Below are 224,550 nucleotides of genomic sequence, written 5' to 3'. Positions count from 1 at the left end.
CGCCTGGGTGGCCAAGGACCAGAGCCGCCCGGTGCCCATGCACCTGCGCAATGCACCCACCAAGCTGATGAAGGAGCTGGGCCACGGCGCCAACTACCGCTATGCGCATGACGAGCCTGGCGCGGTGGCCAAGGGCGAGCAGTACTTTCCGGACGGCATGCAGCCGCAGGCCTTCTACAAGCCGGTGCCGCGTGGGCTGGAGATCAGGATCGGCGAGCGTCTGGCGCAGTTGCGCGGTGGCGGACAGGCGCCCCCAGCAGACGATGTAGACGAGGGCTGAGCCCGGGCTGGTTGGGTGAGTGGTGCGCTGAGTGCGAAGCCTTGCCCGCGGCCCGGGCATCCTCATTGCTTGCAGGCGCCGCAAGTCAGTGGCAGGCTGGGGACGTTTTCTCTGCTGCCTGGCCGAATCTGATGAGGTGCCCGCTCGACCGCCCATGACCCAGCCCGCATACACCCACCGCGCCGGCGTGCACACGCACAGCTTTCGCGACCTGAAGGACCTGATGGCCAAGGCCACGCCCGCGCGCTCGGGTGACGCACTGGCCGGCCTTGCGGCGCACACGGCACAGGAGCGCGTGGTGGCGCAGATGGCCCTGGCCGAGCTGCCGCTGCGCACGTTCTTGAACGAGGCCCTGATCCCCTACGAAGAGGACGAGGTCACGCGCCTGATCATCGACACGCACGATGCCCAGGCCTTCGCGCCGATCGCGCACCTCACCGTGGGCGATTTCCGCAACTGGCTGCTGGCCGACGACACCGACGCGACCAGGCTGACCGCCGTGGCACCGGGCATCACGCCCGAGATGGCCGCTGCGGTGAGCAAGCTGATGCGGCATCAGGACCTGATCCTGGTGGCCCGCAAGTGCGAGGTGCGGTCGGCCTTTCGCAACACCATCGGCCTGCCGGGTCGCTTGTCGACGCGCCTGCAGCCCAACCACCCGACCGACGACGCCAGCGGCATCGCCGCCAGCCTGCTCGACGGGCTGCTCTACGGCAGTGGCGACGCCGTGATCGGCATCAACCCGGCCACGGACAACGTGCCGCAGGTGATCCGGCTGGTGGGCATGCTGGCCGAGGTGATCGAGCGCTACGCCATCCCCACGCAATCGTGCGTGCTCACCCACGTGACCAACACGCTGGCGGCCATCGAGCGTGGCGCCCCGATCGACCTGGTGTTCCAGTCCATCGGCGGCACCGAGGCCACCAACCAGAGCTTCGGCATCAGCCTGGCGCTGCTGGCCGAAGCGCGCGAGGCAGCGCTGTCGCTCCAGCGCGGCACGGTGGGCGGCAACGTGATGTATTTCGAGACAGGGCAGGGCAGCGCGCTGTCGGCCAATGGCCACCACGGCGTCGACCAGCAGACCTGCGAGGCGCGCGCCTACGCCGTGGCCCGCGCCTTCAAGCCGCTGCTGGTGAACTCGGTGGTGGGCTTCATCGGGCCGGAGTACCTGTACGACGGCAAGCAGATCATCCGCGCGGGCCTGGAAGATCACTTCTGCGCCAAGCTGATGGGCTTGCCCATGGGCTGCGATGTCTGCTACACCAACCACGCCGAAGCCGACCAGAACGACATGGACACGCTGCTGACCTTGCTGGGCACGGCCGGCTGCACCTTCGTGATGGGCGTGCCGGGTGCCGACGACATCATGCTGAACTACCAGACCACCTCGTTCCACGACGCGCTGTATGTGCGCCGTGTGCTGGGCCTGCGGCCTGCGCCGGAGTTCGAAGCCTGGCTGGCGCAGGCACAGATTGCCAGCCACAGGGCCGAGGGCTTCGCGCTGCATGACGGGCTGCCGCCGCTGTTCAGGCCGGCGCTGGCCGGGGTGTGAGCGATGAGCGATTGCCTGCCTGAAGCCGAGCCTGCCGAGCCCGCCGAGCCTGCGGTGGGTGCATCGGATGCGGGGGGTGTCGTGTCCAACCCCTGGACACTGCTGCGGCGCTTCACCGGCGCGCGCATTGCGCTGGGTCGGGCGGGTGTGAGCCAGCCCACGCAGCCGCAGCTGGCCTTCCAACTGGCGCATGCGCAGGCGCGCGATGCCGTGCACCTGGCCCTCGATGCCCAGGCCCTCCAGGCCGCCCTGCAGACGCTGGGCCTGGGGTGTATGCGCCTGCACAGCGCCGCACCCGACCGCGACACCTACCTGCAGCGGCCCGACCTGGGGCGCCGCCTGGATGCGGCCTCGCGCGAAGCCCTGCTGCAGCGCCAGTCTGGGCGGGATGGCCGGCCGCATGACGTGGCCTTCGTGGTGGCCGATGGGCTGTCGGCCCTGGCCATTGGCAGCCATGCGCTACCGTTCCTGCAGGCCGTCCTGCCCCGCCTTGAGGCCGGGGGCTGGCGCCTGGCCCCCTTGACCCTGGTGGAGCAAGGCCGTGTGGCCGTGGCCGATGAGGTCGGCGAACTGCTGGGCGCGCGTCTGGTGGTCATCATGATCGGCGAACGGCCGGGCTTGAGTTCGCCCGACAGCATGGGCCTGTACCTGACCTGGATGCCCCGCGTGGGCTTGAGCGATGCCGGCCGCAACTGCATCTCCAATGTGCGGCCGGCGGGGCTGGGCCTGGCCGATGCCGCGGACAAGCTGTGCTGGTTGATGGAGCAGGCCCGGCGGCTGGAGCTGAGTGGTGTGGCCTTGAAGGACGAGGCCGTGCCCGCTGCGGCGCAGGTGGGTGGAGGCGCGTCGTCTTTCTTGCTGCCCGTGCTGCCGGGTGAGTGCGAACCTCATTCCGACCGACAATCCGGCATTGACTTTCCGCCGGAGACCACGAATGAAGACCTATGACATCGAACTGCAGCGCCTGAAGTCGGTGAAGCACGACAGGGGCTTGATCGAGATCGGTGTCGACATCCTGGTGCAGCCCAGGTCAGCCCGCGACGAGCAGCCCACCAGCAGCCTGTCCATCCCGGTGGACGATGCGCGCACGCTGCTCATCCTGCTCAAGCAGCAGTTGACCGAGCTGGACAAGTCGCAGCCGCGCAGCCGCCGCTCAGGCCGCTGCTGAGGCCATCACACCACCAGGTGCGACGCCGCCATGTAATCCTGGCGGAAGGCCTCGAACGCCAGCACGTCGGCGGACTCGATGGCCGACTGCTCGTCCATCGATTGGGCCGCCTGCTGCTCGAACCCACGCTGCACATCGTCTGGCATCTCAAGCGCCAGCAGGGCTTCGCGCGCCTGGGCCGACCGTTGGAGGCCGAAGCGGGCGTGCCCGCCATCGGCCGCATCGGTCGACATCGCTTCGACCACGGCAGCCGAGGGCAGGGTTGACGGATCGTTCAGGGCGGCCAGGGCCGCCTGCCAGGCCGTGCGGTGTTCATGGCCGCCCAGTTCGGCGTCCAGCCTGTCCGCGATCGTGCCGCAGGCGTTCAGCACCTCCCGGGCCCAGTCCATCAGCAGCACGGGTTGCCCGTCGCGCTCGAGGTGTAGGCCGGGCTCGCGGCCTTTCGCCGCCGTGCGTTGCTGGTTGACTGCCAGGGCCGCGATCTCCTGCGGCGTGTCTGGCGGACTGTCCGACAGCAGGCAGTGCAGCAGGAAGATGTCCAGCATCCGCGCCGTGGATGCGTCGATGCCCACGGGCAGGAAGGGGTTGAGGTCCATGCAGCGAACCTCGACGTACTCCACGCCGCGCTCGCGCAGGGCATGCAGCGGGCGCTCGCCCGGGAAGATCACCCGTTTGGGGCGGATGGTGCTGTAGAACTCGTTCTCGATCTGAAGCAGCGATGTCGACAGCTGTTTGTAGCCGCCTTGTGCGTCGTGCACGCCCATGGCCTCGTAGGCCGGGTACGGGCGTGTCAGGGCGTCCTGCAGCGAGGCGGCATAGCCCTTGAGGCTGTTGTAGCTCACGGCCAGCGCACTCTGCGCATCGCTCTGGTAGCCCAGTCTGCCCATGCGCAGCGAGGTGGCATGCGGCAGGTACAGGGTGTGCTCGCCCAGGGGCTGCAAGCCGTGCGGTTGGCCCTTGACAAAATCGGACGTGACGGCAGGCGATGCCCCGAACAGCAGCAGCAGCACGAAAGACTGGCGCCGGAAGTTGCGGATCAAGCCGAAGTAGTCGTCGTTGGACAAGCCCGGCATGGACCAGTTGTAGTGGATGCCCGAGATGGTCTGCATGCGCGGGCCATAGCGGTTGGCCAGCCCCATGCGGTAGACGCGCTTGGCCTGGCCGACGTTGGAGGTGCCGTACTGCCCGATCGGGATCTGCGCGTCATCCGGCAGATCGCACGGCATGCTGCTGACCCACAGTTGCTCATCACCGATGGCGCGGTAGACGAACTGGTGGATCCGGGTCAGTTCGTCCAGGCAATCCTGCACGTTGGCGTGCACGCCGGTGACCAGTTCCACCTGCGATTCGCTGAAGTCGGTCGTGATGTGCGGGTTGGCGAGGGCCGAGCCCAGCGCACGGGGATGGGGCGTCAGGGCCAGCTCACCGCCAGCCGTGGTGCGCAGGCTTTCTTTTTCGATCCCGCGGCGCATGCCCTGGATCTGCTGGGCCGACAGGGCGCGCAATCGTTCGTTCAAGCTGGTCAAGTGCGCTCTCCTCGGAGCCTCTTCGGTGTGGAGGCGCGAACATATCAGAGATGCGACAAGTTTGCAGAAGGCGGGGTCGACATGCGGGTGTCGCATATCCGTCTGATGGAATGTTTCTTGCGATAAACGGCAAACAGACTAAGGTTTGGTTCAGTTCAGGCCGATATGGCCCTCACCCGTTGTCCGCCAAACTCAACCCATGTGTTTGATCATCAAGAAGCCACCCGGACGCCGCATCGCGGCTGACTTTCTGGAGAACGCCTGGCAGCACAACCACCACGGCTGGGGTTGGTTCTACCAGGACAAGGCCCAGGGCAGGGTGGTTTGGGAGCGTGGGCTGCGCCTGCAGGACATGCTGGACCACAACGCCCGCTTGCCGCTGGACACCGAGGTCTACCTGCACCTGCGCCGGGCCACCCACGGGGATGTCAACCACGACATGGCCCATCCTTTCGTGGTCCACCCGGGGCTGCTGTTGATGCACAACGGCAGCATCGCCCACCTGGCACCGCACAACACCGCCATCAGCGACACGGCCGAGCTGGCGCGGATGCTGCGGGACATGCTGGCGGGGCTGGACCAAAACCAGGTGGCCGGGCTGATCCGGACGCAGGGGTTCCAGGCACTGACCGCACCCTTGATCGACGGCTCGATGGTGGTGCTGATGGATGGCCAGGGCCCGGTGCGCCTGGGCCGCGCATGGCACACCGTGCAGCGCGAGCAGTGGCATGACGCCATGGTGGGCATCGAGGTGTCCAACTCACACACCTGGTGTCAGAACGTGGCCGCCCTGGCCTGATCCTGTCTGTCGGTGGCCGAAAGCCTCAGGGCTGCTGCTTCGCCCGGCCTTGAAGGGGCGGGTAGGTCCGCAGGTAGGCCACCAGATCCGTCACCTTGCGGTCGGTATAGCCCAGGCCGAAAAAACGCATGCTTGTGCCCGGTACGGTGCCTTCGGGGTCCTTGATGAACCTGGAAAGGGACTGCTCTGTCCAGACGATCTTCGAGTTCTTCAGCGCGGCAGAGTAGCGGTGGTCGGTTGTGGCACCGGCACGCCGCCCCACGATGCCGTTGAGCTGAGGCCCGAAGCCGGCGCGCGCGGAGGGGCCGACCTGGTGGCATCGGGCGCAGGCCGCGGCGAACGCCACCCTGCCTGCTTCTGCGTCGCCCTGGGGGGCGGCCACAGCGCTGCTCCCGCAGGCCCAGGCCAGACAGGAAAGCGCCACGAACTTCAGTGTGTCCATGGCGCCATTGTCGCGGCTTGCCGCCCCGCAAGGTGTGCGGTGCGACCAGCCCGGGCTGTGGGTCAGCCCAGCACTCGGCGCCGCTTGCCCAGCAGGCCCACCACGCCCAGGCCGCCCAGCAGCAAGGCCCAGGTCGTTGGCTCGGGCACCGGTTGCGCTGTGGCCAGGATCTTGTAGTCCGGACCGTTGTAGTTCAGCGTGTCGGTGCTGAAACTGGCCAGGCGCAGTCGACTCACAGCGGTGTCCGTCTGAAAGCCGATGGAACCCAGCGCCTGGCCGTTGTTCAGGAAGCTGCCGTTGTCGGTGGTGATGACGATCCCGGTGTTGGCATAGGTCTGGCGCAGCACGGTGTAGCTGCCGATCACGCCGCCGTTGTCGTCCAGGGCCTGCACCAGCAGGTCGCTGTTCGCGCCGCGCTCCCACAGGAAGAAGGTGTTGGTCGGGTTGGCGAAGCTCACGTCCACGATGGCCAGGCCGGGGGCCTCCCGCGTGACGATGATGCTGCTGAGGTTGTAGTTGGCCAGCGCGCCCTGCAGGTCGGCGCCGGTGGGCGTGATGGTGGCGGGCCCTTCGTTCACCCAGCTGTCGGCAGCGCTGTTGATGCCGCGGCCTGCCGCCAGGTTGTGCCCGCCACGGGTCACGTCGATGCCGTCGTCCAGCACGATGCTGGTGCTGGCCGTGGTCTGCAGGCCGGACTGGTTCAGCGTCAGGCCGTTGAAGCTGACACTGTCCAGGCGCACATCGCCGTTGCCATAGATGCCGTTGACGCCACCGAAGGCGCCGCTGGTGGACACGGCCGACTCGAACGCGAAGGCAGTGAAACCCACGGCGGCCTGGGCGGGCGCGCACACCGAGGCCAGTGCGGCGGCGGCCAGGGCCACAGGGGCGAGACGGCTGACAAGGGCGGACATTTGCATGGTTCAGATCCTCAGGCTGTTTGGTTGAGCGCAGGCGCCGATGGGCGACCTGCACAGCCATCCTAGGAGTTGCCCCAGGGCGCCAGAACGAAGCAATGCGCATATGAAAGAACACTGAGCGCAGTACCGTATTGCGCCTCGCTCAACGCGAGGATCAGGGGAGCGCAGGACGAGGCCCATGGCGCAAGGTGAGCAGCGTGCCCAATGAGACCGCGGCCACCGCGAAGGCGGGGCCGCCCAGTGCGCCGATGTGGTCCACCAGCAGGCCCCCGCCGATGGCACCGCTGGCGATGGCGATCTGGAAGGCCGCCACCAGCAGGCCGCCGGCGCCTTCGGCCTGGTCTGGCGCGGCCCGCACGATCCAGGTCTGGAAGCCCACCGGGAAGGCGCCGAAGGCGAAGCCCCACAAGGTGATGGCCAGGGCCGTGACGAAGACCGAGTGGGCCCCCACCAGCAGGATGGCCGCCAGCAGCGCGACCACGCCGCCGCCGCACACGATGGCCAGCCGCTCGCTGCGACCGGCCAGCCAGCCGCCCGCGAAGTTGCCGAAGAAGCCCCCGACGCCATAGCCCAGCAGCACCGCCGTGATGGTGCCGACCGACATCTGCGTGATCTGCTCCATCAGCGGGCGGATGTAGGTGAAGCCCGCGAAGTGTCCCGAGATCACCAGCAGCACGGCCAGCAGGGCCACGCGCACGCTGGGGCGTGTGAGCAGTTCGCCCAGCACGCGCAGGTTGGGGTTGTCGCGCGGGGGCAGGGGCGGCAAGGTGATCAACTGCACGGCCAGCGTGAACACGCTGACCACGCCGGCCGCGATGAAGGCACTGCGCCAGCCCCAGGTGTCGCCCATCCACGCGCCGATCGGGGCCGCGCACACCGTGGCCACCGACACGCCGGTGAGGATGAAGGACATGGCCCTGGCGAAGAGCGCATCGGGCACCAGGCGCATGGCCAGCGCGGCCGACATGGACCAGAAGCCACCCAGCGCGATGCCCAGCAGCACGCGCGCCACCAGCAGCACCGGTAGGCTGGTGGCCGTGGCGGCCAGCGCGTTGGAGACCACCAACAGCACCGTCAGCATGAGCATCACCAGCTTGCGGTCGAAGCGGCGCGTGAGCAGCGGGATGGACGGAGCGGCCACCGCACCCACCAGCGCCGTGGCCGTGACGGCCTGGCCGGCCGCGCCCACGCTGACATGCAAGTCCGTGGCCATGGCGGTCAGCAGGCTGGCGGGCAGGAACTCGGCCGTGACCAGACCGAACACGCCCAGTGCCAGAGAGGTGACGGCAGGCCACAAGGCTTCATTCGGCGCACCCGTGTCGGCGTTCGTCAAAGGTGGTGCGGCGTCAATGCGGCCGTCTGCCTCAAGGCATTCGGGGCAGGTCGATGAAGTCATGGGCAATGGCCTTGGTGATGATGGGTAGCTCAGCTTATGGATAAGCTTTGGGCGTTTGAATGCCGAAAGAGCCTGAATGCTTGACCTTTTGTCCACCACGCCCCGCCCAGTTGCGGGTGACGAGAAGGGGCCGCGTGATCTGCTGACCGAGATCCTGCTGGGGCTGCGCCTCGATGGCGTGGAGTACGGCCGCTGCGTGATGCAGGCGCCCTGGGCCATCGACTTTCCGGCGCAACGCTCGGCGCGCTTTCATTTCGTGGCCAGCGGGGGCTGCTGGCTGCGCACGCCGTCACGCGATTGGGTGAGGTTGAACCCGGGCGACGCGGTGCTGGTGCCTCGTGGCAGCGCCCACACCCTGGCCAGCGCGCCGGAGGTGCCTGCGGTGGACATCGCCCTGCTGGGGCGCGTGCCCGTGTCGGACAACATCTACCTGGTCGATGGGCATGGTGCGCGTGGCACGCAGGCGGTGGCAGCGCTCGATGTCGCCACGCCGTCGGACGTGATGTTCTGCGGCACGATGCGCTTCAACCTCGACCCGCTGCACCCCTTGATCGCGATGATGCCGGAGGTGATGCTGGCCGGTGAGCTGGCGCAGCGCGACCCGACCGTGCCTGCCTTGCTCGAGGCCATGGAACGCGAGGTCTCGCTCGACCGCATCGGTGCCTGCGGCATCATGGCGCGCCTGGCCGATGTGCTGGCGGCCAGCATCATCCGCGCCTGGGTGGAGTGTGGCTGCAGCACGTCCAGCGGCTGGGTGGCGGCCGTGCGCTGCCCCAGGATCGGCAAGGTGATCGCCGCCATCCATGCCGATCCCGAACGCGACTGGACGGTGCCCATGCTGGCCGACCTGATGGGCGCGTCGCGCTCACGTTTTGCCGAGGCATTCACGCGCACCATGGGCGAGAGCCCTGCCAAGTACGTGGCCAAGATCAAGATGTTCCAGGCCCGTCGCTGGATCGCCGACGACGGCATGCGCATCGCCGTGGCGGCCGATCGGCTGGGCTACGACTCGGAGGCCTCGTTCAGCCGGGCGTTCAAACGCATCATCGGGCATGCGCCGAGCGCTTCGCGGGGAGGGCAGGCTTGGGCGAGGACTGCAGCGCTTCACTCCTCCAGGATCAGCAGTGCCTCGTCGCGCCAGTAGTTGGCGGCGGCATAGAAGCCCTCCCACACGCAGCCGTTGCAGCCGCGCCCGCAGCAGGTGGTGGGCTCGGGCGGCGGCTGGCGCAGTTCGATGCCTTGGCGGGCGGCCTGGTCGTGCAGGGCCGCAAAGGCGGCACGCGCCGTGTCCAGGTCGATCAACGGGGCTGTCATGGGCAATGTCTGGGGAAGAACGTGTGGGCAGCGGTGTCGCGGCGGCGCATCGGCCGGACGCGACAGGGTTGCCATGATATCGACCTGCCGGGTGGTGGGTTAGAGTGGCTCCACGATGGCTGTTCTGCCCCCTTCCAAAACCGTCTCATGGCGCACCCTCATCCTCACGGCGGCCCTGCTGCTGTTAATGATGACGGGCCTGGCCGCGGGCGCCGGCTGGTGGGCCTGGAACCACCTGGTCGCCCAGGTGGCCCTGAAAGAGCAGAAGGCCCTCATCAAGCTGCCCGAGCAACTGGCCGTGCGTGCGGCCGTGAGCAACCGCGTGCAGGTGCAGATCGATGAGCGCCTGCCTGTGCGCGTGCCCATCTCGCAGGCGCTGAGCATTCCCATCACCGAGCCCATCCCCATCAACGTGGCGGTGGACACCACCGTGCCCATCGATCTGGAAGTGCCGGTCAAGCATGTGCTGAGGGTGGACCAGTTCGTGGACCTGGACGCCAAGGTGCAGACACGGGTGCTGGGTTTCAACGTGACCCTGCCGATCAAAGGGCGTGTGCCCTTGCGCGCTGATGTGCCGGTGGACCTGGTGATCCCCGTGCGCAAGCAGATCCCCGTGTCCTTGAACATGCCGGCCGTGGTGCGTCTGCCCGAGCCGCTGCGTGCCCAGGTGGACACGGTGTTCGAGACCACCATCCCCATCAAGCAGTCCCTGAGCCTGCCGGTGACGGCACCGGTCGATGCCACGCTGACCTTCCCGGGGCAGGTGGTCGAGGCCGGCCTGCAACTGGTGCGTCTGGACCTGCCCTTCGATGCGATCCGCGTGCTGCCGCGCGAAGCGCCGCGCTGGTGGCCGGCCGGCTGGCCCGTCGCGGCCAGCGGTGCGGCGGGGGCGGGCAGCGCGGCGGATTCCGTGCTGGCGCCTCCCGCGGCGTCGTCGCCGCCATCGTCCAACGCGCCGGTGGGCGGCGAAGGCCTCAAGCTGCGAGGCCCATGAGCACGGCGCCTGCGGCCCCTTCGGCAGATCCGCCGGCCACACCACCGCTGCGCGGCTGGCGCCGCCCGGTGACACGCCGCATGCTGCTGCTCGTGAGCCTGGCCACGGTGCTGCTGTGGCTGGCGATGGTGGTGACGGGCTTCCTTTACGTGCGCCGGGAGTGGGTGTCGGTGCTGGAGATGCGGGACCAGCCGTTGCAACTGCGCCTGCCCGTTGGCCTGGCCGCTCAGGCCGAAGTGGCCGTGCCGGTGCACACCCGGCTGGATTCGGTGCAGCGCCTGAAGCTGCCGCTGGACCAGGAGGTGCGCGTGCAGGTGCAGAACAACCTGAAGGCGCATGCCGTGGTCAACACGGTGGTGCCGGTGAACACGGTGGTGAATTTCGAGGGCGACATCCCGGTGGACACCACGGTGGTGTCGGAGGTGCCGGTGGTGTCGTGGTGGCCGAGCTTTCCGGTGACGATCCCGGTAAAGGTGGTGGTGCCTGTGAAGGTGTCTGTGCCGGTGTCGGTGCAGATACCGCTGGCCTTGAACCTGGAGGTGGCCGGTGAGTTGTCCGGGCCGCTGCGGGTGCCTGTCAAGACGGTGCTGGACACGCAGGTCTTGCTACGGGCCAATGTGCGGGCTCACGTGACCAGCCGGACTGACTTCTCGTTGCTGTCGCCTGTCGAGCCTTTTGGTGTGGACATCGTGCATGCGCGGTTGCAGATGCCGATGGCAGATTTTGGGTGGACGGTGAAGCCCTGAGCGCTCTTCGCGCTGGTTGTTGAGCGTTTTGTCGTGGCAGCGCGGGGCGCGGGATGTGTGGGCATCCCTTCTTCGCCCCGCTGGTGGCGTGCGTAGAGGGCACGTGCCGATACGTCAGCCCGCGCTGGCAAAGGACAACACCCTTCGCATGAGGACAGCGGGGCCCAAAGGGCTGAGCCGGTATCCGGCCGGGCGCCTTGTTGGCGTCGGAGGCGCGCAGGGAGGGGCAGGTCTGCCCCTGGCCGCAGGCCAGGGGATGGCGAGCATGTTTGAGGCCCGAAGGGCCGAGTTGCGCAGCCACCTGCCCTGGACGAGCACGCGGAGAGCAGTCACTCCGAAGGTGGGACCGCCAACATTGAAGCCCGGACGGATGCCGGCTCGGCCCCGCCCCGCGCTGCCACGACAAGACGCCAGAACCACCGCAGGAAGAGGACAAGAAAAAGGGCCGCGAACATCGCGGCCCTTTTCAATCAAGCGACTGACATATCAAAGCGGCTTGGCAGCACCAGACCCCGTTTGCACGGATGCAGCCGCCTGAGGCGATACAGCCTCACCCCAGCTGCCCCCCAACGCCCGGATCAGCCCCACGGTGTTGGACGCCCAAGCGCCCCGCACCTGCACCGCCTGGCGTTCGATCGCCAGCAGGCTGCGCTGCGTGTCGATCAGGGTTAGGAAGCTGTCCTCGCCAGCGCGGTAGCGCTTGTCGGCCAGATCGGCCGAGCGGCGTGCGGCCACCACGGCCTCGTCCAGCGACTCGGTCTGCCCGCGCACGGCGGCCAGGCCCGAGAGCTTGTCCTCCACATCACCGAAGGCAGCCAGCACCGTCTGCCGATAACTGGCCACCGACTCGTCCAGCACGGCCTCGGCCCGCGTGATGTTGGCCTTGTTGCGGCCACCATCGAACAAGGGCATGGACAGCACCGCGTTGACCAGCCAGGCCCGCGCGCTCCAGTCGAACAGATCGCGCAGCTCGTACGAAGCATTGCCACCATTGGCCGTCAGCATCAGCGCCGGGAACACGGCCGATCGGGCCTGGCCCACGCGTGCGGTGGCGGCCATCAGCTGCGCCTGCGCAGCGGCCACGTCAGGGCGCCGCTCCAGCAGGGCCGAAGGCAGGCCTGCCGGCACCAACGGCACCTTGGTGTCCACCGCCAGAGGCTTGGACGGCAGGTCGAAGTTGGCCGGGGCCTTGCCCAGCAGCAAGGCCAGGGCATGCTCCACCTGGGCACGCTGGCCGCGCACGCCTTGCAGTTCGGCACGCGTGGTGGCCAGTTCGGTGCGTGAGCGGGCCACGTCCAGCTCGGACACGTCGCCCGCATCGCGGCGCTTGCCGATCAGGTCCGAGGTCTGCTGGCGCAGCCCCAGCGTGCTTTCCAGCACGGCCACGTCCGCGTCCAGCGTGCGCAGCTGGAAGTAGGCCTGGGCCACGTCGGCCTGCAGGGCCAGCAGCACCGAGCGGTAGGTGGCTTCGCTGGCCTGCGCATCGGCCTGGGCGGCGTTCACGCTGTTGGCCACGCGGCTGAACAGGTCGACCTCGTAGCTGGCGGTCAGGCCCGCGCTCCACACCGTGCCCGGCGGAAGGTTGGTGCCTTCAGCCACGCCTTGCTGGGCGGGCGAAAACTTCTGGCGTGCCACGCCGGCATTGATGCCCACCTGGGGCAGCCGGTCGGCCTGGGCACTGCCCAGCGAGGCACGGGCGGCCTTGACCCGGGCCGCGGCGACCGCAAGGCTGGGGTTGGCGGCTTCGGCCTGCTGTTGCAGTTCGTTGAGCGCGGCGTCGTCGAAGGCCAGCCACCAGGCGCCGCGTGGCGCGGCCTCCGATGGCTGAGCGGTTTTCCACTGGCCTTGCTGGGCCGCGCTGATGTCGCTGGAGGCCTGGGCTTCCTTGAAGCCGGCCGGTACGCTGAGCTGGGCATCGCGTGGCTCGGGTGCGGTGGCGCACCCGGCCAGCACCAGCGCCAGCATCAGCGGGGTGAAGGTGGTTCGAAAGGTGGTCATGGTTCAAGCCTCCTGGATGACGGGGTCTTGGGAGGGCACGAGCGGCTCGTCGGTGCGGCGGCCTTCCAGGCGCACGGCCAGGAAGCGCAGCAGCACGTAGAACACCGGCGTGAGGAACAGGCCGAACAGGGTCACGCCCAGCATGCCGGCGAACACGGCCACGCCCATGGCATGGCGCATTTCCGATCCGGCGCCGCTGGAGAAGACCAGGGGCACCACCCCCATGATGAAGGCGATCGACGTCATCAGGATGGGGCGCAGACGCAGGCGGCTGGCCTCCAGCGCGGCCTCGACGATGGTGCGGCCATGGTGCTCCAGCTCACGGGCGAACTCCACGATCAGGATGGCGTTCTTGGCCGACAGTCCCACCAGCACGAACAGCGCGATCTGCGTGAAGATGTTGTTGTCGCCCTTGGTGAGGTACACCCCGGCCAACGCGCACAGCATCGACATCGGCACGATCAGGATCACGGCCAGCGGCAGTGTCCAGCTCTCGTACTGGGCGGCCAGCACCAGGAACACCAGCAGCACGCACAGCGGGAACACGTAGATCATGGTGTTGCCGGCCAGGATCTCCTGGTAGGTCAGGTCGGTCCACTCGTAGCTCACGCCCTTGGGCAGTGTCTCGGCGGCGATCTTCTCCATGATCTCCTTGGCCTGGCCCGATGACACGCCCGGTGCGGCGCCGCCGTTGATGTCGGCTGCCACATAGGCGTTGTAGCGCTGCACGCGGTCCGGGCCGTAGCTGTCCGAGATCTTCAGCAGGCTGCCCAGCGGCACCATCTCGCCGCTGTTGCTGCGCACCTTGAGCTGAGAGATCGACTCGGGGTTGCTGCGGAAGGGCGCGTCGGCCTGGGCCATCACCTGGAAGGTGCGGCCGAACTTGTTGAAGTCGTTGACGTACAGCGATCCCAGGTTGATCTGCAGCGTGTCGAAGATGCTGCCCAGCGGCACGCCCATCTGCTTGGCCTTGACGCGGTCGACATCGGCGAACAGTTGCGGCACGTTGATCTGGTAGCTCGAGAACACGCCGGCCAGCTGAGGCGTCTGCCAGGCCTTCATCTGCAGGGCCATGGTGGCCTTGTACAGCTCGTCGTAGCCCACGTTGCCGCGGTCTTCGATGAACAGCTTGAAGCCGCCGATGGCGCCCATGCCGTTCACCGCCGGGGGCGGGAACACCATGATGAAGGCGTCCTGGATGGCACCCAGGCGCTTGTTGACCTCGGCTGCGATGGCATCGCCGGTGAGCGACGGATCGCCCTTGCGCTTGTGGAAGTCGTCCAGCGTGTAGAACACGATGCCGGCGTTGGGCGCGTTGGTGAAGCCGTTGATCGACAGGCCGGGGAAGGCCACCGATTCGGCCACGCCGGGCACCTGGCTGGCGATGTCCGACATGCGGCGGATCACGGCGTCCGTGCGCTCCAGCGAGGCGGCGTCAGGCAACTGGGCGAAGCCCACCAGGTACTGCTTGTCCTGCGCCGGCACGAAGCCAGCGGGCACGGCCTTGAACACGAAGAACGCGGCCACGCACAGCACCAGGTACACGCCCATGGTGACGGCCTTGTGGTTCAGGGTGCCCTGCACGCCGCCCTGGTAGCGGTGCGAGGCGCGGTCGAACACGCGGTTGAAGCGCTTGAAGAAGCCGCCCAGCGCCCAGTCCATGCCACGTGCGAACCGGTCCTTGGGGGCGTCGTGCGGCTTGAGCAGCACGGCGGCCAGGGCAGGCGACAAGGTCAGCGAGTTGAAGGCGGAGATCACCGTCGAGATGGCGATGGTCAGCGCGAACTGCTTGTAGAACTGGCCCGTGAGGCCGGCCACATAGGCGATGGGGATGAACACCGCGCACAGCACCAGGGCGATGGCGATGATGGGCCCGGAGACCTCCTTCATGGCCTGGATGGTGGCCGCCCGCGGGTTCAAGCCGTTGGCGATGTTGCGCTCCACGTTCTCGACCACCACGATGGCATCGTCCACCACGATGCCGATGGCCAGCACCAGGCCGAACAGCGACAGCGTGTTGATCGAGAAGCCGAAGCCCAGCAGCACCGCGAACGTACCCACGATGGACACGGGCACGGCCAGCAGCGGGATGATGGACGCGCGCCAGGTCTGCAGGAACACGATCACCACCAGCACCACCAGGGCCACGGCCTCCAGCAGCGTGACGATCACGGCCTTGATGGAGTCGCGCACGAACTGCGTGGGGTCGTAGACGATGGCGTAGTCGACGTCGGCGGGGAAGTCCTTCTTGAGCTCGTCCATCGCGGCGCGCACGTCGGTCGACAACTGCAGCGCGTTGGCATTGGGCGCCTCGAAGATGCCCATGCCGACCGCCGGCTTGTTGTTGAGCAGCGAGCGCAGCGCATAGCCGTTGGAGCCCAGTTCGATGCGGGCCACGTCACGCAGGTGCGTGATGCCGCCATCGGGGTTGGTCTTGACGATGATCTTGCCGAACTCTTCTTCCGTGCTCAGGCGCCCGGAAGCATTGACCGACAGCTGGAAGGGGGCCTTGGTATCGGGCGGTGCGCCCACCACGCCAGCGGCCACCTGCACGTTCTGCTCGCGGATGGCGGCCACCACGTCGGCGGCCGTCATGCCGCGCTGCGCGACCTTCTGGGGATCGAGCCACACGCGCATGGCGTAGTCGCCGGCACCGAAGATCTGCACGTCGCCCATGCCGTTCAGGCGGGCCAGGCGGTCCTTGATGTTGAGCGTGGCGTAGTTGCGCAGGTAGACGTCGTCATAGCTGCCCTTGGGCGACAGCAGGTGGACCACCAGCGTCAGGTTGGGCGAGGCCTTGACGGTCGTCACGCCGAACTGGCGCACCTCTTCTGGCAGGCGGGGCAGGGCACGCTGCACGCGGTTCTGCACCTGGGTTTCGGCCTGCTCGACGTTGGTGCCGATCTTGAACGTGACGGTCAGCGTGAGCACGCCGTCGGTCGTGGCCTGCGAGGACATGTACAGCATGTTCTCGACGCCGTTGATCTGCTCTTCCAGCGGGGCCGCGACGGTTTCGGCGATCACCGTGGGGTTGGCGCCGGGGAACTGGGCACGCACCACCACCGACGGCGGCACCACCTCGGGGTATTCCGAGATGGGCAGCTTGAAGATGGAGATCGCACCCGCGATGAAGACCAGGATGGACAGCACGGCCGCAAAGATCGGCCTGTCCACGAAGAATCGTGAAATGTTCATGGGAGAGTCCTCGCTGGTTTATTGCTTGGCGGCAGCTGCCGAGGCGCCACCTTGCGGCGCTTCCATCGGCACGACCTGTGGCGCCACCGGTGCGCCGGGACGCACACGCTGCAGGCCATCGACCACCACACGCTCGCCGGCCTTCAGGCCCGACGAGACCACGCGCAGCGGGCCCACGGTGGTGCCCAGTTGCACGGGGCGGTACTCCGGGATGTTGTTGGCGGCCACCACGTAGACGAACTTGCGGTTCTGGTCGGTGCCGATGGCACGCTCGGCCACCAGGGTCGAGGCCGCGCCGGTCGACGCGTCCGAACCCACCTGCACCTTGGCGAACAGCCCCGGGGTCAGCAGCCCGTCCTTGTTGTCGATCACGGCGCGCATGCGCACGCTGCCGGCCTGCGGGTCGATCTGGTTGTCCACGAACTCCAGGCGCCCTTCGTGCGGCACGCCCTGCTCGTTGGCCAGGCCAATGCGCACCTTCAAGGCGGCCGGGTTGCTGCGGGCCAGCTTGCCCACCTGCAGGTAGGTGGCTTCGTCACCGTTGAAGCTCACGTACATCGGGTTGGCGGACACCAGCGAGGTCAGCACGGTGTTGCCGTCCACCAGGTTGCCCGCGGTCACCTCGGCCTTGCCGACGCGGCCATCGAAGGGCGCGCGGACGGTGGTCCATTCCAGGTTCAGGCGGGCGGTCTGCAGCGCGGCCAGGTCGGCGCGGGCGCCGGCTTCAAGCTGGCTCACGTTGGAGGTGCGCTCGTCGAAGTCGCGCTGGGCGATGGCGTTCTCGGCCAGCAGGCGCTTGGACCGGGCCTGCTCGGTGCGGGCCAGGTCCACCTTGGCCTGTGAGTTGGCCGCGGCGGCTTCAGCGCGCGCCACCTCGGCCTGGTAGGGGCGCTGGTCGATCACGAACAGCACATCGCCCTTCTTGACCAGTGCGCCGGGCTTGAGCTGCACGCGCTCGATGTAGCCGGACACGCGGGGGCGCAGCTGTGCGCGGTCGATGGCTTCGACCAGGCCGGAGAACTCGCGCTGCTCGGACACCTGGCGGGTGATCACTTCAGCGACAGACACGGGCGCGGCAGGCGGTGCGCCACCGGGGGCGGCCTGGGCGCTCTGCTCTTCACCGCAACCGGTGAGGGCGCCGATGGTGAGCGCGGCAGCCAGGGCGCTCAGGACGAAACGGGGTTGGACGGATTTCATGGAGATCGCTCCCGGGGTCGAAAGGGATTGGACGAAGGTGTGAAGACGAGGGTGCTGCATGTGGTTGTTGTCGAGGCTTGTTGTCATGGCGGTCGTTCTTGTTGTGCGCGCTTCTTCTTGTGGAGGCTGGAGAGTGGGTTCGCTCAGCTCACCGGTTGTCGATGAGAAACTGCCTCATCGCCGTGACACAGGGGTCGTCAGCGGTGAGCGAACATCGCTCCTTGTTGTCGAGGATGTCGTCGGGTGGGGGAAGGGTGATCTGCGCCACCTCGTTGCCGGCCTGGCGCAGCTTGTCTGCGTACGCGTGGCCCTCATCGGACAAGGGATCGCCCTCGGTATGCACGATCAGGGCCGGGGGCAAATTGCCCAGGCGGCTGGCATGCAGGGGGCTGGCGTAAGGGTGCAGGCGGTCGGCCGGGTTCGGCAGGTACAGGCGGTAGCTGCGCTCCACATCGCGGGCCAGCTTGCGGGTGGCGTCTTCGTCGGCGGCGCAGCGCATGGAGGCGCAGTGCAGACTCGCATCCACCATCGGCATGACCAGGATCTGGCCGGCGAGATCGGGCCCCTGGCGATCACGGCACACGAGGGCCGACACGGCTGCCAGGTTGCCCCCGGCCTCCACGCCGCCCACGAACAGGTGCGTGCCCTTCCAGCCCAGCTTGGTGCGCTGGCGCACCGCCTGGGTCAGCACCGCGTGGGCGTCCTCGACCGCGGCGGGGAAGGGGCGCTCTGGTGCCAGGGTGTAGCAGGGGGCCAGGATGTTCACCTCGCACGCATCGGCCAGCACGCGCAGGCAAGGATCGGAGGCCTCGGTGTCGTCCACCACGAAGCCGCCCGGGTGGAAGAACACCAGCAGCGTGTCGTTTGCCTTCCTGCTGGGCGCTCCCCGGAACAGGCGCACGTGCACCTGGCCGGCGTGACCGAGCCAGTCGAACGATTCGTCGGCGCCGGATGCATCAGGAAGATCGGACATGGTGGGAAAAACCAGAGGTATTCAATGGTCGTGACTGTATTGATTGAGTTGTTCCTAATAAACTACCTTCCACGGAATTGACTGTTCAGGAATCCGAACAATGGACAAGCTGAAAGCGCTCGAAGCCTTCGTGGGGGTGGTCGACACGGGTGGGTTTACCCGTGCTTCAGAATTGCTCAACACGCCGAAAGCCACCATTTCCACCCTTGTCCAGGAACTGGAGACGCAGTTGGGTGTCCGGTTGCTGCACCGCACCACGCGCAAGGTGAGCGTGACGGCCGACGGCGCGGCCTACTACGAGCGCTGTCGCCGCATCCTGGACGACATGCGTGAAGCAGACGAATCCGTTTCCCCCCGCCAGGGCCTGCCCAGCGGCCGCCTGCGCGTGGACGTGCCCACCAGCATGGCGAGCTTCCTGATGTTCACAGGCCTGAACGATTTCCTGACCCGCTACCCGGACATCAGCCTGGAGATGGGCTGCAGCGACCGGGTGGTGAACATGGTCAGCGAAGGGGTTGACTGCGTGATCCGTGTCGGTGATGTCAGCGATCCGACGCTGGTTGCCCGCCGCATTGGATCCATGCAGTTCAAGACTTGCGCCGCAAAGTCCTACGTGGCGGCCCATGGCGTGCCGACGCACCCGGACGAGCTGCGTGCGCATCGGTGGGTCAACTATTTCCTGCCGGGGCGCGGGGCGGCCACGTGGGATTTCGCCAAGGACGGCGAGCGGATCGAACTGCAGCCCGAGGGCGGGCTGTCCGTCAACGATTCGAATGTCTATGAAGACGCCGTGCTGGCGGGCCTGGGCATCGGCCAATTGCCCAGTTTCACCTTCGAGTGCGCGTGCAGGGCAGGAGAGCTGGTGGCCGTGCTGCCGGACTGGACCACCGATCCACTGCCGGTGCATGTGCTGTTCCCCTCGAATCGGCACCTGTCCACCAAGGTGCAGGCCTTCGTCGAGTGGATGGCCGAGTTCTTCGAAAAGACACCCGGTTTGCGACGCGTTTAGCGCGGTCAGGCGGCACGGTGCGCTGTTCACCGCCGCTCACATGACAGTGTTGTTAAACCCGACAAAGCCCGACTGAATCTTTGGTCAGGGGCTCGACATGCCTTGGTCCGCCCTTCTAGAATGTACCAATACAATAAACATATTGTACTAATACATAAATGTTCCCGGATCATAAACCCGGGGAGGACCAGATCGAGTCGCTGTCCGGCAGATGCCGGATGACGGGCGCACCTCTAAGGCGAGGGGATGACGATGGGCAGGTTGGGCAGGGTGGACACAGTGCTGACGGGCAGGGCCGTGCCGTACACGCGGCAGGGCACGACCAGTGCGATCGCCAAGCAGGCTGTGCAGGGGCCGGCGTCGGTGGGCTTTCTGGGCCTGGAAGGCGACGAGCAGGCCGATCGGCGTTTCCATGGTGGGCCCGACAAGGCCTTGCACCACTACGCTTTCGATCACTACGAGGCGTGGCGAGGCGAGCTCGGGCGACAGCATCCGATGCTGGCGCGGCCGGGGGCCTTCGGCGAGAACCTCAGCTCGCACGGGATCACGGAATCCACCTTGTGCATGGGTGATCGGCTGCGCATCGGCTCCGTGCTGGTGGAAGTGTCTCAGGCGCGCCAGCCCTGCTGGAAGCTCAACGACCGCTTCGGCTGGAACGGCATGGCGCGCAGGGTGCAGGACTCCATGCGCACTGGCTGGTACTACCGCGTGCTCGAGCCTGGCGTGCTGCAGGTGGGCGATGCCATCGAGTTGGTGAACCGGCCACATCCGGCCTGGTCGTTGGCTCGCCTGCTCGAATTGCTGTACGTGCGCACGCTGGATCTCGACCAGCTCGCCCTCGCCCTCGCCTTGCCGCTCACACCATCCTGGCGCGCCCTGGTGGAACGGCGCCTGGCTCGTGGCGAGGTCGAAGCCTGGGCGCCACGATTCGACGGCCCTCAGACCACGGCTTGAACAACCAACCCTCCAGGAGATCCCTCCATGCAGCAATACCGATTCATCGTGTGGCGGCAAGGCCGTCTTTGGTGCCGGATCGATGTCGAATCGCCCTGGGCGCCGGAGGTCGCGCAGGACGTGGTCCAGCGCTTTCCGGCCAGCGAGGGCTACCGAATCGACAGTTTCGTGGCAACCCAGGAGCGCCGCATCGTCGAGAGCGGCCCGGATGGCATGAGATTGCTCTCGCGCGAACCCCTCTACCAGGCGGCGACATGAGCAGCGAGGCCCCGATGGGCACACCCCATCTGATGAACACCTACGCCCGCTTGCCCGTCTCCTTCGTGCGCGGGCAGGGCAGCCGGCTTTGGGACGCCGCCGGCCGCGAGTACCTTGACGCCACGGCCGGCGTGGCCGTGGCGGGATTGGGGCATGCGCATCCTGCCGTGGCCGAGGTGCTGGCCGAGCAGGCGCATCTGCTGGTGCACACGTCCAACTTGTGGGGCATCGAATGGCAGGCGCGATTGGGCGAACGCCTGGCTCGACTGTCCGGCCTGGAGCGTGCCTTCTTCTGCAACTCCGGTTGCGAGGCCAACGAGGCGGCGATCAAGCTGGCGCGTCTGCACGGGCACCGCCAGGGCATCGAGCGGCCACTGATCGTGGTGATGCAGGGCGCTTTTCATGGTCGCACCCTGGCCACACTGTCGGCCAGCGACAGTCCCAAGGCGCAGGCGGGCTTCGGGCCACTGGTGGAGGGCTTCGTGCGCGTACCGTTTGGCGATGCGGGCGCCGTGCGAGCCCTGGCGCGGCAACAGCCGGGCATCGTGGCGGTCTTGCTCGAGCCGGTGCAGGGTGAAAGCGGGGTCCGCCTACCGCCGCCCGGCTATCTGCGGCAGTTGCGGGATGTGTGCGATGAAGAGGGCTGGCTGCTCATGCTCGACGAGGTGCAGACCGGCCTGGGTCGCACCGGCCACTGGTTCGCCTTCCAGCCCAGCGGCATCCGTCCCGACGTGATGACCCTTGCCAAAGCCCTGGGCAATGGCGTGCCCATCGGCGCCTGCCTGGCTGGTGCGCGCGCCTCGCAACTGTTCGGGCCTGGGCAGCACGGTTCGACCTTCGGTGGCAACCCGCTGGCCTGCCGCACGGCCTGCACCGTGCTCGACACCATCGAAGGCGCGAGCCTGCCCCGGCGTGCGGCCGAACTGGGCCTGCGGCTGCTGCACCAGCTCGACGCCGGCCTCGCGGGGCACCACGATGTGCTGGACATCCGGGGCAGCGGCCTCCTGGTGGGCATCGAACTGGCGTGGCCCTGTGGCCACCTGGTGCAGCGGGCCCTGCATGAGGAGGCCCTGCTGATCAACGTGACCCGCGACACCACCGTGCGCCTGCTGCCGCCCCTGACCAGCTCCATCGACGACATCGATCGGACCGCCGAGGCGGTCGTGCGGCTCGTGCGCACATCGCAGGCACGCCAGGTCGCGTAGACCTTCCATTCAAAAGGAGCAGACGATGCTTGAACGACCTCGTTGAACCCTGACGGCTTGGCGTTGCCCCGTAGGCAGCACCACAACACACACCATAAACGACGGAGAAAACACCATGCAAGCAGCTGAGGCAGTGATCGAACATCCCGGACAGCCCCTCTTTCATTCCCTTGCGGGTACGCCGCATGCGCCACATGCGCCGAGCCGGTCAGTGGACCTTCTCAACCGCATCGCACGCAGTTGGAGCCACCGCGCCCAGGTCAAGAAGAATGAGCCGGACACCTTGATCGACGCAGGCACCGACCTGCCCGAGTTCCTGGAACACCTGTTGCCGTTCCATGAGCACCCACGCTACCAGGCGCTGGACACGGACACCAAGATGCGCATCCTGTCGTGCGGCTGGATCATCTACAACGAGAAGACCGTGGCCATCGAGCTCGACATCGTCAGCCCTGTCTGCCAGGACATCCTCTACGACAACGTGCCCGGGCTCGACAACGAGCTGTCCAAAGAGATCGTCTGCGAGACCCTGGTGGATGAGGCCTACCACCTGCTGCTGGTCAAGAACGCCAACCGCATCACGCGGCAGCGGCGGCAGCTCGAGCACATCCGCATCCCGCAGTTCGCTCTGGTTCGCCAGATGCGCGAGGAGCAGGATCGCCACATGCCCTCATGGGCCGGTCTGCTCGTGCGCCTGAGCACGGCGGTCGTCTCCGAGATCTTCATCAGCGACTACCTACACCAGCTCTCGGAAGAGACCTCGATCCAGCCGCTCAACCGCGCCACAGTAGCCGCGCACCGCCATGACGAACTGGCGCATTCGAAGATCTTCTCTGAGCTCACGCGCAATTTCTACCATGCGCTGGGCAGCACCCAGAAGGGCTTCTTCGCCTCGATGCTGCCCAAGTCGATCCACTGGTTCGCCGACCAGGAGCTCGACCTGTGGCTGGACGTGCTGCAGCAGTTGGGGGTGCCCGGCGCCCAGGCCATGGTCGAAGAGTGCCGTGAACTCAACCGCGTGGCGCTGGACCGGCTTGATTACTCCGGCGTGGTCAAGCTGGCGTCGGAGGTGGGCATCCTGGATTCTGCCGAGGGCCATGCGGCTTTCCGCAACGCCAGGCTGATCTGATGTGGCGGGGCCGGCATCCCGACCGGCCCCGGTTTGGTGTTTGCTTTTTTTTGAGGACCGTTTCAATGACTGCACAGACTTCATCCCGCCTGCTGGAAGGCAAGCACGTGGTGGTTGTCCAGCACCTGGCCTTCGAGGACCTGGGCTCGTTCGCTTCCCTGCTGGATCTGATGGGCGCGCATGTCCACTATCGGCAGGCTGGCGTGGACATCCTGGACCGTGACATCGCCACAGCCGACCTGCTGATCGTGCTCGGCGGGCCGATCGGCGTCTACGAAGACCTGGCCTATCCCTTCCTGACCGACGAGTTGGCCGCGCTCAAAGGGCGCCTGCAGCGGGACGCGCCTACGCTGGGCGTTTGCCTGGGAGCCCAGTTGATCGCGAAGGCCCTGGATGCGCGTGTCTACCCCGGTGCCCACAAGGAGATTGGCTGGGGCGAGCTGACCCTGACCGGTGCCGGTGTGCAGTCGCCACTGCGGCAACTGGCCCACACGCCGGTGCTGCACTGGCATGGCGACACCTTCGACCTGCCTGCGGGGGCGGCCCTGCTGGCCTCGACGGATCTTTACCCGAACCAGGCGTTCTCGGTGGGCAGCAATGTGCTGGCGCTGCAGTTCCACCCGGAAGCAGAAACCGCCCGCTTCGAGCGCTGGCTGATTGGCCACACCTGTGAGCTGGGCAAGGCGGGCATCGACATCCCTGCGCTGCGGGCCGACAACCTGCGCCACGGCCGTGCCCTGGAGCAGGCCGGCAAGCGCATGCTGTCCGACTGGCTGGACGGCGTGCGCTGGCAATGAGGGCGAGGCCGCCCGCCTGGCCCACAATGGGGGCCCTATGAGCGCTTTGCACATCGTCGGCAGCAATTCGGTGGAGATCGCCGAACAGTTCGTGGCCGCCATCCGTTCCGGTGCGATGGTGGCCGGCGAAGCCCTGCCCACCGTTCGCCAGCTGGCGCAGCAGCTGGGGGTCAACCCCAACACCGTGGCCTCGGCCTATGCCCGGCTGCGGGACGCGGGGCTGGTCATCTCCGACGGGCGGCGCGGCACGCGCGTGGCCGAACCGCCCTCGCGCATCGAGACAGGCGCCCAGGTGCCCGATGGCCTGATCGACCTGGCGCAGGGCAATGTGGATGCAGCCCTGCTGCCTTGCCCGCAGTCCGATTGGCTGTCAACGCACACCCGGCCCATGACGGGCTATGACGCCGACAGCGACGAACCTGAACTGCTCCAGATGGGCCGTCAGTGGATGGACTCCCAGGGCGTGCTGTCACCTTGCCTGGGCGTGTTCTCCGGCGCGCTCGATGCGATCGAGCGCGCCTTGCGTGTGCATGTGTCGCCCGGCTCGCGCGCCTGGGTTGAAGATCCGTGCTGGCCACCCATGCTGGCGTTGCTGGCCCACCTGCGGCTCAAGGCCATGCCGCTGCTGGTGGACTCACAGGGCTGCGTGCTGCCCCCCGAGGAGGACAAGGCCTCGGCCGTGATCCTGACCCCTAGGGCTCACAACCCGACGGGGGTGTCCATGTCGCCGCAGCGCGCTGCTGCCTGGAGCGCCTTCCTGGCTGGTCGCCCCGATTGCATGCTGGTGCTCGACGATCACTGGGGCCCGATGGCCCGGCCCGATGGCGGCGCCAGCCTGCCACACGCCGCGCTGCAGGTGTATGTGCTGTCGCTCAGCAAGTTCCTGGGGCCTGACCTGCGCATCGCGCTGGCGGCTGGCGGCCCGCAGCCCCTCAAGGGCATGCAGGAGCAGCAGACGCTGGGCCCACGCTGGGTGAGCCTGCTGCTGCAGCGCCTGGCCGTGAGCCTGTGGCGCCAGGCCCAGGCCGGTGGCCTGATCGAGCGCGCCGGCCGCGACTATGCCCACCGGCGCGACGAACTGGCCATGGCCTTGAAGGCTCGGGGCCTGAGCGGGTTGCCGGCGCACGATGGCCTGCACCTGTGGATCCCGGTGGCCGATGAGGCGGCGGTGGTGCAGGGCCTGGCGGCCAAGGGCTGGGCCGTGCAGCCAGGCCGTGCGTTCCGCTTGCGCAGTGCGCCGGCCATCCGCATCAGCGTGGGCAACTTGCGGCGCGGACAGGCTGAGGCCCTGGCCGACGACCTGGTGATGTCGATGCGCGGCATCGGACGAATCAGCGTCTGAATTCTCACGCCAGCTCCGCTGGGATTGTTATAGTGAAAGGAGGCGGCGTCAGATCTGTCGCCGCCAGCGTCGCTCGGACGGTTCCGGGCGCTCACGTTGATTGGAAACCACATGTCTGCATCCCCAGGCAAGCGCCGCTTTGCGCGCATTGATCGCCTGCCGCCCTACGTCTTCAACATCACGGCCGAACTCAAGCTGGCCGCCCGCCGACGCGGTGAAGACATCATCGACATGAGCATGGGCAACCCCGATGGGGCCACGCCGCCGCACATCGTCGCCAAGCTCACCGAAGTGGCCCAGCGCCCGGACACCCACGGCTACTCGGCCTCCAAGGGCATCCCGCGGCTGAGGCGCGCCATCTCGCACTGGTACAAGGCCCGCTACGACGTCGACATCGACGCCGACAAGGAGGCCATCGTCACGATCGGTTCCAAAGAGGGCCTGGCCCACCTGATGCTGGCCACCCTGGACCGTGGCGATACGGTGCTGGTGCCCGACCCCAGCTACCCCATCCACATCTATGGCGCCGTGATCGCCGGGGCCGATATCCGCTCCGTGCCGCTGGTGCCTGGGGTGGACTTCTTCGCCGAGCTGGAGAAGGCCATCCGCGGCAGCTACCCCAAGCCCAAGATGATGGTGCTGGGCTTTCCCAGCAACCCGACGGCCCAGTGCGTGGAGCTGGACTTTTTCGAGCGGGTCGTGGCGCTGGCGCGCAAGCACGACATCTTCGTGGTGCACGACCTGGCCTATGCCGACATCGTGTTCGATGGCTGGAAGGCGCCCTCGATCATGCAGGTGCCCGGTGCCAAGGACATCGCGGTGGAGTTCTTCACGCTCAGCAAGAGCTACAACATGGCCGGCTGGCGCGTGGGCTTCATGGTCGGCAACCCGGACCTGGTAGCCGCACTGGCCCGCATCAAGAGTTACCACGACTACGGCACCTTCACACCTTTGCAGGTGGCGGCCATTGCGGCGCTGGAAGGCGACCAGCAATGCGTGCGCGACATCGCGGCCAAGTACCAGGCCCGCCGCGACGTGCTCGTCAAGGGCCTGCGCGAGGCGGGCTGGGCCGTGGAGTGCCCCAAGGCCTCGATGTACATCTGGGCCAGGATCCCGCCGGCTTATGCGGCGCTGGGTTCGCTCGAGTTCGCCCGGCAGTTGCTGGACAAGGCCAAGGTCTGCGTGTCGCCGGGCATCGGCTTCGGCGACCACGGCGATGACCATGTCCGATTTGCCCTGATCGAGAACGAGTCCCGCATCCGGCAGGCCGTGCGGGGCATCAAGGCCATGTTCAAGCAGGATGGCGTCGTGCCCACCTGACCCGGCCTTGCGCAGGGCTGGCGTCTGTTCTGCCCGGTTTTTCCTGCTTTGCATGGGGTCTGCCTGTGGCTGAATCAGGGGGGACCGGGTACGCTGCGGCATGTCGTCGCAGCGGACGGCCCATTCAAAACAACAGCCCGCGCCTCTGCTGGTCCCCGGCGGGTCCTTCGTATCCAGCTTGCCGATGAGAAGCTTTCAGATCTCCGGACGCCAACTGGCCGCCTTTCTGTGCGCGCTGGTGGGGCTCCTGGTGATGGGGTTCGTGCTCTCGGGGCACCAGGGATGGTTGCGCGTGCTGCCCAGTTCATCGCCGCCCGTCTTCAACGGGGGGCTGATGTTCCTGCTCAGTGCCCGACTGGTCTGGGATGCGCACCGCCAACCCAATCTGACGACACGGCTGGCCGCGTTGGCGCTGGTGGTGGTGCCTGCGGCAGTGCTGTCGCAGACGGTGTTCGGCGTGGACCTGGGCATCGACTGGTCCTGGATGCACCAGGCCTTTGGCGACATCGCCAACCGGGGCCGGATGGCGCCCAACACCTGCGCAGCCTTCATTTGCTACGGTGCTGCGGTGGCCCTCTTGCACGACCGCCCGCCAGTTCGCTGGGTGCGTGCCCTCATCGTGTTGCTGCTGATCGGCGGCTTGCTGCTGGGGCTGTCCGGCCTTGCGGGTTACCTGCTGGATCTGGAAGCCTTGTACCGCGTGATGGACTACAACAAGATGTCCATCATCACCTCCGTAGTGCTGATCACCGTGGGCGTGGCCTTGTGGGTGTCCATGGTGCAGCGTGAGCGGCCCCGGCGCTTCGAGCTGCAGGAAAATCGCATCACGGCCACCGCCGTGGCCGTGCTGAGTGTGGTGGCTGTGCTCTCCGGCATGACCACGTTCGCGGTGCTGCAGGATGGTTTCAAGGAATCGGTCGCCCAGGAGGCCCGCGACAAGGCGCGGGGCCAGGCCATCGCCTTCGAACACAGCCTGGAGCAGGACATCGAATCGGCGCAGGATGTGGCGCGTCAACTGGACCTGCGCAAGTTGCTGGCGCGCCTCGAAGCTCACCCGCACGATGCTGCAGCGCTGACCGAACTGCGCGAAGTGGTCGAGAGCTTCAGCGTCTACGACTTCAGCGCCGTGGCCGTCTACCTGAGCAATGGCTATTCCTTGATGGAGGTGGGCGATCTGCGCATGGGACAGGCCGATGCACGCCTGCCCATCGAGGGCGAGTTCACCTGGCTGCTGTGGGACAACGGCCTGCTGCTGCGCACCCGCACCGAGGTGGTCCACCAGGGGCGCACGGTGGGTGTGCTGGTCAGCGAAATGCGGCTCAACACCCTGACCGAGCTGATGCAGGAACTGCAGCAGGACGGCGAAAGCGGTGACCTGCTGCTGTGCAGCCGTGTCGGCCAGCGGGCTGCCTGCATGCCTTCGCGCTTCCATGCGGCCAACACCCACATCGACATGTTCCAGAACGGCCAGGCCCAACAGCCCATTGCACGCGCCCTGATGGGCGAAGCGGGCAGTGCCGTGGGCAAGGACCTGCGGGGCGTGAGGGTGCAATCAGGCTTTGCGCAGCTGGGGACCTTCAACCTGGGCATGGAGGCCAAGACCGACATCAGCGAGTTGTATGCCCCGCTCAAGGCACGCTTGAACATCGTGTTCGGCGTGGTGGTGATGTTCGTGGTGCTGGGCACCTGGCTGCTGCGCTCGCGCGTGCATCCGCTGACGGAGCGGGTGGTGGCCGACCAGCGGCGCATGCGGGCCGTGCTCGCCACCTCGCACGAGGCCTTCGTGGCCGTGGACGGCCGAGGCATGGTGTCCGAGTGGAATGCCGAAGCCGAGCGGACATTCGGCTGGACGCGAGAAGAGACCTTGGGGCGGCCCCTGCAGTCGTTGATCATTCCGCAGCGCCTGCGCGCCGATGGCGGCATGGAGCACTTCATGGGCAGGGGCTCGGGCGAGGCACCTGCCGTCAATCGGCGCATGGAGCTCACCGCCATGCACCGCGATGGCCACGAGTTTCCGATCGAGATCAGCATCAGCCGCACGGGCGATCGGGATTCGCACAGTTTCGCGGCCTTCATGCACGACATCTCCGATCGTCTGGCCGACCAGGCCCTCCTGGCCGACAAGGAAAAGCGCCTGCGCGATGTGACCAACAACATCCCGGCCATGGTGGGCCATTTCGATGTCAACGAGGTCTGCACCTTTGCCAATGACCGCGGTCTCAAGGGTTTGGGTGTGCGGCCCGACCAAGTTCCGGGCATCACCCTTCGCGAGGCCTTGGGCGAGGACAACTACCGCCAGCACGAACCGGGGGTTCGTGAAGTCCTGGCTGGCCGCCACGCCTCGGTAGAGGGAGAATCCCGATTCAAGGGCCAGCGGGTGTACTTTCAGGCGCACATGGTGCCTGACCGCGACAGTACAGGCCGGGTGCGCGGCTTCTACCTGATGACCTTCGATGTCACGCCGCTCAAGGAGTACCAGAACGCCCTGGCGGCCGGGGAAGACCGGCTGCGCACCATCACCGACAACCTGCCGGTGCTGATCGCCTACATCGATCGCGAGCACAGGTTCCAGTTTGCCAATGGCACCTTCCGCGATTGGCTGGCGGTCGAGCCTTCATCCGTGGTGGGGCAACACGTCCGAGATGTGGCGGGGCCTGCCCTGTATGAAGAACGCCGCGTGCAGATCGAGCGGGCGCTGTCCGGCGAGCGAGTCGACTTCGAGATGCAGTCCGTCACGCAGGGCGTGCTGAGGCATTTGCAGACCTCTTACCTGCCTGACCGGCAGCCCGATGGCAGCGTGCCTGGCATCTACACGCTCAGCACCGACGTGACGGTCCTCAAGAGCGCCGAACAGCAGATGCGCCAGCTGGCCCGTAACGACGCCCTCACGGGTCTGCCCAACCGCCTGCAGTTTGAAGAAAAGCTGCCGGAAGCCATGGCCCGTTGTGCTCGAAACCGCCGCCCGATGGCGCTGATGTTCCTCGACGTCGACAAGTTCAAGACCATCAACGACACCTTGGGCCATTCGGCGGGTGACGAGGTGCTCAAGGAGTTTGGGCACCGCCTGGTGACCTGCGTGCGAAAGACCGACACCGTGGCCCGGCTGGCCGGTGATGAGTTCGTGGTGATCCTGGAAGGACTCAACTCCATCGAGGAGCCTCAGTTCGTGGCTCGCAAGATCATCGCCACCATCGGCGCCTCGTTCGAGGTGATGGGGCGGCAGTTGGGGGTGTCCACCAGCCTGGGGGTGGCCCTGTACGAGGGCGGCGAGATGAGCGCGGCGCGTCTGCTGGCGCGCGCCGACGAAGCCCTCTATGAAGCCAAGGCAGCCGGACGCAATACCTTTCGCATGGCCTCCCGGCCGGGTTGAGCCGCCAGGTGTAAGTGTGTTTGTAGGCATCCGGGAAGGGTGCCTGTCAGGCAGTCAGAGGTGGCTGCGTGGGTGCTGGCTGTTTTGAACAGGTGAAGGGGCTGACAAGGCCCGGGAAGCACGGGCTTCAGCGCTTGGAAGGCCCCCGGGCCCGCCATTTGCCCAGAGCAATGGACACCTTGATCGCGCATCGCCGACCCATGGTTCGAATCCATTTTTCAGCCCTTTCTGCCTTGATTTTCATGAAACCATTTGCAAATGAATCTGCCGAGATGCAAAAGCATGCCGCTGTTTTGGGCGCGCTGATGCACTTGCCACCGCTGCTTTTTTCAGCACCCAACCTGGAGGAATGGCGCGCCGGACCAGCCCCTGCGCCCATGCCTCCAAGCCCTCCCATCCCAGAGCCCGCGCGGCCTCCAGAGCCTTTGCCGCAACCTGATCCGCCGCCGCCGGAGATTGACGACCCACCCCCTGCAGAGAACCCGGTGCCGGTGCATGAACCTCCTTACATGCCGCCACCCATGTCCTTGACAGGGAAATGTTTCGAGGTTCACTGATATTGAGGTGATCTTGATGGGCACGACGTTTGCCTATCACCGCCGCAAGCGCTGAATCTCAGCCTTGGCCAAGGCCTCACTCCAGGTGGGGGCTGCGGCTGCAGCATTTCCGCTGACCTGCAAAGATCTGACGCATGGGCCGCCGGTGGCTCTCTTTTTCGCCACCGCATCGAGCCCTGTTGAACAGTCGAAAGGTCAGTGATGGCGCATGCATTGGTGGTTGATGACGAGGCAGACGCGGCTGAGATGATGGCCGCGCTCATCGCGACAAAAGGGTTCACCGTGGCGACCGCCGGGTCCTTGAAGGACGCCCGGCGCCAGTTGGCGCTCCAGGAGCCGGATGTGGTCCTGCTGGACCTGGTGCTGCCCGATGGCAGCGGCATGCAGCTGGTAGAGGATGCCAAGGCCTTGGGCAATACCGAGGTGGTGCTGATCACCGGCCATGCCAGCCTGGACACGTCCATCCAGGCCCTTCGCCTGGGGGCTGCGGACTATTTGGTCAAGCCGGTGAACATGAAGCAGTTGAGCGGGATCCTCTCGCGGCTGATCAAGCCATCAGCCCTGCAGGCCGAAGCCAGCGACTTGATGCTTGAGCTGGAACGTGACGGTCACTTCGGGCAGCTCTGGGGCCGCTCACCTGCGATGCGAAAGGTGTACGAGCAGATCCTGCGCGTGTCCGGCACGGGTGTCACCGTGTTCATCACCGGTGAGAGCGGTTGCGGCAAGGAGGTCGTGGCCAGCACGGTGCATGACCTCAGCCGCCGCCGCAACCGGCCTTTCCTGGCCGTCAACTGCGGTGCCATTTCGCCGCACCTGATGGAGAGCGAGATCTTCGGTCATGAGAAGGGCAGCTTCACCGGGGCGGATCGCCAGCACCAGGGCTTCTTCGAGCGGGCCTGCGGTGGCACGCTGTTCCTTGACGAGATCACCGAGATGCCGCTTGATCTGCAGGTCAAGCTCTTGCGTGTGCTCGAAAGCGGCACCTACATGCGCGTGGGCTCCACCCAGATCCAGGAGACCGATGTGCGCATCATCGCGGCCACCAACCGGTCTCCCCAGGAGGCCGTGCGCGCCGGCAAGCTGCGCGAAGACCTGCTCTACCGCCTCAATGTGTTTCCGGTGCACCTGCCTCCTTTGCGTGACCGGCTGGAGGACGTGCCGCTGATCGCCGAACATTTCCTCGACGAGATCTCGCGGCGTGAAGGCCAGGTCAAGCGCTTTGCCCCGCAGGCCCTGCAGCGGCTGGGAGACTACCGCTGGCCAGGCAATGTGCGCGAGCTGCGCAACATCGTGCACCGTGCGTATGTGATGGCGCCTGACTCCATCATCGTCGATGAATGCCTGCCCGAGACGGATGGTGATTCGCCGGCAACCAGCATGGATGGGGCGCCGCTGCTGCAGATCCGCGTGGGCACGCCCCTGGCCGATGTGGAGCGCCAGGTCACCCTGGCCACGCTGGAGTACTGCGGCCGTCACAAGGAGCGCACCGCGGCCACCCTGGGCGTCAGCCTCAAGACCCTCTACAACCGGCTCAAGGACTACGCCACGGTTCCGTCGCGCGTGGATGGAGAAGGCAACGAAGCCCCGCCTCCTTCCTCAGTGGCATCGGATCACGTCTGAGAAGACGCCGCCCCTGCGGGTTCGGACATCGGGAACAGCGATTGCCCTGACAGGGCAATCGCTGTATGTGCATGGAAAGGACCCGACATGACCCAAGAACGCTCAACCCCACGGCCTCAGCCTGCCGCCCAGTCGCCACAGGGCGCGGCGCCCGATGAGCAGCGTGACAGTTTCGATCCATCTGGGCCTCATGGAGGCTTCGGGGGCGCTGGGGGGACGCAAGGCAGCGTCTACGGCGATACCGAAGCGCATGAGGAGGGTGCTTCCGAGCAGCGCCTTGAACACGAGGCCTGGCAGCGTGATCCCAGCAAAGACAAGCGGGGCGGCGTCATCGCCGGTGAGACGGGGCCCTATGGTGACTATGGCGAGATCCAGGATCACCAGGGTGGCTACTGGTACGGCGGCGGCGACAAGCGCCCCACAGCGCCTGCCAAGCGTAAATAGTGAGGGATGGGCGGGCAAGGGCCCGCCTTGCATACCCGGTCAAGCCACACGGCGGCGTTGCTCCACCGCAGCCACCTTCATCAGCTGACGGTATTTGGTGACCGTGCGTCGTGCCACCGTCAGACCCTGACGTGCCAGCCGGCGCGCAATCTCCGCGTCGGACAGGGGATTCACCGGATCTTCTGCGTCGAGCATGTCCTTGATGACCCCCCGGATGGCCGTTGCCGAACATGCGCCGCCATTGGCCGTCGGCATGGGACGGGAGAAGAAGTACTTGAGCTCGAACACGCCGGCGGGTGTCGCCATGTACTTGTTGTTCGTCACGCGAGACACGGTGGATTCATGCAGTCCCACTTCTTCGGCGATCTCCTTCAGAGCCATCGGCTTCATGGCCAAAGAGCCATGCTCCAGGAACTGTTTCTGCCGCTTGAGAATGGCCTGCGCCACCGACAAGATGGTGGAGAAGCGCTGCTCCACATTGCGCACGGTCCAGCGCGCTTCCTGGAGATGGGCGGCCAGTTCGGCGTGGCGGCCATCGCGGTGGCGCCGGAACAGTTCGGCGTAGCGTTGGTTGAGCTTGACGCGTGGCACGATGGCGGGGTTCAGCACCGCCACCCACTCGTCCTTCACCTTGCGGGCGATCACATCCGGCGTGATGTAGCGGACATCCGCGGCGCTCAGCTTCCAGCCAGGGCGTGGGTCCATGTGGCGGATGCGATCGCAGGCCGCTTCGATCTCTGAGGGGGAGTGTCCCAGGCGACGGGACAGGGCGGCAATGTCGTGTTGTGCCAGCTTGTCCATCTGCTCATTGATGATGCGGCCGGCCAGCGCCCGAAGTTCCTCATCCTGGATCTCCGGCAATTGCAGGGTCAGGCACTCCGCCACGTTGCGCGCCCCTACACCCGCGGGCTCCAGCGCCTGCACCAGTTTCAAGGCCATGCTCATCTCGCTCAACTCCACGGCTGGCTCCAGTTCCAGCAGGTTGACCAGTTCGCTCAATTCCGTGCGCAGATAGCCATCGTCATCGAGTGATTCGATCACGCAGCCCACCAGTGCGCGGTCGCGCTCGGACAGTGAACGCGTATTGATCTGACGAAGCAGGGTGGGACGCAGGCCTTCGTCGGCCGCCATCAGGTCGATGGCACTGAACTCGCCATCTCCACTGCCGCGTGAACCAGACGATCCAGGGGTGGCCGCCCAGGGAGAGGGATCCCATTCGATGTCGGCCGCTGGCTCCGGCGAGGGCTCAGGTGTCGGCGAAGTGAGGGTGGCCGTGTCGGCCAACGAGGCGTCATGGGCCTGCTGAGGCGTGGCCCCGTCGGGTGTTTCATGCTGTTCGTCCCCCACATCTTCCCCTTCCAGGAAGGGGTTCTTGTCCAGGGCATCGCGAACCTCCTGGGCGAAATCCAGCGATGACAACTGCAGCAGGCGCACCGCTTGCTGCAAACGCGGCGTCAAGGTCTGATGCTGTCTGTGTTCCAGGCGGATGGCAGGGGCATTGATGGTCATGGCGTTGTCTCAGCGTTGTGGATACACAGGGGCTTGTGCCGCAACAACCATGCCGAAATCCGTTGCTTTTGACGGGCCTGTTACGCCGCTCGTGTCATTGCTGCCAGGCGCGTCTGGCAAGTTGACCGAAGATGAATGACGATCCGGTGTGGCGCTGGGCCCACCCGTTTGCAGAGCCTGCATTTTTTGCCCTGGGTGCGTCACGCCCACTTACAAATTGATCCAGTTCCCCGCCCGGGGGCCATACCGAGCGCGCAGGAAAAAATGGCGCCATGACCGCAGCGAGGCATGCCTTGCCGTAAAAGTTGCCGAAATGAGCGGTCGGAGCCTTTGTCTCCGGGAATGCCGTTTGCCCCGCCTCTGCGCTGGCGCATTCCGTGTCGGCCCTTCGACTGGAGAGACCATGAGCAGCCACGCCATGTCACATGACTTCATGCCGCCGCGCGGCGAAAGCCGGGGACCCCGTGCCAATACACATGCACGCTCCGAGGTGTTGCGCATGCTCAGGGATGATCACCGCACGGTCAAATCGGCCTTTCGTGAGTTCGATCGTCTTGATTCGATGGACGATGCGGAGGCCTGCGAGAACCTCATCCGCCAGACCTGCATGGATCTGGAGATCCACACCCGGCTGGAAGAAGAGGTGTTCTACCCGGCGGTGCGCGCCGCCCTGTCCACACGTGTGTTGATCGACGACGCAGAGGTGGAACACCAGACCATGAACATGCTGCTGGGTCAGGTGCGTGCTGCTGCCATGGGTGATCCTCGCCAGTCGGCCTCCTTCCGGGTGTTGGGCGAGTACATCCGGCACCACGTGAAGGAAGAAGAGGGCGAGATGTTCCGGCAGTTGTCGCATGCCAAGCTGGATTGGCAGCGACTGCTGGAGGACATGCAGGAACGCAGGGCCCTGCTCACCAATGAAGTAGAAGACCACGAAGGTACTTTCTATCGGCAGGGCAGCGCCCTTGGCTTGCGCCAGGGGTTGAATGACCATGGGCTGCGCCCTGGCCGGCATTCCTGAGATCACCGATGCGGCAAAGGAGAAACACCATGAGCACCCCCGCACGCACTCTAGCTCCCATGGGCGCCGCGACATTGATCGCGTGCATGGCCCTGGTGGGATGTGACCGCGAACCCACTCCGAAAATGAGCAGCGCTGACTCGTCGCTGTCGACCTCCACCCCCATGGCCCAGGCCGACACGGGCACACCGATGGGATCGGGCATGAATGGCACCTCAGAGCAGATGTCCGTGCCGACGGCGCCCATCGGACGGTCAGATGGTCCTGGCCTGACCATGGGACAAGCCTCTGCCGACGGTTCCGCTTTCGATGCCATGACCCGTTCCGAGCCCACGGGGGCGGGGGTCCCTACCAGCCAGCAGGCTGCGACACCCGCCACGGCCTCGGCGTCAGGCACCCTCAGCAGCATGGAGCGAGACTTCATCGCCCAGACCGGAGCCAAGAGCCTGTTCGAGATCCGCGTGTCAGAGCTGGCGGCTGAGAAGGCGTCGGATCCGGCGTTGAAATCGTATGCGGCCATGGTTGCGGCCGACCACAAGGGTGTCAGCGAAGAGGCCAAGCGCCTGGCAGCTGGCCATGGTGTGAACCTGTCCCAGACGCTCAGCGCGCAGGATCAGAAAACCTTGTCAGCACTGCAAAATGCCTCAGGGGCGGCTTTTGACAAGCAGTATCTACAGACAGTGGGGGTGACAGAACACGAGAAGATCATCGCCACCTATGAAAAGGTCGGCGCCGATGCGCAGAATCCGGCCTTGAAAGACTACGTGCAGTCCACGCTGCCCACGCTCAAGTCCCATCTGGATGCAGCGCGCAAGCTGCAGACCAGGGGATGACACCGGGTTGACGGGGGTTCGCGTCTGAAGCTGCGGTATGTCACTGATGAGATGCCCGGCATTCGCCGGGTGCGGCGGGGCACTGGCTTCGCCTACCAAGCTGCGGATGGACACTGGCTGCGGGCCGGTGATGAGGTCGATCGGCTGCATCTGCAGCGCATCCGTGCGCTGGCCATCCCGCCAGCCTACGAAGAAGTCTGGATCTGCCCCCTGGATGCGGGGCACGTGCAGGCCACTGCCCGCGATGCGCGGGGCCGCAAGCAATACCGCTACCACGCCTTGTGGCGCGCACGGCGTGATGACGACAAGTTTGAGCGAATGCACGCCTTTGGCCTGGCTCTGCCACGGCTGCGGCGTCGCGTCGCCCAGACCTTGGCCGCTTCAGCAGGCCAGCCACATCTTGACCGGGATGTGGTGCTGGCCGCGGTGGTGAGGCTCCTGGACACCACACTCATCCGGGTCGGCAACGAGGAGTACGCCCGGACCAACCGGTCCTACGGGCTCACCACGCTTCGCAATCGCCATGCGCAGGTCTCGGGCAGTCGCCTGATGCTGCGGTTTCGAGGCAAGAGCGGCGTCCAGCACGAAGTGCTGCTGGACGACGCCCGTGTGGCCGGGGTGGTGCGCCGATGTCAGGAGCTGCCCGGCCAGGAGCTTTTTCAGTACACCGATGACAGCGGCGCGACACATGTGGTGGATTCAGCGGATGTGAACGACTACATCCGCAGCCTGTGCGGAGACGAGTTCACCGCCAAGGATTTCCGAACATGGCATGCCACGGTGCACGCGTGGGCGCAGCTTGCGCCGGATGCCAAGGCGGCCCGTGATGGCGGGGAGGCCCCCTGTTCGGAGAGTGCGGCCGCACGGCGGCGCATGGTCAATGAAGCCCTGAAGGAAGTGGCCTCGCGGCTGGGCAACACGGTGGCGGTTTGCCGAAAGTCTTACGTCCACCCTCACGTGCTGGTGTGTGCGCTACAGGATGAGTGGCCAGATGAAGCAGGCGTTGAGCCCTCCTCAGTACCGAGCCGCGGTCTCAATGCGCAGGAAAGGCGTCTGCTGGCCTTCCTGCAGTGCCGCACGAGCTGACGCAATTGGTCAGGGAGATGAGGCCGCCTGTGCTGCACGGCCAAGGCATGCATGTTTGGCGCCGCCTTCCAGCGTGTCGCAGGCGCGCGGATCGTTCGCATGGACTCGTCCGGTCTCGCCCAGGCTCTTGTCGATGGGCAGGCGGTTCCTGGATGCCTGGTCGGCCTCTGCTTTGGCCTGGTCGAATTGCTTGCGTGCCTCCAGCTTGCAGGTCCGTGCCGTGGCGCCAGCGCGCTGATCGCACACACGCAGGCTTGCCTGAAGGTCCGCCTGCGCGATCGCCAAACGGGCCTTGTGTGCGGCTTCGGGCGTCCCCTTGTAAAGGGCTTCTGCGCGCTGCTCTCGCTTGGTCCGTTCGGCCTTGGCTGTGGCTTGGCAAACATCCTTGTCGCGGACCGATTGTTGGCCGCATTGCGCCAGGGCGGTCTTGAACTGCTGTGCAGCCTCGGCCCGGGACTGCTCGTAGGCAACCTTGTCTCCCGCCGCCTGGGTCAGGGCCCAGCAGGTGGCCGCGCCCAGCAAAAGCGTTGCAACGCCCACGCTGCGAAGATTCAGGCTGTCCGGTGTGCTCAGCGAAGTGGTGCTCATGTTCTTCTTCTCTCATCGGGTCGCTTGATTTGCATGGAAAGACCTGCGCGATCTGCGCAGGTCCTTTCTCGACGCAGTGGATCCGTGGGTGCTTCAACGCACGTTGCTGTTGCCGCTGCCGCCACCGGCGCGGTTCGGGTCGTCCAGCACGCTGGGAGCGCTGGCTGCGTCACGGGCATGCTTGCCCTTCTTGCTGCCGGTATGGCGGGCCTTGTGGGGCTTGCTGGCACCGCTGTCCACCCCAGCGGCTGTCGGGTCGACGCGGTTGTAGTCGACCGACGGGGCCGCGGGTGCGCCATTCATGTCGCTGGGCGGCAAGGCCGGGGGCGTGGCGCCCGAGGTGCCAGCCGAACCGTTGATGGCGCCGGCCGCGTTGGAGGTGCCGCCACCGTTGACGGTGGAGCCCTGGCTTTGGGCCATGGCCGCGCCGCTGGCGACCAGGGCTGCCGTGGCAACCAGGGAGATGCGCTTCAGTAGGTGCTTGTTCATGGGAGTGTCCTCAGTGTGTGTTGAAGGAAAGGCTGTCAGTGGACAGCGCCAGACGCTGCCTGCCAGGGGGTGGGCAAGTGGCGTGCCTTCCTCTGAGAAGAAGTTGAAGAGGGGTGCTCAACCACCCTGACGCCATGGCCTTGCGCACCCAGGGCACGGCGATTGCCGCTCCAGGTCGTCACCGCCAACGACCAATCTGCCAACCACCCCAACAGGAGAACGCCATGACACCCGTATCCCAAGCCATGACGCGCGGCGTGCGCACCATTTCTCCCTCCGATTCGCTCGTGCTGGCTGCTCAGGCCATGGACGAACTCAACATTGGCTCACTGCCCGTCTGCGACGGCTCGAATCTCATGGGCATCCTTACCGACCGGGACATCGTGACCCGGGCAGTCGCCCAGGGTTGCTCCCTGGATGACACCAAGGTGTTCGACGTGATGAGCCAGAACGTGCAGTGGTGCTTCGAAGACCAGTCGATCGAGGAGGTGGCTGGCCGCATGGCCCACGTGCAGATCCGCCGGTTGCCCGTGCTGGACCGCGACAAGCAACTCGTGGGCATGCTGACGCTGGGCGACATGGCTACCAAGGCCAGCGAGAAGATGGCTGCACAGACCTTGGAGTCCATCTCTGAGCCCGCTGAGCCGGACCGCTCAGAACAATCCACGGCCAGCGATAAGGCGGGCGGAGGATCTGGCTCGAAACAGGCTCGCTCATCCAAGAGGCAGTCATCCAAGGAGTCTTCGTCCGGCAGCTATCTGCAAGACGAGCAACGCATGCCCGCGGGACCTGACAGCAGCGGCAACCATGCTGCTGTGCGTTCCGCCCATTGAGCGATCTTTGCATCGCATGGAGAAGACCCATGAAAGACACCCATAACCGATCCCGTGAGAAGCGGCGCGTGGAGGGCCTGTGTGCCACGGCCCCCGAGAAAGTGCCTACATACCAGGAATTGCTGGATGAGTCACTGGACCAGACATTTCCCGCCAGCGATCCAATCTCACCCAGCGCGGCCATGCATGCTGAACAGGTCATCCAGTCGGCGCGTGACGCGCGCGATTGGTCGCTGGCACCTGAGGCGCCCGCATGTGCCACCGGTCAGAACACGGTGCAGTCTCAGTGCCAGCCGGGCCGAGGCGCGTTCGTGGATGCCGGGACCGCCATGAAAGCCATCGACTTGGCCCTGCCCATGATCGAGAAAGCATTGCTGGACGCGGAGATCTCAAGTTGTGGCACCTTGTCCATCGTGGTGATGGACCCAGCGGCCAATCCCCGGCAGCACCGTTTTGAAGAGGCGGTGCTGTTGACGCAGGACTTGGGCAAGCCCCAGGATGCCGGTGATGACTACGCCGGGTTCGCCAGAGCCAAAGCACGTTTGAGTTGGGAAAACGGCCTGGACAGCAGCGTGGTTCAGGCTACCCGTCCCCATGTGCTTCGGCAGGGTGACACTTTGCTATGGGGCAGCGTGTACCTCGATGGCGTGGTGGTGGCGGTGGCTGGTGCCAATCCCTGGTTCGACGAGGCCTTTGCCACCACCATCGCCGCCAATCTGCGCGCGCTGGCCAAGCAGCGGCAGGCACAGGCTCTGAAAGAACGCCGATTCATCGTCTGAATCAGGGTGACAACTGTGGCCGCAGGAGGCCGCCGGGAACACAGATTGCCGATGGAGTCCACGAACCCCGCCTCTGTTGGCGGGGGTTCATGACACACCCTTCATAACGAGGAGCTGAGATGACCCAAGGCGATACCCCACGCTGCAGAGTTCTGGCTGTCAGCATCATGCTGGGCCTGGGCTTGACCGCCGCCCATGCACAGATCCCAGGCGATTCCCCGGGGGGGGCTCCCCAGTACCGTGACCAGAGTGGCGTGCTGCAGCCCGGTTCTGGGGCAGCGGGTACCACCACTGCACCGACTGGAACCTGGACGCCCGCCAAGCCGTCAAACTCGTCTGCGGCGCCCCAGGCGCCTGCACAGGACGGTGCATCGGGCAACATGCAGAGTCCCGCCTCCACAGTGCCATCCACTCCGAGCCCTGCTGCCGCACCCAGTCCAGCCATGGACGGCGCCAGTTCTCCTCGCAGTGCGCTGAGCAATGATCAGGCGCCACTGCCATCGGAGCCGACCGCAGCCGGCCCGGGCGGCCCTTATGGTGGCTACGACCCGGCTCGGGAATCGTGGATTCCATACACCTCATCGGGCTACATCGGCGTATCAGGCGGCAAGCCAGACCTGAAGACGGCCTGTGCGGCAGGACTCAGTTGTGACGATCCCGATTCTGCATGGTCCGTCTATCTGGGGGGGCAGTTCAATCCCTACCTGGGCCTGCAACTGGGCTATCTGCAACTGCAGGATGCGGACCGCAATGGAGGCGACACCAAGGTGCGTGGCGTGAACATCTCTTTGACAGGCGCCTTGCCTCTGGGCAGCAATTTCAGCCTCAATGGCCGCGTGGGCGGCACGTATGGCTGGACCAAGACGACCGTTGGCGCAGCGGTAACGGCTCCTTCCGGTAATGAAGAAGGCTTTGGTGTGGCCTATGGGGTGGGGGCCAGCTGGGATTTCGATCGCCACTGGAGCGTCACCGTGGACTGGGACCGCCATCGCCTGAAGTTCGCGGGCGATGAAAAGAAGAACACCGACATCGCCTCTGTCGGCCTTCGCTATCGCTTCTGAGCGGTAGCTTCAAGCGCATCGCAAGGGTTACCGGGCTCTGAGCCCGGCCACAAGCCTCCTCGCTACGAGGAGGCTTTTCTCTTTTTGTCCGTTGCTGCACCGGCGGAAGCAGCCGAGCGTTTGCGGGCAGTCGCTGCCTTCTTGACCGCCGGTTTTCGGCCGCTGGCCGATTCACCCTTGTCGTCGTTGCCCTGGCCTTTTTTACCTGCAAGACTGCGTTTGAGCAACTCCGTCAGGTCGATCACGTTGGACGCCTTGCCGGCCTCATCGGCCTGCTCTTGCGGCGTCACCTCATGCACATCGCCAGCCTCGTGCTTCTGGTCCACCAGCGCCATCACGGCATCGCGGAACTCGTTGCGGTAGTGCTCGGGTTGCCAGTCCTGGGACATGTCATCCACCAGGGCCTTGGCCATGTCCAGTTCGCTGGGCTTGATGCCCGCGGCCTTGCTTCCCTCGGCGGGCAGCTTGAGCTCTTCCCAGGACCTGATCTCCGAAGGCCAGCGCAAGGTGTTGAGCATCAGCGCAGGGCCGGCAGGCACCAGGGCGGCCAGGTGCTGCTTGGTCTGGATCACCACGCGTGCCAGTCCGATGCGACCTGCGGACAGCAGCGTTTCGCGCAGCAGCGCATAGACCTTGTCGCCCTTGTTGATCGGCGCCAGGTAGTACGGCCGTTCCAGGTAGACGAAGGGAATGTCGCCTGCGCGCACGAACGCTTCGATCTCGATGGTCTGCGTTGTCTTGGGGTAGGCATTGCGGATTTCATCGTCGCTGAGCACCACGTACTGCCCCTGGCCTCGGGCCACGCCCTTGACGATGTGCTCCTTGGTGATCTCCTTGCCGGTGCGCTTGTTGATTCGCTTGTAGCCCACGGGATCCAGCGTGCGCTTGTCCAGCCAGTCGAAGTCGATGTCATCCTCCTGCGAGGCCGGGTACAGCCCCACAGGGATGTGGACCAGACCGAATGAGATCGCGCCTTTCCAGAGGGTTCTTGGCATGGGTGTGTCCGTGGATGGTGGGCCGGGACACAGGACATGGCAAACACCGTGCCCATGGGCATGCTGCTTGCCCTGGCGGTGTGGCCCCACTTCGTGATCCCCGCCATGGCCAAGGACGACAAACTCCATCACTACCGTTCCAAGCGCGATTTCTCGATCACCAGTGAGCCCGAGGGCCAGGTGGGAAAGCCGGGCCAGGCCCTGGGCTTCGTGATCCAGAAGCACGCGGCAAGGCGCCTGCACTACGACTTCCGCCTGGAACTCGATGGCACGCTCAAGAGTTGGGCCGTGCCCAAGGGCCCCAGTCTGGATCCGGCCGACAAACGCATGGCCGTGCATGTAGAGGACCATCCGCTGGCTTACGGCGGTTTCGAAGGGGTGATCCCGGCCGGGCAATACGGTGCCGGCACGGTGATCGTATGGGACCGGGGCGAGTGGGTGCCCCTGGGTGATCCCGCGAAGGGTTACAAGGATGGCAAGCTCAAGTTCGAACTGCGTGGCCACAAGCTGCAAGGCCACTGGACCCTGGTGCGCATGCGGGGCCGTGGCCAGGAGCGGCAAGAGCCTTGGCTGCTGATCAAGGAGCGTGACGAGGCCGCTCGGCCCGCCAGCGAGTACGACGTCGTAGAGGCCTTGCCCGACAGCGTGCTGAAGGCCTCCCAGCCCACGCGCAAGAAGGCGAAGGCCGTCCACTCAGAATCCATGCCCCTGACCCAGGCGCCGCAGCTCGCCACGCTGGTGAACAGTGTGCCGAGCGAGGGCGATTGGCTGTATGAAATCAAGTTCGACGGCTATCGCCTTATGGCCCGCGTCGATCAAGGCACGGTGCGGCTGTTCACCCGCAATGGCCACGACTGGACCTCGCGGCTCAAGAGGCTGGCCGCGGAGCTCGGTCAGCTTGGATTGAAGTCGGGCTGGCTCGATGGCGAGATCGTGGTCATCGGCTCCCACGGCGGCACCGATTTCCAGGCTTTGCAGAACGCCTTCGATCTGGTGCGCACCGAGCCCATTCAGTACTTTGTGTTCGATCTGCTGCATGTGGACGGCGAAGACCTGCGCGATCAACCCTTGAAAGCACGGCGAGAACGCCTGCGCGCCCTCATCGATGGGGCTGCAGCCGATGCGCATCCCCACGTGCGCTACAGCGAGGATTTCCAGGTCGAGCCCGCGCATCTGCTGCACACCGCCTGCGCCATGCGCATGGAGGGCGTGATCGGCAAGCGCCTTGATGCGCCTTACCGAGCAGGCCGCAGCGATGCCTGGATCAAGCTCAAGTGCACGCAGCGCCAGGAGTTCGTGATCGGCGGTTACACAGACCCGAAGGGCTCACGCCAAGGGCTGGGTGCCTTGCTGCTCGGCACCCACGATGAGCAGGGGCAGCTGCGCTACGCCGGCAATGTGGGCAGCGGCTTCGATGCCCATGCCCTGCGCGATGTGCACAAGCGCCTCCAGGCGCTGGCCACCGGCAAGCCGGCGTTCGTCGGTCTGCCGGGCGATGTCAAAGGCCATTGGGTCAAGCCCACGCTGGTGGCCGAGGTGTCCTTCGCCGAGTGGACCAAGGAGGGGCGCCTGCGTCAGGCGGTGTTCCATGGCTTGCGTGCCGACAAGCCGGCGCGCGCCATCACCCGTGAGACGGCGAAGCCCCCACCGGGTGACGCTGCGGCGTTGCCTGCCAGGAAGGCCACCAAGAGGGCGTCGACTGCCAAGCCCGGCGCCCAACATCACAGCGTCGCTGGTGTGCGCATCAGCCATGCCGACCGCATCATCGATCCCTCGACCGGCATCACGAAGGGCGAGCTTGCGGATTACCACGCCCGTGCCGCCCGTCGCATGCTGCTGCACCTGGCGGGCAGGCCTGTGTCGCTGGTGCGGGCGCCTGAGGGCATCCAGGGCGAGCTGTTTTTCCAGAAGCATGCCGACCGCATGAGCATCCCGGGCATCGAGCGGCTCGATCCTGCCCTGGACCCAGGGCATGCGCCGCTGCTGGCGGTGCCCAGCCGCGAAGCCCTGGTGGGAGCGGCCCAGATGAACGTCATCGAGCTGCACACCTGGAACGCCCTCATCGATCACATCGAGCAGCCCGACCGCATGACCTTCGATCTCGACCCCGGCGAGGGCGTGGCGTGGGCCCATGTGCAGGAGGGGGCGGAGCTGGTGCGCGTGATGCTGGAAGAGTTGTCGTTGCGCAGTTTTCTGAAGACCAGCGGCGGCAAGGGGCTGCATGTGGTGGTGCCCTTCAAACCTTCGTTGGGTTGGGACCAGGTGAAGGGCTTGTCCAAGGCGCTCGTGGAGCACCTGGCCTCGGCCATCCCCGACCGTTTCGTCAGCAAGAGCGGGCCGCGCAACCGCGTGGGCAAGATCTTCGTGGACTATCTGCGCAATGGCCGGGGCGCCACCACGGCATCGGCGTGGACCGCCCGCGCCAGGCCGGGCATGGGCGTGTCCGTGCCGGTGGATTGGTCGGAACTGCCCGAGCTGAGCAGCGGCGCGCATTGGACCTTGCGGACTGTGGACGAGCGCCTGACAGGCGATGATCCCTGGGCTGGCTACAAGCGCGTGAAGCAGTCCTTGCGCGAGGCGCTCAAGGCCATGGGCTGAGCCGGGGGGCGCCTGTCAACGCATCGCGGGAGTGCACAATCCCGGATGTATGACTGAAGCCATATCGCCCGACGCGCACCAGCCTCCACGGATCCTTCTGGTGGGCCTGTTGCCTGGCATGGGCAGCATGCACCTTCCCCGGCGCCTGGCACGTGCCGGCCTTGAAGTGGTCTTTGCGGGCATCCGTGCCTGCCTGGCGTCCCGTTCCGGCCATGTGCGGGCGTTCTGCCCGTGGCAGTTCAACGAGGGTGGCGGCCTGGCGGTAGAGCCCTTCATCCAATGCGTCAGGCAGCTGCAGCCCCAGTGGGTGATCCCGCTCGATGAGGTGTCCTCGCAGATGCTGCAGCAGATGGGCGTCGGGCGACTTCCTGGCGGCCAGTCCGCGTTGCCCAACGATGTCGTGGCACTGCTTCAACGCTCCCTGGGCCATCCGGGCGGCTATCCGCTGTTTGCAGTGCGCCGTCGTGCCTTTGAGACAGCCCGTGAGGCCAACATCCCAGCACCCGTGCAGGCCGATGTGGGCACGCTCGATGCGTGTCTTGAGTTCGCTCGCTCGCATGGCTATCCCGTTGTCTTGAAGCAGGAAACTTCACGGGGTGGCGTGGGCACGTTCATCCTGGACAACGATGCAGCCTTGCGCGATTTCGCGGCCAGCGGGCGGCTGAGCCGACCAGGTCCGCCGTGGGTCATCCAGGCGTTTGTGAACGGGGCGCTCGGCATGCATGCCGTGTTTGCCCAGCAGGGGCGTGTGCTGGCCCAGGTCAGCGCCATCCAGCTCAGTCGCCGCAGCGCCAGGATGACAGCGCCCAGCAGCGTGGTCAGACTGCTTCAGCATGACGCGATGTCCGCCAGTTGCGCCGCCTTCGTGGCGGCCAACCAGGCCTCCGGATTCCATGGCTGGGATTTCCAGCTGGACGAGGCCGGCAACGCGCTGATGATCGAACACAATCCCCGCCCCATCTCGATCTCCCACCTGGGACACCTGCTGGGTGACGATCTGTGCGGGGCGCTGGCGCATGTGTGTGGTGTGGCCCCGGCCAAACCGCAAGTGCATGCGGAGGGTGAGCGCCTGGTTGCCCTGTTCCCGGACGAGTGGCAACGTGATCCACACAGCCCCATGCTTCACGACGCATTCCACGATGCGCCGTGGGACGATCAGCCTCTGCTCACCGCCCTTCTGCAAGAGAACATGCGTTTGATCTGATCAAACCGCCTTCTGGCGCCGTTGCAGCTCCTTGAACAACGCTGCCTGGTCCAGTTCCGCCAGGCCGTGCTCGGCGGCCGAGGCATACAGTGCCGCCAGCTCATCCGTGATCGGCATGTCGAAGTCCATGCCCTGGGCCGTGTGCTGCGCGTTGCGCATGTCCTTGAGCTGGATGGCGATGGAGCCGCGCTTGGCAAAATCGCCTTGCACCATGCGTTGGCCATGAACCTCCAGAATGCGGCTTTCCGCGAAGCCGCCGCGCAGGGCTTCGCGCACCTTGACCGGATCAGCCCCGCCGCGTTCGGCCAGCAGCAGCGCCTCGGCCACGGCTCCGATGGTGATGCCCACGATCATCTGGTTGGCCAGCTTGGCCAGTTGTCCGCTGCCGGTGGGGCCTACATGGACGGGGCGTCCCATGGCCGTGAGCACAGGCCTCGCACGCTCGAAATCTGCAGGATTTCCGCCCGCCATGATGGCCAGGGTGCCCGCCTCGGCCCCCAACGTTCCGCCGGAAACCGGTGCATCCAGCGCTGTCACGCCCGCGGCCTGCAAGCGTTGAGCGTGCTCACGTGCCTGTTCCGGCAGGATGGAGCTCATGTCGATCACCAGCGCACCCGGCGCCAGGCCCGCGAGGGCGGCGTGTTCGGTCGCACAGCAGCCCCCACCGAACAGGACCTCGCTCACCACCCCGCCATGCTCCAGCATCGTGATGACGATGCTGGCCCCGGCCACTGCGTCACGGGGCGTGGCGGCCACCCTGGCCCCGGTGTCGGCCAGGGCTTCGGCCTTGGCCCGTGTCCGGTTCCACAAAGTCAAGGGAAAACCCGCTGCGGCCAGGCGTCTGGCCATGGGGGCTCCCATCAGGCCGCAGCCCAGTAAGCTGATTTGAGGCATGGTGAACACTCGCTAAATCGATCGCTGTTGCGCAAAATGGCCGTCAAGCACGGTAAAGCAGGGCTTGATCCCTTGTTTGAAGGACAGCCGCTGCCTTGAAATTGCGCCAACATATCGCATGTTCGGGATTTTCGCCCTCACCGTTGACAACAACGACACCAATGAATGAAATGGCCGATTCTCTTGCGACGGTGACGCCAGGCTTGAGCGGGATGGAGGACGCCCTGGTCCGCAGTCTCGAGCAACTGGGCGCCGGCGTGCTCATCAAGCACCTGGGCACGGGACGCTATGAGTACGCCAGCCCCGCTGCCCGCGGGCTGTGGCCTGGGGCGCGTGATCCCCTGGGCGCCAGCGATGCCGAGCTGTTCGATGCCGTGCAGGCCGTGGCCCTGCGCGCGGCCGACCAGCAGGCCGTGTCGCTGAGCAGCGGCTTTGCCGCCGAACACCGCCTCGAGCGCCAGGGTGAGCGCCGTGAGTACATGGTCTGGCGTCAGGCCTTGCGCGACGCCGATGGACAAGCTTCCCGCGTGCTCAGCAGCTGGCAGGACCTGACCGAGGCCCGCAAGCGCGAGCAGCAGCTGCAGGCGGCCTTGCAGCAGATTGAAGAACAGCAGTTGGCCAACGCCGAGCTGCGCCGCGAAATGCAGGACAACCAGGTCCGCGACAATGTGTCCGGCCTGTACCACCGTGCCCACTTCGAAGAGCAACTGCGCCGCGAGGCCGATCTCTCAAGTCGTGAGCAGCGCGAGTTCGCCATCGTCTCGGTCGCCGTGGACGGCATGGACGACATCCGTCAGACCTATGGGGCTGACAGCTGCGAACGCGTCGTCGAGGCCCTGGGGCGCTTGCTGCGTGCCAACACCCGCGCGATGGATTCCCCCTGCCGCTTGGGTGGCGACCGTTTCGTGGTGTTGCTCTCCGGCGTCGGCCTGGCCACAGCGCACTCGCGCATGGAGCATCTGCGCAAGCAGTGCTCGCAGCACATCGTGGCCTACAACGGCCAGCAGATCCCCTTCACGGTCAGCATGGGCATCGCCAGCTTTCCGCACACGGCGGGGTCGGTCGAAGAACTCATGCGCAGTGCAGACCGCTCCATGGCCGTCTCACGCGAAAAGGGCGGCAACCACCTCACGCTGGCCAGCATTCAGTTCGTGCCGGCAGGCTGATCCCAACGCACAGACGCGACGTCCTCGGATCTTCAAAGAAAAAACCGGCGCGGTGCTTCGAGCACCGGCCGGTTTCTTGTTGAATAGGTGTCCGCCGCGAACCAGTCACCGCACTCCTGAACCCTAGGGATTCAGGTGGGCGAGGTCAACTCCACTTCGGGTTCATCTGACGCGAGACGATCACACCAGCAAAGTAATGTTCCAAGCCCTGGCTCAATGAGCATCGGTTCAAGGAAATATTGGCTTCCGCGAACGCGACGAACGCCTTCATTGTAGGCCTGCGCCTCACTCTGCAAACACTAAGCTGTGCCTGGCTTGCGGGTTTAGTTGACAGATCGACAACGCTGGTGGGCGTGTTCACAGCAGGTGGCCATCGCCACTGAGCGCGGCATCCAGGCGCGAGATCAAGGTGTCCAGGTGCTCGGCCGATGGCTGTGGCTCGCCCTGTGCCGGCGCGCCGTCTTCGGTGGCCGCCGTGGGCTTGATGGCGGGCATCGATGCCAGTTCGAACGCCAGGTTCAAGGCGGCCAGCACGGCGATGCGCTCGCGTGCCTTGAGCTTGCCCGCATCGCGGATGGCGCACATCTCGCGGTCGACGTGGCTGACGGCCTGGCGCAATTGCGGCTCGCCACCGTCTGGGCAGCCCAGCAGGTAGCTCTGCCCCATGATGGAGACTTCGATCTGTTTCATGCTCGGTCGTCAGGCGGGAGGTCGTCGTCTTCAGCGGTGGCCGCAGCGGGCGCGGGCAGCTTGTCGATCAGGGTGTCGATGCGGGCACGGGCAGCCGACAGGCGGGCACGCAGCGAGTCGCGCTCTTGCGTGACCACGAGCACTTGCTGTTGCAGCAGGGCATTGGTGCGCTGCAGCTCGTCGTGGCGCAGCAGCAGGCGCTCGACGCGGTCGATCAGGTCTTCGATCCTGGACATGAGGGTGGGCCCTCGCTCCCATGGTGGCCTCAGAGGCGGAACCCGGATTGTAGGCGCCGAAACCAGGCCAGGGGCTGGGGCCCTCCCTTACAATCATGGCCGTTGGTGCTCGCGCCGGGGTTCGCCCGGTGCGGTTAAACGGGAAGCAAGAGGGTCTGTCGCACCACCGGTGCCAGCCCGACTTGCGCTGCCCCCGCAACGGTCGGCGGTCAAGCCCTGCAAGGGGCTTCGCCCGTGTTCACAACCACTGGGTGTTCTGCATCTGGGAAGGTTTCACGGGTCGAACCGCCTAGCCCGGATACCGGCCAGCAAGGGGTGTGACGGCACCGAGCCTTCCGGGGTTCATGTCGGCGTGCCATGTCGCTCCATGCTTGCGGGGATGCAGGCGGGGCTCTTGCTTGTTTTTCTCAATCATGTTGTTCCTGAACTCGGTGCGCCAGGCACCAGGGGTGCGTTCGGCCATGGCCGTCGCGGTGTCGGCCTTGGCCTTGGGAGGCCATCAGGCCGTGTGGTCGGCCGATCGTGATGCCGGTCTGGAGCCGGTGGTGGTCACCGCCACCCGTGTGGCCACCCCGCTGAGCAAGGTGCTGTCCGATGTGACCGTGCTGGACCGCAGCGACATCGAGCGGCAGGGCAGTGGCGGCCTGGTGGATCTGCTGCGGCGCATGCCGGGCGCCGAGTTCTCGCGCAATGGCGGCCCGGGCGGCACGACCAGCTTCTACCTGCGCGGTGCAGAGAACCGTTTCACCGCGGTGTTGATCGACGGGGTGCGCGTGGATTCGCAGTCCACCGGTGGTGCGCCCTGGGAGGCCATTCCCCTGTCGCAGATCGACCGCATCGAGATCGTGCGCGGGCCCCTGAGCACCCTCTACGGTTCGGACGCCATTGGAGGCGTGGTGCAGATCTTCACGCGCCGCGGCAAACCAGGGTTGCAGGCCGAAGCACAGGTGGGCGCGGGGAGCCGGGGGCTGGCTCAGGCGCAGGCCAGTGTCGGTGGTGGCAATGAGCGCTGGGATGTCTCGGCAGGGTTTGCCTCCGAGTACAGCAAGGGATTCGATTCGACCGTGAGGACATCGTCCAGCAACGTGCCCGATGACGACGGGTATCAGACCCACACCGCCAATGGCCGCCTGGGTTGGACGCTCAACGACGATCATCGCCTGGAGGTGAGTGCGCTGAGTAGCCGGTGGGACACGCGCTACGACGCGTCCAGGACCAGGCCCGTCGATGACCACTCGCTGCGCGAACTGGACACCACTGCGGCGAACTGGCAGGCGCGGTGGAGTCGGCTGTGGAACAGCCGTCTGCAGCTGACCCAGTCGGACGAGCGCTACGAGACGCGCCCCAGCCCCTACCAGACCCACACGAAGATCAACACCTACAGCTGGCAGCATGATGTCGTGCTGGGTGTGCATGCCCTGCACGCCGTGCTGGAAAGGCGCGAGGACAAGCTGGTCAACAGCAGCCTGGTGGCTTCGCCCTCCCGAGGCTCGGGCGATCGCAGCCTGGACTCGTTCGGCCTGGGCTATGGCCTGGACGTGGGCGCCTTTTCTTTGCAGCTGAACGCCCGCCAGGACGATGACAGCGAGTTCGGCCGCCACGGCACGGGATCGGCGGCTGCGGGTTGGCGCTTTGCCCAAGGCTGGCAATGGCGTGCGGCTTTGGGCCAGGCCTTCCGCGTGCCCACCCTGTATCAGCGTTTCAGCCAGTACGGCCAGGCCTCGCTGCGCCCTGAGACCTCACTGAATCACGAAACGGGCATCGACTACCGCAAGGGCGACACCTCATTCGGCGCAACCCTGTACCGCAACGAGGTGGAAGACATGATCACCTTCAGCACGCCGGGTGTCTGCATCGATACAAGGAATTGCTATCGCAACACCGCACAGGCCCTGCTCAAGGGACTGACAGTGCATGGCGAGACGCTGCTGGGCAAGGTTCGCCTCTCGGCTTCGGTGGACCTGCAATCGCCCAAGGATGTGAACACCGACAAGTTGCTGGCCCGCCGTGCGCGCCAGCACGCCACCGTGCGCGCGGATACCGACCTGGGCGCCTGGACACTGGGCGCCGAGGTGCTGGCCTCCGGTTACCGCTACAACGCGGCGGCCAACACGGCTGCCCAGAAGTTGGGGGGCTATGCCCTGCTGAACCTGGATGCGCAGTACCAGATCAACAAGGCCTGGCGCCTTCTGATGAAGCTGGACAATGCGCTGGACAAGGATTACCAGACGGCCCAGAACTTCAACAGCCAACCGGTGACGGCCTTCGTCGGCCTGCGCTGGACACTGGACCGCTGAGCAGCTTGCCTCGTCATCACAGAGCCCCAAGTCATGGACCACGTTCCCACCGCACCATCCTCATCGCCTCATCACCTGGTGGTGGGCGGGCAGCGCAGCGGCAAGTCACGGCATGCCGAGGCGCTGGCGCGTCGGTGGCGTGATGGCGGCGCGGAGCGTGGCGTGGTGGTCGTGGCCACCGCATTGGCGGGCGATGACGAGATGCGCGCGCGCATCGAGCGCCATCAGCGCGAGCGCCCCGCCGGCTTCAGCACGGTGGAGGCCCCGCTGAATCTGGCGCAGGCTTTGCGGGAGGCGTCCGCGCCTGGCCGCCTGCTGCTGGTGGATTGCCTGACCCTGTGGTTGACCAACTGGCTGATGCCCTTGAGCGGCCAGCCCGATCACCAGGCTTGGGAAGCGGAGCGCGAGGCCGTGCTGGCCACGCTGCCCACGCTGGCTTCGCCCGTGGTGTTCGTGTCCAACGAGGTGGGCTGGGGTGTGGTGCCGCTGGGGCGTGAGATGCGCCTCTTTGTCGACGAGCTGGGCTGGCTGAACCAGGCGGTGGCCAGGCGTTGTGCCCAGCTGACCTTGATGGTGGCGGGCCAGCCCTGGACGCGCGCCGTGTCCGATGTCGATCCGGCTTGATACGAGGAAGCAAGGATGTTCGTTCTGATGAAGGCCCTGCGTGGCTTGCTGTCGCCGAGGGCGGCGCTGTGCTGGACGATGGCAGCCGCCTCCGGCGCCGCCATGGCCGCTGGCGTGAGCGTGGTCGACGACCGTGGCGTGAGCGTGAGCCTGCCGGCCCTGCCCACCCGGGTGGTGACCCTGTTGCCCTCGCTCACCGAGACCGTGTGCGAGCTCGGGGCCTGTGCGCGCCTGGTGGGCACGGACCGCTATTCCAACCACCCTGCGTCGGTCAAGTCCCTGCCCAAGATGGGCGGCCTGGACGATGCCAATGTCGAGATGATCGTGGCGCTGCGGCCCGACGTGGTGCTGCTGGCCGTGTCCTCGCGCGTGATCGACCGTCTGGAAGGCCTGGGCCTGAAGGTGGTGGCGCTGGAGCCCAAGACCTACGAGGACGTGCGCCGCGTGGCAGGCAAGGTCTCGCAGTTGCTGGGACAGGGGCCAGCGGGCGAGCGCCTGTGGGCCCGCCTGGAGGCCCAGGTGGGTGATGCGGCGCGCAGCGTGCCGCCAGCGGCCCGCGGCCTGAGCGTCTACTACGAGATCGACAGCGCACCTTATGCCGCAGGGGAGTCCTCCTTCATCGGGCACACGCTGACGCGCCTGGGGGCGGTCAACATCGTGCCGTCGCGCCTGGGGCCGTTCCCCAAGCTCAATCCCGAGTTCGTGGTGCGTGCCGATCCCCAGGTGATCATGGTGTCGGCCAAGGGTGCGATGGGCCTGCCCACCCGGCCGGGCTGGTCCCGCATCCGGGCGGTCAAGGAGCGCCATGTCTGCGCCTTCACCCCGGAGCAGGGCGATGTGCTCTCGCGTCCGGGCCCGCGCATGGGTGAGGCTGCGCGCATCATGGCCTCGTGCCTGCGTGATGCCGTGGGCGTGCCTGCAGCACCGACCGGGGGACAGCCATGAAGGTCGTCGCCTGGGGGCTGGTGCTGATGCTCACGACGGCTGCGTTGCTGGTGCTGGGTGTGGCGGTGGGCAGCACAGGCTGGTCCCCACCCTGGATGGCCTCCGGTGACGCGCTGGCCTGGGACATCGCCTGGGACATCCGCGCGCCACGCGGCGTGGGCGCCTGGCTGGCCGGTGCGCTGCTGGGCCTGGGCGGTGCGATCGCGCAGGGCGTGTTCCGCAACCCGCTGGCCGATCCCTACCTGCTGGGCAGCTCTTCCGGCGCGGCCCTGGGTGTGGCCATCTTCCTGGCCCTGGTGGGGGTGAGCCCTGCCGCCACCAGCCTGGCCATGCGCCTGGGGCTGACCGGTGCCGCCTTCCTGGGTGCCGTCGGGGCGGTGCTGTTGACACTGGTGCTGGCCAAGGGCGTGCAGCACACGCTGCGCCTGCTGCTGGCCGGCGTGGTGGTGGGTGTCGTGCTGGGCGCGCTGAGTGCGCTGACCATGCTGATGGTGCCGGACATCATGCGGGCCATGCAGGCCTTCATGCTCGGCACGACGGGCTTTCTGGGATGGGGCAGTGCGTGGATCCTGATGGCGGTGCTGGTGTGCAGCGTGGTCGTGGCCTGGGCCTGCAGCCGTGCGCTCGACGCGCTGAGCCTGGGAGACGCGGCCGCCATCAGCCTGGGCGTGCGCCTGACCCTGGTGCGTGCACTGCTGGTGGGCGCGATGGCTTTGGCCACCGGAGCGGCCGTGGCACAGGCCGGCCTGATTTCTTTCGTCGGTCTGGTGGCGCCGCACCTGGTGCGTAGCCGGGTGCACACCACGCACGGGCCGCTGCTGGTGCTGTCGGCGATGGCCGGCGGCGTGCTGCTGCTGGGCGCCGACATCGCGGCCCGGTGGGTGCTGGCGCCGCTGGAGCTGCCGGTGGGGGTGCTCACGGCGGTGCTCGGTGGGGGTTACCTGCTGTGGCGCATGCACCGGGCTTGAGGGCGATGCCATGAATCCTGTTTCAACGCTTGCACACCAGGCCCTGTCGGCCGACATCCGCTCCGTGCGGCTGTCCGGCCGCGACATCCTGGGCGCCATCTCACTGCAGGTGCCAACGGGCCGCTGGACGGCCATCGTCGGCCCCAACGGTGCGGGCAAATCCACCCTGCTGCGCACATTGGCCGGCTTGCAGCCCTGTGACGGGCAGGTGCAATTGCAGGGCCGTGCACTGAAGGCCTGGCCGGCGAAGGATCGGGCACGGGCCTTGTCCTGGCTGGGACAAGCCGAGACGGGTGCCGAGGATCTGCGTGCCTTGGATGTGGTGATGCTGGGCCGCCTTCCTCACCAGCCCTGGCTGGCGCCGCCCAGCGAGGCCGACCAGGCGGCCGTGCAGCAGGCCATGCAGGCCACCCAATGCTGGGAGTGGGGTGACCGACCCATGGGCCGGCTGTCCGGCGGCGAGCGTCAGCGGGTGCTGCTGGCGCGGGCCCTGGCCGTGCAGGCCTCGACCCTGCTGATGGACGAACCGCTGGCCCACCTGGACCCGCCCCACCAGGCCGACTGGCTGGACATCGTGCGTGCCGAGCGTGCCCGCGGCGCGACCGTGGTCAGCGTGCTGCACGAGTTGAACATGGCCCTGCAGGCCGATGAGCTGATCGTGATGGCGCAAGGCCGCGTGGTCCACCAGGGGCCCACAGGCGAGGCCGCCGCGCACCGGGCGCTGAGCGCGGTGTTTGACCAGCGCGTGCGCCTGAGCCAGGTGGACGGTCACTGGGTGGCGCTGCCTTGCGCCGCGCCGCCCACTGCAGGGCAGGGCCGTGGAGCTGCGCCATGAGCGGAACACCGGATCGCCACTGCCCGGCCTTGCTCGTCAGTGCCCCGGCATCCGGCCAGGGCAAGACCACGGCCACGGCCGCGCTCGCCCGCTGGCATCGCCAGCAGGGGCGCCGCGTGCGCGTCTTCAAGGCTGGCCCGGATTTTCTCGACCCCATGGTGCTGGAGCGCGCCAGCGGGCATCCGGTCTACCAGCTCGACCTGTGGATGGGCGGCGAGGCGCACTGCCGTGAACTGCTGTGGCAGGCGGCCGCCGAGGCCGACCTGATCCTGGTCGAAGGCGTGATGGGCCTGTACGACGGGCTGTCGTCCACCGCGGATCTGGCGCTGCGCCTGGGCCTGCCCGTGCTGGCCGTGATCGACGCCTCGGGCATGGCCCAGACCTTCGGCGCCGTTGCCCATGGCCTGGCCACCTACCGAGAGGGCTTGAGATTGGCCGGTGTGCTGGCCAACCGCGTCGCCAGCGACGGGCATGCGGCCATGTTGCGTGAGAGCCTGCCGCCCGGCATGAAGTGGTTCGGCGGCCTGCCGCGGGACGAAGGCTTCGGCATGCCATCGCGCCACCTGGGCCTGGTGCAGGCCGACGAGGTGCAGGACATCGATGCACGCCTGAACCTGGCGGCCGATGCCTTGGGGCGACTGAAGCCCGAGACGCCCGAGCCCGTGGCCTTCACCCTGTCAGTACCTCCGCAGCCGATACCGCGCCTGCTCGAAGGCGTGCGCATCGCCATCGCGAAGGACGAGGCCTTCGCCTTCCTGTACCGCGCCAACGTGGACACCCTGCACGCGCTCGGTGCAGAGCTGCTGTATTTCTCTGCCTTGCGGGACCAGGCCTTGCCGCCTGCGACCGATGCGCTGTACCTGCCCGGCGGGTACCCTGAGCTGCATCTCGAGGCCTTGTCGGGCAACGACGCCATGAGGCAGGCGGTGGCCAGCCACCATGCACAGGGCCGCCCCATCGTGGCGGAATGCGGCGGCATGCTGGCGCTGCTGGAGCACCTGGTCGACAAGCAGGGCCAGGGGGCCGCGATGTGGGGGCTGTTGCCCGGTGAGGCGGCGATGCAGCCGCGCCTGGTCAACCTGGGCCTGCACGAGGCCGCCCTGTCTCAAGGCGCGGTGCGCGGGCACACCTTCCACCACGCGGCCATGCAGTCGCCACTGGAGCCCTCGGGCTGGACGCGCTCGCAGCGCTTCAATGGCAAGCCCGAAGCGATCTACCAGTCAGACAGGGCAGGGCGGCTGCATGCCAGCTTCCTGCACCTGTACTTTCCTTCCAACCCGGCCGCCGTGGCGGCCTTGTTCTCACCGGATGCACACCATGTGGATTGAAGCTGGATTCTCTCAAGTGGCCCAGGCCTTGTTGTGGCCTGTGCTGGTCCTGGTGGGACTGGCCTTCGTCTATGCCCTGTGGTTGGGGGGCCGCACCCTGATGGAGGGCTGGCAGCGCCGGGGCGGCCGTTACGCCAGCCTGCCGTCGAACGATGCATCCCTGTCGCTGGAGGAGCTGGAGCTGGCCGTGGTGCGCCAGCTCGAGCCCGTGCGCCTGCTCAGCCGCCTGAGCCCGATGCTGGGCCTGATCGCCACCATGATCCCGCTGGGCCCGGCCCTGCAGAGCGTGGCGGCCGGCCAGGGGCAGCAGGCCCTGGCGGTGTTCAGCAGCGCCTTTGCAGGCGTGGTTCTGGCGTTGGCCGCAGCCAGCGTGGGCCTGACGGTCTACTCGGTGCGCCGACGCTGGCTGCTGGCCGAGCTGCTGGATGTGCGCAAGGCCCGCGGGGTGGCCGCATGAGCTTCAAGCACCTGCATCTGCTGGCCGAGGATGACGACGACCCGATGCTGTCGGCCGTCAACCTGGTCGATGTGTTCCTGGTGCTGGTGGTCGCGCTGCTGACGGCGGTGGCGGCCAAGTCCAACACGCAGCCCGATGGCGACGACCGCGTCACCATCATCAAGAACGCCGGCTCGCCAGACATGGAAGTGATCGTGCGCGAGAACGGCAAGGAAGTGAAGTTCAAGGGCGCAGGGCAGGCAGGGGCCGGCCAGGGCGAGCGGGCCGGCGTGGCCTACAAGCTCAAGGACGGCAACATCGTCTACGTGCCGGAGCCGGGTGGTGCCTCGGCACCGTCCGCCCAGCCGGCGAAGGGGCCGCGTTGAGCGCGGACATGCGCGCGCGTGGAGGGCGCCGGGTGCCGTCGATGGCGCGCCTGATCGGTTTCATGGCATGCAGGGGCTTCATGGGCTTTCTGGCCCTGCTCGGCTTGCTGGTGCTGTGCTCTGGCGCGGCGCGCGCGCAAGCCCCGGCCCCGGCCCCGGCCCCGGCCCCGGCCCCGGCGTCTGGCACCCTTCTGTGGATCACTGGCGAGGTGACGCCCGTGCCACGCACGGCCCTGGTCGAACGGCTGGCCCGTGAGGCCGGCTTGCGCTTTGCGCACATCGACCATCCCTTGCGCGGTCCGGCCACGCTGTCGCCGACGGAACTGCAGGCCTTGCAGGCGGCCCTGCGGCAGGCCTCGGTGGTGTGGGTCGATGCGCCGCATGCCTCGGTGCAGGCCCGGCTGGGCGGCTTGCTGGCCGAGGCCCTGGCGCAGGAGCGCCGGCAGCGGCCAGGCCTGCCGGTGAGCTGGGTGCTGCCTGCTGGCGACGACCCGGCCTTGTCGCTCACGCCTCTGGAGTCCCGCATGGCGGCCTACCTGCGCGCGGGGGGGCAGGCCAACGTGCGTGCTGCCGTGGCGCTGGCCGCGGCCCATGCCGCGGGGCGCGCAGCGCCGGCCTTGCCCGAGCCGCGCCCCTGGCCCGCGCGTGGGCTGTACCACCCGGATGCGCCCGCGCTGATGGCCGATGCGCAGGCCATGTCGCGGTGGATGCAGACCCAGTCGAGCCTGCGTGCCAGGCCCGCCGTGGCCGTGCTGGTGCACCGGTATCACTTCATCGACGGCAACACCGAGTGGCTGGACCAGTGGCTGCACCTGTTCGCGCAAGAGGGCATGGCCGCCTACGCGGTGTTCGGCCAGCAGGTCGACGAGCCCGGCCTGCAGGCCTTGCTGACCTGGCCCGATGCGCAGGGCGGCACGGTGGTGCACCCGCGTGTGATCGTGTCGCACCAGTTGCTGCCGCGTGCGGCCTCGCTGCAGCCGCTGTGGTCGCGCTGGGGCGTGCCCTTGCTGATCACCCAGCCCTACCGCGGCGGCGACGAGGCGCAGTGGTCGCGTGACGACAATGGCCTGTCACAGGCCGATGTGCCCTTCTACCTGGCTCAGCCAGAGGGTGCCGGCGGCATCGACCCGGTGGTGGTGACGGCCCATGCCGACCAAGGCCGGCGAGTGGCCTTGATCGAGCGCCAGGCCCGCGCTGTCGCCGCCAAGGCGCGCCGCCTCGTCAGCTTGCAGACCCGGCCTGCGGGCGACAAGCGCCTGGTCGCCATGGTCTACAACTACCCGCCCGGCGGCAGCAACTTCGGTGCGTCCTTCCTCAACGTACCGCGCAGCCTGGAGGTGGTCTCGCAAGGCCTGGCCCAGGCGGGTTACGACACCCATGCGCTGCCCGAGCAGGCCTGGATCGATGGCCTCAAGCCCTTGCTGGCAGCCTACTACCCGGGCACGGATCTGCAGGGCCTGCTGGCGCATGACCAGGCAGCGGCCTTGCCCCTGTCCGACTACATGGCCTGGTGGCGTGGCCTGCCTGCAGCCATCCGCCAACGCATCGAGTCCCAGTGGGGGCCGCCCGAGCGCAGCCGCTACGTGGTCGAGTGGCAAGGCCGGCGTGTGTTCGTCATCCCCCGGCTGGCCGTGGGCAAGCTGTCGGTGCTGCCCCAGCCGCCGCGCGAGGAGACGCTGCACCAGGGCCAGAACCCCTTCATGCACCGCAGCAAGGCGCCGCTGTCGCACCACTACCTGGCGGTCTACCTGTGGGCGCGGCAGGCCGATGCCCTGATCCACTTCGGCACGCACGGCACGCAGGAGTGGGCCCCCGGCAAGGCGCGTGGCCTGGACATGCTCGACGATGCCTTGCTGCCGCTGGGCGATGTGCCCGTGGTGTATCCCTACATCGTCGACAACCTGGGCGAGGCGCTCACGGCCAAGCGGCGCGGCCGCGCGGTCCTCGTGAGCCACCGCACGCCAGTGTTCGCCCCCGCGGGTTTCGAGGCACGCATGGCGCACATGCACGAACTGATGCACGAATGGGAGACCGTGGACCCGGGCCCCACCAAGGCGACGCTGGAGAAGCAGCTGATCGAGCAGTTCGTCGAACACCAGCTGCACCGCGACCTGGGCTGGACGGCCGAGCGCATCGCGGGTGATTTCTCCGGCTTTCTGGAATTGCTCCATCCCTACCTGGATGCCCTGGCACAGAGCTCCCAGCCCAAGGGTCTGGCGGTGTTCGGCCGGGTGCCCGATGCAGCCCAGCGACAGCAGACCATCCTGCAGGCCTTGCGCAAGCCCTTGATCGAGGCCCTGGGCGAAGACATCGACGAGGCCTTCCTGATCAACCACGAGTCGGTGGCCACGGCCCGGCCGGCCCGCTGGCTGCATGTGGCGCTGCGTGACGCCGAGGCGGCCAGCCACCTGGACCTGCGACCTGGCCACGCCGACGGCCCTGTGCCCAACCGCGCGGAGCGCAAGCCCATCGATTCACCCGCGCTGAAGGCCCTGGCCTTGCGCGCCCAGGCCCTGGAAGCCCTGTTGTCGACAGAAGGCGAGATGCCCGGCCTGCTGCGTGCGCTGGAAGGGCGTTTCATCGAGGCGGCGTACGGCGGCGATCCCATCCGCAACCCGGACAGCCTGCCCACCGGCCGCAACCTCACGGGCCTGGACCCGGCCCGCCTGCCGACCCGCCGCGCCTACGAGGTGGCCGAGGGCCTGTTCAAGGACTGGCTCGCGCAGTGGCGGCAGGCGCATGGCGGTGCCATGCCCAGCCGGCTGGCGCTGTCGCTGTGGGCCGGCGAGACCTTGCGCCACCAGGGCATCATGGAGGCGCAGGCCTTGGTGGCCCTCGGCATGCGGCCGGTGTGGGACGACTCGGGCCGCCCGCAGCGCCTGGAGGTGATTCCCTTGCGCGAACTGCAACGCCCCCGCGTGGACGTGCTGCTCAGCATCACCGGCTCTTACCGCGACCAGTTTCCTGCGCTGATGGCGCTGGTCGACCAGGGGGTGCGCCTGGCCGCGGAGGCCGAGCCTGGCAACGCCATCGTGCGCAACACGGCCCAGGTGCAGGCCGACCTGCAGCGCCGTGGCATCGCACCTGCACAGGCCCGTGCGCTGGCCCAGGCCCGTGTGTTCGGCAATGCGCAGGGCGACTACGGTACCGGCCTGTCCGAGGCGGTTCAATCCGACGGGGTGCAGCGCGACGATGCCCGGCTGGGCGAGATGTTCCTGCAGCGCATGAGCCAGCCCTATGTGGACGGCGAACCCCTGTCCGGCGTGGCTTCAGGCGCAGCGGCGCAGGCCCTGGGGGCGCACCTGCGCCAGACCCAGGCGGCGCTGCTGTCGCGCAGCTCGCATCTGTACGCCATGGTCAGCTCCGACGACCCCTTCCAGTACCTGGGCGGTCTGGCCGCGGCCGCGCGCAGCGCCGGCAGCACCCAGCCCCTGGGCTTGTACGTGAGCCAGCTGCAGGACACGAGCGAGGTGCACACCGAATCTGCCCAGCGCGTGATCGCGCTCGAGATGCAGTCGCGCTACCTGCACCCGGGCTGGTTGCAGGCCCAGAAGCAGGAGGGCTATGCGGGCACACTGCAGGTGCTCAAGGCCCTGCAGTTCACCTGGGGCTGGCAGGTCACGTCGCCGGACACGGTGCGCCCCGACCATTGGCAGAACTTCTACGAGGTGCTGGTCAAGGACAAGCACCAGCTGGGCCTGCCGCAGTGGATGCGCAGCCACCCCCAGGCCTATGCCCAGGCGCTGGAGCGGCTGGTGCAGGCCGAGCGCATGCGCTACTGGCAACCTGATGCGGCCACGCGAGAGCAACTGGCCGGGTTGTACCGCGAGCTGACGCGCGAGGCCCCACTGCATGCCGAGCTGGGCAGCGTGCGCGGGTGGGTGGCGCGAGAGCTGCACGACGCCGTGTCTGCGGATGCGCCCATGGCCCCACCACAGCAGGCCGAGCAGGCCGCGCAAGTCAAGCCCCTGCCACCGCCAGCGCCGTCCGTCGCGCAGCCGCCCCCGCCACCTCAAGGCGTGCTGCTGCAACGCCAGGCCGATGTGCCCACGGTGTCTGCATCGCCGTGGCCCTCTCTGGCCACCTTGCTCACCTGGGTGCTGCTGGCCCTGTGGGCTGCGTGCGGTGCGGTGTGGCAAGCTCGGCGCCCACCGACCCGCGTGCCAGCCACGGCCTGATCCTCTACCTGTTCCGGAGCCCCTATGGAAATCGAAAAACCCCCCGTCGACCGACAGGTCGAGAAGCCCGATGGCGAGCGTCGCGGCCTGGTGCTCGTTCACACCGGCGATGGCAAGGGCAAGAGCACGGCGGCCTTCGGCCTGGCCTTGCGCGCCCATGGCCGCGGCAAGGCCGTCAAGATCTACCAGTTCATGAAGGTGCCCAGCGCCCGCTTCGGTGAGCACCGTGTCTTCGAGAAACTGGGCGTGCCCATCGAAGGCCTGGGCGATGGTTTCAGCTGGAAGAGCCGCGATCTGGAGCACTCTGCCCAACTGGCCCGCGACGGTTGGGCCCGGGCGGCCCAGACCATTGCCGAAGGCGAGCACTTCATGGTCGTGCTCGACGAGATCATGTATCCCTTGCGCTATGGCTGGCTCGAACTGCAGCCGGTGCTCGACGCCCTGCGCGACCGGCCCAGCCATGTCAACGTGGTGCTGACGGGCAGGGGCTGCCCGCAGGAGTTGATCGATGCGGCCGACACGGTGACCGAGATGAAACTCATCAAGCACCACTACCAGGCTGGCGTGCCGGCCCAGCGCGGCATCGAGGACTGAACGCTTTGCCGATGGACCTCATCCCGCAAGCGCTGAGCTGGCTGATCCCGGCCTTGCTGCCGCCGCTGATCGCCCTGCTGGTCGATCGGCGCTGGGGCGAGCCACCGGCCTGGGCGCATCCGGTGGTGTGGATGGGGCGTTACCTGGGGATGCTGGGGCCCGCCCTGGCGCGTCTGCCCGCAGCGCTGGCTTTCCTGGGCGGGGCGCTGGCCTGGATGTTCGGTGCCTTGCTGGCCCTGGCGCTGGGCCTGGGCGTCGAGATCCTGGTGCTGGGCACGGTCTATTGGCTTGATCCCGACGTCGGTCTGCCCTCCCAGGTCTTGCAGGCCCTGGCCATCGGCCTGCTGCTCAAGCCCTTGCTGGCCTGGCGCATGCTGCGCGACGAAGTGGCGGCGGTGGAACAGGCCCTGGCCGATTCGGTGCAGGCCGGCCGCGATCGATTGAGCCGGCTGGTCAGCCGCGATGTTCAGTCGCTCGATGCCGAAGGCGTTCGCGAAAGCGCCATCGAATCCCTGGCCGAGAACCTCAACGATTCCGTGGTTGCCCCGCTGTTCTGGTTCGCCCTGGGCGGGCTGGCCGGCGCCGCCCTGTACCGCTTCGCCAACACGGCCGACGCCATGTGGGGATACCGCGGGCGCTATGAATGGGCGGGCAAATGGGCCGCCCGCGCCGATGACGTTCTTTCGTGGGTGCCTGCCCGCATCACGGCGCTGCTCTTGTGCCTGGCCGCGCGCCGGGTGCCGTCTTGGCGCGCGCTCCGGCGCGAAGCCGCCGTCACGCCGTCTCCCAACGGGGGCTGGCCCATGGGCGCGATGGCCTTGCTGCTGAACGTGTGCCTGAGCAAGCCCGGGGTGTACGCTCTGCATGCCGGGGCACCCAGCCCGGCGGCTCGCCACACCGAGCTTGCCCTGGTGTGGTCGCAGGCCGCCGTGTGGTGGGCCTGGTCCTTCGGTGCCGCGCTGGCCTTGGCTGCTGGCGGGTTGCTGCACATGGTCCTGTCATGAACCCATCCCACTTTGTCGAACATGGCGGCCCGGACGATGGCTCGCCCATCACATGGGATTTCTCCACCAACGCCAACCCCTTGCCACCGCCGCCAGGGTTGCTGGACGCCGTGGCCCAGGCTGACCGCCGCCGCTATCCCGACCCGCGCTACACGGCCCTGCGTGCATGCCTGTCGACGCATTGGCGTGCCGATGCCGCCCGGGTACTGCCCACGGCCGGCAGCAGCGAGGCCATCCGCCGTTTGAGCCTGGCCGCCTGCCTGCACGGTGTTCGCGAAGTGTGGGTGCCCGAGCCTGGCTATGGCGACTACCGTGCCGCGGCGCAGGCCCTGGGCCTGCAGGTACACGCCTATGGTGACGGCCACGCTTTGTTGACGGCCCTGGCTGCGTCGGAGCGGCCCACGCTGGTGTGGCTGTGCGAACCCTGCAATCCCACAGGGCACAGCCTGCCGCCTTCGTTCTGGATCGGCCTGTCCGACACCCTGGCCGGTCGAGCAGGCCTGCTCGTGGCGCTGGACCGTGCCTACGAGCCACTGCGCCTGCAGGGCGAAGACCCTGTGCCTGCGCACCTGGCGCGCCAATGCTGGCAACTGTGGTCACCCAACAAGGCCCTGGGGCTGACGGGGGTGCGTGCCGGGGCCTTGCTGGCACCCGAGCCGGCAGGCGCCCCATGGCTCGCCGCCTTGCATGAGCTGGCGCCCAGTTGGGTGCTGTCGGCCGAGGGCGTGGCCTTGTGGCACGCCTGGTGCGATATGGCCACACAGGACTGGCTGGCCCGTTCGCGGGCGACCCTGCTGGCCTGGCGTGATGAACAGCAAAGCCTGCTGGCCTCGATGGGCTGGCAGATCCAGCCTTCGATCACCCCATTCTTCGTGGCGCGCCCGCCGGGAACCGCCATGCGTGATGCGGCCTTGCGCCACGCCTGGCTGCAGACCCTGCGCACCGAGGGCCTCAAACTGCGCGATGCCACCAGCCTGGGCCTGCCCGGCTGGCTGCGCCTGAGCACGCAGGGCCCGCAGGCACGCCAGGCCTTGCAGCGTGCACTGGTGCACAGCGCAGGCCAGTGGAGGGATGCCGCATGAGCGCACGCGCAGTGATGGTGCTGGGCACCACCAGCGGTGCCGGCAAGAGCTGGCTGGCCACGGCCCTGTGCCGCTGGTATGCGCGGCAGGGCCTGCGGGTGGCGCCCTTCAAGGCGCAGAACATGAGCAACAACGCGCGTGTGGTGCCTGGCCTGGATGGCCGCATGGGCGAGATCGGCAGCGCACAGTATTTCCAGGCCCTGGCTGCCAGGGTGCGGCCCGATGTGCGCATGAACCCGGTGCTGCTCAAGCCCGAGCAGGACACGGCCAGCCAGGTCATCGTCATGGGGCAGGTGCACGACGAACTGCGCCGGGTGCCCTGGCGTGAGCGCAGCAACCTGGTGTGGCCCCACGCTCGCCAGGCGCTGGACGAACTCATGGACACCCACGACGTCGTCGTGATCGAGGGAGCGGGCTCGCCCGCCGAGATCAACCTGCATGCCAGCGACTACGTCAACATGCGCACGGCGCTGCACGCTGGGGCGGCTTGCCTGCTGGTGACCGACATCGACCGCGGTGGCGCCTTCGCCCATCTCTACGGCACGCACCAGTTGCTGCCCGAGCATGAACGTGCCCTGATCCAGGGCTTCGTGCTCAACCGCTTCCGGGGTGATGCCAGCCTGCTCGCACCGGGGCCGGAGCAGTTGCAGGCCTTGACCGGCGTGCCCACGCTGGCCGTGCTGCCCATGTGGCGCGGCCATGGCCTGCCGGAAGAAGACGGTGTGTTCGATGACCGAGCCAGCGGGCCCGTGGGCGACCAAGCACCCGTGGTTCGCATCGCCGTGCTGGCCTGTCCGCGCATCAGCAACCTCGACGAGTTCCAGCCCTTGCGCTCCGCGCCGGGCGTGCGGCTGGTATGGGCGCGGCACCCGCGCGATCTGGATGGGGCCGACTGGGTGATCCTGCCAGGCTCCAAGCACACCACGGCCGATCTGGCCTGGGTGAGAGCCCAGGGCCTGGACCGTGCCGTGACCGAGCATGCACGGCGTGGCGGCGCGGTGCTGGGCATCTGTGGCGGCTTGCAGATGCTGGGCCAGGTCCTGAGCGATCCTGACGGCGTCGAGGGACCGGCAGGGGCCATGGTGCAAGGCCTGCATTTGCTGGACCTGCACACACGCTTCGATGCCGACAAGCTGCTGCGCGAGACGCGGGCCGTGTTCACGGCGCAACTGGGCTCTGGCCGTCCCTGGCAGGCCCTGGCGGGCGTGACGGTGCAGGGCTACGAGATTCACCATGGCCGCACGGAGCTCTCGTCAGACGCGGGCAGCCCCGACACGCAAGCGATACTGCACGATGCCGCAGGGCAGCCGCTGGGCTGGCGTCGTGGGCAGGTGATCGGCCTGTACCTGCACGGCGTGTTCGAAGACGACGCCGTGATGCGTGCGCTGTTCGGCGCCCAGGCCCCTTCGCTCGACCGCGTGATGGACGGCCTGGCCGACTACATCGATCATCACTTTGCCCCAGGGGCGCTGGCCACGCTGATCCAGCGTCCCTGATGGCCCTCATTGTTTCCCACCCAAGCCATGACAGAGATTCCCGCTTTCGCCGTTCCTGACCTCACCGACCTGCGCGACACCACGCTGGCCCAGCGCCTGCGTCACCGGATCGACCACAAGACCAAACCGCTGGGCTCGCTGGGCCGCTTGGAAAGCCTGGCCCTTCAGCTGGGCCTCATCCTTCGCAGCGAAACCCCGGCGCTGGAGCAGCCGCAGATGGTCGTGTTCGCCGGCGATCACGGCCTGGCCGCCCGGGGCGTGTCGGCTTTCCCCAGCGACGTGACCTGGCAGATGGTCGAGAACTTCCTGGCAGGCGGCGCGGCCGTCAGCGTGCTGGCCCGCCAGCATGGTCTGGCGCTCACGGTGGTCGATGCCGGTGTGGCACGTGATATCGCGCCTCGCGATGGTCTGTTGGTGCGCAAGATCGCCCCAGGGACGGCCGATGCGTCGGTGGGCCCCGCGATGACGCTGGCGCAATGCCATGCCGCGCTGCAGGCAGGGGCCGACGTGGTCAGGCAACTGCCGGGCAACGCCTTGCTGCTGGGCGAAATGGGCATTGGCAACACATCGAGTGCGGCGCTGCTGATGAGCCGCCTGACCGGCGCGCCGCTTGTCCAGTGCGTGGGCCGCGGCACCGGCCTGGACGACGCAGGCCTCCAGCGCAAGCTGGCCGTGCTGCGCAAGGCCTTGAAGGCCAACGCCAACGCCAGCGCCCCTGCCACCCAGCCTGTGCAGGTGCTGGCGGCACTGGGCGGGTTCGAGATCGCGATGATGTGCGGCGCGGTGCTCGAAGCGGCCGCGCAGAACCGTGTGATCGTGGTCGATGGGTTCATCGCCACCAGCGCCGTGCTCGTGGCCCAGGCCGTGCAGCCGCTGGTGCTGCAGCGCTGCGTGTTCGCACACCAGTCCGACGAATCGGGCCATGCGCGCCTGCTGGCCTGGCTGGGTGCCCAGCCTCTGCTGCACCTGGGCCTGCGCCTGGGTGAGGGCTCGGGCGCCGCGCTGGCCTGGCCCCTGCTGGGATCGGCCTGCCGTATCCTGCGCGAGATGGCCAGTTTCGCCGACGCCGGCGTGAGCGAGCGGCAGGCCTGAGCTTCTGCGGATTGCCAAGCCATGCTCCGATCCTTCGGCCAACGCCTGCTCCTGGAACTGCGCCTGTTCTTCATCGCGCTGCAGTTCTTCACGCGGGTGCCGGTGCCGGCCTGGGTGGGGTTTCAGCCTGGATGGCTGCAGGCCTGTGCCCGGTACTTTCCGCTGGTGGGGGCCTGCGTGGGCGTGGCTGGCGCCGTGGTGCTGGCCACCACCAGCCTGGTCTGGCCGCCCCTGGTGGCCGTGCTGCTCAGCATGGCCGCCACCGTGTGGATGACCGGTGGTTTCCACGAGGACGGCCTGGCCGACACCTGCGACGGACTGGGTGGTTCGGTGAGCCGCGACCGGGCCCTGATCATCATGAAGGATTCGCGATTGGGCAGCTACGGCGCCCTGGGCCTGGCCTTGGTGCTGGGTCTCAAGGCCGCCGTGCTCAGCAGCCTGCTGGCCCCGGTGCTTGGCGAACTCAACGAGGCCGAGAGCAGCCATGTGCACCAGGTGCTGCTGGGCTGGACCTTGATGGCCCTGGTCTGGAGCCACACCACCTCCCGGCTGGCGCCCGTGCTGCTGATCCGCGCCTTGCCTTATGCCGGCGACCTTGACCAGGCCAAAGCCAAGCCGCTGACCACCCGCGTGTCCTGGGGCAGTGTGCTGGGGGCCTTGCTCTGCTGGGGCGCGGTGAGCCTGGGCCTGGTGCTGTGGGTGGACCGCATCGGCTGGCCTGTGCCGACCCTGTGGCTGGCCATGGGCTGGGCCACGCTGGCCGTGGCGCTGGGCACGTGGTGGATGGCACGGTGGCTGCGCCGCCGCCTGGGTGGCTACACGGGCGACACGCTGGGCGCGGCCCAGCAGATCACGGAGCTGCTGAGCCTGCTGGCCTGGCTGGCGGTGGTGCACCCCGTCACGTGGGTGCGCTGGTGATGGCCTGGCGGGCGTGGCGCCACCCCCGTGCACAGGGGGCCGAAGGCCGGTGCATCGGCCGGACCGACCTGCGCCTGGATGCGCGCAAGGCCCGGCGCCTGGCGAGGCGCATCCGCCGTGTGGCCGCGCGAGAAGGCCTGCCCAGGCTGGTGTGCACCTCGCCGCTGCGCCGGTGCCGTGAGGTGGGCCGCCTGCTGCGCCGCTGGGGCTGGCGCCACGTGGTGACGCCTGAACTGCTGGAAGCCGACTTCGGGGCCTGGGACGGACGGCGGTGGGTCGACATCGGCCAGACCGAAGTCGACGCCTGGTGTGCGGATTTTGCCGACCACTCGCCAGGCGGTGGTGAGAGCGTTCGGCAGGTGCTGGCCCGCGCGGCCGCCTGGTCGCCACCGGGCGAGGGCGGTGTGGTGGTGGCGCATGCCGGCTGGATGCTGGCGCGGCAGTGGCTGGCCGCGCACGGCGCGGGCACCTGCCCCGCCGAGCCCACGCAGTGGCCTGCCGCACCTCCCCATGGGGCGTGCCAGCCCGTTTAGCCAGCCCGTTCAGCCAGAGGCGGGCTCAGTCCCGCCAGTCGCGTCGCGCCACGCCGGCCATGCGCAGGTACACCTTGGCCACCCAGTTCAGCGCCCCGCGCAGCCACCGCGCCGAGCGCGACTGCCCTTGCGCATGGGCCGGCAGTACCTCCACGCCGTCGGCGAAATCGCGCGCCAGCGAGGCGGCCAGCGTCTTCGCGAAGGCCCTGTCACGCACGATCAGGTTGCCTTCCAGGTTCACCAGCATGGACAGCGGATCCAGGTTGGACGAGCCCACCGTGGCCCATTCGTCGTCCACGCACATCACCTTGGCGTGCAGCCAGGCGGCCTGGTATTCGAAGATGCGCACGCCATGCCGCTGCAGTTCGTCGTACAGCGCCCGCGCTGCCATGGCGGCGATGCGGTAATCCACCTTGCCTTGCAGCAGCAGGCGCACGCGCACCCCCCGATCGGCCGCATGCCGCAGCGCACGCCGCATGGCCCGGCCCGGATAGAAGTAGGGCGTGACGATGTCCACATGCGACCGGGCCTGCTGGATGGCCTGCAGGGCCGCACGCTCGATGGTGCGGCGCTGGCGAAGGTTGTCGCGCAGCACGAAGGCGCAGCGCATGGGCTGGCGGATGCCTGCGCTCGCGCTGATCTGGCCCTGCTCGGCCGGCGGCAGGCGCAGGCGGGCCTGCTGCCACACGCGCCGCAACCGCTTCGTGCGGCCAGGCACCTTCACCCAGTCGATCAGCTCGTCGCGCCAGTCCTTGCCCAGGGTGGCGCGTGTCCACATCGCGCGGATGGTGTGCTGCACCGGCGTGGCCACGGTGCCGCGCACCTGCACCGCATAGTCCAGCCTGGGCTGGCCCGACCAGCCTTGTGCCAGGTCGTTGTGGTCGTCGATCAAGTTGATGCCGCCCACGAAGCCCAGGTCTTCGTCGACCACGCACAGCTTGAGGTGCATGCGCCGCCAGTTGCCGCGCTTGAGCGCCGACAGCCATCCCTGCACCGGCCGGTAGATGGCCACATCGATGCCCTCATCCCGCAGCGCTTGCCAGAACGCCGAAGGCACCTCGCGCGAGCCGACACCATCCATCACCACCTGCACGGCCACGCCGCGCTGCGCCGCTCGGGTCAATGCCTGGAACACCAGGTCGGCCTGCCCGCCGGGCCCGGTCAGGTAGTTGGCCAGCCAGACGCTGTCCTGCGCCTGGTCGATGGCCTGCACCATGGCCGGGAACAGCTCGCGCCCACCCCGCAGCAGTTGCACCTGGTTGCCGCCGGTGAACACCGGCCGGCGCTGGGCATACCAGGCCAGCGAGAGGGACTGCGCGGCGTTGTCGCCGAAGCTCAGGTGTTTGGGAGGCAGCCGCTTCACAGGTCCAGTTCGAACTCCGCGACCAGCGGCAGGTGGTCGGACAGGCGTGCCCAGGAGGTGCCGCGCGGCACCATGATCGACTGGCAGGCCAGGCCCCGCGTGTAGACCCGGTCCAGGGCCAGCACGGGCACGCGGGAAGGGTAGGTGGGCACGCGTTCGGCCATGAGGGTCCGGGCCCGTGTGAGCCCGACATCCGTCAGGATGTGGTCCAGCTTCTCGTTCCAGTCGTTGAAATCGCCTGCGATCACCACGGGGGCCTTGGGTGGCAACTGCTCGGCCACCAGCTTGGCCACCTGCTTGACCTGACGCACGCGGCTGGCGTGGATCAGGCCCAGGTGCACCACCACCACGTGCACCTCCACGCCGTTCCATTGCACGGGCACGTGCAACAGGCCACGCTGCTCGAAGCGGTGGTCGGACACATTGTGGTGGCCGATGTCGCCGATGGGCCAGCGTGACAGCAGCGCGTTGCCGTGCTCGCCGTGCTTGGTGATGGCATTGGACCGGTAGGCCACGTCATAGCCCTCGGGTGCCAGGTAGTCGGCCTGGGGCTTGTCGGGCCAGCAGCCGTGGCCGAACTGCGTCACGGAGAACTTGCGCGCTTCCTGGTTGTTGAAGCTGCGCACCTCCTGCAGGCAGACGATGTCGGCATCGAAGGCCTCCACGGCCAGGCCGAGGTTGTGGATCTCCAGGCGCTTGGTGGGGCCGAGGCCGCGCACGCCCTTGTGGATGTTGTAGGTGGCCACCCGCAGCCCCTTCGAAGAAAGGGTCGACGGTGGCAGCAGGGTCGAGTGGAACGGGTTCAGCACGTTGAGGTCTCGGTGGTCATGCTGATCGCCACCTTAGCGCGTTTGCGATGACCCCTGTCGGGCGTCAACCCCTGGAAGGCCGCCCAATCTCGTCAATTGCAGGATGGCCTCGGCGTTGGAGGGGGAGAAGCAGCGGTCGGCGGCGGCCCGCAGTGGCAACCATTCGTATCGGGTGTGCTCGCGTGGGGCCAGGGTGATGGGCGTGCCGGCCGGCACGCACAGGCCGAAGACGCGCTCGGTGTTGTGGGTGACACCCGGGGCGTAGCGGTGGCGCCACACGGGGTAGATCTCGTAGATGTTCTCGATGGCCCAGTCGGTGAGGGCCTCAGGCGGGATGCCCGTGCTGCCGACGACGATGCCGGTTTCTTCCTGCACCTCGCGGATGGCCGTGGTGCGCCAGTCTTCGGCCTCGGTGTCCTTCGAGCCGGTGACGCTCTGCCAGAAGCCGGGCTGCTTGGCGCGCTCGATCACCAGCACGTCCAGGTCAGGGGTGTGGATGACGACCAGGACGGACTGGGGAATCTTGGGGGGCGGGGCGCTGGGCGTTGTCGTCATCGTGCAGGCAGTGTCGCACGCGTCGGGACAACAAAAAACCGCCTCCCAGTGACGGGAAGGCGGTTTTCAAGCAGCATCGGCCGGCCTGTGAAGGCCGAGCGGCAGGCGTCAGGCCGAGCCGGCGCCTGCGGCGGCCTGTGCGTTGCGCAGGCGGATGTGCAGCTCGCGCAGTTGCTTTTCGTCCACGTTCGACGGGGCGCCCGTCAGCAGGCACTGCGCCCGCTGCGTCTTCGGGAAGGCGATCACGTCGCGGATGGACTCGGCCTTGGTCATCAGCGTCACCAGGCGGTCCAGGCCGAAGGCCAGGCCACCGTGCGGCGGCGCGCCGTACTGCAGCGCGTCCAGCAGGAAGCCGAACTTCACCTTGGCGTCTTCGGCGCTGATGTTCAAGGCCGTGAACACCTTGCTCTGCACTTCGGCGCGGTGGATACGGATCGAGCCGCCACCCAGCTCCCAGCCGTTGAGCACCATGTCGTAGGCCTTGGCAATGCACTTGCCCGGGTCGGTGTCCATGTAGTCCTCGTGGCCGTCCTTGGGGGCGGTGAACGGGTGGTGCACGGCGTTCCAGCGGTCGGCTTCGTCGTCGTACTCGAACATCGGGAAATCGACCACCCACAGCGGGGCCCAGCGGTCTTCGAACAGCCCGTTCTTCTTTCCGAAATCACTGTGGCCGACCTTCAGGCGCAGCGCGCCGATGGCGTCGTTGACGACCTTTTCCTTGTCGGCACCGAAGAAGATCAGGTCGCCGTCCTTGGCGCCCGTGCGCTTGAGGATCTCGGCGATGGCCGCGTCGTGCAGGTTCTTCACGATGGGTGACTGCAGGCCCTCGCGGCCCTTGGCCACTTCATTGACCTTGATCCAGGCCAGGCCCTTGGCGCCGTAGATCTTGACGAACTCGGTGTAGGCGTCGATCTCGCCGCGCGACATCGAACCGCCGCCCGGCACGTTCAGGGCCACCACGCGGCCGCCCTTGGTCGTGGCGGGGGTGGAGAACACCTTGAAGTCCACGTCGGCCATCACCTCGGTCAGCTCGGTGAACTGCAGCTTGACGCGCAGATCGGGCTTGTCCGAGCCGTACTGGAACATGGCGTCGGCGTAGGTCATGACCGGGTACTCGCCCAGGTCCACATCCAGTGCCTTCATGAAGACATGGCGGATCATGCCCTCGAACATGTCGCGGATTTCCTGTTCGCCCAGGAAGCTCGTTTCAATGTCGATCTGGGTGAATTCGGGCTGGCGGTCGGCGCGCAGGTCTTCGTCGCGGAAGCACTTGGTGATCTGGTAGTACCGATCGAAGCCGGCCACCATCAGCAGCTGCTTGAACAGCTGGGGCGATTGCGGCAGCGCGAAGAAGTGGCCGTCGTGCACACGCGAGGGCACCAGGTAGTCGCGCGCGCCTTCGGGCGTGCTCTTGGTCAGCATCGGGGTTTCGATGTCGACGAAGCCGTGCTCATCGAGGAACTTGCGCGCCTCCATGGCCACGCGGTAGCGCAGCATCAGGTTGCGCTGCATGTACGGGCGGCGCAGGTCCAGCACGCGGTGCGTCAGGCGGGTGGTTTCCGACAGGTTCTCGTCGTCGAGCGGGAAGGGCGGTGTCACCGAGGCGTTGAGCACCTCCAGCGTGTGCGCCAGCACTTCGATCTTGCCGCTGGTCAGGCCGGCGTTCTCGGTGCCTGCGGGGCGGGCACGCACCACGCCGGTGATCTTCACGCAGAACTCGTTGCGCACCTCTTCAGCGGTCTTGAAGGTGTCGGCGCGGTCGGGGTCGAACACCACCTGCACCAGGCCTTCGCGGTCACGCAGGTCGATGAAGATCACGCCGCCATGGTCGCGGCGACGGTGGGCCCAGCCCATCAGCGTCACGGTCTGGTCCATCAGCGCTTCGCTGACCAGGCCACAGTAAGTGGTGCGCATTGTTGTTCTCTCCGGGAGATGAGGGTCACGCCGCCGGGCACGCGCGCCCGGCTTGGAACCCTCGATTGTCGTTCAGGAATGGATCTTTGGCGCGGAGGGTGGCGACACCACCCCCATCGAGATCACATATTTGAGGGCCTCGTCGACCGACATGGCCAGCTCGACCACCTCGGCGCGTGGCACGATCAGCATGAAGCCCGAGGTCGGGTTGGGCGTGGTGGGCACGTACACCGTCAGCATGTCGCCGGGCAGGTGATCGCCCACCTCGCCGCCGGGTTTGCCGGTGACGAAGGCGATCGTCCACGAGCCCTGGCGCGGGTACTGCACCAGCACCGCATGGCGAAAAGCCTGTCCGCTCGATGAAAACAGGGTGTCCGAGACCTGCTTGACCGAGTTGTAGATGCTCTTGACGATGGGGATGTTCGAGAACACCCGGTTGGACTGCGTCACGATCCACTGGCCGGCGATGTTGGTCACGGCCAGGCCGGTCAGCAGCAGGGCCAGCACCATCACGATCACGCTCAGCCCCTGGATCTCGCGCAGTTGCGTGAGCGCGGGCTTGAGGCTGGCGGGCAGCACCGTCTGTGCGGCCACCACCAGCCAGGCGAAGATGCCGTCGAGCAGGCCGACCACGCTGGTCAGCACCCAGACCGTGACGGCCAGGGGCAGCCAAACGAGCAGGCCGGTGAGGATGTACTTGCGGAGTGCGGCCGACATCAATGACAGGCGCACGACGAGCCGCAGCCGGCTCCGCCGGAGGACGAACCGCCCCCGTCGGATGAGCCGGACGAGCTCGACGCTGCCGGGGTGCTGCTGGCGCTGGGCGTTGCAGCGGCATCACCCGCCGGTGCGGCCGTGGCCGCTGCCGTGCCGGCGGCTGCGGCGCCGCCGCCAGAACCGCCTCGGAAATCGGTCACGTACCAACCGGAACCCTTGAGCTGGAAGCCCGCGGCGGTCAATTGTTTCTTGAAGCTCTCCGCGTTGCAGGCGGGGCAGGTGGTGAGCACCGGGTCGGACATCTTCTGCAAGACATCCTTGGCGTGACCGCAGGCATCACAGCGGTAGGCGTAAATCGGCATGGGTACCCTCGGGTTTTCCCGTCATTTCCAACAAAGACGCCATTCTAAGTGGGGGCACCACCCGCGCCCATCAAGACCTGAACGGCGCTGCCCCCCTCAGGCGCGGGAAAAGGGGCCGAAACGTGCCGGACAGCACGCTGGCATCAGGCTTTCGAGGCCGTGCTGCCTGCGATCACCGTGTCGTGGTGCTTGTGGTGGTGATCCCTGATCAGCTGAGGTCCCAGCGAGCCGGCCAGCATGCCGCCGATGGCCGTCAGCAGACCGGCCAGTTGCCCGGGGAAGGCCTCGCCCCACGGGGCGTGGAACGTGAAGACCGCCAGCGTGCCGATGCCCAGCACGATGGACAGCACGGCGCCCTGCGTGGTGGCGCGTTTCCAGTACAGGCCGGCCACCAGCGGTACGAAGGCGCCCACCAGCGGCACCTGATAGGCCGCCGACACCAGTTCGTAGATCGAAGTGCCCTGCATCTGGATGGCGTACAGCAGCACCAGTGCCGTGAACACGAAGATCGTGATGCGCAGCGACAGCAGCACCTGGCGGTCGCTCATGCCTGGCTTGATGTTGCGCAGGATGTTCTCGACGAAGCTGGTGGACGGCGCCAGCAGCGTGGCGGACGAGGTGGACTTGATGGCCGACACCAGCGCGCCGAAGAAGAAGATCTGCGCGATGAAGGGCATGTGCGTCAGGATCAGCGTGGGCAGCACCTGCTGCGCATCGTTGGCCAGCAGATCCTTGGTCTGCGCCGGCATGATGATCAGCGACGAGGCCACGATGAACATGGGCACGAAGGCGAACAGCAGGTAGCTGAAGCCGCCGATCATGGCGCCCTTGCGGGCTGTTTCCGCATCCTTGGCGGCCATCACGCGCTGGAACACGTCCTGCTGCGGGATCGAGCCGAACATCATCGTGATGGCGGCCGCGACGAACCAGACCCAGCCGTTCACGGTGTGCTCGGGCAGGATCTTGAACCAGTTCTGCTCACTGGCCAGGGCCAGCACCTTGTCGGCACCACCGGCCTGGTCGGCGGCCAGCACGGCGATCAGCGACAGGCCCACCACCAGCACGATCATCTGGATGAAATCCGTCCAGGCCACGGCCAGCATGCCGCCGATCAGCACGTAGACCAGCACCAGCACGGTGCCAATGGTCATGCCCTGCGCGGGCGTGAGCTCGCCGCCCGACAAGATGGTGAAGACCAGGCCCAGCGCGGTGATCTGCGCGGCCACCCAGCCCAGGTAGCTCAGGATGATGGCGATGGAGCAGAAGATCTCCACGCCCTTGCCGAAACGCTCGCGGTAGAAGTCGCCGATCGTCAGCAGGTTCATCTTGTACAGGCGCGCCGCGAAGAAGGCGCCCACCAGCACCAGGCACATCGAGGCGCCGAACGGGTCCTCGATCACGGCATTGAGGCCGCCCTGCACGAACTTGGCCGGGATGCCCATCACCGTCTCGGCACCGAACCAGGTGGCGAAGGTGGTGGTGATCACCATCACCAGCGGCAGGCTGCGGCCGGCCACGGCGAAATCGGCCGTGTTCTTGATGCGGGTGCCGGCGTACATGCCGATCCCCATGGTGACCAGCAGGTACAGAACCACGAAGGCGAGCAGGGTGGTGTTCATCTCAAGGACTTCCGGAGCGACGAAGGACACGAGGCAGGGCGAACCGGCGCGCAGTGTAATGCGATTCGATACGCCGCCCGGCGCCGGCAGGTCAGAAAATGCCGAGCACGTGCAGGCGCATCAGCACCTGCGCGGACACCAGCCCCAGCACGAAGCCCAGGACCACCCACACCACGGCCGACAGCAGCCGGTTCGTCTTGCGCTGCTCACGCAAGATCGCGGCCAGGTCCAGGCGCAGATCGTCGTTGCTGTTCTGCAGGTTGTCATGGATCAGGCGGGGCAGTTCGGGCAGCAGCTTGGCGTAGCGGGGCGCCTCCTTCTTGAGGCGCTGAAGCAGGCCGCGCAGGCCCACCTGCTCGTGCATCCAGCGCTCCAGGAAGGGCTTGGCCGTGGTCCACAGGTCCAGGTCGGGATCGAGTTGGCGGCCCAGGCCTTCCACGTTCAGCAGCGTCTTCTGCAGCAGCACCAGTTGCGGCTGGATCTCGACATTGAAGCGCCGGGAGATCTGGAACAGGCGCATCAGCACCTGGCCCAGCGAGATCTCTTTGAGCGGGCGGTCGAAGTAGGGCTCGCACACCGTGCGCACGGCGCCCTCCAGCTCATCGACCCGCGTGGTGGGCGGCACCCAGCCGCTTTCGATGTGCAGTTCCGCTACGCGCTTGTAATCGCGGTGCAAAAACGCCATGAAGTTCTGCGCCAGGTAGTCCTTGTCCACCTCGGTCAGGGTGCCGATGATGCCGAAATCCAGCGCGATGTAGCGTCCGAAAGTCTCGGGGGCCAGGCTGACCTGGATGTTGCCCGGGTGCATGTCGGCGTGGAAGAAGCCGTCGCGGAACACCTGGGTGAAGAAGATGGTGACACCGTCGCGGGCCAGCTTCTTGATGTCGACGCCGGCCTCGCGCAGGCGCTGCATGTGGCTGATGGGCACGCCCTTCATGCGTTCCATCACCATCACGGTGGTGGTGCAGTAATCCCACACCATCTCCGGCACCAGCACCAAGTCCAGCCCCTGCATGTTCCGGCGCAGCTGGGCGGCGTTGGCGGCCTCGCGCACCAGGTCCAGCTCATCGTGCAGGTAGGTGTCGAACTCGGCCACCACTTCTCGGGGCTTGAGTCGGCGGCCATCGGCCGACAGGCGCTCGACCCAGCGTGCCAGGGTGCGCATCAGGGCCAGGTCGTCGTCGATCACGGACAGCATGCCCGGGCGCAGCACCTTCACGGCCACTTCGCGGCCATCGTGCAGCACCGCGAAGTGCACCTGCGCGATGGACGCGCTGGCCACCGGTTCGGCATCGAACTGGCGGAACACATCGCCCAGGGGCCGGCGAAAGGCTTTTTCCACCAGGCGGATCGATTCCTCACTGGGGAAGGGCGGCACACGGTCCTGCAGCCTGGCCAGTTCATCGGCCACATCGGGCGGCAGCAGATCGCGCCGCGTGGACAGCATCTGCCCGAACTTGACGAAGATGGGCCCCAGCCGCTCCAGGGCGATGCGCAGGCGCTCGCCGCGCGGGGCATCGAGCTTGCGGCCGGTGGACAGGATGCGGCCCAGCAAGGTCAGCAAGGGGTGGCGCATGCTGCCCAGCAGCAGCGTGTCCAGCCCGTAACGCAGGCCGATCAGCCCGATGAAGACCGGGCGCAGCGACGTACGCAGCTTGCGGCGCATCGGCAGCGCGCTCAGCGTCCGGGGCCGCGGGAGGCGTCAGCGGCGCTGCCCGGGCGCCAGCGGCTCAGGGCCTGCTTGACACCCTCGGCCACCGTCTTGAGCATCTGTGTGGGTGGCACGCCCAGCCAGCGGGCCAGATCGTCTTCAATGTCCCAGCGCAGGTTCTTCATGAGCCAGGACACGGCCTCGGCCAGCGCTGCGTCACCCTCGATGGTGACCGGCGGGCGCTCACGCTTGAGTGCCAGTCGCAGGGCCTGGAAGGGATCGGGCAGGTCGACGGTGACGCTCAGGCCGCCGGGTGGGGGCACGGGCGTGTCCGCCGAGATGGTGGGCTCCGTCCATTCGAGCAGGCCAGCGGGTGTGATCAGCAGGCCCACATGCTTGGGCAATGGCTCAGCAAGGCGTGTGACCCACGCCGCACCTGCCGGCAAGCGGAAGTGCAGGTCGATGCGGTGGCCTGCATGCGGCTTGAGCTTGAGCAGGGCGGCCGGCTCGCTGGCGATGACATGGTTGGCCAACAGCACCAGGCGGGCTGTGGCGGCGTTGCTCAGGGTTTGAAGCAGGGGGAGGGCCATGCGGTCATTGTAGGCGGCGCGACACCCCTTGCTTGGGGGCCTGTCTTTCTGCGGTTCGCGAAGTGGTACAGGATATGCTGCGGCGCAACAGACTGATTTGTAGCAGGGTGAATCATGGCCCTCCTGTCAAATTTTTTGATCCACAATCGCCCATTCAGATCTTCGGGCCGGCCGTGCCCGGGGGCAGACAGCGGTTCACATGTTCAACAACCGAAACTACAACCGGACATTTTTCAACGCGCCTCAATCGGTCACCTCCTTTGTCGCGGCCTTTCTGGAGCCGACGATCACGGTGGTGACCTTTTTGATGGTCATGGCCTGGCATGGCGAACCGGTGTTCAGAGCCTCCATGGCTTTGTGCCTGCTGGTGTTCGCCCTGACATTCCCCGGGCGCAACCGGTTCCACGACAACCGTCTTGAGGCGGCGGTGGACATCGGTACCTCATGGGTGTCCATGCTGGCCATCCTGTGGTTGTGCGGCTACGCCACCAACAGCCTGCACTTCTTCGACAGCGAGGTGATGCTCACCTGGGGCGTGCTGACGCCCTTGCTGCAGTGGGCCGCGGTGCTGATCGGCAAGTGGGTGCTGTCGCACCGCGCGGCCCAGCCTTTTGCGCGCCGCCGTGCCATTGTGGTGGGCGCCGGCCCCCTGGGTGGCAAGGTCGCTCGGGCGCTGCAGAACAACAGCGAGATGGGCATCGAATTCGTCGGCTACTTCGATGATCGGACCGACAGCCGGGTGCTGCCGGAGGCCGTCAGCATGCGGCTCGGGGGCCTGCGCGATGTTGCCAACTATGTCTACGCACATGGCGTGCATGAGGTCTACATCACCTTGCCGCTGGGCTCTCAGCCCCGCATCGTGGAACTGCTGGAAGCGGTACAGGGCACCACGGCGTCGCTGTACTTCGTGCCGGATGTGTTCGGCATCAGCATCATCCAGGGCCGTCTCCAGGACATGAATGGTGTGCCAGTGGTGGGCATCTGCGAGACACCCTTCACGGGTACGAACGCCTTGGTCAAGCGCATCTCGGACATCGTGCTGGCCAGCATCATCCTGGTGATGATCTCGCCGATCCTGATCGGGCTGGCCATCGCCGTCAAGCTCAGCTCCCCAGGCCCTGTCATCTTCAAGCAGCGCCGCAATGGGCTGGACGGTGAAGAGATCATGGTCTACAAGTTCCGCTCGATGCGGGTGATGGACAACGGCGTCGTGGTCAAGCAGGCGACCAAGGGCGATCCGCGCATCACGCCTCTGGGCGCCTTCATCCGCAAGACTTCGCTGGATGAACTCCCGCAGTTCGTGAACGTGCTGCAAGGCCGCATGAGCATCGTCGGGCCAAGGCCGCACGCGGTGGCCCACAACGAGGAATACCGGCGCCTGATCAAGGCCTACATGGTTCGCCACAAGGTCAAGCCGGGCATCACCGGCTGGGCCCAGGTCAACGGCTGCCGTGGGGAAACCGAGACCATCGAGAAGATGCAGGCTCGTGTCGAATACGACCTGGAGTACCTGCGCAACTGGACCTTGGCGCTGGACCTGCAGATCATCATCCGTACCGTGCGGTTGATGGTGTTTGATCGCAATGCTTATTGAGTTTGAAGGGTGTCGTGTGATGACGATTAGGGAATCCAGTTACTTCTTCATTTTGAATGTTGCAGCTATCGGCTGTATGTTCTTTAGCGAATCGGCAAGAGCTGAAACGCCGCTTAGTCTTGCTGTCAGTGAGAATTTGACGTACGATAGTAATATTTTGAGAAATAATGATAACAAATATCGCGATCTTGTGTCCGCAACAGGTGTGCAGTTAGGGTTTGCCAAACAATATGGGCGCCAAACATACAAGGCTTCTGGTACGGTGGTTGCAACCAGATATAAGAATTCTGATTTTTATAATAATGATGGTTACAACTTGGCCCTGGGTTTTTCCAGTCAAATCGCATCAAATTGGCTTGTTGATATAGATCATAATCGAGTGAGGCAGTTGCAGAGCTTTCAGGATCAAGGGCTTAATCGCTATAAAGAGCCAGTTGAATCTCAAGATACAAAAATATTTGTTCAATATGGTTTGTATAGTCGCTGGTCGCTGAATGCTGATGTTAATCAGAGTAAGATTAATTACAAGGTTTTGCGTAGCAATGACCGGTCTTCCCAAGGCGCTAAGGCCGGTGTTAGGTACAGTCCAACCGATTTGCTTTATTTTGATTTGGGGTATCGTAAAACAAAATCTGAACTGCCAAATTATAAGGTGATCCGAAATTCGGGTGGCGGGCAGATCAGTGAGGCGGTTGGCGAAGATGTTCAGCGTCAGGATTTGGAGTTCTCCACTCGGTGGACTGTGACTGGCTATAGCAGTCTGGATGCTCGGCTGGCATGGACTCAGGAGCACTACGATACTGATCGCCTAAGAAATTTCAATGGCATAACTGGTCGTTTGGGTTGGAATTATACGCCTTCCGGAAAAATGAGTTACACGGTCGCTATTGACCGCGATACGAATAATTCAGGCGGTAATACATCCCTTTCGTATAATATTGCGCCAGATCTTTCTGGTTTCACTGGCAATATTGGTTTCAATAGTCAGCGGCGCGCAACGACAGGGCTTTTGGTCAGGGCGACTTATGGTTTGACCTCGAAGATTTCTGTGACCGCCACCGGTGTGTATCGGCGCATCGAAGAAGAAAGTGAATCCATTTCTACAGAAATTAATGGTGGTGAAGTTAATTCGGCAAATAATCGTGGCTTGAATGGCAGTTATCGATCTGTAAATATAGGGGTCGGTTATCAGTTGTTCAGAAGTACTCGTGTGGGTTGCAGTTGGGAAACATACGCTCGATCAGCATCTCTATTTAGTCGCGATTTCAGTGGAGACAGTGTAAACTGTAATGCCATGTTTACCATCGACTGAGTCGAAAGGAGGGCTGTGTCAATGACGAAGACGGTATTGCTGACGGGGGCGACTGGATACATAGGGTCACACACTTGGCTGGCACTTTTGAATCAGGGCTTGGGCGTCATTGGCGTAGATAATTTTGTTAACAGCTCTGACAAAGTCATTGAACGTCTAAGAGATTTGACGGGCAGTCCTCCCATGTTCGTCTCAGGCGATGTACGAGAGTCATCGGTGTTGGACGCCTGTTTCGAAAAAGCCTTTCAAGCGGGGAGCGCAGTTTCTGCCGTGATCCACTTCGCGGCGCTCAAAGCGGTCGGTGAGTCCGTGGAAAAGCCGCTCGATTATTTCAACAACAACATCGGCGGTCTGATCTCCGTGTGTCAGGCCATGGAGCGCCATGGCGCTTCTCAGCTCGTGTTCAGTTCATCTGCTACCGTATATGGGCAGCCGAAGCAATTGCCCATAACCGAAGACTCGCCTTTGCAGGCCACCAATCCTTACGGCCAGACCAAACTGATGGGCGAGGAGTTGCTTCGCGAGTTGGAGCGTTGCAATCCCAAGTGGAAAATCGCCTATCTGCGCTATTTCAACCCGGTAGGCGCCCATCCCAGTGGTCAGATTGGCGAGGATCCCCGCGGTGTTCCCAACAACCTCATGCCTTACGTGGCGCAGGTGGCCGTAGGCAAGCGCGCGCACCTCAACGTGTTCGGTGATGACTACGACACGCCGGACGGCACGGGTGTGCGCGACTATATCCACGTGTGCGACCTCGCTGACGGCCACGTGGCGGCACTGCGCTATCTTGACGAGCAGCAGCAGTCGCTCACGGTCAATCTGGGCACAGGACAAGGCTACAGCGTGGTCGAGGTAGCCCGCGCCTACGAGCGCGCCAGCGGCCAGTCCATCCCCCTCGTTTACGCGCCCAGGCGCGCAGGTGACGTGGCCGCCTGCTATGCTGATCCGACCCTCGCACAAACCCTGATGGGCTGGAAGGCCCAGCGCGGTCTGGACGACATGTGCGCCGATTCCTGGCGCTGGCAATCACTCAACCCTCAGGGCTTCGAGGGCTGACCGGCCCTTGAGCAATTCACTGTCATGGCGACCTTTGACGTTCTTCCCGTGATCATGGCCGGCGGCTCCGGCACCCGCCTGTGGCCCTTGTCGCGCGCGCTGTATCCCAAGCAGTTCCTGGCGCTCAATGGCCCACAGACGCTGTTCCAGCAGGCGCACCTGCGCCTCAAGGGCCTGGATGCCACCGACATCGCGGTCGCTGCTCCTTGCATCGTCGGCAACGAAGAGCACCGATTCCTGGTGCTCGACCAGTTGCGTGAGGTCAAGGCCGACCCGTCCAGTCTGCTGCTCGAGCCCGTGGGGCGCAACACCGCTCCGGCCGTCGCGCTGGCAGCGCTGCAGGCCACGGCCGGCGGTCAGGATCCGATTCTGGTTGTCACGCCTGCCGACCAGACGGTGGTGGACGTCGACGCCTATACCGCCGCTTTGCAGACCGCGATCCGCGCGGCAGCCGGCGGCGACATCGTCATCCTGGGCATCACGCCGGATCGCCCTGAAACCGGGTTCGGCTACATCCATGCAGGCGATGCCGCGGCCGATGGCGCGCACACCGTGCAGGCCTTCGTCGAGAAGCCGGACCGCAAGACGGCCGAGGATTACCTGGCCAAGGGCGGCTACTACTGGAACAGCGGCATGTTCGTCATGCGCGCTTCGCGCTGGCTGGCCGCACTGTCGCATTTCCGCCCTGATATTGCGCAGGCCACCGAAGCCGCCTTCAAGGCCAGTGCCACCGACAATGTGTTCGTTCGCCCCGACAAGGCCGCCTTCAGCGCCGTGCCCTCCGAATCGGTCGACTATGCCGTGATGGAGCAATGCCCCCGCCAGCCTCAGGCCGGCTTCAAGGTGCGCATGGTGCCGCTGGACGCTGGCTGGTCAGACCTGGGGGCCTGGGACGCCGTCTGGCAGGTCAGCCCACAGGACGGGGCTGGCAACGCTTCCGAAGGCGATGCCCTGATCCACGACAGCCGCAACACCCTGGTGCACGCCACCTCGCGCTTGGTGGCCACCGTGGGCCTGGACAACGTGGTCGTGGTGGAAACACCCGATGCCGTGCTGGTGGCCGACCGCAGCCGCAGCCAGGAGGTCAAGAGCATCGTGACGGCCCTGAGTCAGAAGGATCGCCCGGAGGGCAGCCTGCACCGCCGCGTGCACCGTCCCTGGGGCTGGTACGACAGCATCGACCACGGCCCGCGCTTCCAGGTCAAGCGCATCATGGTCAAGCCCAAGGCCAAGCTCAGCCTGCAGATGCACCACCACCGCGCTGAGCACTGGATCGTGGTCAGCGGCACGGCCGAGGTCACCTGTGGCGACAAGGTGATCATGCTGGGCGAGAACCAGTCCACCTACATCCCTTTGGGCTCCACCCACCGCCTGGCCAACCCCGGCACGATCCCGCTGGAGATCATCGAGGTGCAGTCCGGCAGCTACCTTGGTGAGGACGACATCGTCCGCTTCGAGGACAACTACGGCCGCTCCAGTTGATCGTTCCAGTGCATGGCGGTGGCTGAACAGCAGGTGCATTTCCGCTGGCCCGTGCGGGTCTACTGGGAAGACACGGATGCCGGTGGCGTGGTGTTCTACGCCAACTACCTGAAGTTCTTCGAACGGGCGCGCACCGAATGGCTGCGCAGCCTGGGGCCCGCGCAGGAGGCCTTGCGTCGCTCAGGCCAGGGCATGTTCGTGGTCAGCGAGACGCGCATGCGCTATTTGCGTCCCGCGCGGCTGGACGATGAACTGATCGTCACCGTGCGCTTGGCCGAAGCTGGGCGTGCCAGCTTGAACGTGGCCCAGCAATGCTGGTGCGCAGGCGCCCTGCTGGTGGAGGGTGATATCCGCATCGGCTGGGTACAGTCCCAGCCTGATGGCGCCTTGCGGCCCGCGCGCATGCCTGCCGAGATCCTCGCTGCGCTGCCCGTTTACACGGATACCGCACAATCCTGACCATCCGTGGTCATTTGGGCTCTGTGCCAAGATGACGCCCTTGCATCCGGAGGCATTCCTACATGAACCAAGACCTGTCCATCCTCGAACTGGTGCTCAACGCCAGTCTGGTGGTCAAGATCGTGATGGTGCTGCTGCTCAGCGTGTCGCTGGCCAGCTGGACCATCATCTTCGCCAAAGTGATCGGCCTGCGCCGCGTCAAGGCCGACAACGACGAGTTCGACCGCGAATTCTGGGCCGGCCGCACCCTGCAGGAGCTCTACCAGGACGCCAGCCGTGGCGAGGGCCCGCCGTCGCCTCAAGAGCGCATGTTCGCCGCCGGCATGAGGGAGTTCCTCAAGCTGCGCGAGAAAAAGGTCAATGACGTGCCGGCCTTGCTCGACGGGGCTCGCCGCGCCATGCGCGCCAGCTACCAGCGCGAGATGGACCTGCTTGAATCCCGGCTCGAGTTCCTGGGCTCGGTGGGCTCGGTCTCGCCCTATGTGGGCCTGTTCGGCACCATCTGGGGGATCATGCACGCCTTCACCGGCCTGTCGAACCTGCAGCAGGTAACGCTCGCCACCGTGGCGCCCGGCATCGCCGAGGCCCTGGTGGCCACGGCCATCGGCCTGTTCGCCGCCATCCCCGCGGTGCTGGCCTACAACCGTTTCGCGCGCGACATCGACCGCGTCGCCACGCAGCTGGAGTCCTTCATGGAAGAGTTCTCCAACATCCTGGCGCGCAACGCCCTGCTCGCGGCGCCGGCCCCCGTGGCGACCGACGCCGGCCGCGCCTCCACCTTCCGCTGATCAGCACACCGAGGCAAGCCCATGGCCGAGACCAGTCTGCGCAGCCGCCGGCGGCGCACCAAGAACGAGATCAACATGGTGCCGTTCATCGACGTCATGCTCGTGCTGCTGATCATCTTCATGGTCAGCGCCCCCTTGATGCCCACCGGTGTGGTGGACCTGCCCAGCATCGGCAAGGCCAGGCAGGCGCCCGACAAGGTGATCGAGGTGGTGCTGGGCAAGGACGATGCGCTCACGATGAGCATCGACAAGGCTGCGCCGGTGGCCATCGACCTGGCCAGCCTGGCCGAGCGTGTGAAGGACGAGCAGGAGCGCGCCGCTGGCGGCCCCGACAATGCGCCCGTCATCATCAGTGCCCGCAAGGATGTGCGCTACGACGCCGTGGTGCAGGTGATGGACCGCCTGCAGCGGGGCGGCGTCAAGCGCGTCGGCCTGGCGGTTAGGACGACCGGAGGCTGACGGGTGGCGACTGGAGTGATCGACCCCTCCGGACCGTTCCTGCGCCCCCGTGGCGCAGACGATTGGCGCCCGGGCCTGGTCATGGCCCTGGCGGCCCACGGGCTGCTGCTGCTGGCGCTGGTGTTCAGCGTGAACTGGAGCACCACGCAGCGCGAAACGGTGGAGGCCGAGATGTGGTCCGAGATCCCGACGGCGGCCACCCGCACGGCCCTGCCGGAAGCGGCGGCGCCTGAGCCGGCGCCGGCCCCGCCGCCGGTCGAGGCGCCCCCCCCTCCGCCCCCCCCCCCAGCGCCCGCGCCGGAGCCCGAACCTGCCCCGGCCGAGATCCAGATGCGCAAGGAGCCGCCCAAGCCGGTCAAGGCCAAGCCGCCTAAGGAAGTGTTCGACTCGACCCCGCCGAAGCCGGTCAAGAAGCCTGAGCCCAAGCCCGAGCCTAAACCTGAGCCTAAGCCCGCCCCTAAACCGGAGCCCAAGCCGAAGCCCGAACCCAAGCCTGCCCCGGCTGAGCCCAAAGCTGCGGCCAAGCCTGCACCTGCGCCCACCCCGCCCGGGGCCACTGCTGCCGAGCGTGAGCGTGCCCGCAAGGCCGCCATTGAGCGCATGATGGCCGACCTGGGGGGGCCGGCCTTGAGTTCCGCCGGACCCACAGGCAACTACGCCGGACGCATCGTGGCCCGTGTCAAGCCCAACATCCTCTTCACGGAGACTGTGTCCGGAAACCCGGTGGCTGAGGTCGAGGTGCGCAGTGCCGCCGATGGCCGGATCATTGGTCGCCGCCTGGTCAAGTCCAGCGGTCTGCCCGCTTGGGACGACGCTGTGCTGCGCGCCATCGACAAGACCGAGGTACTGCCTGCTGACGAGCGTGGGAAGGTGCCTCCGTCGATCCAGATCGAGTTCAAGTACCGGGACCTCTGAATTTGGGGTGACGGGCTGGTCCAGACGGATTAGCGAGGGATAAGTCACGCATTTGTCCGCATCCCTTTGAAACTGTTTTCATAACATGGCAATCGAATGAATGCGAGGCTTGCGCAGGCCTCGCCTGAAGGAGATCCATGTCCGAGTCATCCCTGCCCCCGCTGTCCTGGTCGGTCGATTCTTCCGGGTCAGACGATCTGCCTCCCATTGCCATGGAGGAAGGCGGCGCCGTTTTGCTGAACGATGAGGATGACGAAGCCGGCGACGCCTTTCGCTGGCCGACGCCGCCGTTCGCCACCTACCCGGCGCCGACCCTTCAACGCGAGCACGAGGCCTGCGAGTTCGAGGGGCTCAACGGCAAGCTGATGAAAGGGCGCCTGGTGTTCTTCGAGCCAGGTGAGTCGCTGGCCCAGGTGCAGGTACCGCCAGCCCGCACCACGATGCCACTGCGGTTCAGCCAGTTCCGCACGCTGTTGCTGACCCGCCCCTGCAAGCCCACCGTGCATGCCGAGGGCGATGACCCCCATGCCTCCATGCTGGAGCAGCGGCCCATCGCTGATTTCCACGTGGTGCTCAAGAATGGCGAGCAGCTCGAAGGCACCACCATCGGCCATGTCGAGAAAGAGTTCGGCCTGTTCCTGTTTCCGCCGATGGACGGGCAGGGATCGGTGAGCCGCCTGTTCGTGCCGCGCGATGTGTACGCCAGTTTCGAGGTGGGGCCGCGCATCGGCGAGGTGCTGGTGTCCACCCAGTCGGTCACGTCGGCCCAGGTGGAGCAGGCGGTCGAGGTGCAGCAGCAGATGCGCAGCCAGAAGCTGGGCGACATCCTGGTCACCAAGCACGTGGTCTCACCTGACCAGTTGCTGATGGCCATCGAGCAGCAAAGCCGCATGCCCATGGTGCGCATCGGCGAGGCGCTCACCGCGCTGGGCCTGATCTCTGATTCGCAACTGTCGGAAGCGCTGGAAGAGCAGAAGCGAGACCGCAACGTGCCCCTGGGCGAATTGCTGGTGCGCCTGAACATGGTGTCGCGCCAGGACCTGCTCACCGCGCTGGCCCGCAAGATGGGCTACCCGCTGGTGGACGTGCAGAAGTTCCCCATCGAACCCGAGGCGCTGCGCAAGGTGCCTTACAACGTAGCAGCCCGCCTGGAGGCCTTGCCGCTGCTGATGCGCGAATCCAGCCTGATCGTGGCGGTGGAGGACCCCAGCCGCCGCCTCACGCTGTCGGAGCTCGAGTTCATCGCCCAATGCAAGATCGTGCCGGTGCTGGGCCAGCCCACGCACATCCAGTGGGCCCTGCAGGATGCCTACGCCAAGATCGGGGCGGACATGTCCACGCCCATGTTCGCCAAGATGGCGTCGAACGCGCCCATCCCGCTGGAGCTGGATCCGGAGGACTCCAACTCGCTGGTGGCCAACCTCGAGAAGGAAGGCATCGACGCGGTCAACCTCGAAGACGACAAGTCGATCGAGCAGAGCGACAACTCGCTGGTGCGGCTGATCAACACGATGATCGTCGAAGCGCACCAGCAGGGCGTCTCCGACATCCATGTCGAGAGCTACCCGGGCCGCGAGAAGATCAAGATCCGCTTCCGCAAGGACGGTGCCCTGGTGCCCTACCTGGAGCTTCCGCACAACTACCGCAGCGCCGTGATCGCGCGCATCAAGATCATGTGCGACCTGGACATTTCCGAGCGACGCAAGCCGCAGGACGGCAAGATCAATTTCGCGCGTTTCGTGCCCCAGTACAAGATCGAGCTGCGCGTGGCCACCATCCCGACCAACAACGGGATGGAAGACGTGGTGATGCGGATCCTGGCCTCGGCCAAGCCTTTGCCGCTGGACAAGATCGGCCTGAGTCCCTGGAACCTCACCAAGCTGAAAGAGGCCATGGAGCGCCCTTACGGCCTGGTGTTGTGCGTGGGCCCGACCGGCTCCGGCAAGACGACGACCCTGCACTCGGCGCTGAGCTTCATCAACGTACCGGAGCGCAAGATCTGGACGGCCGAGGACCCGGTGGAAATCACCCAGCCAGGCCTGCGCCAGGTGCAGATCAACCCGAAGATCGAGTGGACCTTCGCCAAGGCGTTGCGCGCCTTCCTGCGGGCCGACCCCGATGTGATCATGGTGGGAGAGATGCGTGACGGCGAAACCGCCAGCATGGGCGTGGAGGCGTCGCTGACGGGGCACCTGGTGCTGTCCACCCTGCACACGAACAGTGCGCCCGAGACCGTCACGCGCCTGCTGGACATGGGCATGGACCCGTTCAATTTTGCCGATTCGCTGCTGGTGGTGCTGGCGCAGCGCCTGGTGCGCCGCCTGTGCACGCAGTGCCGTGTCAGCGAGCCGGCGACCGACGAGCAGGTCGAAGAGCTGCTGGCCGATTACCTCCACGTTTGCCCCAAGGACGACGCTCGTTTCACGCCGGATGTCATCCGAAGTGACTGGCTCACGCGTTTTGGGAAGGAAGGGCGCCTGCACAGGTACACCAACACGGGCTGCGCGCACTGCAACAACACTGGTTACAAAGGACGCGCGGGCATCCATGAATTGATGGCGGTGAGTCGGGAATTGCGGCGGCTGGTGCAGACCGGCGCCCGGGCGGAGGAATTGCAGCGCCAGGCCCTGATAGATGGCATGCGGACCCTGCGCCAGGATGGCATCGAAAAGGTGCTCGCCGGTGTGACGGGCATGGAAGAGGTGCGGGCGACGAGCAATGCCTGATCGCGGCGTGGTGGCAGGGCCATACCGTCAACATTGGACGTCATGAGGATTTGTTGCGTAGGTACCGCACCCGCAACGCGAAAAAGGTGCAAGATAGGCACCAACAAGTCACGATCAAGCGGCCGAAACCCTGGTTTCTCCCCGATTGAACCAACTGTGATTTGATCGATCTTTGGTGACATGACGATGCACTCCACGTGCGTCTCACCAGTGCGGATCTGGCGGAGGCACCTCAGTGCATCGACTCTCTGTGACGATGGACCGGAGGTATGCATGGACGTGATCAGCAACTTCGCCGCTCGCTACGAGCGCACCCGCGAAGAAGAGTATTCGCTCGAGGAATACCTCGAGATCTGCAAGAAGGACAAGACCGCCTTCGCCACAGCGGCCGAGCGCATGCTGCAGGCCATCGGTGAGCCGCAGATGGTGGACACCCGCAACGATCCGCGCCTGTCGCGCATCTTTGCCAACAAGGTCATCAAGCTTTACCCGGCCTTCGAAGAATTCTTCGGCATGGAAGAGGCCATCGAGCAGGTGGTGAGCTACTTCCGCCACGCCGCCCAGGGCCTGGAAGAAAAGAAGCAGATCCTGTATCTGCTGGGACCGGTAGGCGGCGGCAAGTCGTCCATCGCCGAACGCCTGAAGCTGCTGGCCGAACGGGTGCCGTTCTACGCCATCAAGGGCTCGCCGGTGAACGAGTCTCCGCTGGGCCTGTTCGACCCGACCGAAGACGGCCCGATCCTGGAGAAGGAATACGGCATCCCGCGCCGCTACCTGCAGCGCATCCTGAGCCCCTGGGCCGTCAAGCGCCTCGACGAGTTCGGTGGCGACATCCGCCAGTTCCGTGTCGTCAAGCGCTACCCCAGCATCCTCAAGCAGGTCGGCATCGCCAAGACCGAGCCGGGTGATGAGAACAACCAGGACATCTCCAGCCTGGTGGGCAAGGTCGACATCCGCAAGCTCGAGACCTATGCGCAGGACGATCCTGATGCCTACAGCTACTCCGGTGGCCTGTGCCTGGCCAACCAGGGCCTGCTCGAATTTGTGGAAATGTTCAAGGCGCCGATCAAGGTGCTGCACCCGCTGCTGACGGCCACGCAGGAAGGCAACTTCAAGGGCACGGAAGGTTTCGGCGCGATCCCGTTCGACGGCGTCGTGCTAGCCCACTCGAACGAGAGCGAGTGGAAGGCCTTCCGCAACAACAAGAACAACGAGGCCTTCCTCGACCGGATCTACATCGTCAAGGTGCCGTACTGCCTGCGCGCTTCTGAAGAGATCAAGATCTACGAGAAGCTGGTGCGCGGCTCTTCCCTCGCGCAGGCGCCATGCGCCCCGGGCACGCTGAAGATGATGAGCCAGTTCGCCATCCTCACGCGCCTGAAGGAGCCCGAGAACTCCAGCATCTACAGCAAGATGCAGGTCTACGACGGCGAGAACCTGAAGGACACCGACCCCAAGGCCAAGTCCATCCAGGAGTACCGCGACTACGCGGGGGTGGATGAAGGCATGAGCGGCATTTCCACGCGCTTCGCCTTCAAGATCATCTCCAAGGTGTTCAACTTCGACAGCGCCGAGGTCGCGGCCAACCCGGTGCACCTGATGTACGTGCTGGAGCAGCAGATCGAGCGCGAGCAGTTCCCGCCCGAGCTGGAGCAGAAGTTCATCGCCTACATCAAGGAGATGCTGTCGCCGCGCTACGCCGAGTTCATCGGCAAGGAGATCCAGACGGCCTACCTGGAAAGCTATTCCGAGTATGGCCAGAACATCTTCGACCGCTATGTGACCTACGCAGACTACTGGATCCAGGACCAGGAGTACCGGGACACCGACACGGGCGAGATCTTCGACCGCGGCTCGCTCAATGCCGAGCTCGAGAAGATCGAGAAGCCGGCTGGCATCTCCAACCCGAAGGATTTCCGCAACGAGATCGTCAACTTCGTGTTGCGCGCCCGGGCCAACAACGGTGGCAAGAACCCGCTGTGGACCAGCTACGAGAAGCTGCGCACCGTGATCGAGAAGAAGATGTTCAGCAACACCGAAGAGTTGTTGCCGGTCATCAGCTTCAACGCCAAGGCCAGCGCCGACGAGGTCAAGAAGCATGAGGACTTCGTCAACCGCATGGTCCAGAAGGGCTACACCGCCAAGCAGGTCCGCCTGCTGTGCGAGTGGTACTTGCGCGTGCGCAAATCGTCATGACCTGATCGGAGACCTATGCGGCAAGGTGCAGCAGCAGAGCAGACGACGGGCCCCCGGGTGGGCCGTCCCCAGCGAGGCCAGCGCTGTTGGATGCGCCGCCCCGGGTTTGTCACGGGGAGGGAGCGCACATGACCATGCAGCACATCATCGACCGGCGGCTGGCGGGCAAGAACAAGTCCATCGGCAACCGTGAGCGCTTCCTGCGCCGCTACAAGGACCAGGTGCGCGAGGCCGTGCAGCGCGCCATCAATGGCCGCAGCATCCGCGACATCGAAAAAGGCGAGGACATCACCATCCCGAAGCGAGACCTGTCCGAGCCGGTCTTCGGCCATGGCCAGGGCGGCATCCGCGACATGGTGCACCCCGGCAACCGCGAGTACGTGCGCGGCGACCGTATCGAGCGGCCGCAAGGCGGGGGCGGGCAGGGCGGTGGCGGCAGCCAGGCCAGCGACGATGGCGAGGGTGAAGACGACTTCGTCTTCTCGCTGAGCAAGGAAGAGTTCATGCAGGTCTTCTTCGAGGATCTGGCCTTGCCCAACCTGGTGCGCACCGCGCTGGCCGAGGTGCCCGAGTGGAAAAGCCAGCGCGCCGGCTATTCCAGCGACGGCACGCCCAACAACCTGCACGTGGTGCGCTCCATGCGCGGGGCCTTGGGCCGGCGCATTGCCCTGGGCGCTTCTTCGCGCAACGAGATCCGCGAGCTCGAAGAGCGGCTGGCGGAGTTGCACGGTGCGGCAGACGGTGGTGATGCCGCCTTGCTGCGCGACCATGCCCTGGAGATCGAGCAGATCGAGGCCCGCCTGCACCACCTGCGTGGCCGCATGATGGGCATCCCCTTCCTGGATCCGATCGACCTGCGCTTTCGCAGTCGCATCAAGGTGCCGGTGCCCACCACCAAGGCCGTGATGTTCTGCGTGATGGACGTGTCCGGCTCGATGGACGAGCAGCGCAAGGAGCTGTCCAAGCGCTTCTTCATCCTGCTGTACCTGTTCCTGACTCGGCACTACGACCACATCGAGCTGGTCTTCATCCGCCACCACACGCAGGCGCAGGAAGTGACTGAAGACGAGTTCTTCCACGCCACCGAAACCGGCGGCACGGTGGTGTCCAGCGCGCTGGTGCTGCTGGACGAGGTGATCCAGGCGCGCTACCCGACCAGCGAGTGGAACCTGTACGTGGCGCAGGCCAGCGATGGCGACAACTGGCATCACGATTCCAGCCGCTGCAGCCAGATCCTGGAAGACAAGATACTGCCGCTGGTGCGCTACTACGCCTATGTGCAGGTGGCGCAGACCGAGCAGAACCTGTGGGACGAGTACCTGGCCCTGGCCGAGCGCCACAAGCACTTCGCGATGCGCAAGGTGCTGGACCCGGCGCAGATCTACCCGGTATTCCGCGAGTTGTTCAAGAAGGAAGGGGTGGAAGCATGAATGCCCAACTTCAAGGCCATCAGCTGCCCGCTCCCTCTGACTGGACCTTCGAGCTGATCCACGATTACCACACGGTGATCCGCCAGACGGCCGAGAGCTTCAAGCTGGACACTTACCCCAACCAGCTCGAGATCATCACGGCCGAGCAGATGATGGACGCCTACGCCAGCGTAGGCATGCCGGTGAACTACCGGCACTGGTCCTACGGCAAGGAGTTCATCGCCACGGAGAAGAACTACCGCCGCGGCTACATGGGCCTGGCCTACGAGATCGTCATCAACTCCAACCCCTGCATCAGCTACCTGATGGAGGAGAACACCATGGCCATGCAGGCCCTGGTGATCGCACACGCGGCCTACGGACACAACAGCTTCTTCAAGGGCAACTACCTGTTCCGCATGTGGACGGATGCGGGCTCCATCATCGACTACCTGGTCTACGCCAAGAACTACGTGGCGCAGTGCGAAGAGCGCTATGGCGTCGATCTGGTGGAGGAAACGCTCGATTCCTGCCACGCGCTGATGAACCACGGGGTGGACCGCTATCGTCGCCCGAGCAAGCTTTCGCTCGACAAGGAACTGGCCCGCCGCGACGAGCGCGAGGCCTACCTGCAGCAGCAGGTCAATGACCTGTGGCGCACCTTGCCGCGGCGCGCCGACCGGCCGGAAGAAGAGGCCGTGCGCCGCTTCCCGGCCGAGCCGCAGGAGAACCTGCTGTACTTCATCGAGAAGCATGCGCCCCTGCTGGAGCCCTGGCAGCGCGAGATCGTGCGCATCGTGCGCAAGGTGGCGCAGTACTTCTACCCGCAGCGCCAGACCCAGGTGATGAACGAGGGCTGGGCCACCTTCTGGCACTACACCCTGCTCAACACCATGTACGACAAGGGCTACCTGGCCGACGGCATCATGCTGGAGTGGCTGCAGTCGCACACCAACGTGGTGTTCCAGCCGCCGGTGGGGCACCGCGCCTACAGCGGGCTCAACCCGTACGCGCTGGGCTTCGCGATGTACACCGATCTGAAGCGCATCTGCGAGAAGCCCACGGATGAAGACAGGCACTGGTTCCCGGATTTCGCCGGATCCGCCGAAGGCGCCGCACCGGGCGACCATGCCTGGCTCAAGACCCTGGATTACGCCATGCGAAATTTCAAGGACGAGAGCTTCGTAGGCCAGTTCCTGTCGCCCAAGGTGATGCGTGATTTCCGCCTGTTCGCCATCCACGATGACGAGGACGACTCAGAACTGGAGGTGTCGGCCATCCATGACGAGGCCGGCTACCGCAACCTGCGTGAAGCGCTGTCACGCCAGTACGACCTGGGATCGCGCGAGCCCAACATCCAGGTGTGGAGCGTGAACCTTCGCGGAGACCGCTCGCTGACCCTGCGGCACACGCAGCACAACAACCGGCCGCTGGCCGAGGGCACGCGCGAGGTGCTCAAGCACGTGTCGCGGCTGTGGGGCTTCCCGGTGCACATGGAGAGCGTGGATCCGAACGGCCATGTGCGCCAGCAGTGGACGGTGGTGCCCGCCACGATGGAATGAAACGCTCACTCGGTCGGGCCCTCTGACCAGTACCCAGCACAGGCGGCCTGCGGGCCGCCTTCTTCATGGGCGTTTCAAACACGGAATACCGGTGTGGTGGCCGGGTCTTTTCACGACATGGGTGTTACACCGGCCGTCCTAAAGTCCCAACCGTTCATGACGAAAAGTGAACGCGACGCCCGGAGTCGGGCGTCTCTCGCAATTCTGCTGCTTTGAGTATTTCTGGCCTGCGGGGTTGCATTCATGGTCTTACAAGGAGAACCCCTTCATATGGTGCTGAGCAGACACACAAAAGTCGGCATGGCGGTGTCCACGCTGATCCTCGCCTGCGCGCAGGCCCAGGCCGACGATTCGGCCTTCCGTTTTTCCGGTTTCGGCACCTTCGGTGGCGTGGTCACAGACAACAGCGACGTTGAGTTCGTGACCCCTGGCCAGCCCACGGGCGCCAAGAAGTCGCTGGACTTTGGCGTGGATTCGCGCATTGGCGTGCAAGGCTCCTACCAGCTCAATCCGATGTTCTCGGGCACCGTGCAGGTGATCTCGAAGTACAACGGCAAGGGCAACTACAACCCCAACATCGAGTGGGCCTTCGTCAAGGCGCAGGTGATGCCTTCCGTGGGCATTCGCGCGGGCCGCATCGGCGCGCCATTCTTCATGATCTCCGACTACCGGGACGTGAACTACGCCAACCTGTGGGTGCGTCCGCCCCTGGAAACCTATGGCCAGGTGCCTGTCAGCAATGTCAGTGGCGCCGATGTGATCGTGCAGCATGCGGTCGGCTCGGCCAACGTGTCGGCGCAGCTGTGGGGCGGCCTGTCGCGCGCCACGCTGGAGCGCAACACGGACGTGACCATCCGTGACACGGTGGGTCTGAACCTGACGGCCGAACTCGACAACGGGCTCACCCTGCGTGCCGGACATGCGGTGGGCAAGTTGTCCATTGGCAGCCCGACCCTGCGCACCTTGCAAGCCAATGGCGGCACTGCGTCCACCGCTGTGAACGGCGGTGCCTTCGGCGCGCCTGCAGCCGCTGCCTACGGCCCGGGACTGAGCGACACGCTCGATGAGTTCGACATCAGCGGACGCCGTGCCACGTTCTCCGGTGTCGGCGCCAGCTGGGATGTGGGCAATTGGCAGCTCAATGCCGAGTTCACGCGTCGCTACATCGATGCCTATCTGGGCACATCCAAGGGTTGGTACGCCTCTGCGGGATACCGCATGGGCAAGGTCACCCCCTTCGCCTATGCCTCGGAACTGAAGGTGTCCGGCGTGGCGTCCAATGGTTTCGCCCCGGCAGCCGCTGCACTGGGAGGCTTCAGCAGCTCGCTGGTGGCCTTGTCCAGTGGCGTCGGAACGGTGCTGAACGATGTCCGCACCAGCGGTCAGCGCTCGGTGGCTGTGGGTGCCCGCTGGGATGCCTGGAAGAGCGCCTCGCTCAAGGCCCAGCTGGAGCACATCACGCCCAAGGACGGCGGGGTGGGCCAGTTCGTGGCTGCGCCCGGCACATCCCTGAACGGCGACAGCGTGAACGTGCTGAGCGTCAGTGTCGACTTCGTGTTCTGAACCAGGGAGAACGACACATCATGATGTACAGCAAATCTCTGATCTCCTCTGCCTTGGCAGCCATGCTGGCCCTGGCCTCGCACGCGTCTTTCGCGCAGGTGGCGGTGGTGGTGGGTGCCAAGAGCCCCGTCGGCCCCCTGACCGAAGACCAGGTGTCCGGCGTGTACCTGGGCAAGACCAACACGCTGCCCGGTGGCGGCGCAGCGGCCCTGGCCGACCTGCCTGACTCCAACCCGGCGCGGGATCACTTCTATACCAAGGCCACGGGCAAAAACGGTGCACAGGTCAAGGCCACCTGGGCCCGCCTCACCTTTTCCGGCAAGGGCGTGCCCCCGAAGGAAATGGCCACGTCGGCCGACGTGAAGAAGTTCGTGGCCGGTAACCCCAACGCCATCGGCTACATCGAGAAATCCGCCGTGGATCCCTCGGTGAAGGTGGTGCTGTCGCTGGACTGACGGCAGGCGTCGGCCTCGGCTGACCATTGAGAGGCGGGTGCCACAGGTGGCCCCGCCCTTTTTCATGGGATCGCAGATCTGGGAGGGTTCAGGCGGCTGCAGGCTCCCCATGTGAGTCTTGTCACGGACGGCGGCGGGGTTTGCACATGGTGGCGTTTCACAGGGGCGAATTGACTGTGTCGGCCCCGGTTTATCCGGCTAAAGAATTTCCGGCGGGGGGCAAGAATTCAGGCTCTAGGACGAAGTACTTCGCTCGCACGCCATGGCCGACCAGGACAATCAGGACAAACAGTTACCCGCCTCGGAGCGGAAACTGAAGAAAGCCCGGGAAGACGGCCAGATCGTCCGTTCCAAAGACCTGGGCCATTTCCTGGTGATCCTGTCTGCAACCAGCGTGCTGGTGTTCCTGACGCCCTGGTGGATGGACCGCCTGAGCGTGCTGATGAACGCGGGCTTTCGTTTCGATGCCCGCACCGTGGCCGCACCCGAGATGATGCTCGAGCGCCTGGGCGTGTGGAGCAGCATGGCCATGATGCTGGTGGTGCCTGTGGGCCTGGGGGTCGCCATGGCCGCCGCGGCTTCCAGCGTGATCGCCGGTGGCTGGGTGATGAGCTTCAAGATCGTCGCCCCCAAGTTCTCCAAGCTCAACCCTCTGAGCGGCATCGCCAACGTCTTCTCCAAGCAGCAGATGATCGACGCGCTCAAGGCCAGCCTGCTGGCTTTGATCATGGGCGCCGTGGGTGCCACCCTGTTGTGGAAGAACTGGCCCGACCTGGTGCAGCTGCTGGCCCAGCCCCTGCCGGCTGCCTTGAGCGACATGGGCTCGACCTTCCGCCATGTGCTGCTGGTGATGCTGACCGTGATGGCCGGCTTCGCCCTGATCGACTGGCCCCTGCAGCGCTTCATGTTCATGAACCGCATGAAGATGAGCCACCAGGAGATGAAGGACGAGTTCAAGCAGCAGGAAGGCAACATGGAGGTCAAGGGCCGCATCAAGCAGCGCATGCGTGAAATGTCACGCAAGCGCATGCTGGCCGCCGTGCCGCAGGCCGACCTGGTGGTGATGAACCCCACCCACTACGCCGTGGCCCTGAAGTACGACGACGCCACCATGAATGCCCCGCGCGTGATCGCCAAGGGCCTGGACGTGCTGGCGATGAAGATCCGCGACGTGGCCACGGAGCACAAGGTGCCCGTGCTGGAAGCCCCCCCGCTGGCCCGTGCGCTGTACGCGCACTGTGAAGTCGATCACGAAGTGCCCATGGCCCTGTACAGCGCTGTGGCGCAGGTGCTGGCCTATGTGTACCAGCTCAAGGCCGCGCTGTCCGGCAAGGCCCCGCTGCCCGGCATGCCCGATCTGGACATACCGCGTGACATGGATCCCAAGGAAAACCCGATGGCTGGACGCCGCCGCCCCGCGGCCGCTGCCGAGGAGTCTGAAGAATGAACGAGTGGCTGAACCGTCTGCGCGCCATGTCCGGGCGCGACGCGAAGGTGATCCAGGGCCTGGCAGCACCCATCGTGGTGCTGATGATCCTGGTGATGATGGTGCTGCCGCTGCCGCCGCTGGTGCTGGACATCTTCTTCACCTTCAACATCGCCATGGCCCTGATGGTGATGATGGTGGCGGCCACCATGCTGCGTCCGCTGGATTTCGCGGCGTTCCCGGCGGTGCTGCTGCTGACCACCCTGTTGCGCCTGTCGCTGAACGTGGCCTCCACCCGCGTGGTGCTGATGCACGGCCATACCGGCACGGGTGCAGCCGGCCAGGTGATCGAATCCTTCGGCCACGTGCTGATCGGCGGCAACTTCGCCGTCGGCCTGATCGTGTTCGCCATCCTGGTGATCATCAACTTCGTGGTGATCACGAAGGGCGCCGAGCGGATCGCCGAAGTCAGTGCCCGCTTCACCCTGGACGCCATGCCCGGCAAGCAGATGGCCATCGACGCCGACCTGAGCGCCGGCCTGATCGATGAGAAGGAGGCCAAGCGCCGCCGCCTGGAAGTGGGCGAAGAGGCAGAATTTCACGGTTCCATGGACGGTGCGTCCAAATTCGTGCGCGGCGACGCCATCGCCGGCATCCTGATCCTGTTCATCAACATCATCGGCGGCTTCATCATCGGTGTGGCCCAGCACGGGCTGTCGGCCGGCGATGCGGCCAGCACCTACATCCTGCTGGCCGTCGGTGACGCGCTGGTGGCCCAGATCCCCTCGCTGCTGATCTCGGTGGCCTCCGCCATGGTGGTGTCCCGGGTCGGCAAGGACCAGGACGTGGGCTCGCAGATCGCCGGCCAAATGTTCAAGAACCCCAAGGTCATGGGCGTGGCGTCTGGTGTGATCTGCCTGTTGGGCCTGATCCCGGGCATGCCTTTGCTGATCTTCGGGCCGATCGGCGCCGGCATGGCCTGGTGGTCCTGGAAGATGCACCAGACCGCGCAGGCCGCCCTCAACGCCCCCAAGCCGGTGGACAAGCCCGCCGAGGCTGCCGCCAACCCCAACGGCGAGGCCACCTGGGAGGATCTGCAGCCCGTGGACACCCTGGGCCTGGAAGTGGGCTACCGCCTGATCCAGCTGGTCGACAAGGACCGCGGCGGCGACCTGCTGAACCGGATCAAGGGCGTTCGGCGCAAGTTCGCGCAGGAAGTGGGCTTTTTGCCGCCTTCCGTGCACATCAAGGACAACCTGGAGCTGCGCCCCAGCGTCTACCGCATCACCCTGCGCGGTGCCGTGGTGGGCGAAGGCGAGGTGTTTCCCGGCATGCTGATGGCCATCAACCCCGGCCACGTGGTCAATGCCCTGCCAGGCACGGCGGCAACGGACCCCGCCTTCGGCCTGCCGGCCGTCTGGGTGGAAGAACGGCAACGGGAAGCGGCGCAAATGGCGGGGTACACGGTCGTTGATTCCTCGACTGTCGTGGCCACACATCTCTCACACTTGATGCAAATGCAAGCGGCCAAGCTGCTGGGCCGAGTCGAAACCCAGCAACTGGTCGAACATGTGACGAAACTGGCTCCCAAACTGATCGAAGACGTGGTCCCCAAGATGGTTGGTATTGCAACGCTCCAGAAAATCCTCCAGCTGCTGCTGGAAGAGGGTGTGCACATTCGCGACATGCGTTCGATCATCGAGACGCTGGCCGAGCAGGTCTCCCTGTCGCCCAACATCGGCCACGACGCCATCGAGCTGGCCCGCCGCATCCGCGTCGGTCTGGCCCCGGCCATCGTCCAGCAGATCTACGGCCCCGTCCGCGAACTGGACGTCATCGCCATCGAACCCGATCTGGAGCGCCTGCTGACCCAGGCACTCACTTCCCCGAATGGTCCCATGCTCGATCCGGGCGTGGCCGATCACCTGACACGGCAGGCCGCGGATGCCTCGCAGCGTCAGGAGAACCTGGGCCACCCGGCCTGTCTGCTTGTCCCGGACGTGATCCGTCCGTCGGTGGCCCGCTTGCTCAAGCGTGCCGCGCCCCGTCTGAAAGTGCTGGGGCACAGCGAGATTCCTGAAACCCACTCCATCCGCATCGGCACCTTGATTGGAGGCCACGCATGAACGTCAAACGTTTTACTGGACGCACCTCACGCGAGGCCATGCAGAAGGTTCGCCAGGTCTTTGGCGATGAAGCCGTGGTGCTGTCGACCAAGCCGGCAGCCGAGGGTGGTGTGGAGATCATGGCGATGGGCGCTGACGGCATGGCCGCCATCGACCGCCTGGAAGCCGAACACCACGAGCCGCAGGAGCCCGTGGCAGCCAAGGTGGCCGCGAAGCCCGCCGCCGCCCGTGGCCTGGCCGCCCGTGCAGAAGCCGATGCGCCTGCCGCCCGTGCGACGGCCGCCGACAAGAGCGCCCGTGGCTCGGTCGCCTCGCTGGCCAGCTCGGTGCAGGACGATGTGCGCCAACTGGCCATGAGCACCCTGTCGTTCCAGGAATATGTGCGTGAGCGCATGCTCAAGCGCCGCCAGGCCGCCCTGAAGGCCCGCATGGAGCCCGAAATGGCCCAGTCGCCCGAAGAGCAACTGGCCCAGCGCGTGGCCCCGGCCGCCCCCCGTGCCTCCGATCTGCTGCCCTCCGTGGCCCTGCCCGAATCCGATCTGGACCTGTCCGGCCCCGCCTTGCGCTTGGTGAAGAACCAGCGCGAAGCACAGGCGGCCGAAGCGGCCCAGGCCGCCCGCGATGCCCTGATCGCCCGCCCCACCCAGGCTGCGGCGCAAGCCCCGCAGCCCCGTGCCACCGCCCGTGCCGCCGCGGCTTCCGCCGGCTGGACGGATGACGACCTGCGCATGGACAACATGGTCAAGCGCGCCGCCCCGGCCAAGGCCGCCATGCCCGTGGCCGACGAGGCCGCCCGCGAAGCCCTGGTGGCCGCCCAGACCGCCAACGCCTCCATGCTCAGCGAGCTGCGCGAGATGCGCGCCCTGATGAAGGAGCGCTTCGAGACCATGGCCTTCGTGGACAAGCTGCAGCGCACGCCCAGCCAGGCCCTGATGGCCCAGCGCCTGCTGGACGGCGGCTTCTCGCCCGTGCTGATCCGCAAGATGCTCGACGGCATGCCGCGTGACGTGATCGCCGGCAAGGTCGACGAGACCAGCTGGAGCGCCCAGGTGCTGCAGCGCAACCTGAACACCGCCGACCACGAGCCCAACATCGAAGACCAGGGTGGCGTGTTCGCCCTGATCGGCTCGACCGGCGTGGGCAAGACCACCACCACCGCCAAGCTGGCCGCCCTGTTCGCCGCCAAGCACGGTGCCCACAACCTGGGCCTGATCACCCTGGACGCCTACCGGATGGGCGCCCACGAACAGCTGCGCGCCTATGGCCGCATCCTGGGCGTGCCCGTGCACATCGCCCACGACCGCGCTGCGCTGGAAGACCTGCTCGAGCTGCTGTCGGGCAAGAAGCTGATCCTGATCGACACGGCCGGCATGCCCCAACGCGATGCCCGCACCCGCGAACTGCTGGAAATGGTCTCCCACCAGAGCATCAAGAAGCTGCTGGTGATCAACACCGCCGCCCAGGGCGACGCCATCGAAGATGTCATGGTTTCTTATCAGGCGGCATCCTGTGCAGGTATCGTGTTGTCCAAGCTGGACGAAGCCGTGAAGCTCGGTCCGGCCCTGGATGCGTTAATTCGTCACAAGCTCAAGGTGCTCGGCGTCGCCAACGGACAACGGGTGCCTGAAGATTGGCATCGTCTGTCGGCGGCATCTTTGGTGCACCGGGCCTTGCGCGCCAGCCTCAATCCGGCCTATCGTCTGGATGCCAGCGAGGTGAGCCTCGTGTTCGCCGCCCCGGCCACTTTCGACGCCCCGTCGTCTTCGCAACACATGGTCTGATCGAGCCTGCCACATGACCAGTTCCGCGCGCTCATCCAGCAGTCCCAGCCGGCCCGTCGACCAGGCGCATGGCCTGCGTCAGATGTTTCCCAGCCGTGTGGTCCGCTTCATCCCGGTCGTCTCCAATCCGCAGGTGATGTTCGGTGGTGTGGTGCTCGAGCGCTTGTGCGCGGCGTTTGCCGGCTTCGGCCTCAAGACCCTGGTGGTGGACGCCGGTGAGCGGGCGAGGGCCCCGTCCGAGCTGGCCGGTTTCGACATGGCCGAAGGCATTGAACACTTGACCGAGGATGTGCACTACATGCCGGCCAAAGGCCTGCCATTGCGCCATGTGGATGCACAGGGCAGCAGTGCCTCCCTGATCACGGCCCTGGGCGACGCTGCCCCGCAGATGGATGTGGTGCTGCTGCACGCCTCGGCCAGTGAGCTGGTGCGCGTGCTGGGCCAGCGCAGCGCGGGCCTGAACATGCGTCCGCTGCTGTTCACCGACGAGCACGCCGCCGGCCTCACCCACGCCTACGCTGCCATCAAGACCATCGTGCAGCGCGCGCGCTGGATGTCTTACGACCTGCTGGTGTGTGCCGGTCCGGGCTCGCCTGTGGGCGCGCAGATTGCCCAGCGCCTGGGCCAGTGCGCCGACAATTTCCTGGGGGCCGCCCAGCGCGACTGGCTGCAGATGAACCCGATGGAGCCTGCTGCACAGGACCCGAGCGCCGCCTTCCTGGACATGGCCGCCGACCTGCTGCGCTGCGCGCTGCCGCATACGCTGGGAGAATCCGCCTTTGATCAACTGATGTCACCGGGAGCCGCCTTGCCTTCCCGTGCCACACCGGTGTTCAATTGACGACAAGACGTTCATGGAGCAGAACATGTATACCGCCAAAGGCCGACTCGACATCGACGCCATGCTCCACCAGTACAGCCCCTTGGTGAGACGTCTGGCCCATCAGATGATCGCCAAGCTGCCGGCCAACGTGGAAATCGATGACTTGATCCAGGTCGGCATGATCGGCCTGACCGACGCCCTCAGCCGCTTCGATGCCGGCCAGGGCGTGCAGTTCGAAACCTTCGCCACCCAGCGCATCCGTGGCGCCATGCTCGACGAGCTGCGCGGCGCCGACTGGATGAGCCGCGGCAACCGCAAGCAGCAGCGCGACATCGAATCGGCCGTGCGCAGCCTGGAGCAAAAGCTTGGCCGGGCGCCCGTCGAGAGCGAAATCGCCAAAGAGATGGGCATCACGCTGGCCGACTACCAGGAAACGCTCGGCAAGGTGCGTGGCACCCAGCTGATCTACCTGGAGGACATGAGCGGCGACGACGGCGACAGCGACTACCTTGACCGCCATGTGGCCGACGAGGGCAACGATCCGCTCAGCCTGCTGCAGGACCACCGCATGCGCGAAGCCCTGGTCGAGGCCATCAAGAACCTGCCCGAGCGCGAGCAGTACGTGATGAGCATGTACTACGAACAGGACATGAACCTCAAGGAAATCGCTGCGGTGCTCGGCGTGACCGAATCTCGTGTGTGTCAGCTTCACAGCCAGTCCATCGCCCGGCTGCGTGTGAAGCTCAGGGCTTGGTGACCGGCGTTTCCGGCCACGGCGTTTTCTCCGGGCGAGGTCTGGCGGAACGGCGCGCACGTGGCCTCTGAGGGCGACGCGGGCGCGGTCCCGCGTTTGATGGGATCCCCATGCCCTTGTCGTTCCTGAAGAAAAAAGAGCCCGTCGCTGAACGGGCGTTGGCCCTTTCCGAGCAGGTCGTGCCCGCGGTGCCCACCGCCGTGTCGCGTGATGCGATCGAACTGGCTGAACGGCTGCAGCGCGACACCGCCGGCCTGGGCCTCGAAGCGGCTCAACTGCGCGGCATGCTCGAAGACACCACCGCCGTGGCCACCCGCCAGCAGGACTCGCTGGCGGCCCTCGTCAAGCACCTGCAGGACATCCGCGCCGCCCAGGATCTGATCCACGAGGTCACCGCGGGCAGCCAGTCCTCCGTGGGCCAGGCCCGCGAGGCGGTCGAGTCCGTGGGACAGGAAGTGGCCGGGGTGGTCGATACGCTGCGGGATGTGGCCAAGGCCGCCCAGCAGATCACGCAGATCGCCCTGCAGACCCGGCTGGTGGCCTTCAACGCCTCGGTCGAGGCCAAGCGCGCAGGCGAGGCCGGACGCGGTTTCTCGGTCGTGGCCGATGCCGTGAAGGACCTGTCCACGCAGGTGGAGTCCACTTCCAAGGCCATCATGGGCACCGTGGCCGACCTGGACAAACGCATCCAGTCCCTGGCCCGGGACATCCGGTGGGACCAGGACGCGCAGCCGGGCGCGCAGGGTCGCTTCCAGTCGGCGCTGTCGGCCGTGGAGCTCGGGGTGGCCCGCATCGGTGATGCCGCCACGCAGAGCATGCGTGTGTCCGGCGGCATCCATGAACAGGCTGCCGCCATGGCGGGCGAGCTCTCCAAGACCCGCAACGCGCTGGGCCAGGCCATGCGCCGCAGCGAGGTGGTGCTGGGCGTGTCCGAGACATTGATGGAGGCGATCGCATCCTGCGGTGTGCAGACCGCCGACACGCCCTACATCGAGCTGGCCCAACAGGCGGCCACCCAGATCGCCCAGGTGCTGGAGCGGGCGGTGGACGCCGGGCAGATCAGCCTGGCCGACCTGTTCGATGAGCGCTATCAGCCCATCGCTGGCACCAATCCCCCACAGGTGATGGCGCGCTTCAACAGCGTGACGGACCGTGGCTTCCCCGCCATCCAGGAGCAGGCGCTCACGGCCCTGCCCAACGTGGTGTTCTGCATCGGGGCGGACCGCAACGGCTACATCGCCACGCACAACCGCCAATACTGCCAGCCGCAGCGCCAGGGCGACGTGGTCTGGAACACCGCCCACTCGCGCTGGCGGCGCATCTTCAACGACCGCACGGGCCTGGCCTCGGCGCGCAACCAGCGCCCCTTCCTGCTGCAGACCTACCGGCGCGACATGGGCGGCGGCAACTTCGTCATGCTCAAAGAGGCCTCGGCGCCCATCATGGTCAAGGGCCGGCACTGGGGCGGGCTGCGCCTGGCCTACCGCTTCTGAGGCTTGGCGTACCGATGCCGGATTGTCCGAAGATCTAAAGAAGAGGTCCTGGCTGCCGATAGAGAGGATCAGTTTCAAACCCGGATTCGATCAAGAGGCATCCGCATGTCCCAAGCACGCAGCTCCCGCTCCACCCTGTTTCGCCGCAACGACACCGTCGTGCTGGCGGGCATCGGCACCGTGTTCGTGGGGGTGCTGGCGTATGGCGCGCGGTTCGACAACTTTGTCCTGGGCCTGGTCGTCGGAATGATCCTGCTGGCCGCCAGTGCCGGCGTGGCCGCATGGTCGCGAGGCGGTGTCGCCAGTCTGGTCGGGTTGCCTTTCCTGGGCATGGCCATGGTGGGTTTGATGATCCATGTGGCGCGAGGACACAACGAGGCGCACTTCGCCGTGTTCGCCTTCATGGCCTGCCTGGTGGTGTACCGGCGCGCCTTGCCCATCATCGCCGGGGCCGCGACGATCGCCGTGCACCACCTGAGCTTCAACCAGTTCCAGGCCTGGGGCTGGGGCCCCATGTGTTTCGGAGAGGCCAGCTTTTTCCGCGTGATCGAGCATGCCTTGTTCGTGGTGGCAGAAGCCGGCGTGTTGCTGTTCCTGGCGGCCCGCGCCAAGGGTGAGTTCGACACCGCCGAAGAATTGATGGAGATCGCCGAGAGCCTGCAGGCCGATGATGGGCGCATCAACCTGCGCCTGCCGCCCCAGCGCGGGCAGGCACGGGTGGTGCGCACCCTGCGCGAATCACTGACCCGGATCGGCGATGCGATGGCGCAGGTGCAGCAGGCCACCGACGCCATCCGTGCGGCCTCGGGCGAGATCGCCTCGGGCAACGCGGCGCTGAGCTCACGCACCGAGCAGGCTTCCGCGAGCCTGCAGGAAACGGCGTCGTCGGTGGACCAGATCGTGGCGACCATGCAGCACAGCACGGACCACGCCCACCAGGCCAATGCCCTGGCCGGCGAAGCTTCCAGCGTGGCGGTGGAGGGCGGTGCGGCCGTCAGCCGTGTGGTCCAGACCATGGCGGGCATCCAGCAGTCGAGCCGCAAGATCACCGACATCATCGGTGTGATCGATGGCATCGCGTTCCAGACCAACATCCTGGCCTTGAACGCCGCGGTGGAGGCCGCCCGCGCTGGCGAGCAGGGCCGTGGCTTCGCCGTGGTGGCCAGCGAGGTGCGCTCGCTGGCGCAGCGCAGCGCCGAGGCGGCCAAGGAGATCAAGCAACTGATCACCAGCAGCGTGTCTCAGGTCGAATCGGGCAGCGCCCTGGTCGACAGCACGGGCACGACGATCGAGCAGGTGGTGCAGCAGGTGCGGCGCGTCACCGAACTGGTGGGGCAGATCACCAACTCCAGTTCGGAGCAGAACCAGGGGATCGCGCAGATCAACACCGCGATCGGGGTGCTGGACGAATCGACGCAGCGCAATGCGGCGTTGGTGGAGGAGACTGCTGCGGCGGCCGAAGGGCTGGCGCGCCAGGCCGATCAACTGGCGCAGGCTGTGGCGGTGTTCAAGCTGGATGGTGTGGCGGCGTGAGGTTTGTGTCCTTTGCCTGCCTTGGGCTGAGCGCTTTGTCGTGAGAGCGCGGGGCGGGGGCTGAGCCGGCATCCATCCGGGTTTCATTCGGGTGGTTTCGCCTTCGGCGAAACTTCCCTGCGGTGCTCACGGCAAGGTGGGGCCGCAGAACTCGCTCCGCGGCTTCGCCGCTGCGCTCAAACAGCTGCGGCCATGCAGTTGAACGAAGCATGTGCTGCGCACATGCCCACCGCGCCGCTCCGCTCCTCGGCACCCTCAAGGCACCCGGCCGGATGCCACCACATCCCGTGCCCCGCGCTGCCCCGCAAGGCGCTCAAGACACACGCATGCGAACCATCCGCGATCAGCCGATCCGTCCCAGCAGCAGGTACTCCATCAGCACCTTCTGAACATGCAGGCGATTCTCAGCCTCGTCCCACACGACAGACTGCGGCCCATCGATCACCTCGGCCTCGACCTCTTCGCCCCGATGCGCCGGCAAACAGTGCATGAACAGCGCATCAGGTGCAGCCACCCCCATCATCTCCGCATCCACGCACCAATCGGCAAACGCCTTCTTGCGCTCTTCGTTCTCGGCCTCGAACCCCATGCTGGTCCACACGTCGGTGGTGACCAGGTGCGCGCCACGGCAGGCGTCCATCGGGTCCTTGAAGACCTTATAGCAACCGGTGTCGCTGATGCCGGCCACCTCGGCGTCGATCTCGTAGCCGCTGGGCGTGCTCACGTGCACCGTGAAGCCCAGCAGCTCGGCCGCCTGCAGCCAGGTGTTGGCCATGTTGTTGCCATCGCCCACCCAGGCCACCACCTTGCCCTCGATGGAGCCGCGGTGCTCGATGAAGGTGAAGATGTCGGCCAGGATCTGGCAGGGGTGGTATTCGTTGGTCAGCCCGTTGATGACCGGCACCCGCGAGTTGGCCGCGAACTTCACCAGCTTGGCCTGCTCGTAGGTGCGGATCATCACGATGTCCACCATGCGCGAGATGACGCGGGCGCTGTCCTCGATGGGCTCGCTGCGGCCCAACTGGCTGCCATCGGTGGTCAGGTGCACCACCGAGCCGCCCATCTGGTACATGCCGGCCTCGAAGCTGACACGGGTGCGTGTGCTGGCCTTCTCGAAGATCATGGCCAGCGTGCGGTCGGCCAGCGGGGTGTACTTCTCGTAGTTCTTGAAGCGCTTCTTGATCAGGGCCGCGCGCTCGAACAGGTAGTGGTACTCCTGGGCGCGCAGGTCCTTGAACTGCAGGTAATGCTTGAGCAGGCTGTGACCGGGTTTCATGTTCACGCCTTGGGTGTTTCGCTCAGAAACTGCTTCACCAGCGGCACCAGGATGGCCACGATCTGGTCGGCCTCGGCCTGCGTCAGGATCAGCGGGGGCACCAGGCGGATCACCTTGTCGGCGGTCACGCTCAGCAGCAGGCCTGCCTCGGCCGCACGGCCCAGCAGCACGCCACAGGGGCGGTCCAGTTCGATGCCCAGCATCAGGCCCTCGCCACGGATCTCGACGAAGCCGGGCAGGACGCCCAGTTCGCGCTGCAGCGCAGCCTTGAGGTGCGCGCCCACCGTGGCGGCGTTGGCCATCAGGCCGTCGGCCTCCATGATCTTGAGCGTCTCGACCCCGGCGCGCATGGCCAGCGGGTTGCCGCCGAAGGTGGTGCCGTGGTTGCCCGGCTGCAGCACATTGGCCGCTTTCGGGCCGCACACCACGGCGCCCACCGGCACGCCCGAGCCCAGGCCCTTGGCCAGCGGCATCACGTCCGGCTGGATGCCGGCCCACTGGTGCGCGAACCACTTGCCGGTGCGGCCGATGCCGCACTGCACTTCGTCGAGCATCAGCAGCCAGCCCTTGTCGTCGCACAGCTTGCGCACGGCGCGCAGGTAATCGTTGGTGGCGGGGTTGATGCCGCCTTCGCCCTGGATCACTTCCAGGAACACGGCGACCACCTTGGGGCGTGTGGCTGCCACGTCTTCCAGGGCTGCGATGTCGTTCAGCGGCACGCGCACGAAGCCCGGCACCAGGGGCGCAAAGCCTTCCTGCACCTTGGGGTTGCCGGTGGCCGACAGCGTGGCGATCGAGCGGCCATGGAAGGCCTTTTCATAGACGACGATCTCGGGCAGGTCGATGCCCTTGCCGTGGCCGTACTTGCGCGCGATCTTCAAGGCCGCCTCGTTGGCCTCCAGGCCCGAGTTGCAGAAGAAGGCGTTGGTCAGGCCGGAATGACGCACCAGCAGCGCGGCCAGTTCTTCCTGCAGCGGCACCTGGTAGTAGTTGCAGCAGTGGATCATCTTGGCGATCTGATCCTGCAGCGCCGGTACCAGCTTGGGGTGGTTGTGCCCCAGGGTGTTCACGGCGATGCCTGCCAGGCCGTCCAGGTACTCCTTGCCGTCCGTGTCCCAGACTCGGCAGCCCTGGCCGTGCGACAGGGCAAAGGGCAGGCGGCCGTAGGTGGGCATCACGTGGGGCATGGGCGCGGCGGCAGTCATGGGGTCTCTCGCTGTGATCTGACAATGAAAAAAGCGCAGTGCATGGAGACTGCGCCGGTCCATTGTAAGGAATGCGCACGGCCCCTGTCACCGTGGCTGTCATCAAGCCGGCACGGCGATTGCCGAAAATGCAAACGTGGGTGTCGTGCCGCGCCGAGCTCAGGGTTGGCCCTTGGCTGGTGCCCGAGAGGGCGCAAGACCACTGGCACCGATGTTGCGATTGTGTCCAACTCAATGGACAATGGAGGGCCTTCTGATGGAAACGGTTTCAGACCCTGTGTCCTCAGATCCGGCGTTGGCCCAGGATCACCCTCCCGTGCCCGCGCCGAGCCACCGCGGCGAGCCGACACGACCGGCGGCCGTGCCTGTACAACCTGTCAATGCACCCATTGAACAGACCGTGGGATCTTCCAACGTGTCCAGCTCCGTTCCGGCCTCTTCTTCGGCCTCCACGGCTGCCGCGGCCATCGCCGCCGGCAAACCGCGAGAAGTCTTCATCCAGGGCATCACGTCCAATGGGCGGCAGTTTCGCCCCAGCGACTGGGCCGAGCGCCTGGCCGGGGCCATGTCGAGCTTCCGCCCCGGCGGCGCGCGCGGCGGGCCGGGGGCGCACATCGGCTACTCCCCCTATTGCTTCCCCACCACCCTGGCCGGCGTCAAGTGCGTCGTGGTCAACGAGGCCCTGCGCAAGCTCGAGCCCATGGCCTGGGATTTCGTCATGAACTTCGCCAAGGACAACGACTTGCAGTTGTTCGATGGTTGCATATTGCCGGATTGAGGCCCACCTCTGGTTGAGGCCCACCCCCTACCGGCTTCGCCGGCCCCCTCAAGGGGGCGCATCCATGCGACCGGCGGAGCCGGATCGTCGGATGCCGTTGGGGGCGGCCGGCTTCGCCAGGCCTTAATGAACCGCGCGCCTCGCTCGGTTGCTCAGCGTAATCGGCAAACAAAAAGCTCGCCAAGGGCGAGCTTTTTTGCGGGCGCTGCCTGTGGGGGCAGCGTGGGGCGGGCCTGGATCAGGCGGCCAGGGACAGGGCCTTGACCTTGGCGGCCAGGCGGCTCTTGTGGCGAGCGGCCTTGTTCTTGTGGAAGATGCCCTTGTCGGCGATGGAGTCGATCACGCTTTGGGCGGCCTTGAAGGCTTCGGAAGCCTTGGTCTTGTCGCCAGCTTGAACAGCCTTGAGCACGCCCTTGATGGCGGTGCGGAACTTCGAACGCAGGGCCGAGTTGGCGGCGTTGAGCTTGACGTCCTGGCGGACGCGCTTGCGGCCGGAGGCGATACGGACGGTCTTCTTGACCTTCGATGCAGATGCCATGATTTTTGGGCCTTGCGGATGCCTGAGTGATCAAAGCCAGCCAGAACTGGCAAACCCGATCATCCAATTCGCACCCTGCAAAGCCAGAGTTGGTTGGAAAGCCGAACAGTATAACGCGTTGTGGCGCCCCTGACCAGGGGTGGGCGGGGCATCCAGCTTGCGGCCCCATAATCCGCGCCCATGAGTTTGCTCAAATCCGCCTCCATCGTGTCCCTGCTGACACTGGCCTCGCGCATCACCGGCCTGGTGCGCGAGTTGCTCATCGCGGCGGCGTTCGGGGCCAGCGCCACGACCGACGCGTTCCAGGTGGCTTTTCGCATCCCGAATTTGTTGCGCCGGCTGTTCGCGGAGGGTGCTTTTTCGCAGGCCTTTGTGCCCATCCTCGCCGAAAGCCGTGCCCGCCAGGGCGATGAGGCCACTCACCGCTTGATCAACGCGGTGGGCTCGGTGCTGTTCTGGGTGCTGCTGCTGGTGTCCGTGCTGGGCGTGATCGGGGCGCCTGTGCTGGTTTGGATGATGGCCTCGGGGCTGAAGGAATCCGGTGGCTTCGACGACGCGGTGCTGATGACGCGCTGGATGTTCCCGTACATCGCCTGCATGTCGCTGGTGGCCCTGAGTGCCGGTGTGCTCAACACCTGGGGACACTTCGCGGTGCCGGCGGCCACCCCCGTGCTGCTGAACGTGGCCATGATCATCGCAGCCTTGTTGGTGGCCCCGTGGTTCCGTCAGCAGGGCTGGGACCCGGTGCTGGCGCTGGCCGTGGGCGTGATGCTGGGCGGTGTGCTGCAACTGGCCATCCAGTTTCCGGCGCTGGCTCGCCGCGGGGTGCTGCCACGCATCGCCACGAGCCGCGCGGCGCTGTCCGCAGCCTGGCACCACGAGGGTGTGCGCCGCATCCTTCGGCAGATGGGCCCGGCGCTGCTGGGTGTGTCGGTGGCGCAGCTGTCGCTGTTGATCAACACGCAGATCGCGTCGCACCTGGGCGCGGGCGCGGTGTCCTGGCTGACCTATGCCGATCGCTTGATGGAGTTTCCGACCGCGCTGCTCGGTGTGGCGCTGGGGGTGGTGCTGCTGCCGCAGTTGTCCAAGGCGCAGGCCAGCGGCAACCACGCCCAGTTCTCGGGCCTGCTGGACTGGGGGCTGCGCCTGATCGTGCTGCTGGCGCTGCCTTGCGCCGTCGGCCTGCTGCTTTTCGCCAAGCCGCTGGTGGCCGTGCTGTACCACTATGGCCGCTTCACCGATGCCGATGTGCAGCAGACCGTGTTGGCGCTGATGGGCTATGGCGTGGGCCTGATGGGCCTGGTGGGCGTGAAGATCCTGGCGCCGGGCTTCTACGCCACGCAGGACATCCGCACACCCGTGCGCATCGGCATCGGCGTGCTCGTGCTGACGCAACTGCTCAACCTCATCTTCGTGCCCTGGCTGGCCCAGGCCGGGCTGGCCTTGTCGATCGGGCTGGCCTCGCTGGTCAATTCAGGGCTGCTGCTGTGGGGGTTGCGCAGGGCAGGGCGCTACCAGGCCGGGCCGGGCTGGTGGTTGTTCGGTGGCCGGGTGGTGCTGGCCACGGCCTTGCTGTCTGGGGGCCTGTGGTGGGCGGCGCACGCCTTCGACTGGCTGGCCTTGAGGCATCAGCCCTGGGAGCGGGTGGGGCTGCTGGTGGCCTGCCTGGTGGGGGCTGCGGTGGTCTACTTCGGCACCCTGCTGGCGACAGGCTTGAACCTGAAGGCCACGCTCAGGCGCTGAGCCTGGCGGGCCGCCTCGGCCTCACAGCCCGCGCACCAGGTCCACCGCCTGCTCGATGCGGTCCACCGCGTGGATCGTCAGCCCCTCGATGGGCTTCTTGGGCGCATTGGCGCGCGGCACGATGGCCGTCGTGAACCCCAGCTTGGCCGCTTCCTTCAAGCGCTCCTGCCCTCGCGGCGCGGGGCGCACCTCGCCCGCCAGGCCCACCTCGCCGAAGGCGATGAAGCCCTTGGGCAGGGGGCGGCCACGCAGGCTGCTTTGGATGGCCAGCAACACGGCCAGGTCGGCCGCTGGCTCGCTGATGCGCACACCGCCCACGGCGTTGACGAACACATCCTGGTCTCCGCAGGCGATGCCGGCGTGGCGGTGCAGCACCGCCAGCAGCATGGCCAGGCGGTCGCGCTCCAGGCCCACGCTCAGGCGGCGCGGGCTGGGCCCACCCTCATCGACCAGCGCCTGGATCTCGACCAGCAATGGGCGGGTACCTTCCAGCGTGACCAGCACGCACGAGCCGGGCACCGGTTCGCCATGTGTGGACAGGAAGATGGCGCTGGGGTTGGTCACGCCCTTGAGACCCTTCTCCGTCATCGCGAACACGCCGATCTCGTTGACGGCGCCGAAGCGGTTCTTGATGGCGCGCACCAGGCGGAAGCTGCTGTGCGTGTCGCCTTCGAAATACAGCACGGTGTCGACGATGTGTTCCAGCACGCGCGGGCCTGCCAGCGCGCCTTCCTTGGTCACGTGGCCGACCAGCACCATGGCGCAGCCGGTGGACTTGGCCGTGCGCGTGAGGTGGGCGGCGCATTCGCGCACCTGGGCCACCGAGCCTGGTGCCGAGGTGAGCTGCTCGCTGTAGATCGTCTGGATGGAATCGATCACGCAGAAGGCGGGCTTCTCGGCATCGAGCGTGGCCAGGATGTTCTCAAGCTGGATCTCGGCCTGCACACGCACGGCCTTGCCCTCCAGGCCCAGCCGGTGGGCGCGCAGGGCCACCTGGGCGCCGCTTTCCTCACCGGTCACATACAGCACGGGCATCTGGCGCGAGAGCGCATCCAGGGCCTGCAGCAAAAGGGTGGATTTGCCGATGCCGGGGTCGCCGCCGATCAGCACCACACCGCCGGCCACGATGCCTCCGCCCAGCACGCGGTCGAGCTCATCGAGCCCGGTGGGGGTGCGGGAGACATCGCCTGCTTCGATCTCCGACAGCGTTGTGACGGGCTGCGGCGCGGCCAGCCCGCGGGCCAGGGCCTGCATGCGGTTCTTGGGCGCGGTTTCGGCGCGGCCTTCTTCCAGCGTGTTCCAGGCGTTGCAGTGCGGGCATTTACCCAGCCACTTGGGGCTGGTGCCGCCGCATTCGGTGCATGTGTAGACGGTTTTCTCTTTGGCCATGGGCGAGACTGTAGCCGCAGCCTCTGCCCTGGGCCCGCTCAGACGGTGTCGTCTTCGGGAGGTGCGGCAGGGGCCGAGGCCTGGATGGCCTTGAAGCGGCGCTCCAGATCCTGTCGCAGTTCGCGGCGCAGCTTGGCCGCGGCGAAGCGCCGGTGCTCATCGGGCGTCTCTGGCACCAGGGGCGGCACGCTGGTCGGCTTGCCCTGGTCGTTGACGGCCACCATCGTGAAGAAGCAGCTGTTGGCATGCCGCACCACCTGGTTGCGGATGTTCTCGGCCACCACCTTGACGCCGATCTCCATCGACGAGGTGCCGGTGTAATTGACCGAGGCCAGGAAGGTGACCAGCTCGCCCACGTGGATGGGCTGGCGGAAGGTGACCTGGTCCACCGACAGCGTGACCACGTAGGTGCCGGCGTAGCGGCTGGCGCAGGCATAGGCCACCTGGTCGAGCAGCTTGAGGATGGTGCCGCCGTGCACATTGCCCGAGAAATTGGCCATGTCGGGCGTCATCAGCACGGTCATGCGGAGGTGGTGGCGTTGGGCGTCGGTGTCCATGCTGGTGGGATGTTGGGGCAATGGTCAGGTCAGGCGTCGTGCGGGTGCAGCACCTCGAAATGCACCCGCATGGACAGGGCGCACATCAGCTCGTAGCCGATGGTGCCGCAGTGCTCGGCAACCTCGTCGATGGACAGCAGGGTAGGTTGGCCTGCCACGGCGGGCCCTTGGCCCCACAGTGTCACCTCGCTGCCCAGGCTGGCATGGGGCACGTCCGTCAGGTCCACCGACAGCATGTCCATGGACACGCGCCCGGCGATGGGCACGCGCACGCCTTCGACCAGCACGGGGGTGCCGTCTGGCGCGTGTCGGGGGTAGCCGTCGGCATAACCGCAGGCCACCACGCCGATGCGCATGGGGGCCGTGGCCGTGAACCGGCTGCCATAGCCGATGGTGTCGCCGGGCTGGAGGTGCTGGATGCCGATCAGGCGCGAGCGCAGGGTCATGGCCGGGCGCAGCCCCCAGTCGGCGGCCCGGTGCTCAGGGTAGTCGGGCACGGCGCCGTACAGCATCAGGCCGGGCCGCACCCAGTCGCCGCGCACCTTGGGGGATTCTGCGTGGCGAAGGGTGGCGGCGCTGTTGCACAGGCTGCGTTCGCCGGGCAGGTCGGCGCAGGTGGCTTCGAAGATGGCCAACTGGTGTGCGATGCCACGTGGTGCATCGGCGTCGGAGAAGTGCGTCATCAATGAGATCTCGTCCACCTGCGTCAGGGCCGACAGCCGCACCCATGCGTTGCGGAAGGCGTCGGGCGTGAAGCCCAGCCGGTTCATGCCGGTGTTCATCTTGAGGAACACCCGGTGCGGCCACTCGGTCTTGTGCTGGGCCAGCCAGTCGATCTGCGCCTCGTGGTGGACGGCATGCCACAGATTCAGGCGCGAGCACCATTCCAGATCCCGGGCCTCGAAGGTGCCTTCGAGCAACAGGATGGGGCCGCGCCAGTCGAGCTTGCGCAGGCGCTCTGCCTCGGCGATGTCGAGCAGCGCGAAGCCATCGGCGCTTCGCAGTCCTTCGAAGACACGCTCGATGCCGTGGCCATACGCGTTGGCCTTGACCACCGCCCAGACCTGCGCATCGGGGGCCGAATCCCGGGCCCGTTGCAGGTTGTGGTGGAGGGCATCGAGGTGGATCAGAGCTTCAAGCGGACGGGGCATATCGGTATTTTGCCAGCCCCCGCAAGCCGGGGCCACAGGGGGGGCTCAGCCATGGCTGCCACAGGTGGCATGCTATAACCGGCCCCCGGTTGTCCGGAACGCGACACGCCCTATTTCAGATTGCATGGCCCCCACGTTGTCACCGCCCCGCCCACGATGAAAAAAGGCTTCTACACCATCATGGCGGCGCAGTTCTGCAGTTCGCTTGCAGACAACGCGCTGTTCGTGGCGGCCGTCGAGCTGCTCAAGACATCAGGTGCCCAGGAGTGGCAGCGTGCCGCGCTGGTGCCGATGTTCGCGCTGTTCTATGTGGTGCTGGCCCCCTTCGTCGGGGCGTTCGCCGATGCCTTTCCAAAAGGCAAGGTGATGTTCGTGTCCAACACCATCAAGGTGGCAGGTTGCCTGTTGATGTTGTTCGGCACGCACCCTCTGGTGGCGTATGCCCTGGTGGGGCTGGGTGCCGCAGCCTACTCGCCCGCCAAGTACGGCATCCTCACCGAACTGCTGCCGCCTTCGCAACTCGTCAAGGCCAATGGCTGGATTGAGGGCCTGACCATCACGTCCATCATCCTGGGCGTGGTGCTGGGCGGCCAGCTCATGGGCGCGCATGTGGCGCCGCACCTGCTGGCGCTGGACCTGCCCTTCGTCGACACCGGGATCGACACGCCGCCAGAGGCCGCGATCGCCTGCATGGTGCTGTTCTACATCGCGGCGGCGCTGTTCAACCTGCGCATTCCGCGGACCGAGTCTGCGTTGCAGCCCCTGCCGGCCAATCTCTTTTCGCTCACTTACGACTTCTGGCTGTGCAACCAGCGCCTGTGGCGTGACAAGCTGGGCCAGATCTCGCTGGCCACCACCACGCTGTTCTGGGGCGTGTCGGGCAACCTGCGCTACATCGTGCTGGCGTGGGCGGGCGTGGCCCTGGGCTACAGCACCACGCAGGCTTCTTCGCTGGTGGGCGTGGTGGCGGTGGGCACGGCCGTCGGCGCCATCGTCGCTTCTGTCTGGATGCGTCTGGACTGGGCTACGCGGGTGATCCCGATGGGGGTGGCCATGGGGTTGCTGGTGATCTTCATGAACGCCATCCGGGACCTGCACGTGGCCATCCCGTTCTTCGTGCTGCTGGGCGGCCTGGGCGGTTTCCTGGTGGTGCCGATGAATGCGTTGCTGCAGCACCGTGGGCACAACCTGATGGGCGCAGGGCGCTCGATCGCAGTCCAGAACTTCAACGAGCAGGCCTGCATCCTGCTGCTGGGGGCCATGTATGCGGGCACCACCAAGGCTGGTCTTTCCGCTTTCGGTGCCATCACCGCCTTTGGTGTTGTGGTGGCCTCAGTGATGGCGCTGATCGGCTGGTGGCACCGGCGCAATGTGCGTCTGCACCGCGACGAGGTCAATCACCTGTTGGACATCGCCCGTTCAGACGGGCATTGAATACAGGGCGTTCCGGCCGATCCCCCCTGGTTTCCAGGGGGCGTCCAGGGCGCTGTGTCATTGTAAAATTGTGAAAATGGCTTAGCGCCGCCCCTGGGCAGCGTGCCGGCCTGGCGGGAGGCCGAGCCTGATCCAAGTCACAGGTGGCCCATGATTTACAGATTGGCCGTGACTGCGTGGGTGGGTGTGTGCATTTTGAGTTCCTGATACGTCAATGGGCGGCGTACGCTGGCGCACTCACGGATCCCGCCGACTGGCTGGACTGGGCGTCACGCCCCGTGGCCTTTCCCCCCCAAGATGCTGACACCGTTCCTCCGCTGAGCGAGATGCCCGCCATGATGCGTCGGCGCATCGATCGGCTGGGCCGCATGGCCTGCCAGGTGGCCTACTGGTGCCACGAACCCCGAGAAGACGTTCCAGTGGTGTTCGCATCACGTTATGGCGATGCCGCCCGATCGCTGGCACTGCTGGGTGATCTGGCGCAAGGCCAACCCTTGTCGCCCACCGGTTTTGGCCTGTCTGTGCACAACGCGGTGGCGGCGCTGTATTCCATGGCCCGTGGTGACACGGCCAATTCGGTGGTGGTGGCTGCCGGGCGCGCCACCGTGGCCGCGGCGCTGACCGAAGCCGCCGGCCTGCTGGCCGATGGGGCACCCGAAGTGCTGGTGGTTTACTACGAATCACCATTGCCGGCTGATTACGCCTGCTTTCATGACGAACCTGCGTTGGACTACGCTTGGGCGTGGCGCGTGGCGGCCGCCCATGTCGAGCCCGCGCCGCAGAAGGGTGTGCGCGTGGCCTTGTCCGTGGGTGAGGCGGGCGGGCAACTGCGGTCCGTTTCTACCGATGTGGCGCAGCCGGCGATGCCTGCCGGGCTGGCCGTGCTCCATCAGGTGTTGAGTGTCTGGCAAGCCAGGCAGGGCCTTGTGGCGGACAAGCTTGCGTCATTGCAGCGCCCGCATGATCGCCCTGGTGCCGCCTGGTTTTGGAGCAGCCATGTTGCTTGAGTTGCTGGACCGGTTGAGGCGTTTGATCGCCACCGCCGTGTGTTTCACCACCTTCGGTGTCGGAGGCTTGTTGCTGTGGTTCGTGGTGTTTCCCCTGCTGTCGCTGCTGGTGCGCGATCGCCTGCGCCAATCGGTCCTGGCAAGGCGAATGATTCATCACCTGTTCAGGTTTTTCGTGGGACTGATGCGTACCCTTGGGGTGCTCAGCTACGAGGTGCACGGGCTGGACAAGTTGCAGCGTTCAGGCCTGCTGATCCTGGCCAACCATCCTTCGCTGATCGATGTGGTGTTCCTGATCGCGCTCACACCGCGTGCCGACTGCGTTGTCAAGGCCGCCCTGCAGCACAATCCGTTCACTCGGGCGGCGGTGCGCACGGCAGGCTACATCCACAACGAGACAGGGCCTGCGATGGTGGGCGACTGCATCGCCACCTTGCAGCGCGGCAACCACTTGATCATTTTCCCGGAAGGCACGCGCTCGGTGGTGGGACAGGCCCTGCAATTGCAGCGTGGTGCGGCCAACGTGGCGGTCAGGGGCGGAGTGGATGTCACGCCTGTCGTGATCCGCTGCCAGCCGTCCACGCTGACCAAGGGCGAGCCCTGGTGGCGCATCCCGGCGCGCCGGCCCCACTTCATTTTCCGCATCCAGGACGACCTGTCCGTGGCCGCCGTGACACAGGGATGCACCAGCGATGCGCTGGCCGCGCGGCGCTTGACCGATTACCTCGCCGACTACTTTGCCAAGGAGACCGCCTGTGACGGCTGACACCACAACGCTGGACCAGGACATCAAGGAGCTGATCATCAGCTCGCTGGCCCTGGAAGACATCACGCCCGATGACATCGATGCCGAGGCGCCCCTGTTCGTCAAGGGCCTGGGCCTGGATTCGATCGACGCCCTGGAGCTGGGACTGGCGCTGCAGAAGCGTTACGGGGTGTCCGTGTCGTCCGATTCGGAAGAAACGCGCCGGCACTTCGGCTCCGTCAAGGCCCTGGCGGCCTTCGTGACTGCGCAGCGCACCCGCTGAGCATCCCTTGCAAGAGACTTGTCATGAACAAAGACGACATCTTTCAGCGCATCGTGGACATCCTGGGCGAGACCTTCGACATCCCGCCCGCCACCATCCGTCCTGAATCGCGCCTGCGCGAAGACCTGGACATCGACAGCATCGACGCGGTCGACCTGATGGTGCAGCTCAAGCCGCTGGTGGGCCAGCGCTTGCAGCCCGAAATCTTCAAGACCGTCAAGACCATCGCCGATGTGGTCGATGCCCTGCACACCCTGGTGGACGCGGGCAAGGCCAATGCCTGACAAGGGGCGCCTGGGTGGCGCGGTGTTGCTGCTGGCAACGCTGAGCTATCCCGTCATCATCTATTTCAGCCAGGGGCACATCGAGCCGCGCTGGCTGGCGGTGCTGCTCGTGGCCTTGGGCCTGGTGCGCCTGGGCGTGAGCCAGACCTCGGTGGCCTGGAGCGTGGGCGTGGGTGCGGTGCTGCTGGCCGCTGCAGCCTGGTTCAGCAATGGCTACCTGCCGCTCAAGCTCTACCCGGTGGGTGTGAATGCTGTGATGCTGGTGCTGTTCGGTGCCAGCCTGGTGCACCCGCCCAGCCTGGTCGAGCGCCTGGCGCGCCTGCGTGAGCCCGAGCTGCCGCCCGTGGCCATTGCCTACACGCGCCGCGTGACCCAGGTGTGGTGCGGCTTCTTTGCGATCAATGGCGGCATTGCGCTGTGGACGGCGCTGTACGCCAGCGACGCCACCTGGACGCTGTACAACGGTGGCATCGCCTACGGGCTGATGGGGGCGCTGGCCGGCATCGAGTGGCTGGTTCGCCGCCGTGTGCGCCGCGAAGACCGTGCTCAGACTGCCGCCTTGAGGGCCGCGCGGTGATGTGGCCTCTGAGCGATTTGGCGGTGCGCCCGCCTGAGACTGCGCGTCGCGTGGCGCTGCAGGGCGATCAGGTGGTGACGCATGCGCAGTGGTGTGCCCTGGTGGCCGCATGGCATGCAGCTTTTGCCGGGCAGGCGGCCACGGATTGGGCGCTGTACCACGACGATCCGCTGGTTTTCTCGGCCGCGTTGTTGGGCGCCTGGCACGCTGGCAAGACCGTGTTGCTGCCGGGCGATGACCTGCCGGCGACGGTGGCGTTGCTCAAGCAGCGTGGTTGCGAGATGGCAGGCACCTTGCCTGATGGGCTGATGGCCTCTAACCCGGCGCCGTCCCTGGCAGCGTTGCATGCGACGGGTCCGCTCGACCTATCGCAGGCGCGGCTGCAGGTGTTCACCTCCGGCTCGCAGGGGCAGCCGGTGGCCATCGACAAGACCTTGCTGCAGTTGTCGCTGGAGCTGGACGTGCTGGAAAGCACCTTCGCCGCCTCGTGGGAAGACGCGATGACCGTGTGGGCCACGGTGTCGCACCAGCACATCTACGGGCTGCTGTTCCTGGTGCTGTGGCCTTTGCGCGCCGGCCGGCCCATGGCCACGCAACGCCTGCTTTACCCCGAAGACATCGCCCAGCGCGTGGGCAGCCAGGGCGCTTCGCTGCTGGTGACCACGCCGGCGCACCTCAAGCGCATGTCGGGGCTCCTGGATTGGGCCCAGGCCCGTGGCGCCTTGCGTGCGGTGTTTTCTTCCGGCGGGCCTTTGCCCTTCGAGGTATCCCGGCAGGCCGCGGCATTGCTGGGCCACACGCCCGTGGAGGTGCTGGGCAGCTCTGAAACGGGCGGCATGGCCTGGCGCCGCGCGCTGCAGGCCGATCTGCCGTGGACCCCATTGGCCGATGTCGATTGGCGCGCCGATGCCGACGGCACCTTGTGCATCCGTTCGGCGCGTGTGGCGGGCGATGCGTGGTGGGCCACAGGGGATCGCGTCGAGGCCCTGGCAGACGGCGGGTTCCGCTTGCTGGGCCGAGGCGACCGCATCGCCAAGATCGAAGAGAAACGCATCTCGCTGGCCGCCATCGAGCAGGCCCTGGTGAGCACGCCCTGGCTGGCCGAAGCGCGCGCCCTGGTGGTCGACACCCCGATCGGCCCGCGCATCGGCGTGGTGGCGGTGCCCACGCCGGCAGGCTGGGCCGAGGCCGCGGCGGGCAGGCGCGCACTGGCTGAGCGCCTGCGTCAGGTGCTGGCCGATCGCATCGAGCCCGTGGGCTTGCCGCGGCGCTGGCGTTTTGCAGAGGCCTTGCCGGTCAATGCGCAGGGCAAAGTCACGCAGGCCTTGCTGCTGGCGCTTTTCGATGTGCCCGGGGCGGGCGGCGATGATGCCGAGGTCAATCCAGCTGGCCTGCACAAGGATTTCCCGCCGGTGCAATGGCATCTGCGCGATGGCGATCAGGCCCTGGCTGCGCTCGACATCCACGCTGGTTTGCGTGTGTTCGACGGGCATTTCCCGCAGGCGCCGATCTTGCCTGGCGTGGCCCAGCTGCACTGGGCCATCACGCTGGCCCGCGAGTGCTTCGACGTGCCCTCGCACTTCGTGCGGATGGACGTGCTCAAGTTCATGCGCCCGGTGCAGCCCGGCACCACGCTGATGGCCGATCTGCGCTGGGGTGGTGTCAGCGCTGATGCATCGCTGGCCTGCCTGACCTTCAAGCTCTACTCGCTGCACCGCGATGCCCGCACCGATCACGCCAGCGGCAAGGTGCTGTGGTCGCGTGCGCCGCAGCCGCAACACCCCACCGAGGCTGGCCAGGCGCCAGCACACCATGCATAGCACCGTCGCCGTCATCCCCTGCTACAACCACCCGGACACCATCGGCCTGATGGTGCGGGCCGTGCGTGAGCGCGGGCTGGACGTGGTGGTGGTGGACGACGGCAGCCATGCCGATTGCGCTGCCGTGCTGGATGCGCTGGCCGTGGTGCACGCGCCCGCGCTCACCCTGGTGCGCCTGGCGCAGAACCAGGGCAAGGGCGGGGCGATGATGGCCGGCCTGCGCCAGGCCCTGGCACTGGGCTTCACGCATGCGCTGCAGATCGATGCCGATGGCCAGCACGATGTGGGCGACATCCCTGCCTTCCTGGCCCTGTCGCGCGAGCACCCCCAGGCCGTGATCTGCGGCCAGCCGGTGTATGACGAATCCGTGCCCAAAGGGCGCCTGTACGGCCGCTACGCCACGCACATCTGGGTGTGGATCAACACCCTGTCGCTGGAGATCCGTGATTCGATGTGCGGCTTCCGTGTCTACCCGCTGGCGCCGGTGGTAGGCCTGATCGACCAGGTGCGCCTGGGGCGCCGCATGGATTTCGATCCCGAGCTGCTGGTGCGCCTGCACTGGCGCCGTGTGCCCTTGGTGAGCGTGCCCACGCGCGTGTCCTACCCGCTCGATGGCATATCGCACTTCAAGCTGCTCAAGGACAACGTGCTGATCTCGGGCATGCACGCGCGGCTGTTCGCCGGCATGCTGGCCCGCCTGCCGCTGCTGCTGTGGCGCAAGGTGGCCTGATGAGCAGCGCCGTGCCGCCACCGCCGCAGGCCCAGTCCCCAGCTGCGCCGCACTGGGCCAGCCTGAACGAGGCCACCTTCGTGGGCGGCATCCGGCTGCTGTTCTGGATCTACCGTGTGCTGGGGCGCACGCCGTTCCGGCTCTGCCTGTACCCGGTGGTGGCTTACTACTGGGCCACGAAACCCTTGGCGCGTGAGTCATCGCTGGATTACCTGCGCCGCCTGCATGCGCACAAGCGCCTGAAAGGTGCCTCGGTGGGGCGTGAGCCAGGTGCATGGCAATCGCTGCAGCACCTGCTGGCCTTCGCCGACACCATCCTCGACAAGCTGCTGGCCATGAGCGGCGCGCTCGGCGGCGAAGCCCTGCGCTCGTTCGGTGAAGAAGGTCTGCTGGCTCTGAGAGACCAGGGGCGCGGCGCTATCATCGTCACGGGCCATGTGGGCTGCATGGAGCTGTGCCGCATCAGCGCCGAGCGCCATCGTGGGGTGCGCCTGAACGTGCTGGTGCACACGGTGCATGCTGAGCGCTTCAACCGCCTGTTGCAGCGCTTGCACCCGGACAGCCCGGTGCGCCTGATCCAGGTCACCGAGATCAGCCCCGCCACGGCCATCATGCTGGCCGACAAGGTGGCGCAGGGCGAGTACGTGGCCATCGCGGGTGACCGCGTGCCGGTGTCGCACAGCACCACGGTGTCGGCCACCTTCCTGGGCGCGCAGGCCCGCTGGCCGGTCGGCCCTTACGTGCTGGCGGCCTTGCTCAAGTGCCCCTTGTACGCCATGGCCTGCGTGCGCGAGCACGACGCGGTGCATGGCGAGGGCTATGTGCTGCGCGTGCAGCGCCTGGCCGAATCCGTGGTGCTGCCGCGCGGCCGGCGCGAAGAGGCCATGGCCGGCCATGCGCAGGATTTCGCCACCTGGCTGGAGTCGGTGCTGGTGCGCTCGCCCATGGCCTGGTTCAATTTCTTTCCCTTCTGGCGGCAAGGTGAGCAGCCGCCAGTGATGCCCGAGCAGTGATGACGACGATGCAACAAGGTCCTGGATCCGCCGAGGCGGTGGTGTTCAACGGCAGCCCGCTGAGCGTCGACGACGTGGTGGCCTTGTCCACCCGACAGCGCCTGGCCCGGCTCGATGCGGCACCGGCCTTTCGCGAGCGCATCGAGCGTGGCGCGGCCTTTCTCGACCGTTTGCTGCGAGAAGATGGCGTGGTCTATGGCGTCACCACCGGCTATGGCGATTCGTGCACGGTCAGCGTGCCGCCCGAGCTGGTGGCCGAGCTGCCTCACCACCTCTATACGTACCACGGCATCGGCGCCGGGCGCTTCCTGACGCCCGAAGAGACACGGGCCGTGCTGGCGGCGCGCCTGGCCTCCTTGTGCCAGGGCGCTTCGGCAGTGAGCTGGGAATTGCTGGTGCAGTTGGAGCAGTTGCTGGTGCACGATGCGCTGCCCCTGATCCCGGCCGAAGGCTCGGTGGGTGCCAGCGGCGATCTGACGCCGCTGTCCTACGTGGCCGCGGTGATGTGCGGCGAACGCGAGGTGTGGTTCGAAGGCAGCCGCCAGCGCGCGGCCGATGTGCTGCCGCGCATCGGCCTGGCACCGCTCAAGCTGCGCCCGAAGGAGGCGCTGGCGCTGATGAACGGCACCTCGGTGATGACCGGCCTGGCCTGCCTGGCCTGGCGACGGGCCGCTGCCGTGGCTGATCTGGCCACGCGGCTGACGGCCTGCAACGTGTGGGCCAGTGCCGGCAATGCGCACCACTTCGATGAGACGCTGTTCGCGTTCAAGCCGCACCCTGGGCCCCAACGCGTGGCCGCGCGCCTGCGCGACGATCTGCAGGCCGACCAGGCCGAGCGCAACGAGAAGCGCCTGCAGGACCGCTATTCCCTGCGCTGTGCCCCCCATGTGATCGGCGTGCTGGAAGACGCCCTGGTGTGGATGCGCCAGACCATCGCCAACGAGCTCAACAGCGCCAACGACAACCCGCTGATCGATCCCGATGGCGAGCGTGTGCTGCATGGCGGCCATTTCTACGGGGGCCACATCGCGCTGGCGATGGACACGCTCAAGAACGTGGTGGCCAACGTGGCGGATGTGCTGGACCGCCAGCTGGCCCTGCTGGTCGACACCCGTTTCAATCACGGGCTGCCCTCGAACCTGTCAGGCGCGACCGGCCCGCGTGCGGCCATCAACCATGGCTTGAAGGCCTTGCAGATCAGCGTGTCGGCCTGGACGGCCGAGGCGCTCAAGCAGACCATGCCGGCCTCGGTGTTCTCGCGTTCCACCGAGTGCCACAACCAGGACAAGGTGAGCATGGGCACCATCGCCGCGCGCGACGCGCTGCGCGTGCTGGAGCTGACCGAGCAGGTGCTGGCCGGCATGATGATCGCCGCGCGCCAGGCCATGGCCCTGCGCCAGCGCCTGGGTGATGCAGGGCGCCTGCCGCCCGCCCTGGCCGACTTCCTGGCCCAGTTGTCGGATGACGTGGCGCTGGTGGAAGAAGACCGCGCGCTCGACATCGACCTGCAGCGCCTGCTGACGGGCCTGCGTGCCGGACGCTGGGAGCCCTACCATGGCTGATGACACCAAGCTCGCAAGCACGCCCGATCTGTCGCACGAGATCGAGCTGTCGCCCGCCTTCCATGACCTCGACCCGATGGATGTGGTCTGGCATGGCAACTACGTCAAGTACCTGGAGATCGCGCGCAATGCGCTGATGGCCCGGCTCGATTACGACTATCCGCAGATGAAGGAATCGGGCTACGCCTGGCCCATCGTTGACATGCGGCTGAAGTACGTGCGTTCGCTGGTGTACGGGCAGAAGGTGCGCATTCGCGCCCGCATCGTCGAATGGGAGAACCGCTTGAAGATCGACTACCAGGTGCGCTGCGCCGACAGCGGCCAGGTGCTGACCAAGGCCAGTTCCATCCAGGTGGCGGTCGACATCGCCACGCGCGAGATGTGCTGGGTGTGCCCGCCGGTGCTGTGGCAGAAGCTGGGTGTGAGCGTGGGCACGGGAGAGCGCGCATGAAGGCCCGCCGCCATCTGCTGTGTGCATGGGCCCTCATCACCGCCAGCGCGGCCACTTGGCCGCTGCACGCGCAAACTGTCTCAACCGACCCGCTGGCCGAACTGGGGCGCCGCCTGACCGCGCCCCCGGTGCTGCGCGGCGAGTTCGAGCAGACCAAGACGCTCAAGGGCTTCAAGCGCCCGCTGGTGTCGCGCGGCGCCTTCGTGATGGCGCGTGGGCGCGGCGTGCACTGGGCCACGCGCGAGCCGTTCGCGTCGACCATCGTCGTCACGCGCGACCGCATCCGCACGCTGGATGCCTCTGGCGGCAACAACACCGTCGAAACACGCCAGGAGCCCGGCCTGCGCATGGTCAACGACCTGCTGCTGGCCTTGCTGGCTGGCGACATCAAGGCGCTGGCCTCGCGCTTCCAGGCTGAACTGGTGCTGGATGGTGCGCGCGGCTGGCGCTTGAACCTGCTCCCACGCGAGGCTTCGCTCGGCCGCTTCGTGACACGCATCGAGTTGCAGGGCGACGAGCACGTGCGACAGGTGCGCTGGACCGAGGCGTCGGGCGACGAAACGCGCCTTCAGTTCAGCAAGCACAGCTTGACGCCGCTCAGCCCGGCCGAGACCGCCTGGTTCGATTGAGGGATGTGATGACCAGGCATGCCGCGGGCCCCCGGCGGGGCTGGCCTCTGTGGATCGCACTGCTGTGGCTGGTGGTGGTAGGCCTGGTCGCTGCGCACCAGTGGGTGTTCTGGCGTGCGCCCGCACTCAACACCGACGTGTTCGACCTGCTGCCGCAGGACCAGCAGCAGCCGCTGGCGCAGCAGGCCATGGCCCAGCTGGCAGGGCAGGGCGAGCGCCGCATCGTGGTGATGCTGGGCGCGGCCGATTGGGACACCGCCCTGGCGGCCGCCCAGCGCTTCGATCACGCCATCGCCACGCAGCAGGCTGGCCTGCGCCGTGCGGCTGAAGCGGGCGGCAATGCCCTCGCGTTCTACAAGCCCTGGCGCGATGCCCTGTTGACCGATGCCCAGCGCCAAGCCCTGGCACAGCCCGACACCGAGGCACTGGCTCGCCAGGCACTGGCCCGCCTGCACGGCCTGTCCGCTGGCCAGCCCACCCACTGGCTCGCCGACCCCTTGAACCTGTGGTCAGGCTGGTGGTCGCAGCGCGCCAGCGTCACGGCGGCGCGCCCTCGTGACGGCATGCTGTGGGTGCCCGATCCCAAGGGTGACCGCGAGTGGGCGGTGCTGCTCTACGAGGTGGAGGGCAGCGCCTTCCGCATGGATGGCGAACGGCGCTGGGCCGACGCGATCACGCACGCGAGCCAGGCCGTGGCCGGTGGCGTGCAGGTGCTCAGCGCCGGCATTCCGCTGCACGCCGAAGCTGGCGCAGCCCAGGGCAACCAGGAGATGAACACCATCGGTTGGGGATCGCTGGCGGCCGTGGTGGCGCTGGTGTGGGCGGCGTTCCGCGCCGTGCGTCCGGTGGTGCTCATCGCCGGCTCGCTGCTGATCGGGTGCGCGGCAGGGCTGTCGGCCACCGTGTGGCTGTTCGGCGAGGTGCACGTGCTCACGCTGGTGTTCGGCGCCAGCCTGGTCGGCGTGGCCGAGGATTTCGGCATCCATTACTTCGCCTCCCGCCTGGGCACGCCCAAGGTACCGCGCTGGACGCTGATGCGCCACCTGTGGCCTGGCCTGGCGCTGGCGCTGGCCACCAGCGTGCTGGGCTACCTGGTGATGGGCGTCGTGCCTTTCCCGGGCCTGCGCCAGATGGCCGTGTTCTCGGCCGTGGGGCTCACGGCAGCCTTTCTCACGGTGGTCTGCTGGTTCGCGTGGCTGGACACCGGCGCCCTGCCTGGTGGGGCACTGGAGCGGCGCGTGGCCGGCAGCCTGCGGGCTTGGCCTCGCTGGCGCGGCCGCTGGGCCGGGGTGGCCAGTGTGCTGGCCGTGCTGTGGTGCGCCTGGGGCCTGAGCCGCCTGTCGATCAATGACGATGTGCGGCAACTGCAGTCCTCGCCCGCGGCCCTGATGAAGGCCCAGATGCAGGTCGGCCAGTTGCTCAAGGTGCCCAGCCCGGCGCAGTTCTTCCTGGTGCAAGGGCGCGATGCCGACGAGGTGCTGCGGCGCGAAGAGGCGCTCAAGCAGGCGCTGGCACCCTGGCTGGCCGAGCAGGCACGCCAGGGCACCGAGGCGGGCCTGGCGGCGGTGTCCGATTGGGTGCCCTCGGCGGCCCGCCAGGCGGCAGACCGTGCCTTGACCGCCCAGGCCGAGACCGCCGTGCTGCGCCGTGTCGGCCAGGCGCTGGACGAGCCTTTGACCCGCCCCGGTTTCTCCACCCATCCGTTGACCGTGCAGGCCTGGCTGGCCAGCGAGGCCTCCGTGGGCGCGAGGGCCCAGTGGCTCGACCACCCCGAAGGCGGCGGGCAGGCCAGCGCCGTGCTGGTCCGAGGCCTGGCGCATGCCGACCAACTCGCCGCGCTGCAGCGCCTGGCCGAGAGCATGCCCGGCGTGCAATGGGTGGACAGGGTCGATGCCATCTCGCACCTGATGGGGCGTTTCCGCCACACCATGGGCTGGCTGCTCGTGGTCGGTCATGTGCTGGTGCTGGGCGCGCTGGCCCTGCGCTTCGGGCGGCAGGCCTGGCGCGCCTGGCTGCCCACGGCCGTGGCCTCTGTGCTGTGCGTGGCCACGCTGGGCATGCTGCACGAGCCCTTCCAGCTGTTCAGCCTGCTGGCCTTGATGCTGCTGCTGGGCATGGGCGTCGATTACGGCATCTTCCTGATGGAGCACCAGGGCGACGAGCAAGGCCACGCCTGGCTGGCCGTGGTGCTCGGCGCCTGCAGCACCAGCCTGTCCTTCGGGCTGCTGGGCCTGTCCAGCACTCCCGCCCTGCACAGTTTTGGCCTGACGCTTCTGGTGGGCCTGACCATCGTCTGTCTGCTGGCACCGTGCCTGCGGCTTGAAACAACACCCTCGAAGGGATCTTCGTGAGCATCCAAACCACCGACATCGTCATCATCGGCGCAGGCCCCGCTGGCGCCGTGGCAGCCGGTCTGCTGCGCCAGCAGGGACGACAGGTCGTCATCCTCGAGCGTGAGCAGTTCCCGCGCTTTTCCATCGGCGAGAGCCTGCTGCCGCAGAGCATGGAATTCATCGAAGAGGCCGGCATGCTGCAGGCCGTGGTGGAGGCGGGCTTCCAGTACAAGAACGGCGCGGCCTTCGGTCACGGCGAGCGCACCACCGAGTTCGATTTCCGCGACAAGTTCTCGCCGGGCTGGGGCACCACCTACCAGGTGCAGCGCGCGCGCTTCGACAAGGTGCTGGCCGACCAGGCCGAGAAGGCCGGCGCCGACCTGCGCTACCGCCACGAGGTGCTCCAAGCCGATGTGCAGCGCGACAAGCCCGTGCTCACCGTGCGCGGCCCCGACCAGCAGGTCTACCAGATCGAGGCCGGCTTCGTGCTCGATGCCAGCGGCTTCGGCCGCGTGCTGCCGCGCCTGCTGGACCTGGAGTTCCCGTCGAACTTCCCGGTGCGTGGCGCCATCTTCACGCACGTGCGCGACCACATCCCGCCTGACGGCGAGTTCGATCGCCACAAGATCCGCATCACCGTGCACCCGCGCCACACCGATGTCTGGTACTGGACCATCCCGTTCTCCGATGGCACCTGCTCGCAGGGGGTGGTGGCGCGCGCCGATTTCCTGGCCGGCTACCAGGGCGATGACACCGAGCGCCTCAAGGCCATCCTGGCCGAAGACCCGGCCCTGAGCCGCCTGCTGGCCAAGGCCGAATGGCACGTGCCTGCGCGCCACATCATGGGCTATGCCGCCAACGTGAAGACGCTGGCAGGCCCGGGCTTTGCCCTGCTGGGCAACGCGGGCGAGTTCCTCGATCCGATCTTCTCCAGCGGCGTCACCATCGCGATGAAATCGGCCTCGCTGGCCGCTGCATGCCTGGGCCGCGTGTGGGATGGCGAGGTGGTGGATTGGCAGAAGGACTACGCCCAGCCGCTCAAGGCCGGTGTCGACACCTTCCGCGTGTTCGTCGAATCCTGGTACGCGGGGGGCTTCCAGAAGGTGATCTTCCATGAGCACGCCACGCCCGAGATCCGCCGCATGATCTCGTCCATCCTGGCGGGCTACGCCTGGGACCGCAACAATCCCTACGTGGCCGAACCGGCCCGCCGCCTGAAGGTGCTGGAGGAGCTGTGTTCCGCGTGATGTCTCGCTGTGTCTGGCTGTCCGCATTGCTGCTGGGAGTGGCCGCGTGGCTGTCGGCCTGTGCCGGCCTGCGCGCCGGGCCCGGGGCACCGGCTTTCCTGCTGCGCCTGCCGCCTGCCGCCCTGGGTCGCGAGCTGATGCTGAGCCAGCACATGGAGATCCGCACAGCTGCCGGGGCGCGTGCCTTCGACGTCGCCCTGGAGGTGGATGCCGAGGCCGTGCGCCTGGCCGTGATGCAGTGGGGGCAGGTGATGGCCCGCATGAGCTGGGATGGCCGCGAGCTGACGCAAAGCACCGTGCCCGGCTGGCCCCGCCAGGTCAGTGCAGAAGGCGTGCTGAGCGATCTGCAATTGGTGTGGTGGCCTGCCGATGCGGTGCGCGCTGCCTTGCCACCGGGCTGGACGCTGGATGACAACGCCCAGGGCCGCATCCTGCGCGAGGGCACGCAGGCCGTGACCACTGTGCGACGGCTGGACCAGGCGCGTGTGGAGCTGACCCAGCATCGGCAGGGGTACACCGTGCTCGTGTCCAGCCAGGACGCCGCCCAGGTCCACACGGAGCCAACAACCCCATGAGCAGCACCATCCACCTTCAATCCATGGGCCTGGTGTGCTCGCTGGGGCAGAGCGCCGACGACATCCGCCGGGCCTTTCTGGGCGGCGAGCCGTCGGGTTTGACCGTCAGCGAGGCTTATTCCCCGGGGCGTGCCTTGCACCTGGGCATGGTCCATTCACCCCTGCCATTGATCGAGCATGCCGCACCACACCTGCGCATGCGCAACAACGCCATGGCCGCTGCCGCATTGGCCCAGATCCGCCCGGCCGTAGACGCGGCCATCGCACGCTTCGGCCCAGGCCGCGTGGCCATCGTGGTCGGCACCAGCACGTCCGGTCTGCCCGAAGGCGAGGCCGCGCGCAAACAGTGGGCGCACACCAAAACCTGGCCTGAGGGTTTCAGCTATGCCCAGCAGGAGCTGGGCAACCTGGCCGATTTCCTCGCGGCCGAACTGGGCGTGACGGGCCCGGCCCATGTCATCTCCACGGCCTGCTCGTCCGGCGCGAAGGCGCTGGCCAGCGGTGCGCGCCTGCTGCAGGCCGGCCTGGCCGATGCGGTGGTGGCGGGCGGCAGCGATGTGCTTGGCGCCTTTACCGTGGCCGGCTTCTCTGCGCTCGAGTCGGTCTCGGCCGAGCGCTGCAACCCCTTGTCGGCCAACCGCCATGGCATCAACCTGGGTGAAGGCGCCGCGCTGTTCCTGATGTCTCGCGATGAAGGGCCCGTGCGTCTGGCCGGCTGGGGAGAAAGCTCCGATGCCCACCACATCTCCGCGCCCGAGCCTGAAGGCAGGGGCGCCATCGCTTCAATGCGCCAGGCCTTGCAGCGCGCCGGCCTGGGCCCAGAGCATATCGACTATCTCAACCTGCACGGCACCGCCACGCCGCAGAACGACGCGATGGAAAGCAAGGCGGTCACGGCGGTGCTGGGCGCCGATGTGCCCGTGAGCTCCACCAAGCCGATGACGGGCCACACCCTGGCCGCGGCCGGCGCCATCGAAGCGGCACTGGCCTGGCTCACGCTGGTCGACAACCCGCATGGCCTGCTGCCGCCGCACTGGTGGGACGGTGTTCCCGATCCGGCCTTGCCGTCGCTGAACATCGTGCAACCCGGCCAGAGGCTGGGCCGCGCGCCACGCCATGTGATGAGCAACTCATTCGCCTTCGGTGGCAGCAACGCCACCTTGCTCCTGGGGGCCACATGAACATGACCGTGCAAGACCAGCCCTGGCCGCCCATCGACGAACTCGTGCCCCATCGCGGCGGCATGAGCTGGCTGGACCGCGTCCTCTCGGTGGATGCGGACACCGTGGTGGCCGAAGCCGTGATCCGCCCCGACACCTTCTGCGTCGAGCATGACCAGGTGCCGGCCTGGGCGGGCATCGAGTACATGGCGCAGGCCGTGGCCGCATGGGCAGGGCACCGCGCCCTCACGGAGCAGCGCCCGGTCGATCTGGGCTTTCTGGTGGGCACACGCCGCTATGAAAGCACCGTGGAGGGTTATGCCGTGGGCACATGCCTGCGCATCGAGGGCCGCTGTGAACTGATGGGGGACAATGGCCTGGGCATGTTCGCCTGCCGTGTCCTGGTGGATGGAGATTGCGTCGCCAGCGCCAACTTGTCGGTGTTCGCACCGCGCAACGGCCTGGCCTTCGTGAAAGGGTTGGAAGGGACACCATGAACGACAACAACAACACCGTGCTCGTCACCGGATCGAGCCGCGGCATCGGACGGGCCATTGCCCTGCGCCTGGCCCAGACGGGCTACGACGTGGTGGTGCACTGCCGCCACCAGCGCGAACACGCCGAGGCCGTGGCCGATGCCGTGCGTGCCTTCGGGCGCACCGCCCGCGTGTTGGCCTTCGATGTGGCCGATCGTGCCGCGGCATCCAAGGCCCTGCTGGCCGACGTCGAAGCCCATGGCGCTTATTACGGCGTGGTCTGCAACGCCGGCATCGCCCGCGACAACGCTTTCCCCGCCATGAGCGGCGAAGAGTGGGACGAGGTCGTTCACACCAACCTCGATGCCTTCTACAACGTGCTCAACCCGCTGGTGATGCCGATGGTGCGCCGTCGCGCACCCGGCCGCATCGTCACGCTGTCGTCGGTGTCGGCGCTGATGGGCAACCGCGGGCAGACCAACTACAGCGCAGCTAAGGCTGGTGTCATCGGGGCCACCAAGGCCTTGGCCATCGAGCTGGCCAAGCGCGACATCACCGTCAACTGCGTGGCACCCGGCCTGATCGATACCGACATGGTCGACGCCCAGGTTCTGGAAGAAGCACTGAAGATGATCCCGGCCCGCCGCATGGGCCGGCCCGAAGAGGTGGCCGCGGCCGTGGTCTTTTTGATGTCGCCGGATGCGGCCTACATCACCCGGCAGGTCATCTCCGTCAACGGAGGGATGGTGGGATGAAACGCGTCGTGATCACCGGCATCGGTGCCCTGAGCCCACTGGGCCATGACTGGCCGAGCGTGCACCAGCGCTTGCGTGCCGAACGCAACGTGGTGCGCTACATGGAGGGCTGGGATGTCTACGAAGGGCTGAACACGCGCCTGGGCGCCGTGGCAGAGCCTTTCGAGCTGCCCGCGCACTACAACCGCAAGACCACGCGCAGCATGGGCCGGGTCGCGCTGATGGCCACACGCGCCAGCGAGATCGCGCTTGAGCAGGCCGGCCTGCTGGGCCATGAGCTGGTCAGCAGCGGCCAGATGGGCGTGTCCTATGGCTCGTCGGCCGGCAGTCCCTCGGCCATCGGAGATTTCGGGCTGATGATGACCCGGCGCACCACCGAGGGCATCAACGCCAACTCGTACATCAAGATGATGTCGCACACGGCCGCGGTCAACATCGGCGTGTTCCTGGGCCTGACGGGCCGCATCATCACCACATCGAGCGCGTGCACGGCCGGCAGCCAGGGCATCGGCTATGCGTACGAGGCGGTCGCCTCGGGCCGCCAGGTGGCCATGCTGGCCGGTGGGGCTGAAGAGCTCGAAGCCATGGACGCGGCCGTGTTCGACACCCTGTTCGCCACCAGCGTCAGCAACCAGGCGCCCGAGGGCAGCCCAAGGCCCTTCGACGCGCAGCGCGACGGCCTGGTGCTGGGCGAAGGCGCCTGCACCTTCGTGCTCGAAGAACTGGCGCATGCCCAGGCCCGCGGCGCGCGCATCCTCGCCGAGGTCATCGGCTTCGGCACCAACAGCGACGGCACCCACGTCACGCAGCCCAATGCGAAGACCATGGCCCGCGCCATGCGCATGGCCCTGGACGACGCACAGCTGCCGCCCGAGGCCATCGGCTACATCAACGCCCACGGCACGGCCACCGAGCATGGCGACGTGGCCGAGACGCAGGCCACCTTCGAGGTGTTCGGCGGCACCACGCCGATCAGCTCGCTCAAGAGCTACATGGGCCACACGCTGGGCGCCTGTGGTGCCCTGGAAGCGTGGATGACGCTGGAGATGATGCAGGAGGGCTGGTTCGCGCCCACCGTCAACCTGCGTGAGGTCGACCCGCGCTGCGGTGCGCTGGACTACATCATGGCTGGTGGTCGGCAGATCCAGACCGACATCGTCATGAGCAATAATTTTGCGTTCGGCGGCATCAACACCTCGTTGATCTTCCGTCGATGGACTGATTGACCGGGCATGGTGCACCGGTCGGTTTTTACAAAAGGGGAAAAGAATGAAGTTGGTATGCACGGCTGCGCTCCTGGCTGTCTTGTGGGCGGCCTCGCCTGCCCACGCTGCGCGCCAGGCGCCGTTGATCGAGCCTGAGCGCGTCACGCTGCAAAGCCCGGATGGCCAGCCGCTCACGGCCGAAAAGGTTCGCAACGCGATCCTGATGGGGGCTCAGCCGCTGGGCTGGCTGGTGAGCAAAGATACCCCGGGTGTGCTGGAGCTGAGCTACAACAAGCAGAACAAGCATTACGTTGTGGTGCGTGCCACCTATGACGAGCGAGGCTATCAGTTGCGCTATGTCAGCAGCACCAACCTCAACTACGAGGTCAAGACCGCAGGCCCCGAGATCCACCCCAATTACAACCGCTGGATCCAGAACATGATTGCGCACATCATGATCCCCGGCCAGGTGATGCGGACGGTCGCGACGGCGCCTGTGGCCCCTGTCATCCCTGCTGCAGCCGCAGACGCCGCCAGCCGCTAAGATCGCCGGGCCGGCCCTCTCGAGGCCGGTGGTGATCAACTCCAGGAGACCTCATGACACACACTCTGCGCGCCACCTTGCTGGCGACCACCCTGGCCCTGTCGGCCTTGACCAGCTTGCCTGCCATGGCCCGCGACACGGAACTGCACCTGCCCCTGGCCGATGTGCTGGACATGCCCGAGGCCAAGGAAAAGCTTGACGGTTCAGTCAAGTTCTACCTGGCCGGCCAGAAGACGCCCAAGGTGCTCAAGCGCCTGGAGTCCGACGTGTCCAACCGCAAGACCAATGGTGTGGGCAAGGCCGATGACGTCGCTTGCCGCTGGGCGGCGCTGTCGGCGCTGATCGCGTTCCAGGACAAGGCCAAGCAACTGGGGGCCAACGCCGTGGTCGACCTGGTCAGCTACTACAAGAAGAACGAGACCAAGAGTGATACCAACTACGAGTGCCATGCAGGCGCCGTGGTAGTGGGCGTGGCGCTCAAGGGCAGCTACGCCAACGTGGCGCCCTGATCGATCCAGCGCTGCGCATACACAGAAACAGAAACGCCCTCCGTTGAGAGGGCGTTTTTGCTGTGGGGTGCGTCGTTTGGTGGAGCGGGTCGAGCTCAAGCCGCCATTGGTTTCACTGCCACCGCATTGACCAGCGTCTCTTCCCGCTTCGCAGGCACCGGCACCCCGATCCATTCCAGAAAGCCGATGTCTGGCCGGCTCCACCACAGGTAGGGGGTGGAGATGCGCGCATCAGGCAGGTCGAACCCGGCCGCACGGACCATCGCGATGTATTCGGGGGCTGTCTTCTGCACCTCCATCGGGTGTGCGAACAGCAGCTTGATCGGCAGCGAGTGGATGTAGCGCTTGGTCGATTCGGCGAACAGCAGCACACCGCCTGGCTTGAGCACGCGCAGGAACTCGGCCATGGCCGCCTCTTGCGCCACGATGTGGTGGAAGGTCTGGTGGCAGAACACCATGTCCACATGGTGGTCCGGGAAGGGCATCCTGGCCGCATTGCCTTCCACCAGTTCAACCGGGGCGGGGCACAGGCCCGCCTGTTCGCCTGCACGCTCCTGCAGGCCAGGATCGGCGTCCATGCCGATGATCTGCGCGGGCTGGAAGCGGCGGGCCAGTTCACCGAAGGAGTGGCCGAAGCCGCAACCCACGTCCAGCACGCGGGCGTAGCCTTGCGGGCGTGCCGGCATCAGGCCTTGCAGGTCGGTCAGGGCGCGGCACAGCACATGGGTCTTCCAGGTGGCGGTGCGAAGGAACCAGTTGCCGAACCTGGTCTCTTCTACAAAACTGTCGATCTTCGAGGCATGTTGCATGCCGGTGCTCCCTGTTTGGTCCCCTGGGATTGTAGGGTTCCTGAACGCAGGGTCACATCGTGTCATGCCCTCATGTGCGGGCGCGTCAGTGGAGCGGCGGCTCAGCGCTTGCGGCTTCCGCTGCCACCCAGGATCGAGCCCAGCACGCCGCGGATGATCTCGCGGCCCACGGTGGAGCCGATGGTGCGCGCGGCCGACTTGGCCACGGTTTCCAGCACTGAATCCTTGCGACCGCTGCCGCGCAGCAGCCCGCCGGCCATGTCGCTGAGCCAGCCGCCGCCCAGGTCGCTGCCGGCGCGGGTGGCCGCATCGGTGGTGCTGTGGCGGATCGCGTCGCGGGCCTCGTCGTCCAGGCCCACGCCCTTGCCGCGTGGCGGCTCCACAGTGGCCGAGGGTGTCGGTGCACTGGGAGCCTTGGCGGCGCGTCCCTTGATCTTCTCGTAGGCCGATTCGCGGTCCACTGCCGTGTCGTACACACCGGCCACCAGCGAGCCCTTCATCAGCGCCTGGCGCTGGGCCGCGTCGATCGGGCCGATCTGGCTGCCCGGCGGCAGCACGAACACGCGCTCGGTGATGCCGGGGCGGCCTTTTTCATCGAGCAGGCTGATGAGGGCCTCGCCCACGGCCAGTTCGGTGATGGCGGTGGCGATGTCCAGGCCCGGCTTGGCGCGCATGGTCTCGGCGGCCGACTTGACGGCCTTCTGGTCACGCGGGGTGAAGGCGCGCAAGGCATGCTGTACGCGGTTGCCCAGCTGGCCCAGCACGGTGTCGGGCACGTCCAGCGGGTTCTGGGTGACGAAGTACACGCCCACGCCCTTGGAGCGCACCAGGCGCACCACCAGTTCGATGCGCTCGACCAGGGCCGAAGGCGCGTCCTTGAACAGCAGGTGGGCCTCGTCGAAGAAGAACACCAGCTTGGGTTTGTCCAGATCGCCCACCTCGGGCAGCGATTCGAACAGCTCGGACAGCATCCACAGCAGGAAGGTGGCGTACAGGCGCGGCGAGTTCATCAGCTTGTCGGCCGCCAGGATGTTGATCACCCCCTGTCCATCCGATGTCTGCATGAAATCGGCGATGTTGAGCATGGGCTCGCCGAAGAACTGATCGCCGCCCTGCTCGTCGATCTGCAGCAGGCCGCGCTGGATGGCGCCCACGCTGGCCGGGCTGATGTTGCCGTACTCGGTGGTGAACTGGCTGGCGTTGTCGCCCACATGCTGCAGCATGGCGCGCAGGTCTTTCAGGTCGAGCAGCAGCAGGCCGTTGTCGTCGGCGATCTTGAAGACCAGCTGCAGCACGCCCTCCTGCGTGTCGTTCAGGTTGAGCATGCGGCCCAGCAGCAGGGGGCCCATGTCGGACACGGTGGCGCGCACCGGGTGGCCCTGCTTGCCGAACACATCCCACAAGGTGGTGGGGCAAGACAGGGAGTCGGGCGTGGCCAAGCCGCGCTCCTCGAGCACCTTGGCCAGCTTGGGGCTGACCGTTCCCGCCTGGGAGATGCCGGTCAGGTCACCCTTGACGTCGGCCATGAACACCGGCACGCCGATGCGCGAGAAGCTCTCGGCCAGGGTCTGCAGGGTGATGGTCTTGCCCGTGCCGGTGGCCCCGGTGATCAGGCCATGGCGGTTGGCCAGGGCGGGCAGCAGGTGGCATTCGATCTCGCCTTGGCGAGCAACGAGGATGGGGTCTGCCATGGGAGCACTCCGGGGCGGGTAAAATCACGGAATTCACAGTATGGCTCAGCTGTGGGCCGAGCCAGCACCATTCGCGCACCCTCGCGGGGCCTGCCCCAGGGCGGGGCGCTATGTGTCGTTCAACACCGACAGACAAACATTCCGGAGCTACACACCATGGCCGGTCATTCCAAATGGGCCAACATCCAGCACCGCAAGGGCCGCCAAGACGAAAAGCGCGGCAAGGTCTGGACCCGTCTGACCCGTGAAATCATCGTGGCGGCGCGCACCGGCGGGGGCGACATCGCCATGAACCCGCGCCTGCGCCTGGCCATCGAGAAGGCCAAGGGCGCCAACATGCCCGCCGACAACATCAAGCGCAACGTCGACAAGGCCACGGGCAACCTCGACGGGGTCACGTACGAAGAAATCCGCTACGAAGGCTATGGCATCGGCGGCGCGGCCATCATCGTCGACTGCATGACGGACAACCGTGTGCGCACGGTGGCCGAGGTGCGCCACGCCTTCAGCAAGTACGGTGGCAACCTGGGCACCGAAGGCTCGGTGGCCTTCCAGTTCAAGCACGTGGGCCAGTTCCTGTTCGCGCCCGGCCTGAGCGAGGACAAGCTCATGGAGGTGGCGCTGGAAGCCGGTGCCGATGACGTGGTCACCCATGAGGACCAATCCATCGAGGTGCTGAGCAGCCCGACCGAATTCGAGGCCGTGCAGAAGGCACTGGAAGCGGCGGGCCTCCAGCCCGAGGTGGCCGAGGTGACCATGCGTGCCGACACCCCCATCGAACTCACCGGCGACGACGCCGCCCGCATGCAGAAGCTGCTGGACGTGCTGGAAGACCTGGACGATGTCCAGGACGTGTTCCACAACGCCGAACTGAACTGAGATTTCTCGACTGCTTATATGAACATCCTTGTCATCGGCTCAGGCGGCCGCGAGCACGCCCTGGCCTGGAAGCTGGCCCAGTCCCCGAAGGCCCAGAAGGTCTTCGTGGCACCGGGCAACGGCGGCACGGCGCGCGACCCGCACCTGGAAAACATCGACATCACCGATGTGAAGGCCCTGGCCGATTTCGCCCAGGAGCGCAAGATCGGCCTGACGGTGGTGGGCCCCGAGGCCCCGCTGGCCGCCGGTGTGGTGGACGAGTTCCGCGCCCGTGGCCTGCGCATCTTCGGCCCGACGCAGAAGGCCGCGCAACTGGAAAGCTCCAAGGCCTTCGCCAAGGACTTCATGAAGCGGCACCAGATCCCCACGGCCGCCTACGACACCTTCACAGACAACGCCGCCGCCCACGCCTATGTGGACCAGATCGGCGCGCCCATCGTGATCAAGGCCGATGGCCTGGCGGCGGGCAAGGGCGTGGTTGTGGCCATGGACCTGGCCGAGGCCCACGAGGCCGTCGATTGGATGCTGCCGCTGGACGGCGGCGACAACAAGCTGGGCGTGCAGCACAACGGCGGCGTGGCCCGCGTGGTGATCGAAGAGTTTTTGCAGGGCGAGGAAGCCAGCTTCATCGTGCTGGCCGATGGCAAGAACGTGGCCGTGCTGGCCACCAGCCAGGACCACAAGCGCCTGCAGGACGGTGATGCCGGCCCCAACACGGGCGGCATGGGCGCCTACTCGCCTGCGCCCGTGGTCACGCCCAACGTGTATGCCAAGACCATGCACGAGATCATCCAGCCTACGCTGGCCGGCATGGCCAAGGATGGCATCCCCTTCACCGGCTTCCTGTACGCCGGCCTGATGATCGACGCGCAAGGCAACCCCAAGACGCTGGAGTTCAACTGCCGCATGGGCGACCCGGAAACGCAGCCCATCATGATGCGCCTCAAGAGCGATCTGGTCGATGTGTTCCTGGCCGCCACGGACGCCACGCTCGACCAGCTCGAGCTGCAATGGGACCGCCGCTTTGCCCTGGGCGTGGTGGTGGCCGCGGGCGGCTACCCGCTCAACCCCAAGAAGGGCGATGCCATCACGGGCCTGCCTCTTGAGGCCGACGACGCGATGGTCTTCCACGCCGGCACCACCTTGGTGGATGGCGTGGTGCGCACCAACGGCGGCCGCGTGCTGTGCGTGACGGCGCTGGGCGATTCGGCCAAGCTGGCGCAGCAGCGTGCCTACGAATACCTCAATGGCATCCAGTTCGACGGCATGCAGTTCCGCACCGACATCGGCTGGCGCGCCATCAAGGCCCGCTGATCCGTTGAGCCGTTGAGCGACCCCACATGAGCACCACGCCCGACACCGCCGCCCCAGCCTCGATGGACCCGGCCGTGGTGCGCGAGTACCTGCTCGGCCTGCAGGACCGCATCGTCGCCGCCTTCGAGCAGGAAGACGGCACCCCGTTCGTGCGCGATGCCTGGGTGCGCGGTCCTCAAGAGCGCCTGCAGGGTGACGGCTGCTCGCGCGTGGTCGAGAACGGCCAGGTGCTGGAGCGTGGCGGCTGCAACTTCTCGCATGTGAAGGGGCCGCAGCTGCCGCCTTCGGCCACGCAGCACCGGCCCGAACTGGCCGGCTGCCCCTTCGAGGCCATGGGCGTGTCGCTGGTGTTCCACCCGCGCAACCCGCACGTGCCCACCGTGCACATGAACGTGCGCATGCTGGCCGCCCACAAGCCGGATGGCGAGGTGGTGGCCTGGTTCGGCGGCGGCATGGACCTCACGCCCTACTACGGCGTGGAGGACGACGCGCGCCATTTCCACCGCAGCTGCCGCGACGCGCTGGCCCCATTCGGCCATGACAAGCACCCGCGCTACAAGCAGTGGTGCGACGACTACTTCTTCCTAAAGCACCGCAACGAGGCGCGCGGCGTGGGCGGCATCTTCTTCGATGACGTGTCCGAGCTGGGCTTCGAGGGCGGCTTCGCGCTGATCCGCTCGGTGGGCGATGCCTTCACCGGCGCCTACCTGCCCATCCTGCAGGGGCGCCGAGACACCCCCTATGGTGAGCGCGAGCGTGATTTCCAGTCCTACCGCCGGGGCCGCTATGTCGAGTTCAACCTCGTGTGGGACCGCGGCACGCTGTTCGGCCTGCAGTCAGGCGGCCGCACCGAAAGCATCCTGATGTCGATGCCGCCGGTGGTCACCTGGCGCTACGACTGGCACCCCGAGCCCGGCACGCCCGAGGCACGCCTGTACACCGATTTCCTGCCGCCGCGTGACTGGGTCTGACGCTTGGGCATGACGCACACCTCCACAGGCGCTGGCCACCTGGGCCGCATCGGCCTGATGGGGGGCAGCTTCGACCCGGTGCACAGCGCGCACCTGGCCTTGGCCCGCACCGCGCTCCAGCACCTGGCGCTCGACCAGGTGCGCTGGGTGCCCGTGGGCCAGCCCTGGCAGAAGGCGCGCCAGCTGGCGCCCGCCGAGCACCGGCTGGCGATGGTGGCCCTGGCCATCCAGGATGAGCCTCGTTTCGTGGTCGATGACATCGAGATCCGCCGCGCCGGCCCCTCGTACACGCTGGACACCGTGCGGGAGCTTCAGGCCCGCGGTCAGCGCGAGCAGGCCGGGCAGGGCGCCCCGGCCGAGTACTTCCTGATCATCGGCCAGGACCAGTACGCCAACCTGCCGACCTGGCACGGTTGGCGCGAGCTGATCGACCTGGTCACCCTGGCCGTGGCCTGCCGGGGCGATCAGCGCCCGCGCCCCGCGCCTGAACTGGCTGCCGCCCCGCACCGCGTGGTCGAGCTGCCAATGCCCCCCATGACGGTGTCATCCACCGACATCCGCGCCCATCTGGGCGCGGGCGAGCCTGCAGATACCCTGGCTGACGCCATGGTGCCGCCGGCCGTGTCACGCTATATTGCCAACCATCAACTCTACGCCCCAGGCGCCCCCCGCTGAATGGACATCCGCAAACTGCAACGCGCCATCGTCGATGGTCTCGAAGACGTCAAAGCCCAGGACATCGTGGTGTTCAACACCGAGCACCTGTCCGCCCTGTTCGAACGGGTGGTGATCGCCTCGGGCACGTCCAATCGGCAAACCAAGGCCCTGGCCGCCAGCGTCCGCGATGCCGTGCGGGCTGCGGGCTTCCAGGTCATGCGCACGGAGGGGCAGGACAACGGCGAATGGATCATCGTTGACTGCGCCGCGGCCGTGGTGCACCTGATGCAGCCAGCCATCCGTCAGTACTACCAGCTCGAAGAGATCTGGGGCGAAAAGCCTGTGGCCATCAAGCTCAACACCGGCTCGGGCCGCCTGGCCAAGGCGTCCGAGCCCATGGAAGACGATGAGGTCGATGAGGCTCCCGCCAAGCCCCGCAAGGCCGCCGGCAAGACCACCGCCGCCCGCAAGGCCGCCACCGAGGCGCCCACGCGCAAGGTGGCTGCCAAGAAGGCACCGGCCAAGAAGGCTGCTGCCAAGACAGCGCCCAAGGCCGCCGCGAAGCCTGCTGCCGTCCCCAAGCCGGCCGCCAAGAAGGTGGCCGCCAAGAAAGTCGCCGCCAAGAAGGTGGTGGCCCGCAAAGCCGCTGCCCCCACCAAGGTGACCAAGCTGGTGGTCAACGCACCCAAGCCGGCCCGCAAGGCAGCGGCCAAGAAGGCCCCGGCCCGCAAGACCGCGGCCCCCAGGCCCGCCGTCAAGAAGGTCGCCGGCCGCAAGGTCGCTGCCAAGAAAGCCCCGGCCCGCAAGACCTCGCGTTGAGCCGTCGCCTGGAGCCTCTGGCCATGGAACAGCCCTTCCTGCCTGACCGGGGAGGGGCGCCATGAAGCTGACCGTCGTGACCATCGGCCACCGGCTGCCCGACTGGGCGCAGCAGGCCTGCGACGATTACCTCAAGCGCTTTCCGCCCGACTGGAAGGTCGAGGTCAAGGCGCTGAAGGCCGAGCCGCGTGAAGGCAAGCCCGTGGCCGCCATCATGCAGACCGAGGCCGCCCGCATGGAGGCCGCGCTGGAGCGGGGCGTGCGCCGCGTCATCCTCGATGAGCGCGGCAGCCGCCTGACCAGCGTGCAGCTGGCCGAGCGAACCGAGGCCTGGCTCAACGATGGCCGCGACGTCGCCTTCATCATCGGCGGCGCCGATGGCATCGATCCGCAGCTCAAGCAGACGGCGGACGAGGCCATCCGCCTGTCCGACATGACCCTGCCGCATGCCCTGGCGCGCGTGCTGCTGCTCGAGCAGCTCTACCGCGCCTGGTCACTGCGCAACAACCACCCCTACCACCGGGCCTGAAGGGCGCCGGTGCCCGCCACATGCCCGACACCGCCCCCTCATCGCTCTCCACCCCCTGGATCTACCTGGCATCGCAGAGCCCGCGGCGTCGGCAGTTGCTGGACCAGCTGGGTGTGGCCCACCGCCTGCTGCTGCCCGACGATGCAGAAGCGGCAGAGCTGCTGGAGGTGGAATGGCCTGGCGAAGCCCCTGACGACTACGTGCGCCGTGTGACGCTGGCCAAGTGGCAGGCCGCCGCCGAGCGCCTGGCCGAGCGCCACCAGGCCGATCCCGCCGCCTGGCCACGGGCGCCCATCCTCTGCGCCGACACCACCGTGGCGCTCGACGGCGACATCCTGGGCAAGCCGCGCGATGCGCAGGATGCGGTGCACATGCTGCGCCGCCTGTCGGGGCGCGTGCACCGCGTGCTCACCGCCGTGGTGGTCGATGGGCAGGCGCGCCTGTCGATCTCGGCCGTGCACTGGCGCTCGCTCAGCGACGACGAGATCCAGCGCTATGCCGACAGCGGCGAGCCCATGGGCAAGGCCGGTGCCTATGCCATCCAGAGCCGGGCGGGGGCGTGGATCTCCCGCATCGAAGGCAGCTACAGTGGCATCATGGGGCTGCCCCTGTTCGACACCGGCGAACTGCTCAAGCCCCTGGACTTCAACTTCTGACATGGACACCATCCTGCCGCCGCTGCCCGCCATGCCCCCTGGTGCGCTGCCGCGCGTGCTGCTGGCTGGCGGTACGGGCCTGGTCGGGCGCCACCTGCTGCAAAGCCTGGTGGCCGACCCCGGCGTAGGGCCCATCACGCTGTTGTCGCGTCGGCCCCTGGGGCTTGAAGAGCTGTTGCCCGAGGCCACCGTGGCGACCCTGCCCGAGGGCCGGGTGCGGGTGGCCGTGGTGGACTACGAGCACCTGGACAAGCAGGCCGATGTGCTGCACGCCGACTGGGTGTTCTGTGCCTTGGGCACCACCATCGCCCAGGCGGGCTCGCAAGAGGCGTTTCGCCGGGTGGACCACGACTACCCGCTGCAACTGGCCCGCCGCACGAAGGTGCTGCGCGCTCACCACTTCCTGCTGGTCAGCGCGGTGGGCGCCAAGGCCGATTCCAACCTCTTCTACAACCGGGTCAAAGGCGAGCTCGAAGACGCCCTGCGCACGCTGCAGTTCGACTCGCTCACGCTGGCGCGGCCCTCTCTGTTGCTGGGCGACCGCGCCAAGCAGCGCCTGGGCGAATCGCTGGCTGCGCGGCTGGGCTGGCTGATGCCGGCGCGCGCCAAGCCTGTGCAGGCGTCCCAGGTGGCGGCGGGCCTGCTGGCCGCGGCCCATGAGGGCCAGCCAGGCGTGCGCATCCTGGACAACCAGGCCCTGCGGCGCATGCCGCTGGCGCCAACCCTTTCCGAACAATGACCCAAGACATCCTCGTCAACTGGACCCCGCAGGAAACCCGTGTCGCCATCGTCGAGGGCGGCGCCGTGCAGGAGCTGCACGTCGAGCGCACGCTGGAGCGCGGCCTGGTTGGCAACATCTATGCGGGCAAGGTGGCCCGCGTGCTGCCCGGCATGCAGTCGGCCTTCATCGACATCGGCCTGGAGCGTGCGGCCTTTCTGCACGTGGCCGACCTGCACCGCGAAGACCACGGCAGCCGGGGCGGCCGTGCGCCCGACAACCCGCTGCCCATCGAAAAGCGCCTGCATGAGGGCCAGACCCTGATGGTGCAGGTGATCAAGGACCCGATCGGCACCAAGGGCGCGCGCCTGTCCACGCAGGTCAGCGTGGCCGGCCGCCTGCTGGTGTTCCTCCCGCAGGACGATCACATCGGCATTTCTCAGAAGATCGGCTCGCCCGAGCAGCGTGAGCAGTTGCGTGAGCGCATGGTGCGCTTGAGCCAGCCCGAGGGCGAGCCCCGCCGCGCGGGTGGCTACATCCTGCGCACCAATGCCGAAGATGCCACTGACGACGAGCTGGGCTCCGACATCGCCTACCTGCGCAAGACCTGGAACACCATCCGCGAACAGGGTCTGAAGGCCGCCCCCGGATCCTTGCTCTACCAAGAGCTGAACCTGGCCCAGCGCGTGCTGCGCGACCTGGTCAACGAGCACACCCAGACCATCCGCATCGATTCGCTGGTGCAGTTCGAATCCCTGCAGGCCTTCGGCCAGGAGTTCACGCCCTCGGCCGTGGGCCGCTTGAACCTGTACCGCGGCGAGCGCCCGATCTTCGACCTGTACAACATCGACCAGGAGGTCGAGCGGGCCCTGGGCCGGCGTGTGGATCTCAAGTCCGGGGGCTACCTGATCGTGGACCAGACCGAGGCGCTGACCACCATCGATGTCAACACGGGTGGCTACGTCGGGGCGCGCAACTTCGACGACACGATCTTCAAGACCAACCTGGAGGCCGCGCAGGCCATCGCGCGGCAGCTGCGCCTGCGCAACCTGGGTGGGATCATCATCATGGACTTCATCGACATGACGCGCGAGGAGCACCGCGAGAGCGTGCTGGCCGAGCTGCGCAAGCAGCTGGCGCGCGACCGCACCAAGAGCACGCTCAATGGCTTCTCGCCGCTGGGCCTGGTCGAGATGACGCGCAAGCGCACCCGCGAATCACTGGCCCACATGCTGTGCCAGCCGTGCCCCACCTGCGAGGGCAAGGGGCAGGTCAAGACGGCCCGCACCGTCTGCTACGACATCCTGCGCGAGATCCTGCGGGAGGCGCGCCAGTTCAACCCACGCGAGTTCCGCGTGGTGGCCAGCGCCACCGTGGTCGAGATGCTGCTCGATGAAGAGCATCAGCACCTGGCCGGCCTGTCGGATTTCGTCGGCAAGCCGATCTCTTTGCAGACAGAGCCATCCATGTCCCCCGAGCAGTACGACATCGTGCTGCTTTGAGGGGAGGGCGGCGAAGCCCCCCGTGTCTGCTTTCCCCTCGCACGGCGCAGGGGAACACCGTTTACTGGGATAATCCCCAGGGCAGAAAAACCTGATTTTTGCCATTGCACCATCCGGTGCGCGAGAAGCCTGCAGCCACCCCCGCAGGCTTTCTTTTTTTCGCAAGCCAAAGAAGCCCAAGAGGCATCCCATGAAAAAAACGATCAAGGCGTTGCTGAGCGCCTTCGTGCTGCTGGCCATTGCCGCAGCCTTGTTCCTGACCTGGCCGATTTTCCCGCGATCCGTGCCACCGGCCGAGAACGAGCAGCCCATCGATGTCGTGATGGTGGGCGGGGGCGTGATGAGCACCACCCTGGCCACCTATCTGCAGGAGCTCGAGCCCACCTGGAAGATCCAGGTTTTCGAGCGTCTGGATGGCGTGGCGCTGGAAAGCTCCAACGGCTGGAACAACGCCGGCACGGGCCACTCGGGCTTCGCCGAGCTGAACTACACCCCCGAATTGCCTGACGGCTCGATCGAGACCAAGCGCGCCATGGGCATCGCAGAGCAGTTCGAGGTGTCGCGCCAGTTCTGGACGCACCAGATCGGCCGGGGCCACATGCAATCGCCCGAGAGCTTCGTGAACCCCACGCCGCACATGAGCTTCGTGTGGGGTGATGAGAACATCGCGTACCTGCGCAAGCGCCACCAGGCCCTGATCCGCGAGCCGCTGTTCTACGGCATGCAGTTCTCCGAAGACCAGGCGCAGATCCGCCAGTGGGCGCCCTTGATGATCGAAGGGCGTGACCCGGGCCAGAAGGTGGCCGCCACCTACATGCCGCTGGGCACCGACGTGAACTTCGGCGTGGTGACCAACCAGTTGATGAAGGGCCTGCAGCAGAGCCCGAACTTCGCGCTCAAGCTTCAGCACGAGGTGCGCGCACTGCGCCAGAACGACGACAAGACCTGGAACGTGACCGTGGCCGACCTGGCCGATGGTGGCAAGGAGCGCACCGTCAAGGCCCGCTTCGTGTTCGTGGGCGCTGGCGGTGCCGCGCTCAAGCTGCTGCAGGCCTCGGGCATCCCTGAATCCAAGGACTACGCCGGCTTCCCGGTGGGCGGGCAGTTCCTGGCCATCACGAACCCGGCGCTGACCCAGCGCCACATCGTGAAGGCCTATGGCAAGGCCGCCACGGGCTCGCCCCCGATGTCGGTGCCTCACCTGGATGCGCGCAAGCTGGATGGCCAGCCCGTGGTGCTGTTCGGGCCCTTCGCCCTGGCCACCACCAAGTTCCTCAAGCAAGGCTCGTGGTTCGACCTGTTCTCGTCCGTCAACCACGACAACGTGGCTGGCATGCTGCGCGTGGGCATCCACAACCTGGACCTGGTGAAATATCTGGTACAGCAGGCCGAGCTCAGCGATGAAGACCGCCAGCGCGCGCTGCAGGAGTACTTCCCCAACGCCAAGCGCGAAGACTGGAAGCTGGTCACGGCCGGCCAGCGCGTGCAGGTCATCAAGCGAGACCCGAAAGAAGGGGCCGTGCTGCAGTTCGGCACCGAGGTCGTGACCGACAAGGACGGCACCATCGCGGCGCTGATGGGCGCATCGCCCGGCGCGTCCACCGCCCCGCACATCATGCTGAACCTGATGGCCAAGGCCTTCCCGCAGAAGATGACGGACGAGGGCTGGAAGCCGCGCCTGAAGCAGATCGTGCCGTCGTATGGGCGCAAGCTCAACGAGGACCCGGCCCTGACCAACCAGATCCGCCGCATGACCAGCACGGCGCTGCACCTGCCTTACCTGGACGTGCCCGCCGACCTGGTGCCGGGCAAGGTGGCCACCAAGGCCGCCGCGCCGGCGGCGTCGCCCGCGTCCGGGCCGGCCTCGTCACCGAGGCAGCTCAACAAGGAGCTGCAGGCGCTCTGATCGCCGCCTTTGTGAGGGTTGAGTTCGGCCGGCGCGACGCTGAACTTTTTCCTCGTTTAGCATTCCATGTCCAGACCTGATGGGCCCGAGGTCATGAACCCCTGCTGTTGAGCGCGCATGCAACAACCAACGTATCCGTTTGTCACACCTTCCACCTGCTCTCGCCGCCATGTGATGGCGGCCCTCGGGCTGGCCGGCGCGGTCGGCCTGGCAACCCCCGCCTGGGCGCAGTTCCGCGTCCAGATCAGCGGGGTGGGGGCCACCCAGATCCCGATCGCCATCGGCGCCTTCCGCGATGAGCAGCGTGGCCCGCAACCCGTGTCCGCCATCGTGCGCGCCGACCTCGAGCGCAGCGGATTGTTCCGGTCGCTCGACGCCTCGGCCGACCGGCTGGACGAGGTCTCGCGTCCGCCGCTGCCCGACTGGAAGACCAAGGGCGCCGATGCGCTGCTGGCCGGCTCCGTGAGCCCGCTGGCCGATGGCCGCTTCGATGTGCGCTACCGCCTGTGGGACGTGCTCAAGGCGCGCGACCTGAGTGGCCAGAGCCTGGTGGTGCCCGCGGCCGACCTGCGACTGGCCGCCCACCGCATCGCCGACGACATCTACGAGAAGCTGACGGGCGACAAGGGCGTGTTCGCCACCCGCATCGCCTACGTCAGCAAGGCGGGGCGCCGCTACACCCTGCTGGTGGCCGATGCCGACGGCGAGAACGCCCAGTCGGCCCTGACCAGCCAGCAGCCCATCATCTCGCCCGCCTGGGCGCCCGATGGCAAGCGCCTGGCGTATGTGAGCTTCCAGAACGGCAAGGCCGAGGTGATTTCGCAGGATGTGTCCACCGGCAAGCGCCGCCTGCTGGCCAGCTTCAAGGGCTCGAACAGCGCGCCGGCCTGGTCGCCCGACGGGCGCCAGCTGGTCGTCACGCTCAGCCGCGACGGCGTGTCGCAGCTCTACCTGATCAGCGCCGACGGCGAAGGCGCACCGCGCAGGCTCACCTCCAGCTCGTCCATCGACACCGAAGCCGCCTTCTCGCCCGATGGCAGCCTGGTCTACTTCGTGAGCGACCGGGGGGGCGGACCTCAGGTCTACAAGGTGCCGGTGGGCGGCGGCTCGGTGCAGCGCGTCACCTTCAGCGGGGCGTATAACATCAGCCCCAACATCAGTCCTGATGGAAAATGGCTGACCTACATCAGCCAGGTGAGCGGCGCCTTCCGCGTGCACCTGATGGACCTGTCCTCCGGCGATGCCCGCCCTCTGACCGATACCCGTGACGACGAACGTCCCAGCTTTGCGCCCAACGGCAAGCTCATCATCTATGCCACGCGCCAGCAAGGCCGTGACGTGCTGGTGACCACCTCGCTCGATGGCCGCATCAAGGCGGTGCTGGCCACCTCGCAGTCCGATGTGCGCCAGCCCGTGTGGGGCCCGTTCAACAAGTGACCTTTCTTTCTCTGATCACCATCAACAATTCGACTCCTGGAGCCTGACGATGAACACGCAACAAATCGACTCTTCCGTGATGACCCTGGCACGCCGTGCCACCGGCGTGGCCCTGGCCTGCTCGGCCCTGTGGCTGGTCGGCTGCGGCTCGAACGTGAAGCTCGAGGATCCCAAGCCAGCGCCCATCACCACCAGCTCGAACGCGCCCACGTCCACATCGGCCGCCTCGACCGTGGCCCCGGTGGAAGCCGCACCGATCGACCCGAGCGCGCTGCCGGCCAACCTGGCCCGCGTGATCTATTTCGACTACGACAGCTTCGTGGTGCGTGAAGACGCCCGCGGCACCGTCGACGGCTACGCCAAGTACCTCAACGCCAACAAGTCCAAGCACATCACCGTTGAAGGCCACACCGATGCGCGCGGCGGCAGCGAATACAACCTGGCCCTGGGCCAAAAGCGTGCCGAAGCCACCGTCAAGGCCCTGGGCCTGCTGGGCGTGTCGGCCAACCAGCTCGAAGCCGTGAGCTTCGGCAAGGAGCGCCCGGCCGTCGAAGGCAGCAATGAAGAAGCGTGGGCCAAGAACCGCCGCGCCGAGTTCAAGGGCCGTTGATTCTTCTTTGATCTGCAGGAAAGGGTGTTGTCGTGAAAGCACTGCGTGAGTTGTCCGGCCTGAAGGTGCTGCGACCCCTGGTCGTGGCCCTGGCCGCGCTGGGGGCTACCGCGGGGGCACAGGCTGCCCTGTTCGGTGACGATGAGGCCCGCAAGGCCATCCTGGACCTGCGTCAGCAACGCACGCAGGACCAGGATGCGCTCAACACCAAGCTGGGGGCGCTCAGCACCCAGGTCGACCAGTTGCGGCGCAGCCTGCTGGAGATGAACGCCCAGCTGGAGCAACTGCGCAGCGAGATGGCCTCGCAGCGTGGCCAGAACGAGGTCCTGGCGCGCGATGTGTCCGAGATCCAGCGGCGCCAGAAGGACCTGCAGCAGGGGATTGACGACCGCGTCAGCAAGCTCGAGCCCCAGTCGGTCACGCTGGATGGCAAGACCTTCCAGGCCGACCCGGAAGAAAAGCGCCAGTTCGAAGAGGCCCTGGCGCAACTGCGCCAGGCCGATTTCGCTGGCGGCCTGGCGGCGCTGAACACCTTCCTCAAGCGCTATCCGGCCACGGGATACAAGGAATCGGCGCTGTACTGGCTGGGCAATGCCTACTATGGCCAGCGTGATTACAAGCAGTCCATCAGCGTGTTCCGCTCGCTGCTGACGGCTGCGCCCCAGCACATGCGTGCGCCCGAGGCCATGCTGTCCATCGCCAACTGCCACACCGAGCTCAAGGAAACCAAGGCCGCGCGCAAGGCCCTGGACGACCTGATCAAGAACTACCCGGATTCCGAAGCCGCCCTGGTCGCGCGTGAGCGCCTGGCCAGTGCGTCGTCCAAGCCCAAGGGTTGATTCAAGCTTGACGATGGCGGCAGGCGCGTGTGCGTCTGCCGCCATTTCTTTTTGCCGTTCTGCACATGATCCCTGTCTCTGACGAAGCCGACCTGGAACGCCGTTTCGGCGGTTTGCGACGCCTGCACGGGCCCGCAGGCTATGCACGTGTGCGCGGTGCCCGCATCGCCGTGGTGGGCGTGGGCGGCGTGGGCTCTTGGACGGCCGAGGCCCTGGCACGCAGCGGTGTGGCCGAGCTCACGCTGATCGACCTGGACCACATCGCCGAATCCAACATCAACCGCCAGGTGCATGCGCTGGAGCCCACGTTGGGGCAGGCCAAGGTGCTGGCCTTGAAAGACCGCATCGCGCTGATCCACCCTGCCTGCGTGGTGCATGCCGTTGAAGAGTTCGTCGACGAGGCGAACGCGGCTGAGCTGCTGGGCGCGCAACCCCTCGATGGCGTGATCGATTGCTGTGACCAGGTGCGTGCCAAGGCCGCGGTGGCCGCCTGGGCGCAGGCGCAGGGCGTGCCCGTGGTGGCGGTGGGTGCTGCTGGAGGCAAGGTGTCGCCGCATCTGCTGGAAGTGGCCGACCTGGCACAGGTGACGCATGACCCGTTGCTGGCCAGCCTGCGTCAGCGCTTGCGGCAGCGCCACGGTGGCGTGCGCAAGGGCCCGATGGGCCTGACCTGCGTGTTCTCACGGGAGGCGGTGCGCCCGCCTCAGGACGCGGTGTGCGAGGTGGACGGCGAAGTGGGCGAACCAGCGGAAGCGGCCTCCAGCGATGGCAGCCTCAACTGCCACGGCTTCGGCTCCAGCGTCACGGTCACGGCCACCTTCGGCATGGTGGCCGCTGCAGAACTTCTGAATCGTCTGATCGCGGGCAAGCGCTGAAACGCGCTATACTCTTGGGCTTTTCCGGGGGTCGTTAGCTCAGTCGGTAGAGCAGCGGACTTTTAATCCGTTGGTCGCGTGTTCGAGTCACGCACGACCCACCAGAATTTCAGATCATTGCAACGATGCTTGCCAAACACTCGCAAAGTTGTATATAATCTGAGGCTTCGCGGGGATAACCAAATTCCTCGAAACGCTTGCAGCCTCAGGGCTTAAGCAAAGCGGGCTCTTAGCTCAGTTGGTAGAGCAGCGGACTCTTAATCCGTTGGTCGAGTGTTCGAGTCACTCAGGGCCCACCAAAATTTCTTCAGTCGTCTGCTGTGTGCAAGCACATGCAGGCGGCCCGAAGTGTGAAAGCCACCTCAGGGTGGCTTTTTTCTTGCCTGCTTGGGCACCTGTTGCTTGCAGGCACCGGTGCGCGGGGTTGTGGCAGGTGCGGGGCCGATGGCTCTGAGGCCACCATGTGACCCCAGGCGCGTGCCCCATCCATGTTCAGTTCAGTGCGCCAGTTGCGGCACCAGCGAGCGGCCACCGCCTTGCCGGCCCATGCCCGAGGTGGCGGGCATGCCGTTGCCAGAGCCATGCTCCCCATCGTTGGACAGCTTGAACACGCTCACCGCCTCGGTCAGCCGCCTGGCCTGCTGGTGCAGGCTGTCGGCGGCGGCGGCGCTTTCTTCCACCAGTGAGGCGTTCTGCTGAGTCATCTGGTCCAGCTGGGCCACGGCCAGGTTGACCTGACCGATGCCCGATGTCTGCTCGCTCGAGGCGCTGCTGATCTCGCCGATCAGGTCGGCCACGCGCTTGACCTGCATGACGATGTCTTCCATCGCGCTGCCTGCCTGGTTCACCAGGCTCGAGCCAGCATCCACCTGGCTCACGCTGTCCGCGATGAGGGTGCGGATCTCCTTGGCGGCTTCGCCGCTGCGCTGGGCCAGCGAGCGGACCTCGCCAGCCACCACGGCGAAGCCGCGGCCTTGCTCACCCGCACGGGCGGCTTCCACGGCCGCATTCAAGGCCAGGATGTTGGTCTGGAAGGCGATGCCATCGATCACACCGATGATGTCGCCGATCTTGCGTGAACTGGCGCTGATGCTCTGCATGGTGCTCACCACCTGTCCCATCACCTGGCCGCCATTGCTCGCGGCCTGGCTGGCCGATGCGGACAGCTGGGTGGCCTGCTGCGCTGTGTCGGCGTTGTGCTTGACCGTGGTGTGGAGCTCTTCCATCGACGAGGCGGTTTCCTGCAGGTTGGAGGCCTGCTCTTCGGTGCGCTGCGACAGGTCGGAAGCGCCATTGGAAATCTGCGATGAACCGGTGGCGATGCTGTCGGAGGCCTGGCGTACCTGGGTGACCAGGCCGGCCAGGCTGCCCTGCATGTGGCCCAGCGAGGCCATGACGCTGCGGCGGGGGGCCTGCTCCGCGCCCTCGATGAGGCTGAGATCGCCTTCGGCCACGCGGCGGGCCGCGGCGCCCAGTTCAGCCGGTTCCGCGCCCAGCGCGCGGGTGAGGCCCCGGGTGATCATCATGGCCAGGCCGGTGGACGCCGCCACGGCCAGCACGCAGAGGGTCACCAGCAAGGCCCGATCGGCTTCGTAGTCGGCTTCGGCGCCAGCTTCATCGCTCTTGGCCTGCTCAGTGGACAAGGCGATGTAGTCGTTGGTGGCCTTGATGAGCGCGGCCAGCAGCGGGCGGCAATCGGCGTTCATCTTGGTGATGGCTTCTTCCTGGCGGTCGTGCACCGCCAGATCCACGATGTTCAGGGCCACCGGGCCGTACTGCGATTCGATGCGGGCCAGTTCCTTGAACTGGGCGCGCTCCTTGTCGGACACCCCTTCTGTCTGCTCGACCATCTCGCCGAGCTGCTTGAGGACGGCCTGCATCTGCTCATGGGCCTGCACCACGCTGCGCTGCTCATTGCCACGGTCGGATGCGTCCTTGACGAGCACCAGGTTGCGCGCGCTGACAGCACGGGCATTGGCGGCGGCGCGCACCTCGTTCGCGAGGCCCACGCGAGCGCTTGTCTGCTCCACATAGTTGGAGAAGTCGTTGTGGCTTCTTGAAAGAGATCGCAATGAGAGTCCTGACACCACGAGGACGAGCAGGGCCAGTGCGCCAAAGGCGCCCAGCAGTCTGGTGCGGACGGTGAGGGGTCTCGAACTCATGTGAAGGCCTACAACTTTCTCGCTCGCAGCGAAAACCTGACATCAAAAACCGAACTTCGCGATCGAAGGCGGTGACGGCATGGATGCCCGTCACTCCAGGTTTTCGGAATCGAGCGCGCTCACTTTAGTCATTTGTGATCAGTGGCAACAACACCCTAAAGCGCGAAAATCCGCGTTGCACGTGATCTATTCCGCGTGCTGGGTGACGAAGCACAGTTCACAATGTGGTGTGCTGTAACTGATCGTGCGTCCTTCACGGCGCCGAGCCGTTCTTTTGTCCGATGTCCTTTGATACCGCCTCCTTGCCCGACTCCCTGGCCCTGGTCGATGACGATCCGGAGTACAGCGAGTTCCTGGCCCAATACCTCAGCACCGCCGGCGTGCGTGTGCACCGGTATGCCGACAGTGCCGAACTGCTGGCCGATCACGAGCCTTTCCGCCACGGCTTCTACCTGGTCGATCTGATGCTGCCCGGCATCGATGGCCTGGAGCTCATCCGCGTGCTGCGCAAGCGCACGCAGGTGGGGGTTCTGGTGGTGTCCGGGCGCGTGGCGCCCGATGTCTTCGCCTCGGTGGTGGATGCCGGCGCCGACATGTACCTGGCCAAGCCGGTCAACTTCGAGCAGGTGGCGGTGGTCATCCGCGCGGTGCACCGGCGTGTTGCCGCCACCCGTGGGCGCTCATCGGCCTGGATGCTCGACCGCCGCGCCGCCCAGTTGGTGGCGCCCGATGGCGTGCGGATCGACATGAGCGACCTGGACATGGCCGTGATGGCGTGCTTCCTGACGGCCCAGGGCCAGTCGGTCACGCGTGAGCAACTGTGCCAGCAACTGGGACGCCCCGTGTCAGAAGAGCCCGACAACGCCTTGAGCGCCACCATCTACCGCCTGAGACGCCGCATCGAGCGGGCCACCGATTGTGTCGTGCCGCTGCAGTCGCTGTCGCGGGTGGGCTATGTGTTCAAGGGCGAGTTGATCGAAGGCTGAGGCCCCCCGGACTGCTGGCGTTCAGCCATCCTGTGGCAGCAGCAGTCGGAAGATGGAGCCCTGTGGCGTGTTGGGGCGCAGATCCACCATGCCGCCGTGCAGGACCATCACGCGCTGCACGATGAACAGGCCCAGGCCATGGCCGGGCACGCCGTTGTCGCCTCGGGCACCGCGCTCGAACAGGCGTGGTTGCAGGGATGCCGGCACGCCCGGGCCCTGGTCCAGCACCTCCAACACCAGTGCCAGCGGGTCGTCGCTGTCGCTCACGCGCAGCACCACATCGGTGTCGGGGGGTGAATAGGCCAGGGCGTTGCCCAGCAGGTTGCGCAGGGCCAGGCGCACCAGTCCCATGTCCATCGAGGCCGTGCGCGTGGCGGACTGCCGCACGATGCGCACGCGGTGGCGCGCTTGTGGGTCGAGATCGCCCAGGCTGAGTTCGATCAGGGTGTCGACATCGGTGTCGTGGCATTCGATGCGGTCAGGGCTGGCCAGCAGGGCGGTGGCCGCCAGGGTGTTGTTCAGCGACGCGACGATCTGTCCGATCACGGACTGGGCACGCTGCACGGCGTCGGCCACCCCGGTGGATTCCTGCCCGGCGGGCGGCGGCCTGTGGCGATCTGCCAGCGCCGCGCGGGCACCCTGCAGGGCCGCAGAGGCATTGTTCAAAGGCTGGCGCACCTCATGGGCCAGGATGCGGACGAACTCCTCGCGCTCCGACACGCGTTCGCTCAGGGCGCGGGCCTGCTGCTCGGCCACCAACCGCGCCGCGTGTTCGCGTGCGGCCGTCTTGCGATCGGTCACGTCTCGTGAGGCGCAGAACAGCAAGGGCTCGCCGTCCAGCAACACGCCCATGGTGCTCACCTCCACCGCCAGCAGGCTGCCGTCCACGCGGCGGTGCACGCTGCTGAACTTGCCGTAGCGGTTGGGCTCGATGGGGGTGTACAGCGCCGTGAGGTCCTTGGTGGACAGGCCGGCATCCCATTGCCCGAGATGGGTGCCCAGCAACTGCTCGCGCGTGGCGCCCAGCATGGCACCGAAGGTGTCGCTCACCTCGACCAGGCGACCCTGGGCGTTGATCACGTGCACGCCGTCGCTGGAGGTGCGCAGCAACGCCTGGCTGCGCTGGCCGGCCTGCACGGTGGCCTGCTGGCTCTGGATGTCCCGGCGCCAGCTGCGGTAGATCAGCGCGGAGCATCCCAGCATGGCCGCCGCCACGATCAGCAGGTACAGGCCCAGGTGCACGCGCTGCAGGCGCCAGGAGGCCAGTTGCTCGCCGGCGTCCAGGCCCACGACGACGTACAGCGGGTAGCGGCCAACGCGCTCGTAGTGGTTGATGCGCTCGATGTTGTCCAGGGTGGTGGGCGCGGTGTAGTTGCCGCCTTGTGGTGACCTGCGCAGCGCCTGGCGCAGCTCGGTCGAGACCTTGTCACTGCCGATGGCGCTGGCGTTGTCGCCTTGCGTGGTGCGCCGCGCCACCAGGCGCATGCTGGCCGTGCGCAGGCTGACGGCGCCGTGCTCGCCCAGGTCGATGCTGGCGAACAGCTGCTCGAAGTGGCGCGAGGACAGCGAGGTGTAGATGATGCCCGCGAAGCTGCCATCGGGCGCGCTCAGACGCCGGGCCAGCACGACCACCCAGCGGCCGCTGATGCGCGACTGCAGCGGCTCGGACATGATCAGCCGATCGCCGGTGACGGCGCGTGCCTGCGCGAAGTAGGCGCGGTCTCCCACGTTGACGATCCTGGACAGCGGCAGGCCCGCGCCATGCAGCACCTGGCCCTGCGCATCGGTGATGCGCAGGCCTTCGCCCTCGGCCAGCAGCCGTTGGTGCTCGGCCAGCGACTGCTTCACATCGCCTGCGCTCGGATGGCCATGCTGCAAACGTTCTTCATGGACATGGCCGGCCAGGCGCAGTGCCAGGTCCAGCTTGTCGATGGTCGATCCGATGTTCTGCTGCAGCGTGCGCGCCAGGTTGGTGGTGGCTGCATCGGTGCGGGCCAGGTGGCTTTGCAGGCTCCAGCGCAGGGACAGCAGCGACAGGCCGATGAACAGTGCCAGCAGCAGCAGGTTGACCAGCACCAGCTTGGCGAGCAGGCGGCCTGGGCGCGCGGGTGCGGGCGTGGCCGCCAGGTGGACACCAGGGATGGTGTCCGAAAAGGCTGGCGTGGTGTTCACGGGGGTGATGGGAAGATCATGCGATGGCGAAGAGGGGAGGGGCGCAACGGGATTATTCACGCGATACCGGGTGCCTGCCATCGGTATAGTTGCTTCATTCCTCAAGGGCCCTCACAGGGCCCTTGTGCTTTTTGCCGTTGGAGACTGTCGCGACAAGATGAGAAAGAACTTCCCGATCACCCAGAACGAGTTCGCACTGGTCGACGGTGAGACCCTGGTGTCCGCCACCGACCTGAAAGGCCGCATCACCTACTGCAACCCGGCCTTCGTGCGGGTCAGCGGTTTCCTGCGCGATGAGCTCATCGGCCAGCCGCACAATCTCATCCGGCATCCTGACATGCCTTCCGAGGCATTTCGCGATCTGTGGGCCACGGTGCAGGCCGGTCGCCCCTGGTCGGCGCTCGTCAAGAACCGCCGCAAGGATGGCGATCACTACTGGGTGCAGGCCAATGTGACGCCGGTGCTCGAAGGCGGTCGGGTGGTGGGCTATCTGTCCGTGCGCACACGGCCTGACCGCGAGCAGGTGGACGCTGCGGCGGCCTTGTACCAGCGCATGCAGGAGGAAGCGCGCGATGGCGCTTTGATGACGCACTTGCGGGAAGGGCGCCTGTGGCGCCGGGGCTTGGCGGGCCTGGTCCAATCGGCGCAGCGCATGTCGCTGGGCGCACGTGTGCAGGCCGGCAGCCTGTTGACGCCTGTGGCCGTGGCATTGGGCGCGTGGTGGGGTTGTGGCCTGACCGCGGGGCAGGGCGCTGGCCTGCTGGGGGTGGCGGTGGTGCTGGGCCTGTGGCAGGGCTGGCGTTGGCAACGCAGCCTGGTGCAACCCATCCGTGGGCTGATCAAGCAGGCGCACCGCATGGCGGCGGGCGATCTGTCCTTGATGAACGAGGCGGGGCGCTACGATGAACTGGGCCGGCTGGAGCGGGCCATGGTGCAGCTCAACGTCAATCTGCAGGCCATCGTGGGCGATGTGCGCCGCGAGATCATCGGCATCCATTCGGCCTCGCGGGATATCGCGCTGGGCAACCACGACCTGTCCGAGCGCACCGATTCGCAGGCCAGCAACCTGCAGGAAACCGCCTCGGCCCTGGAGCAGATCACCGGCAATGTGCGCACCAGTGCCGATGCCGCGCGCCAGGCCGCGGGGCGTGCCGAGCACACGCACGAGATGGCGCGCCGCAGCCAGCAGTCGGTGCAGGAAATCGTGGCGCAGATGGATGCCATCGCGCAGGCCTCCGGCCGCATCGGCGAGATCGTGGACGTGATCAACCGCATCGCCTTCCAGACCAACCTGCTGGCGCTGAACGCCGCGGTGGAAGCGGCGCGGGCTGGCGAGGCCGGTAAGGGCTTCGCGGTGGTGGCCTCCGAGGTGCGTGCGCTGGCCAACCGATCTCGTCAGGCCGCCGGCGAGATCAAGGTGCTGGTGGACAACGCGTTGACCACCATCGAGCAGGGGCACGAACGGGTGCGCTCCAACGGCGAGCTGATGCAGCAGACGCTGGGCTCGGTGCAGGCGGTGAGCGACCTGGTGTCCAGCATCAGCCGCGCCAGTGCCGAGCAGTCCGTGGGCCTGACGGAGGTGAGCCGGGCGGTGGCCTCGCTCGATGGCATCACGCACCAGAACGCGGCGATGGTGGAGCAGCTCTCGGTGGCGGCTGCGGCCCTGAGCGGCCAGGCCGATCAGGTGGCCGAGGCTGTGCGGATCTTCCGCGTGCGTGAGCCGGCATCGGCCGAGATCTGCGAAGTGGTGGGCTGACACCCCGGGTATGTGGCTTGCCTGAGTGATTGGCTTTGGCCGAGGCTTTTCGGCCGACCTCCCAGGAGATATCCCATGCGCCCCATGATCTGGATTGCGGCCCTCGCTTCGGTGGGCTTGGTGGCCCGTTATGTCAACAAGGAAGCCTCGCGCATGCCGCGTGGCTTGGTGCTCCAGCCAGATGAGGGGCACGATGAACGCGCCATCGGGGAAGCGGTTGAAAGCGGTTCGCCCAATGATGCTGAGCGCCTGCGTGCGCGAGGCCTGGGGACGGTGCCGCTGCCCACGGCGGCCACGCCTGAAGAGCGCGGCAGCATCCCGGGCCTGCCCGATTTCATGCGCGGTGCCTGACGCAGGTGCTCACAGGCCTGCTGGAGCAGCCCACCACGTCGGGAGCAGCTCGCGTACGCGGGCCTGAGCGAAGCGCTCATCCATCAGCACGACCACGCCTTCATCCTGCGGAGTGCGGATCACGCGCCCTGCGGCCTGCACCACTTTCTGCAGGCCAGGGTAGAGGTAGGTGTAGTCGTGCCCCAGCCGTGCGCCGAACAGGCGCTGCAGGCGGTGGCAGATCTCTTCGTTGACCGGGTTGAACTGCGGCAGGCCCAGGGTGGCGATGAAGGCCCCCACCAGGCGCCGGCCCGGCAGGTCCACACCTTCGGCGAAGGCCCCGCCCAGCACCGCGAATCCGATGCCCTGGCCATGCTCGGTGAAGCGGGCCAGGAAGCTGCTTTGCTCGCCCTCGCTCATGCCGCGTGATTGACGCCAGGTGGGGATCGTGGGGTTCAGTGCCTCGAAGTGGTCGGCGGCCTGGCGCAGGTAGTCGAAGCTGCTGAAAAAGGCGAGGTAGTTGCCTGGGCGCGCCTGGTAGTGCGAGGCCATCAGCGTGGCCATGGGCTGCAGGGAGGCTTCGCGGTCCTTGTAGCGAGTGGACAGGCGTGTGGCGACGTCGACCTGCAGTTGCCGGGCATCGAAGGGCGAAGGCAGGTCGATGCAGGCCGTGTTGTCCGGCAGGCCCAGGGTGTCGAGCTGGTAGTTCCAGGGCTGCACGGTGGCGGAAAACAGGGTGGCCGTGTGCAGGCCGGCCCAGCGTGGCGCCAAAAAGGGCGCGGGCACCAAATTGCGCAGGCACAGCACGGTGTTGGGCTTGCCCCGCGAGCCGGGCGGCGGGGCTTGCTTGTGCACGTCGAACATCGAGTGCTCGTCGAACAGCTCGGCCACGCGGGTGAAGTGCAGGGCGTCGAAGTAGAAGCCTTGCAGGGCCGTGTCTGTGGCTGCTGCCGGGTGCTCGGTCAGGTGGTCGGTGATGGCGCCGACCAGGTGCTGCAGGGCCTGCACCAGGGCGAAAGGTGGTTCGTCGTGTGGCTGGTAATCGGCCGTCTGCACCTTGACGAGCGACTGCCAGAGGCGGTGCACACGCTCCAGCGGGCGCTTGAGCGGGGCGGGGGCCGTGCGGCGCAGGCTGCGCAAAGCATGCTGAGACAGTTCGGCCGAGTACATGCCCCTTGCGCGGTCCAGCAGATTGTGGGCTTCATCCACCAGGGCCGCCGCCCGCCACTGCTGGGCCTGTGTCAGGCTGTGCAGCATCGCGTGCAGGTCGAAATAGTGGTTGTAGTCGCCCACGACGATGTCGGCCCAACGCGCCAGCTCCTGCCCCAGGTAGTAGGGGCAGACGCCATGCGCGGAGGCCACGGCGCGCACCTGGGCCTTGTCCAGGGCCTGGCCTGCATCGATGGCGGCCTGACGCGCCTGCGGCAGGCGGTTGTAGAAGCCCTGGGCCAGTGGGCAAGATTCGCCGTGGCAAGCCTTGTCGGGGTGCTCGCAGGCCTTGTCGCGTGCCACCAGTTCGAGCACGCGCCAGGGGGCTGGTGTGGGAGTGGGGTGCAGTTGCTGCAGGGCATCGAGCGCAAGCTGGCGTCCGGAGGTCTTGGCCGACAGGTAGAAAAGCTTGTCGATGCCTTGCGACGGGCAGGCCTTGAGCAGCGGGAACAATGTACCGATGGTCTTGCCGATGCCGGTAGGGGCCTGGGCCAGCAGGCAGCGCCGGTGCGTGGCGGCCTTGTAGACGGCCTCGGCCAGGGGGCGCTGGCCAGTGCGGAAATCGGCATGGGGAAAGCGCAGCGTGGCCAGGGCCTGGTCGCGTGTCTGGCGGTGCGTGGCTTCCTGCGTGGCCCAGGCCAGGAAGCGCCGGCACTGGTCTTCGAAGTGGGTGCGCAGTTCATCGGCCGACCAGGTCTCGGCCAGCACGGTTTCCCGCTCGGTGCCCACGTCCAGGTACACCAGCGCGATCTCGAGTTGGGCCAGGCCCTGCTGGGCGCACAACAGGTGGCCATAGACGCGGGCCTGGGCCCAGTGCAGGTGGCGGTGGTTGTCGGGTTGTTGATCGAGCGCGCCCCGGTGCGTCTTGATTTCTTCCAGGCACGGGCGACGGGCATCGAACCCATCGGCACGGCCCCGCACGTGCAAGGTCTGGCCGCCGGCTTCGAAGCGACCTTCCAATGGCAACTCGGTCTGGTAGCCAGCCCCGCGCCTCGTGGCCACCAGGGCATGCCCGGCCATGCCTTCCTGGGCGGTGGGCGAGGGCGTGAAGCGCAGGTCCAGATCACCCTGGCGGGCGGTGAAGTCGCACAGTGCGCGCACGGCGATCGTGTAGGCCGGTGGCGCCACGGCAGCAGCGTTGGACATCAGGCCAGAGGCGCCAGCGGGCTTTGCGCCAGGTCTTCGTCGGGGCACAGCGGCGTGGCCTTGGCCAGCGCCATCCACACGGCAAAGGGCAGGGTGCGGGGCGTGTGGCGCGCCGGGCGGGCCAGCTCCAGCCGGCCGGTGTCCAGATCGCCATGCAGCAGCCACACGCCGAAGGCGTCGGGCACCTCGGCGGGGTCGGCCACGCTGGCGGGGAAGACGTAATAGCACTCGCAGGACAGCCATTGGTAGGCCTGGCGCTTGGCCTCGTGCCGCAGGTCGGAGAGCAGGTCGGCCCGACTGACCTTGATCTCGTGGACCATGGGTCGCAGGTAGGCCTCCACCGTGGTGTTGCGCAGGGAGAAGAGATCAGGTCGGGCCATGCGCCATCGGTGGTCTGCCTTCGGGTTGGCGACATGCTCTGGGGTGGGCCACAGGCTGGCAGGGCCTGACTCTTGCACGGCGGCAAGTGCCGCAGGCCTGTCAGCGTCCAGCGGGGGCTGCAAAGTCTGCGGGTGGGCGACGAAGGCTCGGAGCGACAATTCCCGCCAGACCACCCGACCGTCACCGCGCAATTGCGTGGCCATGCGATCTCCAAGCTGGTCGTGGCGACTGGCGGCGCGTTGCGCCTGGCGCCTGGCATTGGCCAGGAACTGGATTCCTGCACTGGTCAGGTGGAGCGTGTCGCGCCCATGGACATCGGTGTCCAGACGGACCAGTTCGGCTGCCAGGAGATCGATCTCGATGGAATCGAGGCATGGCCAGCCGGCAGAGCGCCAGATGTGCATCAGTCGCGTGCGGTGCACGCGCGTGGGGACAAAAGAGGAGACGGTGCTCATGAGCGTCCGAAGGTGTCGGTATCTGTATGTCCGTAAGGGACCCTCTTAGCTTCAGCAATGCTGGGCAGCTGTATGAATATACAGCATAACTCAAGCTCAAGGCAGGTACGGGGTGGGGCAAGTGACCGAACCAGAAGCAAGCTCATGGCTGTTCGTTCCCCGACGGCGCTCACGAGCCGGGCTCCTCACGCGGCAAGGGCGGCAGCAGGACCTCGCCCATCGGCCCCCAATCGACCTTGGTGATCCCTGGCTCCTCAGCCTCCAGGCGGCGCATCTCGGCAGCCTGGGGCGACATGTCCCCTGTGAGAACCTGCATCGCATCGGCCAGGCCCTGTTGCGTCCTCAGTGCGTGGTGGCGCTTCAAGGCGCCGTGCAATTGCAGGACCAGGAGCCCGAGGTCCCAGGGTTTGCTGAGGTAGCGGAACACCTCCGCATCATTGAGAGCCTGCATGACGGTCGATATGTCATTGGATGCACTCAGGATCATGCGTGTCGCGAGGGGTTGATGCGCGCGTGCTTCTCGCAGCAATTCGATCCCGTCCATCGCCGGCATCCGGAAGTCGCTTAGTACGACGGCGAAGCGGCTTTCCCGGAGCCGCCGGCATGCCTGGACAGGGTCATGGTGCATCTCCAGGTGAACTCCTGCGGCCATGCCCTGCGCCAGATGCGGGCGCAGCCCTCGCGACAGAGCTTGCAGCACCAGGGGTTCATCATCGACCAGGAGGATCTTGTCCATGGCATGCCTCGTCAGGCGGGTTTGACCGCCAGCATGAGCGGTCTGCGTGTGCGACGCTCGAACTGGCGGATGCGGGCGATCAGAGGTTCAGTGAGCACGTGGTCGGCAGCCAGCAGAAGCACGCCCTCGGCCGACTGGAAATCCAGAGCCAGCACCATGCCGGGCTGCAGCGCATCTGTTTGGAGTTCCAGCGGGCGCTGTGCGGCGGGCGCGGTGGGCTGGCTGAACACGGCCAGGAATGCATCCGCCACCGCCGGATCGAACTGGGTGCCACGCCCACGCCTGATCAGTGCGACTGCTTCCGCCGGATGGAGGCTGCCGGAGATCACGTGCCCCGATAGCAGGTCATCGTAGGCATCGGCAATGGACAGGATGCGCGCGCCCAGAGGGATCTGATCGCCGGCCAGGCCATCGGGAAAGCCTCGTCCGTCATGGCGTTCATGGTGGTGCCTGATCAGATTCGCCACGGCGGGCATGTCGTCCATGCCCATGAGCGACTGTTCTCCCAGCTCGCTGTGCCGGCGGTAGCGGGCCAGGTCCTCGCTGCCGAGCTTGGACACGGGGCTCCCCAGGATGTGGTCGGATAGCCCGATGTGGCCTATGTCATGCATCAGCGCGGCGATGAACAGTTCGTGAGCCTGGATGTCGTCCAGTCGAAGCAGCCGTGCGGTTCGGCGGGCGAGGTCGGCCACGCGTCGGGCATGCCCAGCCAGTGGCCCGCCGCGAAGCTCGATCAGGTGCGAGAAGGCCTTGATGGAGTTGAGGTAGTTCTTGTGCAGCCGGCCGTTGGCGTCGGACAGCTCGCTCGTGCGCTCCTGCACCTTGTGTTCAAGCGTGGCATTGAGTTCGCGCAGCGACTCGTTCTGGCTGGCCGTGAGGGCTTCCAGCCGCTCCTTCTCGTCGCGCAGGCTCTGCCGCTCGAAGGCCTCTCGCACGGTCATCAGCAGCTCTTCATCGTTCCAGGGTTTGGTGATGTAGCGGTGGATGCGGCCCTCGTTGATGGCGGCAATCGTCGAGGCAATGTCGGCATAGCCTGTCAGCAGCAGTCTGGTGATGCGCGGCCATCGTTGGCGCACACGCTGCAGGAGTTCGGCACCGTCCATGCCTGGCATGCGCATGTCGGAAATCACCAAGTCCACCGGCTCGGCGTCCAGCAGGGCCACGGCCTGGGCGCCGCCTTCGGCAGTGAGTACACGGTGGCCCGTGGCGCGGAACAGCCGCTTCATGGACGACAGGATGTTGGGCTCATCATCCACGCACAGGATCGTCCGCAGTTCGCTGCTCATGATGTGGTCCCAGGGCTGGCCTCTTCGGGCTTGTGCTGGCGCACGGGCAGGGTGACGCGGAAAGTGGTGCCGCACCCTGGTTCGCTGTTCACATCGATGTGACCATGGTGCTTCTTGACGATGCCGTACGACAGCGACAGGCCCAGGCCGGTACCCTTGCCCACCGGTTTGGTGGTGAAGAAGGGGTCGAAGATCCGGCCGATGTTCTCCTTCGCGATGCCGCTGCCGTTATCGCTGACCTCCACCCACACATGGTGTTCGATCTGACCGGTTCGGATAGTGATGGTGCCGCGCTCGGCCGCGATGGCATGGGCCGCGTTGACCAGGAGGTTGAGGAAGACCTGGTTGAGTTCCGAAGGCAGACATTCAATATCTGGGATGTCTCCGTACTGTTTGAGCACGTCGGCCCGGTACTTGATCTCGTTGTTGACGATGTTCAATGTGGAGTCGATCCCACGGTGTAGGTTGGTCCAGACCCACTCCTGGCTGGCATCGACCCTGGAGAAGTCCTTGAGATCCTGAACGATCTTGCGCACGCGCGAGATGCCCTCTCGGGATTCGTTCATCAGCGAAGGGATGTCTTCCTTGAGGTAGTCCAGTTCTATTTCATTGCGCAGCGCGGCCAGCCCGTCACGCTGCGGCCCGGCTGGCAACGAGGCCTCCGCGCTCTCGTAGGCCTGCAACATCTGGAACAGCTGGGCCAGGTATTTCTCCAGCGTACCGAAGTTCGAGAAGATGTAGCCGATCGGGTTGTTGATCTCGTGAGCCACGCCTGCTGCGAGTTGTCCGATGGAGGCGAGCTTCTCTGATTGGACCAGCTTGTCCTGCGTGGCCGAGAGGCGGGCGTTCAACTCCTTGAGCCCCTCGTTGGCCTTGAGAAGCTCCTGTACCTGCCGGTTCTGGAGTTCGGTGCCGGCTTCAGCGGTGATGATGTGTTGCGTGGTCATCGCGGCCTCCGTGTAGGTGTCAGACGTGCAAGGCTTGGCAGATGTCATCGAACTCATGCTCGACCTGCGTGAACAGACGCATGCTGGCTTGGGCGCCAGGAGCCATGGCTCCCCATACCTCGGGTGGCGTAGGGGGCACCATCTCGTCTTCCTGACCGGACAGGCCCAGCGCGTGGGAAAACGCATCGGCCAGGTGAGCCAGCCCTACCAGTCCGGGCCCATGGTGCAAAGCGGGCGCATGGTGGTGGGTGATTGCTTCGACCACGACAGGAGAAAAGTGCCAGTGCTCTGCGAGCAGTCCGCCCATCGCAGCGTGGTCGGTGCCCAGCGCAGCGTGCTCGGCGTCGATCGGAAGCAGGTCCAGTGTGCGCTGGTGCATCAGGACGTGAGCGTATTCCTCGGGGAACATGCAGGCCAGTGCCACCCTCCCAATGTCGTGAAGGAGTCCGACCGTGAAGCCGATGTCGGTGTCCATGTGCAGCTCGCGGGCGAGCCCCTGGCCGACCAGTGCGGCACCTACGGCATGGCGCCAGAATGCCCGCAGGTCGAAGCCCGCCTCGCGGGCCACCTGGAAGCGTTCTGTCATCCCGGCGGCCAGCACCATGGTGCGGACAGTGCGCAGACCCAGTATGGTGATGGCATCAGGGATCGATCCGACCTGCCGGGACATGCCGTAGAAAGATGAATTGGCCAGACGCAGTGTCTTGGCGCTCAACGCCGGGTCATGAGACAGATGATCTGCCACCTCGGCCGCCCCGATGTCCTCGCGCCCCAGGGTGAGGATGATGTCCTGCACCGCCGCGGGCAGGGCGGGCAGATCCCGCAGACTGGTGCGGAACCGGTCTGGTGTGATCAGGAACGACAGGGACAGGTCCGGCCGCAGGTCGGGGCTCGTGTTCATGTGCCGCCCTCCAGCTTGTAACGCATCACCAGGTGCAACAGGGGGCTGAGCTGTCCCGAGCGCAGGCTGTGCCGAAAGCGGTGATCCAGTTGCCGGCGCAGCCGCTCGCGGTCGTGGTCGTTGGTGCCTGGCAGTGGCGTCCCACCGTTTGACATGGCGGTGTCGGCCTTGTCACCCGTGGGCAGGGGATACATCGGGCTGTTCATGATGCGCCCTTCTCGGAGGAGATGTGAGGGGTCAAAACCATCAATGACCCTCTGGCATGGGCTCGGCCCTGCATGTCGCGGCACACACCCATGAAGCGCTGGCCTACCAGCTCGATCTCGTGATGGTGTCCATCGCGGGTGTGCCACAGTGCCGCGAGGGCGGCCGAACCGGTGGACTCCACAGGCTGCCCGAGCAATCCCGTGGCGCCGTCGAACAAGGCCTCGGCATCGGAATTCATGAAGGCGATCATGCCTTCCTGGTCCAGGCCGATGACCGGTGCCGGCAGGTTCTCCAGGACTTCGCGCGCGATCACCAGGCTGGTCTCTTCCCGGTGGATCTGTTCGCGCTGGCACTCCAGAAGGCGCTTGAGCTGTCCATTCACGTGAGCCAGTTCGCGGGCACCTTCCTGCACTTCGCGGTCCAGACGGCGGTTCTCGTCGGCCATTTCCTTGTGACTGAACGCCTCGCTGATGTGTCCGCGTACCCTGTCATCGTCCCAGGGCTTGGTGAGGAACTTGTAGATGGCGCCTTCGTTGATGGCATCGGTGATGGACTGCAGCTCGGTGTAGCCCGACAGCACCATGCGCACCGTGTGCGGATAGAGCTCCTTGGCTCTACGCAGAAACTCGACCCCTGTCATGCCGGGCATGCGCTGGTCGGAGATGATCACGTCCACATCGTTCTCGGCCAGGCGCTGAAGCCCTTGCTGCCCGCTGTGCGCCGTGATGATGTGATAACCGTCGCGTCTCAAAAGTCGCCTGAGCGACGCGACGATGTTCTCCTCATCGTCGACCACCAGCAAGGTGCGCTGGCGAGCGTGACGCCCCAGCACGGTCTCAGGCAGACGCCGCTTGGCGTGCAGCAAGGCGATGAGTTCGCTCTCCGCCAATGGCGCGCTGAAATACATGCCCTGCATCTGGTCGCACTGGTTGGTTGCCAGCAATGCCAGTTCACCGTCGCTTTCCACACCGAGGGCCAGCACCTTCATGCGCAGGCTGTGCGCCATGTCGATCACTGCCCGCAGGATGGATACGTCCTCGGTCGAAGCGGTCACGTCCGGCACCAGTGCCCTGTCGATCTTGAGCACGTCAACCGGCAGGCGACGAAGGCAGGCCAGGCCCGCGTAACCCGTGCCGAAATGGTCCAGCACGATCTGGATGCCGATGGATTGCAAATCGCCCAGCGTGCTAGCCGCATGGTCGAGGTCGCGCATCAGCATGTCCTCAGTGACTTCGATGGTGAGCATGTGCGGATCCAAGCCGCTTTTCATCACGATCGATTCGATGGCGCAGGCAATGTCGGCCTGCTGCATCTGTCCGGGATGCAGATTCACTGCCATGCGAATGGGGCTCAGGCCTTTCTGATGCCAGCGCTTGGCCGCCTGGCAAGCTGCCTGCAGCACCCATTGACCCATGGCGTGGCCCTGGCCTGTCCGCTCGGCCATCGGGATGAAATCATGCGGCGGGATCTCGCCCAGCACGGGGTTGTGCCAGCGCACCAAAGCCTCGACACCCACGACTTCGCCGCTGCGCAGATCGACCTGCGGCTGGTAGTGCAGATAGAGCTCTTCACGCGCGACTGCGTGGACCAAGGCCAGTTCTCGAGCCATGCGCTCACCAGGACGATCTGCGCTGGCTGTTTCCGCGATGGATGAGGAGGGGGGCATGCCGGCCTGTGTGCCGGGGCCGCCGAACAGCGCGATTGATTCATCCACGATGGACCCCTTTCCCTCCTCGGAGGCGGGGGTCGCCAAGGGGCTACCGCACGGACCGAGGATTCAGCTCTCGCTGAATTCAGTATCGTCAGGTGTCCGGAAAGTCGTTATGACTTTTTCACTTTTTTCATTGAAAGTGAAGAAAAGACCTGTTTGGCATCCACGTATCCACGTGGCATCGCGTGATGTCAGTCGCGCCAGATTTTTTCAACCAGCGTCTCGGGCTCCAGCGATCGACCGGCCTTGTCAATCGCGGCACGCCACTCCTTGGGCGCTGGAAGATCCCGCACAGGTGAACTTCCGCCCCAGAGGCCGGCCTTCACGGCCAGAACGACAGGTCCACCCCTGACTGCCGGTGGCGTGACAGAGCGCATCGCTCGGATCATGGCTTCTGCCATTGTTGAAGGCAGAGGGGGCTGGAAATCAAGCCATGCGTTGGAGCGCAAGCCGGGCCGGATGGCGATCACCAGGAAGCCACTGGTGGGCGGACCCACCCGGGCCTGGCGTGCCACCTCGGCCGCTTGGGCGGTGGCCTTGTCGATGTAGGTGGCCAGGCTCTGCACATCGGGCACGCGGGGCTGCAGTTCGGCTTCGGGTTGCAGCAGCACGACATCCGAGCTTTCGAGCGCACCTGCCCTGGCGGGCTGAGCCGCCAGCAGGGCGCACATGGCCAGTGTGATGAGGATCAGTCGCTGCATCTGGTGATGCCCCCCGTGATTCAATCAACGTGCGGGGAACAATGCCACGGAGAGGACACCCGGACAAGTCCGGAAAGCCCGGGTTCCTCAGGATGAGGGGGGTGTGTCGGGCGGGGCGCCCTCATCGCACTTCTTGCAGGCCAGGCGGCGGCCCAGCGTGGCCTGGCGGCCTTCGGGCGTGGTGGTCCAGGGACGGTTGATCCACGGCGGGTCATGGCGCACGTGCTGGTGGTGCCCGCAGGCCAGCCGGGCCACCCAGTGGCCTTCGTCGTCCAGGTGGAAGCCGGTGATCGGCTGGTCCATCGTTCCGGGCCTCAGGCCGCAGGCTTGGGGTACAGCACCATCTGCGTGCAGCGGAACAGGGCCATCGTCTTGCCCGTGTCGCGGTGCGTGACAGTGGCATCCCACACCTGCGTGTTGCGGCCCAGGTGCACGGCCTTGGCCACGCACTCGACCACGCCTTCGCGGGCCGTGCCCAGGTGGTTGGATTTGAGCTCGATGGTGGTGAAACCGCTGGCACCGGCCGGCAGGCTGGCCACGCAGCCATAGCCGGCGCAGGTGTCGGCCAGGGTGACGATGCTGCCGGCGTGCAGGAAGCCGTTGGGCGCCATCAGGTGGGGCACCACGGGCAGTTCCGCGCGCACTTCACCGTCGCCCACGTGCGTGATGACGATGCCGAGGTGGCCGGGCAGGGTGTTGGCGCCGCGCTGGTTGAACTGTTCGGGAGTGGGCATGGATCGGATCCTGGAAAGTGGTGCCACGATTGTGCGGTGGCCGGCGCGTCGTGGTGTCCGGATTGGCCTGCCCACGCCAGCCTGTCAGGCGTCGATCTCGCCCGCGGCTTTGAGGGCCTCGTGGTCCAGCACTTCGATGCGGCCGTAGTGCCGCGCCACGATGCCGCGCGCTTCCAGATCGCGCAGCACCTCGTTGACGGTCTGGCGCGTCAAGGCCAGCATGGCGCCCAGCTGCTCCTGGTTCACGGCCAGCGAATGGCGTGCGCCCTGTTCCGTCAGCATGCCGTGGCCCAGCGTCATCTCCCGCAGGCGGCGGGCCATGCGCTGCGGGGCGGGCAGCACGGTCAGCTCTTCCAGCCCCGACAGCACTGCGCGCATCTTCTCCACGGCCAGGGCGCCCAGGTGGTGCCAATCGGCCGGGTGCGCGGCCAGCAAGGCCTGCAGCGCAGGCAGGGGCACCTGCAGCAGGGTCGTCGGCGCACGGGTGTCGGCATCGTGCGTGCGCGGGCCGGCGTCGAACAGGGCGATCTCTCCGAACCACAGCGGCGGCTCGATCATGCTGAGCACGGCCTCCTTGCCGCCGGCGCTGATGCCGCCGATGCGCACGGAGCCTTCGACCACGGCGTACAGGCCGTCGTTGGCATCACCCCGTGAGAACAGGCGCTGGCCAGCCGGCACGGCGCGCACCCGGGCCGGGGCCAGCAGGCGCTGACGCACCTCGGCCGGCAGGCCGGCGAACCACCGGCCCTGCAGCAGCAGGGGCAGGTAGTGCTCGGGTGGAGGCAGGGTCTTGTTCAAGGTGGGAAAGGAGGCAGGGCGGCAGGCGTGAGGCCCGCAATATGCCTGAAGCGGGGCCGCCGGGCGCACAGGACAAGCCCTCGCGGGGAACGTAGCCTATCCGACAGACAAAATGCACATGTCGGCGCATCATCCGATCATGGTTTCCGGCCCCGAGCCAGGAGCCGCCTTGCCGAGAGAGACACGCCATGAAAACCCTGGTCCAGCAACTCACCAACTACGCGGCCTACCACCGGGACCGCCGCAACATCGCCACCCACTTCATCGGGATCCCGATGATCGTGCTGGCCATCGGCTGCCTGACGGCGCGCCCCGCGGTCGACGTGGCCGGCGTGCCGGTGTCGCTGTCCACGCTGCTGGTGCTGGGCACGTCCATCTACTACCTGCTGCTGGACATCCGCTTCGGGCTGGTGATGTCGGCGCTGCTGGCGGCCACGCTGTGGATCAGCATGGGCGTGGCGGCACAGGCCACCAGCGTCTGGCTGGGCACGGGCGTGGGCCTGTTCGTGGTGGGCTGGATCTTCCAGTTCGTGGGCCACTACTACGAGGGCCGCAAGCCCGCGTTCGTCGATGACCTGGTGGGCCTGTTCATCGGCCCGCTGTTCGTGGTGGCCGAGCTGGCCTTCGCGATGGGCCTGCGCCCCGAGGTGCTGCGCGCCATCGAGGCCGAAGTGGGTCCGACCCGCCTGCGCCAGATCGATCTGGACGCGTTGAAGCACTGAGTTCTCAGGCGGCCAGCCAGCGCTCCACCAGCTTCACCCACAGGGTGGCTCCCACCGGGATCAGCCTGTCGTTGAAGTCGTAGCTGGGGTTGTGCAGCATGCAGGGCCCCAGGCCATGGCCGCCTTCGCGGTGTGCGCCGTCGCCATTGCCGATCACGAAATAGGCGCCGGGCTTCTTTTCAAGGAAGAAGCTGAAATCCTCGGCGCCCATGGTGGGCTCGAACTCCAGAACGTTCTGCGGGCCGACCACCTCGCGCATCACGCCGCGCACGAACTCGGCCTCGGCGGGGTGGTTCACGGTGGGCGGGTAGTTGCGGTGGAACTCGACCTCGGCCGTGCAGCCGAAACCGGCCGGCACGTGCTCGCAGATCTCGCGCATGCGCCGCTCGATCAGGTCGAGTGCGTCGGTGGTGAAGGTGCGCACCGTGCCCTGCAGGGTCACGCGCTCGGGCACCACGTTGGTGGCCACGCCGGCCTCGATCATGGTGACCGAGATGACGCCGGTTTCGATCGGGCGCAGGCTGCGCGTGAGGATGGTCTGGAAGGACTGCACCAGCTGGCAGGCTACCGGCATCGGATCCAGGCCCAGGTGCGGCATGGCCGCGTGGCAGCCCTTGCCGATCACCGTGACGCGGAACTCGTTGCTGGAAGCGAAACAGGGGCCCGCGTTGATGGCGAACTGGCCGGCGGCCATGTTGGGCCAATTGTGCATGCCGAAGATCGCGTCCATCGGGAAGCGCTCGAACAGGCCGTCCTTCATCATCTCGCGGGCGCCGCCGCCGCCTTCTTCGGCGGGCTGGAACACCAGGTACACGGTGCCTGCGAAATCACGTTTGGCCGCCAGGTGCTGGGCCGCGGCCATCAGCATGGCCACGTGGCCGTCGTGCCCGCAGGCATGCATGCGGCCGGGGTGGCGGCTGGCATGGGGAAACTTGTTTTGCTCGGTGACGGGCAGGGCGTCCATGTCCGCACGCAGGCCGATGGCCTTGGCGCCTGGCCGCTGTCCCTTGATCACGCCGACCAGGCCGGTGGTACCCAGGCCTCGATGCACCTCGATGCCCCATTCGGCCAGTTGCCTGGCGATCAGCTCGCTGGTGCGCTGCTCTTCAAAGCACAGCTCGGGGTGGGCGTGGATGTCGCGGCGCAGCGCCTGGATGCCAGGGGCCTGGTCCAGCAGCTCGGGCAGGACCGTCGATGGCAGGTCGGTGGTGTCGGAGGACATGGCTCAACCGTCAAGGAGGTGGTGCGGAAGGTCCATCTTACCCGGCTGGCACATCCCCGCCAGAACCGGGTCGGGCACCCCTTGAACGAGTGGGGCGCAGCCTGCTGCAGCGCAGCAAGTTGGTCTGGTCCTTGCTGTCTGGTCCGGCTGTGTCCAGATTCGTCAGCTTCTTGCGCAGGACCGGTGCATGATTTTTTCGCGTAGTTCCGAAGTACCCCGCTCTTTGTTCCCTCTGTTGTCGATCCTGCTGGTGACCTTGCTGGCACCGGGTGTGGCCCGGGCGGCCGAGGCCGCCTCGCCGGCGTTGACCCTGCAGTCGCTCAAGGCGGCCACCGACATGGTGTGGGTGGTAGCTGCAGGGGCCCTGGTGTTCTTCATGCAGGCGGGTTTCGCCTTCCTGGAATCGGGCATGGCCCGGGCCAAGAACACCGTCAACGTCATCATGAAGAACTACTGCGACATGTGCTTTGGCGCGGTCGCGTACTGGCTGGTGGGCTACGGCCTGATGTTCGGCATCAACCAGACGGGCTGGCTGGGCACCTCGGGCTTCGCACTGCACCGTGTGGCCGAATCAGAATATGGCGCCCTGTTCTTCCAGACCATGTTCGCCGCCACCTCGGCCACGATCGTCAGCGGAGCGATCGCCGAGCGCACCCGGTTTTCGGCCTACATCATCGGGTCGGTGGTGATCACTGGCCTGATCTACCCCGTCTATGGCTCCTGGGTGTGGGGCTCCACCCACGGCGGAGAGGGCTGGCTCCGGCAACTGGGCTTCATCGATTTCGCGGGCTCCAGCGTGGTCCATGCGGTGGGGGGCTGGGCGGCCTTGGCGGCCATCCTGGCGGTGGGCCCGCGCACCGGGCGCTTCGGCCCGGAGGGCCAGTCCCGCCAGATCCTGGGGCACAACCTGCCGCTGGTCTCGCTGGGGGCCTTCATCCTGTGGATCGGCTGGTTCGGCTTCAACGCCGGCAGCACGGGCGCGGCCACCGTGGGCCTGGGCAAGATCGCGCTGAACACCCACATGGGCGGCGCGGCCGGTGCATTGGGCGCCATCGCCATGATGACGCTGCTGCGCCAGAAGCTGTTGATGACGACCACGCTCAATGGCTCCATCGCGGGCCTGGTGGGTGTGACGGCGGGCTGCCACGTGATGGAGCCCGCCTTCGCGGTGGTGGCCGGTGCGGTGGCGGGAGCGCTCAGCGTGGTGGCCGCCTCGATGCTGGAGGCGTTCAAGGTGGATGACGTGGTCGGCGCTGTGTCTGTGCACGTGGTGGGTGGCGTGTGGGGCACGCTGGCCGCCGGCCTGTTCAACGCCAACGACCTGTTCAACCCTGCGCAGGTGGGTGTGCAGGCGCTGGGCTGCCTGGCCGCCTTCGTGTGGGCCTTCGGCGCCTCGATGCTGATGTACTGGCTGATCAACAAGGTGGTGCCGCTGCGCGCCTCGACGCTGGACGAGCAGCGGGGGCTGGACTTCAGCGAGCATTACGAGATGGGTTACCCCGAGTTCCAGCACGATGCCGTGCACCGGGGCAAGCAGCATGCTTGAGCCCGCCGCCTCCACCGTGGCGGCTCCTCAGGGATCGCCTGCCTGGCTGGCGCTGATGTGGGCGCTGCAGCCCTACCTGGATGCCGACCGCGCCCGCGAGGCGGCCGCGCTGTGGCAGCCGCCCGATGCATCGGGGCCGGCTTCGGTGATGGTGGGTCTGAGCCGCTACTGTCGCCTGATCGGCCAGCGCTTCGGTCTGCAGGGCAAGGAGGCCGAGCTGCACCTGCGCATCATCCGGGCGCTGCAGGCGCAGGGCCTGGGGGCGACACGCAACCCATCGACGCCTGAGCGCACCGCGCCGCACGCCTCGGAGCCCCCCAACCGGCCCTGGCAAGGGCCGAGCACCATGGACATGGCGCGGGCCGCGCAGCCCGGGGTGCCGGGCAGTGCCAACGACTCGCAGCCGCCGGGCACCTCGGCCCTGGTGGTGCAGCGCTTCCTGGAGGCGGTGGAGCAGATGGTGGCGCGCGAGGCGCCGATGTCCTACAACGCGCCACACTGGCGGCACACGCTGATCCGGCATGCAGGGCGCCTGCCGGAGCCGGTGCTGCGCCACGCCACCGATTGGCTGTGGGGCCGCACCAACGTCTTGATGGGCGACTGGCCTGCGCGGGGCGCCGGCACCCGCCTGATCAACGCGGCCTACGTGGCGCTGGCCGAGTGGGTGGGGCCGGTCAAGGCCGATGCCTGTTTCACGCGCGTGGTACGGGATTTCGAGGGCAGCGGCGATGTGCACCTGGCCGGGGTGCGCCGCTACCTCTGAGGTGTCTTTCCGCGACAGCCGTGGCCGTGCCGCCCCACAGGGTCTTTATAGTGGCGCCCATTGCATCCACCACCTGACACGCAAGGGACACGCCAGGCCATGAGCGACATCCACTACGAACGGGCCCACGATCTGGGCCTGGACCGCGCCCGCGAACTGGCCCGTGAATGGCTCGACGACGCAGCCCGCAAGCTGGGCCTCAGCTGCCAGACGCAGGCCGGCGACACGCAGGACACCATCACCTTCGAGCGCAGCGGCGTGAAGGGCACCATGCTGGTGTCGGGCACCGGGTTCACGCTGGACATCAAGCTCAGCATGATGATGGTGGCGCTCAAGCCCATCGTCGAGGCCGAGGTGTCGCGCAACCTCGAGCGCATCATTGAAAAAGCCTCAGGTGGCGCATCGGCCGCCTGAGGCTTCTGGGTCGGGGCGCTCGGTGGCTTACTTGGCCTTGAGCGACTCGATCAGGTCGATGTAGGCCTGCTGGGCCTGCTCAGGGCTCTTGCCCTTGAGGCCGGCCCAGGCGTCGTACTTGGCGCGGCCCACGAAATCCATCATGCCGGGGCGCTCGCCCTGCACGTCGCCCACGCTGCCTTGCTTGAACAGCGAGTAGATCTGCAGCAGGGTGTTGTTGTCGGGCTTGGCGGACAGTTGCTTGGAATCGGCCATGGCTTGGTCGAAGCGGGCTTTCAGGTCGGACATCGTGTCTCCTAACGGCGTGTCGGTGTTCTTGGAAACCCGGATCTTAGCCGCCCGCGGGGGCCAGCCACCAGGGGTCCATCCCCAATTGGGTGGGTTGGATCAGATGCCGGCCCAGCAGCTGCGCATCGGGCTCGGCGAGGCTGGGGCGCAACAGGCCCAGCGCACGGCCCACGGCCATGTCCACGGCGTGCGGGCCGGTCTGGCGCAGGTGCTCGCGCGGGTCCAGCGCGCCATCCAGGCCGGTGCTGTTGGTCAGGCTGGCCAGCATGTGGCCTGCCCACACCGCCAGGGCCGCGTCGTCCACCTCGGGGCCACGCCAGGGCAGGGCACGCAGTGCCAGCTGCAGCGCCTGCGCCTGGCGGCGCAGCAGCGGTGGCAGGCCTTCTTCCAGCACGCGGTGGCGGGAGACCAGGTCGCTCAGGTCGCGGAACAGGAAGCGGTACACCCACGCCGTATGTGCCAGTGCATCGGCCAGGTGGGCCAGGTGAGCCAGGGTGGGACTGGCCTCTTGCCACCAGGGCGCCCCGGGCGTGGGCTCTTCGGGGGCTGCGGCTGCGCCCGTGTCCGTGGCGGCGACCTCCAGCGCCTGTTCCAGATCGGCCTGGTAGCGCGCGAACAGCCCCGCCACCAGCGCATCCCGGGTGGGGTGGTGGTAGAACAAGTTGCCCGGGCTGATGCCGAGCTCGCCACACAGCTGGCTGGTGGAGACATTGGGTTCGCCGAACCGGTTGAACATCGCCAGGGTCACGTCCAGGATGCGTTCGGCGGTACGGCGGGGTCTTTTGGCTGTCATTGAAGGCAGTGTGACCGGTGACTCCTACAATTGTCGCCTCCCATGAGCGCCATCACCTTTCAAAACGTCACGAAAACCTACGATGCCGGCGGCCGCACGCTGCATGCACTCAAAGGCGTGAGCTTCGACATCCCCCAAGGCGAATTCTTCGGCCTGCTGGGCCCCAACGGCGCGGGCAAGACCACGCTGATCAGCATCCTGGCCGGCCTGTCGCGCGCCAGTGGGGGCCAGGCCCTGGTGCATGGCCACGACGTGCGCCGCGACTACCAGGCCGCCCGCCGCGCCCTGGGCGTGGTGCCGCAGGAGCTGGTGTTCGACCCCTTCTTCTCGGTGCGCGAGACCCTGCGCATCCAGAGCGGCTACTTCGGCGTGCGCCGCAACGACGACTGGATCGACGAGCTGCTGGACAACCTGGGCCTGCTGGACAAGGCCGATGCCAACATGCGTCAGCTGTCGGGCGGCATGAAGCGCCGTGTGCTGGTGGCCCAGGCCCTGGTGCACAAGCCCCCCGTGATCGTGCTGGACGAGCCCACCGCCGGCGTGGACGTGGAGTTGCGCCAGACCCTGTGGCATTTCATCGCCCGCCTGAACCGCGAAGGCCACACCGTGCTGCTGACCACCCACTACCTGGAAGAGGCCGAGGCCCTGTGCCACCGCATCGGCATGCTCAAGCAGGGCGAGCTGGTGGCGCTGGAGCGCACCTCCACCCTGCTGGCCAGCACGGCCCACACCATGCTGCGCTTCAAGACCGATGATGCGCTCCCCCTGGTGCTGGCTGCTCGGGCTCGCATCACCGGCCGTGTGGTGCAGATCGCCGCGCACGATGCCACCGAGGTCGAGCAACTGCTGGCCGAGCTGCGCCAGGCCCAGTGCCGCATCGAAGACTTGGAGATCGGCCGCGCCGACCTGGAAGATGTCTTCCTGGCCATCATGCAGGGGCAGGGCAGTGCATCTGCCCGTTCACCCGTCACCGCGGAGGTGCCGGCATGAACTGGGCTGACAGCGTCACCGGCGCCGCGCCGTTGTTCCGCAAGGAGGTGCTGCGCTTCTGGAAGGTCGGCTTGCAGACCGTGGGCGCGCCCGTGCTCACGGCCGTGCTCTACCTGCTGATCTTCGGCCATGTGCTGGAAGACCACGTGCAGGTGTTCAAGGGCGTGGGCTACACCAGCTTCCTCATCCCCGGCCTGGTGATGATGAGCCTGCTGCAGAACGCCTTCGCCAACAGCTCTTCGTCGCTGATCCAGAGCAAGATCACCGGCAACCTGGTGTTCGTACTCTTGAGCCCGCTGTCGCACCGGGCCTGGTTCCTGGCCTATGTGGGCGCCTCGCTGGTGCGCGGGCTGGCGGTAGGGGCGGGCGTGCTGGCCGTCACGGCCTGGTTCGCGCCGCCCGGGCTGGCCGAACCCTGGTGGGCCTTGAGCTTCGCCGTGCTGGGCGGCGCCTTGCTGGGCGCCCTGGGCCTCATCGCCGGCCTGTGGGCCGAGAAGTTCGACCAGATGGCCCTGTTCCAGAACTTCATCATCGTGCCGATGACGTTCCTGTCGGGCGTGTTCTATTCGGTGCACTCGCTGCCGAGCTTCTGGCAGGGGCTGTCGCACCTGAATCCGTTTTTCTATCTGATCGACGGCTTCCGGCGCGGATTCTTCGGCGCCAGCGACGTCAGCCCATGGATCAGCCTGGGCGTGGTGGGCAGTGCCACCGTCATCGTCTCGGCCATCGCGCTGCAATTGCTCAAGACCGGGTACAAAATCCGGCATTGACGGCGCATCCTTACGCCTGTTTTCATATTCCACATCACGAGATTTTCCATGGCCGATCCCACCGCCGCCGAGGTCCAGCAGTTCATCGAAGCCGGCCTGCCCTGCACCCACCTGCATGTCGAAGGTGATGGACGCCACTTCTTCGCCACCATCGTCTCGGCCGAATTCGACGGCAAGGCCCGCATCGCGCGTCACCAGCGCGTCTACCAGGCCCTGGGCGATAGAATGCGCGAGCAGATCCACGCCCTGTCGATGAAGACCCTGACCCCGGCCGAATGGGCCGCCCAGGACAGCGCCGCGTCGTGACTGCCTGTGTTGTTTGCTTGACCCTTACCTGAGGCTGATGGCGCGATCCGCTCCCCGTGGCGGCCTCGCGCCCTTTGTGTTTTCATGGACAAACTCCTGATCCGTGGCGGTCGTCGCCTGCAAGGCGATGTGACCATCTCCGGCGCCAAGAACGCCGCGCTGCCCGACCTGTGCGCCGCGCTGCTCAGCGCTGAGCCCGTCACGCTGGCCAACGTGCCCCAGTTGCAGGACGTGAACACCACGCTCAAGCTGCTGGCCAACATGGGCGTGCAGGCTGAGCGCCATGGCGATGACCCCGACCGCGTCACGCTCGATGCCGGCCAGGTGAACAACCCCGAGGCGCCCTACGAGCTGGTCAAGACCATGCGCGCCTCCATCCTGGTGCTGGGCCCGCTGCTGGCCCGCTTCGGCCGTGCGCGGGTGTCGCTGCCAGGCGGCTGCGCCATCGGCTCGCGCCCGGTGGACCAGCACATCAAGGGCCTGCAGGCCATGGGTGCCCAGATCACGGTCGAGCACGGCTACATCGAGGCGCGCACCCCCGTGGGCGCCGATGGTCAGCCCACGCGCCTGAAGGGCGCCCGCATCACGACCGACATGGTCACCGTGACCGGCACCGAGAACTTCCTGATGGCCGCCAGCCTGGCCGAGGGCGAGACCATCCTCGAGAACGCCGCGCAAGAGCCCGAGATCTCCGACCTGGCCGAGCTGCTGATCGCCATGGGCGCGAAGATCGAGGGGCACGGCACGCACCGCATCCGCATCCAGGGCGTCGACAAGCTGCACGGCCTGACATCGGCCAAGGCCCACCAGATCATCCCCGACCGCATCGAGACAGGCACCTTCCTGTGCGCCGTGGGCGCGGCCGGCGGCGATGTCACGCTGCACCGCGCCGAGGCGGCGCACCTGGAATCGGTGATCGAGAAGCTGCGCGAAGCCGGCATCCAGATCACGGTGGGCCAGGGCACGATCCGCGTGCAGGCCGATGCGCGCCCGCGCTCGGTGGGTTTCCGCACGCGTGAGTACCCCGCCTTCCCGACGGACATGCAGGCCCAGTTCATGGCGCTCAACTGCGTGGCCGAGGGCACGGCCGTGATCCACGAGACCATCTTCGAGAACCGTTTCATGCACGTCAACGAGCTGGACCGCCTGGGCGCGCGCATCGAGGTCGATGGCCACAGCGCCGTCGTCACCGGCGTGCCCAAGCTGTCGGGTGCCACCGTGATGGCCACCGACCTGCGCGCCTCGGCCAGCCTGGTGATCGCCGGCCTGGTGGCCGAGGGCGAGACCCTGGTCGACCGCATCTACCACCTGGACCGGGGCTATGACCGCATGGAAGCCAAGCTGCGCGGCATCGGTGCCTCGATTGAACGCGTGAAGGGCTGAAGCACATGATCACCCTCGCACTCTCCAAAGGACGCATCTTCGAAGAGACGCTGCCGCTGCTGGCCGCGGCCGGCATCGAGGTCACCGAAGACCCTGAAAAATCCCGCAAGCTTATCCTGCCCACCACCCGCGACGACGTGCGCGTGGTGCTGGTGCGCGCCACCGACGTGCCCACCTATGTGGAGTACGGTGGCGCCGACCTGGGCGTGGCCGGCAAGGACGTGCTGATCGAGCACGGCGGCGACAACCTCTACCAGCCGCTGGATCTCAACATCGCCAAATGCCGCATGAGCGTGGCCGTGCCGGTCGATTTCGACTACGCGGCGGCCGTGAAGCAGGGCTCGCGCATCCGCGTGGCCACCAAGTACACGACCATCGCCCGCCAGCATTTCGCCGACAAGGGCGTGCACGTGGACCTGATCAAGCTGTACGGCTCGATGGAGCTGGCCCCGCTGATCGGCCTGGCCGACGCCATCGTCGACCTGGTGTCCACGGGCAGCACGCTCAAGGCCAACAAGCTGGTCGAGGTCGAGCACATCATGCCGATCAGCTCGCGCCTGGTGGTCAACCAGGCGGCGCTCAAGCTCAAGCGCGAGCCGATCCGCCGACTGATCGAGGCCTTCCAATCGGCGATCCCGGCTTGATGACCGGCCCGGCCATGGCCTGAGCCGTGGCCGGCGCCCTATGGCGCCGATCGCGAGATCCCATTGCCGCACCGCTCCACGAATCCCGCAAATCTGAGATCCTTGGCTCCATGACTGTCCAGATCCGCCAACTGTCCACCGCCCAACCCGACTTCGACGCCGCCTTTGCGCGCGTGCTGCATTGGTCGGCCGAGACGGACGTGGCCATCGAGGAGCGCGTCGGCGCCATCCTGGCCGACGTGCGGCTGCGCGGCGATGCCGCCGTGCTGGAATACACCGCCCGTTTCGACCACCTCGACGCCGCGTCGATGACGGCGCTGGAGCTCACCGCCACCGAGCTCAAGGCCGCCTTCGACGGCCTGCCCGCCGAGCAGCGCGAGGCGCTCGAATCGGCCGCCCGCCGCGTTCGCAGCTACCACGAGCGCCAGAAAGAGGCCTGCGGCCTGAGCTGGCAGTACCGCGACGAAGACGGCACCCTGCTGGGCCAGAAGGTCACGCCGCTGGACCGCGTCGGCATCTACGTGCCCGGTGGCAAGGCGGCCTACCCGTCGTCGGTGCTGATGAACGCCATCCCCGCCCACGTGGCCGGTGTCGGCGAGATCATCATGGTCGTGCCCACCCCGCGCGGCGAGAAGAACCCGCTGGTGCTGGCCGCTGCCCACGTGGCCGGCGTCACGCGCGCCTTCACGGTGGGCGGTGCGCAGGCCGTGGGCGCGCTGGCCTACGGCACGGCCACCATCCCCAAGGTCGACAAGATCACCGGCCCGGGCAACGCCTACGTGGCCAGCGCCAAGAAGCACGTGTTCGGCCAGGTCGGCATCGACATGATCGCCGGCCCCAGCGAGATCCTGGTGCTGGCCGACGGCACCACGCCGCCCGACTGGGTGGCCATGGACCTGTTCAGCCAGGCCGAGCACGACGAGCTGGCGCAGAGCATCCTGCTGAGCCCCGATGCCGGCTACATCGCCCAGGTCAAGGCCGAGATCGACCGCCTGCTGCCCACCATGCCCCGCGCCGACATCATCCGCGCGTCGCTGGAGGGCCGTGGCGCGCTGATCCTCACGCGCGACATGGAAGAGGCCTGCGCCATCAGCAACCGCATCGCGCCGGAGCACCTGGAGGTGTCCAGCAACGAGCCGCACCGCTGGGAGCCGCTGCTCAAGCACGCCGGCGCCATCTTCCTGGGCGCCTACACCAGCGAATCGCTGGGCGACTACTGCGCCGGCCCCAACCACGTGCTGCCCACGTCGGGCACGGCGCGCTTCTCGTCGCCGCTGGGCGTGTACGACTTCCAGAAGCGCTCCAGCCTGATCGAGGTGAGCGAGGCAGGCGCCCAGGTGCTGGGCAAGACAGCCGCGGTGCTGGCCTATGGCGAGGGTCTTCAGGCCCATGCCCAGGCCGCTGAGTTCCGCCTGAAGAAATAAAGCGCCATGAGCCTGCTCGACACCTTCCGCCCCGACGTGCGGGCCCTGCATGCCTACCATGTGCAGGACGCCGCTGGCTTCATCAAGCTGGACGCGATGGAGAACCCCTTCGCGCTGACGCCCGAACTGCAGGACGAGTTGGGCAGGCGCCTGGGCGCCGTGGCGCTGAACCGCTATCCCGGCCCCCGCATCAATGATTTGCAGGCGGCGCTGCGCCGCCACGCCCAGGTGCCCGACGGTTTCGGCCTGGTGCTGGGCAACGGCTCCGATGAACTGATCTCGCTGCTCTCGCTGGCCTGCGCCAAGCCCGGCGCCACCGTGCTGGCCCCCTTGCCCGGCTTTGTCATGTACGAGATGTCGGCCACCCTGCAGGGCCTGCGCTTCGTCAGCGTGCCGCTCACCCCCGATTTCGAACTGGACGCCGCCGCCATGGTGGCCGCCGTGCGTGAGCACCGCCCGGCCATCACCTACATCGCCTACCCGAACAACCCCACGGCCAACCTGTGGGACGACGCGGCCATCGAGCAGGTGGTGCAGGCCGTGGCGGCCAACGGCCAGGGCCTGGTCGTGATCGACGAGGCCTACCAGCCCTTTGCGAGCAAGAGCTACCTGGATCGGCTGCAGCAGCACCCGCACGTGCTGCTGATGCGCACCCTGTCCAAATTCGGCCTGGCCGGCATCCGCCTGGGCTACATGCTGGGCCGCGCCGACCTGATCGAGCAGGTCGACAAGGTGCGCCCGCCCTACAACATCAGCGTGCTCAACACGGAGGCCGCGCTGTTCGCACTCGATCACGAAGCCGAGTTCACCCGCCAGGCGGGCGTGATCAAGGCCGAGCGCGAGCGCCTGCAGTCTTTTTTGGCCACGCTGCCCGGTGCCCAGGCCTATCCCAGCCAGGCCAACATGATCCTGGTGCGCGTGAACGACGCCGCCAGCACCTTCGCCGCCCTCAAACAGCGGGGGATCCTGATCAAAAATGTGTCTGGATTACACCGTTTGCTGGCAAACTGCATCCGTCTGACCGTGGGCCTGCCCGCAGAGAACGACGCCCTGATGGCCGCGCTGGCCGATCTCCTGCGCGAGCCCCTGACATCCCCATCCGCTGCATGAACGCTTCCGACATGACCGCCCCAGGCACCGCTGACCGCGTGGCCGAGGTCGCCCGCAACACCGCGGAAACCCAGATCACCGTGCGCGTCAACCTGGACGGCGCCGGCACGGCCCGCCTGGCCACCGGCATCGGCTTCTTCGACCACATGCTCGACCAGATCGCCCGCCACGGGCTGATCGACCTCGACATCGATGCCAAGGGCGATCTGCACATCGACGGCCACCACACGGTGGAAGACGTCGGCATCACCCTGGGCCAGGCCGTGGCCAAGGCCGTGGGCGACAAGAAGGGCATCCGCCGCTATGGCCATGCCTATGTGCCCCTCGACGAGGCCCTGTCGCGCGTGGTGATCGATTTCTCCGGCCGCCCCGGCCTGACCATGCACGTGCCCTTCACGGCCGGCAGCATTGGCGGCTTCGACACCCAGCTCACCTTCGAGTTCTTCCAGGGTTTCGTCAACCACGCGGGCGTCACCTTGCACATCGACAATCTGCGTGGCGTGAACGCACACCACCAGTGTGAGACCGTGTTCAAGGCCTTTGCCCGTGCCCTGCGCGGCGCGCTCGAGCGCGACCCCCGCATGGCCGGTGTGATCCCCTCGACCAAGGGCTCGCTGTGAGCGCCATGGGCGCTGCCCCGATCCGTCCTATCGATTTCTCCTGCTTTTTCCTGATCCCATGAACCCCGCTTCGACCGTGGCCGTCATCGATTACGGCATGGGCAACCTGCGTTCGGTGTCCCAGGCGGTGCAGCACGCCGCCCAGGGCCTGGAAGGCCTGAAGGTGGTGGTCACCAACGACCCCGAGGTGGTGCTGGCCGCCGAGCGCGTCGTGCTGCCGGGGCAGGGCGCCATGCGCGATTGCATGCGCGAGCTGCGTGAAGCCCATGGCGGCGGCCTGCTGCAGGCCGTGCTCGATGCCGCCAGCCGCAAGCCCCTGATGGGCGTGTGCGTGGGCATGCAGATGCTGCTGGAGCACAGCGAAGAGCAGGACACCCCCGGCCTGGGCCTGCTGCCTGGCCGCGTGGTCCGCTTCCGCCTGGAAGGCCAGACCCAGCCCGACGGCAGCCGCTACAAGGTGCCCCAGATGGGCTGGAACAGGGTGCACCAGCCTGCGAACCACGGCGGGCAAGTCCACCCGGTGTGGGCTGGCATCCCCCAGGACAGCTACTTCTATTTCGTCCACAGCTACCACGCGGTTGTGGATAATCCCCAACACAGCGCTGGCGAGACCGACTACGGCTCACGCTTTACCTGCGCGGTGGCCCGGGATAATATTTTCGCGACACAGTTCCACCCGGAAAAGAGCGCGGCGCATGGTTTGGCGCTGTACCGCAATTTTCTGACGTGGCGGCCGTGAACCCCGTGGCTGCGCTGTACGCCCCGGTTCGATTTCCTACCCTTTTCTCCACCCCTCTGGCACCACAGCCATGCTGCTGATCCCCGCGATTGACCTGAAAGACGGCAAATGCGTGCGCCTCAAACAAGGCGACATGAACGACTCCACCACCTTCGGCGAGGATCCGGCCGCGATGGCCCGACGATGGCTGGAAGCGGGCGCCCGGCGCCTGCACCTGGTGGACTTGAACGGGGCCTTTGCAGGCAAGCCGGTCAATGAGGCGGCCATCAAGGCCATCATCAAAGAGGTGGGTGACGAGATCCCGGTGCAGCTGGGCGGCGGCATCCGTGACCTGGACACCATCGAGCGCTACCTCGATGACGGCCTGAGCTACGTCATCATCGGCACGGCGGCGGTCAAGAACCCCGGTTTCCTGAAGGATGCCTGCAGCGCATTCGGCGGCCACATCATCGTGGGCCTGGACGCCAAGGACGGCAAGGTGGCGACCGATGGCTGGAGCAAGCTGTCGGGCCATGAAGTGGTCGACCTGGCCAAGAAGTTCGAGGACTACGGTGTCGAGGGCATCATCTATACCGACATCGGTCGTGATGGCATGCTCACCGGCATCAACATCGAGGCCACGGTGAAGCTGGCGCAGGCGCTGAGTGTGCCGGTGATCGCTTCGGGTGGGTTGTCGAACATTGCTGACATCGAGAAGCTGTGTGCGGTCGAGGATGAAGGTGTCGAAGGCGTGATCTGCGGTCGGGCCATCTACAGTGGCGACCTGGATTTCGCGGCGGCGCAGACTCGGGCTGATGAGCTGAACGGCGAAGGCTGAGTTGGTGTTGAGCGCCTGAGGGCGCATCAAGCGATAAAGCGGCTTTCGGGCCGCTTTTGTTTTTGGCTGGTGGCTTCCTTTGCCTGCGGTGGTCTGGCGCTTTGTCGGGGCAGCGCGGGGCGAGGGATGTGGGCACTGGCGGCCGGGGCCTGTGTTGTCGGTCCTGCCTGCGGCAGGACTGCCTTGCGATGCTCGTGACGAGGTGGGGTCGCAGAACTCGCTACGCGGCTTCGCCGCTGCGCTCAGACAGCTGCGACCAGTCAGATGAACGAAGCGCGCTGCGCGCGCCCACCTCGCCACTGCGCTTCTCAGCGCCAACGAAGGCCCCGGCCGCCAGTGCCCACATCCCTTTTGTGCCCCGGCTCCTCGCCTGCGCAAAGGTGTGATGCGGCGGCTTGTGCGCTTGGGCATTGTTCAAGCTCTGCCCTGTCTGTGGTGGCAGACGCCAGCCCAAGCAAGGCAAAGAATGCTTCCTTCGCATGCGGCGAGCGGGGCACAAAGGGCTGAGCCGGCATATGGCCGGGCGCCTTGTTGGCGTCGGAGGCGCGCAGGGAAGGACAGGTTGCCCCTGGCCGCAGGCCAGGGGATGGCGAGCATGTCTGAGCCCGCAGGGCGAGTTGCGCAGCCACCTGTCCTGGACGAGCACCGCAGAGCAGTCACGCCGAAGGCGGGACCGCCGACATTGAAGCCCGGCCGGATGCCGGCTCAGACCCCGCCCCGCGCTGCCCCGACAAAGCGCCAGACCCATCGCATGCAAAGGACAACACCCATCAAGGCGCAGAAGCCAGCGTCTCGATCGACAAGCGCAATTGCGGGCTCATCGGCAACCCCAGTGTGATCCCCGAAGGCAGCTTGCGCAGGAACCATTGCCGGTACTGCCGCTCGATCTCGCCATTGCGCGCCAGCACCGCAAACGCATCGGCCACCAAGGCCGCCATCTGCGGATCATCGCGCCGGAACATGATGGCGTAGGGCTCGTAGGACAGGCGCTCGCCGACCAGCCGGTACAGGCTGCGCTGCGTGCCCTGCTGGGCCGCGCGCACGTACAGCAGCACCTCATCCGTGGCAAAGGCCTGAACCTGGCCCCGCGCCAATTGCGCGAACGAAGCATCGTGGTCGGCCATGGGCACCAGGGTCACCGGCACCCGCTGGCGCAGGATCAGACCTCGCAGGACCTGTTCATTGGTGGTGCCGGTGGTGACCGACACGCGCTGGCCCGCCAGATCCCGCAGCGAGGCCACCTGGGCGTCATGCCTGACCAGCAGGCGCGTGCCCGACACGAAGATCAAAGGCGAGAAGGCCACCCGGCGCTGCCGCTCCAACGTGCTGCTGGTGGTGCCGCACTCCAGGTCCACCCGGCCGCTTTCGACCGCCTCGATGCGCGACGCGGCCGTCACGGGCACCCAGGTGATGCTCAAGGGGCGGTGCACGGTCTCGGCCATGGCGCTCACCAGCGCGCGGCACAGTTCGATCGAATAGCCCCGAGGCTCAGCCCCTGGCGCCGGCACGAAAGAAAACGGCAGCAGGTCAGGGCGGTAGCCGATGGCCACCCGGCCACTGGCCTGCACGGTGCGCAAGGTGCCCTGCAGCACCTCGGGCGTGACCGTCGGGTTCGGGGGCGGCGCGGCTTCTGCCCGCGCAGGGCTCGTGGCGCCCAGCCCGAGGGCCCAGGCCAGCGCGGTGCGGGCCACCACGCGCAGATGCCATGAGCGATGCCGTGGAAGGTGCCGATCAACCATGGCGCGCTCCGCCATGGCCGGTCTCCGGATCCGGCTCGGTGTCCAGCGTGAGCGCGCGCTCCCGGGCTTCTTCTTCGCTCAGCAGGGCGCCCTCCCACTTGGCCACGGCCGCGGCCGCGATGGAGTTGCCCACGGCATTGGTGGCCGAGCGGCCCATGTCCAGGAAGGTGTCGATGCCGAGGATCAGCAGCAGCCCGGCCTCGGGGATGTTGAAGTGGCTGAGCGTGGCGGCGATCACCACCAGCGAGGCGCGCGGCACGCCGGCAATGCCCTTGGAGGTGAGCATCAGCACCAGCAGCATCGTCACCTGGGTGGCCAGGGGCAGTTCGATCCCGTAGGCCTGCGCGATGAACAGCGTCGCGAAGGTGCAGTAGATCATCGAGCCATCGAGGTTGAACGAATAGCCCAGTGGCATCACGAAGCTGGAGATGCGGCGGCGCACCCCGAAGCGGTCCAGCGCATCCAGCAACTTGGGGTAGGCCGCCTCGGAGCTGGCCGTAGCGAAGGACAGCAGGAAGGCCTCGCGGATGCCCCGGATCAGCGTGAAGATGCGGCGCCCCAGCACGGCCCAGCCCGCCAGCACCAGCAGGGTCCACAGCAGCACCAGCGCGATGTAGAACTCGCCCATGAACACCGCGAAGCGCAGCAGGATCTCCAGCCCGTTGATGGCCACGGTGGCGGCCATGGCCGCCAGCACCGCGAAGGGCGCAAAGCCCATGATGTAGCCGGTGATCTTGAGCATCACGTGCGAGAGCTCCTCGATCGAGGTCGTCAGCGTGCGGGCCTTGTCGCCCAGGGCGGCCAGGGCCACGCCGAAGAACATCGAGAACACCACGATCTGCAGGATCTCGTTGTTGGCCATGGCCTCCACGAAGGACTTGGGCACCAGGTGGCCGACGAAGTCCTTCAGCGTGAACTTGGACGTGGCCAGGTTGACCGTGGCATGGGTGTCCGGCAGCGGCAGATTCAGGTTGGCGCCCGGCTGCATCAGGTTGGCCAGCACCATGCCCAGCAGCAGCGACACCAGCGAGGCCGTCATGAACCAGGCCAGCGCCTTGAGGAACACGCGCCCGACGGAGCTGGCATCGCCCATGTGCGCGATGCCCACCACCAGGGTCGAGAACACCAGCGGGGCGATCAGCATCTTGATCAGCCGCAGGAAGATGTCCGACACGATCGAGATGTAGCCGGCGATCTCATTGGCCGTGGCCTTGTCCGGGGCCTGGGAGAACACCGCCCAGCCGATCAGGATCCCCAGGATCATGGCGATGAAGATGCGAGCTGTGGGGGGCAGTTTGCGGATCATGGAAGGCTTCCTGGCGATTGGCGCGCCGTGGGGGCGGGCCGCTTGTTATTGAGACAAAGGGGCGCCATGATGCCCATGACGCGGCACGTGCGCTGCGACTGCCTACAATGCCGGATTACACCACTGGGTGTCATTGACCCCACCTCCTGAACCGTTGCTGCCTTCTCCCATGCTCGCCAAACGAATCATTCCTTGTCTCGATGTCACGGGCGGCCGCGTGGTCAAGGGCGTCAACTTCGTCGAACTGCGCGATGCCGGAGACCCGGTCGAGATCGCCGCACGCTACAACGAGCAGGGCGCCGACGAGCTCACCTTCCTGGACATCACCGCCACCAGCGATGGCCGCGACCTGATCCTGCACATCATCGAGGCCGTGGCCTCGCAGGTGTTCATCCCCCTCACGGTGGGCGGTGGCGTGCGCGTGGTCGAGGATGTGCGCCGCCTGCTCAACGCCGGTGCCGACAAGGTCAGTTTCAATTCGGCGGCGGTGGCCAACCCGCAGGTGATCCGCGATGCTTCCGACAAATACGGCTCGCAGTGCATCGTGGTGGCCATCGACGCCAAGCGCCGCCAGGGCGATGACCTGGCCGCGCGCGGGCCCGGCTGGGATGTCTACACCCATGGCGGCCGCAAGAACGTGGGCCTGGATGTGGTGGCGTGGGCCACGCAGATGGCCGAGCACGGTGCTGGCGAGATCCTGCTGACCAGCATGGACAAGGACGGCACCAAATCAGGCTTCGACCTGGCCCTCACGCGTGCCGTGAGCGATGCGGTGAGCGTGCCCGTGATCGCGTCAGGCGGCGTGGGCAACCTGGACCACCTGGCCGATGGTGTGCAGCAGGGCGGCGCCGATGCGGTGCTGGCCGCCAGCATCTTCCACTACGGCGAATACACGGTAGGGCAGGCCAAGGCGCTGATGGCGCAGCGGGGCATCCCGGTGCGGCTCTGAGCGCCGTTCCCAGCAGACAAGGGCCGCGGATGCGGCCCTTTTGCTTGGCGATGTGTATGCCACAGAACCATTGTCTGAACACGCGTGAATGGCATCACATCAGGCGCGGTGCGGCCATGCAAACCTGTCAACCTGAACGGGCACTTCGGCGTAATGTAGAGGCGAGGCCCTGGACAACATCCGCCGCGCCCAACCCCGTTGTATGGGGATCACATGGGCCACCAGCGGACGCTCCATCGAACCTGAAAGGAGCCCTCTCATGTCTGAAGCACAACAACAAGCGCAACGCTTCCGCCCTGTGCCTTTGTCGTCGCTGAGCCAGGCCCCCAGCCTGCCGCAGCCCAAGCGCACCGCGCGCCTCGACGACCGCGCCCTCCCTCTGCTCACCGACGTGCGTTTCAGCCCCCTGGTGGTCGCCAGCGACCGCGACGGGCTGGACCAGACCCTGCACGTGATGCTGCGGGCCGGGGTGCGCATGGCCTTCGTCTCGGGCACTCACGGGGAACTGGTCGGCATGGTCACGGCCGACACCTTGATGGGCGAGCGCCCCGTGCTGCGGGCACTGGCGCACAACGTGCACCGGCAGGAGCTGTCGCTGGCCGACGTGATGACGCCGCTGACCCACTGGGAAGTGGCGGACATGCAGGCGGTGCGCCATGCGCGCGTGGGCGACATCGTGGCCACGCTGCGTGAGCACGGCCTGCGCTACTTGCTGGTCACCGAGGTGGCCGAGGGGCGCACCTCGCTGCGCGGCGTGTTCTCTGCCAAGCGCCTGGAAGCCGCCCTGGGCGAGCCCATCGGTGCGGACCTGCACGCGCACAGCTTTGCCGAGCTGGAATCGGTGCTGCGCTGACGAAGCACCTTCGTGGGCTGGCAGCCCCGCTCAGGCGGGGTTGTCGATGTCGATGAAGGCGTGGGCCACGCCGAAGTGCTCGTACAAGGCCTGGCCCAGTGCCTGCACGCCATAGCGCTCGCTGGCGTGGTGCCCGCAGGCCATGAAGGCCACGCCGGTTTCGCGCGCGTAGTGCGCCTGGGGCTCGGAGATCTCACCCGTGAGGTACACATCGGCCCCGGCCGCAATGGCCTGCTCGAAGTAGCCCTGGGCGCCGCCGCTGCACCAGGCGATGCGCTTGAGCGTGCGGCCATCGCCACTGACCACGGTCGGTGTGCGGCCCATCACGTCTGACACCCGATCGGCCAGGCCATCCAGGCTCAGCCCGTCCGGCACGGCGCCCAGAAAGCCCAGGTCCTGCTCACCGAAGCGCCCATCGGCCACCAGGCCCAGGTGCTGCCCCCATTGGGCGTTGTTGCCCAGGCTGGCGTGTGCGTCCAGTGGCAGGTGGTAGGCCAGCAGGTTGATGTCGTTGCGCAGCAGCGTGTTCAGGCGCTGGCGCATCCAGCCCGTGACCCGGCCATCCTGCCCGCGCCAGAACAGGCCGTGGTGCACCAGGATGGCATCGGCGCCGGCCGCCACGGCGGCCTCGATCAGGGCCAGGCTGGCCGTCACGCCTGTGACGATCTTGCGAATCTGCGGCTTGCCCTCCACTTGCAGACCGTTCGGCCCATAATCGCGAAAGCGCCCGCTTTCCAGCAATTGGTCGAGGTGGGCCGTCAATACCTCGCGTTCGATCACGTCGGTGGTCATTCCGTATTCCTTGCAATGCGCAAACTCTGGCTCATTTTCTCGCAGGCCGTCACTGTCGGGGTGGCCGTCATTTTCGTGGTGTCCACGCTGCGGCCCCAGTGGATCCAGAGCCTGCCCTGGCAGGATGGCTCGCCCATCGCCTCACTGCCTTCTTTGGGCAGCCCTTCGCCCAGTATCCCGGCATCCGGCGTGCGTGGCGTGCCGGCGGCGGCCGTGGGCTTCTCGGATGCAGCCAAACGGGCCGCGCCCACCGTGGTCAGCGTGATCACCAGCAAAAGCACCTCGCGCAACCCGCGCCACAAGGATCCCTGGTTCCGCTATTTCTTCGGCGAGCAGGAGGGTGGCGGCCAGTCGCAGGCCGGTGTGGGCTCGGGCGTGATCGTCAGCCAGGATGGCTATGTGCTCACCAACAACCACGTGGTCGACCGCATGGACGACATCGAGGTGATGTTGACCGACGGCCGCAAGGCCCGCGCCAAGGTCATCGGCGCCGATCCGGAATCCGACCTGGCCGTGCTCAAGATCGACCTGGACAAGCTGCCCTCCATCGTGTTCGGTGATTCCGACACCCTGCAGGTGGGCGATGCGGTGCTGGCCATCGGCAACCCCTTCGGCGTGGGGCAGACGGTCACCTCGGGCATCGTGAGCGCGCTGGGGCGCAACCAGCTGGGCATCAACACCTTCGAGAACTTCATCCAGACGGACGCGGCCATCAACCCGGGCAACTCGGGTGGTGCGCTGGTGGATGCGCACGGCAACCTGATGGGCATCAACAGCGCCATCTACTCGCGCTCGGGGGGCAACATGGGCATCGGTTTCGCGATCCCGGTGTCCACGGCGCGCCTGGTGATGGAAAGCCTGATCAAGGATGGACAGGTCACCCGGGGCTGGATCGGCGTGGAGCCGCGCGACCTCACCCCCGAGATCGCCGAGACCTTCAACCTGTCGGTGAAGGAGGGTGTGCTGATCACCGGGGTGCTGCACAACGGGCCGGCGGCCAAGGGCGGTGTGCGCCCGGGCGATGTGGTGGTGCAGGTGGCCGAGGCCCGGGTGGGCAACACGACGCAGCTGTTGAATGCGGTGGCGGGCTTGAAGCCTGGGTCTGTGGCCCAGGTGCAGGTGCGGCGCGGGAACCAGACCTTGTCGATGAATGTGGCGGTGGCGCAGCGGCCCAAGGCGATCAACCGGCCTGCGGCGGCCACGGCGCCCGCTGAGCAGGATGACGACGAAGAGTGATTTTGTGCTGATGCTCTGCTGGGCGTTCGGTTGGTTGAGCGCTTTGTCGTGGCAGCGCGGGGCACGGGATGTGGTGGCAGCCGTCCGGGCTTCATTGTTGTCGGTCACGCCTTCGGCGTGACTGCTCTCCGCGTGCTCGGCCGGGAGAGGTGGCTGCGCAACTCGGCCCTTCGGGCCTCAAACATGCTCGCCATCCCCTGGCCTGCGGCCAGGGGCAAACCTGTCCCGGGCGGCATGCGGAGAGCGGGGCAAAAAGGGGCTGAGCGGCCATCCGGCCGGGCGCCTTGAGGGGGCCGAGGAGCAGAGCGGCGAGGTGGGCATGTGCGGAGCACATGCTTCGTTCAACTGACTGGCCGCAGCTGTTTGAGCGAAAGGCCCGAAGGGCCTGTAGCGAGTTCTGCGGCCCCACCTTGCCGTGAGCACCACAGGGAAGTTTCGCCGAAGGCGAAACCAACCGAATGAAGCCCGGCCGGATGTCGGCTCAGCCCCCGCCCCGCGCTGTCACGACAAAGCGCCCAGCCCGCCGCAGGCAAAGGAGAACAACCCCGATCAAGACCCCGAAGCCGAAGAAGCATCCTTTTGCGCTTCTTCATGCTTCTTCTTGGACCGATCCGCCAACTGCGCCGCCCAGATCCCGACCTCATAGAGGATGCACATCGGAATCGCCAGAGCCAGCTGCGACACCACATCCGGCGGCGTCACCACCGCGGCGATCACGAAGGCCAGCACCACGAAATAGCCGCGCCATTCCTTGAGCTTGGCCACCGGCACGATGCCCATGCGTGACAGGATCACCACCACCACAGGCACCTCGAACGCCGCCCCGAACGCCAGGAACATGTTGATCACGAAGCCCAGGTAGGCCTCGATGTCAGGCGCCGCCGTGATGCTCTTGGGCGCGAACTGCTGGATGAAGTGGAAGACCTTGCCGAAGACAAAGAAGTAGCAGAAGGCCACACCCATGAAGAACAGCAAGGTGCTCGACACGATCAGCGGCAGCACCAGCTGCTTCTCGTTGGCGTACAGGCCTGGGGCCACGAAGGCCCAGATCTGGTAGAGCACCACCGGCAAAGCCAGCATGAAGGCGGCCAGCATGGTGATCTTGATCGGCACCATGAAGGGCGAGATCACGCTGGTGGCGATCAGCGTGGCGCCCTTGGGCAGGTTCTGCACCAGGGGCTGGGCCATCAGGTCGTACAGGCCCGAGGGGCCGGGGTACAGCGCCAGTGCGATGAAGCACACGCCGATGGCCAGCACGGCCCGGATCAGCCGGTCGCGCAGCTCGATCAGGTGGGTGACGAAGGGCTGCTCGGTGCCCTCCATCTCTGGGGTATTGGGGTCTTGGCTCACGGGGCCTCAATAGGGCAAAGAGGGGAGGGCATCGATGCCTGGATCAGCAAGCACGCTCACCGGGGACCGGCACCGGGTGGCCGGAAGCGCGCCACGCGCGCCGCGCCCGATTGCACGTGCCGGCGCACCCCGTTGTGCTGCTTGTACCACATGGGTACAGCCGCCTTTTTCAGGCGCCAGTTCTTGCGCGGCGGGGCGTACAGGTGCGAATAGGACGGCGTGTAATGCGACGACGATGCGATCGAGTCATCGCCCGGGCGGTCGCCTTCATGGAAGCCGTCGCCCGCGTGCCGCACCTCGTCGAGGTTCTGGTAGACGGCGGATTCGACGTCCGAGGCGGCCGTCTCCAGCCCCGCCTTCATCTTCTTGAGTTCTTCAAGCTCGATGGAGCGGTTGACCTCGGACTGCACCTGCGAGACGTAGCGCTGGGCCTTGCCCAGCAGAACGCCCACGGTGCGGGCCACCTTGGGCAGCCTTTCGGGGCCGATCACGATCAACGCGACCGCGCCGATCAGGGCGAGTTTGTCTATGCCAAAGTCGATCACGTGGCGGCGGGGCCTTGCTCAGGCCCTGAAAAGGGTGTCAGGACTTGGTCTTGGCTTCGACGTCCACCGTGTTGGCGTCGGTCTTGGCCGTGTTGGTCACCTGTTGCGCAGGTGCATCCGGCGCAGCAGTACCACCATCCTTCACCCCATCCTTGAAGCCCTTCACGGCGGCACCCAGGTCGGTGCCCACGTTCTTCAGCTTCTTGGTGCCGAACACCATCACCACGATCACCAGCACGATCAGCCAGTGCCAAATGCTCAACGATCCCATCGTCTGCTCCTCAACGGTCTTGTGACCTTACCACTACGAAACTGTGTCTTGCGAATTGCGTGCCAACTTGGTGCATGCGGGGCGTCAGCCCGGGCTGCCCGAAGGGGTTGGCGTGCGCCGTGCGAACTCTTCCAGGCCGGACAGACCTTCACGCCGGGCCAGTTCCTGCACCACATCCTGCGGGCTCAAACCCAGGTGAGACATGACCACCATCGAATGAAACCACAGATCGGCCAATTCGCCCACCAGGGCCTTGCGCGTGGCGGCATCCTGGGGCGTGTGGGCCAGATCCTTGGCGGCCAGCACCATTTCGGTGGCCTCTTCGCCCACCTTCTTGAGCATGGTGTCAGTGCCCTTGTGGAAAAGGCGCGCCACATAGCTCTTGTCCGGATCGCCGCCCTTGCGGGATTCGATGACCTGGGCCACGCGGGCCAGCACGTCCAGCGTGTCGGGGGATGGGGCGGAGTTGCTCATGCCTATTTGTAGATGCTGTCCGGGTCTTTCAAGACCGGCTCAACGGTGATCCAGCGGCCATTGTCGTGCCGTTGGAAGAAACAACTGTGACGGCCCGTGTGGCAGGCGATGCCGGGTTCGTGGCCCAGTTGCTCCACTTTCAACAGAATCACATCGTTGTCACAATCCAGGCGGATGTCGTGCACCTTCTGGGTGTGGCCGGATTCTTCGCCCTTGTGCCACAGGCGCTTGCGCGAGCGGCTCCAGTACACGGCTTCGCCCAGCTCGGCCGTGCGGGCCAGGGCATCGCGGTTCATCCAGGCGAACATCAGCACATCGCCCGAGCCCACTTCCTGGGCAATCACGGGCACCAGGCCCTGTTCATCCCAGCGGATGTCGTCTAACCAGTTCATAGACGGTCAGTGTACTGCCCGGGGGCGGACGCCCCGGTCCGCATGCGGTCAAAATCGAGGGCATGCAACATCCTGCCTCTCCTTTGAATGACGTATGGACAAAACCGGCCCCGCTGGTGCTGTCCATGGGTGATCCCTGCGGCATCGGGCCCGAGATCGTGGCGATGCAGTGGCTGGCCGGTGAGGCGCCCGGGGCGGTGGTGATCGGATCGGCCGCGGTGATGCGCCGGGCGGTGGCAGCGCTGGCAGGGCGGCATCCCGCCGCGGCCCGGCTGCAGGTGTGGGCGGTGCGCTCCGATGCTCGGCCGGCACCGCCTGGAGCGGGGGCCGAGGGCGCCGAGTCGCCCGTCGTGCTGCCGGTCTGGGAGCCGGCGGGCCTGCCTTCAGGCCTGGATGCCTTGCCTTGGGGGCAGGTGCAAGCGGATGCCGGTGCCGCTGCGGCCTTGTGCGTGCGCGAAGGCGCAGGCCTGGTGCAGCAAGGCCTGGCCCTGGCCCTGGTGACGGCGCCCTTGCACAAGGAATCCCTGTCGCTGGCGGGCGAGCCTTTTCCGGGCCACACCGAGTTGCTGCAGGCTCTGGCCACGCCAGCGGGCCAGCCGCTGGTGCCTGTGCGCATGATGCTGGCCAATCACGAGTTGCGCACGGTGCTGGTGTCCATCCACGTGTCGCTGCGGCAGGCGCTGGATGCGGTGAATGTCGCCAACGTACTGTCAACTGTGCGCATCACGCATCAAAGCTTCGTTAAAATGGGTTTTGAGTGCCCTCGCATCGCTGTCGCGGGGCTCAATCCGCACGCCGGAGAGGGCGGTTTGTTCGGCGACGAAGAACTGAGCGTGATCATTCCGGCACTGGAGGCCGCCCGAGCTGAAGGCATCGACGTGACCGGCCCGTTGGCCCCCGACACCGTGTTCATGCGGGCGCGGCATGCGCCTCCCGATCACCCGGGTGAGTTCGATGTGGTCGTGGCGATGTACCACGATCAGGGCCTGATCCCGGTGAAGTACCTGGGGGTGGCGCACGGCGTGAACGTGACGTTGGGCCTGCCTTTCGTGCGCACCAGCCCGGACCATGGAACGGCCTTCGATCTGGCGGGTAGCGGCAAGGCCGATCCCTCCAGCCTGACGGAGGCGATGCACTTGGCGCGCCAGCTGGCCGCAGCTGTCTAGGCCTGGCAGCTCATGCCGCCACCTTGTTGTTGCGCGACTGGCTCAGTGCGGCCAGTTGGCGGCGGGCACGGATGGTTGCGCGCTCCAGCAATTGCGCCTGCTCGAATGCCTTGAAGCGGCCGGTCGCGCACATCTGCGTCAGGGTGCGGGCCGTCAGCGAGATGGTCTGCTTGGACGGCGAGTGCCCCTGTGTGAACATGAAGAAGGTGCGGCCATCGGACATCCAGGTCAGGCGCACTTTTTTCCACTGGCCCTTGAGCAGCATGCGGTAGGCCGCGCCAGGCTGGATGTAGTTGACCAGCGAGGGGCCGGCGGCCGGTGGGGCGGGGGTGTCCAGCGGCAGGTCCACGTCCACGCCGGACAGGTCGGGCTCGTCGCCTGCGCTCAGGTCGATGTCCAGGGCGCCCGGGCTGGTGTCTTCGAACAGGCTGGCTTCGCTGACCCAGCCGGCGGCCTGGGCCTCCTGCGGGGTCATGGTGGCGGCCATGGCCAGCGGGCCCGGCTCCGTGGTCGACGAGGGCGCGGGCAGCGGGTCGTTGGCGGCGTCCTCGCGGCTCGGGATGGCGATCTGCTCGACCTTGCGCAGGCGCTGCTCCAGCAGGCGCAGGGTCAGGTCGTGAGGTGGTGGTGCCTTGAGGGCCTCGGCGTGCATGGGCAGCAACTGGGCGAAGAAGCCTTCCTTCGCGCCGGCAGGCCACTGGATCAAATCCAGCCCCTCGTTGAGGTCCTTCATCAGCTGGGGCAACTGGCGCAGAAAGTCCTGCCGCAGCGATGGGTGGCCCTTGGGCTGCACGCTCAGCACCAACTGGTGGGCGGCATTGCGCATGCGCACGGCCTTGTCGCTCTCGGGGCCGTGGCGCGCGCCCACCATCACCTGGACCTGGGTCCAGATCTGCGCCAGGAACTCCTTCAGGAAGCCTGGGGCCTCCAGGTCTGCCAGCTCGCTGCGCACCAACTGCATGTAGCGCTGCTGCACGCGCAGATCGGCTTCCTTGCCGCTGAGCAGGGCGGCCACGGCGGCGTTCTCTTCGACCTCGCGCGCGGTCTGCGAGGCGACGAAGCGCTCCAGGTCACCCAGCTTGGATTCGTACAGGTCCAGCCTGTCGAAATCGCCTTCGACGATCTCTCGCACCAGTTCGGTGACCACCTGGATGCACTCGCGGCCCGGGCCCTCATCCAGCCGGTCGAAGGCGACCGCCAAACTGGCCATTCGGTTGACCAGTCGGCGCACCGGGTGCTTGCGCGAGTGGAAGAAGGTCTGGTCGCGCAGGGCCACGCGCAGCACGGGCAGTTGGAGCCGGCCGATCTGGCGGGCCATCTGCGGCGGCACCTTCGGATCGGACAGCACCTGGTCGAACAACGTGGCCACGATGTCGATGACCATCTGGTCCAGTGCGGCGCCACCGCTGGCCTGCAGCAGTTCTTCGCGGTGCGCGCGGATCAGGTTGGGCGGCGCGGGGATCTCGGTGTGCGACAACTCACCCGGGATGGAGGCTGTCCAGCCCGAGGCCACGGACGACAGGCTCTGCAAGCGGCGCATCAGGCCGAGCATGCTGCTGTCGACGGTATGGCCTTGAGCGCCTGCATTGCCGGCGGGGCGTGCTCCGCCCAAGGGGCCTTGGCCGTGCACTTGTGGGCTGCCTCCGCCACTGAAGCCAGCGCTGCTGCCACCGCCTACGGTGACTGACCGCGCTGCTGCCGCCTGCATTTCCTGCGGAGAGGGCAGGGCCACGCCAAACAGTTGGCCCAAGGCCTTCATCGACGGGGGCGGCGCCCAGTCCTGGGCGCCATCCGGATCATTCAGTTCTCCGTGGCTGGATGACAACGGGGCGCCGCTGGTCGACGAATGGCCTGACTCTCGATCCAGCCCTGGGCTGCCGGTGTGGCCCGTCGGTTTGCGCACCAGCAGCGGGGCCTGTTGAACACCTTGCTGGCGGCAGTCGGCCAGCAGGCCGTCGTAGCAGGCCTTGAGGGCGGCGCTGGCGTGCACGGCCAGCACGCGGGCCAACTGCTGTTGGGCGGCGCTGTCCTCGCTGGCCTGCGTCACAGCCCGCAGCAGGGCCTTGCCGACGATGGCCGGGCGCAGTGGAAACACTTCATCCGCTGTCTCGACACCCTGAAGCGTGACGAAATAGCCACGCAATTCACGCAGGGCCGCGTCGGTGTCGATCTCCAGCAGGCGGGTCAGTCGGGCGGCCGTGACGGTTTCCTCGACCTCGGCGTTCTCCACCAGGCGCAGGGCGGTCCAGTCGGTGTCGGCATAGGCGTTGCTGCCTTCGGGTTGCTGGCGTTGCAGATCCTTGGCGATGCGTTCACCCAGATCCCGTGCAAACGCCTGTCCGACCGCGGTGCAGCGGCGCTGCAGGTCGTACTCGGCGTTCATCAGCGCCTGGCGCTCGGCATTGCTGTTGGCCGCCAGGGCCAACATGCCCAGCTGGGTGGCCGTCTTGTCGATGGCCTGCGTCATGCCCGCCACAAGGCGGGTCACGGCAGGTTCGAGCAGACGGTCCAGTCGGGGATCGGTCACAATGGTTCTACATCCAGATCACTCAAGGGTGAAGACTTCCACCCCTTTCGATCCAGATATCGGCCGTTTCCCCGGCTTCTTGCGTCAGCGTTTCAAACTGTCACGAATTTCCCGCAGCAGCACGATGTCTTCCGGGGTGGGGGCTGGCGCGGCCGGGGCGGCCGGCGGCTCCTGGCGCAGGCGGTTGATCTGCTTGATCATCAGGAAGATGATGAACGCCAGGATCGCGAAATTCAGCGCCACAGTGACAAAATTACCCCAGGCAAACACGGCGCCGAGTTTCTTGGCATCTGCCAGTGGCAGGCCCGAAGGCTGGCCCGCCAGGGCGATGTAATAACTGGAGAAATCCAGCCCGCCCACCACTTTGCCTACCAGCGGCATGATCAGGTCGTTGACCACCGAATCCACGATCTTGCCGAAAGCACCGCCGATGATCACGCCCACGGCGAGATCCACCACATTGCCCTTGACGGCAAACTCCTTGAATTCGGTCACGAAACTCATGCACCACTCCTGCCTAGCACTGGTTGAGGAAAGAAATCGACTTAATTGCACAGGGTTTGATCTGACTGCGCGTGCCCGTGTGACATGGTTATAAACCACAGGGCCCGTGGCTAGAATAACAGCCAACCCCTCTTCCATCGTTCATCGTCCCCGAGGAACCAATGAGCAATCAGCCAGTGGATCAAAGCCGCCGGACGTGGGTGACCATCGCCTGCGTCACCGGTGGTGCAGGTGGCGTTGCCGCCGCCGTGCCTTTCGCCCTGACCTTCCAGCCCTCTGAACGGGCCCGCGCCGCCGGCGCCGCGGTCGAGGCCGACATCAGCACCCTCAAGGAGGGCGAGATGATCACGGTGGAATGGCGCGGCAAGCCTGTGTGGATCGTCAAGCGCACGCCCGCCCAGCTGGCAGAGCTTGAAAAGATCAGCGCCGAGCTCGCCGATCCCGATTCGCAGCGCAAGGCCGATGAGCTCACCCCACAATACGCCCGCAACCACCACCGCTCGATCAAGCCCGAGATCCTGGTGACGGTAGGCATCTGCACCCATCTGGGTTGCTCGCCGACGGCCAAGTTCCAGTCTGGCGCCCAACCCTCGCTGCCCGACAGCTGGCCGGGCGGCTTCCTGTGCCCCTGCCACGGCTCCACCTTCGACATGGCCGGCCGCGTCTACAAGAACAAGCCCGCGCCCGACAACCTCGAAGTGCCGCCGCACATGTACCTCTCGGACACCAAGATCCTCATTGGTGAAGACAAGCAGGCCTGAGGCAGGAGCACATCGACATGGCTGAATTCAAGCAAGCGGCTGCGAATGCCTCTGCCGGTGAGAAGTTGATGACCTGGGTGGACAACCGGTTTCCGGCCACCAAGCTCTGGAACGAACACGCCGCGCAGTACTACGCCCCCAAGAACTTCAACTTCTGGTATTTCTTCGGCTCACTGGCGCTGCTGGTGCTGGTGATCCAGATCGTGACCGGCATTTTCCTGGTCATGAACTACAAGCCCGACGGCACGCTCAACGCCGCCGGCATCCCCGTGGCCTTCGCCAGCGTGGAGTACATCATGCGCGATGTACCCTGGGGCTGGCTGGTGCGCTACATGCACTCCACCGGGGCCTCGGCCTTCTTCGTGGTGGTGTACCTGCACATGTACCGCGGGCTGATCTACGGCTCCTACCGCACCCCGCGCGAGCTGGTCTGGATCTTCGGCTGCCTGATCTTCCTGTGCCTGATGGCAGAGGCCTTCATGGGCTACCTGCTGCCCTGGGGCCAGATGTCGTACTGGGGCGCCCAGGTGATCATCAACCTGTTCTCGGCCATCCCGTTTGTCGGCCCTGACCTGGCCATCCTGATCCGCGGCGACTATGTGGTGGGCGATGCCACCCTGAACCGCTTCTTCGCGCTGCACGTGATCGCCGTGCCGCTGGTGCTGCTGGGCCTGGTGGTGGCGCACCTGATCGCGCTGCACGAAGTGGGCTCGAACAACCCCGACGGTATCGAGATCAAGGCCAAGAAAGATGCCAACGGCATCCCGCTCGACGGCATCCCCTTTCACCCCTACTACACGGTGCACGACATCATGGGGGTGGCCGGCTTCCTGATCGTGTTCACGGCGGTGATCTTCTTCGCGCCCGAGTTCGGCGGCTACTTCCTGGAGTACAACAACTTCATCCCGGCCGACCCACTCAAGACGCCATCGCACATCGCACCGGTCTGGTACTTCACGCCGTTCTACTCGATGCTGCGCGCCACCACCGACTGGATGGTGCACGTGTTCGCCGCGCTCATCGGCCTGTCTGCGCTGTTCAGCCTGGTCAAGGGGCAGGGCGGCAGTGGCCGCAAGATCGGTGGCATCGTGGCTGCGGCCATCGGCATCGCGCTGTTGTACACCTTCGAAGCCAAGTTCTGGGGTGTGGTGATCATGGGCGCTGCGGTGGTGATCCTGGCCTTCCTGCCCTGGCTGGACCACAGCCCGGTCAAGTCGATTCGCTACCGCCCTGACTGGCACAAGATCGTCTATGGCGTGTTCGTGCTGAACTTCGTGATGCTGGGCTGGTTGGGCATCGAGCCGCCGTCGCCCGTGTACGAGAAGATGGCGCAGGTCGGCACGCTGTTCTACCTGGGGTTCTTCCTGCTGATGCCGTGGTGGAGCCAGCTGGGCACTTTCAAGCAAGTGCCTGAGCGCGTGACCTTTCACCCCCACTGAGCGCCCAGGAGCACACAACATGATCAAACGCATCATTGCTTCGCTGCTGACTGCGCTGGCGCTGGCCTCTGGCGCGCACGCGGCCGAAGGCGGCATCCCGCTGGACCGCTTCCCCAAGGAGCGCGTAACCGACCTGGCTGCCCTGCAGCACGGTGCCAAGCTGTTCGTCAACTACTGCCTGAACTGCCACTCGGCCGCCTTCGTGCGCTACAACCGCCTGCAAGACATCGGCCTGAGCGAAGACCAGATCAAGCAGAACCTGCTGTTCACGGCCGACAAGGTCGGCGAGACCATGACCTCGGCGATCAAGCCGCGCGATGCCAAGGAGTGGTTCGGGGCCGTGCCGCCGGACCTGACCCTGGCCGCCCGCGCCCGTGCCAGCCATGCGGGCACCGGGTCGGATTGGCTCTACACCTACCTGCGCACCTTCTACAAGGACGACACGCGTCCCACGGGCTGGAACAACCTGGCCTTCCCCAATGTGGGCATGCCCCACGTGCTGTGGGAGTTGCAAGGCGAGCGCGCCGCGGTGTACAAGGAAGAAGTCGATCCGCATGATGAAAAAAAGAAGGTTCACACCTTCACTGGATTCGAGCAGTTGACCCCGGGTAAAATGTCGCCCCAGGAGTTCGACAATGCGATGGCCGACCTGGTGGCCTACATGACGTGGATGGCCGAGCCAAATGCGCAAGGCCGGGTCCGCATCGGTGTGGGCGTGATGATTTTTCTGCTCGGTTTCTTCTTCATCGCATGGCGACTGAACGCAGCGTTCTGGAAAGACGTGAAGTGAACTGAAATGTGTCGACGACGCCCTTGACAAGAGGGTGTCTGGCGCAGTGAACGCCCTTTCAAGGGGTGCCACTGCGCTTCGTTGTTTTTGGCATTTGCCTGTTTCTGACTGAGGATCCTGCCGCCATGATGGTGCTTTACTCCGGTACGACTTGCCCCTATTCGCACCGCTGCCGCTTTGTGCTCTTCGAGAAGGGCATGGATTTCGAGATCCGCGACGTCGACGTCTTCGCCAAGCCTGAAGACATCGCCCTGATGAACCCGTACAACGAGGTGCCCATCCTCGTCGAGCGCGACCTGATCCTGTACGAGTCGCACATCATCAACGAGTACATCGATGAGCGCTTCCCCCACCCGCAACTGATGCCTGGTGACCCCGTGGCACGCGCCCGCGTGCGCCTGTTCCTGCTGAACTTCGAGAAGGAACTGTTTGCGCACGTGAACCTGCTCGAAGGCCGTGGCGGCCTGAAGGGCAACGACAAGCAGCTGGAAAAGGCACGCTCGCAGATCCGCGATCGCCTGACTCAGCTGGCGCCCATCTTCCTGAAGAACAAGTACATGCTGGGCGATGACTTCTCCATGCTGGACGTCGCCATCGCGCCCCTGCTGTGGCGCCTGGATTACTATGGCATCGAGCTGTCGAAGAATGCGCTGCCGCTGCTGAAGTATGCTGAGCGCATCTTCTCGCGGCCGGCCTACATCGAGGCGCTCACGCCGTCCGAGAAGGTGATGCGCAAGTAACGACGACACCAGGATTTCATGACCACGCCGACCGACGCTGACGCCCAGGGCAATTCAACCCGCCCCTACCTGATCCGGGCCCTGCACGACTGGTGCACCGACAACGGCTTCACCCCCTACCTGGCGGTGTTCGTCGACAAGACGGTGCAGGTGCCGCGCGAGTACGTCAAGAACAACGAGATCGTGTTGAACGTGAGCTTCGACGCCACGAGCCAGCTGCAGCTGGGCAACGAGTACATCGAGTTCAAGGCGCGCTTCGGTGGTGTGGCACGTGACATCGCGGTGCCTGTGGACCACGTGATCGCCATCTACGCCCGTGAGAACGGGCAGGGCATGGCTTTCCCGGTGCCCACGCCGCAAGAGGCGGATGACGGGCAGGATGGTGCCTCGGCGCCGGCGGCTGCCGAGCGCCGGTCGGGCATCCGCCTGGCCAGCGTGCCCGACAGCGAGCCGGTGGAATCCGTGGCGCTGGAGGCAGCGTCCTCGCAAGACGAGCCTGCGCCAGAGCCTGAACCGCCTTCGGCGCCCACGGGCGGTGGGCGTCCGTCGCTTCGGCGCGTCAAGTAAGCGCAATAGAACCCAGGGGCTGCATTACAATGCGGCCCTTGCTTCTTGAAGCATGCCGCTTTAGCTCAGTTGGTAGAGCAACCGCCTTGTAAGCGGTAGGTCGTCAGTTCGAATCCGACAAGCGGCACCAGTATCGAAGAGCCTTCCCTTGATAGTGATTGCTAACTTGGGGAGGCTTTTTCTTTGGCTGGATACCATTTCGGATACCACCGTTGTGGCGTCGCCCCCACGGTACGTGGGATTGTCAGCCGTGCCTCACTGCGCTACCTTTTGCCAAATAGACGAGAGGGAGATGTCATGTGGGCCCGCTGCTTGCTAAGTCTGCAAGGTTGCGTTGCTTCATCCCGATGCTTGGTGGAGTGCCCATGAGGTTGGTGGAGCACATCAAAAAGCGGAAGGAATCCGCCTTCATCGCCTTTTTCTTCCTTTTGTTCTGGATTGTCCTGTTTATCTTGATCCGGATTGGGGCGATACCCGTTGAGACGGCTAGGACTTGGTTTGAGTTGTTCAATGGGGCGACTTGGCCAACAGAGTGGCCGGTCATGCAAGGCACGCAGCCCGGGTGGTTCAGTTTTGCGCTGGCGACCCGAACTGTCTTGAACTTCGCAGGGCCGTTCGCAGTCCTAGCTACGTTCATCTGGTTGTTGTTTGGTGGACTGGAGAGAGTGATGAAGATGTCTAAGATCGAAGTGCTCAAGATGCACAATGCGGAACTCGTCGGGCGTCTGGCGTTTGTACTGAACAAACGTCATCCTCACCTCTTGGACAGGGCTGACTTGATCGCGATGCAAGACGCAGCCGACCAGTTCACTGATGAGTGGGCACATGACGAGCCTGTGGCGCGCGATGTGCTCAAGGAAGAGGCTGCCAGTTCACCAAAATAGCATCCGAGCCTTAGGGGGGCGAAGTGGCTTTCACGGTGCAAGACCAGTTCAACGAAATCATCGATCGCGGGTTGCGCAACCACGCCCCTTGGGAGTATGTCGAACGAGCCATATGGCGATGCTGGAAGACGGCCAAGGATACGTTGCCGTATTGCATGACGAAGAACGATGTGAACACCTTTTTAGCGAAGGCCTCTGGCAACTATTCGAAGCGACTGAACGGCGGCGCCTAGTTCAGTGACGACATAAGCCAACGAACGCCACCGTCTCGGTGGTTTTTTGCTTTCTGGCGTCGGGGCCTCATGTAGCCACCATGTAGCCACGGGTACGGGGTTTTTGCGCCTGATCGAAACCGCGACAGCCACACTTCCGACCGTTGGGGGACGGCTCCTACGAGGTATCCTGACGCCAATAAAACAAGCGCGCGGACAGGGGAAGCATGAGCCAGATGTCATTGACTCCGATTGAACTCGTGGATGAGCAGCCAGCCGACCGGACTCAGAGCAAGGATCTTCTGTGGGTCGGCCTCGACGAGCAAGACCGGCGGTACGCACTAAAGACTGTAGAGCCGGGGCATCCGCACCTACCGTTGACGGAATGGCTATGTCACCAAATATGCGGGGCTGTTGGGATAGTCACCCCAGCCTACGCAATCGTGAAGCGGCTGGATGGCAGTGAAGCCTTCGGCTCACAGTGGGAAGTCTTCGCAAAGCAGTTCTCCCCCGCCCGAGTCCACGAACCCGAACTGATGACTTGGCTCGCAAGGGCTCAGAACGATCTCTGCGGCATGTTTGCTTTGGATGTCTTCATGCCAAACAACGATAGGCATTTTGGCAACATCCTATTTGTTGACGTCGGCCCCAGGCTTAGGGCACTCGCGTTTGACTGGTCGCGAACCGAAATCTTCCAGCCATGGCCATGGCGTGATGACGCCCCCTCGGCAAAGAACTGGCGCTGGCTAAAGGCCCACCCCCATCTGATCAACATGGCGGCGGTTACGTCACGCCTTGACCGGATTAAAGGGCTTACGGCCGATCAAGTGCGGAGCTTCCTTATGGCGGCCCCTGAGGCGTGGCGGGATAATTTTGATTGCGAGCAGCAAGCCCAATGGTGGGCGGACAATGCAGTCGCAAGGGCCGACAACGCCCTCAAGCTGTTGCAATCATGACTCGACAGATCGCTCATTACGGAGTGCTTTCGCACTACCCCCAGCCAAATCGCACAGAACACGTGCATATCGGCATCGCTGTGTTCCTGGCCGACGGGTCGGTGCGTGTGCATTTTGGTCATGACCTGAGAAAGCTTCAAGCTATTGATCCCCAAGTGAAGCTAGATGCGGTCCGCTCATGGGAGGCTGGCCTTCCTCGCCTACTGGAGGGGCAGACACACGCCGCAGCCGCAGCGTTTGTGAAGAGCCTAGGGCAGTGGAGCCTTTCCGATACGCTCGGCCGCTTTGCCTATACCGGAGAAGAGGAGTATCTGGCTCGAGTGACTGCGGCGCTGCATAGCCTGGTTTCGACCCCCGCCAAGCCATCTCGGGAGCGTGGTGAGGTCTCTCGCTTGCACATCGATCTCAAGACAACCTTCACTGCCAAGGGTTGGCTAGGAAAAGACATTACTAAGCACGAGATCGTAGAGCGATACCCCATCGGACCAATGACAACCGCCGAGTTCGCTCTTCAGAATGGCCGGTTGCATGTAATTGAGTCTTTGGACCTTCGCACAAGCACCCCTTCGGCAAAGAGGCAGGACGCGCGAGCCAAGGCCCTGGTCTTCGACATGGCCAAGCAGTCCGCTGCCGACTCTGCCCGTTATTCAATTCTCGCGGGTGTTGGCAGCCCGCTTATGGGCGACGCAAAGGCCTTAATGTCCCGCTACAGCGAGCACGTGTTTACCTGGGAGAGCGCGCAAGACATGAGCGAGCTGATGAATATCCTGGGGGCCGCTACAGGCAAGCCTGGGTTGTCGCTGCCTCATTGACCCTCTCCCCCCAAGCCGCCCACTGAGGCGGCTTTTCTTTGCCAACAACTGCGAGACCAGGATAAAAATGGATACGACAGCACTTGTTGCCCAACTCAGAGCAGCATCCAATCGCTGCGACGGCAAGCACCAGGACATCGCGGGGTGGCTCGAAATCGCCGCAGAAAATCTTGAACGGCAAGAGCTGGTTATTAAGGACTCAGCCAGGCTGGTAGCCGCGAGCACACCGGATCAACAAGCAATAGCGACGGCCGCAATAGCTGAGGGGGTGATGGTTCGCGAAGGGCTAATCAGGATTCGGGATGGCTGCCTAACGGCAGCACAGTGCCAAGCAGAAGCAGAACGACTTCTAGCCTACAACTCCATGCGACGCTAATCTACAAGTGCCCCGGGGCGGACGCTTCGCAGGGGTTGCATCTTGAGCTCAATGAGCCCAGCCGAACTCCCGCAGAATGAAGCCAATCGCATGGACTGAAGCCTCAGCGTGCTCCTCCTGAGAGAGCCTGTATGCCTTGCTGGCCTACCAGCGGCCGTCAACGAGACCACCGGATGGCTGCATCCCTAGAGGCAGGTACGGGCCGCCCTTTGTCTGAGGACATAGACGGTCCCCCATACCAACCCGCCACCTGCTGAAATCGCCGATCCGACAAGCACGCCGATCTTTGCAGCGCCGAGGAGCGCAGCGTCTGAGAAGGCCAACATGGCGATGAAGATGGACATGGTGAAACCGATGCCGGCCAGCAGGCCCACTAGGCCTATACCCGACCAGGAGACGCCAGTGGGCAGGCGGCACCACCCCAACTTCACGACAGTCCAACTGGCGGCCAACACCCCCAGCGGCTTGCCCAGAACCAGCGCTGCAGCCACACCACTCACTACGGCACTGGCACCGCCCGCAGCCAAATTCAAACCCGTCAGGCTGACACCAGCATTGGCCAGCGCGAACAGGGGCATCACGCCATAGGCCACGAAGGGATGCAGGGCCTGCTGCACACGTACGACCGGCGGCAGCAGTTCGCGCTGAGCCACGCGCAGTTCACGCAAGGGCAGCTCGCCCGAGGCCGCACCGCACCCCGAGGGGCCGACTTTGTCCGACAGATCCCGGGTGATGCGCGCCAAGGCATCCATGGGCCTTTCACGCATGGGCACCGACACCACGGGCGTCATCAAGCCTAGCACCACACCCGCCAGCGTAGGGTGGGCGCCCGTCATCAGCAGGCCGCCCCAGACCACCGCTCCGGGTATCACATAGGCATAAGCTGACCACACGCCAATGCGCTGCAGTGCCAACACCATCAGCAGCCCGGGCCCCGCCACCGCAAAGCCGCTGTAGTCCAGTCCGCCGGAGTACACGAAAGCGATGATCAGCACCGCGATCACGTCATCAATGATGGCCAGCGTCAGCAGGAACACGCGCAGATTGCCCGGGATCGAACGCCCCAGGATAGCCAGCACACCTACAGCAAAGGCGATGTCTGTGGCGGTAGGCACTGCCCAGCCATTGGGCTGGCCGCCCCGGGCGTTGAAGGCCAGGTAGATGCTGGCCGGTACAAGCACACCACCCAGTGCGGCGGCTATCGGTAAGGCAGCCTGGCGCACATCGCTGAGCGCACCCTCGTGGATCTCGCGGCGAATCTCCATGCCGACCACGAGAAAGAAGATGGTCATCAAGCCATCGTTGATCCAGAAGTGCAGAGACTGCGAGAACGCCCAGCTACCCACGCTAACGGACACAGGCGTGTGCCAGAGCGCGTCATAACTGGGAGCCAGTGGCGAGTTTGCCCACAAGAGCGCCGCCACGGCCATGATCAGCAGGACGATGCCGCTGACAGCTTCGATGTGGAGAAAGCGCTCCAGCGCAGAAAAGGCGCGCTGGGCCAGGACTTGGGCACGTGGAAGTGCCTGCAGGGTGGTTTGCATGGACAAGGTCGGTTCAAAGCCGCGTGGCGGCCCGACCAGCGCAAACAACCTGCCACGCCGCAAAGCGGGCACCCAACAATCATTTTACACGCGCCGATCGTGTCGGCTGCAGTGAGCGCTGCGTTAGTCAGGCGCTCCGGGACCGGGTACCGACTGACCGCGAGCGCTACCCATTCATTAATGGAGGCGCACAGACTGCTCATAGGCGCGAGGCACTATCAAGGGGATATGCTCGGCTATGCTGCTAAATCCCCCATGGTCCCCCGTGAACGGTATGGCCGTCAGCCCAGTCCCTTGGGATGTCATCAACAGCTTAGCTGCGTTGTGCCTCTCGCCCCAGTGAATGAGCCAGGGTATGCCAAAGCGGTCAATGACGGCCCCAGCCAAGAAGGCCCACTGCGCTCTTTGCATTGAGGTTGCGACTTGGCCGCCCGCAGCGAGTGCTTCGAAGATCCGCCAGGTTTCCCTGACACTTGCACAGCCCAGCAGTAGCGCCACATCGGATGCTTGGTGTCGCTCGCCGCGCTCAATGTCCGCCCCTCTCAGAAACTGGCCCTTCACCCTCATAAGGGCCTGACGCACTCGCGGCTTCTCCAGCAGAGACGAAGCGTCCAGATCCATGTGATCAATGCTGCCATCGAGCAGTTCAGCGTAGAACCCGAAGGCCTCCTGGCACCGACCATTGAACGTGAGCTGGATATGAGCTGGCATGGCAGTCTCCGGCGATCGACACCATGCCATTCAAGAGCGCTACCGTGACAACCATACGTCAGCGGCTCCAGTCCTAATGGGCGGAACACGGTCGAGCCCGCGTGTGGTCTCCCTTGAAACACCTGGCTTGGATGGAGCTGCAGGCAAGAGTGGACTAGCCCATAGCCCGCTCCGTCCCTCTAAACTCGGGGAGGGCAGAGGCTTTGGGGCCCCATCGCTTTCTTCGCTGATCCAGGTGCTCTGCAAGGAGTCACAGTTAACCACTTCATGGGCCTTGCTCCCTTGGTGCTAGTGCTGTGTGGAATCCACCAAGACCGCCAGTGCAACGCGCAGGCCTTCAATCTTTGCGGCCTGCAGAGAATCGAAGGCCCCATCTAGTACGCGGACGGGGCATAGGAGCTTGCCAGTTGCCCCGTGCACGTGGACATCCGTTGTAAAGGTGGAGCCTCTAGACTCCGCATACTCCGTTACGAGGATGCGGAAAGACTTGTCGCCAAGGCGCCCGCGCTCTTCGTGAAATAGCACTGCTGGCTTGCCTTCCATTTCGGCTCCTAGAAGTGATTTAGCGGTTTTTACTTCTTTCCCGGCGGGGCTACAGGCCATTTCACAGTGTTTTTCCGATAGCACATGTCCTTACATGTGCCCTGTGCAGATCAACCAAGATCGAGTCGAGAGGGCTAAGGAAGGTCTGCATAAGCCACCCGGACATGTGCTTGGCGCCGACCTGATTGCCCGAGACCATTGACCATGAAGCAGAACAGCCTTACGGGCTTTACGAGCGGTTCGCCGCGTAGACCCAGGGATTGACCAGGCCGTCCTTGTGTGTAACGCTTTGCTTACAAACACGAGGGACATGGATGGCCACGGATCTCATACGAGTTATTGCGTGCGCGGTGCTGGGGGTAGCTTTGCTGGCGCCTGCTTTTGCCGCGCAAGAAGAGGCTAACTTGCGAGCAGCACGGGCTGAGGCAGTCAGGATGCGCAACGAGCTGAACCAGCGCATTGCCGAGATCGACCGCCAGTTGGCCAAGCACGATGGCCACGGTGTAGCGCCTTCAACAGTGAACTCCTTTGCGGACCTTCCCGCGACCGGTGCGGGCTATGTCTCACCATCGCCGCCCCCTCGATCCCGCTCGCACTCGGTCGGAGGGCAAACATGCTTTGTCGGCCCACGCGGCGGCACGTACACCATCACCAAGAGTGGGAGGAGGAACTATGGCGGGTGCTGAGCGCGAGAGGCGGTCAGAATTTCGGTAGCATGGCTCGCCTCTAGGCTTCCTCACAAATAAGAAACATCATGGTCGTGGAATCAATCCCCATCTATAGCCTTGCCAAAGGGCTGATACGGTACGTACCTGGCTTCTTGCTCCGGCGTCATTTCACTGCGGAGAAGCTGGCCGATCTTGTGTACTGTGATCTGGCGCCGCGAGGAGAACCAGCCCACATCAATGTGGGCCAAGTAGCTTCCGCGCAGGTCTACCTGCAACTGATTAACTTGTCGCCGTTTCTTGTAGAGATGGATCGAGGCCAGTTCGATATGAATAGTGGCGGGGGGCGAATTGATTTCGTACACCTCAAACGGCTCCAGCTTGAGCCAGGTGTCATCGTCCATCTTGCGCTGCAAGCAGGCATTGCTGATGGGTCCGCACTTGCCATCGCTAGGTCGCCTGAGGATATGACTAGTAGGACACGGCTAGATGGTGTCCTAGAGTTCAACTGCGGTGTGCGGAACTTCTCTAAGCGAATTGGCCTTTCTGAAATCAGGCCGGTGGTGATCAACGCCCAATCAAGGAGAGTCGCCGCATGACTCCAACGGTTCCAGTCCCAACTGACAATATCTTCAAATTCGCGTGCATGTTTGGTCTCGCGCTGATCGTGTCGTGCATCTTCGCCTTCGTGTCAACCTACACGGCTTCGCTTGACCGAAAGGTGAAGTACTCCGAAGCCCTTATCCCCCTTGAAGCAAAGACGCAGAGGACCAAAGCTGAGGATGACATGTTTGAGATGAACAAGAAGCTTATTGAGGTCACAAAGTCCAACGAAGAATTTTCCAATGGAGCAATCGCACTTGTCTTTGCATTTGGTTCGCTTCTCAGTTGGTACGGCGCAAGCAAGTGGCATAGTGTCATTCAGCGTCGGGATGACCGATTGGTCGAACTCCAGCTAGAGAAGCTAGAAGCGGAGATCGCAAAACTCCGGGCGGAAGCAAGAAAGGCATAGCCTCGGCTGAGGCTTGGTCACTGTCAGCAGTGCGATTGAGCAGATTTCCTACCTACCTGGCGCTTATGTGCGCGCCGGGCAGAGCTTTTAAGAGCTAGGCAACCGCCGCTACCACCGGCACAAGTCGTAAGAAAAGAAGGGGTCGATATGCTGGATTTGACAGGTGCCAATGAAACTGACGTGCGAGAGGAAGTGGCCGCACCAATGCTCAAGCTTCTGGGATACGCGAGGGGCACGAACTGCGACATTGCTAGAGAACCGACGCTGAGCTATGAACGGCATTTCCTCGGAAGAAAGAAGCAGACTGACCCACCACTTCGCGGGCGAGCTGACTACATCCTCTCAGTCGTAGGGGTGGCGCGATGGGTTTTAGAGATAAAGGGGCCCAGCGAGCCTATCGACATTGATGCTATAGAGCAGGCAATCAGTTATGCGAAGCATCCCGAAATATCAGCATCCTACGCGGTAGTCCTGAATGGAAGGGAGGTGACTGTTCATCATGCATCTCAAAGATCGATTGATGTTCCGCTGCTGCAATTTCAGGTCACCGATGTAAATAGCCTTGCGGAGAAAATAGGCGCACTTCTAAGCCCCGCATCCATTCGTAGGGACTGTAGCCCGCCCATGCTGGACGTTGCTAGGCCCCTAGCAACAGGACTGCGCTCAAATGTTGACATCCTGCGAGGCGATCTGACGCACCACGATTTGCGGTGGCGCGCCAATGTCCCGCTCCTGCCTGAGGCCGTTGCTGGTCTCGATGAGTTGCGTAGGCGAGTGCAAGGACTAAAGGTGGCTGTCACGGGGGGGAGCATTGGACGTGATGCAGCCTCGCGGATACGTGCGAAGTTGGTTTGGTCTCTTCCGCATGACCAAATCTTGCAGTTCGCGCTTGATAAGCGACTGATGGATAGTGAGTACATCGCCCTTGCCGAGGTTCTTTCCCGAGACGCCGAACACCCTACCGTATTCGACGTAGTGGGGATGGTGGAGGTGCGCGCGGGTGAACCCATGTTCAACATAGTCAGTTGGACAACTGAAGCCGCCGGGATAGAAACCAAAATGAGCTACGCTGGGTCGGCAACGGGATACTTGGAGGACTACGAAATCAAGGGTTCGTTTGAGTCAACCTATCGTTGCATCTATCCAGCTATTCCGGGATTGGAGCTCGAAATGGAGATGGAAGGCTCATTTCGAGTAGAGCTCGACAGAAGATAGGCCCATGGAGAATCTCTTCACTGATTACCTGTTAGGGAAGGTCTGCATAACGTGACGACAAAAGGTTCTCTGGCTATGCCAGAAGCTCCAACGCCAGCCTGAAGTCGGAATATGACAAAGCCTTGCATCTCGTTGATGCTGCGGCCATTCGCCGCCGAAGCCGAGCGTCCTCCGACACTAGCCATTCAGCCATCCAGTCAGCGGCATCTGCTATGTAGGCATCGTTAAGTTGCCGAGAGTTACCAAGGTGGGCTTCAAAAATATCCCCTTCGCCTATGGAGTCATCGACGGACATTTCGACGTTGCCAACGGTATTTCCCACGTACTCTGTGGGAAACCACTTTGGGATGCCTTTGAACGGTGAGTCGAGCAGTTCTTCAAAGATCGTCCTCGGCGCTAGTACGTGAAGCAAGCCGATAGCGATGCGGTCTTTTAGCAACGTCAGCGTGCTCGAGTCCTTGGCCAAGAGGTCGTAGATGTTCCCGTCAAGGATGATGGGAATCATCGCTTCGGGCTTTCTGCATTTCTATGCTTGGCCGAACTCTGTTGTTCATCCCGGCGCTTAAAAAGCTTCCTGCCGGTGTAGCCCTCCCAGAAGGCGATGACTCCAGCGATGCCGATGAGGATCGCGCCCTTCCAGATCATGAAGCTGATGAATGGATCGTCCATACGTTGGCCAGTGCCCTGTGTATTGAGGTTTCGGCCCATTCTAGGTTTGGCGCGCTAGCCTGGGAAGGTGTGAGCGTCCCTCGGCTCGATGGAGTCAAGGGGCAGCAATCTCCTAAGTTGTCGACCTTCGAAACTCCTTATAGGCCAACAACTTAGGCTGCTTTTGGCCATGAAAGCAGGGGTGTGTGTCGACTCCGGTTATTGCGTCAACAGCAGCGGTGTGGCGCGGTAGGCCAGGGGGAGCACCTTCTCGCCTTGCTTGCGTACTTGACCCAGCAGGCCCATCACAGGCGGCACACCGGCCGGTTGCGCGGCTTCGAGCAGGCTCAGCGCCTCGACAGGATCTAGCAGCCCACTGGTCAGGCGCTCTTGCAATCGGCGGTTGGCACCGCCGTACAGCGCATTTGCACCTTGGCTCAAGATCCCGCCAAGGGTGCCTGTCACGCCGGGCAGCAGGCGCGCAAAGGCACCAGGCGAGCCGCCGGGCATCCTGTTCGCCGTGGCCAGCTTCTGCACCGTGTCCGAACCGACGCCCCGCCCGGCGTTGGCCACAAAGTCCAAGCCTTCCAGGCTACTGCGCACGCCGCCCAGCGTGTTCAGTTGGTCTGGCGTGAGCAGGCTGGGCAAGGTTGCGTCTTGACGCTTCAACACCGCCTTGGCGGTCTTGTCGGTAGCGGCACGGTTGAACTTGTCCAACGTCACGGTGCCACGCGGCGTGATCGAGTTCGCCGCGATCTGCTCCAGCACCTGGAACTGATTTACCGGCACGCTCATGGCTGCGTACTGGCCACGCGCTCCAGCATACTCGGGACTGAGTTGGTCCATTACCTTGAGCAGATCCGATTGCACGCCCTGAAGGATGCGCTTCTCGTTGCGAGTGGCGGCCTCGCGGATCATGGCATCCAGTTCGGACTTGGCATAGTGCATCCCGCGCAGCGAACCGGCTGGATCAGCGATATCTAGGCCTTCGTTCTGAGCCAGGACACGGGCACGGCGCATGGCCTCTTGCATTGCTGGCTTCTGCATCAGGCCATCCATCTGGCGCAGCATGGGCTTGGTCAGTTGCGCCGGGTCAATCGGCTTGCTGTAGGCCTGCTGATAGAGCCGGTTGGCAGTCTCTTCTCGCATGGCATCCGTGAACTCACGCTGACCATCACGCCCGGCCAGGTCTTCGAGCTGGTTGACCAGCAAGTCCTGGTTGCGCGTGGCCATGTTGCTGTACTGATTCATGCTCAATGGGTCTACCGCTGTAGCAGTGCGCTGCAAGGCCGCAAAGCTGGGCACACGCGCCACCTCCGCTGTGGTCGCCTGGTAGCCCGGCAGCGCGGGGCCGGTCTGCTGAAAGGTCTTGAGCGCGCTGATTGCCGCATTGGCATCCGGCCCAGCCTGGTCCCGCAGGAACTGGCCAACCAGGCGGGCATCGTTCTTGGGATTCAGCGGCGCCAAGGTCTGGAGCGTCTTCTTGACCGCCTGACCAGCAAGACCAAGGCCCTTTACTGCCGTGGCCATGCCGACAGGGAAGGCTGCGCCAACCAGCGCACCCGTACCTGCTTGGTCCGGATCAATGAGGCCAGCGGATGCCCCGCCGTTGATTGCACCGCCCGCAGCACGCACACCGAGGTTGGCGGCACCTGCCGACAGCGTGGTCGGCGCCGCGCCAGTGCGAAGGCCACCAGTTGCGACGGCAGTTCCAAGGCGCTCCACGACGGGGAGACCTGCGCGGGTCCCGGCCGCCTTCACACCGGCACCGATGACTCCACCCACAGGTGCGGTCATGGCGATGTCACCGACGAGACGACCGGCGCCATAGGTCATTGGGTTGGAGGCGTTCTCACTGTCCAGCCAATCCATCGAATCCTTCATCTCGTTCAGGTAGTTGGCCACAGGGGCAAGTGCGCCAGTCCTGCGCTTCTTGCCGTCCACCAACGTTTCCACCGTTGTTTCTTCCGGCGCGAGGTAGTTGGCGGCGGCACGGACCGGCGACAGGATGGTGTTGCCCACTGAGGCAGCACTGCGAAGCACTCCCTCTGCAGCCGAGCGGGCATAGCTGCGGTCGTCTTGCGGTGACGGCTGAGTGGTCGCACGGGTGGTCAGGTGCTGGACGATGTCCGCATCCGTGTACCCGGCTTGCTTGGCTCCTGCGGCATTGAACCCGGATTGCTTGGCCATGTGGTCCGCAATCTCGGCGTCGCTGTAGCCCGCACGGCGGGCGCCTTCAATATCAAAAGCCATGGTTACTGTCCTTCAAAGCTGGAGAGGGGAGGACGCTGGCCACCGTTGGCTTGGCCATTGCCTGATTTGTCAAACGAGGTCAACGGCGGGCGGCTGCCGCCTTGCGGGTTGGCCCCAAAGCTCGGCTGCCTGTAGCCATTGGATGGTGAGTAGATGTCACGCAGCCCCTGCTGTTCGGCCTCATAGAGCTGTTTGAACCGCTGGAGCTTCTTCACGGCTGTCTCCCTGCTGTCTGTGATCAGCGGGATGAACGGCATCAGGCGCGGGCTTTCGGCTGCCGTCACAGCCGCGCCGCTTCGGTCGTGGATGATCAGGCTCCCCAGATCGGCGATCATCGCCCGGGCGTCGATGCCGTTGGGATCTGCCCGGTTCAAGGCGGCTTGCGGTAGGTAGCCCTTCCAGCCGGTGGCTTCCTTGTCGCCCTTCAGCTTTCCTACGTCATCCCCCTCCAGCAGGGTCAAGGCGTCGTTGATCTTCGCCAGGTTCTGCTGGTTGGTGATGATTGCTGTACTGGCCTGCGAAGGAATCGGGCTCAGAGACCGACCATAGGTCTGTCCAGCCGGGCCCGTGACTGGCGTTGCTTGTCCGCTGCGCGTGTTCACGACAACGGGGCCTTGATCGGTCTGGATGATCTGGGTGCTTCCGTTATCGCGCTGCCACTGCTGGTTTTCGCGCACGCGCTGATCTGCCGCAGCCTCGGCCGGGGTAAGCGTCTTCTTGAAGCTCCTGCGAACCTCCAGCGTAACTGGGTCGATGGCATTGAGGGCGCTGCCGCCATCTCGCCATTCAGGTTCAATCCATGGTTTCACTCCGGTATTGACTCGGCGACCTTGCTTGTCCAGCCCAACGACCTCCAGGCCGCCGCCTTCAGCAGGCACTTGCAACCACTTATCAACCTCGGAACTGTTGTTCTTGTAGATCCATTCGCCGACCTTCTTGCCGTCGTTGAACAGCATTTCGGCCGCGAGTGCCTGGCGAGGAACATTGAAGCTAGTCGGGATGGATGGGCCTCCTTGAAAGCCAGGGGAGGCGCTGAAAGACGGCAGGCCAGGAACACCAGGGCCAGCGGGCGCGTTGGTCACGCTCGGGAACTGCGATTGATTGGGTGCAGGCATCCCGGCCAACGACGGGATGCCTCGTTGATCCATGCCCTGCGGCTCATAGCCCAGTGACAACGGGCGATCCAGGGCAGAAGGAGCAGGGGCTATGGTCATTGAACCATCGCCATTGCCCAGCAAGTCTTGGGCGAACTTCCAGCGGCGATCTTCTTGGTCTGACAAGCGTTGCTGCTGGAGGCTGCGGATATCCAGCCCCTGCCGCGCGCGCTCGGCTTCTAGTGCGGCGCTGTAACCCTTGACGCCTTCTAAACCCGCCATGCCGATGGTATTCCAGCGGCCATAGCCCTTTCGGCCAGCCGTCGAGAGTCCACCGGATACCGCCGATAACAGGCCTTGCCCCAGGGGGCTGCCCGCAAAGTCGGCAATCTGGCTAAGCAAACCACCTTGCGGTGCTGGGGGCTGAGAGAGCAAGCCTTGCGGCTGATCGGTTGTCAAAGGCACGTTCTTTCCTTTCAGTGGGTGGGGGAACCGGATTGCTTGGCGGCGGCGATCTCGTCGGCAGGGATGGCACCTTTGAACAGGTATTCATCAAGCCAACTGGTGCCTTGTGTGGGTGGGGTGCAGGCCTGGGCTTTGATCCCGGCTTGTGTCGCGCGGTCGATCAGCGTCTGTGCCTGGTCGCGGGTGGAGTCGTCGCACAGCACGATCAGTTCGGCGGTGCCTTGCGGCCAGTCGAAATCCGCCATGTCTTCAAGGTCGCGCACGATGCACATACTGGCCTCCAGTGGCATCAGGGCGCGGGCTGAAAGGGCATGGCCCAGGCCGGTGGCCACTGCAATGACAGGGCCTACCTCACCATCCAGCGCGAAGAACATGCCGGGGTACTCGACCAACAGGTTGAGCTGGTTGGGCGAGACCACGGGGGCAAAACCATCCTCTGCCAGGTAGACCGTGCTCACCCCGACGTATTCACCGGCTCCCGTGCGCAATGGCATGACCATCGCCGGGTGCGCGCCGAACTGATCGTCGCCAATGAAGTAGGGGAGGTGAGGATGCAAGCGCACCGAGGGCGGCACCGTCTCGAAGATGCCGACGCGCTGCAGCAGGGCATGAATCAGATCCCCAGGCTGTGCGGGCAGCGAGTCGGTCAAGATCATGTCGATGATCATTCGGCCCTCTGCCATCTCCTGCTCAGTCATCCGCTTGTGTTCCAAGTAGTCGATCTGCGACTTCATGCATCACCTCCTTCTGCGCCCGCAGGCTTGCTCGTAGCTCCTTCAACGCCTCGCGCTCTACCCGCCACAGCCCGCCCTTGTCGGCGTTCTTGGCGGTGACGGCCTTTCCCTCGGGTGTCTTGGGCCCCGTGGACTGCTCCCACGGTCGCCATGTGTGGATCAACTGCGCCTGCCGTTGCTTGCGCTCCAAAGTCCAGCCGTTCGCCATTGCTGCTCTCCAAAAGTTGGCTTTGAGGGGATTCGGTTCTCGCCGTGTGCGTGGCAGCAGGCACCCCGTTGTTGACCTGTTGCGGGCCATTGGCAAAGTTCGCTTGCCGGGCGTAGACCACAGGCGGGTTCTTGATCGCGGCCAGGGTTTCCAAAGTCATCCGGCTCTGGTTCTGAGCCTTGAGGGCCAGCTTCATGTACGTATCGACGGCCTGGAGGTGGCTGCCCATGTTCATGCCCGCACGGCGGGTCATCTCAACGAAGATGGCGTTGAGCGCAGTGGCTTGGGCGAACAACGCTGTTTCCGCCTCGCTGAGGTCACCCGAGTGGATGGCCTGCGCCTTGGCGTTCATCGCGTCCATGGTCTCGGTCAGACCAATGCCGTTCCAATCTTTGCGAAGCCAACCGGCAATCAGGTTCGTGCAGTTGGCAGCCGGGTTCAGAGCGTGGTCGGTCATGACCTGGCAATCTGTCTTGCCTGGCTGGCGCCTTAGGCGCAAGGTGTTGGCTGTTTCGTCGCTGTTCTCAGCGAGCGCCAAGCCTGTCTTGGGTTCAGTCATGACGGCCCCTCACGCGGCAAGGGTCAGTTGACCACCGACGCCCTCTGTCGCCAGAGGCTCTCCGGGCTCGGGCGCGTCCACCAGCTCGGCCAGGTCTTGAGCCAGGTCGGACAGGCGGTCTGTGATGTGTTCGGCACTGGTCAGCTCCACGCCGACGCCTTCACCTTCTTTGAGGGCGCCCTCTAGCAAGCGGACCAGTTCGCGGGCACGGCTATGCAAGGCCTCAACGCGGCCCTGGAGCTTGCCAACCGCTGCACGGGTACGGTCAGGCATAGGACGGCCCGCCATGGCGCTCAGCAGCGCGATCTGATGCGGGTGCAGGTCGATGCAGCACGATTCGCTATAGGAAGGGTCTTCAACCCGCAGCAGGCCGCTAGGCAACTGCTCGATGGTGATGTGGGGAAGGTGTTGCTTCTTCACGGTCATGATCTCGTCTTTCAGTTCAACGGCCATTGCTGGCCATGTCGTATTCATTGACCCAAGGGTCATCTATTGGCGCCACCGTCAAGACCTGTATTGAATTGGACTTAACTAAACTGGACTTAACTAAGGACCCGCAAGTCACTCGCGGGTTACCCGGCGGGTCACCCGGCTGTGTTGGGTGCTCTGCTGGCAGGCGCTTGCTGTTGGTCTTGGCTGCCCCTTGCTTGCCGCCGCTGGACTGCTTTTCGCGGATGGCAGCTAGGTGGGCGCGGTAGTCCTCCAGCTCGGGACAAGTGATCTCGCGGCCATCCGAGGTGAAGAAGGGCATGACGCCCGGCAAGGCGTTGACCACCTCGCCAGCGTCATGGCCCAGGACACGCGCCAGCATGTGGGGATCAGCAGGAACGCTCCTGTTCACCCAACACTCCAGGCGCATCGAATACAGCAGCCCCCGCTCGGCCAGTGTCATGACGCGGTAGTGCGTCCTGGCCATCATGTTTGCCGCGTATTCCTGAAACGCCGGGGCCTCACGGTTCTGGGCCATGGTGTCAGCCCTCCAGCGTGCGCAGCAGCGCAGAGGCCGCCCGGATGTCCGGGCAGACGGCCAGCAGGCCAGAGGCCGCGTTAGAGGCCACTACGGCGCCGCTATCAAGGCTGTACAGGCTAAAGCCGATGCGCCCGAAGGCGCGCTGCAATCGGCTGAAGACATCGACACCGGCTTGAAACTCGCCCGCCACTTGGGCATACTGCGACTGTTGGTTTTCGCAAGTACCCGAGTCGCCCTGGACCGCTGCAACGGTTGCCAGGGCTTCTCTTTTCTGAGAGGGCGATGTGGTGGTGATGGTCATGCCGTCACCTCCGTGGCCATATCGCGGGCCAAGTAGTACCGGCCCACGCGGTGCAGGGTGCCGGATTCCGTGGCCATGCGATCCCAGGCCAACATGATGGGGTGGCCGTCCTGCACCAACTCCAGCTTTCGCGGGCGCGGGTCGTAGCAGTCCAGGTGCCTCATGCACTCGAACGTCGTGACACTGCCAAGCTGCTGGATCGCCGTCAGGATGCGCTGCTTCTGACTGGATCGTTCACAGCCAGGGATGCTGTCGCGAATGGCGTGTAGCGCTGCACGGCGCTCGGGGGTGATGATGAAGGCGGCGCTCACGCGGTCACCTCCTTGCGGGCATCTTCCAGCTTGTTGACTAGGACGCGGATCTCGGCGTCATCTTTGCCAGCAACGCGGGCTGCCGTAATCTTCTTGACCTCTTCAGCAGGCCAGCCAACGGCCCGAGCACCGAGCCGCACGGGCTTGGTCATCAGCCCACGATTGATGTCTTCGTAGATGCTTGTTCGGGACTTGCCGTACTCGGCACGAACAGAGGGGAGGCGCCAGATAGTGGCCATCTTTCAACCTTTCGCTTCTGCTCTCCGGACGTTCCGGATGCATTAGGGACAGTGTCGAAAAATGGGTCTATTGGGTCCACGACAAGAAATGTCGATTTAGTGTCGTCAGCGTTGGTCTGGCAGTGGCTTGGGATTCTTCATGCCGAGTAGATACGACTCAAGGTCGGCTCCGGGATAGAACTCATGCGCTTCTACGAAGCGCTCAACCTGTCTTTCGGAAAGGCCGAATAGATCCGCTGCGGCTTGATATGCCTCGTTTGCGCCATAGCCACGCTTTAGCGCAACTTGAACCCATGCAGCGACGGGTGTGCTGGCCCGGCCAGTCCCCTTTGCTCGGCCCTTGGGGCGTGGCTTCAAGCAGAAGGCCGATACCGCATCCTTATGTTCGAGGATTTCGCCCAGCACGTCCACGATCCAGCCGCTTGTGTATCTGCTCTGCGGCAAGTCATGCCAGTGCCGCAGGCAGAAGTCCCGGATGACTGCCTTAGCGATTTCGTCGGCCTTCTGTTTATCAAGTGGTCCGCCACCATCCTTGAACTGCTGCAGTTGATCAGTCCATATGAACAGCGTGTTGTCGTCAAGCGGCTCGAAATCGCCCAGCATCTGCACCCCCGTGCAACCCCGCCAAAAGGAGCCCAGCAGGCCACTCGGGGGCGTGGCTGTTCGGCAAGGTTTCGAGGCTAGCCTAGCTGGGCATCTGGAACATATATCGGCTTTGGTGTTTTGTCATCACCTTCGCGTCGGTGCGCATGTCAGCGGCGACCACACCGAGATCACTGCGCATGGGGCTTGACCTTGCCGCATAACCAATTTATCGTGCGCTCACGTCCCGGCTAACCAAGGCTGACTTGGTTCGATTCGCGGTAAGGCACGGCGCAGTTTCTTGGTCAAAAGCCAAACTGTCGCGGTAGGTGGCACAGCTCGGGACCGGTGCATCTACCCTCCTTTACGACTTTGTGTAGGAGCAATTGCTATGAACTCTACTGTCACTGTGTCCGAGCGTGCCTTGCTGGAACGAGCAAAGCGCGCAGCGAAGCGTGCAGGCATGACGCTACGTGTCTGCCGAGAAACGTCCCCTTCATTCCATAGCCTCGGACGTTTCTATCTTGTAGATGGCAGTAGCCATCTCGCCCAAGCAGACGTTGATTTGGAAAGTTTTGTTTCGGAGCTTTCTGACTTCGGTGCTTGACGTTGATCGTGCCCGGCCTCGCGCCGGGCCTTCGCGTCCATCTCTGCCTTTAGCCTGCCGCTGCTTGGTCGCTCAGGAACTCCAGCGCCGTCCTATCCCGCTTCGCCAGGTTGCACGGCACGCAGGCTGCAACCAGGTTGATCAGGTCGTCGGGGCCCATCAGTGCCCGTGGCATCTGATGCTCAATGTGCCACTTGCCATCGAGCGTCAGCACCTTGCCGCAGTAGAAGCACTGACCGCCGCTCTTCTCGAACACCTCGCGGCGGCGCTTGGGGATGGCTTTGACTTTCCGGCCTTGCTCCGGTGGCGGCAGCTCGCCCTCGGCCCACAACGTACCCTGGACAAACGATTCGTCATTGGCGCTGGCCAAAGTTGCAGCGGCCTTGAGCACGCGCCGCGCTTGGGCCAGAGCCTCGGTCTTGTCCGTGGCCACGGCGAGCACGCCACCAGTGCTCGGATGAAGAACCATGTACCGAACAGCGTGCAAGCCCCGCTCAGTGCAGGCCATGGTGCCGAGCACGTACTCACCCGACTTGCCGAAGATGCCGCCGTAGATCGGCCGATAGCGAATTGCTGGAGCGCCCCCTCCCTTGGATGCACCCATGGTCAACCGCCCGCCAATGGGCGGTCGCAGGATGGAAGGATCCATTCCTCTGCACGCGTACTGCGAACGCTGATCGCGTTTGCTCCCAGAAGCTGAGTTGCTATGTCGGCCAAGAGCCCGAGCTGGCAGATGACCGACCGTAAATGGTCGCGGTCATGTTCCATCGCCTCGCAGTCTCCAGAGATGGCCCCATCCGTGTGGTGATGAAGGCGGTCAGTCCGGTGAGCGATCTGCCCTATCTGGCCCAGGATAGTTTTCACTCTCTCAAGGGTCAGGTCGGACGGTGCCTGATGTGGCGTTACAGTGTCTATAGCCATAGTTCACCTCTTTTGTAGGTGGGTTGTGGTCAGACCCTCGGCAGAACTCTCACCTTCTGCCTTGGGTCGCTTTGAGAAGCCTTTGAAGGCTTCATATGTTGTCTGACTGCCCGGCGCTTTCAATGATCACACTAAGCATGTGCATACTTTTTGCTGCCGGTACATAGGCGGCAGCAGGGTTTTGCCAATAGGAGCCCTCAATGCCGTAGCGGTGGTGGCCATTCCCGGCGTCTATCAGGTACCAAAGTCCGATCACCTCCCCGCGCCTGCATTTGTCAAGAAGATCAAGTAACGCCGCCTCCACCTCCAAGAGTTGGCTATCCCGCCCTGGTATGACCCGGGCGTGCCATGGCAAAACTTTTGCCTCCACTGCGGGATCGGCCACCGCCCTTGCCGCACTTCGACGTTTACGCCTGACGGGCAGATTCACCACACCTGATGGTGTTGAGGGTTCTGTAGACTTCGATTCAGCCATTTGTGCACCTCCCGTGTGCTCGATTGGTCAGGGCCCGGTCGCTGCTCCAACAGCTTCCGAGCCCGCTTTGCCTGAGGCCGTCAGGCGGCGGTTTTCTTCGCAATCGGTATAACTAAGGCGCCTCCTGCCCGTATGGCAGCGAGATGAGCCCCGGCCTTGTCCCATGCCTGCGTCATTTCTCCGAAGTAGTCGTGACCGTCGTAGACGCGGCGCATGGTCTCCGTCTCCTGATGATTCATGCACAACTCCGCGATGTGTGGCTGAACCCCCAGGCGTGACAACATGGTTCTGAACGTGCGGCGCAGGTCGTGAGGGCGTAGCCGCTTTCCCCCTTGATCCTCGATCCGCTGCGCCAGACGGGACAGTGCGCGGGCAACCGCCATCTTTTCCATGGGGCCCTTGCCGATGCCGGGAAACACGGATTGGTTGCCTTCGACCCGGGGCAGAGCCTTGGCGCGCCTGAAGATGGCTTGCGCTTCGGCAGACAGATGGATGTTGAATGGCCTATCGGACTTCACCCGCTCGGGGGGAATAGCCCAGATCCCGCGCCTCATATTGAACTCTGAGAACGTGGCTAGCCTGACTTCCGTTGGCCGGGCACCCGTCAGCAATTGGAACTCGATGGCCAGCTTCGTGGCCTCGTTAAGACGCGATGCATCGATGGCCTTGAACAGGGCCAGGAGTTCTGCATCCGTGGCTGCGTTGACCGGGGCAGGGCGGTAGGGCTTTGGATTCTCAATGCCGCGCATTGGGTCGGCACCGGCCACGTACTCGCGCTTCATGGCGAAGTTCACCAGTCCGCGCCATGTCCGGTAGACCTGCGCCGCTGCTCCGGGGGAGCCCTTGCGCCTGGGGATGTCGATCGTTTCCTGAATGACCGTCCTGTCCAGCTTGGCGAATTTGTGCTGTGCGGCCTTCGGCCCGATGTAGATGTCGTAGTTCTGCTTCAGCACGGTGATCGTGCGCTCCCGGACCGGGCGGCCACCCTTGCGAGCGGAGCCGAGACGCTTGTCCTCCAGCCACTCCTTGAAGACTTCTTCAACAGTGGGCTCTGACTTGGCCTTGCGCCGCGCCACCTGAGCCACGATCACAGGATGATCGCCTTCACCCTTCTTGGCCGTTTCGTGCGCGGCTTGGTGGATCAGCAAATCGGATTTGGCCTTTGCCAAGCCAACCGCAGGGTAGGCCCCCAGCGACAACCACCTACGGGCTCCGTTTACCTGTGCGCGGTACTGCCACTGCTTGGAGACATCACCTCCGGCTTTGGCCCGCAGGAAGACATACAGCCCCGAATCAACCAAAACGCGGTGCTCGCGCTTGCCCTCTGGCAGCTTGAGTGCCTTGACCTTTTCATCGGTCCACTTCTTGGCCCGAGGTTGCCTTGATGTCGCGTTGTCGTTCACGCTTTGATGCCCAGTTTGGATACCACCCTGGATACCACTTTAGCCGGACATCCTTGGACGGTCAAGGACGTTGATGGACCCTATGTTATTGAAAAACAAAGGGTTTTGTTCTTCCTTGGATCTCTGTGAATCCTATGCGGAACGCCTTGTAAGCGGTAGGTCGTCAGTTCGAATCCGACAAGCGGCACCATACAAAGAACCCCTCCACACCGGCCGGTGCGGAGGGGTTTTTCTTTGGTGCTTGCCCGGTGGCGCTGAATGTGCGGCCGACTATAGTGATGCCATAAACAAAACATCAGGGTAGGGCGGAGCGTGAAGAATCAAGCAACGAATTTCAGGGTCAGTAAGAAACTGTCGCCGGCGCAGCCGGGGGCCATCAAGCTTGCCCGCCGGTATGGCGAGCAGTTGGTTTGCGTGCGCCATCGCGTTGACCCAACGAGTACGGTGCGGATCACCACGGTGGAGCTTGTGGTGGATCAAGCCCCTATTGCGGTGAAGCCGGAGCAGATCGTCGGGGTTCGCATTGAATACCGCGAGGGGTTGCTCCGATCTGCAGCGAGGGCGGCGGGGGCCGTCTGGGATCAGGAGGCGGGCGTTTGGCGCATGCCGATGAAGGTTGCGCGGCGCTTGCAGCTTCGCGATCGCATTGTTGAAAAGTAGCTATATGTGGATTCCATATCTATCCACAAAGGGCTATAGGTGGCCATTTCTTTCCAGTAATGGAAACGTGGCAGTGTCGTCTATATTGCGTTAGGCCCTCATAGAACAATCATTCGGGAGTAATAAAAGGATGAACGCCACGGTTGCCGTCTTCGGAATACTGCGCTTCCCCGCCGAGCGGGTAAAAGATGTCCTTCCCCATCTTCGTCAGCTTGTTGAAGAGACATATCGCAGTGACGGCTGCATCGCCTACGATGTTGCAGAAGATCCGTTCGCCCCAGGCCTGATCCGCTTCTCGGAGCTCTGGCCCGACAAGAAAAGCCTAGAGCGGCACCTGCAAGCTCCGCACATAGATCCTTGGCGCGCAGCAGCAAAGTCATGTGGCCTACTGGAAAGAAAGTTCACGGCTTATGCCATCAATGGCAGTTGGTCTGTCTAAGGCTACTGTGCCTACGGGCCACAGCCTAACCATTTGGTCAAGCCGACGCCCACAAGCTCCGCTTGTGGGTGCCCTCCGTGCTTCGCACTCCGGCGCGGCTTACCGCGAGCGTTAGGCCGCAGCTTGCGGGACTTGTGAATATGCTCCAATGGAGCATCAGCCAATGCCGCTGTTCTTGGTCCGCAAAGGGCTCAGCATGAACGAAAACAAAATGTCAGGTGCAGGCCGCGCGCGTCAATCGCTCGCTACCTCCAACACAAATTGGCCGCGGGCCACACGCTGCCGCCTTCGTGCTGCGCGCGGTGGCTATGAGCTTAAAACCAGTGCCGCCTTCAACCGCAGTGCCTTCGGCGTTGGGCTCTGCCTAACGGGTCGTTCCAGAGGACGCCTACATGTTGCATCGCTTCGGCCAGGCCAAGCGCGGCGCCTCTGAACTAAGGCGTTAGGCCTTACAACAATCAATGGAGGCGCCATGGAATGCTCATCATGCGGAAGCTCGGACTTTTATATACCTGCGGAAAAATCGGCATTGGAAATTTGGACCTGCAAAAAATGCGGAAGTGAGAATGCAGTCCACTGCAACTATGGCTTTGATCTTTCAAAAATTCAGCTTCATGATTCATTTATTGGAACGGCGTCCATTGATCCAGGAACCGAATCACTCAAAGCGCTGTTCAAGCTGAAGAAGGCGCTTGCCTTCGCTGAGCGCTTTGAACCTTCGAAGCTAGAAGAGCAACACAAGGCAGGCAAGCAAACTTGGAATCTTGGCTACTTTTTTGACTTTGAAGTTCAACAGGCAGCAGCGGAATGCTTACGTGCCGGCATACATGCTTCTTTCGACAAGGTCGATTAACTAATGCCACTTCTTATGTCCTTCCCCTTCATGTCAAGTGCTGGCTCCCGGCATCTGCAGTGGCTCCCAGGCCTAACTCATTGGTCAAGGGGACGCTTGCTCAACCCAGCGCTTCGCCTCAGCCAAGCGGGCGCCCCTTACCGCGGGCGTTAGGCCTTTTGAGAAAGAGTGCATAGACATGTCAGATTCCATCGCAGCCCTTGAGGCCTGGATTCATCAGGCCCTTCCGGCTGAATATTCACGTCTCTTAATAGATCAAGGTGGAAAGTTTCTCGGCCCAAGCGTTCGACTATATGCAGCCGATGAAGTGATTGAGCGCAACCAAACCTACGAGAGCCAGTTGTATTGCCCGGGCTTCATTGCCATCGGAGATGACAGCGGCGGCCAGGCCATTGTCATTGGTACAGGAGATACGTCTGGTCCTGTGTTCATTGTTGATCAGGGAGCTATGAGTCCAGATGACTTTGTGCAATTGGCAAAGTCCTTAGAACAATGGGCAGAGCAAAGCTATCCTGTTAACTGATTCTAGGCTGCCAATTCCCGTACCATCAGAAAAACCGCCGCAGTATGAATAGCTTATATGCTTCAGCATTTATCACTAGCCTAACGGGTCGTTCCAGAGGACGCCTACAAGTTCGCAGCGCTTCAGCCAAGCCAAGCGCGGCGCCTCTGAACTAAGGCGTTAGGCTTTTAGAAACAACATGGGAACATTTAGCGCGGCCCTATACGCTGACGACACCGCTTGCGATGTCAGGGATCAGTTTCTCGAACTTCTCGCCAAGATCAAGCAACCAGCTGAAGCTACAGACGAACTGCTGAAATCTTGGCAAGGCTCGCTCTCAGATGACGATGAGCGAGCCATCGTCTGGATGGCGCTCGCCGACACTCAATGGAAATACGGATGCCTTAGCGAACAAGTTAGGCTCACCGCAATTGAGATGATTGACTCTGGGATCGACCTCTCGCGATGGGAAGGCCGTTTGGCCTTACGCCGACAGGCAATGCAGTCAGCACTAAAAGAGAAGCTGCTGAAGGAGCAGCCAAAGCTACGAATACCTCGGATAAAAAAACTCGTCGCGCTACCGTCCGTAAAGTCAGTTTCACCTGATGCTCAAGCTTGGGCAACGGCCTTCGCACTCGGTGAGAGCTCTTATCCCGATGCTCCTCGCATGCAAGTGATGGTCGAGATGATCTCCCGTAGCCAAAAAGGCGGTGGCGGTGTCTTTACCGCCAGCTGCGAATACTCAGCCGTGGAACTCGAATGGATCGATGCATCGACTCTTAGAATTCGCTATCCGGCAGATGCTGTAGTTGGCCAAATGGGCGGATCTTTTTACTACTATGGCCGAACCATCCAGGTCGTCTACGATGCATTGCCTTAATAGCTCAGCATGGTCATTGCCGCAAAGCAAAAACCGCACATCTAGCACCAGCCTAACTGGTCGTAT

217 protein-coding genes, 3 tRNA genes and 1 riboswitch (1 of these 221 only partly in view) are annotated in these 224,550 nt (G+C 65.7%); of the genes, 142 read left to right on the top strand and 78 right to left on the bottom strand.

Annotated features, from left to right (window positions below; genetic code table 11):
- The 4 genes from EIP75_RS06665 to EIP75_RS06650 all read left to right on the top strand — a co-directional run.
- On the top strand, positions 1-280 hold the 3' end of the coding sequence (locus tag EIP75_RS06665; protein WP_233584729.1) for a replication-associated recombination protein A. Its footprint begins 1,040 nt before the window's first position; the window shows 280 of its 1,320 coding nt (coding positions 1,041-1,320); the start codon falls outside the window, past its left edge; the stop codon is at positions 278-280.
- Between the two features lie 154 nt (positions 281-434).
- Positions 435-1,832 carry an ethanolamine ammonia-lyase subunit EutB gene (locus tag EIP75_RS06660; protein ID WP_125242452.1) on the top strand — a complete coding sequence of 466 codons (1,398 nt, stop codon included), beginning with the start codon at positions 435-437 and terminating at the stop codon, positions 1,830-1,832.
- Positions 1,833-1,835: 3 nt separating this feature from the next.
- Positions 1,836-2,780, top strand: a complete 945-nt coding sequence (gene eutC / locus EIP75_RS06655; protein ID WP_125242451.1) for an ethanolamine ammonia-lyase subunit EutC — start codon at positions 1,836-1,838, stop codon at positions 2,778-2,780.
- Positions 2,767-3,000: a hypothetical protein gene (locus EIP75_RS06650; RefSeq protein WP_125242450.1), complete on the top strand. Its 234-nt coding sequence runs from the start codon at positions 2,767-2,769 to the stop codon at positions 2,998-3,000. The genes eutC and EIP75_RS06650 overlap by 14 nt, the downstream gene beginning before the upstream one ends.
- A gap of 5 nt (positions 3,001-3,005) precedes the next feature.
- Here EIP75_RS06650 and gshA read toward each other — a convergent pair whose 3' ends face one another.
- Complete coding sequence (gshA, locus tag EIP75_RS06645; RefSeq protein WP_274379802.1) at positions 3,006-4,526, bottom strand: glutamate--cysteine ligase; 1,521 nt, start codon at positions 4,524-4,526, stop codon at positions 3,006-3,008.
- Between the two features lie 199 nt (positions 4,527-4,725).
- On the opposite strand from gshA, the gene EIP75_RS06640 reads away from it, so the two are divergent.
- Entirely contained in the window at positions 4,726-5,325 is a 600-nt protein-coding gene (locus EIP75_RS06640) for a hypothetical protein (protein ID WP_125242448.1), read from the top strand.
- 25 nt (positions 5,326-5,350) lie between these two features.
- Here EIP75_RS06640 and EIP75_RS06635 read toward each other — a convergent pair whose 3' ends face one another.
- From EIP75_RS06635 to EIP75_RS06625, 3 genes are all read right to left on the bottom strand, one after another.
- Positions 5,351-5,767: a c-type cytochrome gene (locus tag EIP75_RS06635; RefSeq protein WP_125242447.1), complete on the bottom strand. Its 417-nt coding sequence runs from the start codon at positions 5,765-5,767 to the stop codon at positions 5,351-5,353.
- A gap of 62 nt (positions 5,768-5,829) precedes the next feature.
- Positions 5,830-6,684: an exosortase-dependent surface protein XDP2 gene (locus tag EIP75_RS06630; protein WP_125242446.1), complete on the bottom strand. Its 855-nt coding sequence runs from the start codon at positions 6,682-6,684 to the stop codon at positions 5,830-5,832.
- A gap of 154 nt (positions 6,685-6,838) precedes the next feature.
- Positions 6,839-8,080, bottom strand: coding sequence for an MFS transporter (locus tag EIP75_RS06625; RefSeq protein ID WP_125242445.1), 1,242 nt, complete (start codon positions 8,078-8,080; stop codon positions 6,839-6,841).
- Positions 8,081-8,156: 76 nt separating this feature from the next.
- Between EIP75_RS06625 and EIP75_RS06620 the strand changes: the two genes are divergently transcribed.
- Entirely contained in the window at positions 8,157-9,224 is a 1,068-nt protein-coding gene (locus EIP75_RS06620; protein WP_125242444.1) for an AraC family transcriptional regulator, read from the top strand.
- Here EIP75_RS06620 and EIP75_RS06615 read toward each other — a convergent pair.
- The gene (locus tag EIP75_RS06615; RefSeq protein ID WP_125242443.1) at positions 9,185-9,394 is read right to left on the bottom strand and encodes an oxidoreductase-like domain-containing protein; all 210 of its coding nucleotides are present in this window, start codon (positions 9,392-9,394) and stop codon (positions 9,185-9,187) included. The genes EIP75_RS06620 and EIP75_RS06615 overlap by 40 nt on opposite strands.
- 115 nt (positions 9,395-9,509) lie before the next feature.
- Here EIP75_RS06615 and EIP75_RS06610 point away from each other — a divergent pair, with 115 nt between their 5' ends.
- Positions 9,510-10,388, top strand: coding sequence for a hypothetical protein (locus tag EIP75_RS06610; protein WP_125242442.1), 879 nt, complete (start codon positions 9,510-9,512; stop codon positions 10,386-10,388).
- The gene (locus EIP75_RS06605; RefSeq protein WP_125242441.1) at positions 10,385-11,134 is read left to right on the top strand and encodes a hypothetical protein; all 750 of its coding nucleotides are present in this window, start codon (positions 10,385-10,387) and stop codon (positions 11,132-11,134) included. Before EIP75_RS06610 ends, EIP75_RS06605 begins: the two co-directional genes overlap by 4 nt.
- 486 nt (positions 11,135-11,620) lie before the next feature.
- Here EIP75_RS06605 and EIP75_RS06600 read toward each other — a convergent pair whose 3' ends face one another.
- The 4 genes from EIP75_RS06600 to EIP75_RS06585 all read right to left on the bottom strand — a co-directional run bounded on the left by EIP75_RS06600 (position 11,621) and on the right by EIP75_RS06585 (position 18,497).
- Positions 11,621-13,132: an efflux transporter outer membrane subunit gene (locus EIP75_RS06600; RefSeq protein WP_125242440.1), complete on the bottom strand. Its 1,512-nt coding sequence runs from the start codon at positions 13,130-13,132 to the stop codon at positions 11,621-11,623.
- A gap of 3 nt (positions 13,133-13,135) precedes the next feature.
- Positions 13,136-16,327 carry an efflux RND transporter permease subunit gene (locus tag EIP75_RS06595; RefSeq protein WP_125242439.1) on the bottom strand — a complete coding sequence of 1,064 codons (3,192 nt, stop codon included), beginning with the start codon at positions 16,325-16,327 and terminating at the stop codon, positions 13,136-13,138.
- Between the two features lie 18 nt (positions 16,328-16,345).
- Positions 16,346-17,524, bottom strand: a complete 1,179-nt coding sequence (locus EIP75_RS06590; RefSeq protein ID WP_125242438.1) for an efflux RND transporter periplasmic adaptor subunit — start codon at positions 17,522-17,524, stop codon at positions 16,346-16,348.
- 148 nt (positions 17,525-17,672) lie between these two features.
- Positions 17,673-18,497: an alpha/beta hydrolase gene (locus EIP75_RS06585; protein ID WP_125242437.1), complete on the bottom strand. Its 825-nt coding sequence runs from the start codon at positions 18,495-18,497 to the stop codon at positions 17,673-17,675.
- Between the two features lie 100 nt (positions 18,498-18,597).
- Here EIP75_RS06585 and EIP75_RS06580 point away from each other — a divergent pair, with 100 nt between their 5' ends.
- From EIP75_RS06580 to EIP75_RS06530, 11 genes are all read left to right on the top strand, one after another.
- Entirely contained in the window at positions 18,598-19,506 is a 909-nt protein-coding gene (locus EIP75_RS06580) for a LysR family transcriptional regulator (protein WP_125242436.1), read from the top strand.
- 246 nt (positions 19,507-19,752) lie between these two features.
- Positions 19,753-20,460, top strand: coding sequence for an MOSC domain-containing protein (locus EIP75_RS06575; RefSeq protein ID WP_125242435.1), 708 nt, complete (start codon positions 19,753-19,755; stop codon positions 20,458-20,460).
- A 27-nt stretch (positions 20,461-20,487) separates the two neighbouring features.
- A complete protein-coding gene (locus tag EIP75_RS06570; RefSeq protein WP_125242434.1) occupies positions 20,488-20,718 on the top strand; it encodes a hypothetical protein in 231 nt (76 codons plus the stop codon).
- Entirely contained in the window at positions 20,715-21,923 is a 1,209-nt protein-coding gene (locus tag EIP75_RS06565) for an aspartate aminotransferase family protein (RefSeq protein ID WP_233584716.1), read from the top strand. Before EIP75_RS06570 ends, EIP75_RS06565 begins: the two co-directional genes overlap by 4 nt.
- A gap of 211 nt (positions 21,924-22,134) precedes the next feature.
- A complete protein-coding gene (locus tag EIP75_RS06560; protein ID WP_199758509.1) occupies positions 22,135-23,052 on the top strand; it encodes a diiron oxygenase in 918 nt (305 codons plus the stop codon).
- Between the two features lie 65 nt (positions 23,053-23,117).
- The gene (locus EIP75_RS06555; RefSeq protein WP_125242432.1) at positions 23,118-23,849 is read left to right on the top strand and encodes a glutamine amidotransferase; all 732 of its coding nucleotides are present in this window, start codon (positions 23,118-23,120) and stop codon (positions 23,847-23,849) included.
- A gap of 37 nt (positions 23,850-23,886) precedes the next feature.
- Positions 23,887-25,191 (top strand): aminotransferase class I/II-fold pyridoxal phosphate-dependent enzyme, encoded by a 1,305-nt coding sequence (locus EIP75_RS06550; RefSeq protein WP_125242431.1) that lies wholly within the window; start codon positions 23,887-23,889, stop codon positions 25,189-25,191.
- 111 nt (positions 25,192-25,302) lie between these two features.
- Positions 25,303-26,511 carry an alanine transaminase gene (gene alaC / locus EIP75_RS06545; protein WP_125242430.1) on the top strand — a complete coding sequence of 403 codons (1,209 nt, stop codon included), beginning with the start codon at positions 25,303-25,305 and terminating at the stop codon, positions 26,509-26,511.
- A gap of 184 nt (positions 26,512-26,695) precedes the next feature.
- A complete protein-coding gene (locus tag EIP75_RS06540; protein WP_158622760.1) occupies positions 26,696-29,881 on the top strand; it encodes a sensor domain-containing protein in 3,186 nt (1,061 codons plus the stop codon).
- Between the two features lie 758 nt (positions 29,882-30,639).
- Entirely contained in the window at positions 30,640-32,058 is a 1,419-nt protein-coding gene (locus EIP75_RS06535; protein WP_125242428.1) for a sigma-54-dependent transcriptional regulator, read from the top strand.
- Positions 32,059-32,145: 87 nt separating this feature from the next.
- Positions 32,146-32,502 (top strand): hypothetical protein, encoded by a 357-nt coding sequence (locus EIP75_RS06530; RefSeq protein ID WP_125242427.1) that lies wholly within the window; start codon positions 32,146-32,148, stop codon positions 32,500-32,502.
- A 39-nt stretch (positions 32,503-32,541) separates the two neighbouring features.
- On the opposite strand, the gene EIP75_RS06525 is transcribed toward EIP75_RS06530, so the two are convergent.
- Positions 32,542-34,011: an RNA polymerase factor sigma-54 gene (locus EIP75_RS06525; protein WP_233584715.1), complete on the bottom strand. Its 1,470-nt coding sequence runs from the start codon at positions 34,009-34,011 to the stop codon at positions 32,542-32,544.
- A gap of 403 nt (positions 34,012-34,414) precedes the next feature.
- Here EIP75_RS06525 and EIP75_RS06520 point away from each other — a divergent pair, with 403 nt between their 5' ends.
- Genes EIP75_RS06520 through EIP75_RS06510 form a run of 3 tightly spaced genes read left to right on the top strand, consistent with a single transcriptional unit; the run spans position 34,415 to position 36,951 of the window.
- Entirely contained in the window at positions 34,415-35,032 is a 618-nt protein-coding gene (locus tag EIP75_RS06520; RefSeq protein WP_158622759.1) for a hemerythrin domain-containing protein, read from the top strand.
- 29 nt (positions 35,033-35,061) lie between these two features.
- Positions 35,062-35,865 carry a DUF4142 domain-containing protein gene (locus EIP75_RS06515; RefSeq protein WP_158622758.1) on the top strand — a complete coding sequence of 268 codons (804 nt, stop codon included), beginning with the start codon at positions 35,062-35,064 and terminating at the stop codon, positions 35,863-35,865.
- Between the two features lie 51 nt (positions 35,866-35,916).
- Positions 35,917-36,951, top strand: a complete 1,035-nt coding sequence (locus EIP75_RS06510; protein WP_125242424.1) for a DNA topoisomerase IB — start codon at positions 35,917-35,919, stop codon at positions 36,949-36,951.
- Between the two features lie 9 nt (positions 36,952-36,960).
- Here EIP75_RS06510 and EIP75_RS06505 read toward each other — a convergent pair whose 3' ends face one another.
- Together EIP75_RS06505 and EIP75_RS06500 are read right to left on the bottom strand one after the other, a co-directional pair.
- The gene (locus EIP75_RS06505; RefSeq protein WP_125242423.1) at positions 36,961-37,539 is read right to left on the bottom strand and encodes a hypothetical protein; all 579 of its coding nucleotides are present in this window, start codon (positions 37,537-37,539) and stop codon (positions 36,961-36,963) included.
- Between the two features lie 93 nt (positions 37,540-37,632).
- Positions 37,633-38,028 (bottom strand): hypothetical protein, encoded by a 396-nt coding sequence (locus tag EIP75_RS06500; RefSeq protein ID WP_125242422.1) that lies wholly within the window; start codon positions 38,026-38,028, stop codon positions 37,633-37,635.
- Positions 38,029-38,252: 224 nt separating this feature from the next.
- Between EIP75_RS06500 and EIP75_RS06495 the strand changes: the two genes are divergently transcribed.
- From EIP75_RS06495 to EIP75_RS06485, 3 genes are all read left to right on the top strand, one after another.
- Complete coding sequence (locus EIP75_RS06495) at positions 38,253-38,861, top strand: CBS domain-containing protein (protein ID WP_125242421.1); 609 nt, start codon at positions 38,253-38,255, stop codon at positions 38,859-38,861.
- Between the two features lie 329 nt (positions 38,862-39,190).
- Positions 39,191-39,640 carry a hypothetical protein gene (locus EIP75_RS25005; RefSeq protein ID WP_125242569.1) on the top strand — a complete coding sequence of 150 codons (450 nt, stop codon included), beginning with the start codon at positions 39,191-39,193 and terminating at the stop codon, positions 39,638-39,640.
- 443 nt (positions 39,641-40,083) lie between these two features.
- Positions 40,084-40,701, top strand: coding sequence for an outer membrane protein (locus EIP75_RS06485; RefSeq protein ID WP_158622757.1), 618 nt, complete (start codon positions 40,084-40,086; stop codon positions 40,699-40,701).
- 62 nt (positions 40,702-40,763) lie between these two features.
- Here the strand turns inward: EIP75_RS06485 and ku are convergent, their stop codons facing one another.
- Positions 40,764-41,696, bottom strand: coding sequence for a non-homologous end joining protein Ku (gene ku, locus EIP75_RS06480; RefSeq protein WP_125242419.1), 933 nt, complete (start codon positions 41,694-41,696; stop codon positions 40,764-40,766).
- A gap of 36 nt (positions 41,697-41,732) precedes the next feature.
- Between ku and ligD the strand changes: the two genes are divergently transcribed.
- Together ligD and EIP75_RS06470 are read left to right on the top strand one after the other, a co-directional pair.
- Positions 41,733-44,294: a DNA ligase D gene (ligD, locus tag EIP75_RS06475; RefSeq protein WP_420797149.1), complete on the top strand. Its 2,562-nt coding sequence runs from the start codon at positions 41,733-41,735 to the stop codon at positions 44,292-44,294.
- A 49-nt stretch (positions 44,295-44,343) separates the two neighbouring features.
- The gene (locus tag EIP75_RS06470; RefSeq protein ID WP_125242418.1) at positions 44,344-45,498 is read left to right on the top strand and encodes an ATP-binding protein; all 1,155 of its coding nucleotides are present in this window, start codon (positions 44,344-44,346) and stop codon (positions 45,496-45,498) included.
- Here the strand turns inward: EIP75_RS06470 and EIP75_RS06465 are convergent, their stop codons facing one another.
- On the bottom strand, positions 45,499-46,347 hold the full coding sequence (locus EIP75_RS06465) for an NAD(P)-dependent oxidoreductase (protein ID WP_233584713.1): 849 nt from the start codon (positions 46,345-46,347) through the stop codon (positions 45,499-45,501).
- A gap of 215 nt (positions 46,348-46,562) precedes the next feature.
- Between EIP75_RS06465 and EIP75_RS06460 the strand changes: the two genes are divergently transcribed.
- Positions 46,563-47,558, top strand: coding sequence for a GGDEF domain-containing protein (locus tag EIP75_RS06460; protein WP_233584712.1), 996 nt, complete (start codon positions 46,563-46,565; stop codon positions 47,556-47,558).
- Between the two features lie 357 nt (positions 47,559-47,915).
- Here the strand turns inward: EIP75_RS06460 and EIP75_RS06455 are convergent, their stop codons facing one another.
- Positions 47,916-48,248 (bottom strand): cell division protein ZapA, encoded by a 333-nt coding sequence (locus EIP75_RS06455; protein WP_125242415.1) that lies wholly within the window; start codon positions 48,246-48,248, stop codon positions 47,916-47,918.
- Positions 48,245-48,484, bottom strand: a complete 240-nt coding sequence (gene zapB, locus EIP75_RS06450; protein WP_125242414.1) for a cell division protein ZapB — start codon at positions 48,482-48,484, stop codon at positions 48,245-48,247. Before zapB ends, EIP75_RS06455 begins: the two co-directional genes overlap by 4 nt.
- An 86-nt stretch (positions 48,485-48,570) precedes the next feature.
- A riboswitch (cobalamin riboswitch) is annotated at positions 48,571-48,808 on the top strand.
- Between the two features lie 89 nt (positions 48,809-48,897).
- On the opposite strand from zapB, the gene EIP75_RS06445 reads away from it, so the two are divergent.
- Genes EIP75_RS06445 through EIP75_RS06370 form a run of 16 tightly spaced genes read left to right on the top strand, consistent with a single transcriptional unit; the run spans position 48,898 to position 67,200 of the window.
- Positions 48,898-50,781 (top strand): TonB-dependent receptor domain-containing protein, encoded by a 1,884-nt coding sequence (locus EIP75_RS06445; protein WP_158622756.1) that lies wholly within the window; start codon positions 48,898-48,900, stop codon positions 50,779-50,781.
- 33 nt (positions 50,782-50,814) lie between these two features.
- Positions 50,815-51,405: a bifunctional adenosylcobinamide kinase/adenosylcobinamide-phosphate guanylyltransferase gene (gene cobU, locus EIP75_RS06440; RefSeq protein ID WP_125242412.1), complete on the top strand. Its 591-nt coding sequence runs from the start codon at positions 50,815-50,817 to the stop codon at positions 51,403-51,405.
- Between the two features lie 27 nt (positions 51,406-51,432).
- A complete protein-coding gene (locus EIP75_RS06435) occupies positions 51,433-52,350 on the top strand; it encodes an ABC transporter substrate-binding protein (RefSeq protein WP_125242567.1) in 918 nt (305 codons plus the stop codon).
- Positions 52,347-53,318, top strand: coding sequence for a FecCD family ABC transporter permease (locus EIP75_RS06430; RefSeq protein WP_125242411.1), 972 nt, complete (start codon positions 52,347-52,349; stop codon positions 53,316-53,318). Before EIP75_RS06435 ends, EIP75_RS06430 begins: the two co-directional genes overlap by 4 nt.
- Positions 53,319-53,328: 10 nt before the next feature.
- On the top strand, positions 53,329-54,153 hold the full coding sequence (locus tag EIP75_RS06425; RefSeq protein ID WP_125242410.1) for an ABC transporter ATP-binding protein: 825 nt from the start codon (positions 53,329-53,331) through the stop codon (positions 54,151-54,153).
- On the top strand, positions 54,150-55,481 hold the full coding sequence (locus EIP75_RS06420) for a cobyrinic acid a,c-diamide synthase CobB (protein WP_125242409.1): 1,332 nt from the start codon (positions 54,150-54,152) through the stop codon (positions 55,479-55,481). The genes EIP75_RS06425 and EIP75_RS06420 overlap by 4 nt, the downstream gene beginning before the upstream one ends.
- On the top strand, positions 55,471-55,938 hold the full coding sequence (locus tag EIP75_RS06415) for a hypothetical protein (RefSeq protein WP_125242408.1): 468 nt from the start codon (positions 55,471-55,473) through the stop codon (positions 55,936-55,938). The genes EIP75_RS06420 and EIP75_RS06415 overlap by 11 nt, the downstream gene beginning before the upstream one ends.
- On the top strand, positions 55,935-56,303 hold the full coding sequence (locus EIP75_RS06410) for a DUF2149 domain-containing protein (protein WP_125242407.1): 369 nt from the start codon (positions 55,935-55,937) through the stop codon (positions 56,301-56,303). The genes EIP75_RS06415 and EIP75_RS06410 overlap by 4 nt, the downstream gene beginning before the upstream one ends.
- Positions 56,304-56,311: 8 nt before the next feature.
- The gene (gene cobN / locus EIP75_RS06405; protein WP_233584711.1) at positions 56,312-60,481 is read left to right on the top strand and encodes a cobaltochelatase subunit CobN; all 4,170 of its coding nucleotides are present in this window, start codon (positions 56,312-56,314) and stop codon (positions 60,479-60,481) included.
- Positions 60,482-60,505: 24 nt separating this feature from the next.
- Complete coding sequence (gene cobO / locus EIP75_RS06400; RefSeq protein WP_125242406.1) at positions 60,506-61,075, top strand: cob(I)yrinic acid a,c-diamide adenosyltransferase; 570 nt, start codon at positions 60,506-60,508, stop codon at positions 61,073-61,075.
- A gap of 11 nt (positions 61,076-61,086) precedes the next feature.
- Positions 61,087-62,079 carry an adenosylcobinamide-phosphate synthase CbiB gene (gene cbiB / locus EIP75_RS06395; protein WP_125242405.1) on the top strand — a complete coding sequence of 331 codons (993 nt, stop codon included), beginning with the start codon at positions 61,087-61,089 and terminating at the stop codon, positions 62,077-62,079.
- Complete coding sequence (locus tag EIP75_RS06390; RefSeq protein WP_125242404.1) at positions 62,076-63,161, top strand: aminotransferase class I/II-fold pyridoxal phosphate-dependent enzyme; 1,086 nt, start codon at positions 62,076-62,078, stop codon at positions 63,159-63,161. Before cbiB ends, EIP75_RS06390 begins: the two co-directional genes overlap by 4 nt.
- Positions 63,158-64,657 carry a cobyric acid synthase gene (locus EIP75_RS06385; RefSeq protein WP_125242403.1) on the top strand — a complete coding sequence of 500 codons (1,500 nt, stop codon included), beginning with the start codon at positions 63,158-63,160 and terminating at the stop codon, positions 64,655-64,657. The genes EIP75_RS06390 and EIP75_RS06385 overlap by 4 nt, the downstream gene beginning before the upstream one ends.
- A 27-nt stretch (positions 64,658-64,684) precedes the next feature.
- Entirely contained in the window at positions 64,685-65,749 is a 1,065-nt protein-coding gene (gene cobT / locus EIP75_RS06380; RefSeq protein ID WP_125242402.1) for a nicotinate-nucleotide--dimethylbenzimidazole phosphoribosyltransferase, read from the top strand.
- Positions 65,750-65,770: 21 nt separating this feature from the next.
- A complete protein-coding gene (locus EIP75_RS06375) occupies positions 65,771-66,667 on the top strand; it encodes an adenosylcobinamide-GDP ribazoletransferase (RefSeq protein ID WP_199758508.1) in 897 nt (298 codons plus the stop codon).
- Positions 66,667-67,200 (top strand): histidine phosphatase family protein, encoded by a 534-nt coding sequence (locus tag EIP75_RS06370; protein WP_125242564.1) that lies wholly within the window; start codon positions 66,667-66,669, stop codon positions 67,198-67,200. The genes EIP75_RS06375 and EIP75_RS06370 overlap by 1 nt, the downstream gene beginning before the upstream one ends.
- A 25-nt stretch (positions 67,201-67,225) precedes the next feature.
- On the opposite strand, the gene clsB is transcribed toward EIP75_RS06370, so the two are convergent.
- The 9 genes from clsB to EIP75_RS06325 all read right to left on the bottom strand — a co-directional run bounded on the left by clsB (position 67,226) and on the right by EIP75_RS06325 (position 76,780).
- A complete protein-coding gene (gene clsB, locus EIP75_RS06365) occupies positions 67,226-68,563 on the bottom strand; it encodes a cardiolipin synthase ClsB (RefSeq protein ID WP_233584710.1) in 1,338 nt (445 codons plus the stop codon).
- The gene (locus tag EIP75_RS06360) at positions 68,560-69,369 is read right to left on the bottom strand and encodes an endonuclease/exonuclease/phosphatase family protein (RefSeq protein ID WP_125242562.1); all 810 of its coding nucleotides are present in this window, start codon (positions 69,367-69,369) and stop codon (positions 68,560-68,562) included. Before EIP75_RS06360 ends, clsB begins: the two co-directional genes overlap by 4 nt.
- 36 nt (positions 69,370-69,405) lie before the next feature.
- On the bottom strand, positions 69,406-69,927 hold the full coding sequence (nudB, locus tag EIP75_RS06355) for a dihydroneopterin triphosphate diphosphatase (protein WP_125242401.1): 522 nt from the start codon (positions 69,925-69,927) through the stop codon (positions 69,406-69,408).
- Between the two features lie 108 nt (positions 69,928-70,035).
- Positions 70,036-71,841, bottom strand: coding sequence for an aspartate--tRNA ligase (gene aspS / locus EIP75_RS06350; protein ID WP_125242400.1), 1,806 nt, complete (start codon positions 71,839-71,841; stop codon positions 70,036-70,038).
- 72 nt (positions 71,842-71,913) lie between these two features.
- Complete coding sequence (locus EIP75_RS06345) at positions 71,914-72,558, bottom strand: DUF502 domain-containing protein (RefSeq protein ID WP_125242399.1); 645 nt, start codon at positions 72,556-72,558, stop codon at positions 71,914-71,916.
- Positions 72,558-72,920 carry an FmdB family zinc ribbon protein gene (locus EIP75_RS06340; RefSeq protein WP_125242398.1) on the bottom strand — a complete coding sequence of 121 codons (363 nt, stop codon included), beginning with the start codon at positions 72,918-72,920 and terminating at the stop codon, positions 72,558-72,560. Before EIP75_RS06340 ends, EIP75_RS06345 begins: the two co-directional genes overlap by 1 nt.
- Before the next feature lie 143 nt (positions 72,921-73,063).
- Positions 73,064-74,539 (bottom strand): high affinity choline transporter 1, encoded by a 1,476-nt coding sequence (locus EIP75_RS06335; RefSeq protein ID WP_125242397.1) that lies wholly within the window; start codon positions 74,537-74,539, stop codon positions 73,064-73,066.
- Between the two features lie 91 nt (positions 74,540-74,630).
- Positions 74,631-76,193, bottom strand: coding sequence for a ubiquinone biosynthesis regulatory protein kinase UbiB (ubiB, locus tag EIP75_RS06330; RefSeq protein WP_125242561.1), 1,563 nt, complete (start codon positions 76,191-76,193; stop codon positions 74,631-74,633).
- Between the two features lie 23 nt (positions 76,194-76,216).
- The gene (locus tag EIP75_RS06325; RefSeq protein ID WP_125242396.1) at positions 76,217-76,780 is read right to left on the bottom strand and encodes a hypothetical protein; all 564 of its coding nucleotides are present in this window, start codon (positions 76,778-76,780) and stop codon (positions 76,217-76,219) included.
- Between the two features lie 199 nt (positions 76,781-76,979).
- Here EIP75_RS06325 and EIP75_RS06320 point away from each other — a divergent pair, with 199 nt between their 5' ends.
- From EIP75_RS06320 to EIP75_RS24830, 21 genes are all read left to right on the top strand, one after another.
- The gene (locus tag EIP75_RS06320; RefSeq protein ID WP_125242395.1) at positions 76,980-78,374 is read left to right on the top strand and encodes an undecaprenyl-phosphate glucose phosphotransferase; all 1,395 of its coding nucleotides are present in this window, start codon (positions 76,980-76,982) and stop codon (positions 78,372-78,374) included.
- 19 nt (positions 78,375-78,393) lie between these two features.
- Entirely contained in the window at positions 78,394-79,686 is a 1,293-nt protein-coding gene (locus EIP75_RS06315; RefSeq protein WP_148100962.1) for a hypothetical protein, read from the top strand.
- 21 nt (positions 79,687-79,707) lie between these two features.
- Positions 79,708-80,742 carry a UDP-glucose 4-epimerase GalE gene (gene galE, locus EIP75_RS06310; RefSeq protein WP_125242393.1) on the top strand — a complete coding sequence of 345 codons (1,035 nt, stop codon included), beginning with the start codon at positions 79,708-79,710 and terminating at the stop codon, positions 80,740-80,742.
- A 24-nt stretch (positions 80,743-80,766) separates the two neighbouring features.
- The gene (locus EIP75_RS06305; RefSeq protein WP_233584709.1) at positions 80,767-82,224 is read left to right on the top strand and encodes a mannose-1-phosphate guanylyltransferase/mannose-6-phosphate isomerase; all 1,458 of its coding nucleotides are present in this window, start codon (positions 80,767-80,769) and stop codon (positions 82,222-82,224) included.
- A 12-nt stretch (positions 82,225-82,236) separates the two neighbouring features.
- A complete protein-coding gene (gene ybgC, locus EIP75_RS06300; protein ID WP_233584708.1) occupies positions 82,237-82,683 on the top strand; it encodes a tol-pal system-associated acyl-CoA thioesterase in 447 nt (148 codons plus the stop codon).
- 62 nt (positions 82,684-82,745) lie between these two features.
- A complete protein-coding gene (tolQ, locus tag EIP75_RS06295; RefSeq protein ID WP_125242392.1) occupies positions 82,746-83,471 on the top strand; it encodes a protein TolQ in 726 nt (241 codons plus the stop codon).
- A gap of 21 nt (positions 83,472-83,492) precedes the next feature.
- Positions 83,493-83,930 carry a biopolymer transporter ExbD gene (locus EIP75_RS06290; RefSeq protein WP_125242391.1) on the top strand — a complete coding sequence of 146 codons (438 nt, stop codon included), beginning with the start codon at positions 83,493-83,495 and terminating at the stop codon, positions 83,928-83,930.
- A gap of 3 nt (positions 83,931-83,933) precedes the next feature.
- Positions 83,934-84,845 carry an energy transducer TonB gene (locus tag EIP75_RS06285; RefSeq protein ID WP_125242390.1) on the top strand — a complete coding sequence of 304 codons (912 nt, stop codon included), beginning with the start codon at positions 83,934-83,936 and terminating at the stop codon, positions 84,843-84,845.
- 137 nt (positions 84,846-84,982) lie between these two features.
- The gene (locus tag EIP75_RS06280) at positions 84,983-87,571 is read left to right on the top strand and encodes a GspE/PulE family protein (RefSeq protein WP_125242389.1); all 2,589 of its coding nucleotides are present in this window, start codon (positions 84,983-84,985) and stop codon (positions 87,569-87,571) included.
- 273 nt (positions 87,572-87,844) lie between these two features.
- Complete coding sequence (locus EIP75_RS06275) at positions 87,845-89,767, top strand: PrkA family serine protein kinase (protein ID WP_125242388.1); 1,923 nt, start codon at positions 87,845-87,847, stop codon at positions 89,765-89,767.
- A gap of 134 nt (positions 89,768-89,901) precedes the next feature.
- Complete coding sequence (locus EIP75_RS06270) at positions 89,902-91,197, top strand: YeaH/YhbH family protein (protein WP_125242558.1); 1,296 nt, start codon at positions 89,902-89,904, stop codon at positions 91,195-91,197.
- Positions 91,194-92,738: a SpoVR family protein gene (locus EIP75_RS06265; RefSeq protein ID WP_125242387.1), complete on the top strand. Its 1,545-nt coding sequence runs from the start codon at positions 91,194-91,196 to the stop codon at positions 92,736-92,738. Before EIP75_RS06270 ends, EIP75_RS06265 begins: the two co-directional genes overlap by 4 nt.
- Positions 92,739-93,008: 270 nt before the next feature.
- Positions 93,009-94,301 carry a hypothetical protein gene (locus EIP75_RS06260; protein ID WP_148100961.1) on the top strand — a complete coding sequence of 431 codons (1,293 nt, stop codon included), beginning with the start codon at positions 93,009-93,011 and terminating at the stop codon, positions 94,299-94,301.
- A gap of 20 nt (positions 94,302-94,321) precedes the next feature.
- The gene (locus EIP75_RS06255; protein WP_125242385.1) at positions 94,322-94,756 is read left to right on the top strand and encodes a type 2 periplasmic-binding domain-containing protein; all 435 of its coding nucleotides are present in this window, start codon (positions 94,322-94,324) and stop codon (positions 94,754-94,756) included.
- 262 nt (positions 94,757-95,018) lie between these two features.
- A complete protein-coding gene (gene flhB, locus EIP75_RS06250) occupies positions 95,019-96,203 on the top strand; it encodes a flagellar biosynthesis protein FlhB (RefSeq protein ID WP_125242384.1) in 1,185 nt (394 codons plus the stop codon).
- A complete protein-coding gene (gene flhA, locus EIP75_RS06245) occupies positions 96,200-98,308 on the top strand; it encodes a flagellar biosynthesis protein FlhA (RefSeq protein WP_125242383.1) in 2,109 nt (702 codons plus the stop codon). The genes flhB and flhA overlap by 4 nt, the downstream gene beginning before the upstream one ends.
- On the top strand, positions 98,305-100,089 hold the full coding sequence (gene flhF, locus EIP75_RS06240; RefSeq protein ID WP_125242382.1) for a flagellar biosynthesis GTPase FlhF: 1,785 nt from the start codon (positions 98,305-98,307) through the stop codon (positions 100,087-100,089). Before flhA ends, flhF begins: the two co-directional genes overlap by 4 nt.
- Positions 100,090-100,102: 13 nt before the next feature.
- The gene (locus tag EIP75_RS06235) at positions 100,103-100,930 is read left to right on the top strand and encodes a flagellar biosynthesis protein (protein WP_125242381.1); all 828 of its coding nucleotides are present in this window, start codon (positions 100,103-100,105) and stop codon (positions 100,928-100,930) included.
- Positions 100,931-100,955: 25 nt separating this feature from the next.
- The gene (locus EIP75_RS06230; RefSeq protein ID WP_125242380.1) at positions 100,956-101,669 is read left to right on the top strand and encodes an RNA polymerase sigma factor FliA; all 714 of its coding nucleotides are present in this window, start codon (positions 100,956-100,958) and stop codon (positions 101,667-101,669) included.
- A 107-nt stretch (positions 101,670-101,776) separates the two neighbouring features.
- Positions 101,777-103,159, top strand: a complete 1,383-nt coding sequence (locus EIP75_RS06225) for a methyl-accepting chemotaxis protein (RefSeq protein WP_125242379.1) — start codon at positions 101,777-101,779, stop codon at positions 103,157-103,159.
- Between the two features lie 105 nt (positions 103,160-103,264).
- Positions 103,265-104,692: a methyl-accepting chemotaxis protein gene (locus EIP75_RS24830; RefSeq protein ID WP_125242378.1), complete on the top strand. Its 1,428-nt coding sequence runs from the start codon at positions 103,265-103,267 to the stop codon at positions 104,690-104,692.
- A gap of 343 nt (positions 104,693-105,035) precedes the next feature.
- Here the strand turns inward: EIP75_RS24830 and argF are convergent, their stop codons facing one another.
- Both argF and EIP75_RS06210 read right to left on the bottom strand, forming a co-directional pair.
- The gene (gene argF / locus EIP75_RS06215) at positions 105,036-105,968 is read right to left on the bottom strand and encodes an ornithine carbamoyltransferase (RefSeq protein ID WP_125242377.1); all 933 of its coding nucleotides are present in this window, start codon (positions 105,966-105,968) and stop codon (positions 105,036-105,038) included.
- A 2-nt stretch (positions 105,969-105,970) separates the two neighbouring features.
- The gene (locus EIP75_RS06210) at positions 105,971-107,173 is read right to left on the bottom strand and encodes an aspartate aminotransferase family protein (protein ID WP_125242376.1); all 1,203 of its coding nucleotides are present in this window, start codon (positions 107,171-107,173) and stop codon (positions 105,971-105,973) included.
- A 466-nt stretch (positions 107,174-107,639) separates the two neighbouring features.
- Between EIP75_RS06210 and EIP75_RS24435 the strand changes: the two genes are divergently transcribed.
- Positions 107,640-107,951 (top strand): DUF3579 domain-containing protein, encoded by a 312-nt coding sequence (locus tag EIP75_RS24435; RefSeq protein ID WP_233584726.1) that lies wholly within the window; start codon positions 107,640-107,642, stop codon positions 107,949-107,951.
- Between the two features lie 238 nt (positions 107,952-108,189).
- Here the strand turns inward: EIP75_RS24435 and rpsT are convergent, their stop codons facing one another.
- Complete coding sequence (gene rpsT, locus EIP75_RS06200; protein ID WP_125242374.1) at positions 108,190-108,489, bottom strand: 30S ribosomal protein S20; 300 nt, start codon at positions 108,487-108,489, stop codon at positions 108,190-108,192.
- 180 nt (positions 108,490-108,669) lie between these two features.
- On the opposite strand from rpsT, the gene murJ reads away from it, so the two are divergent.
- Complete coding sequence (murJ, locus tag EIP75_RS06195) at positions 108,670-110,232, top strand: murein biosynthesis integral membrane protein MurJ (RefSeq protein WP_125242373.1); 1,563 nt, start codon at positions 108,670-108,672, stop codon at positions 110,230-110,232.
- 21 nt (positions 110,233-110,253) lie between these two features.
- Here murJ and radA read toward each other — a convergent pair whose 3' ends face one another.
- Genes radA through alr form a run of 3 tightly spaced genes read right to left on the bottom strand, consistent with a single transcriptional unit; the run spans position 110,254 to position 113,329 of the window.
- On the bottom strand, positions 110,254-111,621 hold the full coding sequence (radA, locus tag EIP75_RS06190; RefSeq protein WP_125242372.1) for a DNA repair protein RadA: 1,368 nt from the start codon (positions 111,619-111,621) through the stop codon (positions 110,254-110,256).
- Between the two features lie 38 nt (positions 111,622-111,659).
- Complete coding sequence (locus tag EIP75_RS06185) at positions 111,660-112,178, bottom strand: acyl-CoA thioesterase (RefSeq protein WP_233584707.1); 519 nt, start codon at positions 112,176-112,178, stop codon at positions 111,660-111,662.
- 29 nt (positions 112,179-112,207) lie between these two features.
- Positions 112,208-113,329 carry an alanine racemase gene (alr, locus tag EIP75_RS06180; protein WP_125242371.1) on the bottom strand — a complete coding sequence of 374 codons (1,122 nt, stop codon included), beginning with the start codon at positions 113,327-113,329 and terminating at the stop codon, positions 112,208-112,210.
- 156 nt (positions 113,330-113,485) lie between these two features.
- On the opposite strand from alr, the gene lplT reads away from it, so the two are divergent.
- The 21 genes from lplT to EIP75_RS06075 all read left to right on the top strand — a co-directional run bounded on the left by lplT (position 113,486) and on the right by EIP75_RS06075 (position 132,668).
- Complete coding sequence (lplT, locus tag EIP75_RS06175) at positions 113,486-114,763, top strand: lysophospholipid transporter LplT (RefSeq protein WP_125242370.1); 1,278 nt, start codon at positions 113,486-113,488, stop codon at positions 114,761-114,763.
- 143 nt (positions 114,764-114,906) lie between these two features.
- Positions 114,907-115,770: a beta-ketoacyl synthase chain length factor gene (locus EIP75_RS06170; protein ID WP_338014908.1), complete on the top strand. Its 864-nt coding sequence runs from the start codon at positions 114,907-114,909 to the stop codon at positions 115,768-115,770.
- Complete coding sequence (locus tag EIP75_RS06165) at positions 115,760-116,536, top strand: lysophospholipid acyltransferase family protein (protein WP_125242368.1); 777 nt, start codon at positions 115,760-115,762, stop codon at positions 116,534-116,536. The genes EIP75_RS06170 and EIP75_RS06165 overlap by 11 nt, the downstream gene beginning before the upstream one ends.
- Positions 116,526-116,798: a phosphopantetheine-binding protein gene (locus EIP75_RS06160; protein WP_233584706.1), complete on the top strand. Its 273-nt coding sequence runs from the start codon at positions 116,526-116,528 to the stop codon at positions 116,796-116,798. The genes EIP75_RS06165 and EIP75_RS06160 overlap by 11 nt, the downstream gene beginning before the upstream one ends.
- Before the next feature lie 23 nt (positions 116,799-116,821).
- Entirely contained in the window at positions 116,822-117,082 is a 261-nt protein-coding gene (locus EIP75_RS06155) for an acyl carrier protein (protein ID WP_125242367.1), read from the top strand.
- Positions 117,075-117,659 carry a COG4648 family protein gene (locus EIP75_RS06150; RefSeq protein WP_125242366.1) on the top strand — a complete coding sequence of 195 codons (585 nt, stop codon included), beginning with the start codon at positions 117,075-117,077 and terminating at the stop codon, positions 117,657-117,659. The genes EIP75_RS06155 and EIP75_RS06150 overlap by 8 nt, the downstream gene beginning before the upstream one ends.
- Positions 117,659-119,479, top strand: coding sequence for an ApeI family dehydratase (locus EIP75_RS06145; protein ID WP_125242365.1), 1,821 nt, complete (start codon positions 117,659-117,661; stop codon positions 119,477-119,479). The genes EIP75_RS06150 and EIP75_RS06145 overlap by 1 nt, the downstream gene beginning before the upstream one ends.
- Entirely contained in the window at positions 119,472-120,209 is a 738-nt protein-coding gene (locus EIP75_RS06140; protein WP_125242364.1) for a glycosyltransferase family 2 protein, read from the top strand. Before EIP75_RS06145 ends, EIP75_RS06140 begins: the two co-directional genes overlap by 8 nt.
- Complete coding sequence (locus tag EIP75_RS06135; RefSeq protein ID WP_125242363.1) at positions 120,209-121,222, top strand: lysophospholipid acyltransferase family protein; 1,014 nt, start codon at positions 120,209-120,211, stop codon at positions 121,220-121,222. The genes EIP75_RS06140 and EIP75_RS06135 overlap by 1 nt, the downstream gene beginning before the upstream one ends.
- Positions 121,222-122,784 carry an HAL/PAL/TAL family ammonia-lyase gene (locus EIP75_RS06130; protein WP_233584705.1) on the top strand — a complete coding sequence of 521 codons (1,563 nt, stop codon included), beginning with the start codon at positions 121,222-121,224 and terminating at the stop codon, positions 122,782-122,784. The genes EIP75_RS06135 and EIP75_RS06130 overlap by 1 nt, the downstream gene beginning before the upstream one ends.
- On the top strand, positions 122,777-123,235 hold the full coding sequence (locus EIP75_RS06125; protein ID WP_125242362.1) for an acyl-CoA thioesterase: 459 nt from the start codon (positions 122,777-122,779) through the stop codon (positions 123,233-123,235). The genes EIP75_RS06130 and EIP75_RS06125 overlap by 8 nt, the downstream gene beginning before the upstream one ends.
- On the top strand, positions 123,232-123,864 hold the full coding sequence (locus EIP75_RS06120) for an outer membrane lipoprotein carrier protein LolA (RefSeq protein ID WP_125242361.1): 633 nt from the start codon (positions 123,232-123,234) through the stop codon (positions 123,862-123,864). The genes EIP75_RS06125 and EIP75_RS06120 overlap by 4 nt, the downstream gene beginning before the upstream one ends.
- 8 nt (positions 123,865-123,872) lie before the next feature.
- Positions 123,873-126,215, top strand: coding sequence for an MMPL family transporter (locus EIP75_RS06115; protein ID WP_125242360.1), 2,343 nt, complete (start codon positions 123,873-123,875; stop codon positions 126,213-126,215).
- Positions 126,212-127,444 (top strand): NAD(P)/FAD-dependent oxidoreductase, encoded by a 1,233-nt coding sequence (locus EIP75_RS06110; RefSeq protein ID WP_125242359.1) that lies wholly within the window; start codon positions 126,212-126,214, stop codon positions 127,442-127,444. The genes EIP75_RS06115 and EIP75_RS06110 overlap by 4 nt, the downstream gene beginning before the upstream one ends.
- The gene (locus EIP75_RS06105) at positions 127,444-128,019 is read left to right on the top strand and encodes a DUF3261 domain-containing protein (RefSeq protein WP_125242358.1); all 576 of its coding nucleotides are present in this window, start codon (positions 127,444-127,446) and stop codon (positions 128,017-128,019) included. The genes EIP75_RS06110 and EIP75_RS06105 overlap by 1 nt, the downstream gene beginning before the upstream one ends.
- Entirely contained in the window at positions 128,016-129,200 is a 1,185-nt protein-coding gene (locus EIP75_RS06100; protein WP_125242357.1) for a beta-ketoacyl-ACP synthase, read from the top strand. The genes EIP75_RS06105 and EIP75_RS06100 overlap by 4 nt, the downstream gene beginning before the upstream one ends.
- Complete coding sequence (locus EIP75_RS06095; RefSeq protein WP_199758507.1) at positions 129,197-129,676, top strand: hotdog family protein; 480 nt, start codon at positions 129,197-129,199, stop codon at positions 129,674-129,676. Before EIP75_RS06100 ends, EIP75_RS06095 begins: the two co-directional genes overlap by 4 nt.
- Positions 129,673-130,410, top strand: a complete 738-nt coding sequence (gene fabG, locus EIP75_RS06090; RefSeq protein WP_125242356.1) for a 3-oxoacyl-ACP reductase FabG — start codon at positions 129,673-129,675, stop codon at positions 130,408-130,410. The genes EIP75_RS06095 and fabG overlap by 4 nt, the downstream gene beginning before the upstream one ends.
- Positions 130,407-131,636: a beta-ketoacyl-ACP synthase gene (locus EIP75_RS06085; protein ID WP_125242355.1), complete on the top strand. Its 1,230-nt coding sequence runs from the start codon at positions 130,407-130,409 to the stop codon at positions 131,634-131,636. Before fabG ends, EIP75_RS06085 begins: the two co-directional genes overlap by 4 nt.
- A gap of 43 nt (positions 131,637-131,679) precedes the next feature.
- The gene (locus EIP75_RS06080) at positions 131,680-132,159 is read left to right on the top strand and encodes a hypothetical protein (RefSeq protein ID WP_125242354.1); all 480 of its coding nucleotides are present in this window, start codon (positions 131,680-131,682) and stop codon (positions 132,157-132,159) included.
- A gap of 53 nt (positions 132,160-132,212) precedes the next feature.
- Positions 132,213-132,668: an excinuclease ATPase subunit gene (locus EIP75_RS06075; protein ID WP_233584704.1), complete on the top strand. Its 456-nt coding sequence runs from the start codon at positions 132,213-132,215 to the stop codon at positions 132,666-132,668.
- Between the two features lie 95 nt (positions 132,669-132,763).
- Here the strand turns inward: EIP75_RS06075 and EIP75_RS06070 are convergent, their stop codons facing one another.
- On the bottom strand, positions 132,764-133,477 hold the full coding sequence (locus EIP75_RS06070; protein WP_125242353.1) for a class I SAM-dependent methyltransferase: 714 nt from the start codon (positions 133,475-133,477) through the stop codon (positions 132,764-132,766).
- Positions 133,478-133,578: 101 nt separating this feature from the next.
- Positions 133,579-135,168 (bottom strand): helicase HerA-like domain-containing protein, encoded by a 1,590-nt coding sequence (locus EIP75_RS06065; RefSeq protein ID WP_125242352.1) that lies wholly within the window; start codon positions 135,166-135,168, stop codon positions 133,579-133,581.
- Between the two features lie 156 nt (positions 135,169-135,324).
- On the opposite strand from EIP75_RS06065, the gene EIP75_RS06060 reads away from it, so the two are divergent.
- The 16 genes from EIP75_RS06060 to EIP75_RS05985 all read left to right on the top strand — a co-directional run bounded on the left by EIP75_RS06060 (position 135,325) and on the right by EIP75_RS05985 (position 149,179).
- Positions 135,325-136,047: a YebC/PmpR family DNA-binding transcriptional regulator gene (locus EIP75_RS06060; protein ID WP_125242351.1), complete on the top strand. Its 723-nt coding sequence runs from the start codon at positions 135,325-135,327 to the stop codon at positions 136,045-136,047.
- A gap of 18 nt (positions 136,048-136,065) precedes the next feature.
- Positions 136,066-137,361 (top strand): phosphoribosylamine--glycine ligase, encoded by a 1,296-nt coding sequence (gene purD, locus EIP75_RS06055; protein ID WP_125242350.1) that lies wholly within the window; start codon positions 136,066-136,068, stop codon positions 137,359-137,361.
- A gap of 26 nt (positions 137,362-137,387) precedes the next feature.
- The gene (hemF, locus tag EIP75_RS06050) at positions 137,388-138,332 is read left to right on the top strand and encodes an oxygen-dependent coproporphyrinogen oxidase (protein WP_420797148.1); all 945 of its coding nucleotides are present in this window, start codon (positions 137,388-137,390) and stop codon (positions 138,330-138,332) included.
- A 9-nt stretch (positions 138,333-138,341) separates the two neighbouring features.
- Entirely contained in the window at positions 138,342-139,007 is a 666-nt protein-coding gene (gene nadD, locus EIP75_RS06045; RefSeq protein WP_125242349.1) for a nicotinate-nucleotide adenylyltransferase, read from the top strand.
- A complete protein-coding gene (gene rsfS, locus EIP75_RS06040) occupies positions 139,008-139,808 on the top strand; it encodes a ribosome silencing factor (RefSeq protein ID WP_125242348.1) in 801 nt (266 codons plus the stop codon).
- A gap of 61 nt (positions 139,809-139,869) precedes the next feature.
- On the top strand, positions 139,870-140,337 hold the full coding sequence (rlmH, locus tag EIP75_RS06035) for a 23S rRNA (pseudouridine(1915)-N(3))-methyltransferase RlmH (RefSeq protein WP_125242347.1): 468 nt from the start codon (positions 139,870-139,872) through the stop codon (positions 140,335-140,337).
- Positions 140,338-140,357: 20 nt separating this feature from the next.
- Positions 140,358-140,993: a Maf family protein gene (locus EIP75_RS06030; protein ID WP_125242346.1), complete on the top strand. Its 636-nt coding sequence runs from the start codon at positions 140,358-140,360 to the stop codon at positions 140,991-140,993.
- Position 140,994: 1 nt separating this feature from the next.
- A complete protein-coding gene (locus EIP75_RS06025) occupies positions 140,995-141,732 on the top strand; it encodes a Rossmann-fold NAD(P)-binding domain-containing protein (protein ID WP_125242345.1) in 738 nt (245 codons plus the stop codon).
- Positions 141,729-143,213, top strand: coding sequence for a ribonuclease G (gene rng / locus EIP75_RS06020; protein WP_125242344.1), 1,485 nt, complete (start codon positions 141,729-141,731; stop codon positions 143,211-143,213). The genes EIP75_RS06025 and rng overlap by 4 nt, the downstream gene beginning before the upstream one ends.
- A 190-nt stretch (positions 143,214-143,403) precedes the next feature.
- Positions 143,404-145,119, top strand: coding sequence for a malate dehydrogenase (quinone) (mqo, locus tag EIP75_RS06015; RefSeq protein WP_125242343.1), 1,716 nt, complete (start codon positions 143,404-143,406; stop codon positions 145,117-145,119).
- A gap of 117 nt (positions 145,120-145,236) precedes the next feature.
- Positions 145,237-146,556 (top strand): Tol-Pal system beta propeller repeat protein TolB, encoded by a 1,320-nt coding sequence (gene tolB / locus EIP75_RS06010; RefSeq protein ID WP_125242342.1) that lies wholly within the window; start codon positions 145,237-145,239, stop codon positions 146,554-146,556.
- A gap of 49 nt (positions 146,557-146,605) precedes the next feature.
- Positions 146,606-147,166 carry a peptidoglycan-associated lipoprotein Pal gene (pal, locus tag EIP75_RS06005; RefSeq protein ID WP_233584703.1) on the top strand — a complete coding sequence of 187 codons (561 nt, stop codon included), beginning with the start codon at positions 146,606-146,608 and terminating at the stop codon, positions 147,164-147,166.
- Between the two features lie 32 nt (positions 147,167-147,198).
- Positions 147,199-148,005, top strand: coding sequence for a tol-pal system protein YbgF (ybgF, locus tag EIP75_RS06000; RefSeq protein ID WP_233584702.1), 807 nt, complete (start codon positions 147,199-147,201; stop codon positions 148,003-148,005).
- A 65-nt stretch (positions 148,006-148,070) separates the two neighbouring features.
- Complete coding sequence (locus EIP75_RS05995) at positions 148,071-148,880, top strand: tRNA threonylcarbamoyladenosine dehydratase (protein ID WP_125242341.1); 810 nt, start codon at positions 148,071-148,073, stop codon at positions 148,878-148,880.
- 28 nt (positions 148,881-148,908) lie between these two features.
- Positions 148,909-148,984 (top strand) — tRNA-Lys (locus tag EIP75_RS05990).
- A gap of 119 nt (positions 148,985-149,103) precedes the next feature.
- Positions 149,104-149,179, top strand: a tRNA-Lys gene (locus EIP75_RS05985).
- A 198-nt stretch (positions 149,180-149,377) separates the two neighbouring features.
- On the opposite strand, the gene EIP75_RS24825 is transcribed toward EIP75_RS05985, so the two are convergent.
- Positions 149,378-151,042 carry a methyl-accepting chemotaxis protein gene (locus EIP75_RS24825; protein ID WP_125242340.1) on the bottom strand — a complete coding sequence of 555 codons (1,665 nt, stop codon included), beginning with the start codon at positions 151,040-151,042 and terminating at the stop codon, positions 149,378-149,380.
- Positions 151,043-151,344: 302 nt separating this feature from the next.
- Here EIP75_RS24825 and EIP75_RS05975 point away from each other — a divergent pair, with 302 nt between their 5' ends.
- Positions 151,345-152,028, top strand: a complete 684-nt coding sequence (locus tag EIP75_RS05975) for a response regulator transcription factor (protein WP_233584701.1) — start codon at positions 151,345-151,347, stop codon at positions 152,026-152,028.
- 21 nt (positions 152,029-152,049) lie between these two features.
- Here the strand turns inward: EIP75_RS05975 and EIP75_RS05970 are convergent, their stop codons facing one another.
- On the bottom strand, positions 152,050-154,200 hold the full coding sequence (locus EIP75_RS05970) for an ATP-binding protein (RefSeq protein WP_158622755.1): 2,151 nt from the start codon (positions 154,198-154,200) through the stop codon (positions 152,050-152,052).
- Between the two features lie 157 nt (positions 154,201-154,357).
- Here EIP75_RS05970 and EIP75_RS05965 point away from each other — a divergent pair, with 157 nt between their 5' ends.
- Together EIP75_RS05965 and EIP75_RS05960 are read left to right on the top strand one after the other, a co-directional pair.
- The gene (locus EIP75_RS05965; RefSeq protein WP_125242337.1) at positions 154,358-155,956 is read left to right on the top strand and encodes a methyl-accepting chemotaxis protein; all 1,599 of its coding nucleotides are present in this window, start codon (positions 154,358-154,360) and stop codon (positions 155,954-155,956) included.
- Between the two features lie 75 nt (positions 155,957-156,031).
- Positions 156,032-156,307 (top strand): hypothetical protein, encoded by a 276-nt coding sequence (locus EIP75_RS05960; protein WP_125242336.1) that lies wholly within the window; start codon positions 156,032-156,034, stop codon positions 156,305-156,307.
- Between the two features lie 9 nt (positions 156,308-156,316).
- Here the strand turns inward: EIP75_RS05960 and EIP75_RS05955 are convergent, their stop codons facing one another.
- The 12 genes from EIP75_RS05955 to EIP75_RS05900 all read right to left on the bottom strand — a co-directional run bounded on the left by EIP75_RS05955 (position 156,317) and on the right by EIP75_RS05900 (position 167,498).
- On the bottom strand, positions 156,317-158,641 hold the full coding sequence (locus tag EIP75_RS05955; RefSeq protein ID WP_125242335.1) for an ATP-dependent DNA helicase: 2,325 nt from the start codon (positions 158,639-158,641) through the stop codon (positions 156,317-156,319).
- Entirely contained in the window at positions 158,641-159,477 is an 837-nt protein-coding gene (locus EIP75_RS05950; RefSeq protein ID WP_125242334.1) for a hypothetical protein, read from the bottom strand. Before EIP75_RS05950 ends, EIP75_RS05955 begins: the two co-directional genes overlap by 1 nt.
- A gap of 169 nt (positions 159,478-159,646) precedes the next feature.
- Entirely contained in the window at positions 159,647-160,213 is a 567-nt protein-coding gene (locus tag EIP75_RS05945) for a response regulator (protein ID WP_125242333.1), read from the bottom strand.
- Positions 160,214-160,224: 11 nt separating this feature from the next.
- Positions 160,225-161,499 carry a response regulator c-di-GMP phosphodiesterase, NosR family gene (gene nosR / locus EIP75_RS05940; protein ID WP_125242332.1) on the bottom strand — a complete coding sequence of 425 codons (1,275 nt, stop codon included), beginning with the start codon at positions 161,497-161,499 and terminating at the stop codon, positions 160,225-160,227.
- Positions 161,496-162,446, bottom strand: a complete 951-nt coding sequence (locus EIP75_RS05935) for an ATP-binding protein (protein ID WP_199758506.1) — start codon at positions 162,444-162,446, stop codon at positions 161,496-161,498. Before EIP75_RS05935 ends, nosR begins: the two co-directional genes overlap by 4 nt.
- Positions 162,447-162,465: 19 nt before the next feature.
- A complete protein-coding gene (locus EIP75_RS05930) occupies positions 162,466-163,347 on the bottom strand; it encodes an HDOD domain-containing protein (RefSeq protein WP_125242330.1) in 882 nt (293 codons plus the stop codon).
- A complete protein-coding gene (locus EIP75_RS05925) occupies positions 163,344-163,553 on the bottom strand; it encodes a hypothetical protein (protein WP_125242329.1) in 210 nt (69 codons plus the stop codon). Before EIP75_RS05925 ends, EIP75_RS05930 begins: the two co-directional genes overlap by 4 nt.
- Complete coding sequence (locus EIP75_RS05920) at positions 163,550-165,268, bottom strand: EAL domain-containing protein (RefSeq protein WP_125242328.1); 1,719 nt, start codon at positions 165,266-165,268, stop codon at positions 163,550-163,552. The genes EIP75_RS05925 and EIP75_RS05920 overlap by 4 nt, the downstream gene beginning before the upstream one ends.
- A gap of 188 nt (positions 165,269-165,456) precedes the next feature.
- Positions 165,457-165,966: a hypothetical protein gene (locus EIP75_RS05915; protein WP_125242327.1), complete on the bottom strand. Its 510-nt coding sequence runs from the start codon at positions 165,964-165,966 to the stop codon at positions 165,457-165,459.
- An 87-nt stretch (positions 165,967-166,053) separates the two neighbouring features.
- Positions 166,054-166,269 (bottom strand): DUF3565 domain-containing protein, encoded by a 216-nt coding sequence (locus EIP75_RS05910; protein WP_125242326.1) that lies wholly within the window; start codon positions 166,267-166,269, stop codon positions 166,054-166,056.
- A gap of 11 nt (positions 166,270-166,280) precedes the next feature.
- On the bottom strand, positions 166,281-166,700 hold the full coding sequence (locus tag EIP75_RS05905) for a PaaI family thioesterase (protein WP_125242325.1): 420 nt from the start codon (positions 166,698-166,700) through the stop codon (positions 166,281-166,283).
- Between the two features lie 84 nt (positions 166,701-166,784).
- On the bottom strand, positions 166,785-167,498 hold the full coding sequence (locus EIP75_RS05900) for a Crp/Fnr family transcriptional regulator (protein WP_233584700.1): 714 nt from the start codon (positions 167,496-167,498) through the stop codon (positions 166,785-166,787).
- Between the two features lie 188 nt (positions 167,499-167,686).
- Between EIP75_RS05900 and EIP75_RS05895 the strand changes: the two genes are divergently transcribed.
- Positions 167,687-168,220, top strand: a complete 534-nt coding sequence (locus tag EIP75_RS05895; RefSeq protein WP_125242324.1) for an Mpo1 family 2-hydroxy fatty acid dioxygenase — start codon at positions 167,687-167,689, stop codon at positions 168,218-168,220.
- Between the two features lie 4 nt (positions 168,221-168,224).
- Here the strand turns inward: EIP75_RS05895 and EIP75_RS05890 are convergent, their stop codons facing one another.
- Positions 168,225-169,442, bottom strand: coding sequence for a M20 aminoacylase family protein (locus EIP75_RS05890; protein ID WP_125242323.1), 1,218 nt, complete (start codon positions 169,440-169,442; stop codon positions 168,225-168,227).
- Between the two features lie 187 nt (positions 169,443-169,629).
- Between EIP75_RS05890 and EIP75_RS05885 the strand changes: the two genes are divergently transcribed.
- From EIP75_RS05885 to EIP75_RS05875, 3 genes are all read left to right on the top strand, one after another.
- Complete coding sequence (locus tag EIP75_RS05885; protein WP_125242322.1) at positions 169,630-170,988, top strand: ammonium transporter; 1,359 nt, start codon at positions 169,630-169,632, stop codon at positions 170,986-170,988.
- Positions 170,981-171,751 (top strand): hypothetical protein, encoded by a 771-nt coding sequence (locus EIP75_RS05880; RefSeq protein WP_125242321.1) that lies wholly within the window; start codon positions 170,981-170,983, stop codon positions 171,749-171,751. The genes EIP75_RS05885 and EIP75_RS05880 overlap by 8 nt, the downstream gene beginning before the upstream one ends.
- Positions 171,752-171,850: 99 nt before the next feature.
- The gene (locus EIP75_RS05875; protein WP_125242320.1) at positions 171,851-172,165 is read left to right on the top strand and encodes a polyhydroxyalkanoic acid system family protein; all 315 of its coding nucleotides are present in this window, start codon (positions 171,851-171,853) and stop codon (positions 172,163-172,165) included.
- 27 nt (positions 172,166-172,192) lie between these two features.
- On the opposite strand, the gene EIP75_RS05870 is transcribed toward EIP75_RS05875, so the two are convergent.
- Positions 172,193-172,453, bottom strand: coding sequence for an acyl-CoA-binding protein (locus EIP75_RS05870; protein ID WP_125242319.1), 261 nt, complete (start codon positions 172,451-172,453; stop codon positions 172,193-172,195).
- 43 nt (positions 172,454-172,496) lie between these two features.
- Positions 172,497-173,246, bottom strand: coding sequence for a TetR/AcrR family transcriptional regulator (locus EIP75_RS05865; protein ID WP_125242318.1), 750 nt, complete (start codon positions 173,244-173,246; stop codon positions 172,497-172,499).
- A 42-nt stretch (positions 173,247-173,288) separates the two neighbouring features.
- Between EIP75_RS05865 and EIP75_RS05860 the strand changes: the two genes are divergently transcribed.
- The 10 genes from EIP75_RS05860 to hisA all read left to right on the top strand — a co-directional run bounded on the left by EIP75_RS05860 (position 173,289) and on the right by hisA (position 182,049).
- Positions 173,289-174,236 carry an ABC transporter ATP-binding protein gene (locus EIP75_RS05860; RefSeq protein ID WP_125242317.1) on the top strand — a complete coding sequence of 316 codons (948 nt, stop codon included), beginning with the start codon at positions 173,289-173,291 and terminating at the stop codon, positions 174,234-174,236.
- Positions 174,233-175,006 carry an ABC transporter permease gene (locus EIP75_RS05855; protein WP_125242316.1) on the top strand — a complete coding sequence of 258 codons (774 nt, stop codon included), beginning with the start codon at positions 174,233-174,235 and terminating at the stop codon, positions 175,004-175,006. Before EIP75_RS05860 ends, EIP75_RS05855 begins: the two co-directional genes overlap by 4 nt.
- A gap of 48 nt (positions 175,007-175,054) precedes the next feature.
- Complete coding sequence (locus EIP75_RS05850; protein ID WP_125242315.1) at positions 175,055-175,312, top strand: BolA family protein; 258 nt, start codon at positions 175,055-175,057, stop codon at positions 175,310-175,312.
- Between the two features lie 84 nt (positions 175,313-175,396).
- Positions 175,397-176,695: a UDP-N-acetylglucosamine 1-carboxyvinyltransferase gene (gene murA / locus EIP75_RS05845; RefSeq protein WP_125242314.1), complete on the top strand. Its 1,299-nt coding sequence runs from the start codon at positions 175,397-175,399 to the stop codon at positions 176,693-176,695.
- Between the two features lie 5 nt (positions 176,696-176,700).
- Complete coding sequence (hisG, locus tag EIP75_RS05840; RefSeq protein WP_125242313.1) at positions 176,701-177,339, top strand: ATP phosphoribosyltransferase; 639 nt, start codon at positions 176,701-176,703, stop codon at positions 177,337-177,339.
- A gap of 110 nt (positions 177,340-177,449) precedes the next feature.
- Positions 177,450-178,763, top strand: coding sequence for a histidinol dehydrogenase (gene hisD, locus EIP75_RS05835; protein WP_125242312.1), 1,314 nt, complete (start codon positions 177,450-177,452; stop codon positions 178,761-178,763).
- Positions 178,764-178,769: 6 nt separating this feature from the next.
- Positions 178,770-179,873, top strand: coding sequence for a histidinol-phosphate transaminase (hisC, locus tag EIP75_RS05830; RefSeq protein WP_125242311.1), 1,104 nt, complete (start codon positions 178,770-178,772; stop codon positions 179,871-179,873).
- Between the two features lie 11 nt (positions 179,874-179,884).
- Entirely contained in the window at positions 179,885-180,493 is a 609-nt protein-coding gene (hisB, locus tag EIP75_RS05825) for an imidazoleglycerol-phosphate dehydratase HisB (protein WP_125242548.1), read from the top strand.
- Between the two features lie 58 nt (positions 180,494-180,551).
- Positions 180,552-181,232: an imidazole glycerol phosphate synthase subunit HisH gene (gene hisH, locus EIP75_RS05820; RefSeq protein ID WP_125242310.1), complete on the top strand. Its 681-nt coding sequence runs from the start codon at positions 180,552-180,554 to the stop codon at positions 181,230-181,232.
- Between the two features lie 70 nt (positions 181,233-181,302).
- A complete protein-coding gene (gene hisA, locus EIP75_RS05815; RefSeq protein WP_125242309.1) occupies positions 181,303-182,049 on the top strand; it encodes a 1-(5-phosphoribosyl)-5-[(5-phosphoribosylamino)methylideneamino]imidazole-4-carboxamide isomerase in 747 nt (248 codons plus the stop codon).
- 770 nt (positions 182,050-182,819) lie between these two features.
- Here the strand turns inward: hisA and EIP75_RS05810 are convergent.
- Complete coding sequence (locus EIP75_RS05810) at positions 182,820-183,803, bottom strand: amino acid ABC transporter substrate-binding protein (RefSeq protein ID WP_233584699.1); 984 nt, start codon at positions 183,801-183,803, stop codon at positions 182,820-182,822.
- Positions 183,781-185,094 carry a dicarboxylate/amino acid:cation symporter gene (locus EIP75_RS05805; protein ID WP_125242307.1) on the bottom strand — a complete coding sequence of 438 codons (1,314 nt, stop codon included), beginning with the start codon at positions 185,092-185,094 and terminating at the stop codon, positions 183,781-183,783. Before EIP75_RS05805 ends, EIP75_RS05810 begins: the two co-directional genes overlap by 23 nt.
- Positions 185,095-185,263: 169 nt before the next feature.
- Here EIP75_RS05805 and hisF point away from each other — a divergent pair, with 169 nt between their 5' ends.
- Together hisF and EIP75_RS05795 are read left to right on the top strand one after the other, a co-directional pair.
- Positions 185,264-186,043: an imidazole glycerol phosphate synthase subunit HisF gene (gene hisF, locus EIP75_RS05800; protein ID WP_125242306.1), complete on the top strand. Its 780-nt coding sequence runs from the start codon at positions 185,264-185,266 to the stop codon at positions 186,041-186,043.
- A gap of 259 nt (positions 186,044-186,302) precedes the next feature.
- Positions 186,303-186,896 carry a CBS domain-containing protein gene (locus EIP75_RS05795; protein ID WP_125242305.1) on the top strand — a complete coding sequence of 198 codons (594 nt, stop codon included), beginning with the start codon at positions 186,303-186,305 and terminating at the stop codon, positions 186,894-186,896.
- 30 nt (positions 186,897-186,926) lie between these two features.
- Here EIP75_RS05795 and EIP75_RS05790 read toward each other — a convergent pair whose 3' ends face one another.
- Entirely contained in the window at positions 186,927-187,688 is a 762-nt protein-coding gene (locus EIP75_RS05790) for a Nif3-like dinuclear metal center hexameric protein (protein ID WP_125242304.1), read from the bottom strand.
- Between the two features lie 15 nt (positions 187,689-187,703).
- Between EIP75_RS05790 and EIP75_RS05785 the strand changes: the two genes are divergently transcribed.
- The gene (locus EIP75_RS05785; protein ID WP_125242303.1) at positions 187,704-188,924 is read left to right on the top strand and encodes a trypsin-like peptidase domain-containing protein; all 1,221 of its coding nucleotides are present in this window, start codon (positions 187,704-187,706) and stop codon (positions 188,922-188,924) included.
- 549 nt (positions 188,925-189,473) lie between these two features.
- Here the strand turns inward: EIP75_RS05785 and tatC are convergent.
- From tatC to hisI, 5 genes are all read right to left on the bottom strand, one after another.
- Positions 189,474-190,274, bottom strand: coding sequence for a twin-arginine translocase subunit TatC (tatC, locus tag EIP75_RS05780; protein WP_125242302.1), 801 nt, complete (start codon positions 190,272-190,274; stop codon positions 189,474-189,476).
- 56 nt (positions 190,275-190,330) lie between these two features.
- Complete coding sequence (locus EIP75_RS05775) at positions 190,331-190,819, bottom strand: Sec-independent protein translocase subunit TatA/TatB (protein ID WP_125242301.1); 489 nt, start codon at positions 190,817-190,819, stop codon at positions 190,331-190,333.
- A gap of 37 nt (positions 190,820-190,856) precedes the next feature.
- Positions 190,857-191,090, bottom strand: coding sequence for a Sec-independent protein translocase subunit TatA (gene tatA / locus EIP75_RS05770; RefSeq protein ID WP_125242300.1), 234 nt, complete (start codon positions 191,088-191,090; stop codon positions 190,857-190,859).
- Between the two features lie 84 nt (positions 191,091-191,174).
- A complete protein-coding gene (locus EIP75_RS05765) occupies positions 191,175-191,564 on the bottom strand; it encodes a phosphoribosyl-ATP diphosphatase (protein ID WP_125242299.1) in 390 nt (129 codons plus the stop codon).
- Between the two features lie 2 nt (positions 191,565-191,566).
- The gene (hisI, locus tag EIP75_RS05760) at positions 191,567-191,956 is read right to left on the bottom strand and encodes a phosphoribosyl-AMP cyclohydrolase (protein ID WP_125242298.1); all 390 of its coding nucleotides are present in this window, start codon (positions 191,954-191,956) and stop codon (positions 191,567-191,569) included.
- Between the two features lie 125 nt (positions 191,957-192,081).
- On the opposite strand from hisI, the gene pdxA reads away from it, so the two are divergent.
- Positions 192,082-193,122 (top strand): 4-hydroxythreonine-4-phosphate dehydrogenase PdxA, encoded by a 1,041-nt coding sequence (gene pdxA, locus EIP75_RS05755; protein WP_338014906.1) that lies wholly within the window; start codon positions 192,082-192,084, stop codon positions 193,120-193,122.
- Positions 193,123-193,132: 10 nt separating this feature from the next.
- On the opposite strand, the gene EIP75_RS05750 is transcribed toward pdxA, so the two are convergent.
- Together EIP75_RS05750 and mscL are read right to left on the bottom strand one after the other, a co-directional pair.
- Entirely contained in the window at positions 193,133-195,649 is a 2,517-nt protein-coding gene (locus EIP75_RS05750; protein ID WP_125242296.1) for a DUF1631 family protein, read from the bottom strand.
- An 84-nt stretch (positions 195,650-195,733) separates the two neighbouring features.
- Entirely contained in the window at positions 195,734-196,153 is a 420-nt protein-coding gene (gene mscL, locus EIP75_RS05745; RefSeq protein WP_125242295.1) for a large conductance mechanosensitive channel protein MscL, read from the bottom strand.
- Positions 196,154-196,314: 161 nt separating this feature from the next.
- On the opposite strand from mscL, the gene petA reads away from it, so the two are divergent.
- The 9 genes from petA (at position 196,315) to EIP75_RS05700 (ending at position 203,314) form a co-directional block, all read left to right on the top strand.
- Entirely contained in the window at positions 196,315-196,914 is a 600-nt protein-coding gene (gene petA / locus EIP75_RS05740) for a ubiquinol-cytochrome c reductase iron-sulfur subunit (RefSeq protein ID WP_125242294.1), read from the top strand.
- 17 nt (positions 196,915-196,931) lie between these two features.
- On the top strand, positions 196,932-198,353 hold the full coding sequence (locus EIP75_RS05735; protein ID WP_125242293.1) for a cytochrome b: 1,422 nt from the start codon (positions 196,932-196,934) through the stop codon (positions 198,351-198,353).
- Between the two features lie 22 nt (positions 198,354-198,375).
- On the top strand, positions 198,376-199,143 hold the full coding sequence (locus EIP75_RS05730) for a cytochrome c1 (RefSeq protein WP_125242547.1): 768 nt from the start codon (positions 198,376-198,378) through the stop codon (positions 199,141-199,143).
- A 125-nt stretch (positions 199,144-199,268) separates the two neighbouring features.
- Positions 199,269-199,883: a glutathione S-transferase N-terminal domain-containing protein gene (locus EIP75_RS05725; RefSeq protein WP_125242292.1), complete on the top strand. Its 615-nt coding sequence runs from the start codon at positions 199,269-199,271 to the stop codon at positions 199,881-199,883.
- A gap of 18 nt (positions 199,884-199,901) precedes the next feature.
- Positions 199,902-200,450, top strand: a complete 549-nt coding sequence (locus EIP75_RS05720) for a ClpXP protease specificity-enhancing factor (protein ID WP_125242291.1) — start codon at positions 199,902-199,904, stop codon at positions 200,448-200,450.
- A 54-nt stretch (positions 200,451-200,504) separates the two neighbouring features.
- Positions 200,505-200,580 (top strand) — tRNA-Thr (locus tag EIP75_RS05715).
- Positions 200,581-200,815: 235 nt separating this feature from the next.
- A complete protein-coding gene (locus tag EIP75_RS05710) occupies positions 200,816-201,334 on the top strand; it encodes a hypothetical protein (RefSeq protein WP_125242290.1) in 519 nt (172 codons plus the stop codon).
- 439 nt (positions 201,335-201,773) lie between these two features.
- Positions 201,774-202,502, top strand: coding sequence for a hypothetical protein (locus EIP75_RS05705; RefSeq protein WP_125242289.1), 729 nt, complete (start codon positions 201,774-201,776; stop codon positions 202,500-202,502).
- Positions 202,499-203,314, top strand: coding sequence for a hypothetical protein (locus EIP75_RS05700; RefSeq protein WP_125242288.1), 816 nt, complete (start codon positions 202,499-202,501; stop codon positions 203,312-203,314). The genes EIP75_RS05705 and EIP75_RS05700 overlap by 4 nt, the downstream gene beginning before the upstream one ends.
- Positions 203,315-203,875: 561 nt before the next feature.
- Here the strand turns inward: EIP75_RS05700 and nhaA are convergent.
- The 3 genes from nhaA to EIP75_RS05680 form a co-directional block, all read right to left on the bottom strand.
- Positions 203,876-205,234, bottom strand: a complete 1,359-nt coding sequence (gene nhaA, locus EIP75_RS05695) for a Na+/H+ antiporter NhaA (RefSeq protein WP_125242287.1) — start codon at positions 205,232-205,234, stop codon at positions 203,876-203,878.
- Between the two features lie 177 nt (positions 205,235-205,411).
- Positions 205,412-205,945, bottom strand: a complete 534-nt coding sequence (locus tag EIP75_RS25000; protein ID WP_158622754.1) for a VOC family protein — start codon at positions 205,943-205,945, stop codon at positions 205,412-205,414.
- Between the two features lie 1,309 nt (positions 205,946-207,254).
- Positions 207,255-207,557 carry a hypothetical protein gene (locus EIP75_RS05680; RefSeq protein WP_125242285.1) on the bottom strand — a complete coding sequence of 101 codons (303 nt, stop codon included), beginning with the start codon at positions 207,555-207,557 and terminating at the stop codon, positions 207,255-207,257.
- A gap of 191 nt (positions 207,558-207,748) precedes the next feature.
- On the opposite strand from EIP75_RS05680, the gene EIP75_RS05675 reads away from it, so the two are divergent.
- Complete coding sequence (locus tag EIP75_RS05675) at positions 207,749-208,165, top strand: hypothetical protein (protein ID WP_125242284.1); 417 nt, start codon at positions 207,749-207,751, stop codon at positions 208,163-208,165.
- 147 nt (positions 208,166-208,312) lie between these two features.
- The gene (locus EIP75_RS05670; RefSeq protein ID WP_125242283.1) at positions 208,313-209,380 is read left to right on the top strand and encodes a type I restriction enzyme HsdR N-terminal domain-containing protein; all 1,068 of its coding nucleotides are present in this window, start codon (positions 208,313-208,315) and stop codon (positions 209,378-209,380) included.
- Between the two features lie 73 nt (positions 209,381-209,453).
- Here the strand turns inward: EIP75_RS05670 and EIP75_RS05665 are convergent, their stop codons facing one another.
- From EIP75_RS05665 to EIP75_RS05610, 12 genes are all read right to left on the bottom strand, one after another.
- Positions 209,454-209,885, bottom strand: coding sequence for a hypothetical protein (locus EIP75_RS05665; RefSeq protein ID WP_125242282.1), 432 nt, complete (start codon positions 209,883-209,885; stop codon positions 209,454-209,456).
- Complete coding sequence (locus EIP75_RS24045; RefSeq protein ID WP_158622753.1) at positions 209,882-210,049, bottom strand: hypothetical protein; 168 nt, start codon at positions 210,047-210,049, stop codon at positions 209,882-209,884. The genes EIP75_RS05665 and EIP75_RS24045 overlap by 4 nt, the downstream gene beginning before the upstream one ends.
- A 198-nt stretch (positions 210,050-210,247) precedes the next feature.
- Positions 210,248-212,281: a hypothetical protein gene (locus EIP75_RS05660; protein WP_125242281.1), complete on the bottom strand. Its 2,034-nt coding sequence runs from the start codon at positions 212,279-212,281 to the stop codon at positions 210,248-210,250.
- Between the two features lie 2 nt (positions 212,282-212,283).
- Entirely contained in the window at positions 212,284-213,840 is a 1,557-nt protein-coding gene (locus tag EIP75_RS05655) for a hypothetical protein (protein WP_125242280.1), read from the bottom strand.
- 11 nt (positions 213,841-213,851) lie between these two features.
- Positions 213,852-214,574 (bottom strand): DUF7146 domain-containing protein, encoded by a 723-nt coding sequence (locus EIP75_RS05650; RefSeq protein ID WP_125242279.1) that lies wholly within the window; start codon positions 214,572-214,574, stop codon positions 213,852-213,854.
- Complete coding sequence (locus EIP75_RS24040; RefSeq protein ID WP_158622752.1) at positions 214,571-215,341, bottom strand: hypothetical protein; 771 nt, start codon at positions 215,339-215,341, stop codon at positions 214,571-214,573. The genes EIP75_RS05650 and EIP75_RS24040 overlap by 4 nt, the downstream gene beginning before the upstream one ends.
- Positions 215,342-215,350: 9 nt before the next feature.
- On the bottom strand, positions 215,351-215,794 hold the full coding sequence (locus EIP75_RS05635; RefSeq protein WP_125242276.1) for a hypothetical protein: 444 nt from the start codon (positions 215,792-215,794) through the stop codon (positions 215,351-215,353).
- Positions 215,784-216,308: a hypothetical protein gene (locus EIP75_RS05630; protein WP_125242275.1), complete on the bottom strand. Its 525-nt coding sequence runs from the start codon at positions 216,306-216,308 to the stop codon at positions 215,784-215,786. The genes EIP75_RS05635 and EIP75_RS05630 overlap by 11 nt, the downstream gene beginning before the upstream one ends.
- Positions 216,309-216,312: 4 nt before the next feature.
- Complete coding sequence (locus tag EIP75_RS05625; RefSeq protein WP_125242274.1) at positions 216,313-216,612, bottom strand: hypothetical protein; 300 nt, start codon at positions 216,610-216,612, stop codon at positions 216,313-216,315.
- Entirely contained in the window at positions 216,609-216,923 is a 315-nt protein-coding gene (locus EIP75_RS05620; protein ID WP_233584698.1) for a helix-turn-helix domain-containing protein, read from the bottom strand. Before EIP75_RS05620 ends, EIP75_RS05625 begins: the two co-directional genes overlap by 4 nt.
- Positions 216,920-217,162, bottom strand: a complete 243-nt coding sequence (locus tag EIP75_RS05615) for a helix-turn-helix transcriptional regulator (RefSeq protein WP_125242273.1) — start codon at positions 217,160-217,162, stop codon at positions 216,920-216,922. Before EIP75_RS05615 ends, EIP75_RS05620 begins: the two co-directional genes overlap by 4 nt.
- Before the next feature lie 105 nt (positions 217,163-217,267).
- Complete coding sequence (locus EIP75_RS05610; protein WP_125242272.1) at positions 217,268-217,765, bottom strand: hypothetical protein; 498 nt, start codon at positions 217,763-217,765, stop codon at positions 217,268-217,270.
- A gap of 370 nt (positions 217,766-218,135) precedes the next feature.
- Here EIP75_RS05610 and EIP75_RS05605 point away from each other — a divergent pair, with 370 nt between their 5' ends.
- Positions 218,136-218,351 (top strand): hypothetical protein, encoded by a 216-nt coding sequence (locus EIP75_RS05605; protein WP_125242271.1) that lies wholly within the window; start codon positions 218,136-218,138, stop codon positions 218,349-218,351.
- 49 nt (positions 218,352-218,400) lie between these two features.
- On the opposite strand, the gene EIP75_RS05600 is transcribed toward EIP75_RS05605, so the two are convergent.
- The 3 genes from EIP75_RS05600 to EIP75_RS05590 form a co-directional block, all read right to left on the bottom strand.
- Positions 218,401-218,955: an HNH endonuclease gene (locus tag EIP75_RS05600; RefSeq protein WP_158622751.1), complete on the bottom strand. Its 555-nt coding sequence runs from the start codon at positions 218,953-218,955 to the stop codon at positions 218,401-218,403.
- Positions 218,956-219,363: 408 nt separating this feature from the next.
- Entirely contained in the window at positions 219,364-219,747 is a 384-nt protein-coding gene (locus EIP75_RS05595) for a hypothetical protein (RefSeq protein WP_125242269.1), read from the bottom strand.
- Between the two features lie 80 nt (positions 219,748-219,827).
- Positions 219,828-221,150: a tyrosine-type recombinase/integrase gene (locus EIP75_RS05590; RefSeq protein ID WP_125242268.1), complete on the bottom strand. Its 1,323-nt coding sequence runs from the start codon at positions 221,148-221,150 to the stop codon at positions 219,828-219,830.
- A gap of 312 nt (positions 221,151-221,462) precedes the next feature.
- Here EIP75_RS05590 and EIP75_RS05585 point away from each other — a divergent pair, with 312 nt between their 5' ends.
- The 5 genes from EIP75_RS05585 (at position 221,463) to EIP75_RS05565 (ending at position 224,484) form a co-directional block, all read left to right on the top strand.
- A complete protein-coding gene (locus tag EIP75_RS05585) occupies positions 221,463-221,810 on the top strand; it encodes a hypothetical protein (protein ID WP_125242267.1) in 348 nt (115 codons plus the stop codon).
- A 130-nt stretch (positions 221,811-221,940) separates the two neighbouring features.
- Complete coding sequence (locus EIP75_RS05580; protein ID WP_125242266.1) at positions 221,941-222,249, top strand: putative quinol monooxygenase; 309 nt, start codon at positions 221,941-221,943, stop codon at positions 222,247-222,249.
- A gap of 472 nt (positions 222,250-222,721) precedes the next feature.
- Positions 222,722-223,102, top strand: a complete 381-nt coding sequence (locus EIP75_RS05575) for a hypothetical protein (RefSeq protein ID WP_125242265.1) — start codon at positions 222,722-222,724, stop codon at positions 223,100-223,102.
- A gap of 178 nt (positions 223,103-223,280) precedes the next feature.
- Positions 223,281-223,625: an SMI1/KNR4 family protein gene (locus EIP75_RS05570; RefSeq protein WP_125242264.1), complete on the top strand. Its 345-nt coding sequence runs from the start codon at positions 223,281-223,283 to the stop codon at positions 223,623-223,625.
- Positions 223,626-223,803: 178 nt separating this feature from the next.
- Positions 223,804-224,484, top strand: coding sequence for a hypothetical protein (locus tag EIP75_RS05565; RefSeq protein WP_125242263.1), 681 nt, complete (start codon positions 223,804-223,806; stop codon positions 224,482-224,484).
- Positions 224,485-224,550 lie beyond the last annotated feature (66 nt).

The organism is Aquabacterium soli (assembly GCF_003933735.1).
Lineage (GTDB): Bacteria > Pseudomonadota > Gammaproteobacteria > Burkholderiales > Burkholderiaceae_C > Aquabacterium > Aquabacterium soli.
This window is presented reverse-complemented; position numbering and strand designations above follow the sequence as displayed.

What these genes read in the sequence shown, in the direction of transcription:
- EIP75_RS06660 (WP_125242452.1), top strand. Translation starts at nt 435, where the DNA reads ATGACCCAGCCCGCATACACCCACCGCGCCGGCGTGCACACGCACAGC.
- eutC (WP_125242451.1), top strand. Translation starts at nt 1,836, where the DNA reads ATGAGCGATTGCCTGCCTGAAGCCGAGCCTGCCGAGCCCGCCGAGCCT.
- EIP75_RS06650 (WP_125242450.1), top strand. Translation starts at nt 2,767, where the DNA reads ATGAAGACCTATGACATCGAACTGCAGCGCCTGAAGTCGGTGAAGCAC.
- EIP75_RS06640 (WP_125242448.1), top strand. Translation starts at nt 4,726, where the DNA reads ATGTGTTTGATCATCAAGAAGCCACCCGGACGCCGCATCGCGGCTGAC.
- EIP75_RS06635 (WP_125242447.1), bottom strand. Translation starts at nt 5,767, where the DNA reads ATGGACACACTGAAGTTCGTGGCGCTTTCCTGTCTGGCCTGGGCCTGC.
- EIP75_RS06630 (WP_125242446.1), bottom strand. Translation starts at nt 6,684, where the DNA reads ATGCAAATGTCCGCCCTTGTCAGCCGTCTCGCCCCTGTGGCCCTGGCC.
- EIP75_RS06625 (WP_125242445.1), bottom strand. Translation starts at nt 8,080, where the DNA reads ATGACTTCATCGACCTGCCCCGAATGCCTTGAGGCAGACGGCCGCATT.
- EIP75_RS06620 (WP_125242444.1), top strand. Translation starts at nt 8,157, where the DNA reads ATGCTTGACCTTTTGTCCACCACGCCCCGCCCAGTTGCGGGTGACGAG.
- EIP75_RS06615 (WP_125242443.1), bottom strand. Translation starts at nt 9,394, where the DNA reads ATGACAGCCCCGTTGATCGACCTGGACACGGCGCGTGCCGCCTTTGCG.
- EIP75_RS06610 (WP_125242442.1), top strand. Translation starts at nt 9,510, where the DNA reads ATGGCTGTTCTGCCCCCTTCCAAAACCGTCTCATGGCGCACCCTCATC.
- EIP75_RS06605 (WP_125242441.1), top strand. Translation starts at nt 10,385, where the DNA reads ATGAGCACGGCGCCTGCGGCCCCTTCGGCAGATCCGCCGGCCACACCA.
- EIP75_RS06600 (WP_125242440.1), bottom strand. Translation starts at nt 13,132, where the DNA reads ATGACCACCTTTCGAACCACCTTCACCCCGCTGATGCTGGCGCTGGTG.
- EIP75_RS06595 (WP_125242439.1), bottom strand. Translation starts at nt 16,327, where the DNA reads ATGAACATTTCACGATTCTTCGTGGACAGGCCGATCTTTGCGGCCGTG.
- EIP75_RS06590 (WP_125242438.1), bottom strand. Translation starts at nt 17,524, where the DNA reads ATGAAATCCGTCCAACCCCGTTTCGTCCTGAGCGCCCTGGCTGCCGCG.
- EIP75_RS06585 (WP_125242437.1), bottom strand. Translation starts at nt 18,497, where the DNA reads ATGTCCGATCTTCCTGATGCATCCGGCGCCGACGAATCGTTCGACTGG.
- EIP75_RS06580 (WP_125242436.1), top strand. Translation starts at nt 18,598, where the DNA reads ATGGACAAGCTGAAAGCGCTCGAAGCCTTCGTGGGGGTGGTCGACACG.
- EIP75_RS06575 (WP_125242435.1), top strand. Translation starts at nt 19,753, where the DNA reads ATGACGATGGGCAGGTTGGGCAGGGTGGACACAGTGCTGACGGGCAGG.
- EIP75_RS06570 (WP_125242434.1), top strand. Translation starts at nt 20,488, where the DNA reads ATGCAGCAATACCGATTCATCGTGTGGCGGCAAGGCCGTCTTTGGTGC.
- EIP75_RS06565 (WP_233584716.1), top strand. Translation starts at nt 20,715, where the DNA reads ATGAGCAGCGAGGCCCCGATGGGCACACCCCATCTGATGAACACCTAC.
- EIP75_RS06555 (WP_125242432.1), top strand. Translation starts at nt 23,118, where the DNA reads ATGACTGCACAGACTTCATCCCGCCTGCTGGAAGGCAAGCACGTGGTG.
- EIP75_RS06550 (WP_125242431.1), top strand. Translation starts at nt 23,887, where the DNA reads ATGAGCGCTTTGCACATCGTCGGCAGCAATTCGGTGGAGATCGCCGAA.
- alaC (WP_125242430.1), top strand. Translation starts at nt 25,303, where the DNA reads ATGTCTGCATCCCCAGGCAAGCGCCGCTTTGCGCGCATTGATCGCCTG.
- EIP75_RS06540 (WP_158622760.1), top strand. Translation starts at nt 26,696, where the DNA reads ATGAGAAGCTTTCAGATCTCCGGACGCCAACTGGCCGCCTTTCTGTGC.
- EIP75_RS06535 (WP_125242428.1), top strand. Translation starts at nt 30,640, where the DNA reads ATGGCGCATGCATTGGTGGTTGATGACGAGGCAGACGCGGCTGAGATG.
- EIP75_RS06530 (WP_125242427.1), top strand. Translation starts at nt 32,146, where the DNA reads ATGACCCAAGAACGCTCAACCCCACGGCCTCAGCCTGCCGCCCAGTCG.
- EIP75_RS06525 (WP_233584715.1), bottom strand. Translation starts at nt 34,011, where the DNA reads ATGACCATCAATGCCCCTGCCATCCGCCTGGAACACAGACAGCATCAG.
- EIP75_RS06520 (WP_158622759.1), top strand. Translation starts at nt 34,415, where the DNA reads ATGAGCAGCCACGCCATGTCACATGACTTCATGCCGCCGCGCGGCGAA.
- EIP75_RS06515 (WP_158622758.1), top strand. Translation starts at nt 35,062, where the DNA reads ATGAGCACCCCCGCACGCACTCTAGCTCCCATGGGCGCCGCGACATTG.
- EIP75_RS06510 (WP_125242424.1), top strand. Translation starts at nt 35,917, where the DNA reads ATGCCCGGCATTCGCCGGGTGCGGCGGGGCACTGGCTTCGCCTACCAA.
- EIP75_RS06505 (WP_125242423.1), bottom strand. Translation starts at nt 37,539, where the DNA reads ATGAGCACCACTTCGCTGAGCACACCGGACAGCCTGAATCTTCGCAGC.
- EIP75_RS06500 (WP_125242422.1), bottom strand. Translation starts at nt 38,028, where the DNA reads ATGAACAAGCACCTACTGAAGCGCATCTCCCTGGTTGCCACGGCAGCC.
- EIP75_RS06495 (WP_125242421.1), top strand. Translation starts at nt 38,253, where the DNA reads ATGACACCCGTATCCCAAGCCATGACGCGCGGCGTGCGCACCATTTCT.
- EIP75_RS25005 (WP_125242569.1), top strand. Translation starts at nt 39,191, where the DNA reads ATGAAAGCCATCGACTTGGCCCTGCCCATGATCGAGAAAGCATTGCTG.
- EIP75_RS06485 (WP_158622757.1), top strand. Translation starts at nt 40,084, where the DNA reads ATGGACGGCGCCAGTTCTCCTCGCAGTGCGCTGAGCAATGATCAGGCG.
- ku (WP_125242419.1), bottom strand. Translation starts at nt 41,696, where the DNA reads ATGCCAAGAACCCTCTGGAAAGGCGCGATCTCATTCGGTCTGGTCCAC.
- ligD (WP_420797149.1), top strand. Translation starts at nt 41,733, where the DNA reads ATGGCAAACACCGTGCCCATGGGCATGCTGCTTGCCCTGGCGGTGTGG.
- EIP75_RS06470 (WP_125242418.1), top strand. Translation starts at nt 44,344, where the DNA reads ATGACTGAAGCCATATCGCCCGACGCGCACCAGCCTCCACGGATCCTT.
- EIP75_RS06465 (WP_233584713.1), bottom strand. Translation starts at nt 46,347, where the DNA reads ATGGCCAGACGCCTGGCCGCAGCGGGTTTTCCCTTGACTTTGTGGAAC.
- EIP75_RS06460 (WP_233584712.1), top strand. Translation starts at nt 46,563, where the DNA reads ATGGCCGATTCTCTTGCGACGGTGACGCCAGGCTTGAGCGGGATGGAG.
- EIP75_RS06455 (WP_125242415.1), bottom strand. Translation starts at nt 48,248, where the DNA reads ATGAAACAGATCGAAGTCTCCATCATGGGGCAGAGCTACCTGCTGGGC.
- zapB (WP_125242414.1), bottom strand. Translation starts at nt 48,484, where the DNA reads ATGTCCAGGATCGAAGACCTGATCGACCGCGTCGAGCGCCTGCTGCTG.
- EIP75_RS06445 (WP_158622756.1), top strand. Translation starts at nt 48,898, where the DNA reads ATGTTGTTCCTGAACTCGGTGCGCCAGGCACCAGGGGTGCGTTCGGCC.
- cobU (WP_125242412.1), top strand. Translation starts at nt 50,815, where the DNA reads ATGGACCACGTTCCCACCGCACCATCCTCATCGCCTCATCACCTGGTG.
- EIP75_RS06435 (WP_125242567.1), top strand. Translation starts at nt 51,433, where the DNA reads ATGAAGGCCCTGCGTGGCTTGCTGTCGCCGAGGGCGGCGCTGTGCTGG.
- EIP75_RS06430 (WP_125242411.1), top strand. Translation starts at nt 52,347, where the DNA reads ATGAAGGTCGTCGCCTGGGGGCTGGTGCTGATGCTCACGACGGCTGCG.
- EIP75_RS06425 (WP_125242410.1), top strand. Translation starts at nt 53,329, where the DNA reads ATGAATCCTGTTTCAACGCTTGCACACCAGGCCCTGTCGGCCGACATC.
- EIP75_RS06420 (WP_125242409.1), top strand. Translation starts at nt 54,150, where the DNA reads ATGAGCGGAACACCGGATCGCCACTGCCCGGCCTTGCTCGTCAGTGCC.
- EIP75_RS06415 (WP_125242408.1), top strand. Translation starts at nt 55,471, where the DNA reads ATGTGGATTGAAGCTGGATTCTCTCAAGTGGCCCAGGCCTTGTTGTGG.
- EIP75_RS06410 (WP_125242407.1), top strand. Translation starts at nt 55,935, where the DNA reads ATGAGCTTCAAGCACCTGCATCTGCTGGCCGAGGATGACGACGACCCG.
- cobN (WP_233584711.1), top strand. Translation starts at nt 56,312, where the DNA reads ATGCGCGCGCGTGGAGGGCGCCGGGTGCCGTCGATGGCGCGCCTGATC.
- cobO (WP_125242406.1), top strand. Translation starts at nt 60,506, where the DNA reads ATGGAAATCGAAAAACCCCCCGTCGACCGACAGGTCGAGAAGCCCGAT.
- cbiB (WP_125242405.1), top strand. Translation starts at nt 61,087, where the DNA reads ATGGACCTCATCCCGCAAGCGCTGAGCTGGCTGATCCCGGCCTTGCTG.
- EIP75_RS06390 (WP_125242404.1), top strand. Translation starts at nt 62,076, where the DNA reads ATGAACCCATCCCACTTTGTCGAACATGGCGGCCCGGACGATGGCTCG.
- EIP75_RS06385 (WP_125242403.1), top strand. Translation starts at nt 63,158, where the DNA reads ATGAGCGCACGCGCAGTGATGGTGCTGGGCACCACCAGCGGTGCCGGC.
- cobT (WP_125242402.1), top strand. Translation starts at nt 64,685, where the DNA reads ATGACAGAGATTCCCGCTTTCGCCGTTCCTGACCTCACCGACCTGCGC.
- EIP75_RS06375 (WP_199758508.1), top strand. Translation starts at nt 65,771, where the DNA reads ATGCTCCGATCCTTCGGCCAACGCCTGCTCCTGGAACTGCGCCTGTTC.
- EIP75_RS06370 (WP_125242564.1), top strand. Translation starts at nt 66,667, where the DNA reads ATGGCCTGGCGGGCGTGGCGCCACCCCCGTGCACAGGGGGCCGAAGGC.
- nudB (WP_125242401.1), bottom strand. Translation starts at nt 69,927, where the DNA reads ATGACGACAACGCCCAGCGCCCCGCCCCCCAAGATTCCCCAGTCCGTC.
- aspS (WP_125242400.1), bottom strand. Translation starts at nt 71,841, where the DNA reads ATGCGCACCACTTACTGTGGCCTGGTCAGCGAAGCGCTGATGGACCAG.
- EIP75_RS06345 (WP_125242399.1), bottom strand. Translation starts at nt 72,558, where the DNA reads ATGTCGGCCGCACTCCGCAAGTACATCCTCACCGGCCTGCTCGTTTGG.
- EIP75_RS06340 (WP_125242398.1), bottom strand. Translation starts at nt 72,920, where the DNA reads ATGCCGATTTACGCCTACCGCTGTGATGCCTGCGGTCACGCCAAGGAT.
- EIP75_RS06335 (WP_125242397.1), bottom strand. Translation starts at nt 74,539, where the DNA reads ATGAACACCACCCTGCTCGCCTTCGTGGTTCTGTACCTGCTGGTCACC.
- EIP75_RS06325 (WP_125242396.1), bottom strand. Translation starts at nt 76,780, where the DNA reads ATGGCCCTCCCCCTGCTTCAAACCCTGAGCAACGCCGCCACAGCCCGC.
- EIP75_RS06320 (WP_125242395.1), top strand. Translation starts at nt 76,980, where the DNA reads ATGTTCAACAACCGAAACTACAACCGGACATTTTTCAACGCGCCTCAA.
- EIP75_RS06315 (WP_148100962.1), top strand. Translation starts at nt 78,394, where the DNA reads ATGACGATTAGGGAATCCAGTTACTTCTTCATTTTGAATGTTGCAGCT.
- galE (WP_125242393.1), top strand. Translation starts at nt 79,708, where the DNA reads ATGACGAAGACGGTATTGCTGACGGGGGCGACTGGATACATAGGGTCA.
- EIP75_RS06305 (WP_233584709.1), top strand. Translation starts at nt 80,767, where the DNA reads ATGGCGACCTTTGACGTTCTTCCCGTGATCATGGCCGGCGGCTCCGGC.
- ybgC (WP_233584708.1), top strand. Translation starts at nt 82,237, where the DNA reads ATGGCGGTGGCTGAACAGCAGGTGCATTTCCGCTGGCCCGTGCGGGTC.
- tolQ (WP_125242392.1), top strand. Translation starts at nt 82,746, where the DNA reads ATGAACCAAGACCTGTCCATCCTCGAACTGGTGCTCAACGCCAGTCTG.
- EIP75_RS06290 (WP_125242391.1), top strand. Translation starts at nt 83,493, where the DNA reads ATGGCCGAGACCAGTCTGCGCAGCCGCCGGCGGCGCACCAAGAACGAG.
- EIP75_RS06280 (WP_125242389.1), top strand. Translation starts at nt 84,983, where the DNA reads ATGTCCGAGTCATCCCTGCCCCCGCTGTCCTGGTCGGTCGATTCTTCC.
- EIP75_RS06275 (WP_125242388.1), top strand. Translation starts at nt 87,845, where the DNA reads ATGGACGTGATCAGCAACTTCGCCGCTCGCTACGAGCGCACCCGCGAA.
- EIP75_RS06270 (WP_125242558.1), top strand. Translation starts at nt 89,902, where the DNA reads ATGCAGCACATCATCGACCGGCGGCTGGCGGGCAAGAACAAGTCCATC.
- EIP75_RS06265 (WP_125242387.1), top strand. Translation starts at nt 91,194, where the DNA reads ATGAATGCCCAACTTCAAGGCCATCAGCTGCCCGCTCCCTCTGACTGG.
- EIP75_RS06260 (WP_148100961.1), top strand. Translation starts at nt 93,009, where the DNA reads ATGGTGCTGAGCAGACACACAAAAGTCGGCATGGCGGTGTCCACGCTG.
- EIP75_RS06255 (WP_125242385.1), top strand. Translation starts at nt 94,322, where the DNA reads ATGATGTACAGCAAATCTCTGATCTCCTCTGCCTTGGCAGCCATGCTG.
- flhB (WP_125242384.1), top strand. Translation starts at nt 95,019, where the DNA reads ATGGCCGACCAGGACAATCAGGACAAACAGTTACCCGCCTCGGAGCGG.
- flhA (WP_125242383.1), top strand. Translation starts at nt 96,200, where the DNA reads ATGAACGAGTGGCTGAACCGTCTGCGCGCCATGTCCGGGCGCGACGCG.
- flhF (WP_125242382.1), top strand. Translation starts at nt 98,305, where the DNA reads ATGAACGTCAAACGTTTTACTGGACGCACCTCACGCGAGGCCATGCAG.
- EIP75_RS06235 (WP_125242381.1), top strand. Translation starts at nt 100,103, where the DNA reads ATGACCAGTTCCGCGCGCTCATCCAGCAGTCCCAGCCGGCCCGTCGAC.
- EIP75_RS06230 (WP_125242380.1), top strand. Translation starts at nt 100,956, where the DNA reads ATGTATACCGCCAAAGGCCGACTCGACATCGACGCCATGCTCCACCAG.
- EIP75_RS06225 (WP_125242379.1), top strand. Translation starts at nt 101,777, where the DNA reads ATGCCCTTGTCGTTCCTGAAGAAAAAAGAGCCCGTCGCTGAACGGGCG.
- EIP75_RS24830 (WP_125242378.1), top strand. Translation starts at nt 103,265, where the DNA reads ATGTCCCAAGCACGCAGCTCCCGCTCCACCCTGTTTCGCCGCAACGAC.
- argF (WP_125242377.1), bottom strand. Translation starts at nt 105,968, where the DNA reads ATGAAACCCGGTCACAGCCTGCTCAAGCATTACCTGCAGTTCAAGGAC.
- EIP75_RS06210 (WP_125242376.1), bottom strand. Translation starts at nt 107,173, where the DNA reads ATGACTGCCGCCGCGCCCATGCCCCACGTGATGCCCACCTACGGCCGC.
- rpsT (WP_125242374.1), bottom strand. Translation starts at nt 108,489, where the DNA reads ATGGCATCTGCATCGAAGGTCAAGAAGACCGTCCGTATCGCCTCCGGC.
- murJ (WP_125242373.1), top strand. Translation starts at nt 108,670, where the DNA reads ATGAGTTTGCTCAAATCCGCCTCCATCGTGTCCCTGCTGACACTGGCC.
- radA (WP_125242372.1), bottom strand. Translation starts at nt 111,621, where the DNA reads ATGGCCAAAGAGAAAACCGTCTACACATGCACCGAATGCGGCGGCACC.
- EIP75_RS06185 (WP_233584707.1), bottom strand. Translation starts at nt 112,178, where the DNA reads ATGGACACCGACGCCCAACGCCACCACCTCCGCATGACCGTGCTGATG.
- alr (WP_125242371.1), bottom strand. Translation starts at nt 113,329, where the DNA reads ATGCCCCGTCCGCTTGAAGCTCTGATCCACCTCGATGCCCTCCACCAC.
- lplT (WP_125242370.1), top strand. Translation starts at nt 113,486, where the DNA reads ATGAAAAAAGGCTTCTACACCATCATGGCGGCGCAGTTCTGCAGTTCG.
- EIP75_RS06165 (WP_125242368.1), top strand. Translation starts at nt 115,760, where the DNA reads ATGTTGCTTGAGTTGCTGGACCGGTTGAGGCGTTTGATCGCCACCGCC.
- EIP75_RS06155 (WP_125242367.1), top strand. Translation starts at nt 116,822, where the DNA reads ATGAACAAAGACGACATCTTTCAGCGCATCGTGGACATCCTGGGCGAG.
- EIP75_RS06150 (WP_125242366.1), top strand. Translation starts at nt 117,075, where the DNA reads ATGCCTGACAAGGGGCGCCTGGGTGGCGCGGTGTTGCTGCTGGCAACG.
- EIP75_RS06145 (WP_125242365.1), top strand. Translation starts at nt 117,659, where the DNA reads ATGTGGCCTCTGAGCGATTTGGCGGTGCGCCCGCCTGAGACTGCGCGT.
- EIP75_RS06140 (WP_125242364.1), top strand. Translation starts at nt 119,472, where the DNA reads ATGCATAGCACCGTCGCCGTCATCCCCTGCTACAACCACCCGGACACC.
- EIP75_RS06135 (WP_125242363.1), top strand. Translation starts at nt 120,209, where the DNA reads ATGAGCAGCGCCGTGCCGCCACCGCCGCAGGCCCAGTCCCCAGCTGCG.
- EIP75_RS06130 (WP_233584705.1), top strand. Translation starts at nt 121,222, where the DNA reads ATGACGACGATGCAACAAGGTCCTGGATCCGCCGAGGCGGTGGTGTTC.
- EIP75_RS06125 (WP_125242362.1), top strand. Translation starts at nt 122,777, where the DNA reads ATGGCTGATGACACCAAGCTCGCAAGCACGCCCGATCTGTCGCACGAG.
- EIP75_RS06120 (WP_125242361.1), top strand. Translation starts at nt 123,232, where the DNA reads ATGAAGGCCCGCCGCCATCTGCTGTGTGCATGGGCCCTCATCACCGCC.
- EIP75_RS06115 (WP_125242360.1), top strand. Translation starts at nt 123,873, where the DNA reads ATGACCAGGCATGCCGCGGGCCCCCGGCGGGGCTGGCCTCTGTGGATC.
- EIP75_RS06105 (WP_125242358.1), top strand. Translation starts at nt 127,444, where the DNA reads ATGTCTCGCTGTGTCTGGCTGTCCGCATTGCTGCTGGGAGTGGCCGCG.
- EIP75_RS06100 (WP_125242357.1), top strand. Translation starts at nt 128,016, where the DNA reads ATGAGCAGCACCATCCACCTTCAATCCATGGGCCTGGTGTGCTCGCTG.
- EIP75_RS06095 (WP_199758507.1), top strand. Translation starts at nt 129,197, where the DNA reads ATGAACATGACCGTGCAAGACCAGCCCTGGCCGCCCATCGACGAACTC.
- fabG (WP_125242356.1), top strand. Translation starts at nt 129,673, where the DNA reads ATGAACGACAACAACAACACCGTGCTCGTCACCGGATCGAGCCGCGGC.
- EIP75_RS06085 (WP_125242355.1), top strand. Translation starts at nt 130,407, where the DNA reads ATGAAACGCGTCGTGATCACCGGCATCGGTGCCCTGAGCCCACTGGGC.
- EIP75_RS06080 (WP_125242354.1), top strand. Translation starts at nt 131,680, where the DNA reads ATGAAGTTGGTATGCACGGCTGCGCTCCTGGCTGTCTTGTGGGCGGCC.
- EIP75_RS06075 (WP_233584704.1), top strand. Translation starts at nt 132,213, where the DNA reads ATGACACACACTCTGCGCGCCACCTTGCTGGCGACCACCCTGGCCCTG.
- EIP75_RS06070 (WP_125242353.1), bottom strand. Translation starts at nt 133,477, where the DNA reads ATGCAACATGCCTCGAAGATCGACAGTTTTGTAGAAGAGACCAGGTTC.
- EIP75_RS06065 (WP_125242352.1), bottom strand. Translation starts at nt 135,168, where the DNA reads ATGGCAGACCCCATCCTCGTTGCTCGCCAAGGCGAGATCGAATGCCAC.
- EIP75_RS06060 (WP_125242351.1), top strand. Translation starts at nt 135,325, where the DNA reads ATGGCCGGTCATTCCAAATGGGCCAACATCCAGCACCGCAAGGGCCGC.
- purD (WP_125242350.1), top strand. Translation starts at nt 136,066, where the DNA reads ATGAACATCCTTGTCATCGGCTCAGGCGGCCGCGAGCACGCCCTGGCC.
- hemF (WP_420797148.1), top strand. Translation starts at nt 137,388, where the DNA reads ATGAGCACCACGCCCGACACCGCCGCCCCAGCCTCGATGGACCCGGCC.
- nadD (WP_125242349.1), top strand. Translation starts at nt 138,342, where the DNA reads ATGACGCACACCTCCACAGGCGCTGGCCACCTGGGCCGCATCGGCCTG.
- rsfS (WP_125242348.1), top strand. Translation starts at nt 139,008, where the DNA reads ATGGACATCCGCAAACTGCAACGCGCCATCGTCGATGGTCTCGAAGAC.
- rlmH (WP_125242347.1), top strand. Translation starts at nt 139,870, where the DNA reads ATGAAGCTGACCGTCGTGACCATCGGCCACCGGCTGCCCGACTGGGCG.
- EIP75_RS06030 (WP_125242346.1), top strand. Translation starts at nt 140,358, where the DNA reads ATGCCCGACACCGCCCCCTCATCGCTCTCCACCCCCTGGATCTACCTG.
- EIP75_RS06025 (WP_125242345.1), top strand. Translation starts at nt 140,995, where the DNA reads ATGGACACCATCCTGCCGCCGCTGCCCGCCATGCCCCCTGGTGCGCTG.
- rng (WP_125242344.1), top strand. Translation starts at nt 141,729, where the DNA reads ATGACCCAAGACATCCTCGTCAACTGGACCCCGCAGGAAACCCGTGTC.
- mqo (WP_125242343.1), top strand. Translation starts at nt 143,404, where the DNA reads ATGAAAAAAACGATCAAGGCGTTGCTGAGCGCCTTCGTGCTGCTGGCC.
- tolB (WP_125242342.1), top strand. Translation starts at nt 145,237, where the DNA reads ATGCAACAACCAACGTATCCGTTTGTCACACCTTCCACCTGCTCTCGC.
- pal (WP_233584703.1), top strand. Translation starts at nt 146,606, where the DNA reads ATGAACACGCAACAAATCGACTCTTCCGTGATGACCCTGGCACGCCGT.
- EIP75_RS05995 (WP_125242341.1), top strand. Translation starts at nt 148,071, where the DNA reads ATGATCCCTGTCTCTGACGAAGCCGACCTGGAACGCCGTTTCGGCGGT.
- EIP75_RS24825 (WP_125242340.1), bottom strand. Translation starts at nt 151,042, where the DNA reads ATGAGTTCGAGACCCCTCACCGTCCGCACCAGACTGCTGGGCGCCTTT.
- EIP75_RS05965 (WP_125242337.1), top strand. Translation starts at nt 154,358, where the DNA reads ATGAGAAAGAACTTCCCGATCACCCAGAACGAGTTCGCACTGGTCGAC.
- EIP75_RS05960 (WP_125242336.1), top strand. Translation starts at nt 156,032, where the DNA reads ATGCGCCCCATGATCTGGATTGCGGCCCTCGCTTCGGTGGGCTTGGTG.
- EIP75_RS05955 (WP_125242335.1), bottom strand. Translation starts at nt 158,641, where the DNA reads ATGTCCAACGCTGCTGCCGTGGCGCCACCGGCCTACACGATCGCCGTG.
- EIP75_RS05950 (WP_125242334.1), bottom strand. Translation starts at nt 159,477, where the DNA reads ATGAGCACCGTCTCCTCTTTTGTCCCCACGCGCGTGCACCGCACGCGA.
- EIP75_RS05945 (WP_125242333.1), bottom strand. Translation starts at nt 160,213, where the DNA reads ATGGACAAGATCCTCCTGGTCGATGATGAACCCCTGGTGCTGCAAGCT.
- nosR (WP_125242332.1), bottom strand. Translation starts at nt 161,499, where the DNA reads ATGAGCAGCGAACTGCGGACGATCCTGTGCGTGGATGATGAGCCCAAC.
- EIP75_RS05935 (WP_199758506.1), bottom strand. Translation starts at nt 162,446, where the DNA reads ATGACCACGCAACACATCATCACCGCTGAAGCCGGCACCGAACTCCAG.
- EIP75_RS05930 (WP_125242330.1), bottom strand. Translation starts at nt 163,347, where the DNA reads ATGAACACGAGCCCCGACCTGCGGCCGGACCTGTCCCTGTCGTTCCTG.
- EIP75_RS05925 (WP_125242329.1), bottom strand. Translation starts at nt 163,553, where the DNA reads ATGAACAGCCCGATGTATCCCCTGCCCACGGGTGACAAGGCCGACACC.
- EIP75_RS05915 (WP_125242327.1), bottom strand. Translation starts at nt 165,966, where the DNA reads ATGCAGCGACTGATCCTCATCACACTGGCCATGTGCGCCCTGCTGGCG.
- EIP75_RS05910 (WP_125242326.1), bottom strand. Translation starts at nt 166,269, where the DNA reads ATGGACCAGCCGATCACCGGCTTCCACCTGGACGACGAAGGCCACTGG.
- EIP75_RS05905 (WP_125242325.1), bottom strand. Translation starts at nt 166,700, where the DNA reads ATGCCCACTCCCGAACAGTTCAACCAGCGCGGCGCCAACACCCTGCCC.
- EIP75_RS05895 (WP_125242324.1), top strand. Translation starts at nt 167,687, where the DNA reads ATGAAAACCCTGGTCCAGCAACTCACCAACTACGCGGCCTACCACCGG.
- EIP75_RS05890 (WP_125242323.1), bottom strand. Translation starts at nt 169,442, where the DNA reads ATGTCCTCCGACACCACCGACCTGCCATCGACGGTCCTGCCCGAGCTG.
- EIP75_RS05885 (WP_125242322.1), top strand. Translation starts at nt 169,630, where the DNA reads ATGATTTTTTCGCGTAGTTCCGAAGTACCCCGCTCTTTGTTCCCTCTG.
- EIP75_RS05880 (WP_125242321.1), top strand. Translation starts at nt 170,981, where the DNA reads ATGCTTGAGCCCGCCGCCTCCACCGTGGCGGCTCCTCAGGGATCGCCT.
- EIP75_RS05875 (WP_125242320.1), top strand. Translation starts at nt 171,851, where the DNA reads ATGAGCGACATCCACTACGAACGGGCCCACGATCTGGGCCTGGACCGC.
- EIP75_RS05870 (WP_125242319.1), bottom strand. Translation starts at nt 172,453, where the DNA reads ATGTCCGACCTGAAAGCCCGCTTCGACCAAGCCATGGCCGATTCCAAG.
- EIP75_RS05865 (WP_125242318.1), bottom strand. Translation starts at nt 173,246, where the DNA reads ATGACAGCCAAAAGACCCCGCCGTACCGCCGAACGCATCCTGGACGTG.
- EIP75_RS05860 (WP_125242317.1), top strand. Translation starts at nt 173,289, where the DNA reads ATGAGCGCCATCACCTTTCAAAACGTCACGAAAACCTACGATGCCGGC.
- EIP75_RS05855 (WP_125242316.1), top strand. Translation starts at nt 174,233, where the DNA reads ATGAACTGGGCTGACAGCGTCACCGGCGCCGCGCCGTTGTTCCGCAAG.
- EIP75_RS05850 (WP_125242315.1), top strand. Translation starts at nt 175,055, where the DNA reads ATGGCCGATCCCACCGCCGCCGAGGTCCAGCAGTTCATCGAAGCCGGC.
- murA (WP_125242314.1), top strand. Translation starts at nt 175,397, where the DNA reads ATGGACAAACTCCTGATCCGTGGCGGTCGTCGCCTGCAAGGCGATGTG.
- hisG (WP_125242313.1), top strand. Translation starts at nt 176,701, where the DNA reads ATGATCACCCTCGCACTCTCCAAAGGACGCATCTTCGAAGAGACGCTG.
- hisD (WP_125242312.1), top strand. Translation starts at nt 177,450, where the DNA reads ATGACTGTCCAGATCCGCCAACTGTCCACCGCCCAACCCGACTTCGAC.
- hisC (WP_125242311.1), top strand. Translation starts at nt 178,770, where the DNA reads ATGAGCCTGCTCGACACCTTCCGCCCCGACGTGCGGGCCCTGCATGCC.
- hisB (WP_125242548.1), top strand. Translation starts at nt 179,885, where the DNA reads ATGACCGCCCCAGGCACCGCTGACCGCGTGGCCGAGGTCGCCCGCAAC.
- hisH (WP_125242310.1), top strand. Translation starts at nt 180,552, where the DNA reads ATGAACCCCGCTTCGACCGTGGCCGTCATCGATTACGGCATGGGCAAC.
- hisA (WP_125242309.1), top strand. Translation starts at nt 181,303, where the DNA reads ATGCTGCTGATCCCCGCGATTGACCTGAAAGACGGCAAATGCGTGCGC.
- EIP75_RS05810 (WP_233584699.1), bottom strand. Translation starts at nt 183,803, where the DNA reads ATGGCGGAGCGCGCCATGGTTGATCGGCACCTTCCACGGCATCGCTCA.
- EIP75_RS05805 (WP_125242307.1), bottom strand. Translation starts at nt 185,094, where the DNA reads ATGATCCGCAAACTGCCCCCCACAGCTCGCATCTTCATCGCCATGATC.
- hisF (WP_125242306.1), top strand. Translation starts at nt 185,264, where the DNA reads ATGCTCGCCAAACGAATCATTCCTTGTCTCGATGTCACGGGCGGCCGC.
- EIP75_RS05795 (WP_125242305.1), top strand. Translation starts at nt 186,303, where the DNA reads ATGTCTGAAGCACAACAACAAGCGCAACGCTTCCGCCCTGTGCCTTTG.
- EIP75_RS05790 (WP_125242304.1), bottom strand. Translation starts at nt 187,688, where the DNA reads ATGACCACCGACGTGATCGAACGCGAGGTATTGACGGCCCACCTCGAC.
- EIP75_RS05785 (WP_125242303.1), top strand. Translation starts at nt 187,704, where the DNA reads ATGCGCAAACTCTGGCTCATTTTCTCGCAGGCCGTCACTGTCGGGGTG.
- tatA (WP_125242300.1), bottom strand. Translation starts at nt 191,090, where the DNA reads ATGGGATCGTTGAGCATTTGGCACTGGCTGATCGTGCTGGTGATCGTG.
- EIP75_RS05765 (WP_125242299.1), bottom strand. Translation starts at nt 191,564, where the DNA reads ATGAGCAACTCCGCCCCATCCCCCGACACGCTGGACGTGCTGGCCCGC.
- hisI (WP_125242298.1), bottom strand. Translation starts at nt 191,956, where the DNA reads ATGAACTGGTTAGACGACATCCGCTGGGATGAACAGGGCCTGGTGCCC.
- pdxA (WP_338014906.1), top strand. Translation starts at nt 192,082, where the DNA reads ATGGGTGATCCCTGCGGCATCGGGCCCGAGATCGTGGCGATGCAGTGG.
- mscL (WP_125242295.1), bottom strand. Translation starts at nt 196,153, where the DNA reads ATGAGTTTCGTGACCGAATTCAAGGAGTTTGCCGTCAAGGGCAATGTG.
- petA (WP_125242294.1), top strand. Translation starts at nt 196,315, where the DNA reads ATGAGCAATCAGCCAGTGGATCAAAGCCGCCGGACGTGGGTGACCATC.
- EIP75_RS05735 (WP_125242293.1), top strand. Translation starts at nt 196,932, where the DNA reads ATGGCTGAATTCAAGCAAGCGGCTGCGAATGCCTCTGCCGGTGAGAAG.
- EIP75_RS05725 (WP_125242292.1), top strand. Translation starts at nt 199,269, where the DNA reads ATGATGGTGCTTTACTCCGGTACGACTTGCCCCTATTCGCACCGCTGC.
- EIP75_RS05720 (WP_125242291.1), top strand. Translation starts at nt 199,902, where the DNA reads ATGACCACGCCGACCGACGCTGACGCCCAGGGCAATTCAACCCGCCCC.
- EIP75_RS05710 (WP_125242290.1), top strand. Translation starts at nt 200,816, where the DNA reads ATGAGGTTGGTGGAGCACATCAAAAAGCGGAAGGAATCCGCCTTCATC.
- EIP75_RS05705 (WP_125242289.1), top strand. Translation starts at nt 201,774, where the DNA reads ATGAGCCAGATGTCATTGACTCCGATTGAACTCGTGGATGAGCAGCCA.
- EIP75_RS05700 (WP_125242288.1), top strand. Translation starts at nt 202,499, where the DNA reads ATGACTCGACAGATCGCTCATTACGGAGTGCTTTCGCACTACCCCCAG.
- nhaA (WP_125242287.1), bottom strand. Translation starts at nt 205,234, where the DNA reads ATGCAAACCACCCTGCAGGCACTTCCACGTGCCCAAGTCCTGGCCCAG.
- EIP75_RS25000 (WP_158622754.1), bottom strand. Translation starts at nt 205,945, where the DNA reads ATGCCAGCTCATATCCAGCTCACGTTCAATGGTCGGTGCCAGGAGGCC.
- EIP75_RS05680 (WP_125242285.1), bottom strand. Translation starts at nt 207,557, where the DNA reads ATGGACGATGACACCTGGCTCAAGCTGGAGCCGTTTGAGGTGTACGAA.
- EIP75_RS05675 (WP_125242284.1), top strand. Translation starts at nt 207,749, where the DNA reads ATGACTCCAACGGTTCCAGTCCCAACTGACAATATCTTCAAATTCGCG.
- EIP75_RS05670 (WP_125242283.1), top strand. Translation starts at nt 208,313, where the DNA reads ATGCTGGATTTGACAGGTGCCAATGAAACTGACGTGCGAGAGGAAGTG.
- EIP75_RS05665 (WP_125242282.1), bottom strand. Translation starts at nt 209,885, where the DNA reads ATGATTCCCATCATCCTTGACGGGAACATCTACGACCTCTTGGCCAAG.
- EIP75_RS24045 (WP_158622753.1), bottom strand. Translation starts at nt 210,049, where the DNA reads ATGGACGATCCATTCATCAGCTTCATGATCTGGAAGGGCGCGATCCTC.
- EIP75_RS05660 (WP_125242281.1), bottom strand. Translation starts at nt 212,281, where the DNA reads ATGGCTTTTGATATTGAAGGCGCCCGCCGTGCGGGCTACAGCGACGCC.
- EIP75_RS05650 (WP_125242279.1), bottom strand. Translation starts at nt 214,574, where the DNA reads ATGAAGTCGCAGATCGACTACTTGGAACACAAGCGGATGACTGAGCAG.
- EIP75_RS24040 (WP_158622752.1), bottom strand. Translation starts at nt 215,341, where the DNA reads ATGACTGAACCCAAGACAGGCTTGGCGCTCGCTGAGAACAGCGACGAA.
- EIP75_RS05635 (WP_125242276.1), bottom strand. Translation starts at nt 215,794, where the DNA reads ATGGCCGTTGAACTGAAAGACGAGATCATGACCGTGAAGAAGCAACAC.
- EIP75_RS05630 (WP_125242275.1), bottom strand. Translation starts at nt 216,308, where the DNA reads ATGGCCCAGAACCGTGAGGCCCCGGCGTTTCAGGAATACGCGGCAAAC.
- EIP75_RS05625 (WP_125242274.1), bottom strand. Translation starts at nt 216,612, where the DNA reads ATGACCATCACCACCACATCGCCCTCTCAGAAAAGAGAAGCCCTGGCA.
- EIP75_RS05615 (WP_125242273.1), bottom strand. Translation starts at nt 217,162, where the DNA reads ATGGCCACTATCTGGCGCCTCCCCTCTGTTCGTGCCGAGTACGGCAAG.
- EIP75_RS05610 (WP_125242272.1), bottom strand. Translation starts at nt 217,765, where the DNA reads ATGCTGGGCGATTTCGAGCCGCTTGACGACAACACGCTGTTCATATGG.
- EIP75_RS05605 (WP_125242271.1), top strand. Translation starts at nt 218,136, where the DNA reads ATGAACTCTACTGTCACTGTGTCCGAGCGTGCCTTGCTGGAACGAGCA.
- EIP75_RS05600 (WP_158622751.1), bottom strand. Translation starts at nt 218,955, where the DNA reads ATGGGTGCATCCAAGGGAGGGGGCGCTCCAGCAATTCGCTATCGGCCG.
- EIP75_RS05595 (WP_125242269.1), bottom strand. Translation starts at nt 219,747, where the DNA reads ATGGCTGAATCGAAGTCTACAGAACCCTCAACACCATCAGGTGTGGTG.
- EIP75_RS05580 (WP_125242266.1), top strand. Translation starts at nt 221,941, where the DNA reads ATGAACGCCACGGTTGCCGTCTTCGGAATACTGCGCTTCCCCGCCGAG.
- EIP75_RS05575 (WP_125242265.1), top strand. Translation starts at nt 222,722, where the DNA reads ATGGAATGCTCATCATGCGGAAGCTCGGACTTTTATATACCTGCGGAA.
- EIP75_RS05570 (WP_125242264.1), top strand. Translation starts at nt 223,281, where the DNA reads ATGTCAGATTCCATCGCAGCCCTTGAGGCCTGGATTCATCAGGCCCTT.
- EIP75_RS05565 (WP_125242263.1), top strand. Translation starts at nt 223,804, where the DNA reads ATGGGAACATTTAGCGCGGCCCTATACGCTGACGACACCGCTTGCGAT.